Source organism: Mucilaginibacter sp. GW821-FHT07H05 (genome assembly GCF_059418485.1).
The window spans coordinates 346,028-576,713 of the sequence record NZ_JBWKPY010000002.1 but is presented as its reverse complement, the minus strand read 5'-3'; the positions used below and the strand labels follow the sequence as shown (position 1 = coordinate 576,713).

Here is a 230,686-nt window from a genome sequence, read left to right as displayed (position 1 = left end):
TAAGAAATGTGGAAAACAAAGCTTTTGTGTATTTCTTTTTCGGGCAAGTTAATGTTCCCCGTCTCTAATTAACTATCCTTTTAATCAAAGCCTACTTTTTCTTCAAAAATTCGGTGCGCAACACAATGCTCATGCCGTCTATCTTGCAATCAACTTCGTTAGGATCGTCCGTAAGGCGGATCTTTTTTACGGTGGTGCCCTGTTTAATGGTTGTTCCGCCGCCTTTTACCTTCAGGCTTTTGATCACACTTACCGAGTCGCCATCCTTCAGGATATTGCCGTTGCTGTCTTTTACAATGAGTTCGTCCATGTGCCAAAGATAGGGTTTCAGCGCTTATTCTCCCTTATAAATAACTTAGCCACCATTGCTTATGGCTTTGTTTATACTTCATATACCAGCGGCAGGGAAAGTATAAAATGGTTACAACAGCCAGCCATATCAGGTAAACCACGGGCAAACCAAAGCCAAAGCTATTTGGAACGCCCGGCCCGGCCGACTCTAATTGCTTAACAGTTACGCCGCTTGACAGGGCCCACACAATTTGCGACCAATGCACCAAATAAAGATGCAGGATATAATAAAACAAAGGTACCCGGCCAAATACAATAAAAATACGGCTCAGGGCATTATTGGTTTTCTCCAGCAGGGCAAGCGCGGTGATGGAGATGCCTAAGGTGATAAGCAGGTACAGCAGCGATGGCGGGTATTTCTGCACCCGGATAACAGCTAATACATTTTTCCACCAAACGCTTTGGTGCTGCCATGGGAACGGATCGCCGTAGATATTAAAGATGCGCAACACCAGGAACAGCAGTATGGCACCTAAACCTATCTTGATAAACAGCGCCCTGCGCCTGGCCGGCTCCCATTTAAAGAAGGCACCAAAAGCATAGCCCGCAGCCATTACCCCCACCCATGGTACCAGCGGGTATAACACAAAAATAGATTCATGACTGCTGATCTGGTAAAAGTTCTGCTCGTGCAAAAACATCCAGAAGAACTTGTACTGCCCCCACGAATCGGACTTAACATAATCGAACGCGTTATGGCCGAATATTAGCACCAGGCCAAAAATGCCCACATAAACCGGTTTCAGGTAAACCAGTGCCGACAGGATGATCATACTCCAGCCAATGGCCCATATCACCTGGGCCAGTATATTATTAAAAACACCGGTAACCTGCCAGCCAAAGCCAATAATGGTCAGCTCTAAAACAAGCAGCCAGATACCGCGGCTAAGCAGGAATAGCGAAGCCTCTTTTTTTGTTTTCTTTTTAGACAGCGATAAAAAAGCGCTGGTGCCCGACAGGAATATAAAGGTAGGCGCGCAGAAATGCGTGATCCAGCGGGTCATGAAAAACAGGACGGAAGTTTTTGACAGGTCCAGCGGATCGAATGCGGCGTTTGAGTAAAAATCGCGCACATGGTCAAGTGCCATAATAACCATAATAATACCCCTCAGGATATCGATGGAGTGAATGCGCTGGTTTTGAATGGGTAAGGTTGATTCCATAATTAATATTGAAATTAAGTATTACGGTTATTAAAAACAAATAATTGCAAATCAGCGCATTACATAGGTTAAAATAAGCTGGTTTGCCGGCCTTTCCGGGGTATAAAAAGGGTATGGTCCAGCGGTGGCATATACCTGTCCTGCATAAATCGGTTTACAGCCATACGAAACATTTGGTGGATGGATTGGGCCACTTGCCCATCGCCGCTCATACGGCGGCCAAAGTTGCTGTCGTTCAGGCTACCGTCATGGCAGGCGCGGATCATGTTCAATACCTTTTCGGCCCTATCGGGGAATGCCTTGTGGATCCAATCGGTAAATATTTCGGCAATACTGCCGTTTAGCCTTACAATGGTAAAGCCGGCGCCGCGTGCGCCGCGGTCGGCCGCGGCTTTAATAATGGCGGGCACCTCGTTACTGTTTAATCCCGGGATAATAGGCGCGGCCATTACACGTACTGGTATGCCCCGTTCCGATAGTTTTTGGATCACGTTTAAACGGCCGCTGGCGGTAACGGTCCGGGGTTCCAGCTTTTGGCGCAGTTGCTCGTTAAGCGAATTAAGGGAAACGTTTACGCTCACCAAATTCATCAACGCTAATTCGGCCAGCACATCAATATCTCTTAATATCAGGTTGTTTTTGGTAATAATGGCCACCGGGTTGCGGTATTGCAGAAAAAGATCCAGCATACGTTTGGTGATCTCCAATTTACGCTCGATAGGCTGGTAGCAATCGGTATTGCCCGATAGCAGGATGGTAACCGGTTTATAGTTTTTCTTATTAAAATACTCTTCCAGCAATTCGGGGGCGTTACGCTTAACAATGATCTTACGCTCAAAATCAAGCCCGGCGCTAAAGCCATAATACTCGTGAGTGTTACGGGCATAACAGTATATACACCCATGTTCGCAACCCTGATAGGGGTTAATAGAGTGCATATTGCCCAAATCGGGGCTGCTGCTTTCACTTACTATTTTTTTAGGCGTTTCTTCGTAGATCTGGGTGTTGGAGTTTTCCATCAAAGGCTCGTCAATACCCTCTATATGATCGGATACATACTTCCTTTTCAGAAACTTGTTATGGGTATTTACCTGCGCACCCCTCCCCTTAAAAAATTCCGGATTATCCTCATGTGCCATAGCACAAACTTGCTAATTATTTTAGCAAGTTACAAACTAATCAGTTTATTTTTTATCGCGTACAGTACCAGGCCAACGCGGCTTTTAATTTGCAGTTTTTCAAAAAGCTGGTCGCGGTAACCATCAACCGTGCGGGCGCTGATGCACATCGTTTCGGCAATTTCTTTGTACGTAAGTTCGGTAGCGGCCAGTTTTAAAAATTCCAGCTCGCGGCTGTTTAATTTTAATAATTCGGGCTGCTGGTTAAAACTATTGATGATGTGGCGGGTAACAAATTCGGGATAGTAAACTTCATCCTGCGATACCTTTAGCAGGGCCTGCTCAAACTCATCAGGTTCGGCGTCTTTCAGCAGGTAGCCTTTTACACCCATTTTTACCATTTCCAATACCTTTTCGGCATCACCAAACATCGATAAGATAATGATATGGATATCCGGATGATTGCTGCGCAGCCAGCGGGCAGTTTCCACACCATCCATTACCGGCATGTTAATATCCAGCAAAATAATACGGGGTTTTACCTTAGGTGTTAGCTTACGTGTCAGTTCTTCGCCGTCACCGGCTTCAAACAGTACCTGGTAACCTTTAAACTGACCAATAAGCGATGCTATGCCGCTGCGGAAAAGACGGTGATCATCAACCAGGGCTATTTGTATGGGTGCCATCGATGTTTAATTGTTTAAATGGGTTAAGGTTTATTTTAATTACGCAGCCATCGCCCGGTGAGCTTTCCAATGTTGCTTCAGCGCCTATTAAAGCCGCCCTGCTTTCCATGTTTTTTAACCCGGCTCCACTTTTTTTGTCGGCCATTTCGGTTGAAAAACCAATGCCATCATCTGCGATGGTCAAATTAAATAATTCTTCGGCATATATCAAACTAATGCTCAAATTGAGCGCGTGCGAATACTTTAAGGCATTATTAAGCGACTCCTGGAAAATACGGAACAGTACCAGTTCGCGCTGTTCGCCCAGGCTATAGGGTTCGCCGCTTACCTGCATGTTAATTTTTATCAGTCCGCTTTTATTTACCCGGTCAATTTCAAGGTTAATCGATCTGACCAGGCCAAACTGACTGATTTGCTGGAAGCTGAGGGTTTTAGAAAGGTTACGCAGATCGGATATTACCTGGGCCAGCAAATCGCGGCTTTCATCTATCTTACGCTGTTTCTGCTGCTCGGCAAGCGTGCTGGTGGTGCCCAGGTTAAGTTTAATGAACGAGAGTACCTGCCCGATATTATCGTGCAGCTCCTGGCTGATATAGTTTAATGTTTGCTCCTGTACCTCTATCTGGGTGGTTAATATTTCCTGGCTAAAGGCCGATTTCAGATGTTCCTGCTCGGTAATGTGGATGGTTCGTTTCTTTTGATAAAAAAACAAAAAGCTGATGATGAAAATACCCAAAAGCAGCATCATAATAGTGCCAGCAATTATGATGAGGATATAGTCTTGATCGGCCTGAAACATAAGAAAGAAATTATTAGGCAAGAATATAAAATAATGTTGGCTACCCCATTAATTACATGAAATATAGCGATAAAAAATTTGGGCCGGCTATAAGCAAGATTAAAAGAGGCAAAAAACAGAAACTCTGACAGGAAAAAAAACAGCAAGCCTGTATTTACCCAAAAATCGGGCTTACGTAAAAGAGAGGTGTCTTTATCAAATTCCTGCATCAGTATGTAAAAAAATCGGCATACCATTACAATCAGCAAACCATATTGTATGACAATGGCAATAGAACATAGCCGCATAAAGCCCTGTATAAAAAAAATATCAAACAGTGTAAAAACAAACGTAAACAGCGTAATGGCGGTGAAAAGCCTTTTTTCTTTCCTATCGCGATAGGCAGCTATAATAAAGAAACTATAAAACAAGTATTCAAAAGTTATTTCGAAGTTTACCAGCCATAAGTTTGATTTGTGAGTACCAATACCAAACAACTTATTCGCCGCGCCGTATTCGTACAAAATGATGATTACCAGGTAGGGTAAAAAAAGCTTATAGCGCGTAAGGTTAAACTTTTTGTAACAAAAAAGGCAAACCAGCAGGGCGGGCACCTCTAAAAACAAGTTGGTTAATTTATCCATACTGCATATAAATGCCGGTTGCTTATAAAAACAACCGGCGTTTAACAAATAAAAAATATTATTTTAGTCGATAGCACAACCGCAACCGGTATCCGGCGGGCACAATACCCCGTGGTTTACACCCATTCCATCGCCATCAGTGTCTCCGTCGCCTTTGCCATCTGCACCCCGGGTAAGGTGTTCATCATCTTTCAGCAAATCGCGGTCCCTTTGTCCGTTTATGTTTTTTGTCGGTACCAATATGGCGGTTTGCTGGTTATGGTAATTGCCGGGTATTTCATCATGCTCTAATACCCCCCACTCATGTACAGCAAAGTATATTCTTAAACCATACTCGTCATTGTTTTTTTCGGTGCAGCCGTGTGTGGCAAACATTTGGTCGATAACTGACTTGGGGAACCAAACGCTTTGGGCATCTGTTTTGCGGTCAAGGTCAACTACTACGCCATCCTCTCCTACTTTTTTCATTATCCGGTAGTAATTATCAACAAGTTTTTTAAGCTGGGTTTTTTTAACTGTCCCGGCTTTTACAGTTGGCATTTTGTCTGACATGGGGCTTTTAATTAAGGTTAAATTTTGCTAAAAATAGCATAATGTTTCAAATTTAAAGCACCGTTTTTTCACGGTATACATTACCGCTTAAACACCCTCATTTACCGTGATTTAACTACACATCGATTATTTATTTTAACCGACTTTTGGTACTGAAAATATTCCTATAACCCTAAATCACAATTTGACTGATTAACTGTTAATAATAATATGCGAAGCCTGCTACAACGACTATTAAAAAAGCCGATCATCAGGCTAACTGATAAATATTCATCGCGCCCCGACCAGAAAAGAGTGAACAAGGCGCTTACCAGCCTTTACCTGGATATTTTAGTACAAAGCCGCAAACGCGGCTGCATTATTCCATTCGACGCGCAACAGCAAAAATTCATCATCTTTTCCGATCAGCATAAGGGCGCGCGCGATGGCGCCGATGATTTTGCCATGTCCGAAAAAAACTACCTGGCCGCTTTAGATCATTATAACCAGCAGAACTTCCATTACGTTAGCCTTGGCGATAGCGAAGAACTTTGGGAAAACATGTTCATCAGCATCAAAAAACATAATAAAGCCACCTTTGAGCGGGAAAAGCTTTTTTTAAAGCGCAAAGCCTTCACAAAAATATTTGGCAATCACGATCTGTACTGGGACAATGACCCGCTGGCCGCGTTTAGCCTTGCACAGGTATACGGGCAAAAAATAAAGGTGTATGAAGGGGCTATCCTGCAAACTACCGTTAATAATAAACCCCTGGCTATTTATCTTACCCACGGCCACCAGGGCGATATGCAAAGCGATGGCAACTGGCTGAGCAAATGGTTTGTATCTAATATATGGGGGCCGTTGCAGGCTTACCTGCGGATAAACCCCAATACCCCCGCCAATAACGATCTGCTGAAAACCGATCATAACCGGATTATGTATGAGTGGAGCGAAAAGCGCGAAAACCTGCTGCTGATTACCGGGCATACGCATCAGCCGGTGTTTAAATCGTTAACCCACCTGGAAACCCTGTATGCCGCCCTTGATAAGGCCAAGGCCAATAATGATGAACCACTGATACAGAACCTGCAGCGCCAGATTAGCGAGCGCCATTATAAAGGCGACCGGGTAATTGTATTTAAAGACCATAACTATAAGCCCTGCTACTTTAACAGCGGCTGCTGTTGTTTTGATGATGGCGACATTACCGGGATTGAAATTGAAGGCGGCTATATCCGTATGATCAAATGGAAATATACCCTGCATAAAAAATCAGAGCGGATGGTATTGGATGAGTGCCGGTTAGAGGAGCTGGTAGCCGATCCTAAATTGCAAAATAACCCCGCGGGAGCGGTATTTCAGAAACTATAAAACAAAAAAAGGGATGCAGGTATCATGCATCCCTTTTTTAACTATTAACTGATCTTATAAAGAACAAAATACGCTTTGTAAATATAAGACGATAAACTAAGTAAATAGTTACACTAAATTGAAAATAAATTTTAGATCGTTTTTATAACGGTCAGATTCTCCATCGTTGGGTTTACGCTGCCGCCGCGTTTCTCTAAGGTTACCGCAAAGGCCTGCGGTTTATCAACCGGTTTCATCACCTTCATCATCGTAACCGAATCGGGACGGGCATCAAATACGCCCAGGTCTACCGGCTTACCGGCAACAATGGCCCATAATTGGTACTGGTGTTCGGCATCATTTTCGGGCAGGTTTAAAGCGGCCATATTAATAACCACGTTCTTTTTAACAGGGCTCCAGGCCACCATCATCGATGCTTTAGGCGTTTTGCCTGTTCCCGGAAGTTTAAATAACTTGTATTCCCCGCGGAAAATATCCAGCTGTTCGCTTTGCAGGTTAACCGTTTTGGTCATCCGCTGGTTTTGCGTGCTAAGGGCCACTACCTGCCCCTTTGATTCCTGTAAGCTGTTATATACATTAAACAAGGCAACTACGCTTACCAGCAGCAGGGCAAGGCAGGCTGCAAAAGCATATTTGTAAAAATTAATGCTTTTAGTTGGGCGTATCTCCGCAACAGGCGCTTGATGTATATGCGAAACTGATGTTTTTGTAGGGAAGGTATTATCGTCGGCTAGGTTTGTCAGCAGGCTGTTCAGCACCCTGTTGCGCAGCAGGGGCGATGGTTCAATTTCATGTTCTGCTGCAAATAACTCCATAGATCGTTCAACCTCCTCCAACTCGGCCTTAATAGCCGGGTGCTTTAAAGCCATAGCCTCCACCTGCAACTTTTCGTCATGGCTTACCTCGCCAAGAACGTAAAGTTCCAGTATCCCCGATTCGATATATGCCTTAACTTCTTCCAATTTAATTAAAATGTTTTCTTAACTCCTGTATAGCCATCCTTAAACGGGTTTTTACCGTACCCAGGGGTACACCAAGCTCGTCGGCAACCTCTACGTGTGTATAACCTTTAAAATAAACTAAATCAAGGATGGATTTTTGTTCGGGTCTTAACGTTTGCACCAAATCTTTAATTCCCAATAACTCGGGTTTGTAAACCGTATTGTTTTGCTCGTCTATTAAATTTACGGTGTTTTCTAACTCCTGGTTTTTATTTTGGTTCCGAAAATCTTTAGACCGGACCTTATCGATAGATAAATTGCGGGCAATATTAACCATCCAGGTAAACAGGCGGCCCTTCTCAGGGCTATAGCTGCTAAACGATTGCCAGATCTTTACAAATGTTTCCTGTAATATATCCTCGGCAATGGCGGTTTCGTTAACGATGCGAAAAATAACACCGTACAAAGAGGCCGAATAATTATCGTACAGCGCTTCAACGGCAACCTTTTCGCGGTTACGCAGCCCAAGTACCAACTCTTCTTCTGATAGTGATATTTTTCTGCTCTTACTCAACAGGGTTGAAATTAGAAAGAATTTTTAAAACTCAAATAAGTGTTTTTCAGCATGATAGGATGACCGTACCAGCGGCCCGCTTTCCACATATCTGAAACCCATTTCCATCCCTGCTTCTTTGTAAAATTTAAACTGATCGGGGTGTATCCAGTCAATTACCGGATGGTGCGTTTTGGTAGGCTGCAGGTATTGGCCTAAGGTTAAAATATGTACGCCGGCATTCAAAAGGTCCTGCATGGCTTCCAGTACATCTTCTTCTTTCTCGCCCAGGCCAAGCATAATGCCCGATTTGGTGCGCAGGCCCGCGGCCGATATCCGGCTTAATGCCTCTAAGCTCCTGTCGTATTTAGCCTGTATACGCACCTCTTTGGTTAGGCGGCGTACGGTTTCCAGGTTGTGCGATACCACTTCAGGCCTTACGGCTATCACACGGTCAAGGTTTTCCCAAATGCCCCGGAAATCGGGTAGCAGGGTTTCCAGCGTGGTTTGGGGGCTTTCGCGGCGGATGGCGTTAATGGTTTCGGCCCAGATAATAGAACCGCCGTCTTTCAGGTCATCCCGGTCTACCGAGGTAATTACGCAATGTTTTACCTGCATCAGCTTGACCGATTCGGCCACGCGGTTAGGCTCGTCCAGATCAACCGCCAATGGCCGGCCGGTCGCTACCGCGCAAAACGAACACGACCGGGTACAGATATTACCCAATATCATAAAGGTAGCCGTACCGGCTCCCCAGCATTCGCCCATGTTGGGGCAATTACCGCTTTCGCAGATGGTATGCAATTTATGTGTATCCACCAAACTGCGCACATGCGCATATTCCTTCCCGATAGGAAGTTTTACCCGCAGCCAATCGGGCTTGCGTTGGGTTTGGCTTACAGGAATTACCGGCAAATCAATCATGAATACAAATGTAGTTAAAAAGGCGGGAATGATTAAATTAGTTAAAAAGCTTACTTACAACTTACAGATGTGGTTAGCCGGGAGGAAATGTGCAGATGCGGGAATGTGCAAATATGCTGATGCGGCGGATGTGCAGATGCGCAAATATGCAAATGAAATTTCTAATGCCCCATCGGGGCTACCTGTTTTTTCGTCCCCGCAGGGTCTCTCGGAGAGGGCCCTGCGAAAACGCGAATGAATAATATGCAAAGAAATTCATTGCCGTCCCATTTATGGGGCGGATAAACAGGCATTAACTATTGGCTTTAGCCAAACTGAACACCGGGTAAGACTAGGAGTTTGGCTAAAGCCAGGACACATACCACATGGCATCCGTTGGCTGAAGCCAACGGCAATGAATGAGAACAAACATTTGTGTCCCCGCAGGGTCTCTCGGAGACGTCGAAACTCCACACCGGGTAAGAATAGGAGTTTGGCTAAAGCCAGGACACATACCACATGGCATCCGTTGGCTGAAGCCAACGGCAATGAATGAGAACAGGCATTCTCATTCGCACATGTGCATATCCGCACACTTGCATATTATTTCCCCTTTAGGGAGTTAGGGGGTTATTTCCCCACCACCGTTACCGGCTCGCTATGCTCGCTTTCGTTTTTAATCCGGTCGATAGCGGTGACTACATAAATATACTTCCTGCCCTTTTGAGCAGTACGGTCTTCGGCTACCTGATCGGCATTGTAGCGGATGCTCAGGATATTTTCGGGGCGGTTAACATCTACCTTTTCATCACCTTCAAAGCGGTATATCACATAACCGTAAACCGCTTCCTTATCTCTTGCAGGCAGGGGGGCGGTCCATTTTAAGGTTACCTTTCCGGGTAAGGCCGTTGCTAATAATTGCTGCGGCTGGTTAGGCGGGATAGAATCGAGCCAAAGCATTACCGGTGGCAGTGCCGGGTGGTTATAATAAGTTGTCCGCAATGAATCGGCAAAGCCCAGCGGATTATTGATCAGGGATTTTTGGCTGAAATAGATACTGCCCTGTACACGCGGGTTACTGCGCAGGTATTTGATCTGGTCGGGGATTTGCGATGGTAATTTAAATCCCGGCGAACCGGCCTCGTTAATGCGGTAGGCGGCCTGGCCTATATATAGATGGCGACCGTAAGTATTTTCGCTCCACCAATCCAGCAGCGTTTCAAAGGCGGCCAGGCGGTATTTAAAGGTCCAGTACAATTGAGGATTGATATAATCAACCCAGCCTTCTTTTATCCACTTGCGCGAGTCGGCATATAGCTCGTAGAACGAGTCGCCGCCATGGGTGTTCGAGCCTTCGGGATTTTGGCTTTTGTTGGCCCAGATCCCCATGGGGCTGATCCCGAATTTCATATTGGGCTTATGCTTGTGGATGCTATCGTTCAGCGCTTTTATCAGCAGATCTACATTATTGCGGCGCCAATCGTCGATATTGGGGAAATCGGCGCCGTACTTTTTGTAAGCCTCGGCATCGTTTATTTTCTGGCCGGCTATGCGGTAGGGATAAAAATAATCGTCCATGTGTACGCCGTCGATATCATAATTATCAACCACGTTCAGGATCACATCTACGATATAATCGCGCACTTCGGGGATCCCGGGGTTAAACAGCTTTATCCCGCCGTATATAAAAAACCACTCGGGCCTTATCCGGGTAATGTGCTGGGGACTTAAAGCCGCGAAGTTGCCGTCGAGCGTGGCGCGGTAGGGGTTAAACCAGGCGTGCAGTTCGATGCCGCGCTTGTGGGCTTCTATGATGGCAAATTCCAATGGATCATAAACCGGATCGGGCGCCTGGCCTTGCTTGCCGGTCAGCCATTTAGACCATGGTTCGTGGCTTTTAAAATAAAAGGCATCGGCCGCCGGGCGCACCTGAAACATAATGGCATTAATGCCTGTTTGCTGGTCGAAATTTAAGATATCGGTTAGCTCCTTTTTTTGTTGCGGGGCCGATAAGCGCTGGGTGCTTGGCCAATCGATATTAGCTACAGTTGCTACCCAGGCGCCACGAAACTCGCGTTTAGGCGGGCCGGTTTCCGAAGCGGGGGCTATCGGTTGGGCATGCAGCACAAGGCTGGTACAGAAGGTAATAATGAACAAAAAAAAAGATCTGTATGTGGCCATTGGTTACTATTTAAAGGTTGCAAAGATATAAACTGCACCAGTTTAATATGAGTATAACGGGCAATAATTACAAGTATTTTCTGTTTTTAAACTTAATGTGCCTATTTTTAGCGATACGTTATAGCCGAATTATACATCATCCGGGCAAACATATCTGTTAAAAAACACTTTATAAGACTGTGGGTGTTTTAAAAAACATCTGTTTTAAACAGGCATGCGATATGCTATTTTTTTTGAACTTAAATTGATAGAAATGGAAAACCAACCAACACAAGCTCCAAGAAAGAATTCAAATGTTGTTTATTTTTTAATAGTTGTTGTTATCGCTTTATTGGCTACCGATGTTTATCTGTACATGCAAAAAAGCAAATCAGACGTTAGGGTAGCCAGTACATCCGACGAAAAAACACGCTTGCAAACCGAACTGGATAGCCTTGAAGCACAAATAGATCAGGTTAACTCGGGCAAAGCCCGCATGACGGCAGCTATGCAGGCCGCTAACGATTCGCTTAAGGTAAAGATCAGGGTTCTGCGGTCTGAACTGGCCAAGGGTAAGCTAACCGAAGCCGAGTTAAGCAAAGCCCAGGAAGATGTAAAACAGCTGCGCTACTTTGTAACCAAGTACACAGCCGACATTGAAGAGTTGAAAAAACAAAACACTACCTTAGCCTCCGAGAGGGATACCCTAAAAACCAACCTGGCTACTGTTAGCGAAAAAGCCACCACCCTTGAAAAACAAAACGAAGAGCTGAACACAAAAGTTCAGGCTGCTTCGGCGCTTAAACTGGGCGCCGCCTCTGTTACCGCATATAAAGTACGCGGCAGCGGCAAAGAGGTTGACGTAACCAAAGCCGGCAGCGCCAAAAAAATAAAGATCAACTTTACGGTAGCCAGTAACCCGGTAGCGGCAAAGGCATCGCATGATATTTATTTCCGCATACTTGACCCAACTGGCAACCTGATCACCACTAACGAAACCATAACCTTTAGTGCCGACGGACAAGAATTACAAAACACCACAAAAACATCTATTGATTATAAAGATGATGGCGGTACTTTTACAATGGATTGGGTGAGCCCAACTACGCCGCCGTTTCAAAAAGGTGTATATACCGTAATTTTTTATGCTGATGGTTATACCATGGGCAAAGTGAACTTTACGCTGAAATAATCATATTAAGCATACAAAAAAGCCTCCTGATATTATCTATCAGGAGGCTTTTTTGTGTTTGAGCTTATCACTGTTTAGAAAATCTTAAAGCCAACGCTTAGTGCCCACAGGCTTGGCCTTTGGCCGTAATTGTCGTTAATTTTGGTCAGGTTGCCCTCGTAGCGTAAATCAGCGGTAATTGCGCCAATATCAACACCGGCGCCGGCCTGATAGCCCAGGGTGCTTTTCTTGTAATCGCCAAAATCGTTATAAGCGCCGTTAAAGTTATCGGCAAAGCTTTGTTTCTTATCAATATTGTACGAGAAGATTGGCCCGGCCATTACGCGCAGGTTAAGCTTATCGGTACCCAATACCCGGCCACCTAATAACAGGGGAACGTTTAACGTAGTAAACTTTACATCGCCGCTAAAATTGTTGTTTGTGGTTTCAAACTTACCGCCGCGGCTGCCTAAGTAAAGCTCGGGCTGCAGGTATAAGCCACTGCCTAAGCGTGCAAATAAACCAGCCTGGTAGCCAGTGGTGGTCGATTCATTCAGATTATCGGTATTGATCTTAGAGAAATTCACCCCGCCTTTTACACCCAGCGAGAATTGTGCTTTAGCCCCGATGGCTACCGCCATCAGCATTGCTATACTTAATACATACTTTTTCATTGTTTTACAGATGTGGTTAATATTTGGTCTTAAAAACTCTATTTACGACCATTTATTGTATCAGGACAGTTGCAATAGTCTTGCCAAAAGCTGAAAGACAACAAAATTATTTAGATTAACGGGCAGCCGGATGATCTTTTATGCGCTTTGTGGTTAAATAAAATAGCTTATTTTTGCTTCCAAAATAGAATATTATGGCAGAGATCAGCATCAGTAATAAAGACTGGCCGCGCGTTAAAATAAAATTACAGCGTAAATACAACCACCTAACCGACCAGCAGTTGCAATACACCGAAGGCCAGGAAGAAAACCTGATCAGTAACCTGGAAGCCCTGGTAAACCGCAACCGTGCCTACGTGGTGTTCACCCTGAAAAAGGCTTTGGTAAATATTGATAATAACCGCTTGTAGTTACATGCGCATTACGGCCGGGTAAAACTGGTATACTAATTGATCTTCTTCCTCCATGAAAAAATTATCCCTGCTTTTTTGCTGTTGTTTATTATGGGTAACCGGCTTTGGCCAGGCAGATCCCGCGGTTGCCATTATCCCCAAACCGGTAAAGATCATTAAACATACCGGCACCTTTACGCTGCATAAAAATGTAAGTATCGCGGTTACGGGCACAGGCACAAAGCCGGTGACAGATTACCTGGTAGGCCGGTTTAACACCGTAGGGATCTTTGCTATAACCACACAGGCATCGGTAATACCGGCGGCTATTAAACTGGCCATTAATACCAAAGCCGACCCTTTAATAGGCGATGAAGGCTATAACTTAACCGTTACCACAAAGGGTGTCACCATTAAGGCTAACAAACCCGAGGGGTTATTTTATGGTGTGCAAACCATGCTGCAATTGCTGCCTAAACAAATTGAAAGTGTTGATAAGGTTAGTGGTGTAAAATGGACGCTCCCTGCTGTGCAGATCACCGATTATCCCCGCTTTGCCTGGCGCGGGTTAATGTTTGATGTTTCCCGCCACTTTTTTACCAAAGCCGAGGTTAAGCATTTTGTTGATGATATGGTGCGCTATAAATTTAACCTGCTGCACCTGCATTTAACCGACGATGAAGGCTGGCGGATTGAAATTAAAAGCCTGCCCCGCTTAACAGAGGTGGGTGCCTGGAATGTAAAAAAAGTAGGCGACTTTGGTACCTTTATTCCGCCAACACCCGATGAGCCACGCAACTACGGCGGCTTTTTTACCCAGGACGATATTCGTGAGCTGGTGGCTTATGCCAAAGCGCGTTATGTAAATATTATGCCGGAAATTGATGTGCCCGGCCATAGTTTAGCAGCCATCGCATCTTATCCCGAACTATCGGCTACCGCGGGGGCCGATCAGTATCACGTACGCTCGGGCGAGAAAATCATGAACTGGGCCAGCACAGGAAATACTGCCCTGGTAGATAATACCCTGAACCCTGCCAGCGAAAAAACCTATGAATTTTTAGATAAGGTTTTGACAGAGGTGGCGCAGCTTTTCCCCTTCCCTTACATACACATGGGAGGCGATGAATGCGCCAAAAACTTTTGGGCCCAAAGTGCCGAAGTAAAAGCCCTGATGGTACGGGATACCCTGAAAGATTATAAAGAAGTGCAGGCCTATTTTGAAAGACGGGTGGAAAAGATCGTGGAATCGAAAGGCAAAAAGTTTATGGGTTGGGACGAGATTTTGGAAGGCGGCCTGGCACCAAACGCGGCTGTAATGAGCTGGCGCAGCTTAAAAGGCGGTATTGAAGCCGCCAAAATGGGCCACGATGTGGTGATGACCCCAACCGAATGGTGTTACCTGGATTATATGCAAGCGGATAGGATAACCGAGCCGCGGGTATACGCCTCGCTGCGCCTGAACAAATGTTACCAGTTTGAGCCTGTACCCGATGGTGTTGATGCTAAACTGGTAAAAGGCGCGCAAGGTAACCTGTGGACAGAGCAGGTTTACAATTTCCGCCAGGCCGAATACATGGTTTGGCCGCGTGGTATGGCCATTGCCGAATCGGTTTGGAGCGCTAAGGGCACCAAAAACTGGCCTGATTTTTTTGGGAGGGTTGAAAAGCATTTTGCCCGCCTGGATGAGGCCGAGATCAAATATTCGCCCGGCGTTTACGACCCCGCGTTCGCGCCATCCATAGCGCCTAATAACGAGTTGCGTATTGACCTGAGCACCGAAGTGCCCCTGGATATTTACTACAGCTTTGATAACTCACAGCCCGACAGGTTTTATCCTAAATATACCGCCCCGCTGATAGCGCCGAAGGATGCCAAATTGCTAAAGGTAATTACTTATCGCGGTAAGCAACCTATTGGCCGTATGCTTACCATGCCCATAGATGAATTGAACATCCGGATAAAGCGGACACCAACCGCGCTGCCGATAACTGTAACGCCGCCGCCCCAGCCTAACCCGGCGCCCGCAAAACCGGCTACAACAGCCCCGCCAAGAAACTAAGATCTGACAGTGATAAAACAGCCTTACGATGGATAACCGTCGTAAGGCTTACTGCTTCTCCTGACTTCGTATAGCTTAATAATTTTAACACCCTAAATGTTATTAAATTAAGGGAAATCATTGCACCATAGATGCAAAAAGCTTTGTAGAAAAAGCCAATCCCATGGTAGAGTGCCGTAGGTACTCAACAAACAGGGTTCTGCACCTGCGGAGCATAGCGACTCCTTTTATTTGTTTCTGCAAAGCTTTAACCTCTCCGAGGTTCTTTAATACTTAAATTGTTATTTAGCTTTATCATCCTGTAACAACCAGCCTGATTATTCATTCTAAAATATATGAAGCCTTTTTTTGTCGCCTTATCCGTTTGCTTGCTCCCCTTAACTGGGTTTAAGCAGCAGCCAACATTCGATCAGTTTGCCGGTAAATTTGTGAGCGGGTATCAGGAATTACACATCCCCGACCTGGAAATGAGTTATGTGGACGGATTGAAAAACATCAAATCGGCAGCCGACATTGAAAAGCAGGCGCGTTTTTTTGAATCGGTTAAAACCGGGATTAAAGCTTACGATACCACCCGGCTAAACCCGACCCAAAAGCAAGATTACGAACTGATAACCTATGAAACCGGGATGAACCTGGAGCGGCTGGCTTTAGAAAAGCAATGGGCCGCCAGCAAACCGGCAGAGATATCCGCAGCCGGAATTTATACTATCCCGAATGGAAAGGCGTGGTATGCCTACCTGTTAAAAAAATGGTTAAGTGCAGATGTACCCCCGATCAGATCTATCAATTTGGTTTAAGCGAGGTGAAAAGGGTACAACAGCATATAGCGGATATGCGCAATCAAACCGGCTTAAGCGAAGACGCCTTTTACAAACACCTGAACGATCCGGAATTTTTTATTACCGACCCCAAAGCCGTGCAGGATTCATTTGAACAGGTAAGAAGCGTTATTTACAGCAACTTATCCCGTGTATTTAGCAACCATCATATCCCCGCTTTAAAAATTGAAAAAGGTGCAAGGGAAGCCCTTGCGCAAACACCCGGCTATTACGATAGTAATACTTTTTACTATAACCTGTTTGATAAACCTTATAACCGGCGGCAATTTCAATGGTTATTTATTCACGAAGCTGTGCCGGGTCATCATTACCAAAGTTCCATTGACGCCGCGGTGAAAAAATCAGCCGTACAGCGGCTTTTCTTTTACATCGGCTTTGCCGAGGGCTGGGCAGCTTATACCGAAGAACTGGGGCAGTTGCTGGGTGTTTACCAAACCCCTTATGCCGAATTGGGTAAATGGGAGTGGGATCTGGTGCGCTCGGTGCGGGTACCCATGGATATTGGCCTGAACTATAACGGCTGGACCGACGAGCAGGCGCTGGCCTTTTGGAAGAAGAACATCAAAAACCAGGATGATATTGCCCTGCGCGAAATAGCCCGGGTAAAACGCTGGCCGGCACAATGCATCACCTATAAATACGGCGCAGGCCAGATGATGCAATGGCGGGCCGAGTGGAGTAAAAAGCCGGGCCGCAAGTTTGCCCTCCGCGAATTTCACAACCGTATTTTAGATCATGGTTCACTGCCATTGTTTATGGTGAAGGAAAATGTGTTTAGGAATTAGCCCAACATTACAGCGTCTGCAGGATATATTGTAAAAGCCTTTCTGCCGGTGCTTCTGCCGCATTTTACGATATTATATTTTAAACCGATACTTTATCCGCAGCAGCATGGATTTAAAGGCGCCTACCTGTGGTAATGGATAGTTGAGCTGTTTAGCCAGGCGACCAACACTGGCCGCTATTTGCCGCCTCCCGGCCATGCCGATCACTTCCTGCCCGGCGTGTTCATCGGCCTTTAATACCTGTCCGGATGCCGGGTTTTTATTAAATGAACTATTCGCTTTCGCGGATGTGCCGGCAACAGTGGCCCGTTTTAAGATCTCCGAATTTTCAATGCCCAGGAACGCGGCTATTTGCATGGTGATCTTTCCCGGATCAAGGCAAAGCTCCTCGTAACGCACCAGCAAATAGCGGCTATCGTTTAATTTGGCCTGCTGAATGGCGATGTTGTATGACGTTTTCAAATCGCGTAAAGCGCCGGTCAGGCTAATGGTAGGTTCCATGGTTTTACGTGAGGCCATAGTAGCAACCGGTTCGCGTATCACCTGTATCATTTTTGCCTGTGGCATTTCCTGCCATATCCGGGTTAAGAAACGTTCGTTGGTTGGTGTTTTATCTACCCAGTAATTTGCCCCTGGCCCATCCGTACACGATGCGTAAGCGAGCACAATAGCGGTATGCGGCCATTGTGTGCCGGGCGTATGCTTAACCATCTGCCACCAGGCCATTACATAGCGTGCAAAATCAATATAAGGAGAGCCATCCCCGGTACTGCGCCCCAGCAGCCAGTAGGGTGGCTGATTAATAGGATTAGCCAGCCGGCGCAGCCATTCGGTACCCAGGCACAAGGCCCATTCGTTTTCGGGCAGATATTTAAGTTTCGCTTCCTGATTGGTGTAAAAAGTGCCTTCGGATGGTAAAACAGAAAGCTGCGGGTGCCCGTCCAGCAAATCCCTCACCAGTGTAGTGCCGCTGCGATGCACTCCGCAAATAAAAACGGGGCTTTGCGCTAATTGTAATCCGTGGCTTATCTGTTCACTGGTCAATGGCATTGGCCCCATCTGCTCTGCCGCCAACCATACCAACTTTGACCACGCGGATGCCGCCCTTAATATGCTGGCATCCGGACGCTGCTCTAACCTCTTTGCGGGGAGCAGGGCGTCAAGACGCTGTTCGGCTTCAATAATTTGTGGCAACATGCTGGGATCCGTCAGGCAAAAGAAACTTCTTTATTACCTAATACCGCAAAAAATTGACAAGGGTTGTGTGCTGCTTACGATTTTGCCAATTTGCTAAACCGCAAATAGCTGCCCCATATCCCTAAAAGCTTTAAACTCCAGCGCGTTGCCCGATGGGTCTAAAAAGAACATCGTAGCCTGCTCGCCGGGTTTACCTTTAAAACGGATGCCGGGTTCAATCACAAATAGAATGTTCAGCGCTTTTAGCTTGGTTTCCAGCTCGTGCCATAATTCCCAGGTAAGCACCACGCCGTAATGTGGGATAGGCACATCATGCCCGTCAACCGGATTGTGGTGATGCGCGGGGGCATTAGCGGGTCGTGGTTGATAATGCACCACCAACTGGTGTCCGTACAGGTTAAAATCTGTCCAGTGTGTATCGCTCCGGCCTTCGCTGCAGCCCAGTACCTCGCGGTAAAACCGTCGCGATTCTTCCAGATCGTAAACCGGGATAGCAATGTGGAATGGCGTAAGTGGGTTCATGATGTATATGAATTTTACAGATTTTTTAATTGTTTAATAATAGCGATCATATCCTCGTTGCCCAAGCCTGCTGCTTCTGCCTGCTGATAGGTGTTTAGTACAGCCGCGCCGGCGGGTAAGTGCAGGCCCTGCTGTTGTGCCAGGCGCAGGTCTTTAGCCAGATGCTTCAGTGCAAATGCCGCTTTATAATTATCCGCCAAAATAGCTGCCGATTTTAGTTTGGTGATACCGCTGCCCACCGCGCCGTTGTTTACAATATCCAGGAATTGTTCGGTAGCGATACCATTCTGCCTGGCAAATAATATGGCCTCGGTAAAGCCCTGTACGGTGATAGCCAAAAACAGGTTAATAGCCAGCTTAGCATTATTACCCGCGCCGTTATCCCCCAACAGCATTGATGCTTTACCTAAAGCATTGAAAATGGGTTGCGCGCGGTCAAAATCATCCTGCTCGCCACCCGCCATAATAATCAGCTGGGCATCTTCGGCAGGCTTAACACTGCCCGATACCGGTGCATCCAGGTAGCCGATGCCTTTATCTTTACACAACCCTGCCAGTATTTTTGTGGTTTCGGGCGATACGGTGCTCATATCTATCGCCAACAGATCTTTACCCGGATCGGCCGACAGGATCCCATCAGCGCCAGTATAAACTTTGGTTACGGCCGCGTCGTCTGATAGCATGGTAATGATAACGTCTGAACCGGCTACCAATTCTGCCGGGCTATGGGCTATGCTTGTACCTATCTGCTGCTGCAAAGCCTCGGCTTTTGCTATAGTACGATTATAAACCGTAACCGCGAAACCTGCTTTTACCAAATTCTTCACCATCGGTACCCCCATGTTACCTATCCCGATCCATCCTATATTAATGTTATTCATCGTTTAAATTTTATACTTTTAAATTCGTTTATAAACCAGCATCCCGGCAAGGATACCCGTTTCAAAACATAACCAATTATGCGCCTATCAAACTTATTCCATTGCGGCCGTTTATCCAAACACAGTACTGTAACTGTTACAATTAATACCTGCAAAACGCTTTTTGCCGCTGTTGTTTTGGTGCTTGTTTCGGGCATGGCCGAGGCTAAAGCGGTCGCTTTCCCTATTGTTACCCCGCAAACAAAGGTGAGCATAGTTTACGCCTCTGATGATAAAAAACTGGATTCGATAGCTGCCCATTTACTGGCGCAGGATATTAAACGGGTGTCGGGATATTTGCCCGCGGTTTTTTCGGATCTGGCTAAAGCCAGGGGGAATGTCATTATTATCGGCACCATTCAATCTAAATTAATCGCTTCGCTAAATGATAAATACTTTGATCAGCTAAACGGCAAATGGGAATGCTACAGTTTAAAAGTGATAACGCGCCCTTTTAAAAACATCAGCAACGCGCTGATCATTGCCGGCAGCGATGTAAGGGGCGCCGCCTACGGTGTGTTTGATATTTCGGCCCGTATAGGCGTTACGCCCTGGTATTGGTGGGCGGATGCAAATCCCGAATTAAAGAAAACGATCTCATTAAATATTGATACTTATACATCTGAACCGCCATCGGTAAAGTTCCGCGGGATTTTTATTAACGACGAGGATTGGGGCCTGCAACCCTGGGCCGCCAAAACACTGGAACCAGAAACCGGGGATATCGGCCCAAAAACCTACGCCAAAGTATTTGAATTATTGCTGCGCCTGAAAGCCAATTTAATATGGCCGGCCATGCACCCCAGCACCAAAGCTTTTTATCATTACCCCGGCAACATCAAAGTGGCCGAGGATTACCAGATCGTTATCGGCTCATCGCATGCCGAACCTATGCTGCGTAATAATGTGAGCGAGTGGAACGAGAAAACCATGGGCGCATTTAACTATATCACCAACCAGCAAAAGGTGGACGAGTACTGGGAATCGCGCGTGAAAGAGAGCAGTCATATTAACGGACAATATACCATTGGCATGCGCGGTGTGCATGATAGCGGCATTGAAGGTGTAAAAACCATTAAGGAAACCGTGCCACTGGTGGAGCGCATCTTCGGCAATCAGCGCGAGATGCTGAAAAAATATGTAAACCCCGATATTACCAAAGTGCCGCAGGTTTTTACCGCCTATAAAGAAGTTTTGGACGTTTACGATGGCGGGCTAAAATTACCAGATGATGTTACCCTGGTTTGGCCTGATGATAATTACGGCTATATCCAGCGACTGAACGATCAGAAAGAAAGCCTGCGGCCTGGTGGGGCGGGCGTGTATTACCATGCATCGTACTGGGGCCGCCCGCACGATTATATATGGCTGAGCACAACCAGTCCGGGTTTAATGCGCGAGGAAATGACCAAGGCTTATGATATGCAGGCCCGCAATTTATGGGTGCTTAACGTAGGCGACATTAAACCGGCCGAATACAATATCCAACTATTTATGGATATGGCCTATCGTATCCAACCGTTTAATGATAGCAATTACCCTAAGACCCACTTGAAGAACTGGATAGTTGATAATTTGGGCAGCAAAGGCGCCGCCGAAACCGCCGATGTAATATGGAAATACTACCAGCTGGCTTTTGAGCGCAAGCCCGAGTTTATGGGCTGGAGCCAAACCGAACCCACAACGCAGGTAAAATATACCGCTTATAATCATGATAACTATAACGACCAGGCCCAGCAGCGTATTGATGCTTATAACAAGCTGGAGCAATCAGTCAAAGCTTTAAGGTCAACCATTGCTAAGGACAAGCAAGATTGCTTTTATCAATTGGTTTATTACCCGGTAGTGGCTTCGTCGCAGATGAACAAGAAGTTTCTGTATCGCGATAAGGCTTATTTATACGCACAACAAGGCCGCTTAAGTGCGCTTAACTATGCCGGTTTATCCAAAGATGCTTATAACCAAATCGTCAAAGAAACCAGATATTACAATACGGAACTATCATCAGGCAAATGGGCCAATATCATGTCTATGAGCCCCCGTAACCTGCCGGTTTACCAGTTACCTGAGTTAAAATACGAGCCGACTAAGCAGTCGGCAACCTGGCGGGCCTTACCTGAAGGCGCTGAAACCGATGCAAAACCGGCATTACCCGCGTTTAACCAGGCATCAGCACAAAAGCATTTTATCGATGTGTTTTTATCGAAGGATACTACTGTTAATTATACCGTTAAAACATCGGCAGATTGGATCAAAGTTTCGGCAGTAGCAGGCGCGCTTTCGCCGAAAGGAAATAACAGCCAGCACCGTTTATGGGTAGATATGGATTGGGCCAAAACCCCTGCCGGTAATGTATCAGACGGAAGTATTACCATACATAGCGGAAACAAGAGTTTCACTATCGCCGTTAAGGCCAATAAAACGCCGCCCGGATTAAAAGGTTACAATGGCTTTATAGCAAACAACGGCTATATCTCTATTTACGCTAAACACTACCAGGATAATCAAAAGAAAGGCGATAACTATTGGGCAGAAAAAACCGGCTTCGGCACTACTGAACAATCGCTGGAGGCATTGCCTTTAAGCCCGACCTCATCGTATAAAGATAACAGCGATGTGAAGGGCAGGGCATCGGTATCCTATAATTTCTATACCACAAACGCGGCACCTGCCGAAGTTAAAATCTACACTATCCCAACATATCCGCTGAACAAGAACTTTGAAATGCGTTATGCCGTAAGTGTGGATGACGGCCCGGCTACCGTGTTAAACTTTAAAACCGTAGGCCGCAGCGAGGAATGGAAACAAAATGTGCTGAGTAATTCGGCAGTCCGCTCGGTTAAAATCCCATCCTTAAGCGCGGGCAAGCATGTACTGCATATTTATATGATAGACCCGGGCGTGATTTTGGACAGGATATTAATTGACCTTGGCGGATTGAAACCTTTTTATGGGTTGGTGCCGGAAACTAAAACCCCTTAAGCCCCTGAAGGGGGAATAATGTGCAGATGTGCGGATATGCAGATGTGCAAATGCTTTGAATTTGTATATAACTAATGATGAAGATTAATAAATTATTGCTTGCTGCCGGGTTATTCCTGATATCCGGCTTGGCCAATGCGCAGGTAAAAGAAGATGGCTTTAAGCCTATCTTCAACGGTAAAAATCTGGACGGCTGGGAGGGTGATCCCAAATACTGGCATGTGGAAAATGGCGAGATTATTGGCGAGGTTACGCCCGAAACCATCCTGAAAGTAAACACCTTTTTGATATGGAAAGGCGGCCATCCGGCCGATTTTGAACTGAAGGTAAGCTACCGCATCTCGCCTAAAGGAAACAGCGGTGTTAACTACCGCAGCGTTAGAATAGATAGTTTGCCTTATGCCCTTAAAGGTTACCAGGCAGATATTGATGGCAAGGATAAATACAACCTGGGTTATCCACGCTATTCGGGTCAGAATTACGAGGAACGCGGCCGCCAGTTTTTAGCTTTGCGCGGACAGAGATCTGTCATAGAAAACGGCAAGCCTACCGTTATTGATTCAACCGGTACTAAAGAGGAGCTGCTAAAAAGCATCAACTACGATGGCTGGAACGAGCTGCACATTATTGCCAAAGGCAATGTGTTAAAACACTATTTAAACGGCAAACTGATGAGTGAAGTAACCGATAACGATGCTGCCAACCGCAAAATGGATGGCCTGATAGGCGTACAGGTACACGTTGGCCCGCCGATGAAAATTGAATACAAGGATTTTAGGTTAAAAACGCTTTAACAAAAAGGGCGACTTTACTCCGCTGTATATCTATCGCCGTTCGTCAAAATGACATAAGGGTTTTATATCGAACTAACGTTACAAACCCTTCACAAACTCCCCCATCGCCGCACCAGGATTTTCCTGCCGCATAAAATTCTCGCCGATTAAAAAGCCGTTAAAGCCGGCGGTTTTTAAGCGCTTAATGGTTTCCGTATCGCTAATGGCGCTTTCGGATACTTTCATAAATTCGGCGGGGATATGTTGCGCCAGCTGGAACGATGTTTCTACCGATACGGTAAAATCGGCCAGGTTGCGGTTATTTACGCCAATGGCATCTACATTAGGGTTAATACTGCGCTGCAGTTCTTCCAGGTTATGCACTTCTAACAACACATTTAAGCCCAGGCTTTTGGCTAATGCGCCTAAAATTTGGATCTCGGCCGGGTTTAGGATGGCGGCGATCAGCAAAATAATATCCGCGCCCCAGGCTTTGGCTTCCAGCACCTGGTATTCATCTATCATAAAATCCTTGCGCAGCAACGGTACGGTATTTACCCGGCGAGCGGCGATCAGATCAGCCGGCTTGCCCATAAAAAAATCCGTATCCGTCAGCACCGATATGGCGGATGCACCCGCGGCAGCGTAGCCGGTGGTTACATCCTCTACCGTTACTTTATCATTAATGATCCCTTTTGAGGGCGAACGCCTTTTAAACTCAGCAATAATGCCGGTCCGCGCCGGGTCAAGTAAAAACTCTCGGAAGGAATACGGTTGCCTGTTAAAAAATTCGGCGCTTTCCAGTTGGGCAATGCTTACCTGTTGTTTAGCCAGTGCTATTTCTTCTTTTTTACGGAATACTATTTTATCGAGGATATTACCCCCCTGCCCCCTAAAGGGGGTGTTTATTTCGGATTTCGGATTTTCCATTTCGGATTTACTCACTGTATTAATTCATCGCACATCTGCATATACGCACATCTGCACATTAACTCCCCCTTTAGGGGGTCGGGGGGTTCAACCAATTCATCATCATCTCTTTGCCAAACTCGGTCAAAACCGACTCCGGGTGGAACTGCACGCCGCGCACATCGTATTCCTTGTGGCGCAAAGCCATAATGGAATTATCGGCCTCATCAATAGCGGTTACTTCAAGGCTTTCCGGGAAACCATCGCGCGATACTACCCAGCTATGGTAGCGGCCTACTTTAATGGTATCGGGCAAACCGGCAAACAGGCGTTCGCTGCTATCGGTTACCTTAATAGGCGTAGCAATGCCGTGCATGGGGCGACTCAGATTATACAGGTTGCCGCCAAACACTTCGGCAATAGCCTGCTGGCCTAAACACACACCGAAGATGCTTTTAGTCGGCGCGTAGGTTTTGATCACATCCAGCAACAACCCTGCTTCGGATGGGATCCCCGGCCCCGGTGACAGGATGATACGGTCATACGCGTCTACATCCGCAATAGCGAACTGATCGTTACGCCATACCTCGCATTCCAGGCCAATCTCGTTTACCAAATGCACCAGGTTATAGGTGAAAGAATCGTAATTGTCTATGATTAGGATAGTCGAGCCCCCCTGCCCCTTAAAGGGGGAGTTAGAAGAGCCTTTTGTATTTTCTGTTTGTGTCATTTCTTGTTTCAAATATATATTCTGTTCCCCCTTTAGGGGGTTAGGGGGCTTTATAGCTCCGTCGCCATTTCCAGCGCTTTCCTTAACGCCGCTATCTTATTATCCACTTCTTTCAACTCACTTTCCGCTATTGAATCGGCTACTATACCGGCACCTGCCTGGTAGTGCAAAGTATTGTTCTTGCTCAGGAATGATCGGATCATGATGGCGTGGTTAAAATCGCCGTTAAAGCCCAGGTAGCCGATGGCGCCGCTATAAAAGCTGCGTTTAATATTTTCGTTGGCATCAATAATTTCCATAGCGCGGTATTTTGGCGCGCCGCTCAGGGTGCCGGCCGGATAGGTATCCGCCACTACTTTAAACGATGATACGCCGGGGCGCAGCGTGCCGCTTACGTGCGATACCAGGTGGATGAGGTGCGAGTAATACTGTACTTCCTTAAACGCCTTCACTTCTACCTGTGTGCAATGGCGGCTCAGATCATTACGGGCCAGATCGACCAGCATCACGTGTTCGGCCGATTCCTTAGGGTCGGCTTCCAGCTGGCGGGCTATTTCGGCATCCTTTTCATCATCGCCGCTACGCTTAAAGGTACCGGCAATAGGGAAGATACTGGCCACACGGTTTTTCACGGTGATCTGTGCCTCGGGCGATGAGCCGAAGATGCGGAAATCGCCAAAATCAAAATAGAACAAATACGGCGAGGGGTTGATAGACCGCAAAGCCCGGTAAACATTAAACTCATCGCCGCTGAACTGCTGCGAAAACGCCCTCGACGGAACGATCTGGAATACATCGCCACGGTAAATGTGCTGCTTCATCTTCTCCACAATGTCCATAAAGCCCTGGTTGGTGAGGTTGCTTTGCTCGGCGCCGCTGGTTTGAAAATGGTATTCGGGGAAGTTTTTGTTTTTGATGAGATAAGCGATCTTCTCTAAGCCCCCGGTGCCTTGCACATCGCCGGTTTGGTTTTCGAAGATATAAAGCTCGTTTTTAAAGTGATCTATAGCGATGATGTAGCGATAGATATGGTACTGCATCTCGGGGATGCGGCGGGTATCATCGTCGGACTTTTTGAGTTTAATGGTTTCAAAATGCTCCACCGCCTCGTGCGTAAAATAGCCGAACAATCCGTTCGATATGATCTTCAATTTACTATCCGTGGTTTCAAAAGCCGCCAGGAAGGTATCTATCTTATCCAGCAGTTCGAACCCGCCGGGCTTGTGGCTCTCTTTTGTACCATCGGGATATTTGATATCCAATTGCCCGGCCGTCAGACTCAAACCGCCGATGGGGTCGCAGCAAACGTAGCTCATGCTGTTCTCGCGGCTGTGATAGTCCGAGCTTTCCAGCAGCAGCGAGTTGGGGAACACATCGCGCAGGCGCAGGTAAATGCTTACCGGCGTGGTGGTATCGGCTAATAGTTTAGTATGCGTGGTGTTAATTTTTATTTTTTTCATCTGTTATATGTATAGGCCTAAAACGAAAAAACCCGGCGATGGTGCGCCGGGTTCTCAAATAGGTTTATAATCGCTTAGTTATTCAGATCACAAAATTGCCGGCTGCCAAAGTATTTTGGTGCCACCAGCTAAATTTATGGTTGATTTGGATCATTGGGTAGCAAAAATATAAATAAATATTAATCTGCAAACTTTTTCTGAAAAATAATTATCAGTGGGTCATGCCCAATAAACCCCTGTGGCTTTGCAGTATAGCTACCACTATTACCACAACGGCCAGGATATAGAATATGGCAATTGCCTTGTGCTTGGCTTCGGGTGTGGTGGCTTTTTTAGACCGGCTATGGCCGATAGTGATCAGCAATATGGCAACCAGCATCATCACCAGGTGCTCTACTGTCCAGTAACGCAGTTCGGCGTTTTTCATGGTGCTGCCGGCAAACTGCACCAGCGGGCTCAGGAAATACAGTACCAAACCTATCAGCAATTGGGTATGTGCCGATATCAGGGCAAACAGGTTCATTTTGCGGTTGCCGTCAGTGTATGGCTTTTTACCCAGCCAGCCTACTATTGATTGTATAATAGCTATCAGTATCAGCGCCAATACGATGTACCTGAAGCCCGAATGGAAATTTTTGAAGAAACTATACATACCTTGTTTTTTGACCAAATATATTAATAAATGTGATTGGAAACACCCCCTGTTGATCTATTACACATTTAGTCCCACAGCACATGCCAGCAACAACCCTTTGCGGCAGAAGAGCAAGGTGTTATAGCATCTGCAAACAAAATTGGGTTAACATGGGTTAACACAATTCAGGGCATTTTATGACATAAAATGCTGATAATAAACAACTTAAGTTGTTTTGCTCCTCAAAAAGTGTTAACCCTGAAAAATGAGGTCTGCGCACTTTAAGGAGCCTGGTGCGGCAGCCTGTGCGTTGGAAAGGAGGGGTTTGTCATTATTAATTAAAAGCAAGTCATGCCGAACTTGTTTCGGCACCCCATAAGCAGAGGGGTTGTGCTATCATTCAACGGCAGTCTGCTCTTAGCCGCAGGGGCCAAGATACTTTTGGCTTGGGCCCAAAAGTATCCAAAAACCCAAGTCAAAAAAATGCTTCCGCCCGCCCTGCCGTGGCAACTTCTCGCCGGAGGCGGTTGCCACGGGCATTCCCGCCAGCGCGGGCCCGCTTTTTTGACAGGCCGGCCCTCTTTTAGGAGCCTCACCCTACCCTCTCCAGGGGAGAGGGTTCCAAAATGCTGCTGCAACGCCTCACCACCACGTCATTGCGAGGTACGAAGCAATCCTCGGTAAGTAGGGCCAGTTTGTGGGTCGAAGGATAAGTGGCAGGCTATGCAAAGGAACCACAAGAGAGACCCTTGCGGTAGTGGAGAGAATTAGGTATGGTAAATTAATACGACATTAACTTATTTGTCATTTCTTGTCCGTCTTTTGAATTTTAGGTTTATTGGTTATCAGTGCTTTTGGTTTTCTTGCTGTGTCTAAGAGAGATTGACTTTTTGGGGTATTTATTATTTTAATCAATGTGTCTAAATGTTCAATTTTAATAGGCCCATCAACTTTAATGATTGGCATCTTCTGATGATTAAAAAGCAATGATCCACAAAAGATGACAACAAGTATTCCGGTGAACCAATTTGCTATTCGAAAAGTGGTAAAGGCTTGAATTAGATTGCCGGCTTTTATGTCATTTAACTCGGTATTTCTATGAAGTCCAAAAAGCATATCCCTCACTATTTCTGAATAGAATTTTGTCAATGATTTGCCACGGAAAATTTGGACGTTTTTTGCGGCGGGACTACTATATAAATATTTTTTAACGTTATAGTTTTTTAAAGCATTTACGATAGTCAAAAAATAGAATACAAAAGACAATAGTAGAAACGTCATTAATATTATTTTTAGCCAAGTAGGGAGGGCATCCAGTTTGTCAATCAATATAGGTACGAAAAGACTTAGTAAAGAGAAAATCAATCCTGTTTGCCCAATAAACTGCGCGGTTTTGGTTTCTATTAAATTGAGTCTATTATCTTCTTGCTCTAACAGTGATTTAAGATAATTCATATGCGCTTCAACCTTGTTCAAATTGCGATTGTCAAGGTAAGCGGTTACCTCTGCAGGCACTATTGGAGTTTCAAAGTTGCCGTTGGATATCCCCAGGTATTTAAACAATTGCGAAAATTTCATTTGGTCAAAAAATTAACTATCGCATCAGAAATGAGCAAACCGGTTTCATATTCTATCCACGCCCATTGACCGTTGGGATTTATCTCCAAAAAGATATATTCTCCGTTAGGAGTTTTAATCATATCAATGGCGCCAAAAAATAGGCCTAAATCTTTTACCAATTTAACACACATTGCTGCTATTTCGGATGGGATTTCTGCAATCTTAAAAGGGGCGTGCTTTTTTCGCCAATCAATCTGTGTTTCAGGGTTAGATTGTGAATCGACGACGGCTGTAAATACCTGATCGTTTACTACGGTTATACGTAATTCACAGTCTTTTGGGATATTCTCCTGATAAAGGCATGGTGTTAACTCAAATTGATCAAGATTATCTATCAAATCATTTGGCAACTTATTAGTGTAAATAAATTTAACCTGGTCTTCATATAATAATCTTGTTTGACTAAGAGGCTTTATAACAACATTTTGGCGACATTCTTGAAAAAAATTGACAAGCACCTCTTTAGAGTTGGTTATTAGTGTCCTGGGAATTGCAAGCCCTATCTTTTGAGCGGTTTTCAGCTGAAATAATTTATATTCTGCCTTGTAAACTGAGAACGGGTCACTAAGCCATTTGGCATCGAGTATGGCAAATAAACCTTTAATGAATGCATCCGTCTCGCCAATTAAGTATCTTTTTTCATGAGGTGATACATCCGGCAAATCGGGCATTTTAGTACGTCTAAACCATACGGATTTATAGTTGTCTTGACCCAGAAAGTCAAATGACATTTCTTGATGAAAGCTAAATCGATAATTTTGCTCGAAAATATCCTCGCAATTTAATCGCCGGTAAGGAATATTTCTCGCATTCAATTTTTCAATTAAAAAGTCTGCGGTAAAATCATCTTTATGGGTAATGATGAGTATCATCCGTTTACATCACTATCTGATCCTTCAATCATTTGACGAGTATTGGTCATTGTAATTAAATCCGAAATCTCCAAAAGAGGGGGGGCATCGCTATCGCTAATTTCTTGGCGGGTAAAAGTTCGGGTTTCTGTTTCCATAAGTATGTCAAAATCATCCCTATCAGAGTCTGACGGTGCTCCTGGAGCTTTAACAGTCGTATTAGTATAGGTCGCTTTGGTTGATACGGCAGGCTTGCCAGTATCTTTTCTAATATTTAAATTTAATTTATAGTCATATTCTAAATAATTAAAATCCAATTCGTCGGCAGTGCACGTTTCGATAAATTCAAATATTAAGGGCCTCATGTAATAATGCGTTCAATTGCAGTATAAAGATAGGAGTTTGATTACATATTATATGATAGTCCAAAGCCTAAAGATTTATTAAACGTTCCTCCCCACCATAGGTGTGCACGTACCATGTGTGCCTTTTACATAACACCCCTATGCTACGCATGCACCCCTCACTCAATCTACTCCCCAGAAGATTGCTTCGCACCTCGCAACAACGCACTGCCCCCACCCCAAATCCCATAGGCCAGCCTGCCTAAAAAACGCGCTTTTAATATCCGGGTACCCGTTATTGTTGTAACAAATGTATGATATAAAGCCCCCGGGGCTACGGCGAGCGTAAAAAACAATATTTTAGTACAAAAAACCCCAAACAAATGAAGAAACTATTACTTTTTTGTTTTGCCTTATTAATTGTGCATTTATCCAAAGCCCAGCAAACCTACCCGGTAAATGGCGCTTGGGATATCCGTCCGGGGCAATACGCATTCACCAACGCTACTATAGTAGTCAGCGCTGATCAAACCATTACCGGCGGTACCCTGCTGGTAAAAGACCGTGTTATTGAAGCCGTTGGCGCGGGCGTCGCCATCCCGAAAGGCTATGTGGTGGTCGACTTGAAAGGTAAATTTATCTACCCTTCGCTGGTCGACGCGTTTACCACCTACGGTACTCCCGATGCCGCAAGAGCGCAATTTGGCGCTGGCGGTGCAGGTGGCTTCGCTGCCGGCATCCGTACATCGGTAATGGCATCAACCAAACCCGGCGCTTTTGGCTGGAACGAGGCCATTAAACCCGAAATGAATGTAAAAGCCATCTTCCATGCCGATGCTACCAAAGCTGCCGATATGAAAAAGTATGGTTTCGGCGCCGTGCAGGCCATCATCCGCGATGGTATTGCCCGTGGCACCTCATCGGCCGTAACCCTGGGCGATGAGCGCGATAACTTTGTAATGCTGAATGATGTTTCCGCCGCGCATTACTCTTTTAGCAAGGGTACCGCTGCCACTAATTATCCGTCATCGTTAATGGGCAGCGTAGCTTTATTACGCCAAAGCTATTATGATGCCGCCTGGTACAAAAACCAAAAAGAAGAGTACAATATCTCCTTAGATGAGTTTAACAAGACCCAAAGCCTGCCGCAGGTATTTGAAGTTGGCGATGTAGCCAGCGTACTGCGCGCCGCCAAAATTGGCAACGAGTTTGGTAAAAAATACATCTACAAAACCGATGGTAAAGAGTACCAGCGTATAGACGCCATGAAGGCGCTGAACAGCACTTTTATTATCCCGGTAACTTTCCCGGCCCCCTATGATATTGAAGATCCGTTGGATGCCCGCAGCATCAGCTTTGAGCAGCTGAAAGACTGGGAGCTGGCCCCAACCAACCCTGCCGCGCTGGAAAAAGCAGGCATTAAATTCGCCATCACCTCGTTTGGCGTAGCCAGTCCGCGCGATTTTTGGACCAACATCCGCAAAGCGATGGATTATGGTTTAACCGAAAAACAAGCCTTAAACGCTTTAACCACTATCCCGGCCGATATGCTGGGTATTGGCGATAAAGTGGGTACGCTGGCCAAAGGTAAAATGGCCAACTTCCTGATCACATCGGCCGATCTGTTTAAACCGGATGCCGTGATCTACGAAAACTGGGTAGAAGGACGCCAGTTTGTGGTGAGCAAAATGGATGTATCTGATATTAAAGGTAAATTCAGCCTGACCGGCGATGGCTTTGCCAATACTACTTTAACAATAAACGGTACCCCCGGCGCATACACCGCTACTATCGACCGCAGCGGCGCCGACAGCACCCGTGCTACAGGTACCTTTACCCGTGCCGGTGATATTGTAACCCTTTATTTTGATTTGCAAAGCAAGCCAAAAGGCACTATCCGTTTGTCGGGTTATATTACGGCTACCTCGCCTTTAACTTTTAAAGGCGAATCTGTAATGCCTGATGGTACTACCGGCAGGTGGACGGCTACTTATACCGGCCCTGCACCAGCAGGCGGCGGTTTTGGTGGTCGCGGTGGTTTTGCGGGCGGTAACCGTGGCGGCGCTCCGGGCGCGGCACCAGGCGCTCCGGCAGCTGATGCACCTAAACCAAACTTAACCGTTGGCCCGGTAATCTATCCGTTTGTTGCTTACGGCAATGCCGAAGTTCCAAAAGCCGAAACTACCCTGTTTAAAAACGCTACCGTTTGGACCAACGAAAAAGAAGGGATCCTGAAAAATACCGACGTGCTGATTGAGAACGGTAAAATTAAAGCTATCGGTAAAAACCTGACAGCCCCTGCAGGCGCTAAAACGGTTGATGCTACCAACAAGCATATTACAGCAGGTATAGTTGACGAGCACTCGCATATTGCCGCTACCGGTGGCATTAACGAAGGTTCGCAAGCGGTTACTGCCGAGGTAAGGATAGGCGATGTAATTGATCCCGAAGATATCAACATTTACCGCCAGCTGGCCGGTGGGGTTACTACCTCGCACATCCTGCATGGCTCGGCTAACCCAATTGGCGGCCAAACCCAGCTGATGAAACACCGCTGGGGCGTATTGCCCGAGGAACTGAAATTTGAAGGCAGCGATGGCTTTATCAAATTTGCTTTGGGCGAAAACGTGAAAGGCAGTAACAATAACGGCATTAACACCAACCCGCGTTTCCCGCAAACACGTATGGGTGTTGAAGAGGTTTATATAGATGAGTTTACCCGCGCTAAGGAATACCTGGCCGCTAAAGCAGTTAAAGGCGCCAACGTGCGTAAGGATTTGGAACTGGAAGCCATTGGCGAGATCCTGAACAACAAACGTTTCATCACCTGTCACTCTTATGTACAGTCGGAGATTAACATGCTCATCCATGTGTCCGATTCGATGGGCTTCCATATCAACACCTTCACCCACATTTTAGAGGGTTATAAAGTGGCTGATAAAATGAAGGCGCATAACATTGCCGGTTCAACCTTTAGCGATTGGTGGGCTTACAAAAATGAGGTGGCCGAAGCTATCCCATACAATGGTAAGCTGATGCACGAAGTAGGTTTAGTTACCGGCTTTAACTCGGATGATGAGGAAATGGCCCGTCGCTTAAACCAGGAAGCCGGTAAAGCGGTAACCTACGGTAAAATGAGCGAAGAGGACGCCTTGAAGCTGGTTACCCTAAACCCTGCAAAAATGCTGCATGTGGATAACAAAATTGGCAGTATTAAAGTCGGCAAAGATGCCGACGTAGTGGTATGGTCGGCCGATCCGCTTTCGATTTACGCCGTGTGCGAAAAAACTTATGTGGACGGTATCCCTTACTGGGACCTGTCGAAAGATGCCGAAAATCAAAAAGCCATGAAAACCGAAACCGGTCGCATCATTCAAAAAATGATTGAGGCTAAAAGCGGTGGCGCAGCAGTACAAAGAGGTGCCGGTAATGCAGGTCGCCGCCCGCGTTACGAGTGCGAAACTTTGGAAGAAGACAACTTTGTAATAGCTGATGATGCTTATGTGCAGGATGCGAAAGAGCGCGCGGCACAGCATGCAGCACAACGTACCCAAAACAAATAATCCTTAATTGAAGATCAACATGAAAAGAACCATATTAAGTTTAGGAGGATTATTGCTTGGCACAGTCCTCACCTACGCGCAGGCCAACATATCGCCTGCCAAGCCGCAAGGCAAACCTGTTGTTATTACCGGTGCAACTATCCACGTGGGTAACGGGCAGGTGATCAATAACGGTTATATCGCTTTTAATAAAGGTAAAATTACCGCCATTGGCGAAGGCGCGGCCCCGGCCATATCGGGTGCCGATGTGATTGATGCTAAAGGCAAACAAGTATATCCCGGCTTTATTTGCCCGGTTACCACTTTAGGTTTGGTAGAGATTGAAGAAGGCGCCCGCGGCACGGTTGACGAAGCCGAAACAGGCGACCTGAACCCGCACGTACGCTCACTGATCGCTTATAACACCGATTCGAAAGTGATCCCTACCGTGCGTTCAAATGGTATTTTACTGGCCCAGCCAACCCCGCAAAGCGGTTTAATTTCAGGCGAATCATCGGTAGTACAACTGGATGCCTGGAACTGGGAAGACGCGGCCTATAAAAAGGATATCGCTATCCACTTAACCTGGCCAAGCAGCGGCGGTGGTCGCCGTGGTTTTGGTGGGGGCCGCCGTGGTTTGGTTGCAGCGCCGGGCGCCGTACAGGAAACCCCTGCCGAGCGTGCCCAAAAAGCGCTGGATGCCATTACCAACCTGTTTGCCCAGGCTAAAGCTTATTCAGAAATTGCAAAACCCGAAGTAACCAACCTAAGGTTTGGCGCCATGAAAGGCTTATTCGACGGTACCAAGAAACTATTTGTAAACGCCGATGGCGCGAAAGAGATCGTTCAGGCGGTTAATTTTGCCAAATCGTTCGGGATCCAACTGGTTATTGTCGGCGGAAAGCAATCGTACCTGGTTACGGATGTATTAAAGGAAAACAATGTTCCGGTGATCATCCGCGAAACACAAACCGTACCTGAAAGGGACGAGGACGACGTTTACCTGCCCTACAAATTACCGCACCTGCTGCAGGATGCCGGCGTACTGTACGGCTTAACCGGTGTTGCTTTCTGGCGTCAGCGTAACCTGCCTTTCGAGGCTGGTCAGGCGGTTAGCTATGGCTTAAGCAAAGAGCAGGCCTTGTCTATGATCACCATCAACAACGCCAAAATATTAGGTATCGATAAAACTACCGGCACGCTGGAAACCGGAAAGGATGCCAACCTGTTCATCTCCGGCGGCGACGCTTTGGATATGATCACCATTGATGTGCAGAAAGCCTTTATCCAGGGCCGCGATATCAACCTGGATAATTTACACAAGCAGCTTTACCGCAAGTTTGCCGGTAAATACGGTTTCGAGCCGAAGTTATAAGAAACAATAATTGTGATTTTTTTAAAAGCGTCCCGATGGAAATCGGGGCGCTTTTTGCTTTGTACAATCAACGCAATCGCTCGGCTCCAGCCGGGTGATCACTATCAACCGGCCTCTGGCCGTCACCATATAATTATTCTATTTATTAACAGCGGCCGGAGGCCGGGAAATAATCGTCACTCGGCTGGAGCCGAGCGACTGCTTCCGGTTCCCTCCCTTGGGAAGGGTGCGGCTGACTGTGCGGTGGCAGGGAGGGGTTTATTATGCTTGATGAAACCCCTCCCTACACCCTCCCGATGGGAGGGAATCGCACAATCCCACGCTTTTTCTAATCTTCCGAACAGCAATGGGCTGGAGCCGAGCGACTGCAAGGAAGCTTCAGCGCAAATTTCACTCATAAATACCCTACCATTTCAGTCGTATTTAAATAAGCCTTATATTAGCGCCCACACAATTCCCATGGCTAACAACTATCAGCGCATCATTATTAAAATAGGGTCAAACGTGCTTACACAAAGCAATGGTTTGCCCGATGTGGCCCGCATTAGTCATTTGGTAGACCAGGTTGCCGATATTAAAAAACAAGGCAAGGAGGTGATCCTGGTGTCGTCAGGAGCGGTGGCTTCGGGGCGCAGCCTGATCAATATTGATGAGCGGGTGAACAGTGTGGCGGCGCGGCAGCTGCTGGCCTCTATAGGGCAGGTAAAGCTGATCAATACTTATGCGCATTTGTTTGAGGCTTACCAAATGCTTTGCTCGCAGGTGCTGGTCACCAAAGAGGATTTTCGCGACAGGATGCACTATCTCAATATGAAAAACTGCCTGGAGATATTGCTGCAGCATGGCGTGGTACCGGTGGTGAATGAAAACGACGTGGTATCGGTAACCGAACTGATGTTTACCGATAACGACGAACTGGCCGGACTGATCGCCTCGATGCTGAATGCCCAGGCGCTGATCATCCTGAGCAATGTGGACGGCCTGTACAACGGCGACCCGAAAGTAGCAGGTAATAAAGTGATCGAGGAAATTGACGGGTCGGCTACTAACTTTGCATCGTTTGTGAGCTCGTCGCGCTCATCCTTCGGGCGGGGAGGTATGCTCACCAAAAGCAATATGGCGCAAAAGGTAGCCCAGTTAGGGATTGCCGTGCATATTGCCAACGGAACTAAAGACCATATCCTGACCGACGTTTTATCCGAAAAGGTTACCCATACCAAATTCATCCCCAGCAAAAACACTTCGGGTAAAAAGAAATGGATAGCCCATTCGCAAAACTTTGCAAAAGGCGTGGTGGAAGTAAATGAAGGGGCCAAAGCGGTGCTTACATCCAGCAAGGCCACCAGTTTGCTGCCGGTGGGCGTGGTAGCTATTAAAGCCGATTTCCAAAAAGGCGATATTATTAAGCTGGTGGACCATGCCGGCAAACAAATAGGCCTGGGTATAGCCGAATACGGATCGGACAAAGCCCGCGAACGCATCGGGCAAAAGAAGCAGCGCCCGCTGGTGCATTATGATTATCTTTATTTAAACGTGTAATGAGCTATCAATCCTATTTCATACAAGCACAAAAGGCAGGCCGGGATCTATCAGGCCTGGATAAAGGCCTGATCGACCAGGTACTGACCGATCTGGCAGACGCGGCCATTGCCCATACCGATATCCTATTAGCCGAAAACCAAAAGGACCTGGACCGCATGGATCCAACCGATCCTAAATACGACCGCCTGAAATTAAGTCCCCAGCGGATAGCCGATATCGCGGCCGAGATGCGCAACGTAGCCCAATTGGATAACCCAATTGGCGAATTACTCTCCGAAAAAACTATGCCGAATGGCTTGCATATTTCTAAGATCCGTGTCCCGCTGGGCGTGGTGGGTGTAATTTACGAAGCCAGGCCTAATGTTACTTTCGATGTATTTTCGCTTTGCTTTAAAACAGGCAATGTGGCGGTGCTAAAAGGCGGCAGCGATGCGGAGTACTCTAACAAAGCCATTATTGAGGTGATCCATAGCGTGCTGGCCAAACATCATATCAACCCCGATGCCGCTACCCTGCTGCCTGCCGAACGCGAAGCTACCGAAGCCCTGCTTAACGCGATAGGTTATGTTGATGTACTGATTCCCCGCGGCAGCCAGGGGCTGATCAATTTTGTGCGGCAAAACAGCAAGGTACCCGTGATAGAAACCGGCGCCGGTATTGTGCATACTTATGCCGATGAAACAGCCGACATCGAAAAATTGCAAGCCATCGTCTTCAACTCCAAAACCCGCAGGCCAAGTGTTTGCAATACGCTTGATTGTTTAATTGTGCATCAGGCCTTATTAGTGAAGCTACCCCAAATAAGCGCGCCATTGGCAGCTAAGGAGGTAGAAATATTTGCGGATATACCCGCTTATGCCGCGCTGGATGGCCATTATCCTGCTAACTTATTACACCCTGCCCTGCCCGAACATTTCGGTACGGAGTTTTTATCCCTGAAAATGGCTATAAAAACAGTAGATAGTTTAAAGGAGGCGCTTGATCATATTGCGCAATACAGCTCCAGGCATAGCGAGGCCATTGTATCTGAGGATGCGCAAAGCATCGAAATCTTTCTGAACTCCGTTGATGCTGCAGCGGTTTATGCCAACGCGTCAACCGCCTTTACCGATGGCGCCCAGTTTGGCCTCGGCGCCGAAATTGGCATCAGCACCCAAAAACTGCACGCACGCGGCCCAATGGGGCTTGCCGAGCTAACCAGTTATAAGTGGGTGGTACGGGGTAATGGACAAATACGTTCGTAATTTTAACCTGCTTTAGGGTATCGCTATCATAGCATATCAAAACAAAAACCTATAGAAACAGCAAAGCCCCTGATGGGCAGGGGCCTTTACTAACCAATTATAAACCTAAATTATGAGAAGAGCTGTTGGGGAAGGGATCGAACCTTCACAGAGTGGTTAGCCCCAAAGGGTTTTCCATAATCTCCGCCACCGGGACAAGGAGGTGTGTCTGCCAAAAATTTCACCACCCAACAGTATGTTTTGCTTAAAGAACGCGCTCCCTTTTTATCGTTTGCTTGATACAAATTTATAGCACTTCATCATTTCTTGCAAATATTTCAACAAAAATATTTTATTTTTATTCAAATTTTAATTAAACTTGTATTTCAATAGCGATATTCAAATTTATGCCTCACAAAAAACCTCAAAATTTAGAAATTGATAATCTGGATATTCAGATTTTATCAATACTGATGAAAAATGCGACTACTCCTTACACGGAAATCGCTAAGGAGTTGATCGTTTCGGGCGGAACCATACACGTGCGTATGAAAAAGTTGGAGGAGATGGGTGTAATAAAAGGAGCAAGCCTGGAAGTAAATCCACAAAAGCTGGGCTACGATATTACAGCGTTTTTGGGGATATTCCTGGAGAAAGGCTCCCAGTATAACGATGCCGTAAAACAGTTACAAGCTGTGCCTGAGATAGTTGAGTTGCACTATACTACCGGTAGCTACAGCATTTTCGCTAAAATTGTATGCCACGACACTAATCATCTGCGCGAAGTACTAAACGAGCAGATACAAAGCGTAAAAGGCATACAACGTACCGAAACCTTTATCTCGCTGGAAGAAAGCATCCGCAGACAGATCAGTTTAGACTAATCAGTCGTCCCATTTCATAAAAACCATGTTATTGCAAATTTTGCAAAAAATGGGGTAATGCATAGGTAATTCATCTATGATATTGTTGCACCGTTAATTGCAAAAGCAGGCTCCTTTTTTATATATACCGGGTTATTTTGCATCGCTGTAATTTGTATTGTAACAAAAATAAGATACAATTCATATCCGTTCTAAATTAAATATTTAGCTTGCAGGATAGGCGCAACAGCCGTTTCATTACCGACCTTTGCTGGTACTTCAACCTCAAAACTAATAAGTTATGAATGTCGAGATCCTTGCCCGTATCCAGTTCGCGTTTACCATTGCCTTTCATTATATCTACCCGCCGCTTAGTATAGGCCTGGGGTTAATTATGGTTATTATGGAAGGCCTTTACCTAAAAACCGGCCTGAAGATCTATGAACGCATGACCCGCTTTTATGTGCGGATATTTGCTTTGATATTTGGTATTGGCGTGGCTACCGGCATTGTAATGGAGTTTGAGTTTGGCACCAACTGGGCGGTTTACTCCAAATATGTGGGCGATGTTTTTGGCAGCGCGCTGGCGGCCGAGGGCATCTTCGCCTTCGCGCTGGAATCGGGTTTTTTAGGGGTATTGCTTTTTGGCTGGAATAAAGTGAAGCCCTGGGTGCATTTTTTAGCTACGCTAATGGTAACGCTGGGGTCCATGTTCTCGGCCATTTGGATAGTGGTAGCCAACTCCTGGCAGCAAACGCCTGCGGGTTATCATATTGTAGGCACCGGGCTGGATGCCCGCGCCCAGATCACCGATTTTTGGGCCATGGTATTTAATCCCTCATCCATGCAACGGATGACGCATGTTTGGCTGGGGGCTTTCCTGTCCGGCGCGTTTTTGGTATTAAGTGTAAGCGCTTATTACCTGCGCAAAAAAAGGCATATCGAGTTTTCGCGCAAATCATTTAAGATCTCGCTGGTTGTAGCAACCGTATGTGCGCTGTTACAACTGGTGGCCGGGCACGAATCGGCCAATGTGGTGGCCAGGTATCAGCCAGCCAAGCTGGCTGCGTTAGAGGGCCATTATGATGGCAGCAAACCTGCCGATATGTACCTGTTTGGCTACGTCGACCAAAAGAACCAGAAAACCCATGGCCTGGCCATTCCCGGCGGGCTAAGCTTTTTAACTAAAGGAGATTTTAAGCAATCCGTAACCGGGTTGAATAATTTTAAACCCGACGACCGCCCCAAAGCCGTAAACTTTGTTTTCCAAACCTATCACCTGATGGTGGCCATCGGTATGTTTATGATCGCCTTAACGCTGTACAGCTGCTTTTTATGGTGGCGCGGTACGCTGTTCGAGAAGAAGTGGCTGATGGTGATCTTCTCGTTCTCGGTTTTGCTGCCGCAGATAGCTAACCAGGTTGGCTGGTACAGCGCCGAAGTTGGCCGGCAGCCCTGGGTGGTTTATGGTTTGCTGCGCACATCAAATGCATTATCGCAGGCGGTAACCGCGGGGAACATTATTTTTTCGCTAATTTTATTTACCTGGGTTTACCTGGTGCTGTTTGGCCTGTTTATTTACGTGCTGAACAAAAAAATAAAACACGGCCCGTACGATGATGAAAATTTAGATCATAGTCCGCGGCATATTGAAATGGCGGATTCGCTGAGTTAGTGATTAGAGATTAGTTAATTAGAGATTAGGCTCAGCATTTGGGAATATACATAAAAATTTCCCGCTTGCGCTCGTTACAAACGAGCGCAAGTTTCATTAGGGTAGCGGGCTAAATTAAACTCCCCTCTTGAGAGGGGGCGTAGTGGGATAGCGCGATAGCGGGGGTGTGTCATTGCACGCGAAAGGACACACCCCTCCACCCCTCTCAAGAGGGGAATCGCACAATCCCCCTCGCTTTTGCATATATTAAGAAACTAAAAAGGGGGCTATATGGCAACATTATTAGGTATCGATTATCAAACCTGGTGGTTCCTGCTGATAGGGGCGGTGTTTACCGGGTACATTATTTTAGATGGATTTGATTTGGGCGCCGGGGCATTGCACCTGTTTTTTAACAAAGAACAAAGCCGCCGCATTGCCCTTAATGCCATTGGCCCGGTTTGGGATGGTAACGAGGTATGGATAGTTATTGGCGGCGGTTCGCTGTTCGCGGGTTTCCCGCTGGTATACGCCTCGCTGCTGTCGGCCTTTTATGTGCCATTTATCTTGTTTTTATTAGGCATAATTTTCCGGGCGATATCTATCGAGTTCCGCAGCAAGGAGCCCATGTTATGGTGGCGCAGGATGTGGGATATCAGCTATACCTGCAGCAGCTCGCTCATCGCTTTTTTATTGGGGCTGATATTAGGTAACGTGGTGCAGGGCATCAACATAGGCCCCGATCATGTTTTCCGTGGCAGTTTCCTGGAGTTTTTAAACCCTTATGCCATTATGATGGGTATTACCACCCTGGCCCTGCTAATGATGCACGGCGCTATTTACCTGGTGATGAAAACCGAAGACAGGTTGTACGCCAAACTCACTATCATGGTGAAAAACACCACCATCTTCTTCGTCATCATGATCCTGTTGACTTCCTTTTATACCCTGTTGTATTTACCGCATATGGCCGCGGTGATCCGCCGTTTCCCCGAGTTGTTTATCATCCCGGTAATGATGGTACTGGCCATTGCCAATATTACGCGCCAAATTACCAAGCGTAAATATTTGTACGCGTTCATCTCATCGTCGGTAACCATTAGTTTGCTAATGGTGCTGGTAGCGATTGAACTGTACCCCAATATGCTGCTGAGCAAGATCTCGCCGGCCGACCATTTAACGGTTTACAATTCATCTTCATCCGAAAAAACTTTAGGCATTATGCTGCTAATGGCAGGCATTGGTGTACCCATGGTAATTGGCTATACCACCTTTGTTTTTATGACCTTTAAAGGCAAGGTGAAGTTGGATGAGATGAGTTATTGAGAAAAGACCGGAAGTCTGAAAGACGGGAAGACCGGAAGTCCACCACGTCATTGTGAGGTATTAAATTCCGGCGGGACTTTAAAGGTATACATGACGTGGGAAGCGGGGTTTGTGCAATTCCCCTCTTGAGAGGGGTGGAGGGGTGTGTCCTTTCGGTGATATGCAATTCGCTTAGGACACACCCCTGCCACTACACATTCCAACGCGCCCCCTCTCAAGAGGGGAACCAAAAACAAATGCGTCATGGGTAGGCAAGATTTTACTCCTTCATCCGCATCCGTGCAAACAAGGCGCACAACCCCGCCAGTAAAGTAAGCGCCGCTGCGAGCGGAAAGAAATAGATATATTCGGTTACACCCATTGCTAAAAGAACCAGCGTTAAAGGCACCAGCAAACGGGCTGTTAGTTTGTTTGCGGTTTCATTAGAGAGGAGCCACAGCAGCACGGTAATGAACAGGAGTACAAATATCATGGTAATACCGTAGCCATTAAAAAAGGAAGCCAGTGTTACCGACCGCCCCATAAAATCGAAATGATTGCTTTGCATAGCGCTGATCACCTTACCAATGGCCGCGTTAGGCGCTTCCGTCCAGGTGAGTGCGCCCATCGTGTGCCCGATGGTGTGTAATAACATCAATACCGATGCTATGCGTAATAATATCTTAGGTTTCATAGGTTAAATTTATAGGCAATAAATTGTATACGCGCTAATTGAGTGCCGTTTTACAAGATTAAATTTAGGAAAAGAAAACAGGATATAAGTATTTAATTGCCGGAATGAAAAGATAAATCCCGACGATAGCTATTCCCCTTTTATGGGGTCAAACCCCAACACCTCCATCGCGCGTAAAAATTCTTCCTGCAAAGGCGCTTCAATCACCACCAACTCCCCTGTTACCGGGTGCGTGAACGCTTGATAACTGGCATGCAGCAGCATGGTGGTCATTTCCCAGCGCTCTTTCCAAAAACGATTTTGCTTGTTGCAGCCATGGGTGCGGTCGCCTATAATGGGATGAAAAATATGCGCGAAGTGTTTACGCAACTGGTGCATGCGGCCGGTAGTCGGTATCGCTTCTACCAATGAGTAGCGCGAACTGGGATGGTTGCCCAAAGGGATGGGCAGGTCGGCCCGTTGCAGGGTGGTGTAATCGGTATGGGCTTCCTGTAGAACGCCGTTCTCCTTACGCAGGGGATAATCAATGGCTTCGGCATCAATGGTGTGCCCGCGTACAATGGCCAGGTATTTTTTGTTGACCAGCCCTTCCATAAATTGCTTATGCATGGCTACCTCGGTTTCCTTATCCTGGGCAAAAAGTAATACGCCGCCCGTCTTACGGTCGAGCCGGTGCACGGGCGTAACCCATTTGCCAATCTGATCGCGCAGGCGCTGCACGGCAAATTCCTCCACATCCGCCGCAATGGGCGACCGGTGTACCAGCAGTCCGTGCGGTTTGTTAATGGCAATCAGGTATTCGTCGCGAAAAAGGATCTCTAACATGGATGGGGCAAAGGTAATAAAACCCCTTTAGGGGATTAAGTTAAAATGCAGTCGCTCGGCTCCAGCCGAGTGACCATTATCAACCGGCCTCTGGCCGTCGTAGCTTTTATATGGAATCTCATTTCGGCCGGAGGCCGGGAAATAGTCGTCACTCGGCTGGAGCCGAGCGACTGCATCGGACTGCAAGATGCTTCCCCCTTTAGGGGGTTAGGGGGCCAACACGCCCCCAACCAAAAACAAGCAACAGATCACACTGATCATCAGCAACAGCGGCCAGATAAATTTGAGCCAGGTTTTAAAGCTCACGTTTGTCAGCGCCAGCGAGGGCAGGATGAGGCCAGTTGGGGTAATAAAACTCATAATGCCCATACCAAACAGGTAAGCGTTCACAATTTCGCGACCGGGTACACCAACCACCACCGCCAGCGAACCGAAGATAGGCATGGTCAGCACCGCCATCCCCGATGACGAACTGATAAACAGCGTGAACACCATATATAGCAAAAACAATATCACCACAAAAAGCATGGGCGGCATATGGCCCACCAGTCCGGCCGAGTAATACAAAATACTATCGCTGATGCGGCCATCGTTCAATATCAACGCTACGCCGCGGGCTACGCCAACAATAAATGCCACGGATAGCAGGGCCCTTGCGCCATCAATAAACTGCGCGATAAATGCCCCCTCGCCCAGGTGGGTGATCACCGCTACTAAAATGCCCGACACCAGGAACAGGGCCGACATTTCGGGCAGCCACCATGCTTTAAATACCACGCCGTAGATCATCACCAAAAAGGTGACCAGGAACAGGATGAGCAAGCCGCCATTCCTGCGGCTCAACGCTACCGGCTCGCCCGAATGTACATTGGCATAGGGCGATGCCACAGCGCCTTCCAAACGGTAAACCAAAGACGCCGTCGGGTCGCGCTGCACTTTTTGCGCATAGCGGACGATGTACCAAATGTATGCGCTTGTAATAGTGGCAAAAACAGCTATCCGCTCGTACAGGCCATCCGCCCAGTTAATACCCGCCGCGTTCGAGGCGATAATGGTGGCAAAGGGGTTAGAGAAAGATGCGATATTACCCAGCGCAGCGCCGCCGAATATAACGGCCAAAGGCACCAGCAGATCGTACCCGGCAGCTAAAAACAGGGGGACCATTACCGGGTAAAACACCATACATTCTTCGGCCATGCCAAATGACGCCCCCCCGAACGAGAACAGGAAGGTTACAATGATGATCAGCCAGGCCTCGCGGCCCTTCATGCGGTAACTCAGGTTGCGGATACCCTGTTCCATAGCCCCCGTTTGCTGAAATACGTGCATAAAACCGCCAATAAACAGGATGAACAGCACAATATCTATCGTATCATATATCCCCTTAATGGGCGCTTCAATAATATTAACCGCGCCTTGTTTATTGCTGTTTAGCCGGTGATAACTCCCCGGTACAGCTACCGGCTTGCGGATATCGCCGTTCTTGAATTTAGCCAGCGGGATTTTGATGTGCAGGCTATCCAGCGTGTGCTGGGTAAATGGCAGGGTTTTGGCACCGCCGGGGGTACTCATGCTAAAGCCGCCGGCTTCGGTATAACTCAGTTTATTATACTCGCCGGCGGGCAGCAGCCAGGTAGCCGCGGCTGCCATCAGGATAACAATAACCAGGATGGTAATAGGCGAGGGTAGTTTTTTGAGTTTAGCCATGGATAAAAATAGGATTTTTAGTCCGAAAGACCGAAAGTCGGAAAGACCGAAAGTTTGCAAAGCACTTAAACAATATCTTACGGACTTTCGGTCTTGCGGACTTCCCGACTTTCTACTTACATTTGCGCCATGAAACGTGTTGTAATTACAGGCATGGGTGTGATAGCCCCTAACGGAAATAATATCGCTGATTTTTGGGATAATGTAGTTAACGGCCGCAGTGCCGCCCGTGCTATCACCCGCTTTGATGCCGAAAAATTTAAAACGCGTTTCGCTTCGCAGATCTCGGACTATGACCCGACGCTACACCTCGACCGTAATGATATTAAACGCGGCGATCTCTACTCGCAATACGCGCTGATAGCCGCTAAACAGGCTATCGAAGATTCGGGCTTTGATTTAAGCACTATGTCGCCGTTTGATGTGGGGGTGATATTCGGTTCGGCGCAGGGTGGTATGGAAACCTTTGAACATCAACTGGTAGAATACCATGCCAGCGATCATCAGCCGCATTTTAACCCCTTCTTTATCCCCAAAACACTCATCAATATGGCATCGGGACTGATCTCGATAAAATATGGTTTTATGGGCGTTAACTTTACCACCGTAACGGCCTGCGCCAGCTCAAACACGGCCATGATGGAGGCCATGAACTATATCCGCTGGGGCAAAGCTAAGATCATCATTACCGGTGGTTCAGACGCGCCGGTTACCGAGGCGTCTATCGGCGGTTATAACGCGCTGAAGGCGCTCTCTACCCGCAATGATGACCCTACCAAGGCATCGCGCCCTTTTGATGTGGACCGCGACGGTTTTGTAATGGGCGAAGGCGCCGGGGTATTGGTTTTGGAAGAATACGAACATGCCCGTGCCCGCGGCGCGCATATTTACGCCGAGGTTGCAGGCGCCGCCATGACATCCGACGCTTATCATATCACCGCAACCCATCCCGATGGATTGGGTGCCATACAGGCCATGAAATCGGCATTGGACGACGCGGGATTAAATAAAGAAGATATCGGCTTCCTGAACGCGCACGCTACCTCTACCCCGGTGGGCGATCAAAGTGAAGCACGGGGGATCCACGCGGTTTATGGCGACAGCAAAAAGTTGTTTGTAAGCGCCAGTAAATCTATCACGGGGCATTTGTTAGGCGCGGCCGGCGCTATCGAGGCCATTATCGCCGTAAAATCTATCACCGATGGCATTATCCCGCCAACCATCAATACCACTACTGTTGATCCTAACATCCCGGCCGGCCTGCAAATTGTTACCGGCGATGCCATACGGCACGATGTTAAAGCAGCCATGAGCAATACCTTTGGTTTTGGCGGGCATAACGGCGTAGTGGTTATGAAGAAAATATAGGGCTGGCCTTGTTTATTTACCTGTAAATACCCGCTTCGGTATCTTTAGTATTAATAGATCATGCTTTTTGCCGACAATTTATTCCTTTATGATGTTCAGGATAACATCCGGGTAAAATACACTCGTCAGTTCAGTGATCTTGAACAGGAGTTTCGATTGCTTTCTGATAAAATAGACGTTGTTAGCCATAATAAAATAACTTCAATAGCTATAAATAATAATAGTCTTATTTTAATAACAATTGATCAGAGACCACTTGGAAGGGGGCCGAATACCAGTGCCCAGATATATGTAAAAAATAACGAAGATATTATTTTAATAAGCATTTTTAGATACACAGAACCAATAGAGGACTTACGGAAAACCAAGCTTTATAAGCTGGTAGAATATATTGCAAAAAGGATTTGCGATAAATACCACATTAATTGGGAATATAAATTTTCTATCGAAACAGCCGAATCAAGAAGGCGTTTTTCTCAAGGATGGGTAATAATGGTGCTGATCGGGATTTTTCTAATTGCGATGTTCTTACTCGCAAATAAATAGCTTACTTCCCTGTAAATACCGGCTTTCTTTTATTTAAGAAAGCATCCACGCCCTCTTTCATATCGGCGGTGCCAAAGCAATCGCCAAAGGCAGTAATTTCTTTCTCGAATCCATCAGGAAGGCCAGATGCATTGACAGCACTAATAGCGGCCGCTACGGCCAGTGGCGACCGCTGCAGTATTTTACCTAATATTTCTTCGGCTTTGGGCAGTAAGCCCTCCGGTGTGGTTACGTGGTTTACCAAACCATGTTGCAGGGCCTGATCGGCAGTCAGCATGTCCGATGTCAGGATCATTTCCATGGCCTTGCCTTTGCCTACCAGCTGGGGCAGGCGTTGCGTGCCGCCATAGCCGGGGATCAGCCCTAAAGTCAGTTCGGGCAGGCCCATTTTTGCATTATCGGATGCGACGCGGATCTGGCAGGCCATAGCCAGTTCCAGTCCGCCGCCAAGGGCAAAGCCATTTACGGCGGCTATCACAGGTTTAGGGCCATTAGCAATCAGATCAAACACTTTGCTTTGGCCTTCACGGGCCAGTTGCGTACCGCCTTCAGCGTCCAGCGCCGGGAAGCCGGAGATATCCGCACCGGCTACAAAAGCTTTGGTACCGGCGCCTGTAATAATCAAACCGCCTACCTGCGGGTTGGCAAAGGCTTCAGTCAATGCCATATGCAGTTCGTCCAGCGTATCTTTATTCAACGCGTTTAGTTTGCTTTCGCGATTGATGGTGATATATTGGATGCGCTCTTTATTTTCTATCAGGATATTTTGGTAGCTCATGATGTTTAGAAGTTACGGTGCTGGTGCACCCAATCGGTAATATACTTTACAATATCAACAGTGCTTGTCCCCGGGGGGAACAGTTCGCCAACGCCCATCAGTTTGAGTTCGGACATATCTTTGGCGGGGATAATGCCGCCGCCGGTCACCAGCACATCGTCCATTCCTTTTTCTTTGATCAGGCTCAGGATCTTAGGGAAAACTGTCATGTGCGCGCCGGATAGGATAGAGATGCCAATAGCGTCCACATCTTCCTGCAGGGCGGTATTCACCACCATTTCGGGGGTTTGGCGCAGGCCGGTGTAAATTACCTCCATGCCGGCATCGCGCAGTGAGGTGGCTATAATGCGTGCGCCACGGTCGTGCCCGTCGAGCCCTACTTTGGCTACTAATACACGTATGGGTCGGTTAAATGGCGTTTTGGTCATATATTGGGCGGTTGATGTCTTTGGTCAAAACACCAACAAATGTGCTTATTTATTTGTGTGTTGGCAATAGGGACCTTGATTTATAGGATTGTGGGATGATCAGGAAATGGGTATCTGAAATATCAATTCCTATTGAATAATATCATCACAGCTAAAAAGCCTGATATAATAAATATGATGGTATTAACGTGCCAATATTTTTTAAACCATTGCCAGTTGAATATAGTGGTTAATATGCTAAGAGCAAACAGGGTAAAAACGGATATATAAATAGGCACCCATGTGTTTTCCGTAGTCAGTCTTAAACCAAAAATGCCATTTAACAAAATAGCGATTGGCTCTCCAAAATTAATGTAAACGATCGCTATAATTATAAAGCTACCATAAAGAACCGCCGGACCAGTTATTTTATTTTTTATAAGAGGTTGCTTGTGAGGGTTCATATATCAAATATAAAAAAAATATTAAAAATAAACTTTCAATAAATTTTGAAAGTTTAAAAAGATGTTTTACATTTGACCCATGGAATTACCAGAAGCAAAGTTAAAGTTTATTGAAGCCTGGGGCAAGTTAGGCAGCGAGTGGGGCATTAACCGCACCATGGCCCAGGTACATGCTTTGCTGCTGATCAGTCCGGGCGCGCTGACCACCGAGGAGATTATGGAGCAGCTCAGCATATCCCGCGGTAACGCTAACATGACCCTGCGCGATCTGATCAGCTGGGGGCTGATCGAAAAGCAACACCGCGCCGGCGAGCGCAAAGAATACTTTTTTGCCGAGAAAGATACCTGGGCCATTGCCCGCCAGGTAGCGCAGGAGCGTAAAAAACGCGAGCTGGACCCCATCATCAAACTATTGAACGAACTGGAAACGGTAAAAGGCGACGAAAAAGACCCCGGCTATAAAACCTTTAAAACATCGGTTACTGATATTAATAAACTGGCCAAAAACGTGAACCGTACTTTAGAAACTATGCTGAAAGCAGAAGAGAACTGGTTTTGGGGTTCTATCTTCAAAATATTTAAATAAAAAAATTTGCCATAAACTTTCATATTTTACTGAAAATACAATAATAATTAACATTTTACTTAAACACACAACATCATGAACTACTTTATTTTAACCTACGCATTTTACCTGGTGATCAGCATTGCATTAACCGTTTGGGTTGCCAAAGTTTTATTTAAAAACGGCCGAATTTTTTTGGTTGATATTTTTCACGGGAACGCGCCCCTGGCCGACTCTGTGAACAAGCTACTGGTGGTAGGCTTTTACCTCATTAATATAGGCTACATGAGCATGAACCTGCGCGAAGTTGGCATAATTAACGATTTGCAAACCGTAATTGAGGTATTGAGTCGTAAACTGGGCTATATTATTTTAGCATTAGGCGCTATGCACTTTTTAAACCTCACCATCTTTTTTAAACTGCGTAACCGCGCTCAGCAAAACGCCGCCGCCAGCAATGAGTAATCGGATTACAGAGATGAGATAAAAGCATGAACCCATGAAAACCTTAGCAGGATACACCATACTTTACGATGCGGAATGCCCCATGTGCAATTTATACACCCGGGCCTTTGTAGCCACCGGTATGCTGGATAAAGCTGGTCGCACCCCCTACCAGCAAATGCCCGAAGCGGCCTGCCCGCTGGTAGACCGGCAACGCGCCGTAAACGAAATAGCACTGGTGAACACCCAAACCGGCGAGGTGAACTACGGCATCCGCAGTTTGTTTAAAGTGATTGGGAATGCTTTCCCGGTGTTTGGGCCGCTGTTTAACTTCAGCCCGTTTATCTGGCTGATGAGCAAGGTTTATGCTTTTATCTCTTATAATCGCAGGGTAATTATTCCCGCTAAGGCGGATGAAAATGACTTGCAGCCTACCTTTAATTTGTTTTACCGCCTGCTTTATTTGCTGTTCACCAGCCTGAGTGTTGGATTTATCCTGACACATTATGCCGGGCATTTAACCGCTTTTGTACCCATTGGCAGCCCTTATCGCGAGTATATGATCTGCAGCGGGCAGGTACTGTTCCAGGGGATTATCGTTGCGTTGTACCGCCCTGCTAAAAAATGGGATTACCTGGGTAATATGATGACCATCTCTTTTGCCGGGGCGCTGTTGCTATTGCCCATTTTATTGATAGCCAAATTTGTAGCTATACCCGCCATCATTTTTATCCTGTACTTTTTAGGCGTAGCCGGGCTGATGTTTTTAGAGCATATCCGCCGTACTAAATTATTAGCTTTGGGCTGGTTGCTCACCATCACCTGGGCCGCGTACAGGTTAGGCATCTTAATACTCATCTTTTATTTCAATTAACATGAAATACCAAAAAATTGTACTGGCCGGGGGTAATGGCTACCTGGGCACGGTATTGGCCAATTATTATAAAACACGGGCTGCCGAAGTAATTATTTTGAGCCGCAAGCCCGCGCCCGATGAGGGAAATATTAAAACCGTGGTATGGGATGGCAAAACCGAAGGCGAATGGGTGAAGCAATTAACCGGCGCCGATCTGCTCATAAACCTTTGCGGCAAAAATGTGAATTGCCGCTATACCGAAAAAAACAAGCAGGAGATCTTTGATTCACGGTTGATCCCCACAGCGCTGTTAAACAAGGTGGTTGCCGGGATGGAGAACCCGCCGAAGGTTTGGATCAACAGCTCATCTGCCACCATTTACCGCCATGCCGAAGACCGCCCGCAGGATGATGTAACCGGCGAGATTGGCGAGGGCTTTTCTGTTGAAGTTTGCAAAGCCTGGGAGCGAACCTTCTTTGAGACAACAACACCTGCAACCCGCAAAATTGCTTTGCGTATTGGGATCGTATTTGGGAGGGAAAGCGCTGTGTTCCCGCGCTTGCTTAACCTGGCCCGGTTTGGGCTGGGCGGCAAACAAGGGGATGGCAACCAATATGTAAACTGGGTGTACGAGCAGGATGTAGCCCGCATAACCGAATGGCTATTGCAACACCCCGAAGCAAGTGGCGCGATTAACTGCACCGCGCCCAACCCGGTTAAAAATGCATACATGATGCAGGCTATCCGTAAAGCCATAGGCATGCCATTTGGTTTGCCTGCCCCAAAATGGCTGCTGGAAATTGGCGCGGTAGTTATCGGTACCGAAACAGAATTGATACTCAAGAGCCGCTGGGTATTACCCCGCCGCCTGCTGGATCTGGGCTTTAAATTCGGCCATAACCAGATTGAGGAAGCGATAAAGGGTAGTCTTTAATAAGTAGATATCGTGGCATTTATTAAACTCAGCACCAAAATTAAAGCCCCGGCCGAAACCTGTTTTGACCTGGCCCGCAGCATCGATCTGCATACACAATCTATGCAGCACACGAAGGAGCAAGCCGTGGGCGGCACAACCAGCGGACTGATCGGTTTTAACGAAACCGTAACCTGGCGCGCCAAACATTTCGGTATCACTATGGAAATGACCAGCCGCATAACCGAACTAATGTACGCCACATCTTTTACCGATGAACAGGTGAAAGGCCCTTTTAAGAAGCTAAAGCACCAGCATACATTTCAGCAAGTAAGCGGCGGTACACTGATGTGCGATTACTTCGAGTTTGAATCGCCCCTGGGTTTCATCGGCAAACTAACGGATGGCCTGCTCATGCGCGATTATTTGCGGCGCCTTTTAATAGAACGGAATAAGGTGATTAAGCAGGCTGCGGAAAGGCTACAGGAAAGCGGGGAAAGTGCGACTCCCTCCCATAGGGAGGGGTTTCATCAAGCGGAATAAACCCCTCCCTGCCACTACACTATCCACCGCACCCCTCCCAGGGGAGGGAACTAAAAACAAAACGTCATGCTGAAACAAGTTCGGCATGACTTATAATAACCACAACCATGCAACCACTAACCCCAACCCAACTACACAAACGCATCCGGATATGTATCTGGATCATCATCGCCGGCCTGGCGTTGAGCGGCATTACCGCTTTCCCGCTGGAAACGGAGCTTGGTTTGATTAAAGATCATTTAACCTGGCTGCCGGATAGGATGCAGCAATGGATCGGTTCTATTTACAATATCCTGCATATTGTCAATCAGCAATATCCTTATTTAAGTTACGGTACCGATTGGCTGGCCTTCGCGCATTTGGTGCTGGCCTTGCTGTTTTATGGCCCGCTGAAAGACCCGGGTAAAAATATATGGGTGATTGAATTTGGTATGATGGCCTGCGTACTGATCATTCCGCTGGCATTTATCGCGGGCAGTATCAGGCATATTCCGCTGTTTTGGCGGCTGATCGATTGTTCGTTCGGGGTCATCGGGAGTATCCCGCTTATCATCGCTTACCGCTATACCCGCAAATTGGAAAGGTAATAGAAACCTGTGTATCTTTAGCCAAATGAAAAAACTCATCCGCGGCTTTGGCTTCGCTTTTAAGGGGATAGGTTATGCTACAGCTACACAGATCAACTTCAGGATCCATTTGGTAGCATCTTTGACAGCGGCATTGCTGGGTTATGCGTTGAAGGTATCGGCTATTGAGTGGATCTGGATCATCTTTTGCATGGCACTGGTGCTGGCTGCCGAACTGTTTAATACCGCAATAGAGGTGTTGACCGACCTGGTATCGCCCGATTATAACCAAAAAGCCGGGCATGTAAAAGATATTGCCGCCGGGGCGGTTTTAATTACGGCTATCTTTGCATTGATAACCGGCCTCATCATTTTTTTACCTAAAATACTGGCCCTCATCCATGCTGCATAAAACCCGTGGCATTGTTTTTAAAGTAACCGATTACGGCGAAAGCAGCGTAATTGTGCAGGTTTATACCGAAAAATTCGGGCTGCAATCGTACATCGTTAACGGGGCCAGAAAGCCAAAGGCTAAAATTCACCGCAATATGCTGCAACCGCTGCATTTGCTGGATATGGTAGTTTACCACAAAAACAACGGCTCGGTACAGCGCATTGCCGAACTGAAGAACGCGCCGCTGTTGCAAACTATCCCTTACGATGTGATCAAAAGCAGCCTGGTGATGTTCCTGAACGAGGTGCTTTACAAATCTGTTAAACAACAAACCGGCGACGAAAACCTGTTTAACTTTATCTTCCACTCGGTTGAATTGCTGGATCAGCAAACGGCTAACCCGGCTAATTTCCATTTGGTGTTTATGACCCGGTTGAGCCGGTATTTAGGTTTTTATCCCGACAGGAATAAACCCGAAGGGGCCGATTACTTTGATATGAAAGACGGCGTTTTTACCAAATACAAGCCCGAAAGCTGGCAATACCTTTCGCCACCGCATACCGAAAACTTTTACCAGTTGCTGCAATACGGTTTTGAGCAAATGGAAAACATCAGCCTTAAAAATGATGAACGCCGTTACCTGCTGAATAAGCTGCTGGAATACTATGCCCAGCATGTGGAAGGCTTTGGCAATATCCGATCGCACGAGGTTTTAGAGGATGTGCTGGGATAGGTTTTGGTAAACGCGACAAAACGCCCGAACCCTCTCCTCCGCGGGAAATCGATCGAAAGAAGCTAAGGGTATTAAATCCTATCCGAAATATTCCTGCAGAGAAAAGAATGGGGTGATTATCGTCTATACTTCGTGCCCAAGCACTTCTTTCTTAATAAACTCAATGTTCGATTCGGGTAATGAGTTGCCGCCTATCTGGTGTACGGTACCATCCGGTTCAATTTGCAGTTTGGCTGTAAAGTTTTCCATCTGTACATCTAAAATGTCATCGTCTTTATCTACCTGGCAGTCCAATTCCCTTCCCGCATAATTCATGGTAAATTCGTAGTGGCCGTCGCTGCCGTTTACCGGCGCTTTATTTTGAGTAGTTTCCATGATGTTTCCTTGTGTTTTGTTTATATGAGGATAACACCGTAAGCCGCCGGGTTGTTTTGATAATAGTGAAGGTTACCGGTTTGAATCAGTGATGTCTTAGTATACGCAAAAGACAGCAGCTGTCATTTACGTCTTCAGCGTTTTCTGCTTATTCCGTAACATGATCAGCGCCTTATCGGCCCTTACTTTTCGGGTTTCTTCCTGTTTGGCCGATCCTACCCAATCGCAATAGCCTTGTTTGTAGGATTTGGACAGGCTCTCAAAAAACTGGTTTGCTTCCGGTTCCTGGTCTAACAGCACCTGCAATTCTGCCGGTGTGCCATCAATATGTTCTCCTTTTTTCAGCATAGTAAAATAATAGTTATTGCCTGATGTACAATTATACAGCTTTTAACCTGGCAATGGTTACCGGCAATTGCTGCGCCAGTTTACCCGGCAGCACCACCGCCATGCGGTTAGGTAAGGCCAGGTCATCGCCTGCCTTGCCGTGTATGTATGCTCCTATAATACAAGCCTGCTCCGGCGTATAATTTTGTGCCAGTAACGAGGTAAGGATGCCGGTTAGCACATCGCCCATACCGCCGGTGGCCATGGCCGGGTTGCCGGTTGAGTTAAAGTATACCTTACCACCGGGACTAACTATAATGGTATAGTTGTTTTTCAACAGGATGTAAATCTGATGTTCGGCAGCTTTAGTAATGGCGGTTTGGATACGTGCCCACCAGCTGGTATGTTCGCCAAACAGGCGGTCAAATTCCTTCACGTGCGGGGTGAGGATACTTTGAACGGGGACTTTTTTCCAAAGCTTTGGATTGGCTGATAACAGGTTTAATGCATCGGCATCAATTACTACCGGTTTTTTATAGTTTTTAAATAGCGCGGTCAATAGCTCCAGGGCGGCCTTATCCTTTCCTAAACCCGGGCCAATACCTATCGCGCCAAATTTATCCCATAATACATCCGGCTGTTTTTTACCGTTGCGTACTATGGCCATTATTTCGGGCAGATAAGTGTTTAAAGCGCTTAGTCCGCTTTCGGGTACGCAAACCGTGGTTAACCCCGATCCTGCATGGGCGCATCCGGAAGCGCAAAGTAAAGCTGCCCCCATGGTTTCGGCCTGTCCGGCTATAATAAGCGCATGGCCGAACGTACCCTTGTGACTAAAACGCGACCGCGGTTTCAGCATTTGCCGGATATCTTTTTCTTCGATAAACTGATAGGGAGAGTTAAGCGATTGGATAAACCGATCATCCAAACCAATATTTACCGCCTCCCAGCAATTAATATACGGCCCGGATTCGGGCAGCAGGAAGTTGAGCTTCGGTTGCTGAAAAGTGATCACCAGATTGGCTTTTAGCACCGGGGCGCCATGGGGTATTTCACCTTCGGTAAACAAACCGGTCGGCACGTCAACAGCTACTGTGGTTTTAGCCGATTGGTTTAAATGTTTAACCAGTTTGGCATAATCCCCGGCAAGGGGCTTATTTAAGCCGGTACCCAGCAGGGCATCAATGATGATTGGGTCGCCGGCAGCAGGCAAATCACCACCGGGTAATATTTCGGTCGGCTTAATGCCTGCCGCGGTCAGCCGCTCCAAATTTATATCAAAATCAGCCGATGATTTTTTGCTGAACCGGGCAATCACAACCTTTATTTTTTGATACTTGTGCTGATCCAGCATACGGGCAATAGCCAGGCCATCGCCGCCATTGTTACCTGTGCCGCAGTAAACGGTAATGCCCTGTTTTTTATCGGGAAAGTGATTAATGAACCAGCCCACAAAAGCTTTGCCCGCCCGCTCCATTAAATTAATGGAGGAGATAGGTTCGTGCTTAATGGTATAAGCATCGGCCTTACGGATATCTTCGGCGGTAAGTAGTGGCAGCATACAGCATAAAGTTAGCATTTATGCTTTTTGTTTGACAGGTTTAATTTACAAGCGCCAAATAGCGTTTACTGTTTTTCAAAAAACCAAAAGACAGCTCATTACGCATCTGCGTTTTATTACTGAAACCATGTTTAACGGCTTGCTCCAGGTAGTAAATAGCATTATCCTCGTCTTTTGTACCCGCGGCCAGTAAAGCGTGGTGGTAAAATACAACAGGGTTATCCGGCTCAAAAACTTCGGAGATGGTGAGTAATCCGGCAGCGGTATCATATCTTTTGGCGCCGTAATAGTTGCCAAAACCTTCGGACGCATTGGCGTTGATAAAAGCCTTTTGCCGGGCCACATAATCAGAGTCGGCCGCAAGGCGGGTAAGCAGCATTTTGTTTAGTGCTGATAACTCGCCCCTCCACCAGCTTTTTGATTTGATATGGGGACTATCCATCATGATCAGTTGAAACGTTTCGGCTATTTTTTGCTGGTAAGCCAATTCCTTTGCAATGGCATCAGCCGGTACTTTTACCTGATATGGTGCCGATGATGCCTTTAGTTCTTTTTGCACCGCAGTGTTATCCGTCCCCGGCTTTTGATGTTGTAAGTACGACCATAATAACGCGTTCATAAAAACCTGCGCCGGTGACCAGGCATGAGGGCCTTTAAATATCAGCAAATTGGTTAATGTACCGGCGGACTGTAAAGCCGGTACCACTTGCTGCAATTCCGCATAATTAAAATCGCGCGTGCCGGCAATACCGGCAAATGTCCAGTCTAATTTAGTTTTGGGTATCGGTTCGGCAAAACCCGCGCTACAGGCAATAACCCCGGCTATGCCGCTTGTTTGTAATGCAATAGTAGTAGCTATCCGCGCCCCGCCAGAAAAGCCGCCGAGATAAACCTGCCCCTCATCAATGCTGTACTTTTTAAAAGCATCGGCAAACAGGGCGTTAGCCGCGTTCAGCGATACGCTCATCGGGCCATTGCGGCTGTTGTTGGAGGCGATGAGGATAAAGCCATATTCGGAAGCGGCTTTTTGGTACAACGTCGCGGCCATCTTTCCCCGCGCGGCAGGATCAAATAAGAATATTACCGGGTACTTTTGTGTTTTGTTATAATTTGGCGGCAGGCAAATACTGTAGGATTGGGTGCTGTCGGCATCGCATTTAATGGTAAGGACGGCATCTGACTGGGCAGACGCTTGTAATGCGAATAACAGGAATAGCACAACGAAAAACCTCATCAGATAATAGCTAATGAGGTTAAGATAACCGTTTCCGGGAATTAATAATAGGCGGGAATCAACTTAATTAACCAATCACCGTTTCAGGTAATGCAGCGCCACACAGCCCGACTGGATGATCTTTGTATCTACCAGTTCCATTTTAATATTTTCATTAAGGCTGATATCATCAAATAACCTGGGGCCCGAACACACAATAGCCGGGTGGATCACCACATGTAACTCATCTATTAAACCGAGTGCCATTAATTGCGAGCGTACGCTCATGCCGCCGATAGAGATCTTTTTGCCGGGTATTTCCTTCAGTTTGCGTATCTCCTCCTCCAGGTTGCCGCGAATAATGCGCGGACCGCCTTCCACCTGTTCCATTGTGCGGGAAATAACAATGCTGGGGATGTCGGTAATTCGTCGGGCAAATTCATTCGCGGCGGGTGTGCCGGATTGCGTATGGATAACCTCTTTCCAATAAGGGTTCATGATCTCGTACATTTTACGCCCGGTGACACCCTGATCTACATCACGCATCAGGGTGGTAAAATATTCCAGTATTTCTTCACCGCCGCTTAGTTTGGTGTGGTCGTAGCAGCCATCTATGCTGATATTAAAGGCGCAAATAACATTTCTCATATTTGACAGGCTTTTAGTTTGATGATATAGTTCAAAAATAAAGTCTTGTAATTAAATATGATGAGGGTAATTGCGACAAAGAGGGGGTGTTTAAGACAAACGTGCTATGAAGCAATTTCTTTAGCTTGTTCTATTAATTTTTTCACCTTGTTTCTAACGCTTGTTGAAGGGTGATCATAAAAATTCAGGAGCATCATTTCATAGATTGCAAAATAATCGCTTTTATTTACCGGCTCGGTTGTGCCTGTAAAACTGATAAAGATATTTCTGTTTAAAGCTTCTCCGATGAATGATTTATACTGGGCATCTGTTACTTGGTAAGCTTCTAATGCGCTTTCATAAGAAAAGTCATTGTCTTTTACGCTCTGCTGTACAGCCATGCAACGTTGCTCCAATTCATGCGCAGCATCTCCAATCAGTTCTTCACCAATGTAACCCGATTCTGAATATTTATTTCTGTCCAGTAACATAATTAGTAAATTTAGTTAAAAGTTCTTCATCATTCAAGTCAATTTCGCCATACCAGTCGCTTTTTCTTAAAATCTCCACCATCTCCGGCATATTACTCCATTTGTTTATGGGGAAGGCCCTTCCATCTGGATGTGCGGTATAATAATTATCGTACACCTCCCGTACCTTTTTAAATTCGTTTGGCTTTAGATTTAGTTTTGCCGAAACCAAAATTAAACTTACCTCTCTTTTATTTACAGCAACAAAATGCGCCTTTGCCCAAACAAACCCTCCATCGGCAAGTGAAGCATGCACTTTTATAACATCAACGCCGATGTTTAAATATTGTTGTAACCCGTACTTCAACATGGATTTGCCGTGACCAAGCCCCCTAAAACTCTCCGGTATCCTAAAAAAATCATGCACTACTATTTTAGCACTTGCGTCTTTGATTAGTGTTCTGGATAATGCAAGGCCATAAGTATCGTCGTCGTGATCTTCAGAGTAGTATTGAATTTGCAATTTAAAAGGTTCATTCTCATTATAACTGATGACTTTTATTAAGCGTTTTCCTGACATGGGTTTTAGCAATTCGTCTATTTCTGTAACAAAACGCAACAATTGCAAGCCTGCAAAATTGTTCCTTAGAAAATCGATCAGCGATGTTTTTACGGCAGGGGCATAAATTACAAAACCCAAACCCTCACAGGAGCTTATTTCTGCATCGGTGACTATATGCTTTATTGCTGGTAAAGATTTCGGCATAACTTAAACGCAATTCCTTATAACCCCATTTCTTTCTTCAAAAATATCCCCGTGAAACTTTCCTTCACCTTACATAACCCTTCAGGCGTTCCTGAAAATAAGATCTTACCACCCCCAGATCCACCTTCGGGGCCAAGATCAATCACGTGGTCAACTACTTTGATCACGTCCAGGTTATGCTCTATAACCAGCACGGTATTGCCTTTATCAACCAATTGGTGCAGTACACCTAACAGCACATTGATATCTTCAAAATGCAAACCGGTAGTCGGTTCGTCAAGGATATAGAAAGTATTACCGGTATCTTTTTTAGACAGTTCGGTAGATAGTTTTACACGCTGCGCTTCGCCACCCGATAGCGTAGTTGATGCCTGGCCTAAACGGATATAACCCAAACCAACATCCAGCAGGGTTTTTACCTTGCGGTAGATGGATGGGATATGCTCAAAAAAGGCTGTAGCGTCCTCAATGCTCAAGTCCAGCACATCGCTGATGGATTTACCGCGGTAACGTACTTCCAGCGTTTCGCGGTTGTAGCGCCGGCCTCCGCATTCTTCGCAGGGTACCTGTACATCGGGCAAAAAGTTCATCTCTATCACCTTCATGCCGGCGCCCTGGCAGGTTTCGCAACGACCGCCTTTTACGTTAAAGCTAAAGCGACCAGGTTTATATCCGCGAATCTTCGACTCGGGCAGGGCCACAAACAGGTTACGGATATCCGAGAACACCCCGGTATAAGTAGCCGGGTTCGATCGTGGTGTGCGGCCTATGGGTGTTTGATCTATTTCAATTACCTTATCAACGTTTTCCAGACCTTCCACTTTCTCATAAGGCAGCGGCGTTTTTTTGGCGCGGAAAAAGTGGTGGTTCAGTATCGGGTATAAAGTTTCGGTGATCAGGCTGGATTTACCGCTGCCCGATACGCCGGTAACGCCGATCAGTTTCCCCAGGGGGAAATCGACACTAACTTTCTTCAGATTATGTCCGGTAGCTTTTTTAAGCGATAATGTTTTACCATTACCCTCCCGGCGTTGTTTCGGGATAGCAATTTCGCGCTCGCCATTCAGGTAACTGGTAGTGAGCGTATGTTTCAGCATCAGTTCGGCAGGGGTGCCTTGTGCAACTATCTCGCCGCCGTGTACCCCGGCCGCCGGGCCCATATCTATTACATGGTCGGCTTCCAGTATCATGTCCTTATCGTGCTCAACCACCAAAACGGTGTTGCCCAGGTCGCGCAGATTTTTCAGGGCTTTGATCAGGCGGTCGTTATCGCGTTGGTGCAGGCCAATGCTGGGCTCATCCAAAATGTACATGACATTCATTAACTGCGAACCTATCTGCGTAGCCAAACGGATGCGCTGCGCTTCGCCACCTGATAGGGTACGCGTGGTACGGTCTAAGGTTAAATAGCTTAAGCCCACATCTAACAAAAAGACGATACGTGCACGGATCTCTTTTAAGATTTCGCGGGCAATGGTGTTCTGGCGCTCACTCAACCTGCTTTCCAGATCGGTGAACCATTCCTGCAGGTCATTAATATCCATACAAGCCAGCTCGAAAATGTTTTTATTATCGATCTTGAAATTCAGTGATTCCTTTTTCAGTCTCGCGCCTTCGCAGGTAGGGCATGTTTTCAGCACACGGTAGTTTTCCATGTCGTCCATACCTTCTTCGCCGCGGCGTTCCTGCTGCTCTTCCAGCATACGGATAATGCCGTCGAAGGTGATCTGGTAATTCTGCACATTCCACTTATTGTACTCTACAGCTACGGTGATCATCTCGTGACTACCGTTCAGGATAATCTCCAGTGTTTCCTTAGGCAGTTTTTCTATAGGAGTGCTCAACGCGAACTCGTACTTTTTGCCCAGCGCCTTCAATACCTGGAAGATCCAGGTTTCGCGGTACTCACCAATGGGGGCCAGGCCGCCGTTCATAATGCTCAGCTTAGGGTTCGGGATCACCGAATCCTGGTCAACCTCAAAAATATAACCCAGCCCGTCGCACTTTTCGCAGGCGCCATAAGGCGAGTTGAACGAGAAGGTATTAGGCTGCGGCTCATCGTACGAGATCCCCGAAACCGGGTCCATCAAATATTTGCTGTAGTAGGATACGTTATTGTCCTTATCGGCAATGCGAATAATGCCTTTGGCAATTTTAAGGGCGGCTTGTACCGATGTGTACAGGCGTTTGGTATCATCCGCGCTTACCACCAGCCGATCTACCACAATATCAATATCATGGATCTTGTACCTATCCACCTGCATTTTGGGGGCAATATCCTCAATAGCGCCATCCAGCCAAACCTTCAGGTAACCCTGCTTACGGATCTGCTCAAACAACTCGCGGTAATGCCCTTTACGGCCTTTCACCACCGGGGCCAGTATGTTTACCGGCTGGCCTTCAAACTTCTCCAGCAGGGCGCGCATGATCTGGTCCTCGCTCATGCGTTCCATCTTTTCTCCGGTCACATAGCTGTAGGCATCACCCGCGCGGGCAAAAAGCAAACGCATAAAATCATAGATCTCGGTAATGGTACCTACGGTCGACCGTGGGTTTTTGCTGGTGGTTTTCTGCTCAATGGCAATCACCGGGCTCAGGCCCGATACCTTGTCCACATCAGGCCGCTCCATACCGCCCATAAACTGGCGCGAGTAGGCCGAAAACGTTTCCATATAGCGGCGCTGCCCCTCGGCGTAAATGGTATCAAACGCCAGCGATGATTTCCCGCTCCCGCTTAACCCGGTAATGACCACCAGCTTATTGCGCGGAAAGGAAACATCGATATTTTTTAAATTATGTACCCGTGCGCCGAAAACTTCAACTTCGCTTTGCTCGCCAAGGTCAATGGGTTGTGTACTCATTCTTTAGTTTTTGTTAAAGGTGTCAGGGTTGTTAAAAAGAAGGAAATCACCTTAATACGCCTTTTTAACCGTCCTGACTTTATTTAACCAATCAATTAGCTAAATGCTTTAGCAAAGGTACATAAAAAACCAGTAAAATTGTTGTAAGCGTGTCAGGGTAAGGTTAATTTGGTGGTCAATTTTTAATTGATATAGCCATCTCCTTAACCAAATTAGTTCATCTGATCATACAACATGCCTCAATAGCATCCGCAAGCTATTCCGTTATTTATAAATTACGGATTAAGCAGTTATTTGACTGCCTTCAGCTAATATAGCAGCGGTCAACTATTCCAGTTCATAAGTAATACCCTGCCACTGGTGATCATCGGCTTCATACCGAACCCGGTTTTCCTTCGCGATCCTGCGGAATAGTTGTAATGCAGTCCTGTCATCCATGCCTGAAGTATCCAGACCAAGGTGTTCCAGGAACAAGCCCGAACGAAAAGACCTAACGGTAGCCGGATCGTAGAAGGCAGCATTCAGTTCACTGTTCCCGAATAGCGAGAAATGATGTAAATTACAGGAACCGGCCGTACCCCATTCATCGTCGATCAGCATTACCTTGGCGTGCACATGGACCGGCTGGCGCCTGCCGCCGGCTGACAGACCGGCGATGCCGGCTAACATAAAGTTGCCGAATTTACGCAGCGGCCTGAGGGCATGGTGGGCTGCGGCAGGCATCAGTAGCACGATGGTGACACCACGCTGAAGCGCGCGATGCAGGCTATCGATAATCTCCGGCACGTCCACATGCTGGTTTTCCATATACACCGTTCTGCCCGCTGCATTGATCGCTGTCACGTACTGTTCAAAATTAGCGCGCTCGCCGCCCGGCATTGTTCGTTGCAGTTGTATGGTCACCGGCCCGCATGCTCCCGGAACGCGATCAGGGAAGCTAAGGTCGGTTTCACTTCCCTTTCCCCAGCAGCCGTCTTGTTCCAGGCGTTCACTCGCTTCATTCCAGCGTTGTACAAAATTGTGCTGAACATCGATCACCGCCGGGCCCTGAATTTCAACGTAAACATCATGATTTTGCCCTGCGCCCAAATGGCCGGGCATCACCACAGAATGGGGGTTAAGATTGATCCCGCCGACAAAAGCGGTCTCATTATCCCTGCCCGCATCCACAAGCCAGCTTTTCTGGTGCTGGCAAAAACCGGGCTGCGCACGGTCCCAGCGGATCTTAACACCGGATAACCGTCTGTTCAACAACTCAAAATGTTCCGCTGCTCCCCAAAATGCGTTATCCCGTAGCCAGGACGTCTCGTCATCCGGCCGCCAACAAATGAGCCGCACATCAACACCGCGGATAGCTGCCTGGTCTAAAACGTCAAAGACACTGCCGCGCCCATCCGGCATTTCAAAGCTGGCCCATAGAAAAGTGATCGTAACCCAGACACTGTTTTCGGCCGCTTCGATAGCTTCACAGATCCGGCGGAATGCCGGTTCGCCGTCGATTAGTGGCAACAACCGGTTGCCTTCACGAACAGGATAGGTGCTATTAGCGACAAAAGGAATGGAAGGGCTTTTCATAATCTAATGACAAGACCGTGCAAAATAATAAACGCGTGATCAATAAGAAACAAAGGTGCATAACCATGGGTAAACAGTTATAAAAGGTTAAAAAGAGGTGGTTAAAGGTAGAAAATACCCACCAATATTAAACGTTTCTTCTGTTTGTAGCCGGTTTTACAAAATAATAATGAATGGAAATTAAGACCGTGTTTCTATTCATCGACGATCAGCATCTGGAATAGGAAGAGTTATTATTCAAAATCCCACCAGACTAATTTCTTAAGCGGATCACCCAAAGTATAAGGCTCGCCGATACGCGGAACATTTACCTGGAGCCCCAGCTTTTTAGCAGCGGGCAGGAGGCTTTCTATGGGTTCGTTCCAGGGATGATCGGCTTCCTCAAACTTAGCCCAGTGGATAGGCTGTAGCAAACGAGCCTGCAGGTCAACAGCAGCCTGGGCGGCTTGCCCAAGCCACAAATGTGTCCATGGCCAATTGGGGCTGTACTGCCCGCATTCCAGCAGCGCCATGTCAAATGGGCCATATTGCTGGCCTATCTGTTTAAAGTGTGGCCCATAACCACTATCGCCACTGTAAAACAACCGGTAATGATCGGCTTGTATCACATATGATGCCCAAAGTGTTTTATTTTCTTTTGTATACGTACGGTTGCTGCGGTGTTGCGCCGGCGTAGCGGTGATACGGAGGCCACCAGGCAGCGTAACCGATTGATTCCAATTCAGTTCGATGATCTTTTTAGGATCAAACCCCCAGTACACCAGATCCGAACCTACACCCATTGGCACTACCGCCATTTTGATCTGATTTTTTAATTTTTTCAGGGTGCGATAATCCAGGTGATCATAGTGATCGTGCGAAATGATGAGCACATCGATCGGCGGCATATCCTTCGCGTGATAATGCTTAGTGCCGGGAAATGCTGTAACCAATCCCGGTACCGGCCCCGCATGGTTGCTAAAAACAGGATCGATGAGTACATTACCCTGCCCGGTTTTAATCAGCAAAGACGAATGCCCGAACCAAACTAAAGTGGGTGCAGGAGATGCCAGTGTTTTCAGATCGGTTTTAACCCATGGCAGCGGGGACGAAGGTTTGATGGTTTCTGGGCGGCTGTGTAACATATTAAGGAACCGGTTGCGCTTGATTGTCGAGTCCGCACGTTCAGCCAAATTTTCGAAAGCGCCATTTTTGTAATTAGGTAAAGAATCTAACCGCGCAAGTTCTTTACCCTGCGGATTTTTACCCAGTGACGTTACCATACCACAACCAGCAATCGCCATCAGCAACAGCGAAGCCATCCCAATCCCCACAAATCTGTATGTCATACCCTGCAAATAACGCTTAAGCTCACTAATTATTTCATTGACGACAAAAATTAGGTACCGCTATGGCATCAGCACCTTGTTCTTGTTTTGGATAACAGAGGCTATCCTTGCATTCAAGACGTGAAAACAAAAAAGGCACCATTACACTATCCCCTTGTATTTAACTCCGTATTTCGCGGCGCATAAAAAGATAATAAGCCAACGCAAAACATCCTATGGTTGATGCCATCAGGCCGCTTACCTGTGGCCATACAACCATTACACTTTCTTTAAAAGGTAACGGAGCAGGTATAGCCCCCGCCATTTGTTCCATTGTGATAGGGCCAAGGCTACGTACGGAAGGCATCAGTAAGGTGGTGACGGCATCGCTGTAAAGCTGGTTTGGCGCTACGCGTAATACGGTTAAAATAATTTCATTGTAATTTGCAACCTGATCCTGCGTGAGAAGAGCGGGATCGGGCAAAAAGGACTTTATAGCGAGATTAACTACAATCTGGTAAAATATTGTAAAGAATAACCAAATACCTATTGCTGTAAGCGCGGAAGTTGCCGCTTGTTTAAATAGAATGGATAACATGATAGATAAGCTTAGCCAAAAAGCTACATAGGCAATAGTTATGATGATGAACCCCAATATCCGGAGTAACTCTTGCGGTTCCATGCGTATCCCTGTTAATACCAATCCCCCGCCTATCATCAGTAAAGCCAATGCTAAAAACAAGCTGCTCACCATCACCAGGGCGCTTACAAATTTAGCCAGCAACAAACTATCCCTGTAAATGGGTTGCGCCATTAACCGGGTTAATGTACCACTATTTTGCTCCGAATTGATGGCGTCAAACCCTAAGCTGATACCCAGTAAAGGTGCCAGAAAACTTAGAAATACATGGAATGGCGGAATAGAATTGTCGGTTGTTGTTAATAGCTTAAGATATAAAAAAACATGATCGGGGTCTTTTGTATTGCCTATAGCCGACTTGATGTTGGTAAGCGAAACATACATGGCGGCAATAAAAGTAAGAACGATCAGCGCAATAAGTATAGTAAAGCGCCAACTACGTATATGATCCGCTATTTCCTTGTGAACCATGACGCTAAAAGGCCCCGTTTCAACAGATTTACTTTTCATAGATTGTATTTTCAGTGCTGTTGGATTCAAAATATTTTTGATAGATATCATCCAGTCCGTAATTTTTTTGATGTACGCCGATCACGTCATGGCCTTTTTCAACAAAAAACCGAACCAGTAAGGCAGTAATATCACGGCTGCAGGTAAACTCCAGTTCATTTTTATTGATGGTGATCTGGTTGATGGCTTCCCACTCTTTTAGTTCCGGCTCAAGCGCCCAGGGCTGCGGAACGGCCTGTGCTACCGTTATGGCTGTAATATGGCTGTTGATGCCGAATAATTGAGCCGACAGCGCCCCGATACCCCCTTGTGCCAGTAATTTGCCATTTACGAAGACTCCTACCCTGTCGCATACTTGCTGCACATGATGTAAATGATGCGAAGAAAGCAAAACGGTAAGCCCGTGTTGTTTGCTTAACCGCTTGATCAGTGCCAGAAAATCTCTTACTCCGGTAGGATCAATACCGAGTGTCGGCTCATCGAGGATGATGACATCTGGATTTTTGATCAGTACATCGGCCAGCCCCAGCCGCTGTTTCATACCGCGGGAAAAAACAGCCGTTTTTTTGTCTTTATCTGCGGCAAGCCCTACTGTTTCCAGCACTTCGGCCGAGCGTATTTTAAGTTCATTTTCGGGGAGCCCGTTCAACCTGCCGATATAGACCAGGTTTTCCAACGCGGTCATGTTGTCATAAAAACCCACGCTGTCGGGCATATAGCCCACTTTTTTCTTCACCTTTATCGGGCTGCTGGTTGCGTTATACCCGCACACAAAGGCGGTACCGCTGGTTGGGTCGGTAAGCCCCAGCATCATTAATATGGTGGTGGTTTTACCCGCTCCGTTAGGCCCCAGCAGCCCGAAGATCTCGCCCTTATAAACATCAAGGTTCAGATCATCGACTGCTTTAACAGAACCATAATGTTTGGTTAACCCTGTTAGTTGTATGATAGGATCTTTCATTTGTAAAAACCGGAATGGATATTTTATCTTCTGCCATATTTACGAATGAGGTAGTAGACGATGCCAATAGCCAGCAAAATGACTAAAATGCCGATCCAGCCTGAAAGCAAGGACGTTTTTACCACCAGCCTGAAAGCGATCTGCGAGTTGGTATTGCTGTTTGTTGCCGTAAAATTAGCGGCATAATCACCGGCGATGGTCTTGTCAGGTACCTTTATAGTGGCTTTGACATCGATGGTTTTCCCGGCTTCCAGTTGCTTGATACTGGCAGGCTCAAAAGAAGATTCCCAGCCGGAGGGTAGTTGAGCGGTGACCTGCAGATCATTCAATGGCAGGGTACCGGTGTTTTTTATGACCAACTGCAGCTCCTGATGACTGCCAGAGGTTACTTCGTCGCTTAATCTTCCTGTAGGCGTAGTTAGCGTTATACTATATGATCCCTTGACCACAGCCTCCAGATTCAGCGATAAGGTATCCGAATTTGATATCGCCTTTATAGGGATGGTGTATTTTTTCGGAGCGGCGGTAGCCGTGGCATTAATTTCGATGGCAATATCCTGCGTTTTGCCCGCGTCCATGTTGATTGAAGTGACCTGGCTGCCGTCCACTTTGTAGGCAATCATCCAGCCAACCGGCAAATCGGCTTTCAATTCGTATATACGTGCACTGCCTGCGCCATTATGCAGCGTTGTATTATAACGAAATGTTTCATTGCTGGCGGCCTCAATGTTCATCAGCTTGGCGGTAAAACCCGATTTGCCGGCTGGCCAGGTAACCGGCTGTTGCGCCTGTAATGCGAAGCCTGATAAAAAAAACGATAAAAAGAGCAATGCAAATTGGCGCGATGCGCTAAAAAGGGGAATTGAGAATTTAGGTAACATGATCTAACAACTAAAATTTATGAATAATAGCTTTCAAAAAATGCCTTTATGATATTTGGTTATATGTTTAAAAAAATGACGGTTCAAATAAAAAAAGCAAAATAAAATTTTCAAATACTTTTAACATTTTTTAACAATTGGACCGAGGAATAAGCGATGCTGCTGAAGATTTGTAGTTTGTTAGTGTTTTTGTGCAGTTTTAAGTAGTCCGTAGGCGACTACACCTCATCGGTGATAAACAAATGGGCTTCCATTTACCGCCGTAGAAAAGTTCAACTGTAATTTCCGCATGGTAATAAATATCAGCCAATAGTAAGTAAATGTAAAATTAGTGTCCGATATTTATCCGATAAACCCCGGGCATACATTAGCAAAAAAGCCACAGCCCGGCATGATTAAACCTGAAGGTGTTTTTATTTTAGCCAAAACCTACTGTATTTACTTATGACAATTTTACGCGATGTTTTCAGTGACATGGAACCTATTCGTTTCGCGAGCCTTATTGCTCCCCTAACTGTTGAAGATTTCTTTGTAAACTACTGGGAGAAGCAGTATGTACATAACCGCCACAACGATCCCGGTTATTTCAACAATGTATTGTCTATTGCCGATATTGATGCCTTCCTGAGCCAGCAAAACCTGATGCCGGAAGGACTGAGACTGTTGAAGAACGGGAAGGATGTAGACCGTGATAAATGGACCAAAACCGAAACGATGATGCATGGGGCCATCAAAACAATGGCGCGCCCCGACGACCTGTTCAAGTGGTTTCATGACGGCGCCACCATCATCATCAACTCGGCTGAAAAAGGTATCCCCGGCCTGGCAGCCGCCTGCAGGACTTTTGAGCAGGAAATGAAGATAGTAGTGCAGGCCAATATCTACATCACACCACCACACTCGCAGGGTTTTCACATCCACTATGATCCGCATGATATTTTTCTCATGCAGATTAAAGGGCCCAAAACCTGGCATATTTATGATACGGGTGAAGAACTGCCGACTACCCATCAGCCCTTCCATAAAAAACCGGTGCTGGTGGAAAAGTTCGATATTAACTCCGGCGACTTCCTTTACATGCCGCGCGGCACCGCTCATCAAGCCACTACTTCGGAGCAGTCCACCATCCATGTCAATTTTTCACTAAAGCCCAGATATGGCTTTCACCTGATCGAAGACATGGTAAAAATGGCGGAGGATGAAGATGTGTTTTTTCGCCGTACCATACCCAATGGGTTAGCTGATGAAGAAGCAAAAAAACAATATACAGCCACTTTTAAGCAAAAGCTGCACGAACTGCTGGACAAAATATCGCCCGAAAAATTGCTGAACAAGCAAGACGAACACTTTGTTGCCAGGCAAACGCTTGATTTCGGCGGGTTGCTGACAACGGGCTTACAACTGGAGTTACTGAATGAAGATTCTGTTGTTTGCAAAAAGAAAGGCTTTGACTGTATTATAAAAACCATAGGCAAAGAAACCGGGATTTATTTCGGTGATAGGCAGCTTACTATACCGGCCTTTGTTGATAAAGCGATCTTCTTACAGGATCTACCTTTTAAAGTAAAGGAGGTAAAGGGGTTACTGACCGCAGAAGGTAAGCTGGCGATCGTAAAGCAATTGGTAGAGGGGGGATTCCTGGAGATCAGGGGGATCTAAGAAGAAACCATAACGGATATAATGCTTCCTGTATAAACGTTTCATTCGGGTTGACTTGGAGTCGCCAAATTTTACCTGTCGCGCGACCCAGAGCTCAAAAAACGCCGATTTCTTGTATGAATTTGACGCTTACCGTAGCCGACAATGATTTATCATTCCAAACCTAAGGCGTATGGTTGCGCATAGTTGTCATCTTGTATGAGAGTTAGCGCGACTTTATAAGCTGTTTTTTTCTCCCAGCGTGCTATCAGCCATGCCATAAAGCTCAATGTGAAGATGTCGTTATTTTCTGCCTTGCTTGCAAGGTTTAAAACCGCTTTTCTATACGCCGTTTCAAAAGCTACATCGGGTTTTAACAGGTATTTTTCAACCAGCCTCAGAAACAATAGCACGCGTTCTTCCGAAGTTTTCAGCAGATACTTCTTATATCGACGCCGGAAGCTGTTTAGCCGGGACATGGCAAGCTCGATGTTAGAGAATTGTGAGTGGACTAAAATTTCCATCAGATTTTTTCTAATGGTCCATAACATGCCCATTTTTTTTTCGTACCAGGCATCAGTGCGGGTAAGTAAAGTTAGCTGTTTCAAACTTCCCCGGTCATTGCACAGGGCCAAAAACATGGTCAGGCATATTCGTAAATCCTCGATATCTTCCGGTTTAGACCTATGCTTTTTATTGGAGACCGACTCCTGCAATAACGAGATCGCATCGTTAGCAAAGCCTGTAAAGAACAGGTTGAGTGCAGAGAGTAATTGATAGCGTAAATAAAACAGCGTATAATAACGGGTATCCGTCACCATTAGCTCCATCATTTCCTTAAGGTATGACGCACTCCTTAAAAAATCCTTTTGCCTAAGGTGAAAGTTTGCCAGAAAATACAGGATGGATATATGGTAAAAAAGGTAGGACGTTTTTTTATTTGCCTGGTTTATAAATTGATTTGTTCGGTTTATATAACGCTCTATCAATCCATAATTCTGCTGTATCGCCGCGTATTCATTTGCGATGAAAAGAATTTGGTAAATGGACTTATAGGACATCAGATCTTCTTCGGAAATTTTGTATTTCCGGATCGTCGTTATCATCAAAGCCGTCAAATTAACAACCTTCCCTTTCAGGTGTATTTCCTGTAGCTCCCTCCTCAAAAAGGCATAGGCCATATTGAGCTTAGCCTCTTGCTGCATATTGGACTGGTTGCGAAGGAAACGAACAGTCAAAGCTTCGAGATCTTCAGTCCCCGGCAGATGGGCATACTGTAGCTTTAGCAGCAAAAGTTCATTTAACAAATTAAACTGTTCCAAATGTTCAGCCAGGCGTTCAGCCTTATCCAGGCATTTGAACGCTATCTTGATCACATCATTTTCTAACAAAAAACGCCCCACCACAAGCAGGCGCAACGCGTCATAAGTGTCGGAATGATTGCTCTCAAACGTTTTCTGCGATAAAAACAGCAGCAAATTATCCTGCAGTCTTTTACGGAGCGCATGATATGCATCATTATTTTTCCCCGGATCATAGAGCTTGTTTAAGCTATCTATATCGTCAGTTTCAATCAAATCAAGTAAAGCTAAATTTTTCACATCAGCTCTTTTGTTTTTTTGCTGTAAAAACTGCCTGAAAAGCTTTTTATCGGTATTATTGAGCAGATTGATTAACTCCTGAATTGAGTCCATTTGGATATGTTATTGTACATAAAGGTACAATAATTGTAAAACTATATCATCAGTAATTTTCATACTCTGACTTTTTCGGGTCGGCTTTACATCAGACATTTGCTTCCATATTAATTACTAAAACAAAATAAACATGGAACCGCTACAAAACAGAACAGAAGAAAATTTACCCATAGTAAAATATGGCGAAAAAGTTAGAAGTCCGTTTAAACCGACTGCCGCATTTATTGGCGCATCCTGGTTTGCCTTATTAACAGGGGCGACAGGATATTGCATTGGCTTATGGAATGCAAGCATGACGCTTAACGAAAAAGGTTATTATTTTACCATTTTATTATTTGGCTTATTTGCAGTAATCTCGGTACAAAAAAGTGTAAGAGACAGGGCAGAAGGGCTGGCAGTTACCGATCTTTATTACGGCCTGAGTTGGTTTGCCACTATTGCAGCAATGATTTTATTAACTATTGGCCTGTGGAATGCAGATCTTGCCCGAAGTGAGAAAGGCTTTTACGCCATGGCATTCTGCCTAAGCATGTTTTCGGCAATTGCCGTACAAAAAAACACCCGCGACGCAAAGATGTTCGAGGATAAAGAGCTGTAACGTAGCGGTTGCTACCCCGCAGCGCCTTGCCTGGCAAGCCTGCGGGGTTATTTACATACCTTACTATTTTCATAACCCTCCATACCAATCGGTTAAGGTAAGCCACAAATGAAGTGTCTCTTCAGTTGCCCGAAGTTTGTAACCTCGGATAGCTATTGCCCGAGGTCTGCAGCTGTGCTTAAAATGAAAAAGCCGCTCTACGAAAGTAGAGCGGCTTTGTAGCCCGTAGGGGAATCGAACCCCTGTTGCCAGAATGAAAATCTGATGTCCTAACCCCTAGACGAACGGGCCAAAGTTTCGAGGCATAACCTCTTGTTTTGGGATTGCAAAGATAACGCTTAAACGGAATTATTAAAATAAAATTTAAAAAAATTATCGGCAGGCATTATTTAGCCGGATAAACTGACAAATCAAAAACAAAAAGGCCGTCCTATTTCTTTAAAATCCTTTTAACTTTAACATATCAAATTGCATCGATACCATGAAAACCATTGGTTATAACCAGGTAATTGCCAACTGTGATCATCCACTGTTGAAGAACGGAATCATTTTTGGGGTATCAGGTGTAAGGATAACGTAACTAAACCGACTAATATCCCATACTACCTGCCTTGTGAAAGGATGTACAAACAACATATAGCCTATGAAACAATATGATGCGATTATTATCGGCGCCGGGCAGGCGGGTGTACCTTTAGCCAAAAAGCTGGCCGCCGCAGGCAAAAAAACGGCAATAATCGAGAAACGCTACATTGGCGGTACCTGCGTAAATGATGGATGTACGCCAACCAAAACCATGGTGGCTTCGGCTAAAATGGCTTATATGGCAGCTAACAGCTCGCCGCTTGGCGTAAAGATCAAAAAATTTTCGGTAGATATGCCTGCGATAAAAAAGCGCAAGGATGTGGTGGTGCACCAGTTTAGGGAAGGCGGACAAAAAGGTTTGGAGGCCGCTAAAAACCTTGATATCCTATTTGGCGAAGCTACCTTTACAGGTGTTAAAACTATTTCGGTAAAACTGAATGAGGGCGGTAAAAAGGATCTGAAAGCCGATCTGATCTTCATTAACACAGGCGCCCAAACCTTTATCCCGGATATAGCAGGTTTAGCTGATATCGACTATCTGACATCAACGTCTATTCTTGAATTAGATCATATCCCCCAACATTTAATGGTGATCGGCGGCAATTACATCGGGTTGGAGTTTGGGCAGATGTTTCGCCGCTTTGGGAGCAAGGTTACCATAGTAGAACGGTCGGACAGGATCGTTTCGCGCGAGGATGAGGATGTTTCTGCCGAGGTGACAAAACTGCTGGAGGAAGAGAAGATCAGGATCTTAACCAATACGGTAACCACAAGTTTCCGGAAAAAGAAAGATGGTAAAATTGTGGCCACTTTAACTGCCAATGGCCAGGAGCAACAGATTAAATGCTCGCATGTATTAATTGCCGTTGGGCGCAGCCCGCAAACCGAAACCTTAAAGCTGATGAACACCGGTGTTAAAACCGATGAGCGGGGCACTATACTGGTAAACGATCAACTGGAAACCAACGTGCCCGGCATTTATGCTTTGGGCGACGTAAAGGGCGGCCCGGCTTTTACCCACATTTCCTATAACGATTATACCATTGTTTACCGCAACTTAATAGAAGGTACTAATTATACCATCCGGGACCGGCCCATACCTTACTGCATGTTTACCGACCCGCAACTGGGGCGCGTTGGGTTAGATGAAACCGAAGCAAAAAAGCAAAAACTGGAAGTAATTGTAGCCAAACTGCCCATGACGCGTGTGGCCCGCGCCATTGAAACCGGTGATACCCGTGGTTTTATGAAGGCCGTTGTTGACCCTAAAACCAAAAAGATATTGGGTGCTACCGTATTGGGCGAACAGGGCGGCGAGATTATGACCATACTGCAAATGGCAATGGAGGGCGGCATTACATACGATAGGATCCGTTATTGTGTATTTGCCCATCCGTTATATGCCGAATCGTTAAATAATCTGTTTATGACCATTGCCGATTAATTATTTATGATCAGGGTAAAGCAGCTCAGCAAACATTTCGGGAAGGTTAAAGCGGTTGACGCGATTGATTTTGAGGTAGCCGAAGGCGAAAACCTGGTACTGCTTGGCACCAGCGGCTGCGGTAAAACCACCACCCTAAAAATGCTGAACCGGCTGATAGAGCCTACATCGGGCGAGGTTTGGATAGGCGACAAAAACATCCTTCAACAGCAGCCCGAACAACTGCGCCGCGGCATGGGCTATGTATTGCAAAACAATGGCCTTTTCCCCCATTATACCATTTTTGAAAATATTGCTGTAGTGCCAAGGTTATTAGCCTGGGATGATGCCAAAATAAAAAGCCGGGTTAACGAGTTGATGGATAAGCTGCATTTGGATGCGGGTGTACTGCAATCGTATCCCGGTCAGCTAAGCGGCGGGCAGCAGCAGCGGGTGGGTTTGGCGAGGGCTTTGGTAGCTGATCCGCCGGTATTGCTGATGGACGAACCCTTTGGCGCGCTGGATAACGTGACCCGCACCAAAATACAGGCTGAGTTTAAACAACTGGACGAACTGACCCGCAAAACCATCATTATGGTTACGCACGATGTGCAGGAAGCATTTGAATTAGGCAACCGCATTTGCCTGATGGATAAAGGTAAAATCATGCAGATCGGCACCCCGTCGCAATTGCTGTTTAAGCCCGCTAATGATTTTGTGAGCGATTTTTTGCAAGGTCAGCGCTTGCAATTGGAGTTTAAAGCTATTACCCTGAACGATATCTGGGACCAGCTACCGGATGCCATTACTGAACCTGCGGAACTATCGCCCATTGGCTCGACTGTTTGGTCGGTCATGGAAAAACTGCAGGTTAGTGGCGCGGTCATGCATATTCAGCAACCCGATAGCCATGCCATAAAGTCTGTGAGTTTTGAACAGTTGATGAAGGCTTTTAACCAATACCAAAACCGTAAAAGCGCATGAATAACCAGCAGCAAAGTTTATGGGCGTTTATGGTGCAGCAGTCGGATAAACTGGCGGCGCAAACCCTGCAGCATATCGGCTTAACTTTTATCTCGCTCCTTATTGCCGTAGTGATCGGCCTGCCGCTGGGGATCTTCATCGCACGGAAAAAGCCATTTGCAGGCACCGTATTGGGGATTGCCGGCGTATTGCAAACCATCCCCAGTATCGCCCTGTTGGGCTTTATGATCCCGCTTTTAGGCATCGGCGCCAAGCCGGCTATTGTAGCCTTGTTTATTTACGCGCTGCTGCCCATTATCCGCAATACCTATACCGGCATTTTAGGGGTTGATGGCTATGTTACCGAAGCGGCCACCGCTATGGGCATGAGCAGGCGGCAAATACTCTTTAAAGTTGAGCTACCCCTGGCCATGCCGGTAATACTGGCCGGTATCCGCACCGCTACGGTCATCAATGTCGGCGTGGCAACACTGGCGTCGTACATAGCCGCGGGTGGCTTAGGCGAGTTTATTTTCGGCGGCATCTCGCTCAACAATACCAATATGATATTAGCCGGGGCCATCCCCGCCGCGCTGCTGGCTATTTTGTTTGATTTCCTGCTATCGCGATTGCAAAACATCAAACTCAAAAAGCTAAAGCCTGCTACTGCAACTATCCCAGTGCTACTGCTACTCCTCGCCTCCTTATACTTTATCCCATCGGCCTATGGCGGCAAGCTAACCGCCGGCTTCACCCCCGAGTTTATGGGCCGTCAGGATGGCGATCTGGGTCTGCGCCAAAAGTACGGGCTGAAGATCCACACCATCGTCATCAGCGACGCGGTGATGTATAAGGCCGCGTTTGAGAAAGAGCTGGACGTGATCAGCGGCTACTCAACTGATGGCCGCCTCAAGGCTTTTAACCTGATGGTATTGAAGGATGATAAAGGCATTTTCCCGCCATATTATGCCGCGCCGATTGTTCGGGACGAGTCGCTGAAAAAGTTTCCTGATCTGGAAAAAACATTGAATTTACTATCCGGCCATATAAATGATGCTGTCATGACCGAATTAAATTACCGGACTGATTACCTTCACCAAAGCCCGGAAAAAGTGGCTAAGGATTTTTTGGTGGAGCAGCGCCTGTACAAGCCATCGCGCAACGGAACAAACGGAATGGTGCGTATCGGATCAAAAATATTTGGTGAGCAATACATCCTGGCCCAAATGTATACCATGCTGATTAAAGGCTATACCGATTATGATGTGGCTACCAAAACCGGCCTGGGCGGCACTAAAATTTGCTTTGACGCGCTGACCAATGATCAGATTGATTTTTACCCGGAATACACAGGTACAGGCTTGCTGGTATTATTGCAGCCCGGCGAAAAATTGGTTGAAAGCTTAACACACAGTAAAGACAAAACATATAATTATGTAAAGCAGCAATTTAAAAAGCAGTATCAAATTACCTGGCTACAACCTATAGGTTTTAATAATTCGTACGCTTTAATGATGCGGCAAAAACAGTCGGATGAGTTAGGTGTTAAATCTATATCCGATCTGAAACTTTATCTCGATAAAAAATAAATATGGGCTTGGAATCCAATATCATTGCCCCGTCCTTTAGGGCGGGGGTAAATACAGAAGAGAGAACTGGCTTTAGCCAAACCCGTTTTGTTTGGCTAAAGCCACCGCTATTTAACGATACTATCCCCGGGCTAAAGCCCAGGGCAATGAAAGCAGACTGATACCTTATCCCGACAAAAATAAAATGGACTTAAAAGATCAATACTATAAAATACGCCAGCATACCGAAGCTATTTGCAGCCCCCTGCAAACCGAAGACTATGTGGTGCAGCCTGTGGTAGATGTTAGTCCGCCCAAATGGCACCTGGGGCACACCACCTGGTTTTTCGAGACCTTTATCCTGAAGCCGTATTTTATGGGTTACCAGGAGTTTGACCCCGATTATAATTACGTTTTTAACAGCTATTACGAAACCGTTGGCGCAAGGGTGATCCGTACTGACAGGGGTAATTTAAGCCGGCCATCGGTAAGCGATATTTACACATACCGGGCCTATGTAGATAAGGCCATGGGCGATTTCCTTTGCGCCGAACCACCGGCCGATGTGCGGGAATTGCTGATTTTAGGCTTTAACCACGAGCAGCAGCACCAGGAATTACTGTATTACGATATCAAATATATTTTAGGCAACAATCCGCTGATGCCGGTTTATTCAAAGGATTACGTATCGCCCAAAGTATTGCATGCGGATACGCCATGGATCAGCATCCCCGAAGGTATTTATGAGGTTGGCTTTACGGGCGGGGGCTTTTGTTTTGATAATGAACTGAACCGCCATAAGGTGTATTTAAACGCTTTTGAGATCAGCCCTAACCAGGTAACCAATGCCGAATATCTGGAGTTTATCGAAGCCAATGGCTATCACGATTTTCGCCACTGGCATGCCGAGGGATGGGACTGGGTGAACACCAATAAGATAGAATGCCCCATGTACTGGCACCAAATTGATGGCGAATGGTATAACTACACTTTCCATGGCTTGCAGAAATTGAACCCGCACGATCCGGTTACGCATATCAGTTATTTCGAGGCCTATGCCTATGCATCGTGCCGGGGCATGCGCCTGCCTACCGAGTTTGAGTGGGAGGTGGCCGCGCCGCAGTTTAAATGGGGCAAAAGCTGGGAGTGGACCGAAAGCGCCTACCTGCCTTACCCCGGTTTCAGTAAGGCGCCCGGTGCCATTGGCGAATACAACGGCAAATTTATGGTGAACCAAAAGGTGCTGCGCGGCGCGTCCGAAGCTACGCCACAGGGGCATGAGCGGATCACTTACCGCAATTTTTTTCCAACTAATTTACGCTGGCTTTTCAACGGCATCCGTTTAGCCAAATAATATATATCTGCTATGAGAAATATGATGGAAGCACTAATGAAGATGAAACCCGCCCCATCGGCTGATTTTAAGCATCGCTTTTATGATGATGTGGTTAACGGACTGCAACAAACCCCCAAACGGCTCGATTCGAAATACTTTTACGATGCCGAGGGCGACAAGCTTTTTCAGCAGATCATGAACTGCGATGAATACTATCTCACCAATTGCGAGATGGAGATCTTCACCCAGCAAACTGCGCAAATTGCCGAAGTGATGATGCAGGGCGGGCAACCATTCGACCTGATTGAGCTGGGCGCGGGCGATGCCACCAAATCCATCCATCTGTTGAAAAACCTGCGGCAGCAAAAAGCCGATTTTACTTACCTCCCTATTGATATATCCGGGCATGTGATTGCCATGCTGAACGCCACGTTGCCGCTATCCTTACCCGGGCTAAAAATAAAAGGCCTGCAGGGCGAGTATTTCGAGATGCTGCAAAAGGCGGCATCTATATCCAATAACCGCAAGGTGGTGCTGTTTATGGGATCGAACATCGGCAATATGCCGGTGGCTGATGCCGAAGCGTTCTGCGCCGAACTACGCAGCAACCTGAACCCCGGCGATATGGTGATCATCGGGTTCGACCTGAAGAAGAATCCCGAAACTATTCTGGCTGCATACAACGACAGCCAGGGCATCACCCGCCGATTTAATCTGAACCTGCTTACCCGCATTAACCGCGAGTTGGGTGCCGATTTTGATGTGGACCAGTTTCATCACTATGCCATGTACGACCCCGAAACAGGATCGTGTAAAAGCTACCTGGTAAGTTTAAAAGAGCAACAAGTGCACCTGCCCGATACCGAGTTGATCCATTTTGAAAGGGACGAATACATTTGGATGGAGATCTCCCAAAAATACACCCTTAACCAAACCGAGCAATTTGCTATCAAGTCGGGCTTTAAGCCGGTAACCAGCTTTTTTGATAGTAAGGAATGGTTTGTAGATGCGGTTTGGGTGGCGGAGTAGTTGCTACGCCGTCATTTGCTGCGCGTCATTGGGTCATTACGCTGCGCTGTCATTGTCTATCGGCTGCAAGATCTTCTGCTCGCGCAAGTTTAAGGGCGGGTATTGTGTGCTGGCTTAGCTTGTGCCCTGGATGAAGCTCATCTCAACTTAATTTATATAAAGTCTATAGGTTTTGTAGATTTTTCTTGGAATTAATAAAACAATGCTTTACGTTTGTAGCATCATGTTAATTCAGGCTATCAAATATACGTTTTTAATGCGAATGCCTCTTGCTCAAGAGGTCATGTGTTGCTGTTGTTAATTCCGCTATCCGGCGGGCACTACCGGCAAATCATCACATCCATTAAATTTTTATTTGATTATCATCCATGTCTGCATTCCTTAAAATACCTGTATCCCGTATAAATTATGTCGCCCTGTTTTTTGCAGGGGTATCCGTATTGGTACTAAGCTCGTGGGGCAAAGCGCCGCATAATACGCCACTGCGCGATCTTGCCGGCCATGCGGCATTTAATAAAACCGTATCGCTCCATCAATTGCGGTTAAACGGCCGGGTGCTGCCTTATCATGCCACCGTGGGTTATGTATCTGTTAGCGATAGTGATCATCATTCGGCACAGCTGTTTTATTCGGCCTATACTGCCGGGCAAAGCAACAGGCCGGTAACCTTTGTTTTTAATGGTGGTCCGGGTTCATCGTCCATATGGTTGCACATGGGCTCATTCGGTCCCGTACGGGCTGTGCCTGGTAAAGCGGGCTATAGTGATAACCCCGATACCTGGCTGGGTTTTACCGACCTGGTATTTATCGATCCGGCGGGGACAGGCTACAGTCGCCCCGAAGACGGCACCAATGCCCGCAGGTTTTATGGCTATCATGAAGACATCAGGGCAATAGGCCGGTTTATTAACCAATACCTGGCCGAAAATAACAGGCAGCATAGTCCGCTGTTTTTAGCAGGCGAAAGCTATGGCGCAGCCAGGGCGGTGGGACTGGCAAGCTACCTGCAGGATACACTTCACATCGGGTTGGCCGGCCTCACGCTGATCTCGCCCGCGCTGGATTACCGGCTGATCACTTTTGGTAAAGGCAATGATGCGCCTTATCCTTATTACCTGCCCGCTTACGCTGCCGCCGCGCAATATCATCATCGCCTTGCACCGCAATTGCAGGCCTTAAGCCCGGCGCAATTGAATGCAAAGGTGAGCAGTTTTGCCTTTGGCGCTTACAGCCATTTTTTAAAGAATGGTGAAAAGGCCGTGGATGTAATAGATACGCTTCATTATTATACCGGTATTGATAAAGCAATCTTACGTGGTCTAAATGGCCGTTTGTCCGACAGTCGTTTCGCGCATTTACTGTTGCAGGTAACTGGGAAGCAAACGGGCACCTATGATAGCCGGGCAACCGGCAAACTTTCCGCTGCCGACCCAAGCGAAACGCCGCTGCGCAAAGTATTTCCGCAGGCCTTTCAGCGATACAGGGAGCAAGTTTTACAATATAATAATCAGTTACCCTACCTGGCCACCATTGCAACGCCCGATTGGAACTATGGCCCGAAAACAAAGCCCGGTTATTTTAACGTGGTGCCCTTATTGAAAGATGTGCTGAGCAGACATAAAGACTTAAAGGTGCACATGGTAAGCGGCGATTATGACCTGGCTACCCCGCCGGCCACTGTTGACCAGGCCATTGCCGGATTAAGCGCGTATGAAAATTTGAGCGATCAAGTACGCGTGCACCACTACCGGGCCGGGCACATGCTTTATACCGATGATAAGGCCAACAAGCAATGGCGCAGGGACAGTGAGGCATTTTATCAAAATACCTTAGTTGCCACTATTTGAAACATTAAAATTAATATCCATAAAAAAGGCGGAGTGGCCGAGTGGTGAGGCGAGCGTCTGCAAAACGCTTTACAACGGTTCGATCCCGTTCTCACGCCTCTGATTATTTTGTTCTCTCTCTCTCATAATTAGGTTTATAATTGGTTCGTAAATGCCCCTGCCCATCAGGGGCTTTACGTTTTTTAAACAGATTACATTATTTAAATTAAACAATTGCTGGCGCAAGTTTAAGGGTTGGCAAGCGCGATGGGTTAACTTGTGCCTGGGATGCCTGAAGTTTCAAACTTCAGGTAATGGTTTACCACAGGTTACGCTACGCTAAACCTGCGGGAGCGAAGATTAATTTCTTACATTTACTTATTAACGCTTAATCGCATGAGTTTCGACCTGTATCTTTATAAAAAAGCCGAAAATCCTTTAACGGAAGAAGCGGTTGCTGCCTATCTAAACGAAAATTTGCCTTATAACAATAGTGAATCAACACGGCAATGGAATTACGAAAACCCAGACACCGGCGTATATTTCATGATAAATTGGAATGATAAAACGACACCTGAATACTTGGAGTTAGATATAGAGGAAGAAGGGTTTGAGGGATATATTGACCTGAATTTTGATATCAGCATTAATTTTATCCGACCACGCTATTTTGCTTACGAGGTCTTTCCTGTCATCGAAAAAATTGCCACCGATCTGGACCTGTTTATTTTTGACCCACAAGACAGACGAGATTTAGACATCCCTCTTTCTTTTGATAAAACATATTTGCAGAATGAATGGATAACACATAATGACGAATTCTGCATTTCAATGTATGAAGAGCATAACCTTTTATATATGCCGCCTGAAAAAGCAGATTACCTTTGGAAGTTTCAATTTTCCCGCAAATCGATCGATGAGGGCTTGATTAACGAAGATGTTTATATTGCTAATCCGATGGTGCTGACAGGTAATAACGATAGCTGTTTATATACTATTGCTACCTGGCCACAGCATATCCCCATTGTTTTGCCCAAAGTGGATTTTGTGATCATTAAGAAAAAGCACAAAAGATTTTTTAGGTGGGTGGAAGAATCTGGCGCAGTTTCTTACCAGCAGATCATGTCTAAATTAGGGCATGCGTTTGAAACTTTTGAACATGAGATACCGGAGTTAAAAATATTAAGACAGGTTGAGGCAGACAAAATCGAAAAGCAATTCAATGATCTAAAGATCGAATATAGTCTGGCTGAATTGGGCACAAGGATTGGACTTGACCGTTTTGTAACAGCGCGTCCGTGATTTTACTGTATCTCCACCGTCCCCGCCACTTCTTGCAGTAAGGATACCGCGTCGGTAATGCTATGCACATTTTCGATGCTTAAACGCAGGCTGTTTTTTATTTCTTTCAAATTGGCGCGGCGGTGATTGAATTGCAGGTAAGTAAGCACATTGTTAAAGGCCGCCGTTTCAAAATATGGCGATTGCTGATTAGAGATAAAATATCCCCGCAGCACATTCTTTTTCAACGAGATCTTTTCAAAACCGATGATCTTACCCAGCCATTGCAGGCGCATGGTGTTCAGCAGGTCGTTCACCTGTGCGGGGATAGGCCCAAAGCGGTCGTGTAGTTGTTGCTGAAAGGCGCGCAGCTCAGCCTCATTTTCCAGTTTGGATAGTTCGGTATACAGGTTATAGCGTTCGCCAATATTGGTCACGTATTCATCGGGGATCAGGATCTCCAGATCGGTATCTATCTGCGTAAAGCTGACAAACGGCCGTGGCTTATCATCCGGGAACACATCCTTAAACTCATCATCCTTCAGTTCCTGTATGGCTTCGTCCAGGATCTTGTGATACATCTCAAAGCCTATTTCAGCAATAAAGCCGCTTTGCTCGGCACCCAAAAGGTTACCGCTGCCGCGGATGTCCAGGTCGCGCATGGCTACGTTAAAGCCGCTGCCCAAATCGCTGAACTCTTCAATGGCGCTCAGGCGCTTCCGGGCCTCGCTGGTGAGGGTTGATAACGGCGGACTCAGCAAATAGCAGAACGCCTTTTTATTGCTCCGGCCTACACGGCCGCGCATCTGGTGCAGGTCGCTCAGGCCAAACATGTGTGCGTAGTTAATGATGATGGTATTGGCATTAGGGATATCCAAACCGGCCTCGATAATGGTAGTGGCCACCAGTACATCATACTCGTGACTTACAAATTTCAGCATTACGTCTTCCAGCGCGTCGCCTTCTAACTGTCCGTGTGCTATCCCAATGCGGGCTTTGGGCACCAGTTTATGGATCATCCCGCCCAGCTGCGGCAAATCGGCCACGCGGTTATGGATAAAGAACACCTGGCCCTGGCGGTCCAGCTCAAATTCGATGGATTCTTTGATCAGCTTATCGTTAAACACGTGCAGCTCCGTCACCACCGGCTGGCGGTTAGGCGGCGGGGTTGATATGATAGATAGATCCCTCGCGCCCATCAGCGAGAAGTGCAGGGTGCGGGGTATCGGCGTGGCGGTCAGTGTCAACGTATCCACATTGGCACGCATTTGCTTCAGCTTTTCCTTAGTGCTTACGCCAAACTTCTGCTCTTCATCAATGATCATCAAGCCCAGGTCCTTAAACTTCACATCCTTGCTCACCAAACGATGCGTACCGATGATGATATCTACCTTACCCTCTTTTAGTTTCTCCAGCGTTTCCTTAATCTGCTTGCTGCTTTTAAAGCGGTTCACGTAATCAATAGTGCAGGGGAAATCCTTCAGCCGGTCGGTAAAAGTTTTATGGTGTTGGGCAGCTAAAATGGTGGTGGGCACCAGTACGGCCACCTGCTTACTATCGGCCACAGCCTTAAAAGCGGCACGGATGGCCACTTCGGTCTTGCCAAAACCCACGTCGCCGCATATCAGGCGGTCCATCGGGTGCGGCGATTCCATATCTTTTTTGAAATCAGCCGTGGCCTTTTCCTGATCGGGGGTATCCTCGTAAATAAACGATGCCTCCAGCTCGGTCTGCAAATAACTATCGGGCGAGAAAGCATTGCCGCTTTGGGCCTTACGCAGGGCGTACAGCTTAATCAGGTCGCGGGCAATGTCTTTAACTTTTTTTTTTGTAGTTTTTTTTAGTCGCTCCCAGGTGTCGGTACCCAGTTTATTCATTTTGGGTACGGTACCTTCCTTGCCGCTGTATTTGCTGATGCGGTTCAGCGAGTTGATGTTGACGTACAGCAAATCGTTATCGGCATATACCAAACGGATCATCTCCTGCATTTTACCGCTTACCTCCACTTTTTCCAGACCGGCATATTTGCCTATACCATGGTCGATATGGGTAACGTAATCGCCGGGCTTCAGGTCGCGCAATTCTTTCAGGGTGATAGCTTGGCTGCGCTGGTAACCTTTTTTGAGCTTGTATTTATAGTAGCGGTCGAAGATCTGGTGATCGGTATAGGCGGCTATTTTCTGCTCGCGGTCAACAAAACCCTCGCGGATGGAAATGCTGAGCGGGGTAAACTTAACCGACTTATCCAGATCGTCCAGTATGGCGTAAAGCCGTTCTACCTGCCGGGCCGAATCGGTGAGGATATAGTTGGTGATGCCTTCTGCTTCGTTATTCTTAAAGTTATGGATCAGCAGCGTAAAATCCTTATTGAAGGATGGCTGCGGGCGGATATCAAAGCTCAGCGCTTTATTGGCGGTGTAGAAGAATTGCTTGCCGAATTCAACAATGCCAAAATCATGCAATTGATCGGCAATCAGTTTTTCATCGGTAAAGTTAAACTTGGGGTCAATCCATTCCGGGTTCTGATTTTTCTCATCAGCCGATAAGGCCTTCCAAAGATTGGTGGCTTTTTTATGCCCGTCCTGTATAATATCAAAGGTGAACTGCACGTCCTTGATCCAGATATTGGTTGCCGGGTCAATAAATTCCAGCAGGGAAATATTACTTTCCGTCAGGAATTTGGATTGTACATTGGGTACGATAGTAATGGTTTTCACCTGCTCAACTGATAGCTGGCTCTCAATCTCGAATGTGCGGATAGATTCGATCAGGTCGCCGAAAAATTCTACCCGGTAAGGCAAGTCGTGCGAGAAAGAGAAGATATCTACAATACCACCGCGGACCGAGAACTGCCCCGGCTCGTACACAAAATCAACACGATCGAAATCATACTCTACCAAAAATTCGTTGATAAAATCGATGCTGAGCTTGTTGTTAAGGGCAATCTCCAGCGTGTTCTTTTGCAGCGATGCACGGTCAATCACCTTTTCGGCCAAAGCCTCGGGGTAGGTGACGATCAGCTGGCCGAAATCGGAGGTATGGCTCAACTCGTTCAGTACTTCGGCGCGGGCCAAAACGTTGCTGCTATCGGGCTGGGTAAATTCAAAAGGCTTGCGGTACGATGAGGGGAAAAGCAGGATCTCTTTGCCCGTCAGATTTTCCAGATCGGCCTGGAAAAAGCCGGCTTCCTCGCGGTCGGGCAGAATGAACAGCATGGGCTTGTGCTGCAAAAAATACAATGCTACCGCCATGGTCGCATCGCTTGATCCAACTAAACCACGTAAAGCTATCCTGGGATTTTTACCGGCATTTAGCGCTGTGGCTAATTCCTTCACCCGTTCGTCGGCCTTGTACTGCTCTAAAATATCACGGATATTCAAATCGCTGCAAATATAGGAAATTGACCGCTGATTTGAATGATTTCATTAATGCGCACCGACCCGTCCTGTAAATGATGTGCATTTAGTATATAACTTATAATTGATAAAGTTATTTGTGTTGTATTGACCCAATACTTAAGCTATTTAATAATTGAAAATAAGTTTTATATTAGATTGTCCATCTTCAAATCTTATCATCGGTCAACATGAAAAAAGTAAGCTTTGTTTTTAGTTTGGTTTTATTAGCCTTTACCTTCAGCGTTAATGCGCAGGAATTACCCAAAACACAGAAGGCAAGTCTGCGTGCACCAGGTAATATTAAGATTGATGGCAAGTCAGCCGAATGGAAAGGTTTCCAGGCCTTTAACGGCACAACCCGGTTGTATTATAGTATGGCTAATGATGCTGATAACCTTTATTTAGTAGTGGTGGTTAGCGATCTGCTAACTATCCGCAAAATTATCGCGGGTGGTATTACGCTCACAGTTAATTCGGGTAACCCAACAGCACAGAGCCAGCACATAGCGATAACTTACCCCTTGTTTAGTAAAAACAACTGGCCGGTAATTAATTTACGGGGTTTGCAGACGGCCACCAGAGATTCGGTAATGACCTACAAACTGCTCGATTCGTCTATTCGGACGGCCAATCAGCAATTGGCTTTACGGTCGAAGGAGATAAAAATATTGGGAACAAAGGCTGTGGAAGATACCTTAGTATCAGTTTATAACCAGGATGGCATTAAGGCGGTATCGCGGTTTGGCACCAAAATGATTTATACTTATGAATTGGCCATTCCGCTTAAAACGCTGGGCTTATCCTATAAAGATCAGCAACAATTTAAGTATAACATCAAACTAAACGGATCGAACTTTGCCGAGGGGAATGTGATTGAAGATATTGAGGGCGGTATCCGTGTCAGGTCTGAAAGCGGCAAACTGATCCCCATGGCCGATATGCAGTTTATTAGTTACCCTACCGATTTTTCCGGAGTTTATACGCTCATAAAAAAATAATAAAGGTTAAAATAAGGGCATTGCGTTGTGTTTAAACAACCCTGAGCTAAAAAACACGGTATATAAAAACAAAGGAAGCCCAATTATACTTATTACAATACAAGCCATTGGTTTGTACCTAAAGAGAATTTAACCAAACATTATAACGATGAAAAATGCATTAATTTACGGCCTGGTGATAGGCATACTGAGTGGCCTGTGGCTATTTGTAATGCACTGGATGGGTTACAATACCAACGGTGCGCACCAAATATCTCCTTACGAATATTTTTCGGTACTGATACCTTTTGTGGGCATGTACTTTGGCGTTCGCAGCTATAAGTATAACGAAATGGGCGGCGTTATCAGTTTTTTAGAAGGCCTGGTACAATGTTTTAAAACCCTGATAGTGGGCGGTGTGGTAGCTATTTTTGCGGCCATTGTTTATATTAATTATGTATCGGGCGGGGTTAACTTTGTCGATTTTTCGGGCCGTATGTTCGGTGCGCTGCTGGTGGGGATATTAGAAGCCCTGGCCGTTGCGCTGATCCTGATGAATAAATCGAAAGCTATTTAAACGGCATGAGTTAAATGATATCATTTGAAAAAGCGACGGGCTAAACCCGTCGCTTTTTTTGTTTCATTAAAACCTACCTTTGTTAGGCGTGAAATTTATACGGAACAATTTCGAACTAATATTTTGGATTGCCGCGCTGGCTGCACTTGGCTTTAGCGACCCGGCCCAAACACATTACGTACTATGCCCGCTACGGCTGATGGGCTTTACCTGGTGCCCAGGCTGCGGTATCGGCCATGCTATTGCTTATTTGTTCCATGGGGATCTACGTGCCTCGTTCCATGCGCATTGGCTGGGGATACCGGCTTTAGGGATTTTGCTTTACAGGATCTGTACACTTGTGGTCATGCGCGTTAAAAACCCCCTTATTGACCGTTAAAAAGAGTATGTTCGCCGACTTGTTGCCGCCCTCTGCCAGTATTGTGTTGGTGAAATTTTATTGTTAACTTAGTTTTACATCACAATTCAATCAAACAATCAAATAAAATGAACAATCAATCAAATGCCTACATGATGCTTCCGGGCATTTCACCCGAAGAAATAGGCTTTTTACAACAAGCAACCGCTAAGCTTGACGAAAACCAACAGCGCGGTTTTTATAACGTTTATGCCGGTAAACGTAAAAGCCCGCAGGATATCTTATTGTTTACCCTGCTTGGCTTTATCATTGTAGCCGGTGTACAGCGTTTTGTGGTAGGGCAAATTGGAATGGGTATATTATACTTATTTACAGGCGGCTTTTGCCTGATAGGTACTATAGTTGACCTGATCAACCATAAAACGCTTGCTTTAGAATACAACAAAAAAATGGCCTACGAAAGCTTCCAGATTGTTACCATGGGCAACGGAAACTTTACATTTTAAAAAATACAACACGTAGCTCTTCATTTCGGCCAGTGCGATATGGCTGTGTAAATATCTGCCGGGGTTTTCCCTGCCCCGCGCAAATAATGCACCGATGTTGCACCGGCCGATTTGGAGAGTTTTTCGTTACCGGACGCCATCAGCAGCGGGTGGTGATGAAAGGCCATATCGCGAAAAGCACCTGCCCCTATATAGGGTGCCAGGTAATGCTGCGCCAGGGTTGATGCCCAAAGATCCTCGCCCCGCACAATCAGATCGATACCATAATAAACATCATCTAAAACCGATGTCAGCTGATAGGCGGGATAACCGTCTTTCTTTCGTACTACAAAATCCTGCATCGTAACAGGCAGGGTGGTTTGCAGGATTTCGCCTGAAAGGGTTTTAATATGCAATAATTCGGCAGCGTCGGTTTTTAACCGCCAGCTTACATTTTCCGCATCCAGCGGGATGTTTTTGTGGCGGCAGGTACCCGGATAGGCATCATCGGCATTAACACCCCTGATCTGCGCCCGCGAACAGGTACAGGCAAATACCGCGCCGCTGTCTTTTAATCGTTGCAGGGCGCCACGGTACATAGCCATACGGTGTATCTGCGACCATTCCTTTTCATACGCTTCCATATTGCGCGGGCCTTCATGGTAGGGGATCTCCAAAAAATTCAGCGTGTCGAAGATATCCTGCACATATAGCGGGTTCACCCGGTCGCGGTCAAGGTCATCTATCCGCAGCAAAATTTTGGCATTGGTTTGCCGGGCCAACTGGGCAGTTAAGGCAAAAGATAGTACATTACCCAAATGCAGGTAGCCGCTGGGTGTAGGGGCAATACGGGTTTTATGGTAAACAGGTGCCGGCTTATCCAATGGAGTACAAAATATGTGTTACAATGTCGCCAATTTAGGCTTACAGATATAATTTTTGCCAATTTAATAGTAATTTCCCCCTGTTTAACCCATTTGGTGTATCATGAAAAAACTTTTCCTAACCGGGGCTGCCCTGTTCTTTGCAGCCGCAACTTTTGCACAAAGCGATATTTATTATTCCCTTAGCTTTGCTAATGCCGCCCATCACGAGGCCGAGATCAGCATGCGGATAGGGCAATTGCCTTCGGGCCCGCTAAGGGTACGCATGAGCCGTTCATCGGCCGGGCGCTATGCCACACACGAGTTTGGCAAGAATGTTTATAACGTAAAAGCGTTTGATAATACCGGAAAAGAACTTGCCGTTAAACAAATAGAAGGCGATGTTTGGGAAATACCTAACCATGGCGAAGGCATAAAGGTTAGCTATACCCTGTTTGCCAACTGGACAGATGGCACCTATGCCAGCATTGACCCCAGCCACGCCCATCTGAACATGCCGGCCGCTATGATGTGGGCGATTGGGATGGATAACCGCCCCATACACTTCCAGTTTAAGGATTACGAAAAGTATGGCTGGCGCTTTGCTACCCAGCTAAAACCCGAAGGCCCGGCAGGTGCCTACTTTGCGCCTAACTTTCAGTATATGATGGATAGCCCAACCGAGCTGTCTAACTTTAAAGAAAGCGCCTGGAAGGTTAAAAACCCGGATGGCAAAGAACAGAGCATCCGCCTGTCGATACACTCGGATGATAGCCAGGCAGTGATAGATAATTTTGCCGGCATGATTAAAAAGGTGGTATTGGAAGAGCAGGCTATTTTTGGTGAATTGCCCGCTTACGATTATGGCGATTATATCTTTTTAGATGATGTTTACCCAACCAATTCGGGCGATGGGATGGAGCACCGTAATTCTACCTGCATTGTTCACCCGGCAGATAAGGTGGAAGGCAACGAAGGGCGCCTATTAGGTACTTACGCGCACGAATATTTCCACGCCTGGAATGTGAAACGCATCAGGCCAAAATCGTTGGAGCCGTTTAATTTTGAACATGCCGATATGAGCAGCGAACTTTGGTTTGCCGAAGGCTTTACCCAATATTATGGTGTGTTAACGTTAGTGCGCGCCGGTTTTAGCACCCCCGAAGATTATACCCGTACCGCCGCGGGACTGATCAATACCGTGTTAACATCGCCTGCCGCGCTGAAATACTCGCCCGCGCAAATGAGCCGTTATTCGGTTTTTGCCGATGCCGGTGTTTCTATCGACCCTAACAATAATACCAACGTGTTCACCAGCTATTATACCTATGGTGGTGCTACCGCTTTAGCTTTGGACTTGCGCCTGCGCAGCGAATTTAACCTAACGCTGGATGATTATATGAAAGCTGTTTGGCTAACCCTGGGTAAGGTGATGAAACCGTATACCATCCCCGATCTGCAAGCTGTATTGGCCAAGGTAACCAACCCTAAATTTGCCGCCGACTTTTTTGGTAAATACATTAACGGTATCGAAAAAAATGATTACGCCCCATTGCTGGCCAAAGCCGGGATGGTATTGCGCAAAGCACAACCCGGGATAGGCTGGGCGGGCTCTTTAGGGGGCTTTCAGCAACGCGGCCGCTCGGGTACAGCACGTACTGCAACAACAGCGGCGGGTGTTCCTGTTATAAACGGTACAGCGCAAAACACGCCGCTTTATAAAGCAGGTATTGATGCCGGCGATATTATCCTGAAAGCGGATGGTAAAGACCTGGCCGATGCCGCAGCCCTGCAGGAGATGATTGCCGCCAAAAAACCGGGTGACAAAATAGCGCTGGTTTACAAAAACCGCGCAGGCGAACATCAAACCACCCTTACCTTAGAAGAAAACCCCGCTTATGAAGTAGTAACCAATGAGAAAGCTGGAAAAGAATTAACCAAAGAACAGGCGGCCTTCCGTAGCGCCTGGTTATCAACCAAAGTAAAATAAACCCGATTATGATGAAGAAATATATTTTAGCAGGCGCATTTTTAGCCACCACTTTAGGGGCCTTTGCGCAGGATGTAAACAAGCTGATAGACCAAAAGGATGTGGAGCGCATTATCAAAACCCTGGCAGCTGATGATATGGAAGGCCGTGCAACCTTTTCGCGCGGGATAGATAAAGCCGCCACCTTTATTGAAGGCGAGTTTAAAAAAGCCGGACTTCAACCGCTGACAGGCGAAACCGGTTTCAGGCAAAATATCCCGCCAATGGTAAAAACTACGGTTTTGAGCGCTAAACTAACTATTAACGGGGTTGAAGTACCTGCCGATAAATTTGTGGCAGCGTCGGGTGCGTCATTTACCTGGAGCGATATGACAGGCGTGGATATTGTTAAGCAAGCTGCCGGCGGTCGTGGCCCGGGTGGTGGCGGAGCCGGTAACGGCACTACAAGCACCGGGGTAAGAAAAAGATTGGTGCTGCTGGATACATCGGCAGCAAGCATGTTTACCCGGATGCGCAACCGCGCGGCCAGCGGCAGCGTTGCTGCCAAAGCCAGTCCCGATCAAACGATTACGCTGCTTGGTAATTTTGGCGATATTAAAACCATTACCGCCAGTGTGGAGGTAAAAACCGAAGCTGCTCCTTTGTTTAACGTAGTAGGTATGATCCCGGGTAAAAGTAAGCCAGATGAGTTTGTGGTATTCTCGGGCCATTATGACCACCTGGGGATTGCCAAAGGACAAGCCGACAGTATCTTTAACGGTGCCGACGATGATGCTTCGGGCACAACAGCAATGATCAGCCTGGCTAAATATTATAAGAAAATAAACAGCAACGAGCGTACCCTGATATTTGTAGCCTTTTGCGCCGAGGAAATTGGCGGCTTCGGTGCGCGCCATTTCACAACTACGGTTAATGCTGATAAAGTAGTGGCCATGTTCAATATCGAAATGATCGGTAAGGATTCAAAGTTCGGCCCTAATTCGGCTTTTATTACCGGTTATGAACGGTCGGATTTTGGGCAGATCCTGCAAAAGAACCTGGAAGGCACCGCCTTTAAATTTTACCCGGATCCGTATCCAACACAAAACCTGTTCTACCGTAGTGATAACGCCACATTGGCCCGTTTAGGCGTACCGGCGCACACCATATCAACAGACATGATAGATGTCGACCCGCATTACCATAAAGTAACCGACGAGTTTAAAACGCTTGATGTAAACAATATTGTGGCTACTATCCGTGCCATCGCGCTAAGCTCACGCACCATTGTTTCCGGCAAGGATACGCCTACAAGGGTAGCTAAGTTGGAGCGGTAGGGTTTAAGTCTTTAGTCCAAAGTCGTAAGTTTAAAGTATTATCTTTAGGCTTACGACTTTTTTTATGTATACATGCTTTAACCAGTTTGTCATTGCTTCGTACCTCGCAATGACAAACTGGTTGGAAACAGGGTGCACAGTCCCCTACAACTTCTTAAAATCATAAGCCGTCATCTCAATAAAATCGGCCACCTTAACCCTTACACTGCTTATTTTACCATTGGCAAAGGTGAAGGGGAAAACTGCCTTACCCAGTTCCGGATCCGAAAATACCACGTAAAAGCGGTTGCCGCCTAAAGGCTGCGCGGTAGCAAACATTTTGGGGTGATGTTCAAAACGGAGTTGCAGTTGGTCTAATTCGCCGCCTATGCTGATGGTCATGTTGCCATACAGATCGTTAAAGTACTTGCCGGTGTAGGCCGTCAGGGGCATGGCTGTTGGCCGTTTCATGGCTACGGTATCGCGTAGTTTTTTATCGGCTAACTGGTCGTTATTTTGGTTGGTTTTATAAAAACTAAGATAAGCTTCGCTGTAATTACGGTAAGGCTGTTTAAAATAGGCATCCATAATTTCCCAGCGCAGGGCTTCGTATAAACTGTTTTGATCAGTATTGGTGAGGATGATGATACCCAAACGATCTTGCGGTACCAGCGTTACCGATGATACATAGCCGTTCACCCCGCCATCGTGCATCACAATGCGGTGCCCTGAGTAATCCTGCAAAAACCAACCCAATCCGTAAAGCTGGTAATTCGTTTCGCCGTTTAAATGGCGTACGCTGCTTACCACATCCTGCGGTTCGCGGGTGGCAGCTATGGCTGCCTGGGGAATCACCTGACGGCTGCCGACTTTGCCATTATCCAATAAGGCCATCACCCATTTGCTCATATCGCTGATAGACGAGCTGATAGCGCCTGCGGGGGCAAGCCCGTCTATCTGGCAATAGGGAATGGCTACCAGGCGGCCATCAACCAAGGTATGCGCCGCGGTGCGGTTTAACGATTTGGGCATATCGGTCGTAAGGGCAATGGTATTGGTCATGCCCAATGGGGCAAAAATGTTTTCCTTTAGATAGGCTTCCCATGGTTTGCCGGTAACTTTGGGGATAATCTCGCCGGCGGTTAAAAATGCCGAGTTGGTATAGCCCCATTTAGTACGGAAGGGATAGGTAGCTTTTACATGCCCCATCTTTTCGATGATCTCCCTGCGGGATAAACTGGTGTTGTAAAAAGTAAAATCGCCCTGGAAGGTTTGGAAACCCAGGCGGTGGCACAGCAAATCGCGCACGGTAGCCATTTCGCCGGCCGGTTTGTTATCCAGCTTAAACTCGGGGATATATTTGGTTACCTTATCATCCAGCGATAGCAGTTTTTTATCCTGCAACATGGTCAGGGCCGTTGCGGTAAAGGCTTTGGTATTGCTGCCTATCATAAACAGGGTGTTCTCATCAATCTTGGCGGGCAGGCCTAATTCCTTAACGCCGTAGGTTTTCATCACCACTACTTTCCCATCCTTCACCACGCAAACGGCCACGCCGGGAATGCGCCAATTGGTAAGGGCCCGGTTCATATAAATATCCAGGCTGTCGCGGATGAAGTTGCCCCTGTCGGCCACCTGGGCCCGGGCTACGCCAATAAACGCGATACAAGCTATACAAAAGCTGCTTATTTTTTTCATGACAGGCCTATATAAATTATGGTGGGGAAAGTATTAATTTAACGCCAAATTTAATAACATATAACACTGTTAAAGTTTTTAAACATTAAAAATATATGAAGATGAAATTTCGCTATCAGGGCCTGCGCTTATTAACCGTATGCCTGGTGTTTGTTTGCCAATTGGCCAGCGCCCAGCGCGGTGGCCTGCAATGGGCAAAAGATGGCTATCACTACTATCGCCTGCAAGGGGGTAATATAGTGGAACTGGATATCCGCGACGCCTCGAAAACCAATACACTGGTAACCGCTGCTATGCTTACCCCTGCCGGGCAGCCGGCTTTATCTCCAAGACGCTTCGCTTTCTCGGACGACGGTCAGAAAGTTTTGTTAAACACCAACACCAAACGTGTTTGGCGCTATGATACCCGCGGCGATTACTGGGTGTATGATCTGCAAACCAAGGCGCTGAAAAAGCTGGGTAAAGGCAAGCCCGATGCATCGCTGATGTTTGCCAAGTTTGCACCCGATGGCAGTAAGGTAGCTTATGTAAGCGAACACAATATTTATGTGGAGGACATGACCAGTGGCGCTATTAAACCGCTGACCACCGATGGCACCAAAAAGTTGATCAACGGTACTTTCGATTGGGCGTACGAAGAGGAATTTGATTGCCGCGATGGGTTCCGCTGGTCGCCGGACGGCCGGAATATTGCCTACTGGCAGATAGATGCCAGCAAGATCAAAAACTATTTGATGCTGAATACGACGGATTCGACCTACTCGTTTGTAGTGCCGGTTGAGTACCCTGTAGCAGGCGAAGACCCAAGCTCGTGCAAGGTGGGTGTGGTTGATGTAGCCACCGCACAAACCCGCTGGATGAATGTGCCCGGCGACCCGATACAGCATTATATCCCCCGTATGGAATGGGCCAATAACGCTAACGAAATTATGCTGCTGCAATTAAACCGCCCGCAAAACGAGAGCAAGATCTTTATAGGCAATATATCAAACGGAACAACCCACATCCTGCACCAGGAAACCGATAAAGCCTGGGTTGATGTACGCGATGCTGAGGGCTGGAAATGGATAGACCATAACAAGAAATTCATCTGGCTGAGCGAAAAGGACGGCTGGAATCATATTTACACCATCGACAGGGATGGTAAGGAGCAACTGATCACCAAAGGTGATTATGATGTGATTAACATTGATTTGGTTGATGAAGCCGGTGGTGTGATCTATTTCACGGCATCGCCCGAGAACGCTACGCAGAAATACCTGTACAGCGTAAAACTGAACGGCAGTGGTAAGGCGGTACGGATCAGTCCGGCCGACCAGCCCGGTACACATAGCTATGCCATATCGCCTAACGGTAAAATAGCGCAGCATACTTTCAGCAACAGCTATACGCCGTATGCATCGGAACTGATCAGTCTGCCCGATCATAAACACATTAGCGGTGCCGAGATCAAAGTGGATTTGGCCAACAAAGCTAAGGGGCCCGAGTTTTTTAAAGTAAAAACAGTTGATGGTATTGAGATGGACGGCTGGATGGTGAAGCCAACCAATTTCGACCCGAACAAAAAATACCCGGTTGTATTTATGGTTTATGGCGAGCCTGCATCGGCAACCGCGCCCGATAGCTACGGCGTTGGCCGCAATGGCGAGTACGTAGGCAATATGGCTAACGATGGCTACATCTATATGTCGCTGGATAACCGGGGGGCACCTGTGCCTAAAGGCCGCGAGTGGCGTAAATCCATCTACAAAAACATCGGTATCATTAATGTCCGCGATCAGGCTATGGCTGCTAAGGAGATCATTAAATGGCCTTTTGTAGATTCATCGCGCGTGGCGGTTTGGGGCTGGAGCGGCGGTGGCTCATCAACCCTTAACCTGATGTTCCAATATCCTGAAATTTATAAAACAGGCATTGCTGTAGCCGCCGTGGGCTGGCAGTTATCGTACGATAATATTTACCAGGAGCGTTATATGGGCGTGCCAACCGATGCAGCCGGTCGCGAGCCATTCATCAAAGGTTCGCCCGTTACTTACGCTAAAAACCTGCGCGGTAACCTGCTATATGTGCATGGTACAGGTGACGATAATGTGCATTATCAAAATGCCGAACTGCTGATTAACGAACTAATTAAATACAACAAGCAATTCCAGGTGATGCCATATCCCAACCGTACACACGGCATATCAGAAGGTGCGGGGACATCGCTGCATTTGCGTACGTTGTATACTAAATATTTAAAAGAGCATTGCCCGCCGGGCGGGAGATAGGCGAGCCTCACCCAAGCCCTCTCCAAAGGAGAGGGCTTATGAATTAACCTTTCCTCGAACCCTCTCCTTTGGAGAGGGCAGGGTGAGGCTGCTGACCACCCGGTGCATCCGTGCCGGGTGGTTTGTTTTAAACTGTAGCGTAACGCTGTATTCATCCGTAATTAATAAAAAACCACGGATATGAAAACAATTAAACTTTATTATTTATTAGCAGCAGTATTGTTAATGGGGATGTCCTCCTGTAAGAAGGACAAAAAGGATAGCGGTATTATGGGCGTATGGGTAAGCGAATATGTATATAACGAGAGTGTAACAGTTCGCCAAACCTACCAGTTTAATGATGACAGTACCGTGTTGTTTACCCGCAGCTTTGTAAAAACAAACACCAAAGCAATATTAGGTTACGATTATAAAAGTACCGCCAATTTTAGTTTTGATGGTACTACGCTTAAAGAGACCGGTATTAGTGTATTGGGGTTAGATCAGTCTAAAGCAAAGCCCGGCGAACCTTATACTGATCTGAAAGACCTGATACCTTATTTAACTATTTCGTCAGTATCATCACAGCAGGTTGCGTTTAATACCGATAAAACAACATTTAACTTTGTGTATCCTTGCCCGTTAAATGCCAACTGCGCCCTGTTTATATACACCAAACAATAAAGCACAAAAAAGCCGTCCGGTAATCCCGGACGGCTTCAATGGTTAGTAAAAGGCCTGTTTTCTTTTAAAAAGGCAGGTCGTCATCGGCAGCGGCACCAAAGTCGGTTACCGATCCGTCAGATTTTACGGTTATGCGTTGGTTATCGTCAAAGTCGCTTTTTCTTCCCAGCATGGTAAAGTTTTCGGCAACAATTTCGGTCGTGTATTTTTTAATGCCCTCCCTGTCTTCAAACGACCGGGTGCGTATTTTACCTTCTATATAAACCAGTTTTCCTTTTTGCAAAAACTTGGCCGCCACATCGGCCAGTCCCCGCCACATCACAATGTTATGCCATTCGGTTTGTTCTACCTTTCGGCCGTCTTTATTAAATGTTTCAGATGTTGCCAGCGGAAAACTTGCAACGGCTACCCCACCTTCTAAGTGACGAATTTCAGGATCTTTACCCAGGTGCCCCACAAGGATAACTTTATTAATTCCAGACATAGTTTAAATAGGAAATTAGTTTTTAATTTAAAAAATTAGTTAAAAATATAAAAATGATTTGAGGCAGCACTAAATTTTTTAATTTTTTTTCGTCAACGAAAAAATAATCTCCTTCTAACTCATTTTTAAAACCAGCTATTTCTATAAACCTTACATATAAATGCTGGTGGGTAAGCACATGTTTGCGGATGGGGTGTACCAATTCTATTTTAGCATTTTCGGCTATAAAACGCGCGGCTTGTGGTAAATTCAGCACCTCGCCCGGCTCCATTAATTCATCCGTTTCTATCAAAGGGAACTCATATAAATTTGCCCATATATCGCCGGTACCGCGCTTGTGTATTAAAACCTGACCGGCATCTTTTATTAATAAATAGTTAAAATATCTATTGCGGATTTTTAGTTTATTTAGTTTTACCGGCAATCCCGTAGTGGCATTGTGCTTAAAAGCATAACAGCCTAAACGCACCGGGCAAATACCGCAGGCCGGGTTTTTTGGCTTGCAAAGCATAGCGCCAAATTCCATCATGGCCTGGTTATGCAGGGCCGGCTCATCGCGGTTAAGCACCTCATCGGCCAATTGCTGAAATGTTTTTTTGCCCTGTGTGCCGTTAACCGGTTCGGTGATGCCATAGTAGCGGGCCAATACACGATATACGTTGCCATCAACCACGGCCCGGGCCTCGTTAGCGGCAAACGATGCAATGGCAGCGGCAGTATAAGCCCCAATTCCTTTCAGCTTAATCAGCCGGTCCCAGGCCGAGGGGAATTTCCCGCCGTAATTTTCCTGCACTAACCGGGCGGTTACTAACATATTGCGTCCGCGCGAATAATAGCCCAGTCCCTGCCATAAATGCAGTACCTCATCTTCATCGGCCGCGGCAAAGTGGCTTACGGTGGGGTATTTTTCCAAAAAACGGTTAAAGTACGGAAGGCCCTGTTCTACACGGGTTTGCTGCAATATAATTTCAGATAGCCAGATCACATAGGGGTCTGTAGTATGCCGCCAGGGAAGGTCGCGTTTGTTTTGCTGATACCAGTTAATAAGCTCGTTTGATAGGGACATAAGGGCAAAAATACGCATTCAAAGTAGCCCATTTGTAACGTTTTTCGGGGCATGTTGAAAAAAATCATCTTTTATTTCAATCTTTCCGAATAAAGCAATACTTTTGCAACCCCAAATCAGTTAAGTATTTACATATAAATAAAAAGAAAATCAGATATGACTAAGGCAGAAATTATAGCTGAGATCTCATCGAAGACAGGTATTGAGAAAGTAGACGTTCAGGAAACTGTTGAGGCGTTCTTCAAGGTGGTTAAAACATCTATGGTAGGCGGCGAAAACGTATACGTGAGAGGTTTCGGTAGTTTTGTAGTGAAAAAAAGGGCAAAAAAGACCGCCCGTAATATTTCAAAAAATACTGCCATTATTATCCCCGAGCACTTTGTGCCAAGTTTTAAACCTGCAAAAACTTTTGTTGAGAAAGTAAGAACAGGTAACAAAACCAAAACAGCCAAATAATTTAAGGGAACATGAAAGGGAAACAAATAGCCGTTATTGCAGCAGTTGCTGTTGTTATAGGCTATTTGTATCTGCAACCGGTTAAGGGTTTGGTAAAACCCAAGGAAAGCAAAGCCAATAACGGTATGGTTGCCGGCTCAAAGCCCGTGGTTACCGTTAGCGCCGACATGGTTTCGGCTACAGCAAAAACAGCTATTGGCGCTAACCTTTCGGCAAAGATAACCGACCTGGAAGAGCAACTGAAAAATGCTTCGGGCGATCAGCAAAAGGAAGCGTTACAAAGGCAACTGGCCAAACAATGGGACGATGTAAATCAACCCGCGCCAGCCGCCTTTTACTACTTGGAACTGGCCCGCAAGCAAAATGATTTTGCAGACTGGCTTAATGCAGGCAACCGTTTTAACGATGCCTTTAAGTTTAGCCAGGACTCGACGATCCAATCGGCATTGGTGCTGAACGCGGTAGAGGCTTTTGAGCATGCTACCAAAATGAAGCCCGATAACCTGGATGCGAAAACAGGCTTAGGCATAGCCGATGTGAACGGTGGTGCGCCATCGCCCATGACAGGCATAGGCCTACTGCTTGAAGTAGTGGCTAAAGACCCGAACAACCGGAACGCGAACTATAATTTAGGTTTGTTTGCCATAAAATCGGGCCAGTATGATAAGGCGGTAGTACGTTTTAAAACCATTTTAGCACAGAAGCCGGAAGTAGAAGCCTACTTTTACTTGGCCGAAAGCTATAAGCAAATGGGCCAGAAACAAGAAGCTATTATAGCTTACCAAAAATGTAAAGAACTAATGCAGGACCCGGTTGCCGGCAAGCGCATTGATGATTTTATAAAAGAATTAAAAAATTAATTACACACTAAAAAATTAGCATTATGCCAAGCGGTAAAAAACGTAAAAGACATAAAATGGCCACCCACAAACGTAAAAAACGTTTGAGAAAAAACAGGCATAAGAAAAAATAAGCTATTGATTAATAGCTTATTTTACCTGCTTTTAACGGGTTTGTTATTTTATTGTTTACCTTTCATCTATACCGGGCGCTTTGCCGGGTTTAAGAAATGGAGTAGCAGTTGATAAAAGAATTAATTATCGATTCGACCCCCAACGGGGCTACTATTGCCTTATTACAGGATAAACAACTTGTAGAACTACATAAAGAGCATGTCAGCAACAATTATACTGTTGGTGACATATACCTTGGCCGTATCAAAAAGATTATGCCGGGGCTAAACGCTGCTTTTGTTGATGTTGGCTACGAGAAGGATGCCTTTTTGCATTATCTTGACCTTGGGCCGCAAGTACAAAGTTTGCTTAAATTAACCAAAATGGTTAAAAGCGGCGGGTACACGGCTAAGCTGCTGGATAATTTTAAACCGGAACTGGACATTAATAAATCAGGTAAAATATCTGATGTATTAACTAAGGGCCAATTAATCCCGGTGCAAATTGCAAAAGAGCCTATCAGTACTAAGGGCCCACGCTTAAGTTCGGATATATCCATAGCCGGGCGTTATGTAGTGCTTTGCCCTTTTTCCGAAGCGATATCGATATCCAAAAAGATAAAGAGCAATACCGAGCGTAACCGCCTGCGTAAAATTATCGAGAGCATAAAGCCTAAAAATTTCGGCGTTATTATCCGTACTGTATCCGAGGGAAAGGGCGTGGCCGAAATGCAAAAGGACTTGCTTGACCTGGTAACCAAATGGGAAACCTTTATTACACGCTTGCCGGCTACAGAACCTGCCAAAAAAGTTTTAGGCGAAATTGACCGTACCAGCACCCTCCTGCGCGATCTGTTAAATAAGGATTTTCAGCACATTTATGTGAATGATAATACGATTTATGAAGAGATTCGCTCGTATGTGCATGATATATCGCCCGAGATGGAGAACATTGTACGCTTGCATAAGCACAAAGACCCCATTTTTGAGCATTACGGTATCGAGAAGCAAATTAAGGGTGCCTTTGGTAAAACCGTGAACCTGGCCGGCGGCGCTTACCTGGTTATAGAGCATACCGAAGCCCTGCACGTTATTGACGTAAACAGCGGTAACCGTACAGCTAATAAAGAGAACCAGGAAGAGAACGCTTTTTTGGTTAACAAGGAAGCTGCTAAGGAAATTGTGCGCCAGTTGCGTTTGCGCGATATGGGGGGCATTGTGGTGATCGATTTTATAGACATGCACAAGCCAAACAATCGCAAGGACCTGTTTGATTACCTGCGCACCGAAATGTCGCACGATAGGGCTAAACACACCATCCTGCCGCCAAGTAAATTTGGCCTGGTACAAATTACCCGCCAGCGTGTACGCCCTGAAATGAATATTGTTACCAGCGAAGTTTGCCCTACCTGTAACGGTACCGGCACCATCCGCCCGACGATATTATTGCTGGACGACATTGAGAACAACTTTAACTTTATACTGGTTGAACAGAACGAGAAGAGCATTACCCTTACCGTTCACCCATATATTGAGGCCTACATTAAACAAGGCCTGGTTAGCCGCCAAATGAAATGGTACTTTAAGTACAAGCAATGGATCAAGGTAAAATCAAACCCTAACTACCAAATCACCGAGTTCCATTTCTTCTCATCGAAGGATGAAGAGATTAAATTGTAGTTAGTCCGGAAGTCGGAAAGTCCGAAAGATATTGAAAAGAGCCCCGATTTGTCGAGGCTCTTTTTTTGTGACCTTACCTGGTATTTCTGATATCGAAAGTTTAATTTGGAGGATGTTTTTCAAAAAAAGTGCTATTTACCAAAAAAATTGCCGAGCAGATAAACAAAGCAATGGAGTTGGGCTTGCCTGAAAAAGATATTAATATTGCTAAGGAGTATTTGGATTACAATGAATACGAAGTAAGTTTCAATCATATCGTTACACAACTTTATGAATATGCTATTTTAATTGATCAGCCATTTTACGATTTGACTTTGGAGATTGCAGACTTGATGAAAATCCCAGAAAATGAGTATGGCTTTTTGAAAGAGCTTATTCCCGGGACTTAAATCCTAATATTATTAGCAATTTATAAAATAAATTAGCATTTTTGAATCATCTGCACATTTGCATATAAGCACATCTGCACATTCAAAACAAATGGCCAAAACAAAAGTCTCCTATTTCTGTCAAAGCTGCGGCTTCGAAGCACCTAAGTGGTTGGGCAAATGCCCTTCATGCAGTCAGTGGAATACCTTCGTAGAGGAAATAGTAGAAAAGAACAACCCGTCGGTACCCGACTGGAAACCGCAATCCAGTTCCCTGCAACGCTCTAACAAAGCGGTACCGATAGATAAGATAGAGTTTGACGAAGAGCATCGCACTTTAACCCCTGATAAGGAGTTTAACCGGGTATTGGGCGGCGGCATCGTGGCCGGGTCGCTGGTGCTGATAGGGGGCGAACCTGGCATCGGTAAATCAACCCTGATGCTGCAACTGGCGCTGAATATGCCGGGCTTGCGCGTGCTATATGTATCGGGCGAGGAAAGCGACCGGCAGATAAAAATGCGGGCCGAGCGCTTAACTAACCCCCAACCCCCTGAAGGGGGCCAGGGACAAATCACTCCCCCTTCAGGGGGCGGGGGGGGCTCCGACTGCTATATCCTGACCGAAACATCAACTCAAAACATATTTAAACAGATAGAACATATCCAGCCCGAAATGGTAGTGATCGACTCTATCCAAACGCTGCACTCGGCACATATCGAATCTACGCCGGGTAGTGTATCGCAGGTGCGGGAGTGTACGGCCGAACTGCTGCGTTTTGCCAAAGAGAGCGGTACGCCGGTATTCCTGATTGGCCATATCACCAAAGATGGCATGATAGCCGGTCCGAAGATATTAGAGCACATGGTTGATACAGTACTGCAATTTGAAGGCGACCGCCACCATGTATACCGCATATTACGGGCGGTGAAGAACCGTTTCGGCTCGGCATCCGAACTGGGGATCTATGAAATGCTGGGGGCTGGTCTGCGTGAAGTATCCAACCCATCCGAGATCTTATTATCGCAACGCGATGAACCCTTAAGCGGTATCACCATATCGGCCACGCTGGAGGGTATGCGGCCCATGATGATCGAGACGCAGGCGCTGGTTAGTACATCGGCATATGGCACGCCTCAGCGCTCGGCTACGGGCTTTGATACCCGCCGCATGAATATGTTATTGGCCGTACTGGAAAAGCGCTGTGGCTTTAAATTAGGCGCCAAAGATGTATTCCTGAATATTACCGGTGGTATCCGTGTAGAAGACCCGGCTATTGACCTGGGCCTGGCCGCGGCCATCATCTCATCGCACGAGGATATTCCCATCCCTTTTAAAACCTGCTTCGCGGGCGAGATCGGCTTATCGGGCGAGATCCGCGCCGTTAACCGGGTAGAGCAACGCATAGCCGAAGCGCAAAAACTGGGCTTCGAGCAGATCTTTATCTCCAAGTACAACCTCCCCACTGGTGGCGAAGACAAAAAGCGGATAGACCTGACCCGTTATGAAATAGCCGTAAAACCTGTGGGTAGTATCGAGGAGGTGTTTTCGTTATTGTTTGGGTAGATAATAAATGGGTGTCATGCTGAGCCTGTCGAAGCATGGTGGGCAGGCCCTCTGCACGCAGTCTCGATAGGCTCAGACTGACATCCACAAAAAAACGGCGTAACCAATAAAGCTACGCCGTTAAAATATCTTGAAATGCAATCCTTACGGTACTGTGGTTATTACCACCTTGCGTATCACATTGTTGTTGTAATCAGCCACATAAATGTTGCCGGCCGCGTCGGTAGTTAAACCTTGCGGGTTGCTGAATTTAGCAGCCGCACCAACACCTTCGGTATAACCTGATGTATTGATACTGCCTGCAATGGTGTAAAGTACTTTAGTAGTTGCGGAGACCTCCATGATACGGCCTGATTCGTCCGAGATAAACATATTGCCGTTTTTGTCGGTGGTGATGGCTACAGGCAGGTTAATTACCTGGGGTTGTGTTTTTGGATCGCCGACAACGGTGGTTACCGTTCCGTCGGTAGCAATTTGCCTGATCGCGTTATTAGACAGATCGGCCACATAAAGCACACCTGCCGCGTCAATAGTAATGCCCGATGGGTTATTAAAGCGTGCGGCGGTGGTTAATCCATCGGCATAACCGGCTGCATTAGTACCAGCAACGGTGGTAACTACACCTGCCGGTGTAATTTTACGGATAGCGCTATTACCCCTGTCGGCAACATAAATATTGCCCGATGCATCAGCCACCAAACCTGCCGGACTGGTAAATTTAGCCGAAGCACCTGTAGCATCAGCATAGCCATAGCCATTGCCGCCTGCCAGTGTGGTAACTACACCGGTTTGTGTTATTTTACGGATAGCGTTATTGCCAACATCAGATACATACAAATTGCCCGATGCGTCGATAGCAATGCTTTGCGGACTGTAAAAGCTGGCCGCCGATCCGGTGCCATTAGCGTAACCGGCTGTAGCATTTCCGGCAAGCGTAGTCACCGTACCCGTTGCCGATACTTTACGGATAACGTTGTTAAAAGAATCGGCTATGTACAAGTTGCCTGCCGCATCGGCCACAACACCCCGCGGACTGTTAAAGGCCGCAGTTTTTAGTGGACCTTCTGTATAAGCGGCGGCACCGCTGCCTGCATAGGTGCTTACTGTGCCGGAGATAGAAAATGTAGTGGTTGGTGTAGTAAACTGTATTACATTGCCATAAGTGGTAACACCGTTAGTGCTGGTTGCATAGGCCCTTACATAGTAAAGTGTTTTAGCACTTAAGCCTGTAATAGCAGCCGAAAAATGGAGAACATTGGCTGTTGTAAGCGGTGTTTTTGAATCGGTTATAACCGGGGTTTTGTTGGTTGAGCTCCAGCAAACACCATATTCTGTTATGCTGTTGGTTATAAAATTGCTAACATAACCCCCACTTTGTGCCGAGGTAGTAGTTAAATCGGTTATAACACCGTTGGTTGTTACAACGGGCACAAACTCGGTTGTATCATCTGATGATTTATTACAGCCGCTAAACACAATAACAGCGGGCATCAGCAATACTAAAAATATACTTATGTTTCGTAGCGATAACTTCATTTTTGTTGATAAAGATAAAACGTTAAAATAACAGCTTTATCCGCAAAGATATTAACCTGCAGCGATATTTTAACACTATTTAACAATAAGGCATAAACCGCCCGAAACCTTTACGCCCGTAATTTGTAATAAAACAAATATCCCGTTAAAAATGAAGCTGCTTTCACTCATCTGTATGTTGTTAATAGCCGTAAGCCCGGCGCAACAACCCATACCGCACGGAACGGTATATGGCCGCAAGCCCAGCCGCACCGGATTAATATTGGCTACCAGCCTTGAAAAATATATGGGCAAGCGCACCCGCATCAGCGTTTCGGTATCGGGGCGGGTAACATTGGTTACCAAAAGCAAAGGTGGCTGGTTTGATGTGGATGCCGGGAACGGGCGTATTATTACCGCGCACTTTAAAAATTTTGGTGTAACTATTCCCGCAAGCCTTAAAAACCGTTACATTATTATGGAGGGTGTGGCGCAAAAACAAATTATAGCCGATGACCGCCAGCACTATGCCGGTGGAAACGGCAGCAGGCAGCATACCGTGAAAGCCAATCCCAGGCAGCTATTAATGTTTGAGGTAAAGGGGTTGATGGTGACGAAGTAGTGGCGTTACTTTTTTTAGTTCCCTCCCAGAACTACCGTGTACCCACATCTTTTTACGATTAATAGAAGTTTTATGCCCCGGAGGGGCTACCTGTTTGTAGCAAACAAAAAAAAGCAAAAATGCCTCGGAGAGGCTACCCCATATCGAAATCTATGATTCGATTTGCAACTGAGGGCAGCACCTACGGAGCTGTGACGTTTTCTGGGATCAAATACCTACAAACAGGTAGCCCCTCCGGGGCATGAAAAAAGGTAGCCCGGGAGGGAACTTGAAGATAACAAAAAAGGCGCCCCGATCAAATCGGGACGCCTTTTACTTTAAGCTTTAACCTTACTTAGACAAGTACATCGATTTCTCTTTATACAAATGCCTGAAGTATGGGTCCTGCAAGTCGGGGATGAAGCGGATGGCTTCGCCGGTCGATTTCATTTCAGGGCCTAATTCTTTATTAACTTCCGGGAATTTATCGAAAGAGAATACCGGCTCTTTAATAGCATATCCCTTCAGTTTACGCTCTATTTTGAAGTCTTTTAATTTATGGGTACCCAGCATTACTTTGGCAGCGATGTTGATATAAGGCACATCATAAGCTTTCGCGATAAATGGCACCGTACGTGACGCACGCGGGTTAGCCTCTATTACATAAACCTTATCGTTCTTTATCGCAAACTGGATATTCAGCAAGCCGCGTACATTTAGGGCGTGGGCTATTTTAATGGTATGGTCTTCCATTTGTTTAATCACCGATTCCGACAGATCGAACGGCGGCAATACCGCGTACGAATCGCCTGAATGAATGCCGGCCGGCTCAATGTGTTCCATCAGGCCGATGATATGTACGTCTTCACCATCATTGATGGAGTCCGACTCAGCCTCGGCAGCACGGTCAAGAAAGTGGTCTATCAGCACACGGTTGCCGGGCAGGTTTTTCAGCAGGTTTACTACCGCTTTTTCCAGGTCTTCATCGTTAATCACAATGCTCATGCCCTGTCCGCCTAATACGTAGCTTGGGCGCACCAATACGGGGTAACCAACTTCGTGGGCTACAACCAGCGCTTCTTCGGCACTTTCGGCAACACCGTATTTAGGGTATGGGATATCCAGGTCTTTCAACAGATCGCTGAAACGGCCGCGGTCTTCGGCAATATCCATGTTATCGTACGATGTACCGATGATTTTGATGCCATGCTCGTGCAGTTTCTCCGCCATTTTCAAAGCCGTTTGGCCACCAAGCTGAACAATCACACCTTCGGGTTTTTCCAGTTCGATGATCTCGCGTACGTGCTCCCAAAATACCGGCTCAAAGTACAGCTTATCAGCCATGTTAAAATCGGTAGATACCGTTTCGGGGTTACAGTTGATCATGATGGCTTCAAAACCGGTTTCCTTAGCGGCTAACAGTCCGTGTACACAACTGTAATCAAACTCAATACCCTGGCCAATACGGTTAGGGCCCGATCCTAATACGATGATTTTCTTTTTATCAGATACGATGCTTTCATTCTCGCCCTCATAAGTCGAGTAAAAATATGGCGTTTTAGCCTGGAACTCGGCAGCGCAGGTATCTACCATTTTATAAACCCGGTGCATACCTAAGGCTTTGCGGCGCTGGTAAACATCCTCTTCGGTTACGTTGCCTAATATGAAAGCGATCTGCGCGTCCGAGAAACCTTTTTGTTTCAGGGTAAATAAAAATTCGCGCGGGATATTATTCAGCGAGTAGCGGCGCAGTTCGGTTTCCAGGCCAACCAGTTCAAAGATCTGGTTCAGGAACCAGCGGTCAATCTTGGTTACTTTACGGATAGACTCGATAGGTACGCCCAGGCTCATGGCATCGTAGATGTGGAACAGCCTGTCCCAGCTTGGGTGTTCAAGGCTATGCATAATCTCGTCCAGGTTGCGGCTTTGGCGGCCATCGGCACCTAAACCGGCGCGACCGATCTCCAAACTCTGACAAGCTTTTTGCAGCGCCTCTATAAAGCTGCGGCCAATGCCCATTACCTCGCCTACCGATTTCATGGTTAAGCCCAGTTCGCGGTTAGCGCCTTTAAATTTATCGAAGTTCCAGCGGGGGATCTTCACAATCACGTAATCCAGCGTAGGTTCAAAATAAGCCGAAGTGGTTTTGGTGATCTGATTTTCTATTTCATCCAGGTTATAACCAATGGCCAGTTTAGCCGCTATTTTAGCGATAGGGTAACCGGTAGCTTTTGATGCAAGGGCAGATGAACGCGATACACGCGGGTTGATCTCGATAGCGATAATGCTTTCGTCGGCCGGGTTAACCGAGAACTGTACGTTACAGCCACCCGCGAAATTGCCAATGGCACGCATCATTTTTATGGCCTGGTTGCGCATCTCCTGGTAGCAGCGGTCGCTCAGCGTCATGGCCGGGGCCACGGTGATCGAGTCGCCGGTGTGGATGCCCATCGGGTCGAAGTTTTCGATAGAGCAAATGATAATTACGTTATCGTTATTATCACGTAACAACTCTAACTCGTATTCCTTCCAGCCTAAAACAGCCTGCTCTACCAAAACCTCGTGAGTGGGCGATGCCTGCAGGCCGCGGCTCAGGGCCTGGTCAAAATCTTCTTTTTTATGTACAAAGCCGGCACCTTTACCACCTAAGGTATAGCTTGGGCGTATCACCAGCGGGAACCCAATTTCCTGCGCGGCTTCTTTACCTTCCAAAAATGAGTTAGCAATTTTTGAGGTTGCAACCCCCACGCCGATATCCACCATTAACTGGCGGAAAGCCTCGCGGTTTTCGGTTTTCTCAATAGCGGCAATATCAACGCCTACTATGCTTACACCATATTTTTTCCAGATTCCGCGTTCATCAGCCTCAATACAAAGGTTAAGCGCGGTTTGGCCGCCCATGGTAGGCAGTACGGCGTCAATTTGTTGTTCCTGCAGTATTTGCTCAATGCTGGCGCAGGTAAGCGGCAACAGGTAAACGTGATCGGCAATAACCTTATCGGTCATGATAGTGGCCGGGTTACTGTTAATGATGGATACGGTGATCCCCTCGTCCTTTAAGGATAGCGCGGCTTGCGAACCGGCATAATCAAACTCACAAGCCTGGCCTATAATAATAGGGCCTGAACCGATGATCAATACTGACTTGATGGAATTATTTTTGGGCATAGTCTTTATAAGTCTTAAGTCTTAAGTCCTGAGTCTTAAGTCTGTCCAAATTTTATAACTTTTGGACTTTGAACTACCGACTTTGGACTTTGAATACTATGCGCTGGGAGCGAAAAAACCCGACCTCAGCGTCGGGGTGCAAAGATAGGGTTTATGTGCGATTATGTGATGTTTTTTTTAAAATCGCACAAATGTGACATGGGGCTGTATTTTGCCGACTCAGTTTTGTAAGTGAAAGGCTATCGGTACCACCAGAAAATAATCAATCGGCCGCCCGTACGCTATAGCTGTTTCCCAAAAACCGGCTGAAAGTTTAAGTACCCGCACGGCTTCCGCATTTATGGCAACACTTACGGGTTTAAGGATTTTGATATCTGCCAGTTCGCCATATTTAGTGATGGTAAATTTAATTTGTACCGTACCCTGGATATAGTTTTCCCTATCAACGGCCGGATACCTGATTGTTTGTGACAAAAAGTTAGAAAATCCGTTAAGGCCGCCTTCATAGCTGGGTAATTTAAACCGGGTTTTATAATTGACAGGAATGCCCTCTGCATTTGTAGCCGTGCCGGATACAAATTGCCCCACAGTATAACTTTCGGTAAAGCTTACTTTATAGCGGTCATCATAACCCTTCCAGGCGCCATCGCGTTTGCCATTTTTAATGTTGCCTTCTTCATAAACGCGGCTAAAGGCGTCATTGTAGGCTATATAATATCCATTGCCGTCTGCAGCCAAAATCTTTCCGGTCGAGTCGTTACAAGCTGTAAGCAATTCGGTTTGCGGTACCGGCTTGTTATCTGCGTTAAGGCTGTCAGGATTGCTGTAATGCCTGCTGATATTGAGCATACCATTGGGATAGTATATCGATTCGTCGCCGGTTATTTTGTTGTTTTTGTATTCAGCTATTCTTTTTCGTTTTCCGTTGATGTAAAAGCTTATGGCAGTTCCTTCAAGTGTAACCGGCGCGATGGTTTTTGATGTGGCTTCCATTTTTTCCTGCCCTTTAGGATAAAAATCAAATACGCGATACAGCTTTTCGCCCGGATTTGGTTCTTTAACAATCCTGATAAAGTCGGCGCTGTCTAATTTAGAGACATACTCGCCTGTATTTTTAAGGAAAAAAGTATTTTTATTTTGGGCCAGGACTTTAAAAGAGGCCATGGCAAAACAGATCAGTAAGATTTTTCGGCTGGCTAACATTGGTAATGCTAATATTAGGGGTAATTATTAATGTGAGTTGAAAATAACATTATTGTTTACAGGTACCGTAAACGTCATTTTACTTAGCGCATAGGGTATGATGAGGCGTGCTGCCGGGTAATGATATTTTACCTGCACCCCTCTTAAAACTGCCGGGTTAGCTTTTATAACAACGGGCTTCAAGTCCAGCAAAACAGGTGAAAGATCGGTTGCATTGTACCCGTAAATATCCTCCAAAACACCTTTGTTATTTACGGTATAACTTAAGCGCAAAACATGTAATGCATTTGATTTAAGCCGGGCGGTATCTCCCTGATTTTTAAGGGTGGCTTTTATACGTTTTTCCACCTCGCCGAATTCGCCATTATAAGTTGCGTTTTCAAACATACTGGTATAGTGATGTTTTTTTCCATCGGCACCTATGCTTTTTCCTGATATTAGCATGCCGCGTTCATAAAGCTCTTCAAAGGTAATACCGTACTCGTCGCTTCCTTTCCATAAGCCATCGCGGGCGCCATTTTTGTAAGCACCCTGCCATTCATACTTTTCGCTAAATTCGCCATTTTTAAAAACAGCCTTTTCTTTACGGATACCGTTGCCATTTAAAATATTAACGTTCCCGGCCGAATCGGCCTCATATATCATCCGCATATAGGGCATTCCGGGCTCGCTTTTATATATAATGGTTTGTACCAACGTACCGTTTGGGTGATAGCGCAGCGTTTTGGTGGGGCTGCCATTGGTGTATTGGTGCATCTCGCAAGGCTTGCCATTTTTATAATACAGGTTTACATAGCTATTGTATCGTGGGTTATCAACAAATCCCCTGGCCGATGCTTCTACCCGGGTGCCGTCTTTGCGATATTCGGTAAAGGTAAAATCCAGGCCATTGCTGCTATACTTTGCCACCCGGTAAAACTCGGCGCTATCTTTATTGCCTATCAACTTGCCATCCTTATTAAAATAATAGGTAGAATCCTTCTGTGCAAAGCTTGCAACAGGCATAAGGGCAATGCAAATAATAAATATGTTTAGGCGGGCTATCATTGGTAACACTAAGTTATCAAATTATCACCAAAAAAGCTTTTTCCCTATCAGATTTTATGTGCCTCCTTAAATTTAAGCATATCAGCCAGGCGTAATCCCTTTTTTATATCAAATGCCAATCAAACATCTGCAAAAAACAACTGTTGAATATCAGAAGAAATCAGATTAACTGATTGCATCGTTAATTGAAAATTTGATTAACTTGCCGTAGCACCGAACTATTTATAAGCCTATTATGAAAATTCTGTACCTGTTGCTGGTTAGCCTGGCGCTAACCGCTTGTGGAACAATGCAATCTATCGTTAAATCAACCTTCCCGTATACTACTACGCTGGTAATCCCCCGCACATCCGAAGCAGGTAAGGAATACTCATCTGTCAGTACGGCTACCAGTTTCGATCAAAATTTTGTGAAGGGCGGTAACGATGCTAATAATATAAACGCAGTGCGTATTATATCGGCCAAGGTGCAGGCTACCGATCCGTCTGATTTTAATATCGGGCAATTGGCTTATGTACAGATCTATGTTTCAAAAACCGACGGCAAGGGTGAAGAGATGGTAGCATCCCGCAAGGATATTAACCCCACCGTGGGCAACAGCCTGGTGCTGGATATTGATAACAGCCATTTTTTAGATGAGTTGATACGCCAGCCCAGCCTTAGGGTACGCATGGCTTATAAACTGCGCAACAAAAACACAAAGGATGTTAGCCTGCATGTGGTGCTAAGCATTGCGGCTTACCCTAATCAACAGTAAGTGTTTTAAGGATTACTTCAGCAGCTTATTATCGTTATCCGGGAATATCAATATAGGCTGGTAAGCACGGGCCTCGTCCATTTCCATGTACGCGTACGACATGATGATAATGATATCGCCAACCTGGGCCAGCCGGGCGGTAGCGCCGTTAAGGCATACGGTACCGCTGCCGCGTTCGCCTTTTATTACATAGGTTTCAAAGCGGGCACCGTTATTATTATTAACAATCTGCACCTTCTCGTTAGGGATAATATTGGCGGCTTCTATCAATTCTTCGTCAATAGTTATGCTACCCACGTAGTTTAATTCGGCCTGCGTTACCCTAACCCGGTGAAGCTTGGATTTTAACACCTCAATAATCATAGCGCAAAGGTAATAATTAATGGTTCATACTTCATGGTTCTTAATTCTTAGCTTATCGTAATATTGCAAACAGATGAAATTCAATACCTTATGTTGAATAAAAAAGGAGATGGCCCTAAAACCATCTCCTTTATATTTCTTAAGACTAATGACTTTCGGCTTAAGACTTAGTACCTGTAATAATCCGCCTTAAACGGACCGTCAACAGTTACGCCAATGTAATCGGCCTGGTCCTGGTCAAGCACTTCCAGCTCAACGCCAATTTTGGCTAAGTGCAGGCGGGCAACTTTTTCGTCCAGGTGCTTAGGTAATACATATACTTTATTTTCGTACTGGTCGGTGTTCATCCAAAGCTCTAACTGGGCTAAAGTTTGGTTAGTGAACGAGTTACTCATTACAAAGCTTGGGTGGCCCGTAGCGCAACCTAAGTTTACCAAACGGCCTTCGGCTAAAACAATTACGTCTTTACCGTCGATGGTATATTTATCAACCTGTGGTTTAATTTCAATTTTGGTATTGCCATAAGCGCCGTTTAACCAGGCCATGTCAATTTCGTTATCAAAGTGGCCGATGTTACAAACAATGGCTTTATCCTTCAACGCGCGGAAATGCTGCTCGCGAACGATGTTCATGTTGCCTGTAGCGGTAACCACAATATCAGCTTCGGTAATGGCGGTCGAAAGTTTTTTCACTTCAAAGCCTTCCATAGCCGCTTGCAGGGCGCAGATGGGGTCAATTTCGGTAACGATAACACGTACACCGGCGTTACGTAAAGAATCGGCCGAACCTTTACCTACGTCGCCATAACCGCAAACAACACCAACTTTACCAGCCATCATTACGTCGGTAGCACGACGGATCGCGTCAACTAACGATTCGCGGCAACCGTATTTATTATCAAATTTTGATTTGGTAACCGAATCGTTAATGTTAATAGCAGGGATTGGCAAAGTGCCATTCTTCATGCGTTCGTATAAACGGTGTACACCGGTAGTGGTTTCTTCTGATAAACCTTTAATACCGGCAACCAGCTCAGGATAGCGGTCAAATACCATATTGGTCAGGTCACCACCATCGTCCAGGATCATGTTCAACGGCTTGCGGTCTTCACCAAAGAATAGGGTTTGTTCGATACACCAGTCAAATTCCTGCTCGTTTAATCCTTTCCAGGCATAAACAGATACACCAGCGGCAGCAATAGCAGCAGCGGCATGATCCTGGGTTGAAAAGATATTGCATGACGACCAGGTAACCTCGGCACCCAGGGCAACCAGTGTTTCAATTAACACGGCGGTTTGGATGGTCATGTGTAAACAGCCCGCAATACGCGCGCCTTTAAGCGGTTGCGATGGGCCGTATTCGGCACGCAGGGCCATTAAGCCCGGCATTTCTGCTTCGGCCAATTCAATCTCCTTGCGGCCCCATTCGGCCAGCGAAAAGTCTTTTACTTTATATTTAACGAAAGCGGTTTCTACTGATGATGACATAGTATTCAATAATTTAAGAATGCAAAATTAACTAATAGTCCGGAGAAAACCTAAATGTGGCTTTTAAGAGTCCCATAAGATAAAGTATCCCATTAATATAGCAAAGGAATGGCTAATGATGAAAGCAAGGCGGTATTTGCAATTTTGGGCATAAAAAAAGCCCGGCGATGTGCCGGGCGTAACCAAACTACTTAGTTCGGGCTTTTTTGAAGATGCTGATAAATGCTTCAATCATTTTTAATACCAGCACAGAAATTTGGCAGGCATACAGTAACAATTCTTGTTTTGCCATAAGCATTACATTTTAAGTAAAACATTTGCCTTGGATTACTAAGAATTTCTACATTTGTGTTGTGAAGTCAAATGATAGTTAATTCTGTCGTAACTTACTAATTAGCCACTTGCTCTAACAAGTGGCTTTTTTAGTGGCGTTAATTATATATAATGCAAAATTATCGTAAAAACAAGGCAAAAAAAGTGTTAATTTTTTGCGTTTTCCACACACGTAAATCATTGATTATCAATAAATTTTAAGACAAATGTCAATAATTGTGGTTTTTTTTCACGCGATTTTTTTGCGTCAATTCTGCGCGGCTTAAAAATAAACTACTTGGAGTAGATTTTTTATAACAGATAATTAAGCCATGCTTAAATTACCATTATAAACGGCGCCGGCTTCAACTTGTATGGTGCCGGTTTTTATATCGCCGTTAATTTTGCCTGTACTGCGTATTTCCAGCATTTCAACACTGATATTGCCTTCAACATAACCGTAAACTACCATTTGTTTGGTGTTGATGTTGCCTTTGATGTGGCCTTTCTCGCCCAATATCAGGCCCTGCTCAATAGTTACATCGCCAATTACCTGGCCATCAATACGTGCAAAAGCGGGCGCTTTAAAACTACCTTCAATCACACATCCCTCGCTAATAATGCTCGAAATAGTTTGCTGATCAATCTCCATCTTAGCCGATTTTTTAAACATGCCCTTAAATTTTATATCGGATAAATATTAGTTGTTGATGCTCAAAAACTTTACCGGGTTAACCGGACGGCCGTTTTTACGTACCTCGTAATGTAAGTGTGTGCCGGTTGAGTGCCCGGTTGATCCAACCTCGCCAACGATATCGCCGGCGCTTACTTTTTGGCCCACCTTTACATCAATGTGCGAGAGGTGCCCGTACAGTGTTTCCAGGCTGTTGATATGCTGTATGCGTACGCAGTTGCCATAGCCGCCAAACCAGCCTGCAAAAACAATAGTGCCGTTGGCGGTGCATTTTACAGCATCGCCTTTGCTGCCTTTAAAATCTATCCCGGGATGAAATTCGGCGTTGGCTGTGTTAAAAGGATCGCTGCGGTAGCCGAAAAATGAGCTGAACGAACTGATGCGGGGGTAACCCATTGGGGTATTGGATACCGTGTGGGCCAGGCGCGCCAGGTAATCATCGTATAACGAGTATTTTTCTTTGTCGCTTAGGTTGGCTGCTTCGGCTTTGGTATTGCCGCCTACGTTTTTTGTTGAAAAGCCCGGTATGCCCCGTTTACGTAAATAGCTGTTTATTTTTTGCAGCTTGTTTTCAATTGCCTGTATGTAGGATTGCGCGCTGGTCTTTTCGCTTTGATCGGCAACGGTAGGGAGGCTGCCTTTTAATTTAGTGATTTGGGCCAGCAGCTGCTGTTTCTCCTGCTCCTGCTTTTTGTTCTGATTGCTTAAATAAGCAATAGTTGCCGATAAACAACCAATAACACTTAATACGCCTAAAATATAATATTTAAAACGGCTGATATGCTTGGTTTTAATTTGTAGTGTTTTAGTACCCTGCTGGTTTTTATTTAAAATTATTACCGTACTAACATCAGCCAGTTTTCTCATTTTTAAATTGGGATAGTTTAGAACCTGCAATATAATCAATTGCCCTAAAAAACCATATTAAATTTAAGTAATGGTTTGATTAAGTGAGCAGTTGATTAAGTTTAAGTTGTAACTACTCACTAAATCTCAATTCAAACTCAGGTACTCTTTAGGGTTAACAGCCCGGCCATTGCGGCGTATTTCATAATGCAGGTGCGGGCCGGTTGACCGTCCTGTTGAACCTACCTTGCCTATTACATCGCCTACGTTCACTTTTTGCCCCTCGCGCACATTAATGCGCGATAAATGCCCATAAACGGTTTCGATATTGTTAATGTGCTTAATGCGTACGCAATTGCCATAACCACCGGCCCGTCCGGTAAATTCAACTGTGCCGTTAGCCGTGCACTTTACCGGGTCGCCGGTTTTGCCGCGGAAATCAATGCCGGGGTGAAACTCACTGTTCCCAAAATCAAAGGGGTTGCCGCGATAACCAAAAAACGAGGTGAACGAACTGATACGCGGGTAGCCCATAGGCATATAACCCACGTTGCTGACCAGGCGGCTCAGGTAATTGTCGTAGCTTGAATAAATAGCATCGCTTGATGCCTGGCTTTTTTTTGATGCCGGCGCAATATGTTTAAAGCTAAACCCATTCAGGCCGCGCTTACTTAAATAGTTGTTAATTTTTGTCAGCTTTTGTTCAATGCTGCCAATATAACTCATCGCTTTTTCATCGCGGGTTTGCTGTTGGTTACTAACCGAATCAAGCGCCTGGCTTTCCTCGCCCAGTTGCTTGTGCAGGGAGTTGATCTGCGCTAACAGTTTCAGTTTCTCGTTAGCCTGCTCCTCGGTTTTGCGGGTTAGGTTCACCACTATGGTAAACAAGGCAATGGCACCTAACAGGGCAACGCTGGTTAATATTTTTAACCGCGTTAAGTTTTTGGTCTTAATGTGTATGGTTTCAGCCAGGGGCTGCTGCGACGATTTTTTTGTAAAAAAATTTCTACTCAAATACCTTTGTTTTAAGTTCATCAATAGTTACTAAAATTAGGTAAAACTTTTTGCCGGCTTATTTGTATTAACCGGTTAGTGTAAAGTTAAACGAAAGTCAGTACAATGTTATTATTTGGCGCGAAAAAAAAATTATCCTAATGTTTTGATATTTTTGTACCTGCAAAACACAGAATTAAAAAAGATACAAAATGATGTACCCTGAATATTTAGTTGCCCCCATGCGCGAGGAACTAACCAAAGTAGGTTTTACCGAGCTAAAAGATGCCGAAGCGGTAACCGAGGCTATTGAAAGCGAAGGAACCGTTTTTGTAATGGTTAATTCGGTTTGCGGCTGTGCCGCGGCTAACGCCCGCCCGGCTGCCCGTATGGCTGCAGGCAGTGCAAAACACCCTGATAAACTGGTAACCGTTTTTGCCGGCATGGAAAAAGAAGCGGTTGATAAAGCACGCGCTTATATGCTGCCTTACCCTCCGTCGTCACCATCGATGGCTTTATTTAAAGATGGTAAACTGGTACATATTATAGAGCGTCACCAGATTGAAGGCCGCCCCGCACAAATGATTGCCGACAACCTGATTGGCGCGTTTGAGCAGTATTGTTAGTTAGTGATTAGAGGTTAGTTAATTAGAGATTAGGCTCTGAATGATATTTAAAGGCCCGGTGCGAAACGCACCGGGCCTTTTTTTACGCATTGTCATTTCGAACGAACAAGGGAGGCCTGTGAAATGGCGTGAGGAGAAATCTTATACGAGGCAACAGTCATCCCGTAGAAGATTTCTCCTTGTACCTCGTTCGAAATGACAACGGGGGTAAAAATCCCTGTGCCCTTTGTGTTCCTCCCTTTGTAAATCTTTGTGGTTAAATCACCATCACACGCACAAATTAATATTCATGCATAGTAATTTTAGGCTTTCAGGCAAAAAACATAAATTAGCATTTTATTATAGCTACAGCACACAAACAAACTAATGATAAAAGTAAAATCAATTTCAACATTTTTCATTGCGGGCGCCTGCGCAACCGCCATGAGCACCCTGGCTTTTGCGCAAGCACCCCCGGCACCTATCGGTACCAGCACTGTTTACCGCGAAACCGCGCCTAAAATAAACGACCTGGTAAACACCAAACTGGATGTGCGTTTTGATTATAAGAAACGTTACATGTACGCCAAAGCGTGGGTTACCTTAAAGCCTCATTTTTATTCTACCGATTCGCTGCGTTTAGATGCCAAGGGTATGGATATCAAAAGTGTTTCGGTAGTAAAGGCCGGCAAAAACATCCCTTTGAAATACAAGTATGAGGATAGCCTTCAGCTGAATATCCGCCTGGATAAAACCTATTCCAGGAACGAGAATTACATTGTTTATATAGATTACACGGCCAAACCTAACGAGTTAAAGGTAAAAGGCAGCGCGGCTATTAACGATGCCAAAGGCCTGTACTTTATTAATCCCGATGGTGCCGAAAAAAACAAACCTATCCAGATCTGGACACAGGGCGAAACTGAAAGTTCATCGTGCTGGTTCCCTACAATTGATAAGCCCAACCAAAAAACTACCGAAGAGATTAGCATGACGGTGTTATCTAAATACGTTACGCTATCAAACGGTAAACTGGTATCGCAAAAAGCAAATGCCGATGGTACCCGTACCGATACCTGGAAAATGGATGTGCCGCACTCGCCTTACCTGTTTATGATGGCTGTTGGCGATTTTAAAATCTATCACGATAAGTGGAAAAACACCCCGGTAGATTATTACCTGGAAGCTAAATACGCTCCATACGCTAAAGATATTTTTGGTGATACGCCCGAGATGATCGATTTCTATTCAAAAACTTTAGGTGTTGATTACCCATGGAACAAATACGCGCAGATTGTAGTGCGCGATTATGTGAGCGGCGCTATGGAAAACACCACCGCTACCCTGCATGGCGAATACGTACAGGCCACCAAACGCGAGTTGCTGGATGCTTACTACACCCAGGGACAAAGCACCATTGCGCACGAGCTGTTTCACCAATGGTTTGGCGATTATGTAACCGCCGAAAGCTGGAGTAACCTGACTGTTAACGAGTCTTTCGCCGATTTTAGCGAAACCCTTTGGGCTGAACACAAATATGGCCAGGATGCCGGCGATGCGCATTCGTACATCGACGCGCAAAACTACATGCGCCAGCCGGGTAACGATAAAAAGAACCTGGTACGCTTTAATTATGATGATAAAGAGGATGTATTTGATGCCGTAACTTATCAAAAAGGCGGTACCATATTAAATATGCTGCGTACTTATTTAGGTCGCGATGCTTTTTATAAAGGCTTACAGTTATACTTAAAAACCAATGCTTATAAAAACGGCGAGGCTCACCAGTTACGCCTGGCTATGGAAGAAGTGAGCGGTAAAGACCTGAACTGGTTTTTTAACCAATGGTATTTTGGCGCCGGCCACCCGGTAATCAACATCAGCTACAAATGGGATGCCGCCACTAAAACCGAAACGGTTTACCTGAAGCAAAACCAAACCGGCCAAACCTTTATTTTGCCAATGGCAATAGATGTTTACCAGGGCGGCAAAAAAGTACGCCACAGTTACTGGATGCGTAGCGCGGTTGATTCGGTAAGCTATCAGTTGGATGGCAAACCCGATTTGGTGAATGTAGACGGTGATAAGAAAACCCTTTGGGCAAAAACCGATACCAAAACGTTAGACGAATTGGTATTTCAATACTTTAACGCCCCGTTATACCTCGACCGTAACGAAGCCGTAACCGCTTCCCTTGCCAAGCAAACCGATAAAGGCGCGCAAAAAGTACTGATAGCGGCACTGAAGGATAAGTATTTTGGTATCCAGATAAAGACGATCAACGGGTTAAATATGACTAATGACGATATCCGCAATGCGGCCCAGCCCATACTGGCATCGTTAGCTCAAACAGATCCCAACAATTTAGTGCGCGCTGCGGCCATTACCGCACTGGGCAAGTTAAAGGCATCGGGCAATATGAATTTGTTTAAAACCGCGTTGGCCAATCCGTCATACGCAATTGAGGCGGCGGCATTTAACGCTATCTCATTGCTTGACCCTGCCCAGGCTACTCAATTAGCTAAAAACCTGGAGAATGATGCCGAAGGCGCCTTAGCCACTACTATTATGAGCGTTTACCTGGATAACGGTACATCAGCCCAATGGCCGTATATTAAAAAGAAGATTGACGCTAATCCGGCGGTTGCGGTGTCCGTATTCCGTAAAATGCCGGCTTATTTGGGCCGTATTGATAACCCAACTTATGTACAGGAAGGGATAACCATTCTTAAAAACATAGGTTTGCAATATAAAGCGCAAGGCGCCGGTCCGGTTTTAATAAATGCTATAAACGAAGTTAAAGCCGCCCGTGCAAAATTGAACGATACCGCATCTGTAGCTGCTGCCGATGCCGCTGTTAAAGAGATAGGGAGTTAATATTTGACTCGATTTTTGCCGGGGCCTACCATTTGTGGCGCTCGCCCGGCATTAGCTTAAATGGCTGAATGATTTATTTGCAAAGCAAATGGTTATTCAGCCATTTGCTTTATGCTTTAATATTTATACCTGTTACCCCATAGTTTTTTCAGTTTCTCCCTGGTTTCATTCTCCTTGGGGTTATTCCCCGGCTGGTAGATCTGTGTGCCTTTTATAGCATCGGGCAAAAAATCAAGATCGGTAAAGTTGCCTTCAAAGTTATGGGCGTATTTGTAATCCTTACCGTAACCAATATTCTTCATCAATTTAGTAGGCGCATTGCGCAGGTGCAGGGGTACAGGCAGGTCGCCGGTTTGTTTAACCAGGGAAATAGCCGCGCCAATGGCCGTGGTCGCCGCATTGCTTTTGGGTGACGTAGCCAGATAAATAGCCGTTTGCGACATGATCAGCTGCGACTCGGGCATGCCGATCACCTGCACGGCGTTAAAGCAGCTTTGCGCCAGTAGTAAGGCATTAGGGTTAGCATTGCCAATATCCTCGGCCGCTAAAATCAGCATACGGCGGGAAATAAACAGCGGGTCTTCGCCACCCACTATCATCCGCGCCAGCCAATAAACGGCACCGTTAGGGTCGCTGCCCCGCATAGATTTAATAAAGGCCGAGATGATATCATAATGCTGTTCGCCCGTTTTATCGTACAGCGCCATGTTTTGCTGCACATGGTCTAATACCATTTGGTTGGTAATGGTGATAGTTTTACTATCGAAAGCGTTTACAATCAACTCAAAAATATTCAGCAGCTTGCGGGCATCGCCGCCCGACAGACGCAATAAAGCTTCATGTTCCTTAATACTGATCTTTTTTCGCTTCAGCACCTCGTCCTCTTTCATGGCCTTATCCAGCAGGTTCAGCAGGTCGTCTTCCTCCAACGATTGCAAAATGTATACCTGGCAACGCGACAGCAAAGCAGAGATGACCTCGAACGACGGGTTTTCGGTGGTAGCGCCAATCAGCGTAACAATGCCGCGTTCTACAGCACCCAGCAGGGAATCCTGCTGCGATTTGGAAAAGCGGTGGATCTCATCTATAAACAATATCGGCAATATCTTGCCCTGTTCTTTTAGCTGGGATGCTTTTTCTATCACCTCGCGCACATCCTTTACCCCGGAGTTAATGGCGCTGAGCGAAAAAAATGGGCGGTAGAGCGATTGCGATATAATATAAGCCAGGGTAGTTTTCCCCACCCCCGGCGGCCCCCAAAATATCATGGATGGCAGCGCGCCCGATTCAATTGCTTTACGCAAAACCGCGCCCGGGCCAACCAGGTGTTTTTGGCCAACATAATCGTCCAGCGTTGCAGGCCGCATGCGTTCGGCTAAAGGGGGCAGGTTATTCATAAAAGTAAAATTGAAAAAAGAAAACGCTAATTCCTAAAAAAGTTAGTATTTTACTTTGATTTAGAACTAACAGCCTGGCCTAATCTATTGTTTTGGGCTATATACTACCTAAAAATCATATTTTATTCTTTTTAGGATTTTGCCTGTTATCAATAAAGGCGATTAGTACAATAACATCACTTTTGGGCTTTATTCTGTAAACTAATGAAACTTGCTTAATGATTACGCCAACATGTGTATGTTTTAAACGGGTGGACTTGCGAAACATTAATGGATGAGTTTCCAATAATTTCAGATATTCATTTACCCGGGTTGTAAAGTTAAATATCTCTTTGTCAGTCCAGTGCTCTTCTAAATATGCTATCCTATAACCAAATGTTTCAACAGCTTTTTTAGTCCAGACTATTTTAGCCCCCATTTTTCAAATAGTTTTACAGCTTCGCTATGGGGTATCGTTTCACTGCGGTCGGCCTGGGCTAAACCTTCCATTACATCTCTTTGCTGCTCATCGCTTAATTCATCAAACCAGTCGGATTTTCTGTTAAACAAAATGGCTTTTACATCCATAATCAATCCCTCATCATTGGTATTAATGATGGTCTGCAAAAGGTTCAATTTTTCTGCCTGAATATCCATGCTGTTGATTTTTATGCTAAAATAATTATTTATTTTGTGAAATAGTTAATAATCATGTTCAACCAGTTCAACACATCTAATTTCCATCCCATTTGCGATGAACTGGCCATCCGGGATACCCACCTCAGCCAAATCATCCAAACTTATGGCTATCCGCCCATGTGGAGCAGGCCTAATAGTTTCGAATCGCTGGTACACATCATTTTGGAGCAGCAGGTATCGCTGGCTTCGGCTTTATCAGCGCTGAATAAACTAAAGGGGCACGTACAGGAAATTACCCCGGCACGGGTACTATTGCTAACCGACGAGGAACTAAAGGCCTGCTATTTTAGTCGCCAAAAAACGGCTTATGTACGATACCTGGCCGAAGCCTTATTAAGCGGACAAATTAACCTGCAAGCTTTTGAGCAAATGCCCGATGATGAGATACGCGCCCAATTGGTGGCCCTGAAAGGCATTGGCAACTGGACGGTAGATGTTTACCTGATGTTTGTTTTGCAGCATGCCGATATATTCCCCGTTGGCGACCTTGCCGCGGTGAATGCCTTTAAACGCGTAAAAGCTTTAGAACCCAAAACCACGCGCGAACAATTGGTGGAAATGGCCACTGAATGGCAACCCTACCGCACCATAGCTACCATGCTGCTGTGGCATTACTATTTATCGGTGCCGCGTAAGTAACAATTTACCGTAAGATGTTGTAATTCACACCTGTTTCGCTTTATCTTTGTGCCCGGTTTAATTTGCTTAAATTTAAGGAGCATAAAAAAGCATGAGGATAATCTTACTCTTTTTATTTTGCAGCATCAGCTTATCGGCATCGGCACAATGGTGGCGGCTTAAAAAACAGCCTGAACGCCCGCCTATGCTGGAGGGTGCAATATCGCAGATGCCCAAAAACTATATGGGTACTGTAATTACTCAGCATCCGCGTATAACTGCAATTACTTTATCCCGCAGTAATTTTAGCCTGGAAGCGGCGGCCGAATCGGTCATGAAAACGGCCCAGCATAATATGCGTTTTAGGATATATGATGTGGCCAGCCACAACTTTAGCGAACTGGCCCAACTGTATGCGCAGCAAAACCGGTTCTCGGAAGCCAAATGGTATTTTTTACAAAGCACTTTTTTATCGCGCCAGCAAAATAACAATAAGCTTACTATAGCTAACTTATGTAAACTGGCCATGGTAAAATCAGAGATAGGTGGTTTTTTACTGGCACAGCAAGATTTAAGAGAAGCCCGTGACATTGCTGCCTCCCATGGCTGGCTAACCGAACTGATGGACATAGAGAAGCAGCTCAGCTATATTCAGCATAACCGTTTTGCATCCCTGCGCAGCGATTTGCGTTATGCCGAAGTGGCTGTGGTTGATTGAGGCTTAACATTAGGCGGCATTCTGATTAAATCTTCCCAGTGTAAAATACTTGGGGCATTTTGTAAATAATAAAACATATTTTGTAATATTGTTATTCAATGAAGAGACGGCGGTAATGTGCTGTCTCTTTTTATTTACATTAGCGCAAACAATAAAGGCACAACTATTGATGTTTAATATTAACCCCGATTTAAAGACTACAAAAGATATGTTTAAGAAATTATATATAGTACTCATTCTCGGTTCGGCTTTAGCTTGTAAAGCTGCACCATCAAAGCCAGTAAGAGTTGGCCCCAACGATATCCAGCCTGATGAGCAGCAAAGTGTTGTTTGCAAAACCGTTACCGCGCTGATATCAGGTTATAATTACAAAAAGGTGCCCATTAACGATTCGATATCCGCACTGATCTTTAATAAGTACATTAAGCGTTTAGACGAGAACCATAACTACCTGCTGGCAGCAGATATTAAGGATTTTGAAAAATATAAAACCGTATTGGATGACGATTTGAAGGACGGCAACCTGAACGATGCTTTTTATATTTTTAACGTTTACCAAAAACGGTATAATGAGCGTGTAAAATATTCGCTGGCACAGATAGATAAAAATTACGATTTCAGTAAGAACGAAACCTTCACCTACGATCGGGAAGATATGCCCTGGGCTGCATCGCCTGCCGAGATAGATGAGGTATGGAGCAAACGTGTGAAGTACGATCTGCTTAACCTTAAACTGGCCAGTCCTGATATGGCTGCCAATAAAATAAAGCTGAAAAAACGCTACGAAGACTTATTGACGAACTCTAATAAGCTCAACAACCAGGATGTGTTCCAGATTTTTATGGACGCGTTTACCGAGGTGATAGACCCGCATACCAATTATTTTAACCCGTCTAATGCGGCTAATTTCAATATTGATATGTCGCGTTCGCTGGAAGGCATTGGCGCTACATTGGGTGTCGAGAATGAATATGTGACCATTAAAACCATCGTTCCCGGCGGCCCGGCTGATAAAAGCAAACAGCTTGAAGTAAACGATCGCATTGTAGCTGTGGCACAAGGTAAGGATGGTGAGTTTTCGGATGTGATTGGCTGGCGTATTGAAAATGCTATCGCGTTGATACGCGGCAGTAAAGGCACTATTGTGCGTTTAAAAATACTGCCTAAAGGCAAAGCCGCCGGCGATAAACCTAAGGTATTGGAGCTGGTGCGCGAAAAGATCATCCTGAAAGACCAATCGGCCCAAAAGGAGATTCGTACGTATAACAATAATGGTAAAATTGTAAAAATAGGCATCATATCGGTACCGGCATTTTATATCGATTTTAACGAATATAAAGCGGGCAACCCTAATTATAAAAGTACCACCCGCGATGTAAAGCTGATACTGGATACCCTTAAAAAGGCCGGTGTTGATGGTGTAGTGATGGACCTGCGCCAAAACGGCGGCGGATCTTTAATGGAAGCTATTGAGCTAACCGGCTTATTTATTAAATCGGGCCCGGTTGTGCAGGTACGTGATGCCCGCGATAAAATTGACGTGAACGAAGATGAGGATACCACCATATCATGGAGTGGCCCGATGGGCGTATTGGTCGATCGTTTCAGCGCTTCGGCATCCGAGATCTTTGCCGGCGCTATACAGGATTACGGCCGCGGCCTGATCCTGGGTTCGCAAACTTATGGCAAAGGTACCGTGCAAAACGCTATCGATCTGGATAAGGTGATTAACCCGTCCATAAAAAACATGCTGGCCGGATTGGTTAAAAAAGGCACAACGGTAAAAGGTACCGGCAGCCAAAGCACTTTTGGACAGCTGAACTTAACCGTAGCCAAATTTTATCGCATTAGCGGTAGTTCTACCCAGCATAAAGGTGTAACCCCCGATATTAAATTCCCTTCGGTTATCCCGATGGATAAATATGGTGAAGATACCGAACCATCGGCCCTGCCTTTTGATATGATCAACAAAAGTGAATATACCAAAGCGGGCGATTTTGCAACCATACTGCCACAGTTAACCAAACTGCATGATCAGCGCGCGGCTGCAAACCCTAACTACAAATACTTGCAGGAAGATCTCGACGAGTATAAAAAACGCGATGCCGAAAAAAGCACCACGCTTAACGAGGCTGCCTTAAAACAACAGCGTGAAGCCGACGATCAAAAAACTTTTGAGCGTAATAACTTAAAACGTTTAGCCGCAGGTTTGCCTGCCTTAAAGAAAGGCGAAACTGCAAAGGCTGCTGATAGAGCCATGCCAAGCGCTAAAAACAAAACCGACCTTGATTTTATGAAAGTAGAAGCCGGCCAGATCTTAACTGACTATATCACTTTCGAGAATAAGTATACCGGTGTGGTACGCCCATAATCAGGCCACAAAATATATAAGGAAGAAGGGGCTGTTTCACATAGGAACAGCCCCTTCTTTTTGTTTAGTTACCACGTGGCGCAAGCGCATTCCTGCAGATAAAAATGTAGTTCTTACAGTTTTTGCGCATAATCTAAATTTAAATTACAAACGCACAAAAAAAGCCTGTTGCCGGTCAATCCCTTTTCATGCCATTCTTATAAAATCTTGCTGCAAACCATTCTATATTGTTACAATTATTAACCCTGTATTTTCAAAACCATAATAATACTAATACGTTTTTGTTTTAGTATTCTTTGCTTAAATTGAGCCAATAAAACCTGTTAATGAAAATTTATCACCTTGCTGCCGAGTGCTACCCGATTGCTAAAATTGGGGGACTGGCAGATGTTGTTGGCGCGCTGCCCAAATACCAGGTAAAAGCTGGTTTGGATGCTGCTGTGGCCCTGCCTTTTTATAACCGTAAGTTTGTGCACGAGAACAAGTTCGACGTGATTTTTCGTGCGTCTACCCTGTTTGCAGGCGAGCGAATGGAATTTGAAATATGGAAAGAAACAACCAACAAGCTGGGTTTTGAACTGTACCTGATCCGTATCCCCGGCTTATTGGACCGCGAGAACATTTACAGCTATCCCGACGAGAACGAGCAGTTTATAGCCTATCAGCTGGCTTTTTTAGATTGGATCAACTGGTCGCAGCAATCACCTGATATCATCCACTGTCATGATCATCATTCGGGCCTGGTGCCGTTTTTGCTGCAGCATTCGGCCATATACAGTCGCCTGGCTAATACGCCAACGGTATTTACCATCCACAATGGCCAATATCACGGCGCCTTTAGCTGGACCAAAATAAAATATCTGCCCGAGGTGGATATGACCTATGCGGGCCTGTTGGATTGGGGCGGGGGCATCAATCCACTAGCCTCGGCCGTGCGGTGCTGCTCGGCCTACACCACCGTATCGCCCAGCTATATGGACGAATTGAGCTGGCAATCTAACGGATTAGAACATTTGTTTCAGGCTGAGCGCCATCGCGGTGTAGGTATTGTGAACGGGATCGATTCGCAGGTTTGGGATCCGGCTACCGATACGATGATCGCGGCTAATTACTCGGCCAAGGCCTTTAAAAAGGGAAAGAACGAAAATAAAAAGGCACTGTGCAAGCGCTTTAATCTGGATGCAAACCTGCCGCTCATCTCTTTCATCGGCCGTTTGGTGGATGATAAAGGCGCCGACCTGCTGGCCATGGCCATAGATCGTGCGATTAACGAACATCCGGGGCTGGTTAACTTCCTGGTGCTGGGCACGGGCGACCCGGATACCGAACAATCCTTAATAGAGCTGGAACCGCAACAGCCTAACCATTACCGTACTTATATTGGCTATGACGAGGAACTGTCGCACCTCATTTATGCCGGGTCCGACTTTTTGCTGATGCCATCGCGGGTTGAGCCCTGTGGACTGAACCAATTATATGCCCTGCGCTACGGCACCGTGCCTATGGTGCACCGCACCGGCGGCCTGCGCGATACGGTAATTGATTTTGGCGATGAAGGCGGCTACGGCATTTGCTTTGAACAAACTAATGTGGATGATATTTGTCATTCGGTTAGCCGCGCCATTGTGCTTTATCAGGATAAAGGCCACCTCGACCTGCTGCGTACCCGGATGATGGGCCTCGATTTCTCGTGGGACCGCTCGGCCAAACAATACATTGAACTATACGAACGCTTAATAAACACCATATGACATCTAAAGTAATCAGCATTGTACTTGGCGGCGGCCAGGGATCGCGCTTGTCGCCTTTAACGGCAACACGTTCAAAACCCGCTGTTCCTATTGCCGGTAAATACCGGCTGGTTGATATTCCCATATCCAATTGCCTGCACTCGGGCATATCGCGGATATTTGTATTAACGCAGTTCAATTCGGCATCGCTTAATAAGCACATTAAAAACACCTATCACTTTAGCAGTTTCAGCACCGCTTTTGTGGATATACTGGCGGCCGAGCAAACCCCTACCAGCGGCGGCTGGTTCCAGGGCACGGCCGATGCGGTGAGGCAAAGCCTGCACCATCTTTCGGTACATGAATTTGATTATGTTTTGATCCTATCCGGCGACCAGCTTTACCAGATGGATTTTGATGAGATGATCAAAGCCCACGTTGCCGCCAAGGCTGATATCTCTATTGCCAGTATCCCTGTGCATGTGAATGATGTGCCGGGCTTTGGCATCTTAAAAACTGATGCTGATGGTACTATTACCGAGTTTATTGAAAAGCCAAAAAGCGGTTTCGAAAACTGGGTATCGGAAGTAAGTGACGAAATGAAAGCCGAGGGCCGCATTTACCTGGCATCAATGGGTATCTATATTTTTAACCGTAAAACGCTTTACGATTTGCTGCAGGGTAACGACCGTACCGATTTTGGTAAGGAGATTATCCCGCAATCTATCAAAACCCACAAGGTGATCAGTTACCAGTATGAGGGGTACTGGACTGATATTGGTACTATCCCATCGTTTTTTGATGCCAACCTTGGCTTAACTGATGAGATACCTGCCTTTAACCTGTTTGGTAACCGGCCTATTTATACCCGTGCGCGGATGTTGCCGCCATCAAAGGTATCAGGTACGCATTTAGAGCGGGCTATTATATCCGAAGGTTGTATCATTAATGCCAGCCATATTATCCACTCGCTGGTGGGTATCCGTACCCGTATTGGTTTTGATACCACGATAGATAGCTGCTATATTATGGGCAGCGATAATTATCAAACGCTGGAGCAAATAGCCGAAGCGCGTGCTAACGGCACCCCATTAATGGGTATTGGCGACCGCTGCAAAATAAAGAACGCCATTATTGATAAAAACTGCTACGTAGGTAATGATGTAATTATTAACTGCGGGGAAAAGCTTCCGGATGGGGATTACCCAACGCATGCCGTGCAGGATGGGATAGTAGTGCTTAAAAAACGCGCTGTAATACCTGACGGGACAGTGATATAATTGACAATTATTTGGTTTTACATTACAACCGGAATAATTGCTAAACAGGAAAGCCACGCTATAACGTGGCTTTCCTGTTTAAATAAGTATTGTCATTGCGAGCGATAGCGTGGCAATCCCAGAGGACATATAATGAGGACAGGCAAAAAAGACCTGCCTATGGGATTGCCACGTCGCTACGCTCCTCGCAATGACAAGTTAGTATTCGGTTACAATTCCAAACTCTCGCCAATAGCAGGTAATTTCAAATTTATCCCCGCGCTAATAAATTTACTCATGGCCTCTTCTTTATCAATTTTTATAACCGGGAAGGTATCGTAATGTACACCGATCACATTTTTGCACTCAAAAAAACCGGTTGATTTAATCGCGTCATCAATACCCATGGTATAGTTATCGCCGATAGGCAGAATAGCCCAGTCCAGCTTTTCATCAGCCAGTAGCTTCATATCATAAGTTAGGGCGGTATCCCCGGCAAAATAGACCTTTTTACCTTCGGCATAAATTACAAAGCCAGCCGGGTTGCCACCAGCCGCGCCATCAGGCATGGTGCTGGAGTGTATGGCGTTCACCATTTTCACCCGCCCGAAATCAAAGTTAAAGCCGCCGCCGATATTCATACCGTGCGCCTCGATATCTTGCTTACCCAGCCAGTTGGCTATCTCGGCAATGCAGATCACTTTGGCACCGCTTTGCTTTTGTATCGGTATCAGATCAGCCACATGATCGCCATGCCCGTGCGATAGCAGGATGTAATGGGGCATAAGGGTAGTGATATCTATATCCTTAGCTAAAGAGTTATAACTGATAAATGGATCGAACAGCAATTTTTTGCCACCGGTTTCAATTTCAAAACAAGATTGGCCGTAATAGGTGAATTTCATGGTGTGATGTATTTAATATTATTTGTCATTGCGAGCGATAGCGCGGCAATCCCAGAGGACAAGCAACGTGGATCTGCCTATGGGATTGCCACGTCGCTACGCTCCTCGCAATGACAACTATGTATTTATTACTGCCCAAACAAGCCGCCCATGCCGCCAAACATATCTTTGGTCATAGCAGCCATTTCGCTTTGGCTTACATTGTCGGCTTGCTCCATGGCTTTGTTAATGGCCACAACCAGCAACTCTTCAATTTCTTCCTTGTCGGCTTCCTTGTAAAACTCCCCGTCAATAGTTACCGATTGTACCGCCTTGTTGGCGTTAGCCGTTACGGTGATCTTACCACCCTCGGCTGTGCCGGTTACCGTTATCGCATCCAGCCTTTTCTTTACTTCGCCAGCCTTTTGCTGGGCCTCAAATAGTTTGTCGAACATAGTAATTTCTCGTTTATTTAAACAGAACAGTTTTAATGGGATCAGTGTTTACGGCCTTTTTTTGTTTTAGCTGTACTTTTCTTTACCGCTGTTTGTTTCTTTACCACTTTTTTCTTTTTTGCTTCTTTCACCGGTGCTTTTTTCTTTTCAATAGTCGTCGGGGCGGATGCTTGTTCGTCCTCTTCCTCGCCGCCACGGCCATAAGCGCCCAAGCGCACTACGGGCATACCGGTCATTTTATAAAGTTCATCCAGGTGCAGCAGGCTGCCGTTTGTCATGTTGTCCAGCAGTACAATCACGATATCTCTTTTCATATCGCGCAGAAAGTTATGGCGAAAGCCGTGCCACCAGCCGGTGTGGTAAACCACCTGCTCGCCGGGGGCTTCAAATAAATGCCAGCCATAGCCATAGCCAAAATGCCCGTTCTTTAACGGAACCCGGTTTTTATAAGCCGAATCCTGGGTCGCCTGTTTAATCAATAACCCGGCGCGCAGTGCGCGGTCAAATATAAAAAGGTCGCCTACGGTGCTGTAAATGCCTTTGTCACCAACAGGACCATCCAAATAGTTTTGGGCTACAGAATACTTCCAGCTATTGCGGTCGTGCCCCAGCACTTTGGTGGGTATTTTGTCATAAGTAGCCTTTGAGTATACGTTGGTATGGTGCATCCCAGCCGGCTTAAATATGTTTTGCGTCATGTACTGGGCATAAGGCATATTGGTCACCTTTTCTATAATAGAGCCCAGCACCATAAAATTGGAATTGTTGTAGCGATAGCTTTTATCCGGTACATTGTAACGTGCCGGCTTGTACTGCTCCAGCAGGGCCATCATTTGTTGGTTTGTAACGCCTTTTTTCTGATCGCGGTGTTCCTTGCGGAAAACATCATCGATAGCATATACATAATTGGGCAGGCCCGATCGGTGGGTTAGCAGCATCCGGATGGTAACCCCATGGTAAGGAAAGTTAGGGTAAAAGCGCTGCACCGAGTCGTCAAGTTTCAGCTTGCCGCGTTCTACCAGTTGCAGCGTAGCGGTGGCCGTCATGGTTTTGCTGATGGATGCCAGCTCAAACTGCGAATCGAGTGTCAGGCTATCCTGGTGTGGGTAATTAGCCCAGCCAAAAGCGTTTTGGTAAATGATCTTCCCTTTTTTTGCTACCAGCACATTGCCGTTAAAGTTGGCCACCTTATGCAGGTGCTGCATAAATTCATCTATCTTTTTATCACCGGTCTTAGGGTCGTACTTTAAAAATTCGGCTGTGTTAAAAGGTTTAGTGTTAACGGTTTCGCCCGTGGTTTTATCTGAAGGCCCCGAAGAGCAGGAAGACATTAAGAAAATAGAACAAAGAACAGACAGGGCATTTTTATACACTAAACTCATAGAGAAATTTTGCTCGGTAAACGAAGGGTGAAAATTAAAAATTAACGCCCGTAATACGACAATGTTTTAAATAAATTTTTCTTTTAGTTAATGCTATTTAATTAGCTTTAGCTGTATGAAAACCTTATACAAATTATTTGCAGTCAGTCTGATTTCTTTTGTGCTGACTAACAGCGCCTTTGCCCAAACCCCATCTCAATTACTGGTTAGGGAAGGGATCCAACTACACGATAAGGGCAAATATGCCGAAGCAATTGACAAATACCAGCAAGCCGTTAAGGCCGACCCAGCCAATATGCAGGCCGAGTTTGAAATGGCATATTCGCTGTTTTCATCGGGCAAAGGCGCGGATGCTATACACCACCTGGAAAAAGTATTGAAAAGCAGCGACCAGGCGCTATCTGCCGGCGCGTACGATTTGCTGGGAAGTATTTATGATGATAGCAAACAGCCCGAAAAAGCCATAGACCTATACAAACAAGGCATAAAAGCCAACCCTAAATACCAGCGCCTGTATTACAACCTGGGCTTGGCCCTGCTGCGCCAGCAAAAATATGCAGAGGCAGAAGCCTATGCCGTTGACGCGCTAAAGCTTGATCCCCGGCACGGCAGCAGCCACCGCCTGTATGCGGTTGCCTGTATGGGGCAAAACAAAGGCGTTTGCGCTATAATGGCCTATTGCAACTTTTTGATGGTGGAGCCGCAAACCCAGCGATCGATAGAAGCTTACCAGCAAATACAGCAGATCATCCAATCGAAAGTGAAGGTTACCGATAGCAAAAACATTAACCTGTTTGTGCAGGATCAAAAAGGTGGCGACCCGGATATGGGCGCGGCAGAAATGGGTTTATCTTTAGCGGCGGCATCGGCAACTTTAGAGAAAAACAAGGGCAAAACCCTGCCGGCTATATTTGAAGATCAGATTAAAACCATTTTTGGCATCACCGGCGAGCTTTCGGCTAAAAGGAAAGATAAGGGCTTCTTTTGGAAATTTTATGCCGATTACTTTTATAAGCTGTCGCAATCAACCAATATGCCGGTATTTGCGCGCCTGGTAAGCCTGACCGGCAACCAGCAGGAAAATATGCAATGGCTTAAAGACCATCCCGATGAGCTGAAAGCGCTGGATACCTGGGTAAAATCAACCGAAAGAAGTTTTTAATCGCGCTGATATTTTTAACCACAGAGCGCACGGAGGTTTTGCACAGAGGACACAGAGCCTTTATAGATATAACTATCTTTGATAAAAACAGCTCTGTGTACTCTGTGTTTCTTTCTTTGTGCCCTCTGTGGTTAAATTAAACTATTATCCCCAATGAGACTATTTACACTATTATTCATTTTAATTATATTCACTCATTACTCCTTCGCCCAAACCGGCGATGTTAAAACACTGGTACGCGAAGGTATCGAACTGAACAATCAAAAAAACTACGCTGCCGCGATAGAGAAATACAAGACCGCCCTGGCTATCGATCCGGATTATGCGCCGGGCAATTACCAGATGGCTTTTGCCCTTACATCAATGGGCAAAGGCCTGGAGGGTATCCCTTATTTACAGAAAGTATTTAAATCGGCTACCGCATCAGCAAACCTGATAGGTGGTGCGTATGATCTGGCAGGAAGCATTTACGACCAGGCCCGCCAGCCACTGAAGGCGATAGCTAATTACCAGGAAGGCATTAAGGCCAATCCGACGTATCAGCCGCTGAAATATAATTTAGGCTTGGCTTACTTCCGCAACAAGCAATATGCCGATGCGGAAAGTGCCGCGGAAGACGCTATCAAAGCCGACCCCAAACATGCCGGCAGTATGCGTTTATACGCGCTGGTTACCTTCCATCAAAATAAAAGGACAGCCGCATTGTTGGGCTTTTGCAGCTTTTTAATACTGGAACCCAACACGGCCCGCAGCGCCGAGGCTTTTGGCAACATCCAGCATATACTGCAAGGCGGTGTGCTTAAGCCCGAGCCGGGTCAAAAAACAACACCGCAATTGATAGCGTTGGCTAATGCCCAAAACAAGATCATAACTAAAGCCATTGCACCATTCGCCACCAGGCGGTACGCCTCTGCAGGCGATTTATTGAGCGCGCAGTTAGGCGCCATCTTTACAGCCTTAGCCGGTACACCGCATGATAAAGATTACTTTTGGTATGATCTGGCCGATTACTTCGGCAAACTGGCGCAATCGCCCAACATGCCGGCCTTCGCCCGGATGATCAGCAGCAGTAAACCCGAAAGCGCTAAATGGACAAAGGATAATGCACAGGCTATGGCGGATTTGGATGTTTGGTTGAAGGGTAATACTATTACGTTTCAATAATAGCCAACTATTATAACCTTTTTGTCATTGCGAGGAGCAGCCAGGGATGTGCGTGGGGGCGACGTGGCAATCTCGTAGCTAAGCAATCGTAAACATACTACGAGATTGCCGCGCTACGCTCGTAATGACAAATTCTATTTAGACAGGAAAAATTCGCGGCCAACGCAAAAAAGCCACTCTCTTTACAAAGAAAGTGGCTTTCAATATTTATACTGCCCCTGAAACGGAGCGGATAATTAAACCCTTTTTGATTTGATACGGGCTGCTTTGCCTGTTAAAGCACGCAGGTAGTACAGTTTAGAACGGCGTACTTTACCAACGCTGTTTACATCAATTTTATCAATGTTTGGAGAGTTGATAGGGAAAATACGCTCAACACCAATACCGTTTGATACTTTACGCACGGTAAAAGTTTCGTTATTACCGGTACTGTTACGTTGGATAACCACACCCTGGTAAACCTGGATACGTTCCTTGTTACCTTCCCTGATTTTGTAGTGTACACTAATGGTATCACCAGCTTTAAACGCAGGAACTTTATTATTTACTACTGATTGTTCTTCAACAAATTTTACTAAATCCATGATTTTTAGCTCTTAAAGCGATTTTTATCCCGTAAAAATCGGACTGCAATATTAGCAATATTATTTTAAAATAAAAAGTGGATTTTAAAAATTTCCACAAAACGTTGTTTTGGGTGATTTCACAGATTTTTGAACGATGATTTCACGGATTTTTTATTGGAATGTAAATCGGTGAAATCATATCATCAAATCGGTGGAATCCCTTAATGGCCTTTTTTCGGTAAAATAAGCGACGATTGTATATACCAGCCCGATAATGAGCAGGTTGAAAACAAAGTTAATAAGCGTATCACTCACCGAATGCGAACGGCTGTCGATATCAATAAATGTATATACCGCATAAGCTACAGCTAATAATAGTATTAACCAGCCGGCAATTGCCGCGGGGAAATAGAATATCCCTTTGCGTGTAAACCAGTTTAATTTCATGTTGTTGTTGATTTTAATTTAGATAATAAACAGGATTAGTAATGTGGTACTGATCAGGATCAACAGGACGTTCCAAAACTTTAGCTTAATGGTTATGCTAAATTCTTTATACTTACGCTGTGTTGGGCTGATATGCACCACCCGTACATGTACTATGGCCAGCAGGTTAATAATAATGCAAACTATCGGCAGCCCGAAGAACAGGATGTCAAGTAAGATCGCGGTGCCTTTATTAAATCCGCTGAAAATCATCCCGAACAGCCAGCTGTCAATCGCCTTATTATGAAAAAACGCGGACATCAGCGCGCAGATTAAAAAGTAAGCGGGCAATACAATCAGCCACACACCCAGGGCTGCCGAACGCTCGGCGTTCATAATGGTCATCTTTACCTTTTGCTGGTGCAGCGAAGGATCTACATCGGGAATACTCAAGTTTTCCATTTGTTTTAAAAAATCTTGTTCGTTCTTCATGTTAATTACTTCTATAATGCGCTAATCAAAAACGGTTGCAGTTTTACATTAAGTTTCTCAGTTTCTCTAACCCGCGCGAAAGCAGCGACTTTATCGTGCCTTCATTTTTATCCAGTATCTCGGCAATCTCGGGGTTGGTTTTTTGTTCAAAATAGCGCAGGGCAATTACCTCCTGGTATTTGGTATCCAGTTTTAGCAGGTTTTGGCGGATGTTATCATAATCCTTGTGCGCTTTCAATTCCCGCTCCATCATTTCGCGCTCGTTATCGGCATCGCCATGCAGTAGTTTTTCCATCTGCGGGTTTTCCAGCAATTGCTGCAGCGATTGCGGCTTGTATTTGCTGCTGCGGTAGTATTGGTTCAGCTCGTTCCCGGCAATGCGGTACAGCCAGGCCGATACGCTGATACCCCGCCACTGAAAACTGCCGATCTTTAAAAATGCCTTCAGGAAAGTTTCGGCGGCCATATCTTTAGCCAGGTCGTAATCGCCGGTGCGGCGCAGCAGGTAACCAAACACGGCCTTATAATAGCGGTCAAATATCAACCCAAAAGCATTTGGGTCGGTTCGGCATTGCTCAATAAGCCGGGCTTCGTTATAGGGTTCCATCGGTTGCAACATACCTGTAATGCAGGCTGTGTGGTTTGGTTGCAATCTAATTTAAGAAATTTTTAATTAGTTCATAGTTGATAGATCATGGTTCATAGCAGAAAAGACTTACGAAGTTTTTAAAACTTCGTAAGTCTGGAATCAATATTAAATATTCCATTGCTGCCGCAGGTTTAGCGCAGCGTAACCTGTGGTAGGCCATGTCGGAAGTTTAAAACTTCCAACATTTTAGGCACAAGTTAAGCCAATGCCCAATCCCACCCTTAAACTTGCGCCAGCATAATGATTTACTATAAGTTTCTTTTCTTTACTTCCTGGTCAATGAATTTCGGTAGATAATTAGGGGTGCAATTTTTTGCCACAACTTCATCTTTATACAGGCCAAGTTTTTCCCCAATTTTTATGCATCGGCTTCGATTATGTGAATCAAATATTCCAATCCATGCAGTAGTAAAATTCATTGCCCATTGAACTTCCGGTTCTTCGTTTAACATCTTGCCTTCAACAATCGAAAGCAATTCTTCTGAATTGCCTGGTGGAGTTTGCCCCATCCATCTGAGTCGTCCCTGATAATACCAGAATATACGTCTGTGAATAGATGAAGGATTATTCTGCCAGGATTGGATAAGGGCAATTAGCTTTTTGTCTTTGGTTAGCTGATTCGCCATCAACCAATCAGCGAGTTGAAGACGCTCGTCAGTTTGATGATTTTTAAAATCCTGTATTAAATTGTCGACGAAATCAGCGTCGAGCTTTTTTACATCCATAATTAAAATTGCCAGAAGCCTTGCGAAGAAGGTTCCTGTACTCCAAAGCTCCTTCGCCAGGTCATGATCTTTTTTTAGCTCTTTTGCGATTACCCGTAAATCGCCAAGCTTAGTCCCTGCTTTATTAAGCTCTAAGTAAATTTGTTGGGCCCTACTCGCGGGGTTCATCAATTCTCCTTTTGAGGTTTATCATTACTTCTCCAGATAAGCCGCTAATTGCGTAATATACTTAGCCACAATCCCAATCTGCTGCTGTGCTTCTGCCCAGTTGCGCTGCTCAATAGCCTCGCGTACGCCGGGGATGGTTTTTACGCCGTAGCCGGTATAAAAACCGGGGGCGTATATGGTATGCTTGTACCAATCGCGGCGGGGCAGGCCCTCGGGCGATAGCAGTTGCTGCTCGGCCTGGTAAAGCAATTTATTCAACTTATCGTGGTCGGCATCGGTTTGGGTGGCGGTTGCCCAGGTTGCGGCCAGTTTGTCGGTACTGGCCTTAAGCGTTTCCAGGGCATCGGTTAATGGCTTAAAATCAAGCGCGGGTACTTCGGGTTTGGTAAGGGGCAAGGCCATTTTTTTAGTTGGGTCGGCGGCTAAAGCGTAGCTGTTGTTTTTGATCAGCAGGTTATCGGTGGCGGTATTTTCGCGCATCTGATTAGCCAGATCGCTCACTTCGGTGGCATATTTGCTAATGGTGCTGTACAAGCTGCGGAAATCAAACGGTAAAACATCGGCATTGGCCATACGCAGGGTAGCCCTGCCGGTCACCGATGCCAGTGCGGCGCCATATACAAAACCGGCATCTTTAAAACGCGTATAATCATCATAACTATCATAAATGGAGTGGTAATCGCCGCCGCCATCTTCGCCGCCAAACCCAAGGTTAAGGGAAGGGATGCCCAGATGCTGAAAGAACGGCGAATAATCCGAACCCGAACCGAGTGCGCCAATGTGGGCGCTTTTACGTTCCAATGCCTCTTTTTTCGCTTTCGCGGATGCGGCACCCACCGCATCGCGGCCTTTATTACGGTCAAACAGGCTTACTTTGGTTTCGGGGTCAATCACATCATGGGTAATCTCGTCTATATAAGTTTCCAGCGCATGCGATCCACTGGCGCCCAAAAAACCGCGACCGGTATCATCCGTATTGATATAGATCACCGCTTTTTGCTGCAACTCTTTGGCATGGTCTTCCACGTATTCGGTACTGCCCATCAGGCCGGGCTCTTCACCATCCCACGAGCAAAAAACGATACTGCGCTTTGGCTTCCAGCCGGTCTTAAGCAATTCGCCCAGCACACGCGCCTCATCCAGCATAATTGATTGCCCGCTGATCGGGTCGCTCGCGCCATTTACCCAGGCATCATGGTGGTTACCGCGCATTACCCACTCGTCAGGGTACTGGCTTCCCTTTATCATGGCTATCACGTCATAAGCCGGCACCTGTTTCCAGTCGAACGCCAGTTTTAAATGCACCTTAGCTTTCCCCGGGCCCACATGGTAGGTAATGGGCAGGCCGCCGGCCCAATCAGCCGGGGCAACCGGGCCATCAAGGGCAGCCAGCAGGGGCTTTGCATCGTGATAACTGATCGGCAGCACAGGGATCTTTAATATGGTGGTGGCATCTTTACGGTCTAACCGTTTGGCATTTTTGGTAGAGCCCACACCCGGGGTAAGCGGATCGCCGGGATAGATCACCATATCCATTACCGAACCACGCTGAACACCGTACTCGCTCTTATAAGCGCCTTTGGGGTAAACATCGCCCGCTACGTAACCGTCATCCTTCGGGTCGCTGTAAATGATACAGCCAATGGCGCCGTGCTCATAGGCCACCTTGGGTTTAATCCCGCGCCACGACCGGCCATACTTGGCTATCACAATTTTGCCTTTTACATTAATGCCCATTTTCTCCAGGCGTTCGTAATCATCGGGCAAACCGTAATTCACGAACACTAAAGATCCGGTTACGTCGCCATCGGCGCTCCATGCATTATAGGTAGGTAACTGACCTGCCTGGCCCGATGTGGCATCTTCCTTTAAGGCAGGTTCTTTTAATATAGCGGTATATTTTGTGGGCGAAGTTAATTCCAGCACCCTTGTTTTTGGGGTGGGGAATAATACGGTATATGTTTCGATATGCGCATCCAACCCGTAGCTTTTGTATTTGGCTAAAATAGCATCGGCCACAGCCTTACCTCCAGGCGAACTGATATGGTGCGGATAGGCCGAAAGCTGTTTCATGTTTTCGCCAATGCGCTTTGCGCTGACGGCCTTGTCAAAGGCCTGTTCCAGGGCTATCTCTTTTTCGGCGGCGGCAGGACTGAAGCCGGAAATGGTTTTTTGCTGGGCGTACGCTGTTGCCGAAAAAGCAAACAGCACAAGGGTAAGGGTTTTCTTCATAGCGATCAGTTGATGCGTGAAAATATGGAAAATTTGCGGTTTTATAAAGAAGAGCAAGCGATTTGCATGGTACGATATCGGTTAAACCGGGCAAATGGTTACGCGGTGGGCTGTCCTGTTTTGGTTTAATCTTCCATCAATTTTTCAAAAAGCAAATAATATTCGGCAACATGGCGCTATCATAGAACAATGATGAATTTGAAGCCCTGTTTAACCCCTCGAAAAAAATTAAATTATTTTTCTCTTGATAATTCAATTTAAATCTACTTAATTTGTCGTCATTACGAACATGATAGTTAACAACACCATTACAACAATTATTATTACCACCGGGATAAACCTTGGAGGAAGATAATCGTTTGGTGTAACAGATAGAAAAACCACAAAACGCCTTCCTCCGAAAAGAGGAGGGCGTTTTTGTTTAAATCACAATTGAATAACGCTAATAATGAAAGTTTTAAAATTCGGGGGCACATCGGTAGGCAGTAAGGAAAGCATCAGTACGGTAATTGAGATACTGAAACGGGAAGACCTAAGCAACGGCGCCCCTGTAGTAGTATTATCTGCCATGAGCGGGGTAACCAATCTGCTGGCAGCAATGGCCGCCAACGCCGCCAACGGGCAGGATTTTACCGCCCACCTGGCCGAACTGGAAGGTCGCCATTTTAATATTGTAAAAGACTTGTTGGATGTGCAGCAGCAAAACCCGGTATTCACCCGGTTAAAGCTATACTTTAACCAACTGGAAGACTTGCTGCAGGGCGTATTAACCCTGCGCGAACTTACTCCAAAAGCCCGCGACCTGATATTAAGCTATGGCGAGCGCTGCTCGGCACTAATGATCAGCCGTATTGGTTTGCAATATTTCCCCGGCTGTATGTTTGTGGATGCTACCGAGGTTATTAAAACCGACAGCGCTTACGGGCAGGCCAAGGTAAACATGGAGTTAACCGGTATGCTTATCCGTGATTTGTATAGTGCTAATGCCGGTAAGATATTATTTGTTACCGGTTTTATTTCCAGCAACGATGCCGGCCATGTAACCACCCTTGGCCGTGGCGGCAGCGATTATACCGCGGCTATCTTTGGTTCGGTGTTAAATGCCGGATCTATTGAAATATGGACCGATGTAAACGGCATGATGACCGCCGACCCGCGCATAGTGAAGAAAGCCTTTTCGCTGCCCGAACTCAGCTATACCGAGGCCATGGAACTATCCTACTTCGGCGCTAAGGTGATCTACCCCCCTACCATGATCCCGGCATTTTTGAAAAAGATCCCTATCGTGATCAAAAACACTTTCGATACCGGATTTGAGGGCACGGTGATCCGTCATGATTGTAAGGCATCAAACCTGGCTATCAAAGGCATCTCATCGGTAAATAAGATCAGTATCATTAACCTGGAAGGCAGCGGCATGGTAGGCAAGGCCGGTTTTAGCGGCAGGCTGTTCTCGCTGCTGGCCCGCGAGCAGATCAACGTGATCCTGATCACCCAGTCATCATCCGAACACAGCATCACTTTTGCTGTACAGCCTGACGATGCCGAAAAAGCCAAGCTGCTGATAGAACAGGAATTTGAATTGGAACTGCTGGCAAAAAAACTGGAATACCCGGTAATTGAGGGTGAGTTATCTGTTTTAGCCATTGTGGGCGAGAATATGAAACAAACCCCGGGCATGTCGGGCAAGTTGTTCCACGCGCTGGGCCGTAATGGCGTTAACGTGCGGGCTATTGCGCAGGGATCATCAGAGTATAATATCTCGGTGATCATCTCTGGTCACGATCTGGCGAAGGCTTTGAACGCGGTGCATGACGCATTTTTCAGTCAGCTGAATAAAACACTGCATGCGTTTTGTTTGGGTACCGGCAATATCGGTAAAACGCTGTTCCGCCAGTTAAATGAGCATAAGGGCTTTTTGGAAGAGAATAACGGTATCCAGGTAAAAATAGCCGGCATTAGCAATACCCGCCAAATGGCTTTTAATACAGATGGGTTTGATTTAGATACCTGGCAGGATACATTGCAAAGTACAGGTGAGCAGGCCGACCTGGCCGGGTTTGTGGAAAAAATGAAAAGCATGAACCTGCCCAACTGCGTGTTTATTGATAATACCGCCAGCCCCAAACCAATTGAGTTTTACGAAGGCATTTTTAAATCGAACATTTCGGTAGTTACCTGTAATAAGATTGGCAACTCGGGTAAATACAGTCAGTACAAGGCATTCCACGATGCGGCACGGGCGCATGGGGTTGATTTCTTTTATGAAACTAATGTAGGCGCGGGCCTGCCGATTATCCGCACCCTGAAGGATCTGATGGGCAGCGGCGACAGGCTGCAAAAGATAGAAGCCATCCTGTCGGGCACCATATCTTTTATCTTTAATAACTTTAAGGGCGACGCCAATTTCCATGATGTTGTAAAGCTGGCGCAGGAAAAAGGCTATACCGAACCCGATCCGCGGGATGATTTGCGGGGCACCGATTTTATGCGCAAAATGCTGATCCTTGCCCGCGATGCCGGTTACCAAATGGAAGCTGATGATGTGCAGATAGACAACATATTACCGCAGGCCAGTTTGGATGCAGCAACGGTGGAAGATTTTTACGCGACCCTGAAAAGTGAGAACGCCTTTTTTGATAACCTGAAAAATGAAGCCGAAAACGGTAACAAGGTATTACGTTATATTGGTAAACTCGAAAACGGAAAGGCCAGCATCAGCCTGCAAATGGTAGATGCCGAACACCCGTTTTATACCATGAGCGGCAGTGATAATATCATCGCCTTTAATACCGATCGCTATAAAGAACGCCCCATGGTGGTAAAAGGCCCCGGCGCAGGCGCCGAAGTAACCGCCGCCGGTGTATTTGCCGATTTGATAAATGTTGGGGCGAATTAGTAGAATGTGCAAATGTGCGTATATGCAGATGTGCAAATGAGAAATTAAACAAAATATGTCATTGCGAGGAGCGGAGGGCGGCCTGAGGCGATGGGGCGACGCGGCAACCGCGAACTATGCAGATTTGGCTCTGCCGCTTCGCGATTGCTTCGTACCTCACAATGACAAAGACGATATATATTATGGATACTCAAATACAAGAATTAACCATGCCCGATAATGCTAAAGCAGGGACCTCTGTCCAGGTCTTCGCACCGGCCACCGTTGCTAACGTAGTTTGCGGCTTTGATGTGCTGGGCTTTGCCGTTAACGCCCCGGGCGATGAGGTGGTGATGCGTGTAACCGATAAGCCGGGCATCACCATCAGCAAAATTACCGGCGATAATGGCCGCCTGCCGATGGATCCGGCTAAAAATACGGTAAGTGTAAGCGTACGCCACTATTTGGAAAGCATTGGTCGCACCGATTTGGGCCTGGATATCGAACTGCATAAAAAAATGCCGATAGGCAGCGGCCTGGGCAGTAGCTCGGCCAGTACGGTAGCGGGGTTATTTGCTGCAAAAACCCTGTTGGGCGATGAACGTGATGTAGCGCAACTATTGCCCTTTGCCATGAAAGGCGAGGAAATGGCTTGCGGACACGGACACGCCGATAACGTTGCCCCCGCATTGATGGGCGGCTTTGTGCTCATCCGCAGTTATGAGCCGCTTGATGTGGTGCGCCTGCCGCATCCTAAAGACCTGTGGTGCGCTATTGTGTTCCCTGATGTGGATGTGCCCACCCGCGAGGCCAGGCAGATCATCCGCAATAAAATTAATATGAAGGATGCCGTTACCCAATGGGGCAATGTAGCCGGCCTGGTAAGCGGTTTGTTTATGAACGATATCGACCTGATCGGTCGCAGTATGAAGGATGTATTGGTAGAGCCGGTACGCAGTATGCTGATCCCCGGTTTTTACCAGATGCGTGAAATGGCCATGGAATTGGGCGCGGTAAGCTTCGGCATCTCCGGCTCGGGCCCATCGGTATTTGCGTTTACCCGCGATGAGCAAACGGCCCACAACATCACCCAAAAACTGCAATCGTTTTTAACGGGAATGAAGATCAATTCCAACAGCTATGTATCAACGATAAATGATAAGGGGCCGAGGGTTTTATAATGTGCAGATGTGAGGATATGCAGATGTGCAAATGAAAAAATAGTTTGTCATTCTGAGCGATAGCGAAGAATCTACCGGCGGACATTAGAGGAGGATTTGCAAACGAGAGATGCTTCATACCTCAGCATGACAAGTAGTTTAAAAATCGGTGAAATCAAAAAACCATCGGTGAAATCAAAAGAATAATAATGAAACTATACAGTACCAATAACACCGCCCTGAATGTATCCTTTAAGGATGCCGTTTTTAATAGCATGCCGCAGGATAAGGGGCTTTATATGCCGGTAAATATCCCGGCTTTGCCGCAGGCGTTTATAGATAACCTGGATCAGTATACCCTGCCCGAAATTGCTTTCACCGTTGCCAAAAACATGCTGGCCGGGGCTATCCCGGATAGCGATTTAAAAACGCTGATTGATGACGCCATCAATTTTGAGGCCCCGGTAGTTGAACTGGAAGAAGACGTTTACGTGCTGGAGCTTTTCCACGGCCCATCGCTGGCTTTTAAAGATTTTGGCGCACGGTTTATGAGCCGGGTGATGGCTTACTTTTTAGAGGATGGCGAAAAGCAACTGGATGTTTTGGTGGCTACATCGGGCGATACCGGGGGTGCGGTGGCTTTAGGCTTTTTAGGCGTGCCCAATACGCGTGTTACCATCTTATACCCTAAAGGCAAGGTAAGCGACATCCAGGAGTTGCAGTTAACTACCAACGGACAAAATATCCGCGCACTGGAAGTTGACGGTACTTTTGACGATTGCCAGGCCCTGGTTAAACAAGCCTTTACCGATGCAGAACTGAACACGAAATTCAGGCTGACATCGGCTAACTCTATCAACATTGCCCGGTTAATCCCCCAAACGTTTTATTATTTTAACGCTTACGCTCAGCTATTAAAACAGGGCAAAAGCAAAGTGGTGTTCGCGGTACCAAGCGGTAACTTCGGTAATATAGGCGCGGGTTTATTAGCCTGGAAAATGGGCTTACCGGTACAGCAGTTTATAGCCGCCACCAACGTTAACGATACCGTTCCCGAGTTTTTAAAAACGGGTGTTTATCAGCCAAAGCCAACGGTGGCCACTTTATCAAACGCCATGGATGTAAGCAGCCCCAGCAATTGGGTGCGTATTGCCGATCTGTTTAAAAACGATACTGCCGAACTGAAAAAACTCATTACCGGGTATAGTTTCGATGATGAGGATACCGTAAAGGCCATTGTAAAGATATTCGGCGCGTATAAGTATGTGGCTTGTCCGCATACGGCTATTGCCTGGCTGGCGCTGACCAATTGGATGGATAAACAGGAAGACGATGATATCACCGGCGTGTTCCTGTCTACCGCGCACCCTTGCAAATTCCCGGATGTGTTCCCCGAACAAATTGCCAGGTCTGTTGAGATTCCAGAACAGGTAAAAACCCTGCAGGAAAAAGCAAGGCAAGCCACCGCCCTGAAAGCCGATTTTAACGAGTTTAAAAACTACCTGTTAAATAATTAACCACGCATTTTAAACCGATCCATAAACCGTAAGCCGCCCTGTTAATCCGGGGCGGTTTTATTGTTTAATATAATACTGTAGTAGCAATACCACTACCTGGTAATGACACCATTTGATTGGTTTTTTGCCTAATTTAGGGCCTCATGGAAACCAGGCCCGATACCACGTACCGCAAGATCATCCATATTGATATGGATGCCTTTTACGCGTCGGTAGAGCAGCGCGACAACCCCGAATACCGGGGTAAGCCGATAGTTGTAGGCGGACTGCCCGAAGGGCGGGGCGGCGTGGTGGCTACCGCCAGTTACGAGGCGCGTAAGTTTGGGATCCGGTCGGCTATGCCGTCTAAACGGGCCTTGCAACTTTGTCCACATGCTATATTTATCCGTCCAAGGTTTGAGGCCTACAAGGAAGTATCGCGGCAGATCCGGGAGATCTTTCACCGTTATACCGATCTCATCGAACCCTTATCGCTGGATGAAGCTTATCTGGATGTAACGATAGATAAACCGGGCATCGGTTCGGCTATTGATATTGCCATGCAAATTAAACAGGCTATTAAAGATGAGTTAAACCTCACCGCATCGGCCGGGGTATCTATCAATAAATTTGTAGCCAAAATAGCATCCGATATCAATAAACCCGACGGCCTGAAATTCATCGGCCCATCCGCAATCGAAAGCTTTATGGAGGCGCTGCCCGTAGAGAAATTTTACGGCGTAGGTAAAGTGACGGCCGAAAAGATGAAAAAAATGGGCCTGCATTTTGGCGCCGACCTGAAGAAACTGAGCGAAGATGAAATGTCGCGCCATTTTGGGAAGACGGGCCGGTTTTATTACCAGATAGTTAGGGGGATAGACGACCGGCCGGTGCAGCCGCATCGCGAAACCAAATCATTAGGCGCCGAAGACACTTTTGCGTACGACCTGACCGAGGTGGAGGAAATGAACACCGAACTGGATAAAATTGCGATCACGGTGGAAAGGCGCCTGAAACGTTATGAACTGCAGGGGCGCACCATAACACTGAAGGTAAAATATAGCGATTTCAGGCAGATCACCCGCAACCAATCATTCGCAAAACCGGTGGATGACCTGGAAACTATTGCAGCCACGGCAAAGAGTTTATTGCTGGCCAGCGGTACCGAAGAGGTGAAGATCCGCCTGCTGGGGATCTCGCTTTCCAATTTTGGCGAGCTGCAAAAGCCGCCTGTTAAAGATGCCGAAACCAATCAGCTTAAACTGTTCTGATCATTTCTTTACTTCAAAAGAAAAATACTGCCTGCCCGCCTGCCCGTTAGCTGCCATGCCTTGTACTACGCCAATATATTTACCGGGTTTATCTGATGTATAAAAAGTTGCCCGCGCTTTGCCATCGGTACCGGTGTTGAGGTTGGGGGACCAGTACAATAAATTCCTGAAATCAGGAATACGGCTTTTTAGCTGATCTTCGGTATCGTAAACCGGCGAATAAAATTCGCGTTGTAATTGCATCCCCTCGTAATCAAGCACTATGGCGCGTGGATCAAGCTCAAAGCCGCCAAAATCCGTTTTATAACTGGTAAACGACAGTATTCCATCGCTAACAATTGGGCCCCAAAAATATCTTTGGTTCACTACGTCCAACCGTTTCATTTTTAACGGATCGATTGTAAACGCTTTGTCGGTGTTAAAAACAGGTATACCATCCAGTAAAATCAGCGGGTCGTTATCACCCGAAAGATATCCCTCGGCATTGATAAACTTTAAATGGAAATGCCCGTTTTGCTTAGCAACATTAACGTTGGTAACATATTCGCGTAAAACCTCTTCGGTGGTTGTAAAGCGGGTAAAATTATCCAGCGCAAAAGATTTGTATTGTTTATCATAAAAAGCCAAACTGTCTATCCCGCTGGTATTAAATTGTCTTAAACGTTCGGGGCGATACAGGTTTTGTACCTGCATGGCCAGGCTATTACTTTCTATTTGAGGGCTAATGGTTTTATTAAAGTACAGGGGCTGAAGCTTTGTAGTAGCGTACTGTTCTGAAAAAGGGTTGTTTAAGGTTATTTGATAAGTTGTGCTATCCATTGCCGTGTTGGTTTGCAACACAATTTCGTTAGCGCCGTATAGGTCGCGGGTATTAAATATCAATTGTCCGCTTGTACCCGAATGGGCGCCATATAGCTGTACTTTTTTGCTGATCACCCCCAGGTAAACTATGGCATTATTAACTTTTGCACCCGAGCGGTCGGTAATCTGTCCGGTTATCAGGTGCCCATTATATTCGGGAAGGAAGCGAAATGCCGGCTGTTTGCCATTTAATATATCGTTCCATTTAAAACGGCTCCAGCCCTGGGTGAGTAATAAATTATCCAGTTCTTCATCTGTATCGGCGTTTACGTTGTTGAAATAATAGCCGGGCATTTCAATATTGCCCTTTAACTCAGATGATAGCCACAAGTAGCTCACCAAATCATCTGCCCGGTTACCGTTTAGCGAATCTGTACGATAAACCGATAGCGACAAGTTGGTTTTTTGCGGTTTCCCGTCGCTGCCGCTTGATGCCACGTCAACAGCTACTTTTTTCCGCAGGCCAAACTGTTGCGCTATGCTGGCCTGTAAATTTAAAACCGCGGGGCGTATAAAAACCAGACGCTCGGCCAGGGGCTGGCGGTTAGCGTTAAAAATGGTTAAATGGTTTATACCATCCCCCAGTTTAGTTTTATCTATTAGCAGGGTTGCGCTGTTACCGGCACCGCGGTTTACCTGTTGCGCTAAATTAATATGAGGGCCACTGTGTGCCAGCAGATAAAGATCTTCGGGCTGGCTGCCGGTAATTTTTACCTGTATTTGCTTGCCGCCATCATCAGTTACATGCATTACAAAACCTTGTGCTACGGCAGCCGGTAATTGTTTGATCAGCGCGTTACCCGGACCGGCACGCATTACAACTTTATAAACCTGGTTGGCTACCGGCGTAAAGGTGAAACGCCCGATGCCAAATTTTGAAGTTTGGAAACGCGCCACCGTATCGCTGCGCTGATTAATGATCACGCCATCAACATCAATGCCTTTTCCATCCTCGCCGGTAGCTTTAAAACCCACAGTACTGGTAATGCCGTTAACTAAGTTTCCGCCCTCAGGGAAAAACTGGATATCATAATCAACCTTTGATCTTTTTAGCGGGGCATCAGGGGTAACCAGGGGATTAACAATGGTTAAGGTTTTTTCAAAATACAGGTCGGCGCTGAAATTTTTCATCCAGTTGGTATAGGCCCTTAGTTGGTAATTACCATTGGCCAGCGTTACCGGGATATATAGAGAGCCGCTGCCCGTGCCGTTTTGCAGGGCAATTTTAGCTTGCAGTACCGAATTATTGGCGATATCCAAAACATCAACATAGGCTACTTTACTGATGTTAACAGGGGTATTTAAACCGGCATCTACTGTATACAATTTAAACCATAGTATTTCGCCCGTCAGGTAAAACGCGCGGTCGGTATGCACATATATTTTTTCCTGCAGTACATTATGCGAATAATTTTCAAAGCCGGTATTGATACTTACCGGCGCCTGGCCGCGGGCGGCGATAAATAGCATAACCATGCAGGCAGTACCCAGCAATATTTTTTTTATGTTATTGTTCATTTTATCCATAATTATTTCCAAAAAGATGGCTTTTTTAATACTCCTCTTGTTGTGCAATCCGCACAAGGTGTGGATGTTTGTGTAATACCAATAATATCGCTTCCTGAATACACAAGGTCAACAATAAACTTATTAGCTTCGGGGTAGCATGCTTTTGAATTGGTAAAAATTATCGTTTGCAGGCCGCATAGGTTTTGGGGTTGTGTGATGAAACCACGCACGTCGGTTTTATCAACAAATATCCTTTTGCGTTGTATAGTGCCAACACTAATATATCCAATAACCGGTTGCGCTGCATCACTTACACAATGTATATTGCTTGCCGGGGCCGATGGTTGCGCGTCGAAAATACTGCCCAGATTTTCGGTGTTTTTTTTAACATTACTCCAAAATTCGTAAGCCGGTTTACTAAGCGCATATTGCTTAACCAGTATACTATACCTAATACTTATTTTTTCGGACGAAGCGGGGATAGTTGCAATATGCGCCTGGTACAATACATCCTGGGTCAGTTTAGCTGTCGATCCTAAAACAATAGATTTTGATGCATCATTGGTAAAACATGTATATAAGGACTGGGTCCTTGATTCAGGTGGCCCATAAGGTGGCCCGTCGTCACAGATTCTTAAATATTTAGAGTCGTACGCTACCTGGAACATCCAGGCTTCTTCATATTCCCAACGGTAATAACGGGTATTGTTAGTTGCATCATGTGTATTTGCGTAAATAATCAGCCCGGTAGGGTCGATTTTAAAGCCCACACTATCAATAGGCGGCGATACCTTCACCGGTTCATAATCTGATAGGTAAACCAAGCCGTCTTCAGTTTTAATGCGCAGGCGATAGTTGTGGCCGGTATTCAGGTTTAGTGCGGCAGCTACATAATTACCATTAGTGGTTTCTTTTAATGGATATGGTGCATTTTGGTCATCTTCAACTGTTACAATAGCTTTGGCTTCGGGGTTTGCGGTAGCATTATTTGCATTTTGAATATAAATCTTCGTAGTACGGCTTAGCCTGATGATGGTTGAATCGGCACCGCTGTTAATCAGGCCTTCAACAACCAGGTAACGGCCTGCCGCGTCAATCACTTTAGGGCTATAAGGCTTTTTGCACATGGTTATCGCAACCATTACTATAATGCCTGATATGTAAAATGCTTTTTTCATGCCTTATTTCCAAAAATATGGTTGGGCAGTTGTGCCTCTTAAGGTGCAATCCACACAGTATTTACCTGCCGATGTATAGCCCCTTATAGGGTTAGTTCCAATTGCATCAATCGGTTGGTTAAGGCTACCCCTGGGGATCAGCAATTGTGACACCAGGTCGCCTCCAAGAGCTGTCGGATCCACGTAAAAATAGCTTTGAATTGCACAGTCATATGGGCTAAAATATGTCCAGCCCTGGGGTAGTTGGGGCCTATCAATAAATATCCGCTTAGTTTGGACAGTCCCTACACTTATATAGCCCACAACGGGCAAATCAGTATTGGTTATACAGTGGATATTACCCGTGGGGGCCGAGGGCTGCTGGTCGAATATACTGCCAAGTTTTTCGGTAGTACGCTGCATGTTTTCCCAAAACTCGTAAGCTTTTTGGGTTAAAGCATATTGTTTAACCAGTACACTATATCGGATAGCGAGTTTTTCTGATCCCGAAGGAACATCGGTAAGATGTTGTTGTGGGATAATATCCTGACTTAGTTTGGCTGTTGATGCCAGCATAATGCTGCTCGATACGTTATTTCCAAAGCAATCATACACCATCTTAGTACGTGGGATTATTTTAGTGCCATTGGAAACATAATAAGAGCGGTATTCAGCGTGGAAGCGCCAGGTTTCTTCATATTGCCAACGATAATATTGTGTGCTATTACTCGGGTCGTGTGTGCTGGTATAAAACGACAGGCCGGCATCTGTAATCTGGTAGTTAAGGCTATCTATAGGCGGTGCGTTTTTTACCGCTTCATAATCAGACAGGTAAACCAGGCCATCAGTGGTTTTAATACGCAGGTGATACCGGCGGTCTTTATTAAGATTAAGCGGACCGGCGCCATAAGCCCCTTTAGCCAGCTCTTTTAGCGGGTAGACGGTGTTACCATCATCCTCTATTGTTAAAACGGCTTTTAACTCGGGCCTGCTGCTCACGGTGTCGGTTAATTTAACACTACGCGACAATTTAATAATGGTTGAATCGGCTCCATTATTAATTTCACCCTCAACCACCAAAATGCCCGGAGTGGCTTCAATAACCGCCGGATTAAACGGCTTTTTGCACATAGCCATTAAAACAGCTGTTGAAATACCCACGATATATAATATCTTTTTCATTTTTTTAAAATCGGACATTATAGTTAATAAATGGTATAGCAGTGGCAAAGATGGATAACTTATAGCCGTTAATCATTCCGCTTTGTTGTGTAAAATAAGTTGAATAGGCATTTTGCCTGCCCGATAGGTTATAAACCCCAAACGTCCATGAGTTATGAAAACGTTGGTTTAGTTTATGGTTACCATCAATAATCACCGAAAAATCGGTACGGAAATAATCGGGGATGCGGTTTGCATTGCGGGCGGCATAGTAAACCCTTTCTGACCCGGCGTAATAGTATTTTGCAATAGGCAGTGTTATTGGCCGCCCGGTACTATATACCATATTTAACGATACGCTGTAGCGATGGCTGATATGATAACTGCCCGTGAAGTTAAAATCGTGGGGTTTATCATAATTGGCCGGATAATAATTGCCGTTATTTACAGGCGAAGCCACCGTTGGGTCGTCCTGTTTAAGAAATACCCGCGAATAGGTGTAGCTCATTAAACCGGTAAGTGTCCCCGCGGTTTTCCTCACCAAAAACTCAATGCCGTATGCTTTACCACGAGTACTGATCACGTCTGTTTCAACATGGTGGTTCAGCAGCAAAGTGGCCCCATCCCTATAATCTAAATAGTCTCTTAAGCGTTTATAATAAACCTCAACAGATGTTTCTACCGTGTTTGATTTGAGGTTTCGATAAAAACCGAGCGAGATCTGATCGCCGTTTTGTGGTTTGATATTAGGGTCGCTTAGCTGGTAAATATCTATAGGTGATATGGCCGTAGTGTTTGATAGCAGGTGGATATACTGGCGTAAGGTATTGTATCCGGCTTTTACAGAAAAATTATCGCTGATGCTATACCGCGCCGATAAACGGATCTCGGGGCCGCCATAAGTTTTTATATTCTGCCCGCTTTTATACTGTGTGCTGTCTAAAAAAGTATCGCCTGTTTTGGGTAAGCCCGGTGCATAGTTATTTACCGTATGCGGGCCTAAAAAGTTGTATAAAGAATAACGTACGCCTGCGCTAACAGATAGCTTGCTGCTGATATCAAATTTATCGCCTAAGTATAAAGCGCTTTCCAAAGCCTGTTGTTTGGGTACTATGTTTGTTATGATAAGCGACGACGGATCGTTTGGCGCCTGGCTGCCTGGCTGCAATTGGTATAATATGGAGTTAAGACCAAAAGTAACCGTATGCCGGGTATTGACATAATAGTTAAAATCGGTTTTAAAGTTAGTTTGGTTAATATCAAACTTTAGCTTGTAGGCATTTATCGGATTAGCGCTGCTGGCAATCCCATAATCATAATGGTCAACGCCGCCTGATATTACACTATACAGCTTATTGCTGAAATTATGCTTCCATTTAATATTCAGGTTTTTATTGTTGTAGGCATAGCTGGTATCGCTGTTTAATTTAAAGGCATCTTTGCTGATATAGCCATATACATAAATATCATTCTTATCGTTAAAACGATGGCTGATGTCGAGGTTAAAATCGTAAAAAGACGCATTACTGTGCTTATAGGCATCGGGCAGCAGCTTTAACAGCCAATCGGAGTAAGTGACGCGCCCGCCGAATATAAACGAGGTTTTTTCGTTATTACCCAGCGGCCCTTCTACACTCAGCCTGCTGGTTAGCAACCCGATACCGGCCGATCCGGTGAACTTCTTTTTATTGCCCTCCCTGTCTGCCACATCCAATACAGAGGCCAGCCTGCCGCCGAATTTTTCGGGGATAGTGCTTTTGTATAATTCTACATCTTTAACCACATCGGGGTTAAATGCCGAAAAAAAGCCGAAAAAGTGGGCCGGGTTATAGATGGTTGAACCGTTAAGCAAAATCAAATTCTGATCGGCAGAGCCGCCGCGTACGTTAAAGCCGGTTGTAGCCTCGCCAACACTTTGCACACCGGGCAGCATTAAAATTGCGCGTAATACATCGGTTTCGCCAAAAACTGCAGGTATGTCCTTTAAGCTTTTTATATTAAGTTTTACCGCACCCAACTGTGTACTTTGTACATTGGCCATTTTATCTGCCGATATTTTTACTTCCCTAAGCGTTTGTATTTGTTCCTGCAGTTCAATATTCAGCTTGCCATCGCTATATAAAATAATTTGCCGGCGGGTATCGCGGCTGCCAATTGATTTGATATTAATGGTATGCGGCCCTTTAGGCAATGTTAACGAGAAGAAACCAAATGCATCAGTTGCCGTTCCGGATTTGGTATCGGTTACGTACATACTGGCCCCAATAATGGGTTCGCCTGTTTTAATGTTTTTAACATAGCCGGCTAAGGTAGCATTACCTGTTTGGCTGTTGCGGACACCTATTTGGTAGATCTTGTTCTCGGTAGTGGCTTCAGGCGTTTTTTTACTGCGGTCATCCTGCGAAAATATTGGCGCCGCCGCTACCGGGGCTTGCCCCGGTGTAACGGGCTGAAAAAAACCTGCCGCCAGTGTGGGCTGCAAAACGCGGGTCTTTGTTAAAAACACATCTGTTTGGTTAGCTATGGCATATTGGAAACCGGCGTTTTTAAATATCATATCCAACACGGCATTAAACGGTTGGCGTGTAGCCTGTACGGTAACCTTTAAACTATCAAAAACAGCTTTATCGTAATAAAAATGATAACTGGTTTTACTTTCCAGGTCGGTTACAATGGTTTCAATGCCGGCCAGCTGATAGTTAACACTAACAAGTGTATTATTTACCTGGCCAAAACTTAGTTTGCCTGTTAACAAACAGCATAAAAAGAGTAAGTAGCGTATCTTCATATTAGTTTGTTAATTGATCATAATAGGTTGCCAGCATTACCATAAAGCTTTCAGGGTCGTTTCTATACTTAATCTTGTTACTTTTAATATAATCCTTCAGCTCTTTTTTCCGGTCCTGTAAAACATCAAGCATATCGCCTTCGCCCGAAATAGTAAAATAGCGGCCGTTCTTTTTTAGATAATAGTAAACTTTAGGGTCAAAATAATCGTCGGTACTGAGCAGGGTACCTGCTATATGTATAATTTTTTGCCTTTTGGCCAGTACTTGTAGTTTATGGGTATACAGGTTGTCATAAAAACCGGCCTTTACAATTTTCTGGGCCGTACTGTCGGGATTAAGCCTTATAAAATGGTGTTTAAGCAGGGTAAATTCACTAACCCTGTCGCTGGTAAAGCTGTATAACGATGTGCCGTCAACCCATACCGAAACCAGCAGGTCGCGGTTAATATCATATAGCAGGGGGATATTTGGATAGGTTTCGCCGTAGTAAACAACCGAACCGTTAGCAGTACCCACGGTATCCATAAAATTAGGATTACCTTTCATTTTACGGATCAGGCTATAGCCAGTACCGTTATAAACCAGCGATTGCTGACCAATAGCCGCGTTGTAGTTGTTTATAGTAGTGCTAAGTACAGGGCGATTTTGAAGGTTATCAGCGTTTGGCTGGCCATGGCAAATACCAAAACACAAAAGCGCACAAAACGATATAACAGTTTTGATAAGGTAGTTCTTCATTCAGCTAATAATAGACCTAAATTTACAGTTATATAATCTATAAAACAAATAGCCGGTATTTTAAATAGAAACAGGCATTTATAATAGAAACAGGCAGGATATTTTTCTAAAAAATATGCGCACTTTTGCTTTATGGCATTGTTTACATCGCGCAAGCAAAAAAAAGATATCAAATTATCCTTTCAGGATGATATGCTTTTTGTTGAACTGGCCGATGGCAGGCAACAGGCTATTCCGCTTACCTGGATGCCGCAACTAAAAAATGCCAGTCCCGAAGACCAGGCCGACTGGCACTTAACCGATAAAGGCATCCGCTGGGATAAACTGGATGTAGATATAAATTTATCATGACCTGTATATGATGACGTTTGAAGAGTTTTTTAAAAAGAAGAAGATAGACCTGCCGCTGTTGCAAAACGGAGAACCGGCATTGTTTGCTGAATTTAAGAAACACTACGAACAAATGGGCGAAAAGAGTTTTGACCATACCAAAAAATATTGGTTCAACCAACTGCGCCGCAGGTTCCCGGCACCGCCAGAGGTAAAAGTTGAGAAAGTACATATAGAAAACCAGTTAGCCGAACAAACCATTGCCGATACCTTAACCGAGCCGGCAACGCCCAGCGTAGGGTTTAAACCGCGTTTTAAAGCGGGTATGGCCAGCAAACCGGCGGAAGGAAAGCCTGAAGACAACCCCGCGATTGTAGACGATAAACCTGTTGAAGGCGCGACATCATCGCCATCGGTAGGTTTTAAGCCGAGGTTTAAGGCATCGATGGTATCAAAACCAACTGAAGAGCATGTTGAGCCAACTGAAGAGAATATTGAACCAACTGAACCAGAGGCACCCAGGCCACCAATAGGTTTTAAGCCCAAATTTAAGGCTGCCGCACCGCCGCCTGTTACCAATGAACCAGTAAAGCCAGATGAACCGACAGAACAAAAGCCGGAAGATACCGCCCAGGAACCACCTGTTGAACCAGCCTCTAAACCTGCGGGCTTTAAGCCCAGGTTTAATATGAATAAGATGAAACCGAAGGAATAACCTTCCTGTCAGTTTCCCGATTTTTCCTCGTACCGGTTTTTTACGGTTGTGCTGATAAACGTACTTAACCCCAGGCCATTTTTAGCCAGTTTTTTCATTTGCTCGATATTGCGTTTACCGGCACTGGCATACGTGTAAACATAAACCTTGCCATCTGTAAACTGCACTGCAATGCTATCGGGCTTAATTGCATAAGCAATTACGCCAGAATTACCCGCTATATTTCTATAAGGCACCATACCTTATAAACAAAAAAACAGCGATGGGTTTTAGCCGCCGCTGTTTTTGTATCCTTATTATGGGCATTACTGTTTAGCTGCCCAGGTATCAATTTTATTTTCCAGCACACTAAGCGGCATAGCGCCGTCTTTCAGCACCTGATCGTGAAAGCTGGCCAGGTTAAATTTCGCACCCATTTTTTGCTCGGCGCGCGTACGTAGCTCCCTTATTTTTAAAGCGCCCATTTTGTAACCCAAAGCCTGCCCGGGGATAGCCATATAACGTTCAATTTCGGCAGTTGCACCTTCCTGGCTAATCGCTTCGTTATCGGTCATGTATTTAATGGCCTCTTCGCGCGTCATATTCTTGGTGTGGATGGCCACATCAACAACCAGGCGGATGGCGCGGTGCATTTCATCGCCCAGGGCGCCCATGTGCTGGTATGGGTCGGCAAATAAGCCCAGTTCTTTCCCTAACGATTCGCAATAGAGCGCCCAGCCTTCTACATAGGCATTTTCGCCCATATCAAAACGGCGGAATTTGGGCAGCGAGGTGTTTTCCTGCGTAAGCGAGATCTGGTAATGATGGCCCGGGATAGCCTCGTGCAAAAACAGCGATTCCATACCCGATGTAATATTGTATTTGGTGGCATCCAGTATCGGTATATAAAATATACCCGGCCTTGTACCATCGGCGCTGCCCTGGTTATACTCCGCACTGGCCGATGCTGCCCTGAAGGCTTCGGTCTGCCTGATCTGGAAAGGGGTTTTAGGTACATGGTTAAACATCGTTTTCAAATGCGGTTCCATCCGTTGATGGATGTTTTCAAAAGCATCCAGTATTTCTTTCGGCTGCTTGTAGGGCATAAAGGCTTTGTTATTGTTCATGTAGGTAAAAAACGCCTTCATATCGCCTTTAAACTTCACCAGCGTTTTAATACTATCCATTTTGGTATGGATGCGAGCCACTTCTTTCAGGCCCAACTGATAAATTTCTTCAGGAGTTTTATCGGTAGTGGTTTGCTGCTTTACCAGGTAAGTATAAATAGCTTTCCCGTTTGGTAAAGCCCCATATCCCGATGTGCTTCGGGCATGTGCATAGTACTCGTTTTTAATGTAATCATCCAACCGTTTATAGGTAGGGACAACCACTGTCATAATCGCTTTTTTGTACGCTTCGGTCAGGCGGGTTTTATCGGCTTCGGTAAAGGTTTTAGGCAGATTGGTAATGGGGCCATAAAACAAGCTTTTTTCTGGCGATGTCACAATCATGGCATCCATCTGGGGGATCATTTTTACCACCAGCGACTGTGGTAATACCATGCCGGTTTTTACACCCTTACCAAAATTTACAACAGCGGTATCGGCCCAAACGGAAAATGCATCCAGGCGTTTCAGCCAGTTATCGTAATCCTTAACCGTTTTAAATGGCTGCGCGCCCGCGCCAGATCCCAGCTGGCCAATGGTTAGCGGTAAAGCATAAAACTGGTTAAAAGGCATATATTCTAAATGGTATTGAAACCCGTCCAGCGCCAGCTGCGCCTCATAAGTAAAAATATCGTACGATAGCTGGTCTTGCTCGTCCAGATCATTGCGTTTAAAGTTTTTTACCTTATCAAGGTAAGCGGCATAAAAATCATGCGCCTGTTTCAAAAACGCTTCCGAACCATCGTTAGGCAGCTGGTCGTTATAGGTAGTATCCCCCGCGTAGGTCGATTCCAGGGGGAAAAGCTTCATGCGGTCGTTATAATAATCATCAAGCACTTTAGCCAGATCTTTATTGGGTGTTTTGGTGCCGGGTTGTTGTTTGCAGGCAGTTAAAGCGCCGGCGATACAGCATAACAACAGGAGTTTTTTCATGAGACGATATGGGTTTGAAATAATTGCTACAGTTGGATATATGTGGATTGAAACAATGTAGTAAATCTCAACATTTATACAAAATCAATTCGGATATTAGCTAAACAAATTTATTGCTATGTGGTGGATATACGCTTTATTTTCGGCTTTTTTTGCAGCCCTGACAGCCATTTTTGCTAAAGTGGGTATTAAAGGGGTTGATACCAACCTAGCCACCGCCATCCGTACGGTGGTGATACTGATGCTGGCCTGGGCCATTGTGCTGGTTAAAGGTAATTATAACATGAGTGGCCTTACCAAAACCAACTGGATCTTCCTGGTACTGTCCGGAGTGGCAACCGGCCTGTCGTGGATCTTCTATTTTAAAGCGTTGCAATTAGGCAAAGTGGAGCAGGTTGCGCCGCTGGATAAGCTGAGCGTACCGCTGGCTATTATACTGGCCGTCGTGTTTTTAGGCGAAAAACTAACGCTTAAAGATTCTGTTGGTGCATTTCTCATCATATCGGGTACATTTGTACTGATCTTAAAATTTTAAATGAGTACCGAATTTCAAAAGACAACGCTACGCAAGCTTTACAATAAAGTATGGCTGTTCCTGATACCTTACCTGTTTATACTGACCGGCTGCCTGATCATTAAAAGCCTGTACACCCGCGAGCAGATCTACTTTTTTATTAACAAGTTGCATACCAGTTGGGGCGATGTGGTGTTCCCCTTTTTCACCATGCTGGGCGATGGCTTATCGCTGATCATCCTGGCGTTGATCATCGGCTTGTTTAGTTATCGCCGTAGTTTTCTGTTACTAACAGGGTATGGTTTTACGGCTTTGGTTGCGCAAGCTTTAAAATTTACGTTTGATATGCCTCGGCCTTATTTATATTTTGAAGGCCAGCACAGCAAAATGTATTTTGTTAAGGGCATTGATATGCTGAGTTATCATAGTTTCCCATCGGGGCATACGGTTACGGCATTTTCGGCCTGCATTACGTTGGCTTATCTGTTCAGGAACAAGTATCTCGATCTGCTGATGCTGGCGCTGGCCTGTTGTATTGGTTACTCGCGCATGTATTTAAGTCAGCATTTTTTTGAGGATGTAACCGCGGGCTCGGCAGTTGGGGTATTTGTCACTTTGTTTTGGTTGTACTGGCTGGATAATAAACATCTTTTCCATACCGATAAATGGCGGGGCGGATTGTTAAGAAAGGTGTAATGGGTATAAAAGAGTTTGATGAGATAGCTAATCCCCCATCAAGCTATAAACCTCCAGCATATAAAGCGCTTCGTCTATTGCCGCTTTAAAGTTTTCCCATTCGGGATAGGTAAACGTGAAGTTAATATCGCTATGCGGGGTACGCAATACCGCGCGGTCTTCGCCATCGGGGAAAGGCAGCAAACGCTCCTCAAAATCCATGTCGTTGGCAAAGTTTTTAAAATCGTTGAACTGGCTTTCCGTAAAATTTAGTATCAGGTTTTGATGCCAGATATAAATGGCCCGGCAATCGGTACACTGGCTAATGTGTGTAGCCCCTTGATTACTTAATACCCTTGTTTCGCACATGCTTTTAAAGATTAGAGATTTTTAATTAGTGATCAGTTAATCAGAGGTTAGAGATTAGTTGATACCGGGTTATGAGTGTTTTACCTAATCTCTAATCAACCAATCACTAATCTTTACATCACGCCAAAGCAGGCTGACGGTGCCTCAGCTTTGGACTTTTCTTTTTATTGCGTTTACCCCACCAAACCATAAAACCGGTTACGGGCAAACTGGCGCAGATCAGGCTGGCAAAAAAGGCAATGATCTTGCCGGGCAAGCCCAGTATTTGCCCCACGTGGATATCGTAATTGGCATCATTCATTTTACGGCCCGGGCTTTTAGTTTGGTGCAACTGTGTTGTTAATATTTTGCCGCTGTACTGATCAAACGCATAGCTATCGCTGCGGTAATAATGCATAGGGGTATAATAAGCCGTTACCGATGTGGTATTCCCGCCTTTCCCATCACCATCTATCACAAAGAGCATCTGCGCACTGGGCGACTTTGTTTTAGCGTAAATAAAGGCCCTATCGCCAACAGGCACCGTATTTACCAAACGCTTTTGCAATGAATCTGACTGCGCCTCCCTTTTTTCGGATGGATAGTTTTTACCCAGGTTAGATGCCGTATAGATCCCCTCGCGCATCCAGTCGAACGCGATAGAGAGCCCTGATAGCGCCAGAATCAGCGCAATGCTGAACGCGTAAAAGCCCAGCACGTTATGCAAATCGTAATTTACCCGGCGCCAGCGGCCGTTCCATTTAATTTTGAAACTGCGCTTGCGGTCGCTTTTGCGTTTGGGCCACCACAGCACCATCCCGGTTATGAGTAAAATCACAAATATAATTACCGAGATCCCCACCACTAACTGGCCAATGTTTGCGGGAAGCAACAGGTACAGATGGATATATTCTACGATAATGAAAAAGTTTTTGGCTATATCCTCATCATGCAAAAATGTGCCGGTGTAGGGGTTCATGTAAATATAGTGGGTGCCAAGTTTAGGGTCGTTTACCATCACCACAGCCGGCCGGTCATTGCCATAGTAAGCGGTAATATTGGCTGCTCCTTTAGGATAGTGCTTTAAAGCCCTCGATTTTAATTGCGATGGCGGCAAATAGGGTTTGCTTTGTACCTCCACCCTGCGGTAGCTGTACAACGCGTCCTGTATCTCATCCTGAAAAACAAACAGGCAGCCGGTAATACTTACAATTAACACCACCAGCCCGGAGATGAACCCGAGCCAGCGATGTATAAATAGTATGGTTTTTTTAAACCTCGTCATGCTTAAAATTTGTAGGCAATGCTTAAGCGATAGTTGCGCGGCGCTTCCGCCTGCCAGTAGTAAGCGTTCAGGGATGAGTAGTACGAACCCGAATACAGGTATTTATCCAGGATGTTGAACACGTTGCCGGTAAGCTTTAACTGTTTGCCCTCCCAAAATAAACCGCCATCCATTTTAAAGTAGGCAGGCAGGCGCTGTAGTCCTACGCTCCAGGTATCGGTTTCGCGCCCGCCCAGGTAAGTAGCCCCGGCAGATATACCCGTGCCTTTTAACGCGCCATTCTGCAATTTGTAACCTAACCAGGCATTGGCCGTGTGTTTAGCATAACCCGGTACCACATCGCCTACCTTAACAATAGAGGCAGCATGTTCCCCCACCTTGCTCACCTTGGAATCGGTGAGCGCGTAGTTAGCGGTCAGGTTTAGGCCCGGCAACAGTTCGCCGCGTAAATCAAACTCAATACCTTTAGCTGTTTTTTGACCAAGTAAAAACGATACCGGGTTTTGCGGCGTGCTGCTTGGATCGGCCTGGGCCTCGTTATTTTTCAGGATGCGGTAAACCGATAAACTGGTGTTCCATTTACCTCCGGCCCAGTCTTTTTTGATACCAAACTCCAGGTTATTACCGGTTAGGGGTTTAACGGCGCCACCCTCAACCAGGCGGCCTGCCGATTGCGGGGTAAAAGCCTGATCGTACAAACCATATAGCGCGGTTTGCTCATCAACCGACACGCTTAAGCCCACGCGCGGGGTAAAGTGCTTTCCGGTTACATCGGTACCAAAGGCCGATTGTTTTACATAAGTATAGCGGCCGGCCAAAGTTAACCGTACTTTGTTATCAACAAAGCCCAGTACATCCTGTACATAAAGGCTGCTATAGGTTTGGTTAATAATACCGAAACCACCGGCAGCGCGCGCTTCCAGGTTAAGGCTGCGATCGAACATCGGGTAACCGTTAACTGGCACACCCAGGTTAGGGTTACCCGGATCGAACATGCTGGCTTTGGTATCTAAGGGGTGCGATTGGGCGTAATCGGCAAAATAATCTTTAGTGCCCATATCAATGCCTGCCAGTATGTTATGCTGTATACCGCCGGTAACGGCTTTACCATTTAAAAATGCCTGCGCCAGGGTCATCCCGCTTTTAGCTTCCCAAAGGCCAATGCTGCGGATATACTTGCCATCGCTGCCAACAGTATCCGCCCACATCGATGAGCCCAGCATGTTATATTTGTAGTAAGCGGCCTGGGCGGTCAGTTTCCAGTCGTTATTTAATTGGTGCTGCAGGTTAAGGGTAAAACTATGATCGCCAATATTGGTAGCGGGCAATCCAGCCGGTAAGGCGGTAAAATCGCGTGGCAGGGCAGCATAGCCTTTAGGACTGAATACATAAAATGAACCCACATCCGACATGTTAGCATGCTGATATACATATTCGGCCGTGATTTTGGTGGCGCTGTCTATCTGGTATGATAGTACCGGCGCAATGCTGTAACGGTTGTTAAACTCGTTAGCGCGGAAAGATCCTTTTTGCTGGCCGGCAACATTTAAGCGGTACAGCAGTTTGCCATCCTTACTTAATTTACCATCCAGGTCAAGGGTTGAACGGTACAGGCCAAAGCTGCCGGTGGTCAGGCTAAACTCGCCTTTGGTTTGCCCCGTAGGCTTTTTGGTAACTACATTGTATAAACCGCTTGGGTCGCCGTTGCCCAGCATAAACCCAGCCGGCCCTTTCACAAATTCGATATGATCAACAAAGCTCATGTCTTCGGTGAGCGGGCCCCAGTACGAGTTAACCACGTTAAAGCCGTTGCGGAAAGCCTGGATCTGCGAGCCGCGCATGGTAATGTTGGTGTACATATCGCCCCAATGCTCTAATCGTACGGCACCGCTTACATTGCGGATCAAGCCATCGCTCATGCTGATCACCTGCTGATCGGCCAGCGCCTGGGCGGTAACCACTTGTATGTTTTGCGGGATCTGCAGCAAGGGTTCGCTTAAGCGCAGACTTGGCGAAGGCTGGTCGACCTTGTATTTCTGTTTCCTACCGGATATGGCCACTTCGTTTAACTGGCTGGCATTTTGTTTCAGCACAAAATCAAGCACGGTAGTGGTACCGGCGGTTATGGTTACCTGTTTTTCTTCGGGGATCAACCCAATTGCAGATACTTTGATGGTATAGGTGCCGGGCCTGATTTTATTAAGCTGGTAATAGCCGGCGGCATTGGTAATGGTACCTAAACTGGTGGACTTGATGCCCACGCTCACCGCTTCGGCCGGTTGATTATCAGCGCTTTTGACAGTTCCCTTTAGGGTAGCGTAGCGCTGCGCGACAGCATTGGTGATGCTGAACAGGGTAATAGATAAGTAAAGTAAGGCTTTGATTTTCATAGTTGTTATTTAGACTAATTGTAAACAACGGCAAAAGTAAAGCTAAAATTGATTTACACAAACTTTATTTATAATTAGTCTAAATAATATGATGTGAATTATGGGATAAGCCAATAGCAGTTATTTAACAGGCCACTCCACTGGAGTTCCTTTTTTTAGCCTGATCCGCTACCAACAGGGTATCCTGCAGGCAATATTATTATTTAAGGAACCCCAGCGGGGTTTAAGCTTTGTAGAAAAGGAATGTGTGTGTTCTTCAGCGCCGTCAGGTGCTGCACTCAGGTTGTGTACCTGACGGCACACGATTGTTGTTTCTGTATTTGCTACAAAGCTTTTGCTCCTAATGGAGCAAGGACTTCTTAAATAATGACATTGCCCTGCGGGATTGTAATTAGATCATAGCTCCATAGGAGCGGCATGTTGGTAGCAAAATGCACAAGACACAGCGTTGAGCCCCGTCGGGGCGACCTGTAAGTTAGCCAAATATTCCGAAATACTGTCTTTTTTCCGGTGCTGAAAGTTTAATCACCGCTCTAAAAAACCGCATTTGCATGACAGAAAAGGCATTTATTTACAATATGCTGACTTTAATACCAAATCGGTCAAAAATTATCTTTCTGTTAATCAATTGATTAAATACTCCTGACATTTGGATGAAAAAACGTAAGGAACTTATGCATTTACTTTGCCTTGTCTTTTAAAAACAAAGACATTAATCTAATACATAATATCATGAAAAGTTTAAAAATTACAGCCTTAGCATTCGCGCTTGCCGCAATCACCTTTGGCGCAAACGCACAAACAAAATCAACAACTACCCCAACTGGTCCACGTTTAAGTATTGGTGCTGATGCTGGCATCCCAACCGGAAGCCTGAGCGATGGCTACAACTGGAACCTTGGTGGTTCGGCACAGTTAGAATTGCCTGTTGCCAAGCAATTATTTGTTACGGTAAATGCCGGTTACAACAACATCTTCGGTAAAAAGGATGTAACCATTGGCACCATTGGCGGCACTGCTGTTAAAGGCGATGTGCAAAACATTCAGTTATTGCCGGTAAAAGCAGGTTTAAAGTATTTTGTAGCCAACAATATCTACGTACAGGGTGAAGCCGGTGCCGGATTTTTGCTGAACAAAAAAGATTTAGGTTACACTAAATCAACCGCATTTATCTATGCGCCGCAGGTAGGTATACTGTTGCCGCTTACCGCCAGCAGCAACCTTGATCTGGGTGTACGTTACGAAGGTTCAACCAAATACACAGCTTACGATGGATCAACCATTAACTTTGTAGGCCTGCGTGTTGCTTATTCCTTCAACTTATAATCAAATTTACCAACCTTTGAAAAACAGGAAGGCGGCCCCGGTGGGCCGTCTTTTTTTGTTACAGGTCTTTCCGGTTTTTACACTCCTTCATCTTCCTTATCTTTGCCTTCAATCATGACGATGACAACCGGCGGGATGGAAATAGAATTACTCAACCAGCACCTTTTACTACTGCCTCAAAAGGCTATTTACTGGAAAGAAGAAAAGGCCCTGATTGCCGCCGATGTGCATTTAGGCAAAGTTGGGCATTTCCGTAAAGCGGGAATAGCCGTACCGCGCGATATGGAGCAGGATGACCTGGCCGTATTATCTGACCTGATCCATGAGCACCGCCCCGAAAAGATCCTGTTTTTAGGCGACCTGTTCCATAGCGATATGAATAACGATTGGGATTGGTTTGCCTTATGGCGAAAGCACTTCCCAAAAATACAGATCGTCCTGATCAAGGGCAACCACGATATCATCCACGACGGGCATTACCTGGACCTGAATGTGGAACTGCATCAGAGTTTATTAATAGGTCCCTTCCTGATGCTGCACCACCCGCAAAGCCAAACCGCACTGGAACAAGCCGCAGGTTATGTGTTTTGCGGCCACATCCATCCGGGTGTGAGTTTAAGCGGGCGGGCGCGGCAAAGTATTACCCTGCCCTGCTTTGCTTTTGGCGGTAAACAGGTGATATTGCCATCGTTCGGGAAGTTTACGGGCAAGGTAGCCATGCAACACAGCCGGCATGATCGGATTTTTGGCGTGCTAAAAGATAAAGTGATCGCTATTTAAGCCGGAAAAACGCGATTATTTATGATTAAAAATATATTTATTGGCAAATTCGCCCAAAAAATGGCTTAAATAACCATATTTATTTTAGAATGTTTCTAAATAGACAATAATCTGACAATAGGTGCAAACCGTTTCTATCTTTCGGCTTATTATAAATAATTTTGCGCCAATAAAACTGACTATTCATGAGTGAATTTAAAGAAACCTTTAACTCATCGCTGGGCAAAAAGCTAATAATGTCTTTAACAGGCTTGTTTTTGTGTACATTTTTAATTGTGCATCTGGGCGGTAACCTGCAGCTTTTCCAAAACGATGAGGGATACGCGTTTAATGTGTATGCCAATTTCCTTACGCATTTCCCGCCAATTGAGGTGGTAGCTTACATTTTGTACGCCTGCATTATTGTACATGCTGTTTACGCGTTAGTCCTTACCCTTAAAAACCGTAAGGCCCGCCCGGTAAAATATGCATCGGTAAACAAATCACCAGCATCATGGTCATCTAAAAACATGGGGCTGCTGGGATCAATCCTGTTCCTGTTTATTGTGATCCACATGGGCGATTTTTGGCGTAAGTACAAATACACCGATACCGTAGGTTTTAAGGAGTACCGCACCAACGTACTAACCAACGAGCGTACCGTGACTGATTTTGTGCCAACATCGAAAGACTTTGAGCATTCGTTCACCACCGAGAATGATACCGAGATAGTACGTGTAAAAGATCTGCACACAACTGTAGCTATCAGCTTTAGCTGCTGGTGGTATGTAGTATTGTATGTTGTGGCTATGGGGGCCTTGTCGTTCCACTTGCTGCACGGTTTCCAAAGCGCGTTCCGCAGCTTAGGCTGGACGCACCGCAAGTATACCCCGATAGTGGAGTTTATTGGTACCTGGTTCTTCGCGGTGATTGTTCCATTAGGATTTGCCGCCATGCCGGTTGTTTATTTTTTCATGAATAAGTAAGCTTTTAGCTTATCTACATAAAATAGAAAAGAAATGAGTTTAGATGGTAAAGTGCCCGAAGGCCCATTAGCCGAAAAATGGAGCAAGCATAAGTTTAACCTTAAACTGGTTAACCCTGCCAATAAGCGTAAATACGATGTTATTGTAGTAGGTACCGGTTTAGCAGGTGCATCAGCAGCGGCATCACTGGCCGAGCTGGGTTATAATGTTAAGGCTTTCTGTTTCCAGGATAGCCCGCGCCGCGCGCACTCTATTGCCGCGCAGGGTGGTATTAACGCCGCTAAAAACTATCAGAATGATGGCGATAGCGTGTTCCGCTTATTTTATGATACGATTAAAGGTGGTGACTACCGTGCCCGCGAGGGTAACGTTTACCGCCTGGCCGAAGTTTCGGTAAATATTATTGATCAGTGCGTAGCCCAGGGTGTTCCCTTTGCGCGCGAATACGGCGGCTTGCTGGATAACCGCTCGTTCGGTGGTTCGCAAGTATCGCGTACGTTTTACGCACGCGGCCAAACCGGGCAGCAATTATTATTAGGCGCTTACTCGGCTTTAAACCGCCAGATCCACGCCGGCAAGGTAAAAATGTATACCCGGCATGAAATGCTGGATGTGGTTGTGGTTGATGGCCAGGCCAAAGGTATTGTTACCCGCAACATGATCACCGGCGCTATTGATACCCATGCAGGCCATGCGGTATTATTATGTACAGGCGGTTACGGTAACGTGTTCTATTTGTCTACAAATGCCATCGGCTCAAACGTAACGGCAGCATGGCGCGCGCATAAACGCGGTGCTTACTTTGCCAACCCTTGCTATACGCAAATTCACCCAACCTGTATCCCGGTAACGGGCGATCATCAATCAAAGCTTACGCTGATGTCGGAATCGCTGCGTAACGATGGCAGGGTTTGGGCGCCGAAATCGGTAGAGATAGCACAGAAACTACAAAAAAAGGAAATGACGGCCGACCAGGTAAAAGAGGAAGACCGCGATTACTTCCTTGAACGTAAATACCCGGCCTTTGGTAACCTTGTTCCGCGCGACGTGGCCTCACGTAACGCAAAGGAAATGGCCGATGAAGGTAAAGGCGTTGGCGCATCGGGTTTAGCCGTATACCTCGACTTTGCCGACGCGATAAAACGTTTAGGTGAAGACACCGTAAAGGCCAAATACGGTAACCTGTTTGATATGTACATCCAGATCACCGACGAAAACCCGTACAAACAACCCATGCGCATTTACCCGGCGGTACATTATACCATGGGCGGCCTTTGGGTTGATTATAACCTGAGTACATCTATCCCCGGCTTATACGCTTTGGGCGAATGTAATTTCAGCGATCACGGCGCTAACCGCTTAGGCGCTTCGGCGTTGATGCAGGGTTTATCTGATGGTTACTTTGTGATCCCTTATACCCTTGGCGATTACCTGGCTAAAATTGGTCCGGCTAAAGTTGATACCAGCCACCCCGCGTTTGCAAAAACCAAGCAGGATGTGGTTGACCATGTAAACAAGCTGATATCGTTAAAAGGCACTAAAACCACCAACGAGTATCACCGCGACCTGGGCCACATCATGTGGGAATATTGCGGCATGGCCCGTACAGAGGAAGGCCTGAAAAAAGCGAAGGCCCTGATACAGGAATTAAAAGCCGACTTCTGGAAAAACGCCATTATTGTTGGCAAAAACGAAGAAGTTAACGCATCGTTAGAGCGTGGCGGCCGCGTAGCCGACTTTATTGAACTGGGCGAACTGATGGTAGACGACGCGCTGATGCGCCGCGAATCATGCGGTGGCCACTTCAGGTTGGAATCGCAAACACCGGACGGCGAGGCATTGCGCGATGACGAAAACTTCGCCTTTGTTGCAGCCTGGGAGTTTATGGGCGAAAATCAACCTGAAAAGCTGAATAAAGAAGAACTGAAATTTGAAGCTGTGCATTTGTCGCAGCGTAATTACGCTTAATTAGATGTGAGATATTAGATGTGAGATTTGAGACAGCTTCGTCCTATTTCTCAAATCTCAAATCTCACGTCTCAATATTAAAGAGATGCATAATTTAAAGGAATTAAAGATTTGGAACAAGGCTATTGATTTAGCAGTTGATGTTTATAAAGCAACTTCAACATTCCCTGCTGATGAACGATTTGGCTTAATAAGTCAATCTCGCCGTTCGGCTGTGTCAATCCCTTCAAATATTGCAGAGGGCGCTGGTAGAAATTCTAATAAAGAGTTTACACATTTTTTAGGCATAGCTAACGGCTCATCCTATGAATTACAAACCCAGTTAGTGATATCTAATAAATTAGCTTTATTGGATAATAGCTTGATGGATGATTTATTAAAACAAATTGATGAATTGCAAAAAATGAATTATGCATTTCAGCAAAGGTTAAAAAGTTAGATATTAAATAGGATGCGATATTTAGGTACGACACAGAGGAAACAGCAAGTCTTCTGTCTCACATCTCAAATCTCACGTCTCAAATCTCAAAAACAATGAGTGGAAATATGAACCTGACGCTTAAAGTATGGCGTCAAAAAGATGCGAACAGCGAAGGCAAAATGGTAACCTATCCGGCTAAGGATATCTCGCCTGACATGTCGTTCCTGGAAATGCTTGATGTGGTTAACGAAGGCCTGATCCATCAGGGTACCGAGCCGATCCATTTCGACCATGATTGCCGCGAAGGTATTTGCGGGATGTGCTCGCTGTATATCAACGGCCGTCCGCACGGGCCAAAAAGGGCTATCACCACCTGCCAGCTGCACATGCGCAGCTTTAAGGATGGCGAAACCATTACCATTGAACCATGGCGCGCGGCTGCCTTCCCGGTTATTAAGGATCTGGCGGTAGACCGTTCGGCGTTCGACCGTATCCAGCAGGCGGGCGGCTATATCTCCGTTAATACCGGCGGTGTGCCCGATGCTAATGATACCCTGATCCCTAAAGTTATTGCCGACGAGGCCTTTAACTCAGCCACCTGCATTGGTTGCGGCGCTTGCGTGGCAGCCTGTAAAAATGCATCGGCCATGCTGTTTGTATCAGCTAAGATCACCCAGTTAGGCTTATTACCGCAAGGCCAGCCCGAGCGTTACCGCCGTGCCCAAAGCATGGTAGCCCAAATGGACGAAGAAGGCTTTGGCAACTGTACCAATACCGGCGCCTGCGAAGCAGAATGCCCTAAAGAGATCAGTCTGACCAATATCTCCCGCATGAATAATGATTTCCTAAGCGCCAAATTGTTCAGGGAAGAGGAAGTTCATCATAGCGGTGGTAATTGATCTGTATAGATAATTGAGCAACAGGAAAGGCTGAGCGTTATGCTTGGCCTTTTTGTTTGTATGCGCTATCCGGGAGCGGCAATTTTGGATAATAATCCTTAATATTGGTTATCAATCATATTCCTCACATAAAAATACCACAATCGCCTGATGAACAATACTACCAATGCCGTAAACCCTGTAAGGCGGATACTTGCAGCCAGCCTGATCGGTACTACTATTGAGTTTTTCGACTTTTATATTTATGCCACGGCGGCGGTACTCGTATTTCCACGATTGTTCTTCCCCGCCGGCGATCCGGCTTCGGCTACGCTGCAATCATTGGCTACATTTGCCCTTGCCTTTTTTGCCCGCCCCCTTGGCGCGGCGCTGTTTGGCCACTTCGGCGATAGGAAGGGCCGCAAGGCCACGCTGGTGGCCGCGCTGATGACCATGGGGCCATCAACCGTAGCTATTGGTTTGTTGCCCGGCTACCAGTCTATCGGGATAGCCGCGCCCATTCTTTTAGCTATTTTTCGTTTCGGGCAGGGCCTTGGTCTTGGCGGCGAGTGGGGCGGCGCTGTGCTGCTGGCTACCGAGAACGCGCCTCCGGGTAAAAAAGCCTGGTATGGCATGTTCCCACAATTGGGCGCGCCTATCGGGTTTTTAGCATCGAGCGCTATATTTTTTATATTAAGCAAAACACTGACGGATGCACAGTTCATTAGCTTTGGCTGGCGCATCCCCTTTATTGCCAGCGCGTTGTTAGTTTGGGTAGGCTTGTACGTTCGGTTAAAAATTACCGAGACGCCCGATTTTGTTAAGATAGTAGAGAATAACACCCGTGTAAAACTGCCGGTTATTGATGTATTTGTTAAACATACCAAAGCTATTGTATTAGGTACGGTGGCCACCATTACAACCTTCCTGCTGTTTTATTTAATGACGGTGTTTACCTTAAGCTGGGGTACAACGGCCCTGCATTATTCGCGCACCAGTTTTTTGGTAGCACAAATGATCTCGGTACTGTTTTTTGGCCTGGGCATCCCTATATCAGCTGTTTTGGCAGATAAATATGGTCGCTCAAAAATGTTGCTATCGGCTACGGCAGGGATTTTTATATTCGGCTTGTTCTTTTCGCCTTTCTTCAGTACAGGTAGCTGGGCCATTACCGCTATATTCCTGCTAACGGGTATGTTTTTAATGGGGCTTACGTATGGGCCCATCGGTACAGCGCTTGCGGGTATTTTTCCTGCTGCTGTAAGATACACTGGCGCATCACTGGCATTCACCCTTGCGGGGATATTGGGCGCATCCTTAACCCCGGCGCTGGCCACCAAACTGGCCACAAATTATGGACTGGCTTATGTGGGTTATTACCTTTCGTTTGCGGCGGCTATTACTTTTTTGGCGCTGTGGGCGGCAAGGGGATCCATGCGGGAGGATACGTCCAAATAATTTAGTTTCTCTGTGCCGGCACACATGATTGTACAGGATAGTTATTGCTGCGATACTTTCTAACTTCAATCTTACTAACCAGTAAAAACATGATGAAGAAAGCAGCCTGTATCCTGATGCTGCTGAGCGCTGTTTCCGTATTAACGGCAGTGGCCCAGCAACGCGGCACACCTAAAAAAAAGTACAATGTACTGTTCCTGATCTCGGACGATCTTCGCCCTGAAATTGGCTGTTATACCGCCGACGGCATTAAAACCCCTAATATTGATAAAATAGCTGCCCGGGCTTTACGCTTTGATAATGCCTATGCCCAATATCCGGTGTGTAATTGTTCACGCGCTTCGCTACTAACCGGGCGTTATCCTACACAAACCGGGGTAATGGATAACAATACTTATTTCCGCAGGATCCACCCCGATTGGGTTACGCTGCCGCAATATTTTATGAATAACGGTTACGTGACACTACGCAGCGGCAAAATATTTCATGGCGGTATTGATGATATGGTATCGTGGACGGAAGGCGGCGAACCTACCAACCCAGCTATAACCGAACGCGGGAACCGGCCGGCAAATGGCACGGCAGCAAGGCCAAGGCCGGTTGAAGTGGAGGGCAACGGCTCGGCATCGGCTAATTCCTCTTCCGACCGTATTATTACCCTGGATGGCGATGGCGAAACGCATGGCGATTACCATACCGCAACCCGCGCTATAGCCATGATGGAAAAATATAAGGATAAGCCGTTTTTCCTGGCGGTTGGTTTTGTAAAACCCCATAGCCCGCCAACGGCACCCAAAAAGTTCTTCGACTTGTACGATATTACCAAAATACCGCTGCCGGTTGATTACGGCCCGGTGCCTAAAGCGCCCGAAGGCTTCCCGCCGATCTCTATCGCCCCAACAAACAGCGACTTATTTATTGGCCGTCCGTCTACCCCCGAAACCGCCCGTGAAATGAAACGCGCGTACTGGGCATCTACCAGTTTTATGGACGAACAGTTGGGCCGCGTGATGGACGCGCTAAAGAAAAACCACCTGGAAGATAATACCATTGTGGTTTTCTTCGGAGATCACGGCTACCATCTGGGCGAAAAAGGAAAATGGAGCAAAGGCTATTCGCTGTACGAGATCGGCTTGCGTGTACCCTTGCTGATAGCCGTTCCTAATGCAAAAGCGCAGCATACAACGCAAATAGTACAATTGCTGGATCTTTACCCCACCCTGGCCGAATTATGCGGCTTGCCCAAACCTCCCGACCAGGAAGGGCATACGCTGGTACCTATACTGAAGAAACCAACCACCAACCGCAATCTGCCATCGTACGCGGTGGTGGATTACAGGGGCAAGACCGGTAAATCCGTCCGTACCAAACGCTGGCATTATGTAGAATGGGAAGAGGGGCAGGATGGCGCGATGCTTTTTGAACACCCCAAAGATTCACTTGAACTGAAAAACCTGGCCAATGACCCGGCATATGCCAGCCAGGTGCAGGATATGAAAGCCTTGCTTAAACTGATGCCGGATACAAGGATCAGGAAATAAAGCAATGGTTTTGCAATAAGCAGGCTATTTTAGTTATTTGACTAAAATAGTCTGCTATACTAATCAATTAAGCTATTTAATTGCCCCGCAATTAAATTCCTCAACCTGCAATATCTAATTATAGCTACCGGTTAATTAACAGGGTATAAGGTACAATAGGCTTATTGCAGGCAACCGCCCTGTATTATAGGCTTAAATTCAACACTTTCCTTAAAAACGTTAAACGGGCTTTTAAGATGGGGCACTTGTTTTGCGTATGTAGGTTATAATGGTAATACGTATAAAAAACATGGTTTGCCTGCGCTGCCAAATGGTGGTTAAGGCCGAACTGGAAAAATTGGGCTTGTTTTGTACATCGGTAGAGGTTGGCCGGGTGGAAACCTTAGGCCTTGTTTCGGTTGACCAAATGCAGCATTTAAAAATAGCCCTGTATAATGCCGGGTTAGAATTAATGGATGGCAAGAAGAATATTTTGGTTGAAAAGATCAAAACTGTTATTCATGATATGGTCAATTATTCCGATCATCCTTTAAAAACCAATTTCTCGGTCTATTTAAGCTCAATGCTGAAACTGGATTACACCTACCTGGCTAACATTTTTTCGGAAGTACAGGGTATTACGATAGAGCATTTTATTATTATGAATAAAATACGCCGGGTAAAAGAGTTGCTCTGCTGCGACGATCTTACGCTGACCGAAATTTCCTGGAAAATGCACTATAGCAGCGTGGCACATTTATCAACTCAATTTAAAAAGGTCACCGGCATTACCCCCACCCACTTTAAACACATGGATTGCAATCGCTCTGCTGCCTAAAATGTGTGAATTATAGAACTTATTTAAATAATAGTGTAACGCCCAGCCCAGGTATGTAGGGTAGGTTTGTAACATTCCTGAATTCCGACCCAATACGAACCAGGATGTTAATTCACTAATATTTAAATAACTATCTATGTTAAAAAAATCTACCCAGACACTGAATGGTACCCAGGTGCGTAAAAGCAGGGGCTATTCTAAAATATTCAATGCCACGTGGTCAATGGTATTAATCCTGATGGCATTAGCTATAGGATGTAAAAAAGACACTTTTATTGCTGTACAGGGCGTTTGCCCTTTAGTTGCTACCGACCCGATGGATAAAGCGGTTGATGTGGTATTACCTAAAGTAATTACCGCTACGTTTAATACCCCAATGGATGCGGCAACCATTACCAAAACAACATTTACAGTTAGCCAAAACGGCACGCTTATTTCGGGAACGGTAGCCCCTACGGCTAACGAAGCAGTATATACTTTCACACCCGATGTTCCCCTTTCTCCTTTTGTGGTTTATACAGGCACCGTTACCACCGGCGCTGCTGATAAATTCCATACCGCTTTAGTAAGCAATTACAGCTGGACATTTACTTCCATTCCGCAAGTAACACTTACATCAGCGCCGGCAGCAGGCGGTACCACTACAGGTACCGGTACATTTGCGCAAGGCTCGGTAGCATCCATAACGGCCACGCCAAATACTGGTTTTGTATTTACCAATTGGACAGAGAATACTACCGTAGTTTCAACCAGTTCAAGTTATCAGTTCACCGTTGCAGGCAACCGTACATTGGTGGCCAACTTTACGGCGGTGGTAACTGGCAATTTCGCAGTTGTATTGTCAGCGGCCCCGGTTGCCGGCGGCACAACAAGCGGCGGCGGCTCGTTCAGCTCTGGGTCAATCGTTACTACAACGGCCACCCCGGCTACAGGCTACACCTTTGTTAACTGGACGGATAACGGCACAGCTGTTTCAACCAGTTCAAGCTATCAGTTCACTTTAACAGGTAACCGTGCATTGGTGGCTAACTTTAAGGTAATACCGGCATCTCAGGTGGCTTTGGTATTATCATCAAACCCGGCAGCAGGTGGTTCAACAATCGGCTCGGGTTCGTTTACAGTCGGTACGTCGGTAACTGCAACCGCAACGCCAAATACCGGTTATACCTTTACCAGTTGGACCGAAAACGGTACTGTTGTATCTAACAGCGCGGCTTATGTTTTCACATTAAACGCTAACCGTACATTAGTAGCCAACTTTACAGCTATAACATTCACATTAACTGTAACTGCCGTAAATGGCACAGTTGTTAAAAACCCTAATCAGGCTACCTATAACAGCGGCAGCACGGTACAGCTTACTGCTACACCAAATCCGGGTTATACTTTCGCATCATGGAGTGTTGATGCCATCGGCTCAACCAATCCGCTAACGGTTACCATGAATGCCAATAAAAATATTACGGCAAACTTTACCCTTAACCCGGCTATTGGCCCGGGTGTGGTAAACCTTGGTTTGGCTGGTAACTATAATATGCTGACTAAAACAGGCATATCTACCACTGGCGTAACATCCATACAAGGCGATTTGGGTGTTAGTCCGGCTGCAGCAACCGCTATAACAGGTTTCGGCCTGATCATGGATGCATCGGGCCAGTTCTCGCGCACACCAATAGTAACCGGCAAAGTTTACGCGGCTGATTATGCAGCACCAACTCCAAACAACCTGACAGTTGCTGTAAACAATATGGAAACCGCTTACACTACAGCAAACGGATTGGTAACCCCGGCCCCAATTGTTGACGTATTTGCCGGCAATATCAGCGGCAGGATATTGGCACCGGGCCTTTACAAATGGAGCACGGGCGTGTTAATATCTAACGCAGGTGTTACCCTTACGGGCGGGCCAAATGATACCTGGGTATTCCAGATAGCGCAGGACCTGACAGTTAACAACGCAGCCAATATTACCTTACTGGGCGGCGCGCAAGCTAAAAACATTGTTTGGGTAGTAGCCGGGCAAGCCACGCTTGGGTCGAATGTTGATTTCAGCGGGATTATCCTGAGTAAAACACTCATCTCGGTAAATACCAACAGCAAGGTTACCGGCAGGTTATTAGCGCAAACAGCAGTTACGCTAAACGCCGATACCATTGTATTGCCATAATCGGCAACAATAACCTATAAAAACCTGGTCCCCAAAAAGGGGATCAGGTTTATCCAAACAACAGTTTCAATTTAAAAGACATCAATATGTTACATACTTATAAAACAATACAAAGGCTTATCATTTGTTCGGTGATATTAGTCCTGATCAACACCACACTTCAAGCTCAAAACACGCCGCCCACCTGGTGGTTCGGTGTATCGGGCGCAGCCAATTTCAATTTTTACGATGGTACAACCCAGCGGTTAAATAATTCGCTGATCGTCCCTACTGCTTTCCACAAGGGCCGCGGTGTGCGCCCTTACGGATCTGTCCTGGTAGAATACCGCCCAGCCGGCATATTAGGCGGCATGTTAAATGTAGGCTACAATGGCAGCGGCGCAAAGTTTAACGATGAGATGGCACCCTGCAATTGCCCGGCATTGCTGAGCACCAATACCAGCTATATTTCGGTAGAGCCGGCGTTACGCTTAGGCGTACCAAAATCGGGCCTGTTCTTTTTTGCCGGGCCGAGCATTGATTTTAACCTGACCCGCGGTTTTAAATATCAGCAGTTAAAACAACCCGATACCCAGGCTGAACTAAGCGAGATGCGTAACGTACTGGTATCGGGCCAGGTTGGCGCCGGTTATGATATTAATATCTCATCGCCAAAAAGCACAACGCAGGTTAACCTGTCGCCTTTTGTTTCTTTTCATCCATACTTTGGCCGTTCGCCACGTAATATCGAAAGCTGGTCTATTACCACCGTTAGGGCCGGTATAGCGCTTAAATTTGGTAAAGCCCATAAAGCCGCTGTTGCACCTGTAGCTGCCGCCCCGGTTGTTGCACTTGCCGATCGTGAGGTAATGTTCTCGGTTCGCGGGCCTAAAACGGTGCCGGTAAAACGCCAGGTAAGCGAAACTTTACCTTTGCTTAATTCGGTATTTTTTGATGAAGGATCGGTAAATATCCCTAACCGCTACGTTTTATTAAACAGCGGCCAGGCTGCTGCCTTTACGGAAACAGAGCTGCAAAAAGAATCGAATCAAAACATGCCGGGCCGCTCAGCCCGTCAGCTTAATGTGTACCATAACATCCTGAATGTATTAGGAGATCGTTTGCGGGCTAACCCGTCATCGACTATCACCTTAACCGGTTCATCATCTACAGGCAATGCCGATGGTAAGGCTTATGCCGAATCGGTAAAAAATTACCTGGTAAGCGTGTTTGGCATTAACGCTGCCCGTATTAACACCAGCGCCCGTACCAAGCCATTACATCCGTCAGAGCAACCCGGCGGTAATAAAGAGCTGGTTTTATTACGTACCGAAGATACCCGTGTTGATATCAGCAGCACATCTGCCGAATTATTGGCCGAAGTTGGCGGCGGTATGATGAAGCCGGTAAAAATTATGGCTACACAAATTAATCCTTTAGATAGCCATGTGATATTTAATGTTGATGGCGCTAAAGATCTGCTGCAAAGCTGGTCTATCAATATTACCGACAGCCGGGGTATGGTACAGCATTACGGCCCTTATACCAGCGATATGGAAAGCGTACCGGGTGCAGCTATATTAGGTAACAGCCCAACCGGCGATTACAAGGTAACCTTATTGGAAACCACTAAAAAAGGCGCATTAATTCAAAAAGAGAGCACTATCCATTTGGTAAAACAGGATAACAATATTCCGCAGGGTTTACGCTATAGCATTGTGTTTGATTTTGATAAAGCGCAAACTATCGAATCGTATAACCAATTCCTGGCTAATGTGGTGGCACCACAAATTGCCGATGGTTCAACAGTGATCATCCACGGCCATACTGATGTGATCGGTACCGAAGATTACAACCAAAAACTATCTGACAGCAGGGCTAAACAAACCCAGGCAGTTATTGAACGGGCATTAAAAGCATCGGGCAAAAACAATGTGAGGTTTGAAACATTGGGCTTTGGCGAAGAAGACAGCCACTCGCCTTTTGAAAATGGCCTGCCTGAAGAGCGTTTTTACAACAGGACGGTTATTATTGATATGATACCCATGAGTAAATAACGGGTATCCCGTACAATTAACTTTAAAGCCCTCAATCGAAAGATTGGGGGCTTTTTTATGGAGAATGCTTTATACTGCTTCAGCATTGTTACACTGAACCATAGCCATATCAGGAAAGACCAGTAAGGTTGTTTTAAAAGAAATATAGTATGTTAGCCCTTACAATTATTGACCTGTTAAAACATCTTACATGAAAAATAAATTATCGATAGCCATGCTGTTGTTTTCGCCGTTGCTGGTAACGCCCCAGTTTGCCGGTGCTATGAAAAAAATGCGTGCGCCGTCTGCTGTTAATGCTGCCGAAAAACGATACAATATTGCCGAGAACGGTGCTGTTGGCGATGGTAAAACACTCAACACCACGGCCATACAGGCCATTATTGATAAGGCTGCACAAAAAGGCGGGACTGTGGTAATACCGAAGGGTGTGTTTGTATCAGGATCGCTTTTTATTAAACCGAAAGTTAATATTGAGTTTCTGGAAGGTTCGGTACTGAAGGGCTCGACCAATATTGAGGACTATCCTAAAATGATGACCCGCATAGAGGGCCACTTTGAGCCATGGCGCGCGGCCTTGCTGAATGCCGATAAAGTAGACCACCTGCGCATTACAGGCAAAGGCACCCTTGATGGCAGCGGAAAGCCGTTTTGGTTAGAGTTCTACAGTCGCCGTACGGCCAATCCTAAAACCACTAACCTAAATGTAGAGCGTCCGCGCTTAACTTTCATCCAAAACTGTAAGGATGTGAAGATAGACGGCATTGCCTACACCAATTCGGGCTTTTGGAACCTGCATATTTACCGCTGCCAAAAGGTGTTGGTAAATAACTGCCGCTTTGTAGCCCCGGATGGCCGTGTACCTGATGATCATGCCCCAAGTTCGGACGGGATTGATGTGGATAGCTCGCAGGATCTGGAGATCAGCAATTGTTTTTTTTCGGTAGGGGATGATGATATCGCGCTGAAGGGATCGAAAGGCCCCTTTGCCAGGGATGATAAAGACAGCCCGCCGGTAGAGCGCATCTATATTCACGATTGTATATTTGAAGCCGGAGGTGGTATTATGACCTGCGGCAGTGAGGCAACCATTGTACGTGATGTACGCATTGAGCGCTGTATTACCCGTAAACCCACGGTGATCCAGTTAAAACTACGCCCGGACACCCCGCAACAATACGAGAACATCAGCATCAGCGATATCACCATGGAGAATGGCGGCGCCATATTTAAGATAGCCCCGTGGAGCCAGTATTTTGATTTGAAAGGCCAGGAGCCGCCAAAATCGTTGGTTCGTAATATTAAGATCTCGAACGTTAAAGGCACCGGCGGATCGATCGGCAGGATTGCCGGCAACCCCTTAACCACCTTTGGCGATATCACCTTAAAGGATGTTAACCTGACCTTAAAAAGCAAAGAGTTTGACAGGGGTAGTCTGGAAGGCCTAAAATTTGAAAACGTAGTGGTAAATGGAGAGCTGGTGGTATTGCCGCCGGCAACACCTGCGCCCGTGAAGCAATAACAGCCCTATTTTCAGGGTTAACACTCTTTGGCCCCTGGATATAGGTAATGCATTGATAATGAATTATTTAGATCAATAATTCATTCGAATTATGTTAAGTTATGTTAACCCAATTTAATGATGATTTTAAAGCCTTCGGTTAAAACCGGGGGCTTTTATATTTCAATCCGTTATGATCAAACTTCAAGCGTCTGCGTTTTCTCTGTAACCTTCTTCCATATGGTAAAGGCGCCGTAGATAAACATCAGGCCAATAAATATATAAACCCAAACAGAGATATTACGGCCGGCTATTACCAGGTAAAGATAGGGGATGCTAAAACTCATGCAGGCAAACAGCAGAGGCACAAGGAATGGCTTTTTTGCCCGTATGTTTTTAAGTACCCAACCAAGGAATGTAAAAAAGCACAGCTTGCTAACTAAATACAGGCTGCCAAGCAGCAAAGGGTCAACCTCGTGCTTTTCGCCCAAGCCAATAATCCAGTCTTTTAGTATGGTTAAATAGTCTGCCATTATTGCAAGGTATGCATATTATTTCCCGTTTTGCTGAACTGATCTTTTTATCCTGTACAATATTTCGCTCAGCCCATTGGTTTTGATCTCGAAAACGGTGGACAGCATCATGCCCAGCTTATCTTTGGTAAAACCCTTTCCGGCCATCCACTCCAGGTAGCTGACAGGGATATCGGCTATTATTGTGCCCTTATATTTGCCATAAGGCATCCGTGTTTGCACACTATCTATTAAAACTTTAGGATCGGGCTGTAAGTTTTCCACGGGGCAATTTAGTAATTAAAGTGCGGTATATCGCCGGTTTAACTACCTGGGGATGGCACCATATGTAAGAAAATTCGGAATACCCTGTCGCACTTTTAATATCAGCTGCGTATAGCTATTTAAACCACTATCTTATGAAATACCTATCCATCCTTTTACTCGTTTTAGTAACCTTTTCGGCTTGCCAAAAGCAGCAAGTAGACCCGGACATTATTATCGAACCCCCTTATGAGAAGCTCATTTCGCGCGATACGCTGAAAACCGGGCAGTTATGGGGCATCACCATTGGCCAGTCGAGCGCCGATATTTATGCAAAGATCAAGGAAATACAAGCCGACAAGCATATCGATTATTTGGGCGTAGTAAGCAATGTATTTACCAGCCTGGAAAGTATTAACGGCAAAATACCATTATACCAATCAGTTTTTTTAGATGAGAGCCGGGGCACAAGCACGGGTATCCAAATTTCCTTTGCAGAGGATAAAGTGAAAGCGATATTTATAAACGATGGGACTTCATTAGGCAAGTGGCCGTTAAACGCAGCAGCCAATGCCACCATCGCTATTAACGATCCGGTAGCGGATGTTTACCAAAAGCTGGTTAATATTAAAAATATCAGCGCGTATGCAAATAAGTTTGAGCGCATTTCCATCTTTTCAAAGTATGTTAGTAAGGCATACGACCCTGGCATGAGCGCTTCGCCGCAATGGTATTTCAGCACATCTATAAGTGATAAAAGACACATAAATGTCGATCTTAACTTCAGCAATGGCAAACTGGTTTCTATTTACTCCAGTGTATTTGAAACCCTGTAGTCAGATGTAGGCCATACTAAATACTTCCGCAACGGGCCGTTTAATCGTGACCATTGCGGAAGTTGTGTTGACTGACAATGCTGTTACGCGCTTAAGTAATCGTCCAAATTATCCAGTCCGGCGGTGAAGCCTTCCTTAAAGCCCATTTGCAAAATGGTATCCATATCGGCTTCCTTATCAAAAGTGATTTCGATGTTTACGGTACTTTCACCATTGTTTTCGCTAAACTCCTTTTTCCAGTGCATTATCGGGAAATCCCGGTTTTGATGGGCCTGCTCATCACAAAATGCAACGCTGTTAGTAATACGCTTAAGCAGTTCAATGGTCTCATAATTTTCAATACACCAGGAACCATCGCCTGCAGGGCCCATCATAAAGTATTGCCAGAAGCCACCTTCCCTAAAATCCATTGTTTTGGTTACGGCCTTGTAGGGTTTTGGCGCCCACCATTGGTCAAGGATCTCGCTTTCGGTCCAGGCCTTCCACACACGGTCTAACGCCGCATCGAAAGTTCTTACTACACTCAGTTTTTTGTTTGCGGTGTCTTTAGTAAAGACGGTTTCTCTTTTACTCATGATTATTTATCTTTTTGGTTTTTCAACAGATCGTCCAGTTGGCTAAAACGTGTTTCCCATAGGGCGCGGAATTGCTCCATCCATATATCTACTTCTTTCATTTTTTGAGGATTAAAATGGTAATGTAACTCGCGGCCGCTTTGTTTGGGCTGTACCAACTGGCACTCGTTCAATATCTGGATGTGTTTAGATATGGCCTGCCTGCTGCTATCAAAGTGCTCGGCAATGGCATTTGGCGTCATGGCCTGCAGTGCAAGCAAACTTAATATCGCCCTGCGGGTGGGGTCGGCAATGGCCTGGAATACGTCTCGTCTCATATATTTGCAACCGTTTGATTGCAAATATAAACGCAACCGTTCAATTGCGCAAATTTATTTTCAAATATTTCATACAACCGCAGGCTACCCAATGTTAACGTACCTGAATACGTTTTTTAATGGCAGCAGATCTCGATAGGTTTGAGGTATCAATTCAAACTATCATGCAAAAAATTAAACTACTTCTTGCTGCTTTACTTGTCTTAACAAGCATCTGCGCTATGGCGCAAATTAGTCCGTTTACATTGCCGCCGGACAGTATCCATATTAGCGGAAAAGTCATTGGCTTTAAAGCCGCTGAGGGCGATAATTTTGTGAAAATTACAATCAATAACCTAACCGGCGAAACCAAACGCGTGGCCTTCCAGGTAAAAGCCGATGGAACCTACGATGCAACTATCTACCAGGCCTTTGCCGGTGATATCGGGTTTAACTATAGCGATGCCTATCTTAGTATTTATGCAGAACCCGGAAAGCATTTAGTGCTTAATATTATCCATGATAAATTGGGGCGCAGCACCGGTTATAAAGATGCTTTTGTGGCCGAAGGTGATTTAGCCGCGATCAATAGCATCATGCTCAGTTTTCAAGCCGCATTTGATCTGCATAACTTTCAACACAAAGCGGATATTGGCGACAAGAACCAGGCAGATACACTTTTTGCCGCGCGCAGAAAAGCACAGCTAAATGAGGAACTGGATTTTCTAAATGGTTTTATCAAACAATCAGGTATACGGAACAAGGTATTTGAAAACTGGCAGCGCAACCAGTTCATCTATGCCGCCGCGCATGAAATGCTATTCTTCCCCTTTTTCGGGAAGCTGAATAAAACCATTAATCACAATCAACTACTAACCCTGATCAGGCAAATACCTATCAATAATATCGCGGCTACGGCTAATTCAGCCTGGTATCAGTTTCTCCGTTCATTATCTTCGGGAATCGAGATCATTGTCAATATTAACCCGGCTTATGATAGTCTGCGTAAGCAAAATGGTTATAATCCGGTCCCTTTATATTTAGATAAAATAGACCAGGTAGCAAACGGCCTGTCTAAGCAAATACTTTACTATAACATTTACCGCCCGCAGTATCATCCCGACGATATAACCCGGCTTGCCGGGCGATACAACACGGTGATAAAGGATGAGTATCTTAAAACACTATTTGATAAAAAGACAATAGCTGCTACTGCCGGCTTTGCGGCTTACAGTATTGCAGAGAAGCTTAAATCATCAAAAGTAAGTCCGGAATTAAAAGCCCGCCTGATTGCTTTGTTTGAAAAAGAGAAGGGCAACAATTTATACCTCGATTTTTGGGGCGACTGGTGCGGCCCCTGTATGATGGAAATGCCCAACTACCCTAAGCTAATAGCAGCCTTGGATGGCAAGCCTCTTAAGTTTATATTTATGACCACGTATACCACTACCCAAAGCATGCTGGCCATAAAAAACAAGTATGATATTAAGGCCGAATTTATTAACCTTAACAAAGATGAAGTGGCTATTATGAATAACGTGCTCAGTTTCCATAGTTACCCATCGCACTTTATGGTGAATAAGCAAGGCATGGTGGTGAGTAATGCCATGGGCAGCATCAGCAACCAGGCCGGGCTGGGAGCGGTAACCGATAAATTAAACCATTTATTGCAAGTAAAATGAGCCTGGTCAATCAACCCATCAAAAAACAGATCAGGATATTGACTATCCTGGCCTGCTTAGCCATTGCCGGCATTTTAACCCTGCAAGGCTTGTGGCTTTTTAACAGCTACAAAATTAGCAAACAGCAAACCGAAGCGGATATACAAAAAGCATTTGAGGAAGGTATACTGGAATACAAAGCCCTAAAGGCGGATACAGTACGTGCTCTCTTAAAAAAGGTGCTCCGTTGGGATAAGGACTATCATTACACCATTTTCGACTATTCCCTGGGCCTGCAGGTTGGTTTCCGCGACCGTAACCATGCTTATATTGATTATCCCATCAGTGCTGCAGATACCGCCGCTCTTGCTAAAGACCCATTTGCTGTTGTGCTGGCCAAAATCAATTCACTCTCGCTTGATGAGTTACATCCGCTATATGGAAGCCTTGTTGGAGGTAGGGACTATCCGCCAAAGTCAATACAAGATAGTTTGCAAAATCAATTAATGCTGCAATATGAAAATCTGTATAAAGATACCGCCGTTGTAAAGCGCGTACTTAAAAATACTTTTATGCGTCACAGGATGCGCTTTGAAGGTAATGTACGCTATTATCCCAATGTAAATTATATCTATCAACCGGCTAAGTCCAAAACTAAACCACCGGCAGCGACAGGCACCTTCAGGGTTGTAGAAGAACGAATTGTATCGGTTACACCCAACGAAAAATCGCTGCCTGCAAAGTTGCAGGAACTAAGTGATCATGTTAAAAAACTAAACGACTCAAAGGATAGTTCGTATGTTGCCCGGCTGCTGTTTTATAATATGAACGATATTTTTATGGGTAAAACACCGGTGCTGTTGCTTTCGCTAAAAGCTCCCGGCGCCTATATCCTTAAAAGGATGCTGATTAGCATTGTTGGTTCGTTATTACTCATGCTGTTCCTGGGATTTTGCATCATCTATATGCTTAGGCTTATCCTGCGTCAAAAAAAAGTGTCAGATATTAAGAATGATTTTATCAGCAATATCTCGCACGAGTTAAAAACCCCTATTGCTACCGCGCTGGCGGCCGTGCAGGGCATGCGCTATTTCGATATTCAAAAAGATCCCGCTAAAGCCGGGCAATATTTAGATACCGCCACTGCCGAATTACAGCGCCTATCGTTAATGGCCGGCAAAATACTCAATAGTTCTGTTTTTGAAAGCAGCGCGTTTACGGTTAATCCCGCGCAGTTTAATTTAAAGGAAATGATAGAACAGATCATCGCGGGCCAGCAACTAACACAACCCGAAAACACTATTTTTACATTAGCCTACACCGCTAAAGAACTGGCAAGTGCCGATAAAACTTATTTGTACCAGGCCATCAATAATTTGGTTGATAACGCCGTAAAATATGCCGGCAACGCGCCAAACATCCGTGTAGATTGTGTTGATGTATCGGGTGGGGTCCAAATCAGCATTGCAGATAATGGCCCCGGCATTGCAAAAGAACATCAGAAGCATATTTTCGATAAGTTTTTCAGGGCACCGCAGGCCGATGGGCACCGGGTTAAGGGGCATGGTTTGGGTTTAAATTATGTAAAAGCGATTATAGAGAAGCATAATGGTACGGTTACTTTAACTAAATCGGATAACAACGGCAGCACTTTCACTATCTTTTTACCGCAATGAGTAAGGCACGCAAAATACTACTGGTAGAAGATGAAACCGCTCTTGGATTGATCATTAAAGATGTGCTGGAAAGTCAAGGCTTCGGCGTGCATTATGTGAGCGATGGTGATGCGGCCTACGCGGCCTATCTTGCCGAAAAGCCCAACCTTTTAATATTAGATGTAATGCTGCCCGGCGAAAGCGGCCTGGCTATAGCACAGCGAATACGGGTGGAGGATAAACAGACGCCTATTATATTCCTGACCGCTCGATCTATGCCGCAGGATGTATTGGATGGTTTTGAATCGGGCGGGAACGATTATTTAAAGAAGCCCTTTGATATGGACGAACTGGTGGTGAGGGTAAAGGTGCTGCTTAATCAAAACCGCTTGCTCGAACATACACCAACAGGTTTAGCAGGTACAGTAGAAATAGGCGAATACCAGTATGACGTGATGCGATTGATCCTAACGCACCAGGGCATCAGCAGGCAATTAACAGCCCGCGAAGGGGAAGCACTGAAAGTTTTATATCAATATAGGAACAAGTTGTTAACCCGTAAGGACTTTTTAATGCAGGTTTGGGGCGACGATGATTTTTTCAGCTCGCGCAGTTTGGATGTTTATATCTCACGCCTGCGCAAATATTTCAGGAGCGACCCAATGGTACAGATCATTAACCACCGGGGCTTCGGCTACAAGCTGATCTGTTAAGATTGCCTGGTTAAAACGCCTCGTTCAGGCCCAGGAAGAAACCTTTCGATCCATATTTACCCCAGGCATAATCCAGGCATAAGTTGGTGCGGGTGGCTTTATTAAACAGCACCCGTAAGCCGCCCCCACCGCCGGGCTGCCATTTTTCAAACAGGTTTGTTCCCTGTTCGTCATTGGCGGTTTGCATGCTGAAGAAGGTAACACCGCTGATAAACTTACTATTCAATATCGGGAAACGGTATTCCACCTCCGAATAATCGAATTTGGTTCCTTTAAAATAGCCGGTGGTATAACCCCGCCCGCTACGGAAGCCTGCATCTTTAGCCGTGCCGGGGAGTTCCAAATAAGGCAGGTTGCCGCTGATGAGATACGAACCCCAATTCCAAAAGGCGATCACGTGCTCGGGGTGGCTGCTGGACAGGCTAAAATACTTCCTGAAATCGGTGGTAAACTGCACGGCATTTTTTGTACTGCCCATCCATGTTTGATTAATGCGGAAGCCGGCATCAACATAAATCCCCTTATAAGGGCGGTTAATATTATCGCGGGTGGTGTATTGCAGGTTAAACAGTAAGCCATTAGCTGTATACTTATCCTGATCGAAGCCATGTCTGTCGTTATAAATGCTGTAAGGCGTTGGTCCGGTCGATTTAGTATCTTCGATATCGCGCCTGAGATCGAATGATGCCCCCGCGCCTACAAAAAGCCCCTTCTCAATTTCCTTGTATACCTTTTCCCTGAAGTTAAAATAGATGGAATGCAGGGCACGGCCCTTACGCGCGGCATTGGCCAGCACCTGGTCGTCAGTACTTCCCGACGATGGTTGGCCAATGCCTAAGCCAAAATCGGGCGTCACAGTTTTAGCCACAACCAGGTTACCCTGAAAATTCCATTTATTACCCGGCGTATACACATTATGGTTGATGTAAAAATAAATAATGCCCTTAGTGGTAATAGATGCCGAGGTGGCGGCGACTGACATCAGCGTGTTGGGGTCGGTACCCAGCTTACGCCCAGCAACGGCCTTAATGCCTATCTGCGCGCCAATGCTGGGGTTGGCGGCAATATTGGGTATAATAGTAATGCCCGATCTTTTACGCAGCGAATCAGGCTTTTTATGGGGCTGAAAAATAGCATCGAACAAATCGCCTACATCATATTGGCCTGCCAGGTTTTCGGTTCGGCTGATGGTATTTTTATGCAGAGAATCTACCTTCAGCGTATCAACAGCTGTGGCAACCTGGCCATAGGTAATACTATAAATGCCCATCAATAAGGGCAGCAATAATAGCTTTGGTAAAAAAGAAAAATTACCGCGGGCCTTGCTTTGCTGAAATGAATATTTAAAACTCAATCTGTTTTATTTTTTAGCAGTGAAACAGATTTTGAAACGGCAGGATAATTAAATTGTTTGATATGTCATCTACTTATTACATCTGCATGATAGCTGCATAGCTGATAGAAAGTTCCAAATCTAAAGAAGAGGGGATAGTGGACGGGTTTTTGCACACTCATAGTTATGAAACCGTATGTTGTTGCTTTTCTGTCAATTATAGTTCTTTTCGCCTGTAAAAGAGCCGAAAACCCACCTGCTGATATAGCGGTTACAGAAAATGCTGCGCCAATTAGTACAATTGAAACTAAAACCACTACACCGGCCCAATTAATCAGCTTCGCGCAATCGCTTACGGGGATCCCATATAAATATGCTTCGGTTGATCCTAAAGAAGGGTTTGATTGCTCGGGGTTTGTTACTTATGTGTTTAACCATTTTAATATTGCAGTACCCCGGCAATCGGTAGGTTTCACAAACATTCTACAGCCCGTTGATATTAAAGAAGCCAAACCCGGAGACCTGATCCTGTTTACCGGAACCGACAGTACTATCAGGGTTGTGGGGCACATGGGCATCATCACTGAGGTTGCCGAAAATAACGTGGTATTTATACACTCCACATCGGGCAAGGCACGTGGTGTTACAGAAACATCGCTGAAGCCTTATTATCAATCGCGGTATATGAAAACCATCCGGATCTTCCCGCAAAACAATGCCGGGCATTAAGCGCGGGCTTTCATCATAATATAAAAATACATCTCGCGCCGGGTTACAAAGCCCATATCCTGGTAAACCTTAATAGCCCGTTCGTTATCATTACGTACATGCAAATAGGGTATACCTTTTGCATCCTTAATGCGGTTGGCCTGGTGAAGTAACAGCTGCCGCGCATAACCGCGGCCTAAATAATCGGGGTGGGTGCATACCGCGCTGATCTCGGCGTAATTAAAAGCGTGCAGGCGCTGCCCGGCCATAGCTACTAATTTATCGCCATCAAAAATGCCTGTGTAATGGCCAAATTCAATAGTCCGTTCGGCAAAAGGGCCGGGGGCGGTTAATTTGGTCAGGGCCAGCATCTGGGGGATGTGTTGGGAGTTTAATGTAACTAACTCTGCTTGTTCTCCCGCTTGCGCTGATGCATCTTCATGAATCATTTGCAGGCAGGGTATGGTTTGCAGGATCTTCCAGCTACCCGGGATTTCCATTGGTACCGGGTTAATAAAACCAAGCGGCCCGCTATGCGGAACAGTATTATATAACAGCTGCAGGTTTTCGGCAGTGTTTTCCATTAATCCTACAAAAGGCGAAACTTCTTTATCAAAATATTTCACCTGCTGGCTGCCATTAGCCAAATGCTTGTTGCCGGATATCAAGGCGTTCCAGGCGGGGTTATCTAATACATGGTCCATACATAGACAAACGTATTAAAAAGGCTTAAATATGATGTTGATTTTGCGTCATATCGTTCAAATACCAAACAACCAATTTGCCTATTGTACTATTGCGCCTTCATCAGCGCCATCTGGCGAACCGCCCCATCTGTATTTGGTGAAGAGTATCTACCATATAGCGCGGCACGCCAGTAGTAATCCCGTGCTTTTTCTTTATCGCCCTGCTTCATATAATATTTGCCCAGCATATTACAGGAGTTACGTACGGGGCGCTGCTCGGCATATTTACTGTCGGCCAGCAAGTGATAATACTGCATGGCCGCCGGCTGATTCCCGGTACGATCGTACCAACTGGCTATTTCCCAATGGATATCCGGGTGGAACCAGCCGCTGGCAACATATGCTTTTATAGCATTTTCCATCTGTGCCTTCAATTCAGGATCGCTCAGTTTGGCCAGCAGGTAAATTAGGGTAGTGTCTGTTCGGTTAAAACGTGAGGGGTCATTTTGGGCCAGGTAGCGCATTAATGTCGCGGCTTCGCCTTTGTGCTCATTATATTGTTGTTCGGTATAGTAGCGCGCCAGCGCCTGGCTGAAAACTTCATCATAAAATACGGCGTCTTTGGTAGCACCCGGTTTTACGGTCGATCCATCATATAAAAACTGTCCGCTGCGCCGGAAAACAATATGTTTGAAAAATGCCTGACCAAAAACCGAGTGTAACACATTGCCCCCCGAACCCAGGTAAAATGCCGCTGAGGCAGGCACCGCATCACTAAGCAGTATAAAAGTTAATTTTTCCTGCGGGATGCGCACAAGCAATGCCGCGTACGAATCGCCGTAGCCATAGCCCCAATGTACATCGCGGCCATCAATTTGCTGTGTAGCCCAGCCCAAACCATAAGGATTGGCATGCCCGTTTGTGGTGATAAAGGGCGATGTCATCTTTTTATAGCTTTCGGCGGTCAGCAGTGTGTTTTGGTCGAGGGCGGTGCTATAGGCGGCCAAATCATCTATAGTAGTCAGCAACCCGGTCGAAGGATACAGTGTAGTTTGACCCTGCAAATTTTTATCTGGTTTAAGCTGCTGATCTTTTTTGTCCCAGTTATACGTGGTCACTATCCGGGGTATGGCCGGGTGGTTTTTATCGGCAGGATAGCCTGCAAGGGTATCCTTTAGGTTCAACGGCTTGATGATTCTTTTAGTCAATTCGTCGCTTGCGGCCTCAAAATGTTTGGTATTACCGCTCATGTTTTCAAAAGCCCCGTAAATCATATTGTACCGGGCGCCATTATAAATGTAGTTGGCTCCGGGGTCACCTTCAGACGTATGGCTTAGCACATGTTTAATTTTCACGTTGGGGTTCTGCACCTGCTCCGGGAAATAACCTATAGCCAGGTATGGATAATCCAGCACATAATCGTCCATGTTCATCTTGCCTTCCTGCTCGCATTGCATCAGGGTTACCGCCGAAAATGTTTTGGTGATGGATGCCACCGGAAAAATATGGTCGCGCCGCATCGGTGTTTTTTTCTCAAGATCGGCAAAACCCTCGGTTTGCAAAAAGGTGACTTTGCCATTTTCAACCACGGCGGCTACCAGCCCGGGGATTTTCATGAAGTTGGCATGAGCAGCAATTGCCTCGCGTAAGCCTTGAAATCGTTTGTCTTCAATACCTGCAAAAGCGTTTAATGATAGCCGTGGTGCCATTAACCCGGCAGCAGCCAGGCCGGCCTGTTTCATGAATTTTCTGCGAGAGGTCATGTATTTTGGTTTTAGGTATAAGACACCTTATATTTCAAAGGGTTGCCTAAAAATACCATAAATTGAATTAATCCTGCAAAACATCATCGGTTGGTGGCTGAAGCTGGTAAAGCCAAATGCCGGCTATTATTGTGGATGCATATAAAGCGATCACATAACCGACGCCAGTGTCTAAACTTAAGTCGCCGGTAATAAAAAAAAATGGGAGTGCTGTTAACAATACCCCGCTAAAGGTCAACACAGTTTTTTGAGCCTGGCAATTGAGGGTGGTTTTTGACAACAAATAAACTGTTAACCATAGTAAAAGTGCGCTGGGCATAGAGCTTATGCCACCAATAACTATTTCAAATATGGCAAGGGCGGGTGCATCACCAATATTACCATGACTATTTATAACTCCATACAGAAGAATGATGAGTGGCAATATAAATACCGATGTCAACCACACCTTGAGGGTATATTTAAGATGGTTCATATATGCTGTATTAAAAATAAACTATGTCATTCCGAACGAACGGTAGAGGCTGTGAAGTAGGGTGAGGAGGAATCTTCTACGATATGCTATACCGACTGAATTGTGTAGAAGATTTCTCCTCACTCCGTTGCTCAACCCAATGCCGTTCGTCGAAATGACATGAAGGGTTTCACAATATTAATGCTGCGCCCAGTTGATCTTGCGCGAGAAATACATCAGCGCGGCAACTACCACAAACAGGGCTATACTACCTACCAATAAGGATAGTTCTTCCAGTTGGATGAGGACAAAAATGAACCCGTAAAATACGGTCAGTATCCCGGCGAACATGCCCGCGGCGGCCCCGTTTTTTAGCAGCGATGCTGTAAACCACGATATCAGGGCTATGGTAGCTACCGATGATACCAGGTAAGCCAGGTTATAACCAATCTGTTCGGAAAAAGAGAGCAGCAGGGTATAGTAAACAATCATCGCCGCTCCTATCAGCGTATAGTTAAACAGGTGGACGCGCTGCTTCCTGATCAGTTCGGTCAGGAACAGGGAAACAAAGGTGAGCAGGATTATCAGGGTTGAATATTTGGTAGTCCGCATCACCTTGCGGTATTGATCGATAGGCACATGCAGCTTAACGCCAACAACAGCATCGGCTTTAACTTTATCATTGGTCAGTACCGAATCGTCATTAGCCCATTGCTGCGGGAACGGCCTTTTATAATAGATCATGTGCCATTTGGCGTTAAAGCCTTTTGCGTCTATCGTACGGCTATCGGGCAGGTGCGCCCCATTAAACCCGGGATGCGTCCAGTCGCTGCTTATTTCCACGTCGGTAGTTTTACCCAGGTGTAAAAAGTCCAGCTCATTACTGCCTTTCAGGTCAAGTTGATAGGTAAAGGTAAATCCCTGATCTTTTAGCAGTGCAAAATGTACCTGCAGCCCTTTTTCAAATGGGATATTGCCACCGGTAACCGGTTCGGGGGTATAATCCTGAGCGCCTATTTTAACTACGGGGTTGTTTTGCAAACCATTCATATCCGAAAGACTAAACACCAGCCGGGCCTTATCATACATAATCGTTTCGGGATCTATCCCCAGCCCGGTCAGGTCGGGTTTGTTAAAGCTGCCTTGCAGGTCAATTTTGGAGTTATAAACCGTAGCATCGTAAACGCCCCGTTCAAACTTGTCGGTCTTTACATTGGCTTTAATTTTAAGTTCTTGAGGTAATACATACAGGGTATAAACCTGTTCGCGGGTGCTTTTTTTGTTATCAGCCCCGGTTATGGTAATTTGGTGCTTGTAAGGCAATGCCAGCACCGGCCCCTGCACCAATTGGGCACCCGCCCAGGTTTCGGATACATTTTTTACCATAGATTGCTGGTAGCCTTCGCGTTCCTTAACCATATCCTGGATCCAGGACGATGGGATCAGCAGGGCTAAAATAATCACGGCAATAATGCCCAGTTTAATTAATATGGCCGATCCATCGTACCATTTAGCAACTCTTTCTTCTTGTTCGATCATTGTTTTTGTGATTTAAAAGTACTTTGTATTTCAAAGTAACTGGGTAAAAAAATTTAGTTTGATTTTTGATGTTTAATTAATTGTTCCAGGGCATCCAAATGCGCTTTAAATGCCTGCTTGCCTTTAGCGGTTGCTTCATAATTGGTATTAGGTTTACGTCCTAAAAACGATTTGTTGACCAAAATATACTCCTCCTTCTCCAGCCCCTTCAGGTGCGATGCCAGGTTGCCGTCGGTAACGCCCAGTAAATCTTTAAGCGAGTTAAAGTCGTACCGGTCGTTCACTACCAATATGCTCATGATCTGTAACCTTACCCGGTTCTCAAAAGCCTTATCTAATTTATCAAAAGCGATGCTCACTTGTCGTATTTGAAATACATTACGCTACCATAAATAATATGCAGTACACCAAAGCCAATGGCCCATAACAGCAGGCCATAACCGGGGAATAAAGCAGCAGCCAAACCTAATATAATTTCGTTTATCCCGAGGTATTGTACGCCCTTAAAAGTGAAATTTCCGGCGCCAATTAAAGCCAGGCCGTAAAATATTAAGGCTGCAGGGGCCACAATGCCAAAGTAACCACGGTCTACAAATATTAAAATTAACAAGCCGCCGGTAAGCAAGGGCACTACCATGTTAAATACTAATGCCTTACTGCTGGCACCCCAAAATTTTTGACCGGTGCGCCGGGCTTTACGCAAACTTAAAAGAAAACCAGTTAGCAGCGAAGCCCCTAAAACAATGATGGCAATTACTAATAGCTGGAAAATCAGGTTTGGATCCCTGACAGAGCTGTGTGTCCCCACATATCCTCCATCGTTATTATACCATCCGGCTTCCCGACGCATTAAAGGATTATCATAAATTAAATGATAAGCCAATGCTGCCCCAATTAGCGCGTAAATACCGGCCAGTACGCCAGACAGGCCGCTGAGGGATAAAAACTTTGAGGAGCGCTCCATTAAATTGCGGATGGAGGCCAGGTCTTGATGTACTTGATTTTCTTCCACTGTAAAAGTACTTTGTTGCACAAAGCAACTGATTTGAGATTAGATTTGCAAATAATATTTTTATAATTTTATCAGGAGGGCGTAGCAGAGTTTATGAAGATAACCTATCTTTCGCCGATTGCGGCTATAGAACACCAGCCGGAAAGCATAAATAAAAAGGAATAATTAAAATGAAAACAGAAGAAGAGATTAAAATAGAACTGGCCATACTTAAAAGCATGCTTATCAATGATAAAAGGGCTAAGCTTGATGTTACCGAATATCAGCATAAAATAACCGCTTTAAAGTGGGTGTTAGGGCAGGTGGAAGATATTTTTAACGATTAAGGGGGGAGCATTTAACCACAAAGTTCACAAAGGATCTGCAATATGGCTAACACAAAGGGCGCAAAGATTTATTATGTTCAATCTTTGTGGTTAATAACTTTGCTGTTTATTTGCGCCCTTTGTGGTTAACCTACTCCACTCACTATATATTCGCCTTAATCAAAGCCTCCAATTTCTCATGGTCAAAACCTCCGGCGTAAATCACCTTGCCGGTTTTGTCTAATAATATCACGGTGGGGTAGCCGCCAATGCCCAGCGTTTTGGCCATGGCCGCGCCGGTGTACAGCATTTTATAAACGGGTTTTTCGCGCTTGTAAAAGAAGGCGATGTCTTCTTTTTTATCGTAAGCGTTAATGGCCAGCAGCTGGAATTTATCGGGGCCATATGTTTTTTGCAGCTGCTGCAGATAAGGGAATGATTCCATACATGGGCCGCAGTTTTTTATCCAGAAATCCATCAGCACCAGCTTACCTTTTACATCAGCACCCTGCACAGGTTTGCCGGTGCTAAACTCGGGCAGCGACCAATCCAGCAACATTGATCCGGCGGCTATCAGCGGCTGCACCTTTTCCTTTTTGGCGGGCTGATACTCGTTTTGATAAGTGGTGTAATACCAGGAGTAGGCATCGGGTTCTTTCGGGTTGATATTAATATCTGTAAATACCGTTTTGGTGTTATAACCTTCTTTGTCAACACTGTTGCTCTCCAGTATTTGATAGGGTAACCAGGTGGCCGGATCGATTACTATGCGATAGTAAACAGTTACATCTTTGGTAAAACGCATGGTACTGCCCAGGTATTGAAGCGAACTGCGATGCAGATTAACCTGTACCAGCTTGTACGTTTTATTTTGAATTGTAGTATCCCGCTGATGCTTCGGGATGCTGTCGTTTTCGGCTATCTGCTGTGTCACACTGCGCAGCGTTTGCAGGGAATTAAAGAAAAAAGATTGGCTCCCGAACGATCGCGGGTTAGGCTGTTCGGTTAAACGGTAGGTTTTGGTGGCTTTATCCAGCAGGAAAGATTCGGTACCGTTATAGATCGACGTGTAATCGTCGGCCTCCATCTGGAACCTGGTTACACTCCGCTTATCCGATTGATCAAAATCGATATAACAATTGCCATCCAGCTTGCTGTAATTATTGTTTGCAATGTTGTTTATTTCGCGGTGATAGTGATAGCTAACCGACTTTAACGCGGTTAGCTTTTTAGCCATGGCAAGTAAAGCCGGAGGTGGCGGGTTCTGTTGTGCATTGGCCTGGCTTAGGCCAATAACAGCGACCAATGCGATGAAAGTAAAAAGGTGATTTCTCATGTTAATTTTATTGATGAAATAATAATTTATTATATCCATAAGGCACACAAAGAAACCTGCTTGTGACATACAGATACTGATATTTAGACCAGGTGTATTAATAATTAGACCAATGCCAATAAAACCGCCTTTGTCGAAAAAACAGGGCAATTAGTCGAAAACGCCAGGCTTGGCTATTAATGATTGATAGAATATGCCTTAACTTGCACTATGCATAATTGGCGCACGGATAGGCAATGGAAATATCTCTGGATCGAGATCTTGTTCTTTGTCATCTTTTATTACCTGTTCCCCATACTTACCGATGTAGAGTACAGCTATAACGAGATGCACAATGCGGCGCTATTTAGCAGAAACATAGATTTCGACCTGATTTTCGGCACTACCAATCTACTTTCGGGCCTGGTGTTTTATGCTATCGTCCGCAAATCGCTCATCAATAAAAAGCCGGTACAGTTTATTGTATATACCATACTGTTCCTTATCGGGATGCATTATTATATGCAAGGTGTTTATATGGTAGTAGGGCACATGGATTGGGTACCCGAAAAAATACGGCACGATGCCCTGCGCTGGTCGAAAGCCAAAGTGATCCATTTTAGCGTGGTTTATATGTTCCGCGAGTTTTTGTGCATAGCTGCATTGGCTTATTTTATCCGCTCGGCCAAACAGGAGACGCAAATGCGGGAACTGAAAGAGCAACAATTATTAACCGAACTGAATTACCTGAAAGCGCAGCTGCACCCGCATTTCTTTTTCAACACCATGAATAATATATACTCGCTGGCGCTGAAACGATCGGAAGCAACCGCCCCGCTGGTAGCTAAACTGGCCGATATGATGCGGTATATTTTATATGAGGCCGATCGTAAAAAAGTGCCGCTAAGCCGGGAAGTGCAATTTTTAACCGATTATATCGACGCCGAAAAAATAAGGCACCACAGCAGCAACCAAATTAATTTTGATGTGCAGGGCATTACTGCTGATGCTACTATAGAACCGCTGCTTTTGCTGCCCTTTATAGAGAATGCCTTTAAACATGGCCTGCACGAGGAAACCGGTAACGGTTTTGTAAATATTGTACTTTGCATGTCTGATGCCGAACTGATACTACAGGTTACCAACAGCAAGCCGGCCGCAAACAGCGCCGGGTTAAAAGGCATTGGTTTACAGAACGCGGTTAAACGCCTTAACCTGTTATATCCCGGTAAATATGTGCTGGATATTAAAGAAGATGAGCACCAGTATAGTTTAAACCTGAGCCTGCAAAACAGATGATAAAATGTATGATTGTAGATGACGAGCCCCTTGCGCTGGATGTGCTGGAAAGCCATATCAGCCGCTGCCCGCAGCTGCAACTGGCGCGCCGTTGCCGCAATGCGCTGGAGGCCTTTGATGTTTTACATAACGAGCAAATAGACCTGCTTTTCCTGGATATTAAAATGCCATCCATCAGCGGGATAGATTTTATCCGCTCGCTTAAACAACCGCCTGCCGTTATATTTACTACCGCCTATGCCGAATATGCTGTAACCGGTTTTGAACTCGACGCCATTGATTACCTGCTGAAACCTATAACCTTTGAGCGTTTCCAAAAAAGTATTGATAGACTGTTAAAGATAAGCCAGCCTAAGCTGCCAGCAACAAAAAGCTATACTTATTTTAAAGTGGCCGGCAACCTCGTCAAAATACAACATGATGATCTGCTGATGGCGCAATCGGTAAAGGATTATATCCACCTGAAAACCAAACAGGGCAACTATCTTACCCATATGACCATGAAGTACCTGGAAGAATTGCTGCCTGCCGGTACCTTTATCCGCGTACACCGCTCTTACCTGGTCAACAGATCGGCAATTACCCTGCTTGGCCGTCAGCAGCTGGAAATTGGCGGCGAGAAGGTGCCAGTTGGAGAGAACTATCGGCAGAATTTAGACGGGATGAGTTAGGCAAGGGATGCAAGAAATGGCCTTATCCATCCAGTAAAAACACAAACAATTCTTTAGGCCCGTGAGCGCCCAATACCAGTGTTTTTTCAATATCAGCTGTACGGCTTGGCCCGGTGATGGTACTGATCATGCTGGGGATATTTGCGCCATACTTTTCTTTAAGCATCTTAAAGCCGTCCTTCAGGTCGGGTACCAGTTGCGAGGTATAGGCAATCACCAAATGCACGGGCGGGTATATACTTAGCCTGCGCCCGGCGGCGCCTGCATTACTGATCATTACACTGCCGTTACGGGCTATCAGCGCTTCGCAAAGTGTAATACCGGCATCAGCTTGTTCAAAATCTTTATCCGTTTCAAAAAAGGGAAATTCGTAAGTGTTTAGCAGTTGCTGAAGTGCGGGCTCCCAGCAGTATATTTTGCGCCAGCTGCGCTCTTCGGCAATGGTAAGCAGCTGTTCTATCAGGTGTATCTCATCCTCGCAAAAAACAAACTGCCCGGCTACTGCCATCAGTTGTTCGGCAAATATTACTTCCAGCAGCTCTTCTTCGTGCGCGGCATATAAAGGCAGGTTTTCCAGGTTAGGGTATGGGTTATCCCTTTTCTCTAACAAGGCGCTGCGTACCTTTTTAAGTAGTTTTTCTTTTGCTGTAGTAATGTCTTTCATTTTAGAATTGACCTGTATAGTGATGATTTAACCACAAAGGGCGCTAAGATTTTTCACAAAGAACACAAAGTTATATGTGAAAAATAAGTATCTCCATTCTTTGTAGGATATTCATCAATGCTTTGTGACCTTTGTGCATTCTCTCCTTTGTGTACTTTGTGGTTAAATAAACACCAAGCACAAACAAAAAAGCCACCATGTGCAAACATAGTGGCTTTCAGTTTAAAATCTAAAAATATTATTCTTTAGTCGCAACGTCTTCTTTTATTTCAGGGTTGGTGATCACACCTGAATTATCGGCGATCTCTTCGGTAAAAGGTGGAATAACCACTCCTTCGGGGCCGTTCACAAACTTATCATAAGCGGTACGGTGTTCAAAAGGGCGCTTGCCTAAAATCTCTTCCAGATCCGATTGAAACAATACTTCTTTCTCTAACAACTTCAGGGCCACATTTTCAAGGCCTTCGCGATGCTCATTTATTAAGGCTGTAGCTCTTTTGTAAACCATATCAACCAGGTTACGTACCTCGGCGTCAATTAACTCGGCTGTGGTATCAGAGTATGGTTTGCTAAACTGGTTTTCGCCCTGCGGGTCATAGAACGACAGGTTACCCACTTTATCATTCATACCATAAATTTTTACCATGCCGTAAGCCAGGCGGGTAATCCGCTCTAAGTCGCTCAAAGCGCCGGTGGTGATCTTACCAAACACAATATCCTCGGCAACACGGCCACCCATAGACAGGGTCATATCGTCAATTAATTCTTCTTTGGCAACCAGGAAACGCTCGTTAGGCAAATACTGGGCATAACCTAAAGCGGCAACACCACGCGGAACGATAGATACCTTCACCAGCGGATCGGTATGCTCTAAGAACCAGCCTGCAATAGCATGACCAGCTTCGTGATAAGCTACTACACGTTTTTCTTCCGGGGTTATCAGGGTGTTCTTTTTCTCTAAACCACCAATCACACGGTCAATCGCGTCCTGGAAATCCTTCATATCCACCGCCTCTTTATTTTGGCGGGCAGCAATCAGGGCTGCTTCGTTACAAACGTTGGCAATTTCGGCACCTGCAAAACCCGGTGTTTGTGCCGAAAGTTTTTTAGGGTCCACACCGTCTGCCAGTTTAATAGGCTTTAAGTGTACCTTAAAGATCTGCTCGCGGCCAATCAAATCCGGTTTATCGATAGATACCTGCCTGTCAAAACGTCCGGGACGTAATAAAGCCGAGTCTAATACATCCGGACGGTTAGTAGCAGCCAGGATGATAATACCCGAATCGGTACCGAAACCATCCATTTCAACCAGTAACTGGTTCAGCGTGTTTTCGCGTTCGTCGTTACCGCCAACAATATTGTTTTTACCACGGGCACGGCCAATAGCGTCAATCTCATCAATAAAGATGATACAAGGGGCCTTATCCTTAGCCTGACGGAACAGATCGCGCACACGTGACGCACCCACACCCACAAACATCTCCACAAAGTCGGATCCCGACAGCGAGAAGAACGGTACGTGCGCTTCGCCTGCAACGGCTTTGGCCAATAAGGTTTTACCGGTACCCGGCGATCCGATCAATAACGCTCCCTTAGGGATCTTACCGCCCAGGTTGGTGTATTTTTTAGGATTTTTCAGGAAATCCACAATTTCCATTACCTCTTGCTTGGCTTCTTCCAGTCCGGCTACATCATTAAAAGTAACGGTAACCTGTGCTTCCTTATCAAACAGGGTAGCTTTTGATTTGCCGATGTTAAAGATCTGTCCGCCCGGGCCGCCGCCTGTGCCACCGCTCATGCGGCGCATAATAAACAGCCATACCGCTGCAAACAGGATCACCATAATTATCCCCTGGAAAAGCCAGTTAGAAAATATGTTGTCGTGCACGATAAAGTTAAGCGGCGTTTTTTGATTATCGGGGAAATCCTTTTCAGCTTCCTGGATAGATTTTTTAAGGCTATCGTACGATGCATCTGTAAAAGTATACTGCGGGCCGTTGGTGTTCATACCCAGGTTACGCTGGTCACGCACGGCTGCATATTGCTGCTTTTTAAGCGCGTCCTTTTTAATATAAACTTCTACTACTACCAGGTCGCCGTTTTTATAGGCTACCAGTTTTTCCACGTCATGCTGTTTAAGCATGTTGGTTTCAAAATCCTGGTAATTAATTTCCTTAGTGGTGCTAATGCTGAAAATATTAGCTGCTAAAAATATGCCCAGTATAATAACGGCATAAACCCACATAAAATTAAACTTAGGAGGTTTAGGTGCGATTTTTTTACTGGGTATTTTACGTATGGGTTTTGGTTTTTCCAATTGATTATCTTTCATTTCTTTTTGTTAGGCTTAAACGCTCAATATCTGTTCAAATTATCTTAAGGGATACAAAATTCGAGAGCTGGTTTAAGCGCTTTTGTAATTTTTAATTTCGGCATCCCCCCACAAATCTTCCATCCCATAAAACTCGCGTTTGTCGGTTCTGAAAATGTGTATCACTACATCTACATAATCCAGCAGTATCCATTCGGCGAATTCAAGGCCTTCTTTACGCCATGGTTCCTGTTGGGTTGCTTTATAAATTTCTTCTTCAACACTGTTGGCAATTGCCTTTACCTGCGTGCCCGAATCGGCATGGCATATCACAAAATAATCTGATACGGAACTGTAAATTTCCCGGAGGTCTAATCTTACTATATCATTCCCCTTCTTTTCCTGGATACCATGGATGGCTAATTCAGAAAGATAAGCCGATTGTTTTAATGCTTTATTTTTTGCCATTAAAAAGGTTTAAATTTGAACCGATTTGATAATTGCTAATATACATTGCAAAATAACATAATTTCAGGATTATTTGTTGGACAAAATTTAGTTACCCTAAAAGAAGTAGCTTCAACCAATAATTTCCTTAAAGACTTACTCTCAAATTCCAAGCCAGTTGCCGAAGGAACGGTCATTATGGCAGAAAGCCAGTATGCCGGCCGCGGGCAGCAGACAAACCGCTGGCATAGCGAGGCGGGCAAAAACCTGACATTCAGCCTGCTGCTTAAACCTGCCTTTTTACCCCTGCAGCAACAATTTGACCTTACGCGGACAATCAGCCTTGGCGTAGTGACAGCCCTGCAAAGTGCCACGGGCCTGCCCATACAGGTAAAATGGCCTAATGATATTTATTACGGCGATAAAAAATTAGGCGGCATATTGGTAGAGAACCTGGTGCAGGGTAGCGTTATTAAGAACTCGGTAATTGGCATCGGCTTAAATATTAACCAGGAAAGTTTCCCGCCCGAAGTGCCCAACCCGGTATCTGTAAAACAGATATTACAAAAGGATTATGATTTGCACGTTTTATTATCACAAATTTGTAATGGTATAGAAGCCTGGTATTTAAAACTGAAAGCTAATAAGCTGGATGAGATAAGGGCGCAATACCTGGCCAATTTATATTGGTTAAACCAGGAGCGGGATTTTGTGTCGGACAATGTAGGGTTTAAAGGGACCATTACCGGTGTAAGGGATAACGGTTTTTTAGTACTAAATACCAAAAACGCCGAAAAAGAGTTTACTTTGAAACAAATTGAGTTTTTAAACAAATAATAAGTTATTACTATAAATGAAAAAGTTACTGTTAGTATTAGTTGTGATGTTTGCCGGCCGCGGCGCTTTTGCCCAAATTGAAGGGCACGTTACCTGGGCTTATGCCGCTAAAAAAGTAAGCGCTACCGAAGCGGTTGTGATGTTAAAAGCATCTATTGATGATGGCTGGCACATCTACTCGCTTAATGTTAAAGATGGCGGGCCGATAAAAACATCATTTAAGTTTACCAAATCGGCCGAGTTTACCCCGGTTGGCAAAACCACCGAACCAGCGCCTATTGTGAAATACGACAAAAACTTTGGCATGAACCTTACCTATTTTGAAAACTCGGTAGTGTTTCAGCAAAAAGTAAAGCTGAAAGGTAAAAAAGCCACCGTTAAAGGCAGCCTGGAATTTATGACCTGTAACGATCAAAAATGCCTTCCGCCCGAAACTGTTGAATTTGCCGTTAACGTAGCTTTATAATAATTTCCTGTTGATGAAGAAACTGCTGTTGGTATTGGTTATCCTGTTTGCAGGCCGTGCCGCCTTCGCGCAAATTGAGGGGCATGTTACCTGGGCCTACGCTGCCAAAAAGGTAAGTGCAACCGAAGCGGTAGTGATGCTGAAAGCCAGTATTGATGATAAATGGCATATCTATTCGGCCAACTATAAATCAACAGCAGGGTCAGTAAAAACAACGTTTAAGTTTGTTCCGTCTAAGGATTATGCGATGGTAGGCGCCGTAACCGAACCAACCCCGCTAAGCAAATACGATAAGAATATTAAAACCGACCTGAAGTACTTTGAAAACTCGGTGCTGTTTAAGCAAAAGGTAAAGCTAACCGGCAAAAAAGCTATGATAAAAGGCAGCCTGGAGTTTACCGCCTGCGACGACCATAAATGCCTGCCACCCGAAACTGTTGAATTTGCTGTACAAGTAGCTATATAATCCCTTAATGAAATACCTGATCATCCGCGGTTTAAAACCGCTTGTTATGTTAGTAGTGTTACTGGCCCTTACCGCCAGCGGTGTGGCATTTGCACAAAAAGCCGATACCACATCAACCGATGATGTACAATTTACCAGCATCCCCACTAAGGCCGATAGTATAAAGGCTTTTAAAAAGAAACAGGATAGCATCGCCAAAGCCGATGCTGCAAAAGCAAAGGTTAGCGCAACCAAGCCCGCTGAAAAACCTAAAAGCCTTTGGCAAATATTTATAGCCGGTTTTATAGGCGGCTTCGCGGCATTTTTAATGCCTTGCGTTTATCCTATGCTGCCTTTAACCGTGAGTTTTTTCACTAAAAAAGGAGGGAGCCGGGGCAAGGCTATCGGTCAATCGGCGCTTTATGGTTTATCTATCATTATCATTTATGTAGCCTTAGGTTTTATTATTACGTTGTTATTTGGTCCATCGGCACTCAACGCGCTGGCCACTAACGGCATATTTAACTTCTGCTTTTTTGTACTGTTGGTGATATTCGGCATCTCGTTTTTGGGGGCGTTTGAAATTACCCTGCCCAGTTCTTTAGCCAATAAAATGGACGAAAACTCGGATAAGGGCGGCTTGATCGGCATTTTCTTTATGGCAGCTACACTGGTGGTTGTTTCTTTCTCGTGTACCGGCCCTATTATTGGTTCGGTACTGGTAGAGGCAGCTACCAAGGGCGAGCGTTTAGCCCCAGCCGTGGTGATGCTGGGCTTTTCGTTGGCGTTAGCGCTGCCATTTACCATATTTGCCATGTTCCCTTCCGCGCTGAAAAGCATGCCAAAATCGGGGGGCTGGCTCAACAGCGTTAAGGTGATATTGGGCTTTATCGAGATCGCTTTTGCGCTGAAATTTTTGTCAAACGTAGATTTGGCTTACCACTGGAACTGGTTCGACCGCGAGGTATTCCTGTCACTTTGGATAGCTATTGGGATACTAATGGGCTTGTACTTGATTGGTAAAATCAAATTCTCGCACGATAGTGATGTGACTCACCTTTCGGTACCGCGCACGTTTTTCGCTATGATTGTTTTTGCATTTGTGGCTTACATGATCCCGGGCTTGTGGGGTGCGCCGCTGAAATCCATCAGCGCGTTCTTACCACCGCTAAGTACCCAGGATTTTGATATTTCATCAGGGGGAGGCGTTGCCGCACCAGCCTCGGCCAGTGCAAGCACCATCAAAACCAAAAAATACGAAGAGATATTTAAACGGATGCCTAAAGTAAAAGGCATTGATGATTGGTATGATTACGACCAGGCCATAGCCGTTTCAAAAGAACTGCACAAACCCATCCTGATTGATTTTACAGGATGGAACTGCGTAAACTGCCGCAAAATGGAGGCCGATGTATTGCCGTCGCCCGAGGTATTGAAACGCCTGGTGAACGATTTTGTAGTGGTACAACTGGTAATTGATGATAAAACAGAACTGATCCCGTCCGAGCAATTTACATCGGCTTTAACCGGCAAAAAAGTAACTACGCTGGGCGCTAAATGGCTGGATCTGGAGATATCTAAATACAATTCAAACGCGCAGCCTTATTATGTGATCATTAACGAAAAGGGCGAAACCCTGGTGCCGCCACAAGGGGCAAACTTTAATGTGGACGAGTATGTTAAGTATTTAGACAGCGGTATTGCAGCGTATAAAAAAAGTAATTAAACGGGCGTTATTCCGTTGTAAAGGCGATGCTATTAAAGTATCGCCTTTTTTGTTTGATGTATAACCAATTGTACACCAGCTTAAAATTTATCGCCTGCGACTAAAAAATTAGTGTAAATTCGCAAGCGTAATATTTACACTAAGTATACTCGAAACTATTGTGAACAGCGGCATGTCCGCTTTTTTGGAAAATAATGGCTCAGATAAAAAAAATAGGCGTTTTTACATCCGGCGGCGATGCCCCGGGCATGAATGCCGCCATCAGGGCGGTAGTGCGCAGCGCCTTATATTATGATTTGCAGGTTGCCGGTATCCGCCGTGGATACGAAGGAATGATTAGCGGGGATATCTTTAATATGGACCGCAAATCGGTTGCCAACATCATTCAGCGTGGGGGTACTATCCTAAAAACGGCCCGCAGCGATCAGTTCCGTACACCCGAAGGCCGCAAAAAAGCTTACGAACAATTAAAGGCCAACGACATTGATGCCCTGGTTGCCATAGGCGGCGATGGTACCTTTACCGGTGCCCGCATTTTTGGTCAGGAACATGATATGCCCATGATGGGCCTTCCTGGTACGATTGATAATGACCTGAACGGTACTGATTTTACCATTGGTTACGATACTGCTATTAATACCGTGGTGGATGCCGTTGACAAGATCAGGGATACGGCCGAATCGCACGACCGGTTGTTTATTGTAGAGGTAATGGGCCGCGATTGCGGACTGATTGCCCTGCGTACCGGCATAGCCGCCGGCGCCGAAGCTATACTGATCCCTGAAACAAAAACCGACCTGAACGCCCTTTACGAGCGTTTGGAAAAAGGCCGTAAGGATAAATCATCCAAAATTGTAATGGTAGCCGAAAGTGGCGAAGCCGGCGACGCTTTTGAAATAGGCCGGCAAATAAAAGAGCGATACCCGCAGTATGATACGCGGATCTCTATTTTAGGCCATATCCAGCGCGGGGGCCGCCCAAGTTGCATGGACCGGGTACTGGCCAGCCGTATAGGCGTTGCCGCCGTTGAGGCGCTTATTGCAGGCCGTAAAAACGAAATGGTGGGTATCGTACATAACGAGATTGCCTATACCCCTTTTGAAAATGCCATTAAGCATCACGTAGATATCAACGCCAACTTTTTGAAGATCATGGAGATACTTTCGTTGTAAGTCTAAAGCCGGAAGTTATTAGTCGAAAGTCTTTTTAACTTCCGGCTTTAGACCTCAGACTAACAACTTAGCAGCCACCTCATCCCAGGTATTCACCCGCTCGTACCCGGTAATATGGATATTATGCGGCGAGGTAAAGAGTAGCTTACGCCCTTCAAAACCAATAAAATTACGGATCCGGTCGTCAATCATGATATCGGTATTTACAATTTTGTAACCGCAGAAGATGATATTGGTCCAGGAGATAAATGGGAAATGATCGGCCAGCCAGTGAAATTTATCTTCCAGCGAGTTAGGGAATTCGGTAGCCGCCGATACGATGAAAACATCATATTTTTCCTGCAATGCTTTTAAAACTTGCTGGCTGCCGGGTATTAGTTCCAAATCGCGGAAGAAACCCTTGCGGTTGATGTATTCGCGCAGGGTATGGCTTAGTTCTTCGGGCAGCAGGTCCCGAAACTCTTTGCCCTTCATTTGCTCAAGGGTATAAGTATAACCATGCTCGCGCTGGTAAATATCTATAAATTTGGCTATGGGATCGGCAATCACCTCATCCATATCAATAGCTATACGTAGTTTATTCATTTAGCGCAAAGGTGGGCAAAAATTACGCCGGAAACTACGCTACAGTCCCTCTAACGGATATTTTCCTGGTAAATTTCCTCAAAAGGTTTGCTCCGCTGTTTTTGGAATAAACCAGAAAAGCGCCGGTCTATCGGGCTCAGTAGCTGGATGCACAGGCGCTTGTCTTCATCGCTCAGGTCATTCACCATCATGTGGGCTACCTTTAGTACCAGATTTTTCGCATTCAGCAGCGTTTCCTCGCCTTTGGCTGTCAGTTTTAACCGTTTCACCCGTTTATCCTGCCCGTCCGCATATTCGCTTACCAGGCCGCGTTTTTTCAAACGGATAAGCATATTGGTCCCGCTGGATAGTTCCATAATGTTATTATATATCGCTTCCGATTTAATGGGGTTCTTTTGATTATAGATAGTTACCAGGATGCCAAATTCTTCCATCTGGTCAAGCCCGGTTCCTTCCAGCGCCTTGTTAGAATAGGCGATATGGAACTTCCCGATGCGGCGCAACAGGATCACCAGTTGCCCGTTCAGGTCTGGCCGTAACTCACCCTTTGGTGTGGCATAGTTTTCCTGCCCGGCCCCTTGCGTCAGTTGGTGCCGGCAAAAGTCCTCAATACTCGCGCCTGGATATTGCGCTTCGTAAGCGCCCCAGCGCTTTACTAACTCTACTGTTTGATTTACTACCATCTGGTAGCAAAATTATAAAAAAATGACAAATCTTTTTTGCTATATACTACCAAATGGTATAATATTGTCTATTATTTACTTCCAAAAGGTTTAATATCATGACAATCCCTTATCTCTTTCCCACTTTCCTGATGCTGCATTTAACAGCATTGGTGCTCATGGCCGGCACAACACTGGTTGATTATCTGGCTTATTCGTCGCTTTGGAAATCCCTGAGCCAGGGCGAACAACCGGAAGCTTTATTAAATATGATGGCTAAGCTGCCACGGGTAATAGGTATTGGTGCAGCCATACTGATCCTGAGCGGTATCGGCATGATGGCGCTTACACATGGCGTTTTTGGTGAGCAGCTCTGGTTCAGGATCAAATTCGGGCTGGTGATCCTAATTATCCTAAACGGCCTGCTTGTCGGGCGGCGGCAGGGAAGCAAGCTATACAGGATACTGGCAATTAGCGGACCCATCTTTACCGTTGAAGTTAACCGGATTAAAAGTAACCTGGGCCGTTTTCACCTGGTACAAATGCTGCTGTTTTTGCTTGTTATTTTTTTGAGCGTATTTAAATTCAATTGATATGTTGATGAATGTTTTTATTGCAGGCGCCAACGGCGGCATTGGCCGGAAAGCCGTCGAGCAGGCATTACATGCGGGTTACCAGGTAACCGCGCTGGTGCGCGACCCGGCAAAATTGCCAACAGTACACCCCAATCTAAGGGTTGTTAAAGGCGATATTATGCAGCCGGAAACTTTCGCGCATCATATAAAAGGCCAGCAGGTAGTCATCTCGGCATTGGGGGTTAGCGGCGGCAACTTGTTCAGCGATAAGCCCACCACATTATATTCTGATGGTAATACCAATTTATTGAAGGCGATGGAGCAGTATGGTGTTAAACGCATCTTTTGTATCTCCGCTTCAGCTCTTGATATTAGTCCGGTGATTCCCTGGTATGTCCGTTTGGCTGCCAAATACATCGTTCAAAAACTGCTCAAACACATGTATGCCGACCTTCGGCGGATGGAGGCTATCCTGAAAAAGAGCGGTACTGACTGGACGATCGTCCGCCCTCCGCAGTTAACGGATGGCCCTTTAACCGGAATTTATCGTAAGGCTATTAACCAGTTTTTAAAGGATTGCCTCAAAATATCACGCGCGGATGTTGCCCATTTCATCATAACCCATCTTACTAACAGTGAAACCTACCGGGCTACGGTTGAAATCGCTTACTGAATATGAAGACGCGGGTTGAAATATTTAAAACCGATATCCGGCAGGTAAACGAAGCGGCTGAAGTGGTCGAACTGTTATCGCAAGAGCTGCCGCATTGCCGGATCAATTTTGACCTGGAAGACTGTGACCGGATCCTGCGGATCGAATCGGGGGGCTGGCCTATCAATATCCAGCAAATTATACAATTAATAATGGGGCAGGGTTATGCCTGTACACATTTAACTTAATTAGAGAAACAATGGAGCAAGTATTTATCGATCGTTTTATTATGCCGAAAGAGGCAAAAACGGAATTTATGGAACGGATGCAAATCAATCGCAATTTGATTAGTAAGCTGCCTGGTTTTATTGGCGATGAAGCCTACATCCGCATAGACGAAAAAGGCTACTTCCGCTGTACTACTATGGCTTTTTGGGCCAGCGAAGATGCGCTGAAAAATGCCAAAGCTTTGGTACAGGCCCAATACCAGCAACAAGGATTTGATATGCCGGCTATGCTGGCGCGCCTCGGCATACGGATGGAGCGGGAACAGTACCAAAGGCTAAAGGGCGTGGAATAACAGTCCGCTTTTTAAGCGGTAAAAGGGATAGGTTTACCCGTGTATCGTTTCGCTTTTGCCGTAATTTTGAATCACTTCGGCTTCGTATGCTAAAAACTCCTTCCAGCGCTTGTCTACATCAATGGCAAGGGCATATTTTTTAGCCAGGCGGATAAACATAGCGTAATGGGTAGCCTCGCTGATCATTAACTCGTGGTAAAATGCGGATAACTGCGGGTCGTTTATGTTTTCGGACAGTACTTTAAAGCGCTCACAACTGCGTGCTTCTATCATAGCCGAAAACAACAGGCGATCGATCAGTTGCGCTTCGCGGCCGCCACCGATGATGATGAATTTGCGGAGTTCGTTCACATAATTATCCTTACGCTCTTTGCCTAATAAAAAGCCCCGCTCTACAATAATATCGTGTACCCGTTTAAAATGGTCCATCTCTTCCTGTACCAGCAGGGCCATTTCCTGCACCAGGTCGGATAAGTTTGGGTTTTGAACAATTAGCGTAATCGCATTACTGGCCGCCTTCTGCTCGCAAAAGGCATGGTCGGTCAGCAGCTCTTCAATATTACTTTCCACTACGTTCTTCACCCATAGCGGATCGGTAGGTAATTGCAGTTTCAGGATGGTTTTCTCGTTCACGGAACAAATGTAGGAAATGGCGGTGATTTAATCACAGGGTAACAAAGGAGCAGTCAGGGGTCAATCTTCGTTGCCAAATGCAGGATTTTTAGCTAAGGAACGGGAGTGGTGGTGAACAGTCAGTATTTCAATATAGTTTTCAGTCTTAAATCTATAAATGATCAGATAGTTTTTAAATATCAATTGCCTTGCAGGTATGTTTTTATAGATAAATGATATGCCTAATTCAGGAAACGTAAAAAGTCTTTCGATAGCACCTATTATTAATCTCTTTTCAATGCGTGAATATTTAACAGATCCTTGTGCTATAAAATCTACAATCTCTTGTAAATCAGTTTGAGCGGTTGGTAAAATTTCAATCTTTACTGATCTGCTTTTAGCCATTCTTGTTTAAATTCATTCCAATCTTTTCCCAAACCTTTTTCCGATTCTTCTACCGCCTGTTCAATTTTGGCAATGAGCATGATTCGATCGAATACATCTTCAACATCGATCTTATCGGGCATGCCATTTATCACATGCAGCAATTCATCTTTTGTAATCACCATAACGCTATTCTCCTTTTTATAAAGTTAGCAGAAAATCAGTGCTTATACAAACTCTTGCTTTCTATAAATGCTAAAACGGGATCAGGTACAAAATATTGGATGTTTTTGCCTTCGGATAAGGACTTGCGGATAAAGGTGGCCGAAAGCTCCATCAGCGGGGTCATGGTAATGGTTACCGACGGATGCGATGCCAGTTCGGCGTTTTCATAACCGGGGCGCGGGTATACATATATGCGGTAATCGCGCAGGATGAGCTTATAATTTTTCCATTTATGCAGGCTGGCCAAATTGTCGGATCCCATAATAATGGCAAACTCATGTTCGGGGTATTTTTCTTTCAGATGGGTAAGGGTATCAATGGTGTAGGATGGCTGCGGTAACTTTAGCTCCACATCGCTCACGGTAATATTGGTTGAATTATCGGTAGCCAGTTTGGCCATCTCCAGGCGATCGTACGTGTTTACCAGGTCGCCATATTTTTTTAGCGGATTTTGTGGTGATACCACCAGCCACACCTTATCAAGCGTGGTATGGTTGGCCATATAATTAGCAATAATTAAATGGCCGATGTGGATAGGATTAAATGAACCGAAAAATAATCCAATTTTCATTCGCTAAGTTAGTTTCCCCTTTTAAAGGGTTAGGCGTTCAAAAAGTTTTTCACTAAATCCTCCGCTTCGTTGCAAGCTGTTTGAAGATCGTGATTTTTAAGGATAATATCAAATTGCGGGGCATAATTCAATTCCTTTTCGGCTTTGTCAAAACGCTCCTTTAGTTTAGCATCACTATCTGTACCACGTGCCGACAGGCGCTGCTTCAATACTTCCAGTGATGGTGGCTGTACAAATATAGCCAGGGCCTGCCCGTCGTACTTGCGCTTCAAGTGCATGCCGCCTTCCACATCAATATCAAATATCACGGTTTTGCCGGTTGCCCAAATGCGCTCAATCTCTACACGCAACGTACCATAAAAAGTACCTGAATACACTTCTTCAAACTCAACAAACTGCTTTTTAGCAATGCGGTGCAGAAACTCTTCCTTGCTGATAAAGTAGTAATCCTTTTTATCAACCTCATCGCCGCGGGGCTCGCGGGTGGTGGCCGAGATGGAAAACTCCAGTTCGGGGATTTTTTTAAGCAGGTGATGCACTATGGTAGTTTTGCCCGCCCCCGATGGCGCCGAAAATATGATGAGTTTACCCTCTTTAATCATTTGGTCATTAAGTCATTGGGTCATTGAGTCATTGATGCATCAGTGCCTAAAGAATGACCTAATGACTCAATGACTTAATGACTTATAATACATTAAGGAGTTGTTCCTTTATTTTTTCAAGTTCTTCTTTCATGCCTACTACCAGCTTTTGTATGCCGGCATCGTTAGCTTTAGAGCCGATGGTATTGATCTCGCGGCCAATTTCCTGCGATATAAAGCCCAGTTTTTTACCGTTGGCATCGGCACTTTGCAGTGTTTCTAAAAAGTAGTTACAATGCGTGGTCAACCTTGTTTTTTCTTCGGTGATATCCAGTTTATCAATATAATAGATCAGCTCCTGCTCCAGGCGGTTCTGGTCTACATTTTCGCGGCCGACGGCATCAGCTAAAAAGGTGTTGAGGCGTTCGCGGATAACAGGTACACGTTTGGGTTCTTCAACCGCTATCGCGGCCAGGTTATTCATAATCAGGCCGATGCGGTATTTAGCATCCTGCTCCAGTACGTTACCTTCATCAGCACGGAATTGCTGAAAATTCTTTAATGCCTGCTGAAAGGTTTTCTCTACAATCTTCCATTCCTCTTCCGATACGCTGTCTTCATCAAACCGCACTACATCGGGCAAACCAAGGGCCAATTGTAATAAATTGCCTGTCGGCTCGTTTAAATCAATACTAACGGCCTTCAGCTGATCAAAATACTGTTTAAGCAATTGGGTGTTAATACCGGCCGCTTTTACAGTGGCATCGGTTTTTTCAACATTGATCGAAAGATTTACCTTGCCGCGTTCTATTTGCTTATTACATTCGGTACGCAGCTGGAATTCCTTATCCGAAAAGTTTTTGGGAATGCGGAGCGATAGTTCAAGAAATTTGCTGTTCAGGGATTTGATTTCAACAGTATATTTTGTTGTGCCCGAGTCAAAACTGGCCGTTCCATACCCTGTCATGGATTTTATCATGTGCAAAGATAGGAAATAAATTTATCATGACGTTTAACGCAGAAAATGTAAGACGCAATACTTTAACATTTTTTAGCATTTAAACTGTTACACAATCACTAAATTTACAACGGGAATAACACGATGCTTTTAACATATAAAAAAATGCTGCTGCTGATAAGCGGTTGCTGCATGGCTTTTGCCTTGCAGGCGCAAACACGCACAGAGCATAATATTGCCGGCTTTGTTTGTACCAAGGGAACTTCGGTACGTGTGGCAAAGGTGCTGGTTACCAATATAAAAACAAACACGGTGGTTTTAACCGATGATTTGGGGACCTTTACTATTAAAGCCGCCGTTGGCGATACCCTTGAATTTGCAAAACAGGAGTACACTACCATACAATTGCCAGTAACCGGTTTGGCGGATATGGTTATATTTTTGCAAAAGGTTATCAACCTTTCCGAAGTTACTATTGTGGGCCAAACCAAGCAGCAGGAGGTAAACAGCGCGATGACCGATTACCGCAAAAAAGGCGTTTATTATGGTGGCAAACCGTCGGCTATATCGGCAATCACATCACCGTTAAATGGTTTGTACTCGCTGTTTGGTAAAGAACCTAAAAATGCACGGCACTTTGCAGCCATATCTCAAAAAGACCTGGAAGCGGCGCAGGACAGCAAAAAATACAACAAAAGCATTGTTAAAAAAATAACCAACCTGCCCGATGAAGAGCTGCAGAAATTTATGGATGCGTATACCCCATCGCACGAAGATTTGTTGAAATGGAATGATTATGAAGTGATCGACTATATCAAGAAATCGTTAGCGGATTACAAAAAGCATGGGGCTATTCCTATGCAGAAATTGTATTAGTCTTTATAACCTCAACAAAGGCGATCCGGGAGGCCTGAACGCTTTTTTTTATTAATTTTCCAGATAAAGCCATCCAGCACATAATGGGTAGACTGCGGCAAGGCCAATAGCGGCACCAAAAGCGATAGCACTTGCTGGTCGCTTATTTTAGGCAACCGGGAGAAAATGCCGAAAATATTGCTGTGCTCTTTCCATATCATACCATCCCACAACCCCTCTTCCAGGTAAGCTAAAAAAACCAGTAGCACAAGAAAAAATAACACGCCGCCGTATTTATTAAAAGTGTATTTTGAAATAACACTTCCTTTATAGCCGTTGGTTTGGTGCCGCCTTTTCTCAAAGATCCATATCAGGGCCATATAGGGTATGCCATGCGAGATTACATTAAGCGTGGTAAATGCAAGGTCGCCATTAAAATAAACGATGCCGAAATACCATGAAAGAAAGGTGCCGCCGATTAGCAGGTTGCGTGGCCAGTTAATTTCTTTGGTATTTATGATATAAACGCACTCTTTAATTACATAAAGTGCAATTATCGCAAGGTAAACTATCAACCCTAAAGCCAACAGTACAGGCCAGCGGTAGGAGAGAATATCGTTTTCAACAAACCAGCTGAAATTTCTTTTCCCTTCAAAATGCCAGTAAAACAGCGGATAAATAGTTGCGGCATAAATGGCCATTTTATCTATCAGCCTAAACCAATAGCCCTTACCCTCCTGCCTGGAATATAATCGCATAAAACCATACTGCTGCCTGATAAAATGAAAAACAGCGAGGTAGGCCAGGGCGCGCCAAAAAAGCATACCATCATAATTATGCAGTAAAACCCCTGCAACGTAACATACGACAGGTACTATCATTAAAAAAGTATTTTTTTTAAAGGCCCCGCTGTTAAAATAAGTGCGATAAAGCGTGCTGTAAACATGTGCCACATCGATAAAAACCACCAGGAAAAGCCAATAATAAACCGGGATTGCGGTTGAAGTTTGGAAAGTTGCCGGGAAGCAAACAACCAGCAGCAAGGCAATAAACGGCGGCGACAGGATAAATACCCCATCAATAACCGGCGAATGCAGCCAGGGTTGCTTATGGGTTGGCTTGCTTTCCATAAATGGCTAAAACCTGGTTGGCGGCACGAATACCCTGATGAAATGCCTCTTCAAAAATAGACACGCCGCTTAAATCAGTATGGGCAAAAAACAAGTTATTGTTTACCGGTTGCTGTGCTGCCTTCCTGTTCGGCCCCCAAATATAGTTAACGGCGGGGTATATCATGCCGTGCCCCCATATCCAACATTCCACATTTTCGATGGCATCGGTGATGCCGGGGTGCATAAACTCCAGTTCCGGCATCATCATGTCCATCCATTGCTCATAAGTACGGGTATAGGCCGCAAGGCGCGCCACCCGTGGCTCATGATCGCATAAAGGAAGATACCAGGTTAAAACCCTTTTTTCGTTAACCAGATTAACGGTTTGCTGCCCGGCGTTAACATAGCCTACCGAAGGGGTATCATAAGCCACGTTATCCCAACATAAGCCCACGCCTTTTGCCTGCGGTAAATAATTAACCGTAATATTGGCAATAAACCACGGCGAGTAATTCAGGCTGGCATAATCCATTTTACGGCTTACCGTTTCCTTCAGCAGCCTTTGGTTGATAAACTGTGGTACTGCCATAATCACATGATCTGCAATCAGGTTGCTGGTTGTGCCTTTAACCGTATCATAAATACCAGCCACAACCTTACCTTGCTGGTTATGGGTAATGCTATAACACATCTTATTCTTCAGCACATGTTCGCTCACTTCGGCGGATAGTTTTTTTGTTAGCCATCCATTACCTTCCGGCCAGGTTAAAACCGCATTTGTTTCGGCGTTGGCCGCTTTGCCCCTGCGCGATGCAAAATAATGCAAGCCCGCCCATGCCGATACCTTGTCTATCTTTTGGCCGTAATCATCCTTACAGCAATAATTTAAATACCATAACAGGTAAACCGAAGTTAACTGTTGTTGCTGCAAGTAGGTTTTAAAACTAATCTTATCCAATGCCCGGTAGCGGTCATCGGCCGAACTATTATCTATCGGGATATCAAATGCATATTTACCATCGCTGCCTTTTGCTTTTTTTAAACCCTCTATTAGTGCGAAAAACTTTTTCACCTGAACTTTATCGGTTTCATGCAGGCCAAAGTCGGGAACTATGCCCTCCTGCCATTGACCGTTAATGAGCAAACGTTCTTCGGGATCAAAACACAAATAGTATTCATTATAAACAGGCAGATTGTTTTCAAAACCGGTAATTACGCCGCAATCCTTTAAAAAGTCCATGAGCAACGTATCTTCGTTATTGGCAATAGTAATATAGTGCGCCCCGAGCGGATAGGCTGATACCTCATTTTTGCCCGAATGGGCATTTCCCCCTACATGGTCTTCCAGTTCCAGCAATTCAAAATCATGATAGCCCTGTTTTTTTAAATAACGCGCTGCCGAGAGGCCGGAAATACCGCTACCAATAATCAAGGTTTTAACCTGGCGTGCGGCGGTTGGTGCGGGTAAGGGTAGTTTATCGCGCAGGAGATGTCCGGCTTTGGCATTTGGGCCTTTTATACTGCCCTTAATATTTTTATAGGCCGCGTTGGGTTTCATCCTTCGCAAGCAGCCGCTTAGTAAGATACCTGTTGTAACGATGCCCGCTTTAAGCAAGAATGAACGACGATTTAAACCATCGGTTAAACCGCTGCCTTTATAAAACGGACGACCACTCATCTTCAAAGTATTTTACCAGCACCTGATTGTTTAACTTGTTAACCTCTGTTTTTACTTTGGCCATATCCTTAGGGAAATAAAACATCAGGTCGAGGCTCTCTTTCGTTATAAAACGCATCCCCGGTAAAAAGGCAGTTGGTTTTTTGTATACCGGGTTTTCGGTAGCCATAATATAACCCCACTCGCCAAACGACGGCACATTATTATGATAGGGGATGGTATGCAAGCCAACCGAACGTAGCGTGGTATCAACCGTCCAAAACGATTTTGGCGCCACATATGGCGATGTGGCCTGTATAACCATCATGCCACCCGGCGCAAGGGCTGTTTTAGCCAGTTTGTAAAACGAGTTGGTGTATAGTTTCCCAACCGAATAGTTTGAGGGATCCGGGAAATCTATCACCATAAAATCGAACTTCTTTTTATCCTGCCGCAGCCAGGTGAACGCGTCGGCGTTTATTACTTTCACCTTGGGCGATAACAGCGCGTTTTTATTTAAATTCATCAGCATCCGGTTTGATTTAAACAGCCCGGTCATCCCCTTATCCAAATCAACAAGTGTTATGCTCTGTATATTGGGGTATTTCAGGATCTCGCGCACTGCCAGGCCGTCGCCACCGCCCATTACCAGTACATTGCGCGCGTTGGGCAATGCCTGCAAACCGGGGTGCACCAGGGCTTCGTGGTAACGGTACTCATCATCCGAACTAAACTGCAGGTTGCCATTTAAAAACAGGCGTAGTACCTTGCCTTTTTTTGTGAGGATGATACGTTGGTAAGGTGTGCTTTTTGAATAAATGATGGTATCGGCATAAGTGAGGCTTTCCGAAAAATTAGTAATAACGCCGGCATAAACAAAGCCAACCAACAGCGCCAGGATACTAATAATGGCACTTGTTTGTAAATATGCGGCAGCTTTTATTTCCTTTTTAAAACTTACACAAACAATTAGGGCCACGCTTACATTAAGGACACCCACCATGTACGATGTTTTAACCAATCCCAGGTAGGGTATTAATAGTAGTGGAAAAACGATTGAGGCCAGTAATGCGCCTATATAATCGAAGGTAAATATTTTTGACACCAGGTCTTTAAATTCATACCGGTCTTTCAATATCCGCATCAGCAGCGGGATTTCCAGGCCCACCAGGATCCCTGTTATGCCAACCAGGCTGTAAAGTATAATACGGAATGAAGCAACGTTTTCGAATACTAAAAACAAGATGGTAGAACTGGTGCCACCAACCAGGCCAACCAATATCTCTAACTGGATAAACCACGAAATGATATTTTTTTCGAAGTATTTAGATACCCACGAACCTATCCCCATAGAGAACAGGTAAACACCGATGATGGTAGAAAACTGCGTGACCGAATCGCCTAAGAGGTAGCTGGCCAGTGTACCGGCTATCAGCTCATAGATCAGTCCGCACGTTGCTACTACAAAAACCGATATCAGCAGCAGGGCATGCAGTTTTTTGTTCATATCACTACCCGTGTATGGCCGAACTCACAATCATGGCCACGGCTATCATAAACGAAGCGCAAACGATGGCTAAAGCGATGTTATTATTATGCACAATCTCCTTCCACAAATTTTCGGGGGTGATTTTTTCAATTATCCAATACGATATCAGCAGGATAGCTATCCCAATTACCGAATACAATACGGATGCTACAATGTACTTGTAGTTAATTAATTCATGTAAACTCATAATGCTATTGGTTTTATTTGTGATAAAATACGTGAACGCCCCTTACGTGGCTATTGTTGTTATACCCGGTATTGCGGGTTATGCTGCTGCTTTCCCAAAAGGCTACCCCAAACAATGCGCTATAGGTATAATATCCTATAATAAGGATTGCAAAAACAAGATAAACAGGTACGGTTTTAATAGTTTTCATTCTTCATCAGTTTCGTAAGGTGAAAAATCACTGTTCATCCATCGCTTTTTCTCGTACATACGCATCCTGAACCAGGTATATAGCGGATAAAGGCAAAGGAGTAGCAGGGTAACCCATACATTTCGCCAGATGACAGGGTTAGCGGTTATACCAATACGCACACTTTTAAGGGCTGTATCGCCCGCTGCGGGATAGATATTTAAATGGTATTTGCCCGCCGGTATAGACGATAGCAGTACTTCAGCCTCGCGCGATCCTTCCGTCCAGCTTTCGCCGTCTTCGTAGCCGTGGTAGTATTCAATGCTTTTGGTCACTTCCCAGCTTTGGTTATCTTTTTCGTTAACCAGTACAATGGTTGTTTCCATCCAATTATTGTCAACATCCGATGTTACCGAAAACTCCAACGATGAAGACACATTCTTTAACTCGAACGACGGGGTGATGAATGGTTTAAACTCATTTACTTTAGTCGAGTCGCTTACAATTTGGTAAGCATTATCCATCACCTGGTAAGCCGGGTTGGTAAACGATGCGATAAACCCTATTAAAGCCGTTATAATGATTAATATAGGGGTCACTTTAGCAACCGCGAACCATCTTTGGGCATGTACTGATGGTTCGTTGGCGCCTATTCCCTCTTTAACGGGGAACAGTTCAATGTCTGTTTTAAAAGCATCGGCAATTTCGGCAGGCTGAGCGTATTGACCCAGATAAAAATCAGCCGCGGAGCTGCCTTTCTTATCCTGCTCCTTGTAAATTATATTGGGTGCCGCTACAAACTCCGAAGTTTTGGCCGTTTCCTGCAAAATATCCCAGTCAAACTCGCCTATTAAGGCGGTGGTTATAGCTGTGTATTTGTTAAAAACCTTGTATTCGTTCTCTTCATATTCCAAAAAATCCCAGTTATGGTCGCCGATTTTTTCAAGTTCAGGATAAAACTCTTTGCCGGTAACAAATGTCCAGTGTCCATCGTACTCTGCAAAATTGGCATAGCCTTTTTCATAATTGTAAAGGATGTATTCGCGCCAGGCGTAAGCGGTACCTTTCTCTTTCTTTTCGATATAGCCAATCACTTTAAAAGTATGGCCACGAAATATGCCAACGCTGCCCAATTTTAATACCGGTTCCTGTTGTATGGGGGGCGCCTGTTTTTGAATAACAGGTGTATCATTTGCTATAAACCTAATAAAGGAGTGGCAGGAATCACACACGCAGTATTCACTTCCTTCGGGGTCGTACAAGGTAATCTGATGCTTGCATTTGGGGCAGGCTACATCCTCTTGATAAGGGAACGATTTGAGATTTATTGTTGCCATTTACCTTACCAGTTCTGTTTTTTTTATTTCGGTGGCTTCAAAAAAAGCTAACACCTGACTGTAAATAGCCCTTACCTTTTCAGAATTATCTTTTTGGTAGTTTGAAAGGAAAATATCAAACGTGGCCAGGTTAAATTCCGGCCAGGTATGAATAGATAGATGAGACTCGGTTAAGCAAACCACCGCAGTAAAACCGGCTCCCTCAAAATCATGATATACTTCGCCAACTTTTTCAAGCGAATGCCCCGAAATCAGGCGGTCGAAAAACAATTTACAGGGTGCTGATGCTGACAGGCTTAAAACATTAGATACAGAAAACTCTGCTAAAATATGTAGACCGGGTTGATAAGGCATTCTTCTGTTTCTTGTCTAACCAAAAATATAAATTTATTGGATAATTAATGCCGGTAAAGATATTATCGTTTACGGCAACTGTTGGTCTTGCCCCAAATGAATACAGCAGCAGGCAAAACCACTCTTTTTTGCCTCAGGATAGTGCTGCTAAATATGGTAGTGATGCTCTCTGTAAATTTTTTGCGCGAACGGGAATAGGCCCAAATGCTTTAACGATAAGGGAGCAATAGGCATAGAATAGCCGGCCCGTACGGCCCAAAGTATTTTTGTTTACCCAATGGATGTTGGTAACTAATCTTTGGCAGTTTGTCATTTAATCCCAAATTCCGTTGGCTTCAGTCAGGATAATTGGCAAGCCATCTGTTACAACAATGGTATGCTCGTGTTGCACCGAAAACCCACCTTTGTCGCCCACAAGCGTAAATCCGTCACTTAATTCTACAGCCCAGGTTGAGGCTGTGCTGATGAATGTTTCAATTGCCACAACACTGTTTTTTCTGAACCGTCTTTCATCAAGCCTGTCTTTGCAATTCAAAATGCAATCCGGTTGTTCATGAAGGCTCCTTCCGATGCCATGGCCGCCTAAGTTTTTTATCACTTTGTAGCCAATATTCCTGGCTTCTTTTTCAATCAGCCCGCCAATTTCATTGATTTTTACACCGCCCTTAATATTATTGATTGCCTTTTTAAGGATATCGCGCGAAGTATCTACCAGGTGCTTTTTTTCATGGCGGTCCTGCCCAGCAATAAAAGAACCGCCGTTATCTGACCAATAACCGTTCAATTCGGCAGAAACATCAATGTTTATAACATCGCCATCCTGTATAATCCGGTCATTTGAAGGTATCCCGTGACATACCTCATTATTTAAGCTAATGCAGGTAAATCCCGGAAAATTGTACGTAAGATGCGGCGCAGACCGCGCACCGAAAGTGCTCAATACCTGGCCTCCATAATTATCTAATTGTTTTGTACTCATTCCTGGCCGGGTATATGTCCGCATTTCCTTTAAGGTCATAGCCACTGCTTCGCTAACGGCCTGCATTGCCTGAAGTTCTTTTTCGTTATTTATCGTCATGCCTGTTTTGCTTCAAAAATATCACCTTTGCGCTATCCCTGACAGTATAAATTAGACATCTGTTCGCTAATCAGCAAATTGGTATATTCGCATAATGCCTATCAATTTTTTCAGACATATCAACACGCCCAATGATGCGCTTATTACCAGGATAAGTCCGCCGGAAAGCTTAAGAGATTTTGTTGAAGGGTTTTATTTATATAAAACCCAGGGTTTGCATGGAAGACAACTCTTTTTCAATGACGGTTATCCCGTAATTACCCTGATGCAACACCCTGCGGGTAAGATGCTGATTAACATAAACGGCGATATTATCAACATTGGCAATGCATGGGTTTGCGGTGGCATGCTAAAAAACATCTATTGCGAATCTTCCATCAGTACTGAGGAGTTTTTTGTTATCCGCTTTAACCCCATTACTTTTTTTAAGCTGTTCAATATTCGTGAAAATGTTTTTAAGCATAAGCCGGTTTTTGATCTCGTGGAAATTGTCGCTGACGATTTTAGCGCGTTCAATAATCACTTTTACAGCAATGCCGCTATTGAGCATAAAGTTGAAGTAGTTACTAACTTTTTATCCCAAAGGATCTGCGCAATTGCATTTCCAAATCTGTTAGGAGACCTGATTCATCATATTGAACAGGGGCGGAGCCTCAGTGTCAGGGAGCTTACAAAAAAATGTGGTGTACGTATAAACTACAAGTGGTTGGAAAGAAACTTCAAAAAGCACATCGGTGTATCACCGAAAGACTATTTATTGCGTAGACGCTTTTTGAATACTTATCGTAGTTTGGATTCATTATCTTCCAACGCGCTGTTGCAAATAGCTTTGGAACATGGCTATTATGATGATAACCACCTGATCAAAGACTTCCGCAGCTTTTCAGGCCAGCCTCCCAAAGCTTTCTTTCAAAATAGCAATCGTACCTGATATATTGTTAGAATGTATTTGGGTGTAATTTTATGTGTTCAAACGTTAGGCTTCCGCAACAAAATCAGCAGCATAATGAGAAACCGCCATCGCTGTTGCCTGGCAGTTCGTCCGGATATTTGTAGGGAATATGCTGGTGTCGGCCACATACAGGTTCTCATAACCATGAACCTTAAAATCACAGCCTACCACGCCATTCTTCTTATCTTCGTTCATGACATTGCCGCCCTGGGGATGCGCCGTGCCTAAATTAAGGTCGTTGTTATTTATTACCTCTTTGTCCAGTATTTTCAGGTCTGCTTCATTCGAAAATTCGACGATCTTAAAAGTAGAAGGAAGCACTTTCACCGCGCCGCCATTAAAATAGATCATGGAGAGTTTCTTGATCCCTTCCTTCAGGTATTCCAGTTCCTGCGGGCTGAAGGTGATATCGATAATCGGATTCTTCTTTTTATCTAATGAAATTTGACCTCTTGGTTCCGTGCCAACCATTACTCCCGCATCGGCAAAATGCGTGTAATTCAGCATGCGGTTATAATGACTTAAAAAGAAGCCGCCGGTACTGATGGAAAAGACCAGGGGTGGTGCAAAATAGCTTTCAATTACGTAATTACTGCTGGCTTTGGCCACGCAGGTAAGCCCTATGCCGTCAAACCCATTGACGATCTCCTCGGTTTGGGCCGTAACAAACGCGCCGCCCAAAACATGAAACTTCTGCCCCACTAAACCGTCAAGAAATATCCCGCTTTGCAGCAGTAAGGCGCTGGAACCGATGGCGCCGGCCGAAACGACTACTTTGTCCGCCGTCAGGTGCACTTCATGGTTGTTCCTGGAGAATTTTACGCCCGTAGCCCGATTGCCTTTCAACGTGATTTTTGCATCAAGACACTGATCAAATACAACGGTCCCCTTGGCCTCGGCCCAGGGGATATAAGTAACCAGCATAGAAGTTTTCCGGTTGTAACGGCAGCCATAATTACACCAGCCGCAACCGAGGCACTCTTTGCGGTTGTTATTAAGGTAGGAGGCCTCAATGCCCATCGCCTGGCAACCCTTCATAAATACATTGGAACCTTTATTAGCGAGCAACGGCGTTATCGGTGAAACATGTAAGGCCCCCTCCAGTTCTGTATAATTTTTCAGGAGCTTTTCTTTATCCAAAAAGGCGTTTTTTCCTGCCCACTCCGGTAAGATCCTGTCCAGATCGGCCCGTAGCCAAATAGCATTATTGATCACGGTCGAGCCACCTACGACCGAACCCTGGGCAATGGTTAGGGAATGGTCTTTTGTAGTTTGCAGCCCCCCGTTTTTATAAACCCTGGAGAACATGTTAGCCTCGTTATGTTCAAAAGTTTGGGGGTCCTCCCGTCTGCCTTTTTCAACAATAGCTACCCTGATCCCTCTTCTGGCCAGTTGATAAGACATCACGCTGCCTGCAGCGCCTGAACCGATTACGATCACGTCAAATTTTGTGTTCATGGTGTTGTAAATTAAAAAGGGTCTGGATAAAAAAACGGGGCCTGGTCTTGATGTGCCCTTTCTCTTTCTTCAAAAGGGATAAAACCGGTTTGCAGCATGCCTTTATCATCGCCGTAATACCCGATGCAAAAAAGTACTTTCATCGCTTTGGCCACATTACGAAAGATGCCCTTACTGCCGATCACTTTTTCTATAAGCCGCCGCCGTTCCTCCGACCCCAGACTGCTAAAGGGAAAGGGCCGCATTTGCAGTATGGGCAAAACCCATTCTACCAGTATAATAACCGTCCTCATTTCGCGGGTAGCTGCAGGTGAAGATACATTACTGAGCATATGATCTACATTGACCGTAATTTCAATAGCGCTTAGTGCAGCCCCGCCATCCGTGTCCAGCATCGCGTCCGCTATCTGTATCATCGTTTCAAACTGCCTTTGGGAAAAAAAACGTGGTTTAAACCTGTGTTTAACCGCCAGGTTGTTTAACCCCATGATCAATATAACTAACAGCACGCCTAAAATACCCCCGGATAGCAAATAGCCTGATGCATAAAGGGTACCGTATACCAGGCTAAATAATCCGGTCAAGAGTAAAAAAACAGTAGCGGGTTCTAATAACGCCCTGTTTTGCCTTGTCCCGGCACCTGCAATACCGGTTAGCATTGCACTGAAAAACAGGCCGCCCAGCAAAATGATGCCAGGTGAAGGATGAGCCGGGAATAGATATTTAAAGAAACAGCAGCCAAGGATAAAGGATATAAAATTGACTACCGAGGCCAGGTTAAGCGTGAATGAAAGAAAGTTTTCATAAATGTTACGGCCGTATTTTCTCATTGGATATTCCATACTATAGTTGCTTAGTGAGTATTGGAGTGGACTTGATTAATTTTGAAATAAAGTGATGGAGGGCAGGCATTACTTCTAACACGCCCCAAAGGCCGACCGTCAGGGAACGGATATTTTGCCAATCCTCCCAGGGCGTCATATTGCCTTTCCTGGTGATTTGAACGGTTCCCCAGCGCAACAGCGCTTCCTGTAAAAGAAAGTTCAATGCCGGGTTTAGGCCCATTTTCTCGCCTTGCACCCAATCCAACGCCAGGATATTGGGCGAAGCAAGCACCGCGTTGGTAGTATTGACTTTAGGCTTCCTGATACTGCTACTGAAACCGCAGCCACTGTCCCAGGCATCCAAAAAGCCGAAGTGTACCGGGAAATGCGTTGCCACCAGTACGCAGGCTTCATAAAACCTTATATTTTTTGTTTCATAATAGCTAATCCGGTTAAACCGGGGCAGGCAGCCATAAATGTTTTTTAAGCAGCCCGTATAAAAGCACTGGCAGTCGGTCTTGTTCTTGCCGAAGGATATCCGGTAGTCGGCCGTTAACCAGGCACGGGCGATGGTATGCATGCCCAGTACACTTCCATAATCGTAGGCAACCTGGTCGTCAGCCAGGTCAATCAGGTTATAATTTGTTGCCTGGTAACCAATAGAGCCGGCAACGTTGTGAACGGTCCTGTTTGGGTACCAGCAGTTAAGTAAGTTTTCTGAATCGGCGACCGCAATATTTGAATACCCATGGCTCCGGATTACCCCTGCCAGATGCTCAACGAGTTCCGGATCTGTAAAGGCCGCGGCATCGGTCTTAGATGGCGCCTCCATGATGTTGGCCTTAATAACGACCAGAAAATCCTCTTCCTTTTTCCCGGAAAGCAGGAATTGTTTTTCCAGGCGGGGAATGAAACCGGAAGCCGCGATCGCGTCATCAAGCACGGCTATTTTCTCTGTCCCGGTCTTCACATAGACCGTTGAGTTTTCCTGGTATGGTAAAGGTAATTGAGGGTTCATAAAGGCTATTTAAAATTGCACCTGTCTGTAAACGTATTATTGAATATGCCGGTCTTATTCATTTCGCGGAAGACGACCAGCCACTTGGCAAGGCAGGGGTAAAGGTCCGTGATCGTATCGTTCCCTAAATTGTGGTATTGCCCCCAATGCGGCCTGATCTTCCCGAGTTTTAAAAGTTCATGTTCTATCTTATCAAGTATCTGAAACCTTCCTTTGGTGCCTACCAGCAACGGAACCTCGATCAGGCATTTATCCTCGCCATTCATCATGGATAAGTGCGCGTTGCAACTTTTAACAAAACGCATCGATACCGGCGCGGTATGGTACAGTTCTCCTATATGCATGTTCTTTTTTGCCAGTTCAAGGATCTTATCTATCGCCTGGATATAAAGGTCGTTCGCCAGGGATACCGCATACTCCCCGGAGTATCCTTTGACGTAGTTGGCATTCCCTAAATTCATAACTTCATAGCTTTTATCTATGTAGCCATCATAATCCAGCACACCGTGCATGCTGGCCGAAATCAGCTGGGGGCTTTTACTGTAAAACAATTTAAAGATCAGCGCCGGCAGCTTCCTGAACCTCAAAACAACATGTTCTATGAACCATCGGCGGGACCTGCTTCCCTTGGGAAGACGGGCGACATTACCGTCGTAAATATTTCGTTTGGTGACGAGACAGCTATGCTTTCCATCAATTTCGTAGGGGTTTACCCAGATCTCCAGGTGCCTGTTAGCCTTCAGCAGACTGGCGATCTTGCCCGGGACTTTCAAGTCTTCCCAAAAGGTTTCGCCCTTGTTACCGAACCTTTCCTCTTTTAAAAAATAGCTGTCCACAACTTTTAGTATCAAAGAGTAGATAATACCCATACATCCCATACTGACCAATACAGCATTAAAATACTCATCATCCTGGATAAGCTTGTTTTCGGGATAGGACGCTTTATATTTCCCGGGGTCGGTGATGCCTGCCGAAGGTTCTATCCGATAGACCATACCCGTTTCGCCAACGATAACTATGGCGGCAACGCTGTCGGGCAGCGGGCCTAAGCTAACGCCGGTGCCGTGTGTGGAGGTAGATATGACGCCGGCTATCGTTTGCCCATCATAGGCCCCCATATTTGCGAGGGCAAGCTTATTTTCGTCAAGATAGGTATTCAGGTCCCTGATCTTTATGCCATTCTCCACATGTACTAAATGGCGGGATGCATAGCCCCTGGTTATCAGGACGCTTTCGTCATATAGCAAATCCTTATCCAGGGGTATCACCTTATTCATGCCGTGGCAATTGATCAAAAAATCGGAGGTCTGCACGATATCAGAAAAAGAATGCCCGGAGCCCACCGCCTTTACTTTGCAATGATTAAGCTGGGCCCTTTGAATGATATCGATAACATCATCCAGTGTTTGTGGTTTTTCATATAAAAGAGGCTCAATGATCTGGTTGCAAACGCAATTTTGCCATTTATCCCTTTTGCCTCCGGTTGTTCTTTCGGAAGCCGATCTAAGCGGAACTGACTCTTTTTTCATTTTTGTGCTTGTTGTTAATACTTATTCAATAGGTTTCCAGGATCCGGTGGTCAATAGTTCATTAGTGCTTAATACACTCCGCAAGGCCGGTTCTACGCCTGCGGTCACTGCACTTTGCTTGATACGCGCGGTAAGCAGGTCATAGACGTGCTGGTCCGGTATGGCATTGACGTGTGAAGCCAGTAACGCCGTAAGCTTAAGGTATTTTTGACGGTTACGCCACACCAGGGTGATAATCACCGCTGCCACAGCAGCCAGGCCGACCAAAAACCAGGTGGCATATTTCTGAATGACCGAAAGATTGGTATCAATACCTTTCTTTAAGTCGTTATTAAGAAAGCGCGAAAGTTTATTCAGGGTAGAGTCGGTGATGCCTGACTGGAACCGGGTGGTTAGATGTTGCATGGCGGTATCTACGATATTGCCAATTTGTTGTTTGGTTCCGTCACCAAGCAACTTGTTTTTTAAGTTAACCAGCTTGCCGCTGTTCTCGTCATTTAAAACAGCCTGTATCAAGGCCTGCAAATCTGCCTTGGTCTTTGCGCCGACGGCGGCTTCCCTTAAATTATCAATGTTTTGCCGGGTCTGCTTTCCTGTAGCATTTTCTACCAATTGCTGTACAAATGTCAATAACCTCCGTGATAGCAAGGAATCTAATACGATCTTCAGGTTTTTATTGGCGCTACTCCCTGCTATTGTGATAGCCGAATCAATTGTCTTGTACAACTCTGCCCGTAGCGCGGATTCTGCCAATCCTTCATCTAATCCCGCAACCAGGTTTTTCCCTATGGGTTTTACCTTGCTGTTTAACCCCTCTCCAAGGTCGCTCCCTATCTTTTTAAAGGCATTGCAATTACATAGTAACAGGATACAGAATCCCGCTAAGTACCATATTTTCTTTATCATGATCGGTCATTGTCAACGAGTGGTAAAGTATCTGTTCGCAGGGCATCGTCGTTCCAGCGTTGTAAAGGATAGATGATCAATTCCCCGGCAGGAGCGTGCTCAACCTGTAAAAAGGTGTAGGTTTTGTCAATTCGTATATCGGCCGAGGATGCCTCGAAGACAGGCATCCAGGTGCCTGTATTAAAATACCATCGTCCCTGTAGGTTCTTCTGTTCAGGATTATGCGTGTGTCCGAATGTTACGATTTGGAGCGATGGGTTTTTATGTAAGATAGCTTCGGCGAACGAGACAAAGCTGGAGGGGCCGCTTAGTTTGACCAGGGTCATGAGGCGGCCAAACAAATACGATAGTAAAAGAAACCCCAGGTTTTTACCGGTGTTTAGTATTTGCTGTAAAAGCCAGGAAGTGTCGCTGGGGTGCTGGTCGCGCGGCAGGCTTTTGTAAATGGCAAACCCCGTAATGGCCAGCGGTAAAATAATGATGAGCAAAAAGGTAATGGCATATTTAAATATCTCCCACCACATTTTTTTGGGAACAAGCAAAACGGTAAAAGGCACATAATAAAAAACCATTTTCAGGGCGAGCGGGAAACGCTCCCGGAACAGCACAAGCAAAATGTTTTGGCGCGGCCTTACATTATCTATGAAGGGGTAAAGCAGCTCTATTTTGTTAATAAGGTACCGGTTAAAAAACGAGCCGAACGGGAGGTTCAGTTCTTGCTTGTTGGCACTCAGTATATTGCCTTGTACTGCGGTCGTCCTTTCATAGCAATGTCCGTGTTCAATGTAGATCTTTTTATCGATGATCATAGCATGATCGGCAAAGATGGTAAGGTCATTAACCAAAGGCAGCACATCGTCTACAGGTAAATGCTGCGTTTGCGACAGCCGCCTGGCCAGGGCATACCGCAGGTAATTTTGAACCGGCTTCCAATACCATTCCAGGTCGTGGTTGCCCTTGGTAATTATTAACCGATGCCCATGATATACCCATAAAGCCAGCCGCTCGAACAATGCCTGGTGGCCCGAAATACACACATGCAACTTCCATACAGACTTGTAGTCATTGGTTCGCAGCCCGAATGTCTTTTCCTTTTTAATAATCGACCCGCGAAGTTCCTTCTGCTTTTTTGGTATCCCGACAATGCTGAGCATTTCTTCCCAGTCAGCAAAATCATTGTCAGTTGTGGGATAGTCACATATTCTTAAGAAATCTATAAAATCGCCGTTGATGACCAGCAATGCTTTGGGAGCCGTTGCTTTTTCTTCCAGGTGGTCGATGAACCGGACGAACGACTGATCGGCAAAGAAATTCTCGGTCCCTTCATAATTGTTATTTGAATTAATGCCCGCCGCCAGGTGCAGGTCACTGATCACAAAGATACCCCTGCCGTCCGAATCGATCTCGATCAACGGCTTTTCGTAAGCTTCCTCTGGAAATACGAGTTTACGGACAACGGGTTCCTGCATAATGGGTTGTGAATTGAAGGTTTAGCGTTACTCTTTCCTATCGATATTAAATAAATAGGAATATCATTACCGATAGCTTGGTTAGCTATTGGTAATCAGCAAGATAAAATATTATTTTTATATTTACAATAGTTTAAAATATATTTTTTATAGCATCCCGGAGATTGAAGTATTAGCAGAGCGGGTTTGTGAATAGTAATATAGCCACTACATTAATAGCAGCAGTCAACATTACGGTTTCGGTATGGCGCTTGGACAATACTTTGGCAGTTACTTTTACAGTCTCGATAAACAGGAATACAATAAGTAAAGTTGAATACAGCGATTCGCAGCAGCTGAAAATTAAATAGGCCCTCATGTATCTTTCTACAAAAGTGCACCCGTCCAGGCTGGTACCACACTTACTTTCGCACAGTTATTCCATGTGTTCAATGTCTTCGGGTGGTTCCAGCTTTTTGAATAATGAAATTACCAGGAACAAATGGGTCTGGATCGCCATTTTGATCTGCAGCGGCCTTATCCTGATGGTTTTTGCCGTACCCGGATTGCGTTTAGTTTTAGGGCTAACGGTACTTTCCATTAAATTGTGGGCAGCGGCCATAACCATCAGCCTGCTGCCACTGGCTATTTTTCAGCTTGATAAAAGCATCCGAAAAAAACAACCCACTAAAGTATTAAACCTTGATCTGGCTTTTTTACAGGCCGCTCATCGCCCAGCAGTACACCCCATTGCTTATAGTTTTCGGTACGGTCAAATACGATCTTTAAAATGGACAGCACCGGCATCGCCAGGAACATGCCCGATAAACCCGCCATGACGCCGCCGACTATAATGCCAACAATGGAAACCAGCGGGTTGATCTTAACCTGCGAACCCACAATACGCGGCATGAGGATATTATTATCCAGAAATTGCACTGCAGTGATCGCGCCTAATACGATCAGCACATCGGCCAGGCTTTCTGATGAGGCCAGGGTAAGCAATACGCCCAAAATATTACCAACTAATGCCCCCAGGTAAGGGATCAGGTTCAGAAAAGCAAAAATGATCCCAATCAATAACGCATTCTGGATGCCGAAAAGCCACAATGCCCCGCCTAAAAGGATAATGATGTAGGTGATCTGTATCAGCAGCCCGACAAGGTAGTTTTTAACCATTTTTTCGGTCTGCCGAACAATGTCCTCCACGTTCTGGTACTCGTCTTTTTTAAACCACATCAGCAGGAACTTTAAAAAAAGGTTCCGGTACAAGATGATCAGGTAGATATAGATCGGTAATAAACCGATAAAGATGACTATGCCCGACAAAGAACCCGCAGCACCGCTCAAAACACCGCCCAGGGAGCTGAATAATTTTTTGCTCTGCACATTAATGAATTTCAACTGCTCTGCCGGGGAGTATCCGAATGACTGGCTGATCCAAATACTCAGATTATCCAAATGTTTGGTTACTGTGCGTTGGATCTGCGGAAAATCATCCAGCAAGGCACCCATCTGGCTGGAGAACAGCCAAATGATCAGCGCTACAACAATAGTTAATAATAATATAGGTAGGAAAACAGCAATAGATTCAGGCACTTTTAGTTTTTTAAAAAAACGAAATACCGGTAAAAGCACCAGGCTGAAGAAAAATGCCATTAATAAGGGCATAATGATCGAATGTCCGGCCACCACTATAGCTCCTAAAACAAACAGGCCAATGAGCTCTATGGCCCGTTTTACGGTCAGCGGCATTTCTTTTATCATGGAGTTATTTTTTTACAGCGCGCGCTCTTTATTAACCAATATAAGCGTTTTTACATCAAATCCTATCGGGGATAATAAGGACTGGGGAGCGGTCGCCTCTAACAAGTCTGTGATAAAAAGGCCTTATCATCCAAGCGTTAAAATATATCCGCATATTCTTTAATGATATCAAAAATAGCCAATTAATAATACTAATTTAAGTAAGTGCTATCAGGCGCATTAATGATCCCCGTCATTTATTCCCCGATGATAAATGGCCAGATTTATAATCTAAAAAATCGGACATGAAGCTTACTGCTGTTTCAGAAAACACGAAACACTCCGCTGAAACTGCCGCTAAAGCTGATTCATCCGAAATGAAATTATTACCCAGGACCTGTAAAGGCTGCACCCATATTAATAGATAATAATAAATGGCAGTAAATAGTTTTGACATACGGGGATTAAGCAGCGATGAAGTAATTGCGGCCAGATCAAAACATGGAGCAAACAGCCTGTCGTTCAACAGAGAAAACGGCTTTGTTGATGCCCTGAAAGGATTGGCAAAAGAGCCAATGGTGATTTTACTGTTGGTTACCTCGTGTATCTACTTTATCAGCGGTAAGCCCGGTGATGGTATTTTTCTGGCCTCCGCCATTGTGCTGGTAGCAGGCATATCTTTATATCAGGACTCCCGAAGCCGGAACGCGCTCGAAAAACTCAAAGATTTTTCGCAACCCAAATGCAAGGTGATCAGGAACGGCGGGGTTTTGGAAATAAAAAGTAACGAGCTTGTAGTTGGCGACAGCCTGATGGTAGAGGAAGGGACTTCTATAACAGCTGACGGTATGATTGTACATTCCAACGATTTTTCGGTCAATGAAAGCATCCTCACCGGCGAATCCTTAGCCGTTTATAAGGACCCTACTTCAGCCGACAATTTAATTTTTCATGGAACCACCGTAGCCAGCGGCCTGGCCATAGCCACCATAATCGCCATAGGGAACCAAACCCGTTTGGGTAAGATAGGCAAAAGCCTGGAGGCAATTGACGAAGAAAAAACACCACTGGAATTACAGATCAATAATTTTGTAAAAAAAATGGTAATTGCCGGGCTGATTGTGTTTGTGGGCGTGTGGGGCATTAACTATTTCCGGTCGGCCGATGTTTTGGATAGCCTCATCAAAGCGCTGACACTGGCCATGAGTATCCTGCCCGAAGAGATCCCGGTTGCATTCACCACTTTCATGGCCCTGGGGGCCTGGCGGATGATGAAAATGGGTATCGTTGTTAAACAAATGAAAACGGTGGAAACCCTGGGCAGCGCTTCAGTAATATGTACCGATAAGACCGGTACCCTGACGGAGAATAAGATGAGCCTGGCGAAAGTGTATACCCTGCAGGAGAATCGAATTGCAGATGTTACTGAAAAAACTTCAAACAGGCCCGGACAGGAACTGGTAAGACTGGCTATGTGGGCCAGCGAACCGATACCCTTCGACCCCATGGAGATTGCCCTGCATGATGCCTATGCAAAAGCAGGACTTCCTGATGAACGCCCCGATTACAAAATGATCCATGAATATCCCCTGAACGGAAAACCGCCCATGATGACCCATCTGTTTGAAAATTCAAGCGGGCAACGCATCATCGCGGCTAAAGGGGCACCGGAAGCCCTGATCCGTATCAGTAATTTAACCGAGCTGGAAAAAAGGCAGGTAGCATCGGCAATTGAAGTAATGGCTGCTGAGGGATACCGGGTATTGGCTGTAGGGGAAGCAAATTTTACAGGGAACGATTTCCCCGCAACACAGCAGGAATTCCAGTTGGTATTTAAAGGGCTGATTGCCTTTTATGACCCGCCTAAGAAAAACATTAACGCCGTGCTGCAGGGCTTTTACAAGGCTGGTATTAAGGTTAAAATCATTACGGGCGATAACGCGGAAACCACCGGCGCTATTGCCCGGCAAATTGATTTTAATGGGTTTGACAAATGTATAAGCGGCGATGCGCTAATGCAGTTATCCGATACCGAACTCCGGGCCAAGGTAGCAACTGTAAACATTTTTACCCGAATGTTCCCGGATGCCAAATTAAAAATCATTAATGCGCTAAAGGCAAACCGTGAGATAGTAGCGATGACCGGTGATGGGGTAAACGACGGGCCTGCTTTAAAAGCCGCACACATTGGCATAGCCATGGGTAAAAAGGGAACCGAAATTGCTAAGCAGGCTGCATCACTGATATTGCTGGAGGATGATCTTTCTAAAATGGTGGAGGCCGTAGCGATGGGCAGACGTATCTATACCAACTTAAAAAAAGCCATCCAATACATTATTTCCATCCATATCCCTATTATATTAACTGTGTTTACCCCGCTGGCCTTAGGCTGGGCCTACCCTAATATTTTTTCACCGGTACATATTATTTTCCTGGAACTGATCATGGGGCCAACCTGCTCCATCATTTACGAGAACGAGCCCATAGAAAAGAACACGATGCTACAAAAACCACGGCCGTTCAGCACAACTTTCTTTAACTGGAAAGAGCTAACAACAAGTATCATCCAGGGGCTGGCAATCACCGCGGGTACGTTGGCTACTTACCGGTATGCCCTAAGTAAAGGAGCTGACGAACCGCTTACCCGTACCATGGTGTTCACCTGCCTTATCGCAGCCAATGTTTTGCTCACCCTGGTTAACCGTTCGTTTTACTATTCGCTGTTAACCACCATCAGGTATAAAAACAACCTGGTATTGCTCATCATCGGTATCACCCTGCTCATTTCAGCTGCACTGATCTATCTTAGGCCCTTAGCCAACTTCTTTGGTTTTGCGCCATTAAGTGCCTTTGAACTGGCGGTGAGTACGGCCATTGGCTCGGCCTCGGTGATCTGGTTTGAGCTGCTGAAATGGCGGAAGCGTAAGAGGGCTGGTATTCCTTAAATCATGCCACTCCGCTGAATATCATTATTCCGCTCCATAGAAACAGGTTATAATCGCCTGTTTGTGGCGCTTTTATCGCAGGTGTAGAATTATAATAACCTTTTGAATTTAAGCAAGCACTTCTCTGGTCAAAATCTGCGCCCGAGGATTATTTTGACAATAACTTTGTCTGTACTGTTGGTAAACCCGTAACCCACGCCGGCGTTAAACTCCCAGTTG

217 protein-coding genes, 2 tRNA genes and 1 pseudogene (1 of these 220 only partly in view) are annotated in these 230,686 nt (G+C 45.6%); 101 read left to right on the top strand and 119 right to left on the bottom strand.

Translation table 11 applies throughout. From position 1 onward, the window contains the following. Nucleotides 1–91 precede the first annotated feature (91 nt). From AC07M6_RS06625 to AC07M6_RS06595, 7 genes are all read right to left on the bottom strand, one after another. Nucleotides 92–310 carry a zinc ribbon domain-containing protein YjdM gene (locus tag AC07M6_RS06625; protein ID WP_494888191.1) on the bottom strand — a complete coding sequence of 73 codons (219 nt, stop codon included), beginning with the start codon at nucleotides 308–310 and terminating at the stop codon, nucleotides 92–94. Nucleotides 311–344: 34 nt separating this feature from the next. Continuing rightward, entirely contained in the window at nucleotides 345–1,514 is a 1,170-nt protein-coding gene (locus AC07M6_RS06620) for an acetyltransferase domain-containing protein (protein ID WP_494888189.1), read from the bottom strand. 68 nt (nucleotides 1,515–1,582) lie between these two features. After that, on the bottom strand, nucleotides 1,583–2,653 hold the full coding sequence (locus AC07M6_RS06615) for a PA0069 family radical SAM protein (RefSeq protein WP_494888188.1): 1,071 nt from the start codon (nucleotides 2,651–2,653) through the stop codon (nucleotides 1,583–1,585). A gap of 29 nt (nucleotides 2,654–2,682) precedes the next feature. Continuing rightward, nucleotides 2,683–3,318 (bottom strand): response regulator transcription factor, encoded by a 636-nt coding sequence (locus tag AC07M6_RS06610; RefSeq protein WP_494888187.1) that lies wholly within the window; start codon nucleotides 3,316–3,318, stop codon nucleotides 2,683–2,685. Next, the gene (locus tag AC07M6_RS06605; RefSeq protein ID WP_494888186.1) at nucleotides 3,290–4,117 is read right to left on the bottom strand and encodes a sensor histidine kinase; all 828 of its coding nucleotides are present in this window, start codon (nucleotides 4,115–4,117) and stop codon (nucleotides 3,290–3,292) included. The genes AC07M6_RS06610 and AC07M6_RS06605 overlap by 29 nt, the downstream gene beginning before the upstream one ends. Then, complete coding sequence (locus AC07M6_RS06600; protein WP_494888184.1) at nucleotides 4,081–4,740, bottom strand: hypothetical protein; 660 nt, start codon at nucleotides 4,738–4,740, stop codon at nucleotides 4,081–4,083. The genes AC07M6_RS06605 and AC07M6_RS06600 overlap by 37 nt, the downstream gene beginning before the upstream one ends. 63 nt (nucleotides 4,741–4,803) lie before the next feature. Continuing rightward, nucleotides 4,804–5,292: a hypothetical protein gene (locus AC07M6_RS06595; protein ID WP_494888182.1), complete on the bottom strand. Its 489-nt coding sequence runs from the start codon at nucleotides 5,290–5,292 to the stop codon at nucleotides 4,804–4,806. A gap of 210 nt (nucleotides 5,293–5,502) precedes the next feature. Here AC07M6_RS06595 and AC07M6_RS06590 point away from each other — a divergent pair, with 210 nt between their 5' ends. Continuing rightward, nucleotides 5,503–6,645: a metallophosphoesterase gene (locus AC07M6_RS06590; protein ID WP_494888181.1), complete on the top strand. Its 1,143-nt coding sequence runs from the start codon at nucleotides 5,503–5,505 to the stop codon at nucleotides 6,643–6,645. Between the two features lie 131 nt (nucleotides 6,646–6,776). Here AC07M6_RS06590 and AC07M6_RS06585 read toward each other — a convergent pair whose 3' ends face one another. Genes AC07M6_RS06585 through lipA form a run of 3 tightly spaced genes read right to left on the bottom strand, consistent with a single transcriptional unit; the run spans nucleotide 6,777 to nucleotide 9,063 of the window. Continuing rightward, entirely contained in the window at nucleotides 6,777–7,607 is an 831-nt protein-coding gene (locus AC07M6_RS06585; RefSeq protein ID WP_494888180.1) for an anti-sigma factor, read from the bottom strand. Nucleotide 7,608: 1 nt separating this feature from the next. Then, complete coding sequence (locus AC07M6_RS06580) at nucleotides 7,609–8,160, bottom strand: RNA polymerase sigma factor (protein WP_494888179.1); 552 nt, start codon at nucleotides 8,158–8,160, stop codon at nucleotides 7,609–7,611. A 24-nt stretch (nucleotides 8,161–8,184) separates the two neighbouring features. Then, nucleotides 8,185–9,063, bottom strand: coding sequence for a lipoyl synthase (lipA, locus tag AC07M6_RS06575; protein ID WP_494888177.1), 879 nt, complete (start codon nucleotides 9,061–9,063; stop codon nucleotides 8,185–8,187). Here lipA and AC07M6_RS06570 point away from each other — a divergent pair. Then, nucleotides 9,062–9,301 (top strand): hypothetical protein, encoded by a 240-nt coding sequence (locus tag AC07M6_RS06570; protein WP_494888176.1) that lies wholly within the window; start codon nucleotides 9,062–9,064, stop codon nucleotides 9,299–9,301. The two genes, lipA and AC07M6_RS06570, sit on opposite strands and share 2 nt — an antisense overlap. A gap of 371 nt (nucleotides 9,302–9,672) precedes the next feature. Here AC07M6_RS06570 and AC07M6_RS06565 read toward each other — a convergent pair whose 3' ends face one another. Further along, a complete protein-coding gene (locus AC07M6_RS06565) occupies nucleotides 9,673–11,223 on the bottom strand; it encodes a glycoside hydrolase family 10-like protein (RefSeq protein ID WP_494888175.1) in 1,551 nt (516 codons plus the stop codon). A 253-nt stretch (nucleotides 11,224–11,476) separates the two neighbouring features. On the opposite strand from AC07M6_RS06565, the gene AC07M6_RS06560 reads away from it, so the two are divergent. Further along, nucleotides 11,477–12,394 (top strand): DUF8428 domain-containing protein, encoded by a 918-nt coding sequence (locus tag AC07M6_RS06560; protein WP_494888173.1) that lies wholly within the window; start codon nucleotides 11,477–11,479, stop codon nucleotides 12,392–12,394. Between the two features lie 74 nt (nucleotides 12,395–12,468). Here AC07M6_RS06560 and AC07M6_RS06555 read toward each other — a convergent pair whose 3' ends face one another. Further along, entirely contained in the window at nucleotides 12,469–13,047 is a 579-nt protein-coding gene (locus AC07M6_RS06555) for a porin family protein (protein ID WP_494888172.1), read from the bottom strand. 194 nt (nucleotides 13,048–13,241) lie between these two features. On the opposite strand from AC07M6_RS06555, the gene AC07M6_RS06550 reads away from it, so the two are divergent. The 4 genes from AC07M6_RS06550 (at nucleotide 13,242) to AC07M6_RS06535 (ending at nucleotide 17,128) form a co-directional block, all read left to right on the top strand. Continuing rightward, on the top strand, nucleotides 13,242–13,457 hold the full coding sequence (locus tag AC07M6_RS06550) for a hypothetical protein (protein WP_494888171.1): 216 nt from the start codon (nucleotides 13,242–13,244) through the stop codon (nucleotides 13,455–13,457). A gap of 55 nt (nucleotides 13,458–13,512) precedes the next feature. After that, entirely contained in the window at nucleotides 13,513–15,501 is a 1,989-nt protein-coding gene (locus AC07M6_RS06545) for a beta-N-acetylhexosaminidase (RefSeq protein WP_494888169.1), read from the top strand. A 335-nt stretch (nucleotides 15,502–15,836) separates the two neighbouring features. Continuing rightward, a complete protein-coding gene (locus AC07M6_RS06540) occupies nucleotides 15,837–16,301 on the top strand; it encodes a hypothetical protein (protein WP_494888167.1) in 465 nt (154 codons plus the stop codon). Beyond that, the gene (locus AC07M6_RS06535) at nucleotides 16,253–17,128 is read left to right on the top strand and encodes a DUF885 domain-containing protein (RefSeq protein ID WP_494888165.1); all 876 of its coding nucleotides are present in this window, start codon (nucleotides 16,253–16,255) and stop codon (nucleotides 17,126–17,128) included. The genes AC07M6_RS06540 and AC07M6_RS06535 overlap by 49 nt, the downstream gene beginning before the upstream one ends. A gap of 72 nt (nucleotides 17,129–17,200) precedes the next feature. Here AC07M6_RS06535 and AC07M6_RS06530 read toward each other — a convergent pair whose 3' ends face one another. The 3 genes from AC07M6_RS06530 to AC07M6_RS06520 form a co-directional block, all read right to left on the bottom strand. Beyond that, nucleotides 17,201–18,325 carry a sulfotransferase family protein gene (locus tag AC07M6_RS06530; RefSeq protein ID WP_494888164.1) on the bottom strand — a complete coding sequence of 375 codons (1,125 nt, stop codon included), beginning with the start codon at nucleotides 18,323–18,325 and terminating at the stop codon, nucleotides 17,201–17,203. A 93-nt stretch (nucleotides 18,326–18,418) separates the two neighbouring features. After that, entirely contained in the window at nucleotides 18,419–18,847 is a 429-nt protein-coding gene (locus AC07M6_RS06525; RefSeq protein ID WP_494888163.1) for a VOC family protein, read from the bottom strand. 14 nt (nucleotides 18,848–18,861) lie between these two features. Then, on the bottom strand, nucleotides 18,862–19,728 hold the full coding sequence (locus AC07M6_RS06520) for an NAD(P)-dependent oxidoreductase (RefSeq protein WP_494888162.1): 867 nt from the start codon (nucleotides 19,726–19,728) through the stop codon (nucleotides 18,862–18,864). A gap of 78 nt (nucleotides 19,729–19,806) precedes the next feature. On the opposite strand from AC07M6_RS06520, the gene AC07M6_RS06515 reads away from it, so the two are divergent. Together AC07M6_RS06515 and AC07M6_RS06510 are read left to right on the top strand one after the other, a co-directional pair. Then, nucleotides 19,807–22,749: a glycosyl hydrolase 115 family protein gene (locus tag AC07M6_RS06515; RefSeq protein ID WP_494888161.1), complete on the top strand. Its 2,943-nt coding sequence runs from the start codon at nucleotides 19,807–19,809 to the stop codon at nucleotides 22,747–22,749. A 74-nt stretch (nucleotides 22,750–22,823) separates the two neighbouring features. Further along, entirely contained in the window at nucleotides 22,824–23,543 is a 720-nt protein-coding gene (locus AC07M6_RS06510) for a 3-keto-disaccharide hydrolase (protein WP_494888159.1), read from the top strand. Nucleotides 23,544–23,621: 78 nt separating this feature from the next. On the opposite strand, the gene trpC is transcribed toward AC07M6_RS06510, so the two are convergent. From trpC to AC07M6_RS06475, 7 genes are all read right to left on the bottom strand, one after another. Beyond that, complete coding sequence (gene trpC, locus AC07M6_RS06505; protein WP_494888158.1) at nucleotides 23,622–24,452, bottom strand: indole-3-glycerol phosphate synthase TrpC; 831 nt, start codon at nucleotides 24,450–24,452, stop codon at nucleotides 23,622–23,624. 70 nt (nucleotides 24,453–24,522) lie between these two features. Then, nucleotides 24,523–25,161, bottom strand: coding sequence for an anthranilate synthase component II (locus AC07M6_RS06500; protein ID WP_494888157.1), 639 nt, complete (start codon nucleotides 25,159–25,161; stop codon nucleotides 24,523–24,525). Nucleotides 25,162–25,211: 50 nt separating this feature from the next. After that, nucleotides 25,212–26,621, bottom strand: coding sequence for an anthranilate synthase component I family protein (locus tag AC07M6_RS06495; RefSeq protein WP_494888155.1), 1,410 nt, complete (start codon nucleotides 26,619–26,621; stop codon nucleotides 25,212–25,214). Nucleotides 26,622–26,832: 211 nt separating this feature from the next. After that, nucleotides 26,833–27,273, bottom strand: a complete 441-nt coding sequence (locus AC07M6_RS06490) for a cytochrome B (RefSeq protein ID WP_494888153.1) — start codon at nucleotides 27,271–27,273, stop codon at nucleotides 26,833–26,835. Nucleotides 27,274–28,059: 786 nt separating this feature from the next. Beyond that, the gene (locus tag AC07M6_RS06485; protein ID WP_494888152.1) at nucleotides 28,060–28,833 is read right to left on the bottom strand and encodes a hypothetical protein; all 774 of its coding nucleotides are present in this window, start codon (nucleotides 28,831–28,833) and stop codon (nucleotides 28,060–28,062) included. Then, nucleotides 28,830–29,747 carry an ATP-grasp domain-containing protein gene (locus AC07M6_RS06480; protein ID WP_494888151.1) on the bottom strand — a complete coding sequence of 306 codons (918 nt, stop codon included), beginning with the start codon at nucleotides 29,745–29,747 and terminating at the stop codon, nucleotides 28,830–28,832. Before AC07M6_RS06480 ends, AC07M6_RS06485 begins: the two co-directional genes overlap by 4 nt. Continuing rightward, complete coding sequence (locus tag AC07M6_RS06475) at nucleotides 29,744–30,091, bottom strand: hypothetical protein (protein WP_494888150.1); 348 nt, start codon at nucleotides 30,089–30,091, stop codon at nucleotides 29,744–29,746. The genes AC07M6_RS06480 and AC07M6_RS06475 overlap by 4 nt, the downstream gene beginning before the upstream one ends. A 362-nt stretch (nucleotides 30,092–30,453) precedes the next feature. On the opposite strand from AC07M6_RS06475, the gene AC07M6_RS06470 reads away from it, so the two are divergent. From AC07M6_RS06470 to cydB, 7 genes are all read left to right on the top strand, one after another. Continuing rightward, nucleotides 30,454–33,633, top strand: coding sequence for an amidohydrolase family protein (locus AC07M6_RS06470; protein WP_494888148.1), 3,180 nt, complete (start codon nucleotides 30,454–30,456; stop codon nucleotides 33,631–33,633). 19 nt (nucleotides 33,634–33,652) lie between these two features. After that, nucleotides 33,653–34,987, top strand: a complete 1,335-nt coding sequence (locus AC07M6_RS06465) for an amidohydrolase family protein (protein ID WP_494888147.1) — start codon at nucleotides 33,653–33,655, stop codon at nucleotides 34,985–34,987. Nucleotides 34,988–35,446: 459 nt separating this feature from the next. Next, on the top strand, nucleotides 35,447–36,526 hold the full coding sequence (gene proB, locus AC07M6_RS06460) for a glutamate 5-kinase (RefSeq protein WP_494888146.1): 1,080 nt from the start codon (nucleotides 35,447–35,449) through the stop codon (nucleotides 36,524–36,526). Continuing rightward, nucleotides 36,526–37,773, top strand: coding sequence for a glutamate-5-semialdehyde dehydrogenase (locus tag AC07M6_RS06455; protein WP_494888145.1), 1,248 nt, complete (start codon nucleotides 36,526–36,528; stop codon nucleotides 37,771–37,773). The genes proB and AC07M6_RS06455 overlap by 1 nt, the downstream gene beginning before the upstream one ends. Before the next feature lie 386 nt (nucleotides 37,774–38,159). After that, nucleotides 38,160–38,636, top strand: coding sequence for an Lrp/AsnC ligand binding domain-containing protein (locus tag AC07M6_RS06450; RefSeq protein WP_194107759.1), 477 nt, complete (start codon nucleotides 38,160–38,162; stop codon nucleotides 38,634–38,636). Nucleotides 38,637–38,916: 280 nt separating this feature from the next. Further along, a complete protein-coding gene (locus AC07M6_RS06445) occupies nucleotides 38,917–40,290 on the top strand; it encodes a cytochrome ubiquinol oxidase subunit I (RefSeq protein WP_494888144.1) in 1,374 nt (457 codons plus the stop codon). A gap of 270 nt (nucleotides 40,291–40,560) precedes the next feature. Continuing rightward, nucleotides 40,561–41,595 carry a cytochrome d ubiquinol oxidase subunit II gene (gene cydB, locus AC07M6_RS06440; protein ID WP_494888143.1) on the top strand — a complete coding sequence of 345 codons (1,035 nt, stop codon included), beginning with the start codon at nucleotides 40,561–40,563 and terminating at the stop codon, nucleotides 41,593–41,595. Between the two features lie 259 nt (nucleotides 41,596–41,854). Here cydB and AC07M6_RS06435 read toward each other — a convergent pair whose 3' ends face one another. The 3 genes from AC07M6_RS06435 to AC07M6_RS06425 form a co-directional block, all read right to left on the bottom strand. Further along, entirely contained in the window at nucleotides 41,855–42,268 is a 414-nt protein-coding gene (locus tag AC07M6_RS06435) for an LIC_13387 family protein (RefSeq protein ID WP_494888142.1), read from the bottom strand. Nucleotides 42,269–42,397: 129 nt separating this feature from the next. Further along, nucleotides 42,398–43,093: a pseudouridine synthase gene (locus AC07M6_RS06430; RefSeq protein ID WP_494888140.1), complete on the bottom strand. Its 696-nt coding sequence runs from the start codon at nucleotides 43,091–43,093 to the stop codon at nucleotides 42,398–42,400. Nucleotides 43,094–43,300: 207 nt separating this feature from the next. Continuing rightward, nucleotides 43,301–44,800, bottom strand: coding sequence for a YfcC family protein (locus tag AC07M6_RS06425; RefSeq protein ID WP_494888139.1), 1,500 nt, complete (start codon nucleotides 44,798–44,800; stop codon nucleotides 43,301–43,303). Nucleotides 44,801–44,929: 129 nt separating this feature from the next. On the opposite strand from AC07M6_RS06425, the gene fabF reads away from it, so the two are divergent. Together fabF and AC07M6_RS06415 are read left to right on the top strand one after the other, a co-directional pair. After that, nucleotides 44,930–46,168 (top strand): beta-ketoacyl-ACP synthase II, encoded by a 1,239-nt coding sequence (gene fabF / locus AC07M6_RS06420; RefSeq protein WP_494888137.1) that lies wholly within the window; start codon nucleotides 44,930–44,932, stop codon nucleotides 46,166–46,168. A gap of 60 nt (nucleotides 46,169–46,228) precedes the next feature. After that, nucleotides 46,229–46,714 carry a hypothetical protein gene (locus AC07M6_RS06415; RefSeq protein ID WP_494888136.1) on the top strand — a complete coding sequence of 162 codons (486 nt, stop codon included), beginning with the start codon at nucleotides 46,229–46,231 and terminating at the stop codon, nucleotides 46,712–46,714. A gap of 1 nt (nucleotide 46,715) precedes the next feature. On the opposite strand, the gene AC07M6_RS06410 is transcribed toward AC07M6_RS06415, so the two are convergent. The 3 genes from AC07M6_RS06410 to AC07M6_RS06400 form a co-directional block, all read right to left on the bottom strand. Further along, the gene (locus tag AC07M6_RS06410; protein ID WP_494888135.1) at nucleotides 46,716–47,492 is read right to left on the bottom strand and encodes an enoyl-CoA hydratase/isomerase family protein; all 777 of its coding nucleotides are present in this window, start codon (nucleotides 47,490–47,492) and stop codon (nucleotides 46,716–46,718) included. A 5-nt stretch (nucleotides 47,493–47,497) separates the two neighbouring features. Then, complete coding sequence (locus AC07M6_RS06405) at nucleotides 47,498–47,920, bottom strand: cobalamin B12-binding domain-containing protein (protein ID WP_494888134.1); 423 nt, start codon at nucleotides 47,918–47,920, stop codon at nucleotides 47,498–47,500. Nucleotides 47,921–48,042: 122 nt separating this feature from the next. Next, the gene (locus tag AC07M6_RS06400; RefSeq protein ID WP_494888133.1) at nucleotides 48,043–48,363 is read right to left on the bottom strand and encodes a hypothetical protein; all 321 of its coding nucleotides are present in this window, start codon (nucleotides 48,361–48,363) and stop codon (nucleotides 48,043–48,045) included. A 79-nt stretch (nucleotides 48,364–48,442) separates the two neighbouring features. Between AC07M6_RS06400 and AC07M6_RS06395 the strand changes: the two genes are divergently transcribed. The 8 genes from AC07M6_RS06395 to recO all read left to right on the top strand — a co-directional run bounded on the left by AC07M6_RS06395 (nucleotide 48,443) and on the right by recO (nucleotide 53,377). Then, a complete protein-coding gene (locus tag AC07M6_RS06395; RefSeq protein WP_494888132.1) occupies nucleotides 48,443–48,949 on the top strand; it encodes a GbsR/MarR family transcriptional regulator in 507 nt (168 codons plus the stop codon). A 75-nt stretch (nucleotides 48,950–49,024) separates the two neighbouring features. Then, nucleotides 49,025–49,393, top strand: coding sequence for a hypothetical protein (locus tag AC07M6_RS06390; RefSeq protein ID WP_494888131.1), 369 nt, complete (start codon nucleotides 49,025–49,027; stop codon nucleotides 49,391–49,393). 34 nt (nucleotides 49,394–49,427) lie between these two features. Beyond that, entirely contained in the window at nucleotides 49,428–50,246 is an 819-nt protein-coding gene (locus AC07M6_RS06385) for a thiol-disulfide oxidoreductase DCC family protein (protein ID WP_494888130.1), read from the top strand. Between the two features lies 1 nt (nucleotide 50,247). Further along, the gene (locus tag AC07M6_RS06380) at nucleotides 50,248–51,162 is read left to right on the top strand and encodes a TIGR01777 family oxidoreductase (protein ID WP_494888129.1); all 915 of its coding nucleotides are present in this window, start codon (nucleotides 50,248–50,250) and stop codon (nucleotides 51,160–51,162) included. A 12-nt stretch (nucleotides 51,163–51,174) separates the two neighbouring features. Next, a complete protein-coding gene (locus AC07M6_RS06375; protein ID WP_494888128.1) occupies nucleotides 51,175–51,684 on the top strand; it encodes an SRPBCC family protein in 510 nt (169 codons plus the stop codon). Nucleotides 51,685–51,791: 107 nt separating this feature from the next. After that, nucleotides 51,792–52,271, top strand: coding sequence for a hypothetical protein (locus AC07M6_RS06370; RefSeq protein ID WP_494888126.1), 480 nt, complete (start codon nucleotides 51,792–51,794; stop codon nucleotides 52,269–52,271). 25 nt (nucleotides 52,272–52,296) lie between these two features. Beyond that, nucleotides 52,297–52,662: a diacylglycerol kinase family protein gene (locus AC07M6_RS06365; RefSeq protein ID WP_494888124.1), complete on the top strand. Its 366-nt coding sequence runs from the start codon at nucleotides 52,297–52,299 to the stop codon at nucleotides 52,660–52,662. Next, nucleotides 52,652–53,377, top strand: a complete 726-nt coding sequence (recO, locus tag AC07M6_RS06360) for a DNA repair protein RecO (protein ID WP_494888123.1) — start codon at nucleotides 52,652–52,654, stop codon at nucleotides 53,375–53,377. The genes AC07M6_RS06365 and recO overlap by 11 nt, the downstream gene beginning before the upstream one ends. A 123-nt stretch (nucleotides 53,378–53,500) precedes the next feature. Here the strand turns inward: recO and AC07M6_RS06355 are convergent, their stop codons facing one another. The 13 genes from AC07M6_RS06355 to AC07M6_RS06295 all read right to left on the bottom strand — a co-directional run bounded on the left by AC07M6_RS06355 (nucleotide 53,501) and on the right by AC07M6_RS06295 (nucleotide 67,451). Further along, nucleotides 53,501–53,752, bottom strand: a complete 252-nt coding sequence (locus tag AC07M6_RS06355) for a hypothetical protein (RefSeq protein ID WP_494888122.1) — start codon at nucleotides 53,750–53,752, stop codon at nucleotides 53,501–53,503. Between the two features lie 126 nt (nucleotides 53,753–53,878). Then, entirely contained in the window at nucleotides 53,879–54,100 is a 222-nt protein-coding gene (locus AC07M6_RS06350) for a YdeI/OmpD-associated family protein (RefSeq protein WP_494888121.1), read from the bottom strand. A gap of 31 nt (nucleotides 54,101–54,131) precedes the next feature. Further along, a complete protein-coding gene (locus AC07M6_RS06345) occupies nucleotides 54,132–55,640 on the bottom strand; it encodes an NAD(P)H-hydrate dehydratase (protein WP_494888120.1) in 1,509 nt (502 codons plus the stop codon). A 40-nt stretch (nucleotides 55,641–55,680) separates the two neighbouring features. Further along, complete coding sequence (locus AC07M6_RS06340) at nucleotides 55,681–56,874, bottom strand: hypothetical protein (RefSeq protein ID WP_494888118.1); 1,194 nt, start codon at nucleotides 56,872–56,874, stop codon at nucleotides 55,681–55,683. A gap of 75 nt (nucleotides 56,875–56,949) precedes the next feature. After that, the gene (locus tag AC07M6_RS06335) at nucleotides 56,950–57,501 is read right to left on the bottom strand and encodes a dihydrofolate reductase family protein (RefSeq protein WP_494888117.1); all 552 of its coding nucleotides are present in this window, start codon (nucleotides 57,499–57,501) and stop codon (nucleotides 56,950–56,952) included. Nucleotides 57,502–57,605: 104 nt separating this feature from the next. Continuing rightward, nucleotides 57,606–57,971 carry a hypothetical protein gene (locus AC07M6_RS06330; protein WP_494888116.1) on the bottom strand — a complete coding sequence of 122 codons (366 nt, stop codon included), beginning with the start codon at nucleotides 57,969–57,971 and terminating at the stop codon, nucleotides 57,606–57,608. Continuing rightward, a complete protein-coding gene (locus tag AC07M6_RS06325) occupies nucleotides 57,952–58,716 on the bottom strand; it encodes a hypothetical protein (RefSeq protein ID WP_494888115.1) in 765 nt (254 codons plus the stop codon). Before AC07M6_RS06325 ends, AC07M6_RS06330 begins: the two co-directional genes overlap by 20 nt. Nucleotides 58,717–58,733: 17 nt before the next feature. Next, a complete protein-coding gene (gene uvrA, locus AC07M6_RS06320; RefSeq protein ID WP_494888114.1) occupies nucleotides 58,734–61,577 on the bottom strand; it encodes an excinuclease ABC subunit UvrA in 2,844 nt (947 codons plus the stop codon). Nucleotides 61,578–61,904: 327 nt separating this feature from the next. Beyond that, nucleotides 61,905–63,152, bottom strand: a complete 1,248-nt coding sequence (locus tag AC07M6_RS06315) for a phospholipase D-like domain-containing protein (RefSeq protein ID WP_494888113.1) — start codon at nucleotides 63,150–63,152, stop codon at nucleotides 61,905–61,907. A 233-nt stretch (nucleotides 63,153–63,385) separates the two neighbouring features. Beyond that, on the bottom strand, nucleotides 63,386–64,480 hold the full coding sequence (locus AC07M6_RS06310; RefSeq protein ID WP_494888111.1) for an MBL fold metallo-hydrolase: 1,095 nt from the start codon (nucleotides 64,478–64,480) through the stop codon (nucleotides 63,386–63,388). A gap of 160 nt (nucleotides 64,481–64,640) precedes the next feature. After that, the gene (locus AC07M6_RS06305) at nucleotides 64,641–65,609 is read right to left on the bottom strand and encodes an ABC transporter permease (protein WP_494888110.1); all 969 of its coding nucleotides are present in this window, start codon (nucleotides 65,607–65,609) and stop codon (nucleotides 64,641–64,643) included. After that, a complete protein-coding gene (locus tag AC07M6_RS06300) occupies nucleotides 65,599–66,570 on the bottom strand; it encodes an ABC transporter ATP-binding protein (RefSeq protein ID WP_494888109.1) in 972 nt (323 codons plus the stop codon). The genes AC07M6_RS06305 and AC07M6_RS06300 overlap by 11 nt, the downstream gene beginning before the upstream one ends. Nucleotides 66,571–66,593: 23 nt before the next feature. Further along, nucleotides 66,594–67,451: a COG1470 family protein gene (locus AC07M6_RS06295; protein WP_494888108.1), complete on the bottom strand. Its 858-nt coding sequence runs from the start codon at nucleotides 67,449–67,451 to the stop codon at nucleotides 66,594–66,596. 444 nt (nucleotides 67,452–67,895) lie between these two features. On the opposite strand from AC07M6_RS06295, the gene AC07M6_RS06290 reads away from it, so the two are divergent. Beyond that, on the top strand, nucleotides 67,896–69,110 hold the full coding sequence (locus tag AC07M6_RS06290) for a cupin domain-containing protein (RefSeq protein ID WP_494888107.1): 1,215 nt from the start codon (nucleotides 67,896–67,898) through the stop codon (nucleotides 69,108–69,110). A 152-nt stretch (nucleotides 69,111–69,262) separates the two neighbouring features. Here AC07M6_RS06290 and AC07M6_RS06285 read toward each other — a convergent pair whose 3' ends face one another. Further along, entirely contained in the window at nucleotides 69,263–70,783 is a 1,521-nt protein-coding gene (locus AC07M6_RS06285) for a hypothetical protein (protein ID WP_494888106.1), read from the bottom strand. 133 nt (nucleotides 70,784–70,916) lie between these two features. Here AC07M6_RS06285 and yiaA point away from each other — a divergent pair, with 133 nt between their 5' ends. After that, on the top strand, nucleotides 70,917–71,384 hold the full coding sequence (gene yiaA, locus AC07M6_RS06280) for an inner membrane protein YiaA (protein WP_494888105.1): 468 nt from the start codon (nucleotides 70,917–70,919) through the stop codon (nucleotides 71,382–71,384). A gap of 219 nt (nucleotides 71,385–71,603) precedes the next feature. On the opposite strand, the gene AC07M6_RS06275 is transcribed toward yiaA, so the two are convergent. Continuing rightward, nucleotides 71,604–71,675: transfer RNA gene (locus AC07M6_RS06275), tRNA-Glu, on the bottom strand. A 352-nt stretch (nucleotides 71,676–72,027) separates the two neighbouring features. On the opposite strand from AC07M6_RS06275, the gene AC07M6_RS06270 reads away from it, so the two are divergent. The 8 genes from AC07M6_RS06270 to AC07M6_RS06235 all read left to right on the top strand — a co-directional run bounded on the left by AC07M6_RS06270 (nucleotide 72,028) and on the right by AC07M6_RS06235 (nucleotide 81,416). Continuing rightward, entirely contained in the window at nucleotides 72,028–73,413 is a 1,386-nt protein-coding gene (locus tag AC07M6_RS06270) for a mercuric reductase (protein ID WP_494888103.1), read from the top strand. A 6-nt stretch (nucleotides 73,414–73,419) separates the two neighbouring features. Further along, nucleotides 73,420–74,376 (top strand): ABC transporter ATP-binding protein, encoded by a 957-nt coding sequence (locus AC07M6_RS06265; protein ID WP_494888102.1) that lies wholly within the window; start codon nucleotides 73,420–73,422, stop codon nucleotides 74,374–74,376. Next, entirely contained in the window at nucleotides 74,373–75,944 is a 1,572-nt protein-coding gene (locus AC07M6_RS06260) for an ABC transporter permease/substrate-binding protein (RefSeq protein WP_494888100.1), read from the top strand. Before AC07M6_RS06265 ends, AC07M6_RS06260 begins: the two co-directional genes overlap by 4 nt. Before the next feature lie 184 nt (nucleotides 75,945–76,128). Then, nucleotides 76,129–77,277 carry an ergothioneine biosynthesis protein EgtB gene (egtB, locus tag AC07M6_RS06255; protein ID WP_494888099.1) on the top strand — a complete coding sequence of 383 codons (1,149 nt, stop codon included), beginning with the start codon at nucleotides 76,129–76,131 and terminating at the stop codon, nucleotides 77,275–77,277. Nucleotides 77,278–77,289: 12 nt separating this feature from the next. Beyond that, nucleotides 77,290–78,288 (top strand): L-histidine N(alpha)-methyltransferase, encoded by a 999-nt coding sequence (gene egtD / locus AC07M6_RS06250; RefSeq protein WP_494888098.1) that lies wholly within the window; start codon nucleotides 77,290–77,292, stop codon nucleotides 78,286–78,288. A gap of 368 nt (nucleotides 78,289–78,656) precedes the next feature. Continuing rightward, nucleotides 78,657–80,135, top strand: a complete 1,479-nt coding sequence (locus AC07M6_RS06245; RefSeq protein WP_494888097.1) for a S10 family serine carboxypeptidase-like protein — start codon at nucleotides 78,657–78,659, stop codon at nucleotides 80,133–80,135. A gap of 27 nt (nucleotides 80,136–80,162) precedes the next feature. Next, nucleotides 80,163–80,234 (top strand) — tRNA-Cys (locus tag AC07M6_RS06240). A 276-nt stretch (nucleotides 80,235–80,510) separates the two neighbouring features. Further along, complete coding sequence (locus AC07M6_RS06235; RefSeq protein ID WP_494888095.1) at nucleotides 80,511–81,416, top strand: hypothetical protein; 906 nt, start codon at nucleotides 80,511–80,513, stop codon at nucleotides 81,414–81,416. Between the two features lie 2 nt (nucleotides 81,417–81,418). Here AC07M6_RS06235 and mfd read toward each other — a convergent pair whose 3' ends face one another. Then, on the bottom strand, nucleotides 81,419–84,775 hold the full coding sequence (mfd, locus tag AC07M6_RS06230) for a transcription-repair coupling factor (RefSeq protein WP_494888093.1): 3,357 nt from the start codon (nucleotides 84,773–84,775) through the stop codon (nucleotides 81,419–81,421). 206 nt (nucleotides 84,776–84,981) lie between these two features. On the opposite strand from mfd, the gene AC07M6_RS06225 reads away from it, so the two are divergent. The 4 genes from AC07M6_RS06225 (at nucleotide 84,982) to AC07M6_RS06210 (ending at nucleotide 87,211) form a co-directional block, all read left to right on the top strand. Next, the gene (locus AC07M6_RS06225; protein WP_494888091.1) at nucleotides 84,982–85,791 is read left to right on the top strand and encodes a hypothetical protein; all 810 of its coding nucleotides are present in this window, start codon (nucleotides 84,982–84,984) and stop codon (nucleotides 85,789–85,791) included. 148 nt (nucleotides 85,792–85,939) lie between these two features. Continuing rightward, the gene (locus AC07M6_RS06220; RefSeq protein ID WP_494888090.1) at nucleotides 85,940–86,347 is read left to right on the top strand and encodes a DUF4199 domain-containing protein; all 408 of its coding nucleotides are present in this window, start codon (nucleotides 85,940–85,942) and stop codon (nucleotides 86,345–86,347) included. Nucleotides 86,348–86,435: 88 nt separating this feature from the next. Next, on the top strand, nucleotides 86,436–86,726 hold the full coding sequence (locus AC07M6_RS06215; protein WP_494888088.1) for a DUF2752 domain-containing protein: 291 nt from the start codon (nucleotides 86,436–86,438) through the stop codon (nucleotides 86,724–86,726). A gap of 107 nt (nucleotides 86,727–86,833) precedes the next feature. Then, nucleotides 86,834–87,211, top strand: a complete 378-nt coding sequence (locus AC07M6_RS06210) for a TM2 domain-containing protein (protein ID WP_494888087.1) — start codon at nucleotides 86,834–86,836, stop codon at nucleotides 87,209–87,211. Between the two features lie 20 nt (nucleotides 87,212–87,231). Here the strand turns inward: AC07M6_RS06210 and AC07M6_RS06205 are convergent, their stop codons facing one another. After that, complete coding sequence (locus tag AC07M6_RS06205; RefSeq protein ID WP_494888085.1) at nucleotides 87,232–88,074, bottom strand: glutamate--tRNA ligase family protein; 843 nt, start codon at nucleotides 88,072–88,074, stop codon at nucleotides 87,232–87,234. A 103-nt stretch (nucleotides 88,075–88,177) separates the two neighbouring features. Here AC07M6_RS06205 and AC07M6_RS06200 point away from each other — a divergent pair, with 103 nt between their 5' ends. Together AC07M6_RS06200 and AC07M6_RS06195 are read left to right on the top strand one after the other, a co-directional pair. Then, nucleotides 88,178–90,043, top strand: a complete 1,866-nt coding sequence (locus AC07M6_RS06200; RefSeq protein ID WP_494888084.1) for a M61 family metallopeptidase — start codon at nucleotides 88,178–88,180, stop codon at nucleotides 90,041–90,043. Between the two features lie 8 nt (nucleotides 90,044–90,051). Then, on the top strand, nucleotides 90,052–91,359 hold the full coding sequence (locus tag AC07M6_RS06195) for a M20/M25/M40 family metallo-hydrolase (protein ID WP_494888083.1): 1,308 nt from the start codon (nucleotides 90,052–90,054) through the stop codon (nucleotides 91,357–91,359). A 144-nt stretch (nucleotides 91,360–91,503) separates the two neighbouring features. Here AC07M6_RS06195 and AC07M6_RS06190 read toward each other — a convergent pair whose 3' ends face one another. Further along, on the bottom strand, nucleotides 91,504–93,036 hold the full coding sequence (locus AC07M6_RS06190; protein ID WP_494888081.1) for a serine hydrolase: 1,533 nt from the start codon (nucleotides 93,034–93,036) through the stop codon (nucleotides 91,504–91,506). Between the two features lie 101 nt (nucleotides 93,037–93,137). Here AC07M6_RS06190 and AC07M6_RS06185 point away from each other — a divergent pair, with 101 nt between their 5' ends. Then, on the top strand, nucleotides 93,138–95,306 hold the full coding sequence (locus AC07M6_RS06185) for a S9 family peptidase (protein WP_494888452.1): 2,169 nt from the start codon (nucleotides 93,138–93,140) through the stop codon (nucleotides 95,304–95,306). Between the two features lie 180 nt (nucleotides 95,307–95,486). Beyond that, entirely contained in the window at nucleotides 95,487–95,969 is a 483-nt protein-coding gene (locus AC07M6_RS06180; protein ID WP_494888080.1) for a hypothetical protein, read from the top strand. Between the two features lie 64 nt (nucleotides 95,970–96,033). Here the strand turns inward: AC07M6_RS06180 and AC07M6_RS06175 are convergent, their stop codons facing one another. After that, nucleotides 96,034–96,453: a single-stranded DNA-binding protein gene (locus AC07M6_RS06175; RefSeq protein ID WP_494888079.1), complete on the bottom strand. Its 420-nt coding sequence runs from the start codon at nucleotides 96,451–96,453 to the stop codon at nucleotides 96,034–96,036. A gap of 22 nt (nucleotides 96,454–96,475) precedes the next feature. Further along, nucleotides 96,476–97,519 (bottom strand): A/G-specific adenine glycosylase, encoded by a 1,044-nt coding sequence (gene mutY / locus AC07M6_RS06170; protein ID WP_494888078.1) that lies wholly within the window; start codon nucleotides 97,517–97,519, stop codon nucleotides 96,476–96,478. A gap of 156 nt (nucleotides 97,520–97,675) precedes the next feature. Between mutY and AC07M6_RS06165 the strand changes: the two genes are divergently transcribed. The 5 genes from AC07M6_RS06165 (at nucleotide 97,676) to radA (ending at nucleotide 102,539) form a co-directional block, all read left to right on the top strand. Beyond that, complete coding sequence (locus tag AC07M6_RS06165; RefSeq protein WP_494888077.1) at nucleotides 97,676–97,975, top strand: HU family DNA-binding protein; 300 nt, start codon at nucleotides 97,676–97,678, stop codon at nucleotides 97,973–97,975. 11 nt (nucleotides 97,976–97,986) lie between these two features. After that, nucleotides 97,987–98,835 (top strand): tetratricopeptide repeat protein, encoded by an 849-nt coding sequence (locus tag AC07M6_RS06160; protein ID WP_494888076.1) that lies wholly within the window; start codon nucleotides 97,987–97,989, stop codon nucleotides 98,833–98,835. A 221-nt stretch (nucleotides 98,836–99,056) separates the two neighbouring features. Beyond that, on the top strand, nucleotides 99,057–100,607 hold the full coding sequence (locus tag AC07M6_RS06155) for an Rne/Rng family ribonuclease (RefSeq protein ID WP_494888075.1): 1,551 nt from the start codon (nucleotides 99,057–99,059) through the stop codon (nucleotides 100,605–100,607). 128 nt (nucleotides 100,608–100,735) lie between these two features. Then, nucleotides 100,736–100,996 (top strand): MafI family immunity protein, encoded by a 261-nt coding sequence (locus AC07M6_RS06150; protein WP_494888074.1) that lies wholly within the window; start codon nucleotides 100,736–100,738, stop codon nucleotides 100,994–100,996. A 91-nt stretch (nucleotides 100,997–101,087) separates the two neighbouring features. After that, nucleotides 101,088–102,539 (top strand): DNA repair protein RadA, encoded by a 1,452-nt coding sequence (gene radA, locus AC07M6_RS06145; protein WP_494888072.1) that lies wholly within the window; start codon nucleotides 101,088–101,090, stop codon nucleotides 102,537–102,539. Nucleotides 102,540–102,683: 144 nt separating this feature from the next. On the opposite strand, the gene AC07M6_RS06140 is transcribed toward radA, so the two are convergent. Beyond that, nucleotides 102,684–104,075: an NHL repeat-containing protein gene (locus AC07M6_RS06140; RefSeq protein WP_494888071.1), complete on the bottom strand. Its 1,392-nt coding sequence runs from the start codon at nucleotides 104,073–104,075 to the stop codon at nucleotides 102,684–102,686. A 151-nt stretch (nucleotides 104,076–104,226) separates the two neighbouring features. On the opposite strand from AC07M6_RS06140, the gene AC07M6_RS06135 reads away from it, so the two are divergent. Beyond that, nucleotides 104,227–104,676 (top strand): DUF4920 domain-containing protein, encoded by a 450-nt coding sequence (locus AC07M6_RS06135; protein ID WP_494888070.1) that lies wholly within the window; start codon nucleotides 104,227–104,229, stop codon nucleotides 104,674–104,676. Between the two features lie 330 nt (nucleotides 104,677–105,006). On the opposite strand, the gene carB is transcribed toward AC07M6_RS06135, so the two are convergent. From carB to AC07M6_RS06120, 3 genes are all read right to left on the bottom strand, one after another. Continuing rightward, nucleotides 105,007–107,823 carry a carbamoyl-phosphate synthase large subunit gene (gene carB / locus AC07M6_RS06130; protein WP_494888068.1) on the bottom strand — a complete coding sequence of 939 codons (2,817 nt, stop codon included), beginning with the start codon at nucleotides 107,821–107,823 and terminating at the stop codon, nucleotides 105,007–105,009. 219 nt (nucleotides 107,824–108,042) lie between these two features. Then, the gene (locus tag AC07M6_RS06125; RefSeq protein WP_494888067.1) at nucleotides 108,043–108,987 is read right to left on the bottom strand and encodes an energy transducer TonB; all 945 of its coding nucleotides are present in this window, start codon (nucleotides 108,985–108,987) and stop codon (nucleotides 108,043–108,045) included. 66 nt (nucleotides 108,988–109,053) lie between these two features. Beyond that, nucleotides 109,054–110,031 (bottom strand): toxin-antitoxin system YwqK family antitoxin, encoded by a 978-nt coding sequence (locus AC07M6_RS06120; protein ID WP_494888066.1) that lies wholly within the window; start codon nucleotides 110,029–110,031, stop codon nucleotides 109,054–109,056. A 277-nt stretch (nucleotides 110,032–110,308) separates the two neighbouring features. On the opposite strand from AC07M6_RS06120, the gene AC07M6_RS06115 reads away from it, so the two are divergent. After that, the gene (locus tag AC07M6_RS06115; RefSeq protein ID WP_494888065.1) at nucleotides 110,309–110,830 is read left to right on the top strand and encodes a hypothetical protein; all 522 of its coding nucleotides are present in this window, start codon (nucleotides 110,309–110,311) and stop codon (nucleotides 110,828–110,830) included. Between the two features lie 12 nt (nucleotides 110,831–110,842). Here the strand turns inward: AC07M6_RS06115 and panD are convergent, their stop codons facing one another. The 5 genes from panD to AC07M6_RS06090 form a co-directional block, all read right to left on the bottom strand. Then, nucleotides 110,843–111,193 carry an aspartate 1-decarboxylase gene (gene panD, locus AC07M6_RS06110; RefSeq protein WP_494888064.1) on the bottom strand — a complete coding sequence of 117 codons (351 nt, stop codon included), beginning with the start codon at nucleotides 111,191–111,193 and terminating at the stop codon, nucleotides 110,843–110,845. Between the two features lie 167 nt (nucleotides 111,194–111,360). Further along, nucleotides 111,361–112,680 carry an adenosylhomocysteinase gene (gene ahcY / locus AC07M6_RS06105; RefSeq protein ID WP_494888063.1) on the bottom strand — a complete coding sequence of 440 codons (1,320 nt, stop codon included), beginning with the start codon at nucleotides 112,678–112,680 and terminating at the stop codon, nucleotides 111,361–111,363. Between the two features lie 637 nt (nucleotides 112,681–113,317). Further along, complete coding sequence (locus AC07M6_RS06100) at nucleotides 113,318–113,665, bottom strand: bactofilin family protein (RefSeq protein ID WP_494888061.1); 348 nt, start codon at nucleotides 113,663–113,665, stop codon at nucleotides 113,318–113,320. A gap of 27 nt (nucleotides 113,666–113,692) precedes the next feature. Continuing rightward, nucleotides 113,693–114,553: a peptidoglycan DD-metalloendopeptidase family protein gene (locus AC07M6_RS06095; protein WP_494888059.1), complete on the bottom strand. Its 861-nt coding sequence runs from the start codon at nucleotides 114,551–114,553 to the stop codon at nucleotides 113,693–113,695. A gap of 126 nt (nucleotides 114,554–114,679) precedes the next feature. Continuing rightward, nucleotides 114,680–115,546, bottom strand: a complete 867-nt coding sequence (locus AC07M6_RS06090) for a M23 family metallopeptidase (RefSeq protein ID WP_494888057.1) — start codon at nucleotides 115,544–115,546, stop codon at nucleotides 114,680–114,682. Nucleotides 115,547–115,740: 194 nt separating this feature from the next. On the opposite strand from AC07M6_RS06090, the gene AC07M6_RS06085 reads away from it, so the two are divergent. Both AC07M6_RS06085 and AC07M6_RS06080 read left to right on the top strand, forming a co-directional pair. Further along, on the top strand, nucleotides 115,741–116,151 hold the full coding sequence (locus AC07M6_RS06085; RefSeq protein WP_494888451.1) for a BrxA/BrxB family bacilliredoxin: 411 nt from the start codon (nucleotides 115,741–115,743) through the stop codon (nucleotides 116,149–116,151). A gap of 366 nt (nucleotides 116,152–116,517) precedes the next feature. Beyond that, complete coding sequence (locus AC07M6_RS06080) at nucleotides 116,518–119,007, top strand: M1 family aminopeptidase (protein WP_494888056.1); 2,490 nt, start codon at nucleotides 116,518–116,520, stop codon at nucleotides 119,005–119,007. Nucleotides 119,008–119,123: 116 nt separating this feature from the next. Here AC07M6_RS06080 and AC07M6_RS06075 read toward each other — a convergent pair whose 3' ends face one another. The 3 genes from AC07M6_RS06075 to AC07M6_RS06065 all read right to left on the bottom strand — a co-directional run bounded on the left by AC07M6_RS06075 (nucleotide 119,124) and on the right by AC07M6_RS06065 (nucleotide 121,040). Beyond that, complete coding sequence (locus tag AC07M6_RS06075) at nucleotides 119,124–120,404, bottom strand: replication-associated recombination protein A (RefSeq protein ID WP_494888054.1); 1,281 nt, start codon at nucleotides 120,402–120,404, stop codon at nucleotides 119,124–119,126. Between the two features lie 115 nt (nucleotides 120,405–120,519). Further along, the gene (locus AC07M6_RS06070; RefSeq protein WP_494888052.1) at nucleotides 120,520–120,822 is read right to left on the bottom strand and encodes a type II toxin-antitoxin system RelE/ParE family toxin; all 303 of its coding nucleotides are present in this window, start codon (nucleotides 120,820–120,822) and stop codon (nucleotides 120,520–120,522) included. Beyond that, nucleotides 120,807–121,040, bottom strand: coding sequence for a hypothetical protein (locus AC07M6_RS06065; RefSeq protein WP_494888051.1), 234 nt, complete (start codon nucleotides 121,038–121,040; stop codon nucleotides 120,807–120,809). Before AC07M6_RS06065 ends, AC07M6_RS06070 begins: the two co-directional genes overlap by 16 nt. Nucleotides 121,041–121,094: 54 nt before the next feature. Here AC07M6_RS06065 and AC07M6_RS06060 point away from each other — a divergent pair, with 54 nt between their 5' ends. From AC07M6_RS06060 to AC07M6_RS06040, 5 genes are all read left to right on the top strand, one after another. Then, nucleotides 121,095–121,721 (top strand): DNA-3-methyladenine glycosylase family protein, encoded by a 627-nt coding sequence (locus tag AC07M6_RS06060; protein WP_494888050.1) that lies wholly within the window; start codon nucleotides 121,095–121,097, stop codon nucleotides 121,719–121,721. Nucleotides 121,722–121,812: 91 nt separating this feature from the next. Continuing rightward, nucleotides 121,813–122,418, top strand: coding sequence for a hypothetical protein (locus tag AC07M6_RS06055; protein ID WP_494888049.1), 606 nt, complete (start codon nucleotides 121,813–121,815; stop codon nucleotides 122,416–122,418). A 208-nt stretch (nucleotides 122,419–122,626) separates the two neighbouring features. Beyond that, the gene (locus AC07M6_RS06050) at nucleotides 122,627–124,789 is read left to right on the top strand and encodes a carboxy terminal-processing peptidase (protein ID WP_494888048.1); all 2,163 of its coding nucleotides are present in this window, start codon (nucleotides 122,627–122,629) and stop codon (nucleotides 124,787–124,789) included. Between the two features lie 326 nt (nucleotides 124,790–125,115). Continuing rightward, nucleotides 125,116–126,540, top strand: coding sequence for a glycogen synthase (locus AC07M6_RS06045; protein WP_494888046.1), 1,425 nt, complete (start codon nucleotides 125,116–125,118; stop codon nucleotides 126,538–126,540). Next, nucleotides 126,537–127,799, top strand: a complete 1,263-nt coding sequence (locus tag AC07M6_RS06040) for a glucose-1-phosphate adenylyltransferase (protein WP_494888044.1) — start codon at nucleotides 126,537–126,539, stop codon at nucleotides 127,797–127,799. Before AC07M6_RS06045 ends, AC07M6_RS06040 begins: the two co-directional genes overlap by 4 nt. Before the next feature lie 209 nt (nucleotides 127,800–128,008). On the opposite strand, the gene AC07M6_RS06035 is transcribed toward AC07M6_RS06040, so the two are convergent. From AC07M6_RS06035 to AC07M6_RS06025, 3 genes are all read right to left on the bottom strand, one after another. Then, nucleotides 128,009–128,683, bottom strand: a complete 675-nt coding sequence (locus AC07M6_RS06035; protein WP_494888042.1) for a metal-dependent hydrolase — start codon at nucleotides 128,681–128,683, stop codon at nucleotides 128,009–128,011. Nucleotides 128,684–128,811: 128 nt separating this feature from the next. Then, entirely contained in the window at nucleotides 128,812–129,117 is a 306-nt protein-coding gene (locus tag AC07M6_RS06030) for a YbaB/EbfC family nucleoid-associated protein (protein ID WP_494888041.1), read from the bottom strand. Between the two features lie 41 nt (nucleotides 129,118–129,158). Next, on the bottom strand, nucleotides 129,159–130,499 hold the full coding sequence (locus AC07M6_RS06025; protein WP_494888040.1) for a serine hydrolase domain-containing protein: 1,341 nt from the start codon (nucleotides 130,497–130,499) through the stop codon (nucleotides 129,159–129,161). 115 nt (nucleotides 130,500–130,614) lie between these two features. Here AC07M6_RS06025 and AC07M6_RS06020 point away from each other — a divergent pair, with 115 nt between their 5' ends. Both AC07M6_RS06020 and AC07M6_RS06015 read left to right on the top strand, forming a co-directional pair. Beyond that, entirely contained in the window at nucleotides 130,615–131,661 is a 1,047-nt protein-coding gene (locus AC07M6_RS06020; protein WP_494888039.1) for a tetratricopeptide repeat protein, read from the top strand. A gap of 153 nt (nucleotides 131,662–131,814) precedes the next feature. Further along, nucleotides 131,815–132,825 (top strand): tetratricopeptide repeat protein, encoded by a 1,011-nt coding sequence (locus tag AC07M6_RS06015; protein ID WP_494888037.1) that lies wholly within the window; start codon nucleotides 131,815–131,817, stop codon nucleotides 132,823–132,825. Between the two features lie 236 nt (nucleotides 132,826–133,061). Here AC07M6_RS06015 and rplS read toward each other — a convergent pair whose 3' ends face one another. The 6 genes from rplS to AC07M6_RS05985 form a co-directional block, all read right to left on the bottom strand. Further along, nucleotides 133,062–133,409, bottom strand: a complete 348-nt coding sequence (gene rplS, locus AC07M6_RS06010) for a 50S ribosomal protein L19 (protein WP_494888036.1) — start codon at nucleotides 133,407–133,409, stop codon at nucleotides 133,062–133,064. A 177-nt stretch (nucleotides 133,410–133,586) separates the two neighbouring features. Next, a complete protein-coding gene (locus AC07M6_RS06005; RefSeq protein ID WP_494888035.1) occupies nucleotides 133,587–133,838 on the bottom strand; it encodes a hypothetical protein in 252 nt (83 codons plus the stop codon). An 18-nt stretch (nucleotides 133,839–133,856) separates the two neighbouring features. After that, on the bottom strand, nucleotides 133,857–134,309 hold the full coding sequence (locus tag AC07M6_RS06000) for a hypothetical protein (protein WP_494888034.1): 453 nt from the start codon (nucleotides 134,307–134,309) through the stop codon (nucleotides 133,857–133,859). Between the two features lie 43 nt (nucleotides 134,310–134,352). Further along, nucleotides 134,353–134,928, bottom strand: a complete 576-nt coding sequence (locus AC07M6_RS05995; protein ID WP_494888033.1) for an RNA polymerase sigma factor — start codon at nucleotides 134,926–134,928, stop codon at nucleotides 134,353–134,355. 278 nt (nucleotides 134,929–135,206) lie between these two features. After that, nucleotides 135,207–135,851: a DNA alkylation repair protein gene (locus AC07M6_RS05990; protein ID WP_494888032.1), complete on the bottom strand. Its 645-nt coding sequence runs from the start codon at nucleotides 135,849–135,851 to the stop codon at nucleotides 135,207–135,209. A 24-nt stretch (nucleotides 135,852–135,875) separates the two neighbouring features. After that, nucleotides 135,876–138,083 (bottom strand): transferrin receptor-like dimerization domain-containing protein, encoded by a 2,208-nt coding sequence (locus AC07M6_RS05985; protein ID WP_494888031.1) that lies wholly within the window; start codon nucleotides 138,081–138,083, stop codon nucleotides 135,876–135,878. A 448-nt stretch (nucleotides 138,084–138,531) separates the two neighbouring features. Here AC07M6_RS05985 and thrA point away from each other — a divergent pair, with 448 nt between their 5' ends. The 4 genes from thrA to dinB all read left to right on the top strand — a co-directional run bounded on the left by thrA (nucleotide 138,532) and on the right by dinB (nucleotide 144,888). Next, nucleotides 138,532–140,982 carry a bifunctional aspartate kinase/homoserine dehydrogenase I gene (gene thrA, locus AC07M6_RS05980; RefSeq protein WP_494888030.1) on the top strand — a complete coding sequence of 817 codons (2,451 nt, stop codon included), beginning with the start codon at nucleotides 138,532–138,534 and terminating at the stop codon, nucleotides 140,980–140,982. A 182-nt stretch (nucleotides 140,983–141,164) separates the two neighbouring features. Beyond that, the gene (locus tag AC07M6_RS05975; RefSeq protein ID WP_494888029.1) at nucleotides 141,165–142,142 is read left to right on the top strand and encodes a homoserine kinase; all 978 of its coding nucleotides are present in this window, start codon (nucleotides 141,165–141,167) and stop codon (nucleotides 142,140–142,142) included. Between the two features lie 188 nt (nucleotides 142,143–142,330). Continuing rightward, the gene (gene thrC, locus AC07M6_RS05970) at nucleotides 142,331–143,638 is read left to right on the top strand and encodes a threonine synthase (protein WP_494888028.1); all 1,308 of its coding nucleotides are present in this window, start codon (nucleotides 142,331–142,333) and stop codon (nucleotides 143,636–143,638) included. A 143-nt stretch (nucleotides 143,639–143,781) separates the two neighbouring features. Then, nucleotides 143,782–144,888 carry a DNA polymerase IV gene (dinB, locus tag AC07M6_RS05965; RefSeq protein WP_494888027.1) on the top strand — a complete coding sequence of 369 codons (1,107 nt, stop codon included), beginning with the start codon at nucleotides 143,782–143,784 and terminating at the stop codon, nucleotides 144,886–144,888. Here dinB and AC07M6_RS05960 read toward each other — a convergent pair whose 3' ends face one another. From AC07M6_RS05960 to AC07M6_RS05940, 5 genes are read right to left on the bottom strand one after another with little or no spacing between them, the layout of a single operon-like run. Beyond that, a complete protein-coding gene (locus tag AC07M6_RS05960) occupies nucleotides 144,889–147,267 on the bottom strand; it encodes a hypothetical protein (protein WP_494888026.1) in 2,379 nt (792 codons plus the stop codon). Between the two features lie 11 nt (nucleotides 147,268–147,278). Beyond that, nucleotides 147,279–148,436 carry a DUF4249 domain-containing protein gene (locus AC07M6_RS05955; protein ID WP_494888024.1) on the bottom strand — a complete coding sequence of 386 codons (1,158 nt, stop codon included), beginning with the start codon at nucleotides 148,434–148,436 and terminating at the stop codon, nucleotides 147,279–147,281. 3 nt (nucleotides 148,437–148,439) lie between these two features. Next, nucleotides 148,440–149,597, bottom strand: a complete 1,158-nt coding sequence (locus AC07M6_RS05950) for a DUF4249 domain-containing protein (RefSeq protein WP_494888023.1) — start codon at nucleotides 149,595–149,597, stop codon at nucleotides 148,440–148,442. 4 nt (nucleotides 149,598–149,601) lie between these two features. Next, a complete protein-coding gene (locus AC07M6_RS05945) occupies nucleotides 149,602–152,364 on the bottom strand; it encodes a TonB-dependent receptor (RefSeq protein ID WP_494888022.1) in 2,763 nt (920 codons plus the stop codon). A gap of 1 nt (nucleotide 152,365) precedes the next feature. Continuing rightward, entirely contained in the window at nucleotides 152,366–153,103 is a 738-nt protein-coding gene (locus tag AC07M6_RS05940) for a hypothetical protein (protein ID WP_494888021.1), read from the bottom strand. A gap of 132 nt (nucleotides 153,104–153,235) precedes the next feature. Between AC07M6_RS05940 and AC07M6_RS05935 the strand changes: the two genes are divergently transcribed. Together AC07M6_RS05935 and AC07M6_RS05930 are read left to right on the top strand one after the other, a co-directional pair. Further along, a complete protein-coding gene (locus AC07M6_RS05935; protein ID WP_494888020.1) occupies nucleotides 153,236–153,454 on the top strand; it encodes a DUF2442 domain-containing protein in 219 nt (72 codons plus the stop codon). 7 nt (nucleotides 153,455–153,461) lie between these two features. Then, nucleotides 153,462–154,148 (top strand): hypothetical protein, encoded by a 687-nt coding sequence (locus AC07M6_RS05930; protein WP_494888019.1) that lies wholly within the window; start codon nucleotides 153,462–153,464, stop codon nucleotides 154,146–154,148. Nucleotides 154,149–154,156: 8 nt separating this feature from the next. On the opposite strand, the gene AC07M6_RS05925 is transcribed toward AC07M6_RS05930, so the two are convergent. Then, the gene (locus AC07M6_RS05925; protein WP_494888017.1) at nucleotides 154,157–154,387 is read right to left on the bottom strand and encodes a hypothetical protein; all 231 of its coding nucleotides are present in this window, start codon (nucleotides 154,385–154,387) and stop codon (nucleotides 154,157–154,159) included. A 66-nt stretch (nucleotides 154,388–154,453) separates the two neighbouring features. Next, nucleotides 154,454–156,226, bottom strand: coding sequence for a DUF885 domain-containing protein (locus AC07M6_RS05920; RefSeq protein WP_494888016.1), 1,773 nt, complete (start codon nucleotides 156,224–156,226; stop codon nucleotides 154,454–154,456). Between the two features lie 118 nt (nucleotides 156,227–156,344). Here AC07M6_RS05920 and AC07M6_RS05915 point away from each other — a divergent pair, with 118 nt between their 5' ends. Continuing rightward, nucleotides 156,345–156,761: an EamA family transporter gene (locus tag AC07M6_RS05915; protein WP_494888015.1), complete on the top strand. Its 417-nt coding sequence runs from the start codon at nucleotides 156,345–156,347 to the stop codon at nucleotides 156,759–156,761. Beyond that, the gene (locus AC07M6_RS05910) at nucleotides 156,762–157,436 is read left to right on the top strand and encodes a phosphatase PAP2 family protein (RefSeq protein WP_494888014.1); all 675 of its coding nucleotides are present in this window, start codon (nucleotides 156,762–156,764) and stop codon (nucleotides 157,434–157,436) included. A gap of 27 nt (nucleotides 157,437–157,463) precedes the next feature. On the opposite strand, the gene AC07M6_RS05905 is transcribed toward AC07M6_RS05910, so the two are convergent. From AC07M6_RS05905 to AC07M6_RS05895, 3 genes are all read right to left on the bottom strand, one after another. Next, entirely contained in the window at nucleotides 157,464–157,784 is a 321-nt protein-coding gene (locus AC07M6_RS05905; RefSeq protein WP_494888013.1) for a DUF6686 family protein, read from the bottom strand. 118 nt (nucleotides 157,785–157,902) lie between these two features. After that, on the bottom strand, nucleotides 157,903–159,048 hold the full coding sequence (locus AC07M6_RS05900; protein WP_494888012.1) for a PepSY-associated TM helix domain-containing protein: 1,146 nt from the start codon (nucleotides 159,046–159,048) through the stop codon (nucleotides 157,903–157,905). Between the two features lie 2 nt (nucleotides 159,049–159,050). Then, the gene (locus AC07M6_RS05895) at nucleotides 159,051–161,438 is read right to left on the bottom strand and encodes a TonB-dependent siderophore receptor (protein WP_494888011.1); all 2,388 of its coding nucleotides are present in this window, start codon (nucleotides 161,436–161,438) and stop codon (nucleotides 159,051–159,053) included. Nucleotides 161,439–162,170: 732 nt separating this feature from the next. Here AC07M6_RS05895 and AC07M6_RS05890 point away from each other — a divergent pair. The 12 genes from AC07M6_RS05890 (at nucleotide 162,171) to AC07M6_RS05835 (ending at nucleotide 177,314) form a co-directional block, all read left to right on the top strand. After that, nucleotides 162,171–162,764 (top strand): outer membrane beta-barrel protein, encoded by a 594-nt coding sequence (locus AC07M6_RS05890; RefSeq protein ID WP_494888010.1) that lies wholly within the window; start codon nucleotides 162,171–162,173, stop codon nucleotides 162,762–162,764. Nucleotides 162,765–162,878: 114 nt separating this feature from the next. Next, a complete protein-coding gene (gene pdeM, locus AC07M6_RS05885) occupies nucleotides 162,879–163,544 on the top strand; it encodes a ligase-associated DNA damage response endonuclease PdeM (RefSeq protein ID WP_494888009.1) in 666 nt (221 codons plus the stop codon). A gap of 185 nt (nucleotides 163,545–163,729) precedes the next feature. Further along, on the top strand, nucleotides 163,730–164,509 hold the full coding sequence (locus AC07M6_RS05880; protein WP_494888007.1) for a succinate dehydrogenase cytochrome b subunit: 780 nt from the start codon (nucleotides 163,730–163,732) through the stop codon (nucleotides 164,507–164,509). A gap of 33 nt (nucleotides 164,510–164,542) precedes the next feature. Beyond that, entirely contained in the window at nucleotides 164,543–166,477 is a 1,935-nt protein-coding gene (locus AC07M6_RS05875; RefSeq protein WP_494888005.1) for a fumarate reductase/succinate dehydrogenase flavoprotein subunit, read from the top strand. A gap of 85 nt (nucleotides 166,478–166,562) precedes the next feature. Next, nucleotides 166,563–166,916 (top strand): four helix bundle protein, encoded by a 354-nt coding sequence (locus AC07M6_RS05870; protein ID WP_494888004.1) that lies wholly within the window; start codon nucleotides 166,563–166,565, stop codon nucleotides 166,914–166,916. A gap of 95 nt (nucleotides 166,917–167,011) precedes the next feature. Continuing rightward, nucleotides 167,012–167,797, top strand: a complete 786-nt coding sequence (locus tag AC07M6_RS05865) for a succinate dehydrogenase/fumarate reductase iron-sulfur subunit (RefSeq protein WP_494888003.1) — start codon at nucleotides 167,012–167,014, stop codon at nucleotides 167,795–167,797. A gap of 150 nt (nucleotides 167,798–167,947) precedes the next feature. Beyond that, a complete protein-coding gene (locus AC07M6_RS05860) occupies nucleotides 167,948–169,234 on the top strand; it encodes an MFS transporter (RefSeq protein WP_494888002.1) in 1,287 nt (428 codons plus the stop codon). 89 nt (nucleotides 169,235–169,323) lie between these two features. Next, the gene (locus AC07M6_RS05855) at nucleotides 169,324–170,775 is read left to right on the top strand and encodes a sulfatase (RefSeq protein WP_494888001.1); all 1,452 of its coding nucleotides are present in this window, start codon (nucleotides 169,324–169,326) and stop codon (nucleotides 170,773–170,775) included. 268 nt (nucleotides 170,776–171,043) lie between these two features. Then, nucleotides 171,044–171,592, top strand: coding sequence for a helix-turn-helix domain-containing protein (locus tag AC07M6_RS05850; RefSeq protein ID WP_494887999.1), 549 nt, complete (start codon nucleotides 171,044–171,046; stop codon nucleotides 171,590–171,592). A gap of 136 nt (nucleotides 171,593–171,728) precedes the next feature. Beyond that, the gene (locus AC07M6_RS05845; RefSeq protein ID WP_494887998.1) at nucleotides 171,729–173,759 is read left to right on the top strand and encodes an ice-binding family protein; all 2,031 of its coding nucleotides are present in this window, start codon (nucleotides 171,729–171,731) and stop codon (nucleotides 173,757–173,759) included. Nucleotides 173,760–173,845: 86 nt separating this feature from the next. Beyond that, entirely contained in the window at nucleotides 173,846–175,795 is a 1,950-nt protein-coding gene (locus AC07M6_RS05840; RefSeq protein ID WP_494887997.1) for an OmpA family protein, read from the top strand. A 190-nt stretch (nucleotides 175,796–175,985) separates the two neighbouring features. Continuing rightward, nucleotides 175,986–177,314 (top strand): glycoside hydrolase family 28 protein, encoded by a 1,329-nt coding sequence (locus tag AC07M6_RS05835; RefSeq protein WP_494887995.1) that lies wholly within the window; start codon nucleotides 175,986–175,988, stop codon nucleotides 177,312–177,314. Between the two features lie 176 nt (nucleotides 177,315–177,490). On the opposite strand, the gene AC07M6_RS05830 is transcribed toward AC07M6_RS05835, so the two are convergent. Both AC07M6_RS05830 and AC07M6_RS05825 read right to left on the bottom strand, forming a co-directional pair. Beyond that, nucleotides 177,491–177,826, bottom strand: a complete 336-nt coding sequence (locus AC07M6_RS05830) for a hypothetical protein (protein ID WP_494887994.1) — start codon at nucleotides 177,824–177,826, stop codon at nucleotides 177,491–177,493. A gap of 18 nt (nucleotides 177,827–177,844) precedes the next feature. Beyond that, nucleotides 177,845–178,090, bottom strand: a complete 246-nt coding sequence (locus AC07M6_RS05825; RefSeq protein WP_494887993.1) for a DUF3820 family protein — start codon at nucleotides 178,088–178,090, stop codon at nucleotides 177,845–177,847. A 134-nt stretch (nucleotides 178,091–178,224) separates the two neighbouring features. Between AC07M6_RS05825 and AC07M6_RS05820 the strand changes: the two genes are divergently transcribed. Further along, complete coding sequence (locus tag AC07M6_RS05820; protein ID WP_494887992.1) at nucleotides 178,225–178,905, top strand: hypothetical protein; 681 nt, start codon at nucleotides 178,225–178,227, stop codon at nucleotides 178,903–178,905. 83 nt (nucleotides 178,906–178,988) lie between these two features. Here the strand turns inward: AC07M6_RS05820 and AC07M6_RS05815 are convergent, their stop codons facing one another. Then, on the bottom strand, nucleotides 178,989–179,480 hold the full coding sequence (locus tag AC07M6_RS05815) for an SRPBCC family protein (protein ID WP_494887991.1): 492 nt from the start codon (nucleotides 179,478–179,480) through the stop codon (nucleotides 178,989–178,991). 2 nt (nucleotides 179,481–179,482) lie between these two features. After that, entirely contained in the window at nucleotides 179,483–179,797 is a 315-nt protein-coding gene (locus AC07M6_RS05810) for an ArsR/SmtB family transcription factor (RefSeq protein WP_494887990.1), read from the bottom strand. A gap of 119 nt (nucleotides 179,798–179,916) precedes the next feature. Between AC07M6_RS05810 and AC07M6_RS05805 the strand changes: the two genes are divergently transcribed. Genes AC07M6_RS05805 through AC07M6_RS05795 form a run of 3 tightly spaced genes read left to right on the top strand, consistent with a single transcriptional unit; the run spans nucleotide 179,917 to nucleotide 183,805 of the window. Next, nucleotides 179,917–181,458 (top strand): TlpA family protein disulfide reductase, encoded by a 1,542-nt coding sequence (locus AC07M6_RS05805; protein ID WP_494887989.1) that lies wholly within the window; start codon nucleotides 179,917–179,919, stop codon nucleotides 181,456–181,458. Continuing rightward, entirely contained in the window at nucleotides 181,455–183,113 is a 1,659-nt protein-coding gene (locus tag AC07M6_RS05800) for a sensor histidine kinase (RefSeq protein WP_494887988.1), read from the top strand. The genes AC07M6_RS05805 and AC07M6_RS05800 overlap by 4 nt, the downstream gene beginning before the upstream one ends. Continuing rightward, nucleotides 183,110–183,805 carry a response regulator transcription factor gene (locus tag AC07M6_RS05795; RefSeq protein WP_494887987.1) on the top strand — a complete coding sequence of 232 codons (696 nt, stop codon included), beginning with the start codon at nucleotides 183,110–183,112 and terminating at the stop codon, nucleotides 183,803–183,805. The genes AC07M6_RS05800 and AC07M6_RS05795 overlap by 4 nt, the downstream gene beginning before the upstream one ends. 10 nt (nucleotides 183,806–183,815) lie before the next feature. Here AC07M6_RS05795 and AC07M6_RS05790 read toward each other — a convergent pair whose 3' ends face one another. Then, nucleotides 183,816–185,159 carry a BamA/TamA family outer membrane protein gene (locus AC07M6_RS05790; protein ID WP_494887986.1) on the bottom strand — a complete coding sequence of 448 codons (1,344 nt, stop codon included), beginning with the start codon at nucleotides 185,157–185,159 and terminating at the stop codon, nucleotides 183,816–183,818. 165 nt (nucleotides 185,160–185,324) lie between these two features. Here AC07M6_RS05790 and AC07M6_RS05785 point away from each other — a divergent pair, with 165 nt between their 5' ends. Further along, a complete protein-coding gene (locus tag AC07M6_RS05785) occupies nucleotides 185,325–185,867 on the top strand; it encodes a C40 family peptidase (protein ID WP_494887985.1) in 543 nt (180 codons plus the stop codon). Here AC07M6_RS05785 and AC07M6_RS05780 read toward each other — a convergent pair. The 6 genes from AC07M6_RS05780 to AC07M6_RS05755 form a co-directional block, all read right to left on the bottom strand. Continuing rightward, entirely contained in the window at nucleotides 185,864–186,550 is a 687-nt protein-coding gene (locus AC07M6_RS05780) for a GNAT family N-acetyltransferase (protein WP_494887984.1), read from the bottom strand. The genes AC07M6_RS05785 and AC07M6_RS05780 overlap by 4 nt on opposite strands. An 89-nt stretch (nucleotides 186,551–186,639) precedes the next feature. After that, complete coding sequence (locus AC07M6_RS05775) at nucleotides 186,640–188,295, bottom strand: serine hydrolase (RefSeq protein WP_494887983.1); 1,656 nt, start codon at nucleotides 188,293–188,295, stop codon at nucleotides 186,640–186,642. 67 nt (nucleotides 188,296–188,362) lie between these two features. Further along, the gene (locus AC07M6_RS05770) at nucleotides 188,363–188,770 is read right to left on the bottom strand and encodes a hypothetical protein (RefSeq protein WP_494887982.1); all 408 of its coding nucleotides are present in this window, start codon (nucleotides 188,768–188,770) and stop codon (nucleotides 188,363–188,365) included. A 177-nt stretch (nucleotides 188,771–188,947) separates the two neighbouring features. Continuing rightward, complete coding sequence (gene creD, locus AC07M6_RS05765; RefSeq protein WP_494887980.1) at nucleotides 188,948–190,288, bottom strand: cell envelope integrity protein CreD; 1,341 nt, start codon at nucleotides 190,286–190,288, stop codon at nucleotides 188,948–188,950. Nucleotides 190,289–190,341: 53 nt separating this feature from the next. Next, nucleotides 190,342–190,647, bottom strand: coding sequence for a winged helix-turn-helix domain-containing protein (locus AC07M6_RS05760; RefSeq protein WP_494887979.1), 306 nt, complete (start codon nucleotides 190,645–190,647; stop codon nucleotides 190,342–190,344). Continuing rightward, a complete protein-coding gene (locus AC07M6_RS05755; protein ID WP_494887977.1) occupies nucleotides 190,644–191,300 on the bottom strand; it encodes a hypothetical protein in 657 nt (218 codons plus the stop codon). The genes AC07M6_RS05760 and AC07M6_RS05755 overlap by 4 nt, the downstream gene beginning before the upstream one ends. Before the next feature lie 170 nt (nucleotides 191,301–191,470). On the opposite strand from AC07M6_RS05755, the gene AC07M6_RS05750 reads away from it, so the two are divergent. Beyond that, the gene (locus AC07M6_RS05750) at nucleotides 191,471–191,626 is read left to right on the top strand and encodes a hypothetical protein (RefSeq protein WP_494887976.1); all 156 of its coding nucleotides are present in this window, start codon (nucleotides 191,471–191,473) and stop codon (nucleotides 191,624–191,626) included. A 142-nt stretch (nucleotides 191,627–191,768) separates the two neighbouring features. On the opposite strand, the gene AC07M6_RS05745 is transcribed toward AC07M6_RS05750, so the two are convergent. Further along, on the bottom strand, nucleotides 191,769–192,941 hold the full coding sequence (locus AC07M6_RS05745; protein WP_494887975.1) for a TlpA family protein disulfide reductase: 1,173 nt from the start codon (nucleotides 192,939–192,941) through the stop codon (nucleotides 191,769–191,771). A 210-nt stretch (nucleotides 192,942–193,151) separates the two neighbouring features. Between AC07M6_RS05745 and AC07M6_RS05740 the strand changes: the two genes are divergently transcribed. Further along, nucleotides 193,152–194,219: a sensor histidine kinase gene (locus tag AC07M6_RS05740; RefSeq protein ID WP_494887974.1), complete on the top strand. Its 1,068-nt coding sequence runs from the start codon at nucleotides 193,152–193,154 to the stop codon at nucleotides 194,217–194,219. Then, nucleotides 194,216–194,890 carry a LytR/AlgR family response regulator transcription factor gene (locus AC07M6_RS05735; protein ID WP_494887973.1) on the top strand — a complete coding sequence of 225 codons (675 nt, stop codon included), beginning with the start codon at nucleotides 194,216–194,218 and terminating at the stop codon, nucleotides 194,888–194,890. The genes AC07M6_RS05740 and AC07M6_RS05735 overlap by 4 nt, the downstream gene beginning before the upstream one ends. A 22-nt stretch (nucleotides 194,891–194,912) precedes the next feature. Here the strand turns inward: AC07M6_RS05735 and AC07M6_RS05730 are convergent, their stop codons facing one another. The 3 genes from AC07M6_RS05730 to rsfS form a co-directional block, all read right to left on the bottom strand. Beyond that, entirely contained in the window at nucleotides 194,913–195,554 is a 642-nt protein-coding gene (locus AC07M6_RS05730; protein WP_494887971.1) for a LutC/YkgG family protein, read from the bottom strand. A 238-nt stretch (nucleotides 195,555–195,792) separates the two neighbouring features. Continuing rightward, entirely contained in the window at nucleotides 195,793–197,886 is a 2,094-nt protein-coding gene (gene ftsH / locus AC07M6_RS05725; RefSeq protein WP_494887970.1) for an ATP-dependent zinc metalloprotease FtsH, read from the bottom strand. A gap of 72 nt (nucleotides 197,887–197,958) precedes the next feature. Then, nucleotides 197,959–198,333, bottom strand: a complete 375-nt coding sequence (gene rsfS, locus AC07M6_RS05720; RefSeq protein WP_494887968.1) for a ribosome silencing factor — start codon at nucleotides 198,331–198,333, stop codon at nucleotides 197,959–197,961. A gap of 45 nt (nucleotides 198,334–198,378) precedes the next feature. Here rsfS and AC07M6_RS05715 point away from each other — a divergent pair, with 45 nt between their 5' ends. The 5 genes from AC07M6_RS05715 to pfkA all read left to right on the top strand — a co-directional run bounded on the left by AC07M6_RS05715 (nucleotide 198,379) and on the right by pfkA (nucleotide 202,958). Then, nucleotides 198,379–199,149, top strand: a complete 771-nt coding sequence (locus AC07M6_RS05715; RefSeq protein ID WP_494887966.1) for a biotin--[acetyl-CoA-carboxylase] ligase — start codon at nucleotides 198,379–198,381, stop codon at nucleotides 199,147–199,149. 16 nt (nucleotides 199,150–199,165) lie between these two features. Beyond that, entirely contained in the window at nucleotides 199,166–199,615 is a 450-nt protein-coding gene (locus tag AC07M6_RS05710) for a protein-disulfide reductase DsbD N-terminal domain-containing protein (protein ID WP_494887965.1), read from the top strand. 13 nt (nucleotides 199,616–199,628) lie between these two features. Beyond that, nucleotides 199,629–200,081: a protein-disulfide reductase DsbD domain-containing protein gene (locus AC07M6_RS05705; RefSeq protein WP_494887964.1), complete on the top strand. Its 453-nt coding sequence runs from the start codon at nucleotides 199,629–199,631 to the stop codon at nucleotides 200,079–200,081. Nucleotides 200,082–200,088: 7 nt separating this feature from the next. After that, entirely contained in the window at nucleotides 200,089–201,786 is a 1,698-nt protein-coding gene (locus AC07M6_RS05700) for a protein-disulfide reductase DsbD family protein (RefSeq protein WP_494887963.1), read from the top strand. A 194-nt stretch (nucleotides 201,787–201,980) separates the two neighbouring features. Further along, entirely contained in the window at nucleotides 201,981–202,958 is a 978-nt protein-coding gene (gene pfkA / locus AC07M6_RS05695) for a 6-phosphofructokinase (RefSeq protein ID WP_494887962.1), read from the top strand. Nucleotides 202,959–203,012: 54 nt separating this feature from the next. Here the strand turns inward: pfkA and AC07M6_RS05690 are convergent, their stop codons facing one another. Both AC07M6_RS05690 and AC07M6_RS05685 read right to left on the bottom strand, forming a co-directional pair. Beyond that, nucleotides 203,013–203,543 (bottom strand): 5' nucleotidase, NT5C type, encoded by a 531-nt coding sequence (locus AC07M6_RS05690; RefSeq protein ID WP_494887960.1) that lies wholly within the window; start codon nucleotides 203,541–203,543, stop codon nucleotides 203,013–203,015. Nucleotides 203,544–203,593: 50 nt separating this feature from the next. Further along, nucleotides 203,594–204,226 carry a MarR family winged helix-turn-helix transcriptional regulator gene (locus tag AC07M6_RS05685; protein WP_494887958.1) on the bottom strand — a complete coding sequence of 211 codons (633 nt, stop codon included), beginning with the start codon at nucleotides 204,224–204,226 and terminating at the stop codon, nucleotides 203,594–203,596. A 98-nt stretch (nucleotides 204,227–204,324) separates the two neighbouring features. Here AC07M6_RS05685 and AC07M6_RS05680 point away from each other — a divergent pair, with 98 nt between their 5' ends. The 4 genes from AC07M6_RS05680 to AC07M6_RS05665 are packed head-to-tail and all read left to right on the top strand — an operon-like array spanning nucleotide 204,325 to nucleotide 206,012. Then, complete coding sequence (locus AC07M6_RS05680; RefSeq protein WP_494887957.1) at nucleotides 204,325–204,798, top strand: hypothetical protein; 474 nt, start codon at nucleotides 204,325–204,327, stop codon at nucleotides 204,796–204,798. Nucleotide 204,799: 1 nt separating this feature from the next. Continuing rightward, nucleotides 204,800–205,453, top strand: a complete 654-nt coding sequence (locus AC07M6_RS05675; protein WP_494887956.1) for an NAD(P)-dependent oxidoreductase — start codon at nucleotides 204,800–204,802, stop codon at nucleotides 205,451–205,453. A 2-nt stretch (nucleotides 205,454–205,455) separates the two neighbouring features. Continuing rightward, complete coding sequence (locus AC07M6_RS05670; protein WP_494887955.1) at nucleotides 205,456–205,680, top strand: methyltransferase type 11; 225 nt, start codon at nucleotides 205,456–205,458, stop codon at nucleotides 205,678–205,680. A gap of 11 nt (nucleotides 205,681–205,691) precedes the next feature. Further along, a complete protein-coding gene (locus AC07M6_RS05665) occupies nucleotides 205,692–206,012 on the top strand; it encodes an antibiotic biosynthesis monooxygenase family protein (protein ID WP_494887954.1) in 321 nt (106 codons plus the stop codon). A gap of 33 nt (nucleotides 206,013–206,045) precedes the next feature. On the opposite strand, the gene AC07M6_RS05660 is transcribed toward AC07M6_RS05665, so the two are convergent. From AC07M6_RS05660 to AC07M6_RS05635, 6 genes are all read right to left on the bottom strand, one after another. Continuing rightward, nucleotides 206,046–206,645: a MiaE family protein gene (locus tag AC07M6_RS05660; protein WP_494887953.1), complete on the bottom strand. Its 600-nt coding sequence runs from the start codon at nucleotides 206,643–206,645 to the stop codon at nucleotides 206,046–206,048. A 60-nt stretch (nucleotides 206,646–206,705) separates the two neighbouring features. Beyond that, entirely contained in the window at nucleotides 206,706–207,029 is a 324-nt protein-coding gene (locus tag AC07M6_RS05655; protein ID WP_494887952.1) for a type II toxin-antitoxin system RelE/ParE family toxin, read from the bottom strand. Beyond that, nucleotides 207,008–207,193, bottom strand: a complete 186-nt coding sequence (locus AC07M6_RS05650) for a hypothetical protein (RefSeq protein WP_494887950.1) — start codon at nucleotides 207,191–207,193, stop codon at nucleotides 207,008–207,010. The genes AC07M6_RS05655 and AC07M6_RS05650 overlap by 22 nt, the downstream gene beginning before the upstream one ends. Nucleotides 207,194–207,228: 35 nt before the next feature. Further along, a complete protein-coding gene (gene nadD / locus AC07M6_RS05645) occupies nucleotides 207,229–207,804 on the bottom strand; it encodes a nicotinate (nicotinamide) nucleotide adenylyltransferase (protein WP_494887949.1) in 576 nt (191 codons plus the stop codon). Nucleotides 207,805–207,833: 29 nt separating this feature from the next. After that, complete coding sequence (gene gmk / locus AC07M6_RS05640) at nucleotides 207,834–208,403, bottom strand: guanylate kinase (protein ID WP_494888450.1); 570 nt, start codon at nucleotides 208,401–208,403, stop codon at nucleotides 207,834–207,836. 85 nt (nucleotides 208,404–208,488) lie between these two features. Continuing rightward, nucleotides 208,489–209,364 (bottom strand): YicC/YloC family endoribonuclease, encoded by an 876-nt coding sequence (locus tag AC07M6_RS05635; RefSeq protein ID WP_494887948.1) that lies wholly within the window; start codon nucleotides 209,362–209,364, stop codon nucleotides 208,489–208,491. Between the two features lie 123 nt (nucleotides 209,365–209,487). Here AC07M6_RS05635 and AC07M6_RS05630 point away from each other — a divergent pair, with 123 nt between their 5' ends. Beyond that, nucleotides 209,488–210,219, top strand: coding sequence for a hypothetical protein (locus tag AC07M6_RS05630; protein WP_494887946.1), 732 nt, complete (start codon nucleotides 209,488–209,490; stop codon nucleotides 210,217–210,219). Nucleotides 210,220–210,230: 11 nt separating this feature from the next. Here the strand turns inward: AC07M6_RS05630 and AC07M6_RS05625 are convergent, their stop codons facing one another. The 8 genes from AC07M6_RS05625 to map form a co-directional block, all read right to left on the bottom strand. Continuing rightward, entirely contained in the window at nucleotides 210,231–211,328 is a 1,098-nt protein-coding gene (locus AC07M6_RS05625) for a hypothetical protein (protein WP_494887945.1), read from the bottom strand. Further along, on the bottom strand, nucleotides 211,306–212,988 hold the full coding sequence (locus AC07M6_RS05620) for an FAD-dependent oxidoreductase (protein WP_494887944.1): 1,683 nt from the start codon (nucleotides 212,986–212,988) through the stop codon (nucleotides 211,306–211,308). The genes AC07M6_RS05625 and AC07M6_RS05620 overlap by 23 nt, the downstream gene beginning before the upstream one ends. Further along, nucleotides 212,966–214,474, bottom strand: a complete 1,509-nt coding sequence (locus AC07M6_RS05615) for a polyamine aminopropyltransferase (RefSeq protein WP_494887942.1) — start codon at nucleotides 214,472–214,474, stop codon at nucleotides 212,966–212,968. Before AC07M6_RS05615 ends, AC07M6_RS05620 begins: the two co-directional genes overlap by 23 nt. Nucleotides 214,475–214,478: 4 nt before the next feature. Further along, nucleotides 214,479–214,703: a DUF350 domain-containing protein gene (locus AC07M6_RS05610; RefSeq protein WP_494887941.1), complete on the bottom strand. Its 225-nt coding sequence runs from the start codon at nucleotides 214,701–214,703 to the stop codon at nucleotides 214,479–214,481. Nucleotides 214,704–214,716: 13 nt separating this feature from the next. Further along, on the bottom strand, nucleotides 214,717–214,893 hold the full coding sequence (locus AC07M6_RS05605) for a hypothetical protein (RefSeq protein ID WP_494887940.1): 177 nt from the start codon (nucleotides 214,891–214,893) through the stop codon (nucleotides 214,717–214,719). Then, a complete protein-coding gene (locus tag AC07M6_RS05600; RefSeq protein WP_494887939.1) occupies nucleotides 214,890–216,209 on the bottom strand; it encodes a DUF4178 domain-containing protein in 1,320 nt (439 codons plus the stop codon). Before AC07M6_RS05600 ends, AC07M6_RS05605 begins: the two co-directional genes overlap by 4 nt. Next, complete coding sequence (locus tag AC07M6_RS05595; RefSeq protein ID WP_494887938.1) at nucleotides 216,210–216,563, bottom strand: S-adenosylmethionine decarboxylase family protein; 354 nt, start codon at nucleotides 216,561–216,563, stop codon at nucleotides 216,210–216,212. A gap of 313 nt (nucleotides 216,564–216,876) precedes the next feature. Next, nucleotides 216,877–217,641 (bottom strand): type I methionyl aminopeptidase, encoded by a 765-nt coding sequence (gene map / locus AC07M6_RS05590; protein ID WP_494887937.1) that lies wholly within the window; start codon nucleotides 217,639–217,641, stop codon nucleotides 216,877–216,879. Nucleotides 217,642–217,735: 94 nt separating this feature from the next. Between map and AC07M6_RS05585 the strand changes: the two genes are divergently transcribed. Continuing rightward, nucleotides 217,736–218,572 carry an AraC family transcriptional regulator gene (locus tag AC07M6_RS05585; protein WP_494887936.1) on the top strand — a complete coding sequence of 279 codons (837 nt, stop codon included), beginning with the start codon at nucleotides 217,736–217,738 and terminating at the stop codon, nucleotides 218,570–218,572. Nucleotides 218,573–218,617: 45 nt separating this feature from the next. On the opposite strand, the gene AC07M6_RS05580 is transcribed toward AC07M6_RS05585, so the two are convergent. The 7 genes from AC07M6_RS05580 to AC07M6_RS05550 form a co-directional block, all read right to left on the bottom strand. Further along, nucleotides 218,618–220,051, bottom strand: a complete 1,434-nt coding sequence (locus tag AC07M6_RS05580; RefSeq protein ID WP_494887935.1) for a GMC family oxidoreductase N-terminal domain-containing protein — start codon at nucleotides 220,049–220,051, stop codon at nucleotides 218,618–218,620. Nucleotides 220,052–220,062: 11 nt separating this feature from the next. Then, a complete protein-coding gene (locus AC07M6_RS05575; protein ID WP_494887934.1) occupies nucleotides 220,063–220,881 on the bottom strand; it encodes a hypothetical protein in 819 nt (272 codons plus the stop codon). A 13-nt stretch (nucleotides 220,882–220,894) separates the two neighbouring features. After that, entirely contained in the window at nucleotides 220,895–221,893 is a 999-nt protein-coding gene (locus AC07M6_RS05570; protein ID WP_494887933.1) for a DUF362 domain-containing protein, read from the bottom strand. 5 nt (nucleotides 221,894–221,898) lie between these two features. Then, nucleotides 221,899–223,422, bottom strand: coding sequence for an FAD-binding protein (locus tag AC07M6_RS05565; RefSeq protein WP_494887932.1), 1,524 nt, complete (start codon nucleotides 223,420–223,422; stop codon nucleotides 221,899–221,901). Nucleotides 223,423–223,443: 21 nt separating this feature from the next. Further along, nucleotides 223,444–224,328, bottom strand: a complete 885-nt coding sequence (locus AC07M6_RS05560; RefSeq protein ID WP_494887931.1) for a hypothetical protein — start codon at nucleotides 224,326–224,328, stop codon at nucleotides 223,444–223,446. Beyond that, nucleotides 224,325–225,797 (bottom strand): metallophosphoesterase family protein, encoded by a 1,473-nt coding sequence (locus AC07M6_RS05555; RefSeq protein ID WP_494887930.1) that lies wholly within the window; start codon nucleotides 225,795–225,797, stop codon nucleotides 224,325–224,327. Before AC07M6_RS05555 ends, AC07M6_RS05560 begins: the two co-directional genes overlap by 4 nt. A gap of 172 nt (nucleotides 225,798–225,969) precedes the next feature. Beyond that, nucleotides 225,970–226,155 (bottom strand): hypothetical protein, encoded by a 186-nt coding sequence (locus tag AC07M6_RS05550; RefSeq protein WP_494887929.1) that lies wholly within the window; start codon nucleotides 226,153–226,155, stop codon nucleotides 225,970–225,972. Here AC07M6_RS05550 and AC07M6_RS05545 point away from each other — a divergent pair. Next, nucleotides 226,154–226,384: pseudogene (locus AC07M6_RS05545) on the top strand (cation transporting ATPase C-terminal domain-containing protein); the annotation flags it as partial. The gene AC07M6_RS05550 and the pseudogene AC07M6_RS05545 overlap by 2 nt on opposite strands. Before the next feature lie 79 nt (nucleotides 226,385–226,463). Here the strand turns inward: AC07M6_RS05545 and AC07M6_RS05540 are convergent. Then, nucleotides 226,464–227,543, bottom strand: a complete 1,080-nt coding sequence (locus AC07M6_RS05540; protein ID WP_494887928.1) for an AI-2E family transporter — start codon at nucleotides 227,541–227,543, stop codon at nucleotides 226,464–226,466. 413 nt (nucleotides 227,544–227,956) lie between these two features. On the opposite strand from AC07M6_RS05540, the gene AC07M6_RS05535 reads away from it, so the two are divergent. Further along, nucleotides 227,957–230,467, top strand: coding sequence for a cation-translocating P-type ATPase (locus tag AC07M6_RS05535; RefSeq protein WP_494887927.1), 2,511 nt, complete (start codon nucleotides 227,957–227,959; stop codon nucleotides 230,465–230,467). A 128-nt stretch (nucleotides 230,468–230,595) separates the two neighbouring features. On the opposite strand, the gene AC07M6_RS05530 is transcribed toward AC07M6_RS05535, so the two are convergent. Then, nucleotides 230,596–230,686 carry the final stretch of a hypothetical protein gene (locus AC07M6_RS05530; protein WP_494887926.1) on the bottom strand. 674 nt of this gene lie beyond the right edge of the window, so only the last 91 of its 765 coding nucleotides appear in the window; its start codon lies beyond the right edge, outside the window — the gene reads right to left on this strand; its stop codon occupies nucleotides 230,596–230,598.

What these genes read in the sequence shown, in the direction of transcription:
- AC07M6_RS06625 (WP_494888191.1), bottom strand. Translation starts at nt 310, where the DNA reads ATGGACGAACTCATTGTAAAAGACAGCAACGGCAATATCCTGAAGGAT.
- AC07M6_RS06620 (WP_494888189.1), bottom strand. Translation starts at nt 1,514, where the DNA reads ATGGAATCAACCTTACCCATTCAAAACCAGCGCATTCACTCCATCGAT.
- AC07M6_RS06615 (WP_494888188.1), bottom strand. Translation starts at nt 2,653, where the DNA reads ATGGCACATGAGGATAATCCGGAATTTTTTAAGGGGAGGGGTGCGCAG.
- AC07M6_RS06610 (WP_494888187.1), bottom strand. Translation starts at nt 3,318, where the DNA reads ATGGCACCCATACAAATAGCCCTGGTTGATGATCACCGTCTTTTCCGC.
- AC07M6_RS06605 (WP_494888186.1), bottom strand. Translation starts at nt 4,117, where the DNA reads ATGTTTCAGGCCGATCAAGACTATATCCTCATCATAATTGCTGGCACT.
- AC07M6_RS06600 (WP_494888184.1), bottom strand. Translation starts at nt 4,740, where the DNA reads ATGGATAAATTAACCAACTTGTTTTTAGAGGTGCCCGCCCTGCTGGTT.
- AC07M6_RS06595 (WP_494888182.1), bottom strand. Translation starts at nt 5,292, where the DNA reads ATGTCAGACAAAATGCCAACTGTAAAAGCCGGGACAGTTAAAAAAACC.
- AC07M6_RS06590 (WP_494888181.1), top strand. Translation starts at nt 5,503, where the DNA reads ATGCGAAGCCTGCTACAACGACTATTAAAAAAGCCGATCATCAGGCTA.
- AC07M6_RS06570 (WP_494888176.1), top strand. Translation starts at nt 9,062, where the DNA reads ATGAATACAAATGTAGTTAAAAAGGCGGGAATGATTAAATTAGTTAAA.
- lipA (WP_494888177.1), bottom strand. Translation starts at nt 9,063, where the DNA reads ATGATTGATTTGCCGGTAATTCCTGTAAGCCAAACCCAACGCAAGCCC.
- AC07M6_RS06565 (WP_494888175.1), bottom strand. Translation starts at nt 11,223, where the DNA reads ATGGCCACATACAGATCTTTTTTTTTGTTCATTATTACCTTCTGTACC.
- AC07M6_RS06560 (WP_494888173.1), top strand. Translation starts at nt 11,477, where the DNA reads ATGGAAAACCAACCAACACAAGCTCCAAGAAAGAATTCAAATGTTGTT.
- AC07M6_RS06555 (WP_494888172.1), bottom strand. Translation starts at nt 13,047, where the DNA reads ATGAAAAAGTATGTATTAAGTATAGCAATGCTGATGGCGGTAGCCATC.
- AC07M6_RS06550 (WP_494888171.1), top strand. Translation starts at nt 13,242, where the DNA reads ATGGCAGAGATCAGCATCAGTAATAAAGACTGGCCGCGCGTTAAAATA.
- AC07M6_RS06545 (WP_494888169.1), top strand. Translation starts at nt 13,513, where the DNA reads ATGAAAAAATTATCCCTGCTTTTTTGCTGTTGTTTATTATGGGTAACC.
- AC07M6_RS06540 (WP_494888167.1), top strand. Translation starts at nt 15,837, where the DNA reads ATGAAGCCTTTTTTTGTCGCCTTATCCGTTTGCTTGCTCCCCTTAACT.
- AC07M6_RS06535 (WP_494888165.1), top strand. Translation starts at nt 16,253, where the DNA reads ATGGTTAAGTGCAGATGTACCCCCGATCAGATCTATCAATTTGGTTTA.
- AC07M6_RS06530 (WP_494888164.1), bottom strand. Translation starts at nt 18,325, where the DNA reads ATGTTGCCACAAATTATTGAAGCCGAACAGCGTCTTGACGCCCTGCTC.
- AC07M6_RS06525 (WP_494888163.1), bottom strand. Translation starts at nt 18,847, where the DNA reads ATGAACCCACTTACGCCATTCCACATTGCTATCCCGGTTTACGATCTG.
- AC07M6_RS06520 (WP_494888162.1), bottom strand. Translation starts at nt 19,728, where the DNA reads ATGAATAACATTAATATAGGATGGATCGGGATAGGTAACATGGGGGTA.
- AC07M6_RS06515 (WP_494888161.1), top strand. Translation starts at nt 19,807, where the DNA reads ATGCGCCTATCAAACTTATTCCATTGCGGCCGTTTATCCAAACACAGT.
- AC07M6_RS06510 (WP_494888159.1), top strand. Translation starts at nt 22,824, where the DNA reads ATGATGAAGATTAATAAATTATTGCTTGCTGCCGGGTTATTCCTGATA.
- trpC (WP_494888158.1), bottom strand. Translation starts at nt 24,452, where the DNA reads ATGGAAAATCCGAAATCCGAAATAAACACCCCCTTTAGGGGGCAGGGG.
- AC07M6_RS06500 (WP_494888157.1), bottom strand. Translation starts at nt 25,161, where the DNA reads ATGACACAAACAGAAAATACAAAAGGCTCTTCTAACTCCCCCTTTAAG.
- AC07M6_RS06495 (WP_494888155.1), bottom strand. Translation starts at nt 26,621, where the DNA reads ATGAAAAAAATAAAAATTAACACCACGCATACTAAACTATTAGCCGAT.
- AC07M6_RS06490 (WP_494888153.1), bottom strand. Translation starts at nt 27,273, where the DNA reads ATGTATAGTTTCTTCAAAAATTTCCATTCGGGCTTCAGGTACATCGTA.
- AC07M6_RS06485 (WP_494888152.1), bottom strand. Translation starts at nt 28,833, where the DNA reads ATGAAATTTTCGCAATTGTTTAAATACCTGGGGATATCCAACGGCAAC.
- AC07M6_RS06480 (WP_494888151.1), bottom strand. Translation starts at nt 29,747, where the DNA reads ATGATACTCATCATTACCCATAAAGATGATTTTACCGCAGACTTTTTA.
- AC07M6_RS06475 (WP_494888150.1), bottom strand. Translation starts at nt 30,091, where the DNA reads ATGAGGCCCTTAATATTTGAATTTATCGAAACGTGCACTGCCGACGAA.
- AC07M6_RS06470 (WP_494888148.1), top strand. Translation starts at nt 30,454, where the DNA reads ATGAAGAAACTATTACTTTTTTGTTTTGCCTTATTAATTGTGCATTTA.
- AC07M6_RS06465 (WP_494888147.1), top strand. Translation starts at nt 33,653, where the DNA reads ATGAAAAGAACCATATTAAGTTTAGGAGGATTATTGCTTGGCACAGTC.
- proB (WP_494888146.1), top strand. Translation starts at nt 35,447, where the DNA reads ATGGCTAACAACTATCAGCGCATCATTATTAAAATAGGGTCAAACGTG.
- AC07M6_RS06455 (WP_494888145.1), top strand. Translation starts at nt 36,526, where the DNA reads ATGAGCTATCAATCCTATTTCATACAAGCACAAAAGGCAGGCCGGGAT.
- AC07M6_RS06450 (WP_194107759.1), top strand. Translation starts at nt 38,160, where the DNA reads ATGCCTCACAAAAAACCTCAAAATTTAGAAATTGATAATCTGGATATT.
- AC07M6_RS06445 (WP_494888144.1), top strand. Translation starts at nt 38,917, where the DNA reads ATGAATGTCGAGATCCTTGCCCGTATCCAGTTCGCGTTTACCATTGCC.
- cydB (WP_494888143.1), top strand. Translation starts at nt 40,561, where the DNA reads ATGGCAACATTATTAGGTATCGATTATCAAACCTGGTGGTTCCTGCTG.
- AC07M6_RS06435 (WP_494888142.1), bottom strand. Translation starts at nt 42,268, where the DNA reads ATGAAACCTAAGATATTATTACGCATAGCATCGGTATTGATGTTATTA.
- AC07M6_RS06430 (WP_494888140.1), bottom strand. Translation starts at nt 43,093, where the DNA reads ATGTTAGAGATCCTTTTTCGCGACGAATACCTGATTGCCATTAACAAA.
- AC07M6_RS06425 (WP_494888139.1), bottom strand. Translation starts at nt 44,800, where the DNA reads ATGGCTAAACTCAAAAAACTACCCTCGCCTATTACCATCCTGGTTATT.
- fabF (WP_494888137.1), top strand. Translation starts at nt 44,930, where the DNA reads ATGAAACGTGTTGTAATTACAGGCATGGGTGTGATAGCCCCTAACGGA.
- AC07M6_RS06415 (WP_494888136.1), top strand. Translation starts at nt 46,229, where the DNA reads ATGCTTTTTGCCGACAATTTATTCCTTTATGATGTTCAGGATAACATC.
- AC07M6_RS06410 (WP_494888135.1), bottom strand. Translation starts at nt 47,492, where the DNA reads ATGAGCTACCAAAATATCCTGATAGAAAATAAAGAGCGCATCCAATAT.
- AC07M6_RS06405 (WP_494888134.1), bottom strand. Translation starts at nt 47,920, where the DNA reads ATGACCAAAACGCCATTTAACCGACCCATACGTGTATTAGTAGCCAAA.
- AC07M6_RS06400 (WP_494888133.1), bottom strand. Translation starts at nt 48,363, where the DNA reads ATGAACCCTCACAAGCAACCTCTTATAAAAAATAAAATAACTGGTCCG.
- AC07M6_RS06395 (WP_494888132.1), top strand. Translation starts at nt 48,443, where the DNA reads ATGGAATTACCAGAAGCAAAGTTAAAGTTTATTGAAGCCTGGGGCAAG.
- AC07M6_RS06390 (WP_494888131.1), top strand. Translation starts at nt 49,025, where the DNA reads ATGAACTACTTTATTTTAACCTACGCATTTTACCTGGTGATCAGCATT.
- AC07M6_RS06385 (WP_494888130.1), top strand. Translation starts at nt 49,428, where the DNA reads ATGAAAACCTTAGCAGGATACACCATACTTTACGATGCGGAATGCCCC.
- AC07M6_RS06380 (WP_494888129.1), top strand. Translation starts at nt 50,248, where the DNA reads ATGAAATACCAAAAAATTGTACTGGCCGGGGGTAATGGCTACCTGGGC.
- AC07M6_RS06370 (WP_494888126.1), top strand. Translation starts at nt 51,792, where the DNA reads ATGCAACCACTAACCCCAACCCAACTACACAAACGCATCCGGATATGT.
- AC07M6_RS06365 (WP_494888124.1), top strand. Translation starts at nt 52,297, where the DNA reads ATGAAAAAACTCATCCGCGGCTTTGGCTTCGCTTTTAAGGGGATAGGT.
- recO (WP_494888123.1), top strand. Translation starts at nt 52,652, where the DNA reads ATGCTGCATAAAACCCGTGGCATTGTTTTTAAAGTAACCGATTACGGC.
- AC07M6_RS06355 (WP_494888122.1), bottom strand. Translation starts at nt 53,752, where the DNA reads ATGGAAACTACTCAAAATAAAGCGCCGGTAAACGGCAGCGACGGCCAC.
- AC07M6_RS06350 (WP_494888121.1), bottom strand. Translation starts at nt 54,100, where the DNA reads ATGCTGAAAAAAGGAGAACATATTGATGGCACACCGGCAGAATTGCAG.
- AC07M6_RS06345 (WP_494888120.1), bottom strand. Translation starts at nt 55,640, where the DNA reads ATGCTGCCACTACTTACCGCCGAAGATATCCGTAAGGCCGATGCTTAT.
- AC07M6_RS06340 (WP_494888118.1), bottom strand. Translation starts at nt 56,874, where the DNA reads ATGAGGTTTTTCGTTGTGCTATTCCTGTTATTCGCATTACAAGCGTCT.
- AC07M6_RS06335 (WP_494888117.1), bottom strand. Translation starts at nt 57,501, where the DNA reads ATGAGAAATGTTATTTGCGCCTTTAATATCAGCATAGATGGCTGCTAC.
- AC07M6_RS06330 (WP_494888116.1), bottom strand. Translation starts at nt 57,971, where the DNA reads ATGTTACTGGACAGAAATAAATATTCAGAATCGGGTTACATTGGTGAA.
- AC07M6_RS06325 (WP_494888115.1), bottom strand. Translation starts at nt 58,716, where the DNA reads ATGCCGAAATCTTTACCAGCAATAAAGCATATAGTCACCGATGCAGAA.
- uvrA (WP_494888114.1), bottom strand. Translation starts at nt 61,577, where the DNA reads ATGAGTACACAACCCATTGACCTTGGCGAGCAAAGCGAAGTTGAAGTT.
- AC07M6_RS06315 (WP_494888113.1), bottom strand. Translation starts at nt 63,152, where the DNA reads ATGAAAAGCCCTTCCATTCCTTTTGTCGCTAATAGCACCTATCCTGTT.
- AC07M6_RS06310 (WP_494888111.1), bottom strand. Translation starts at nt 64,480, where the DNA reads ATGACATACAGATTTGTGGGGATTGGGATGGCTTCGCTGTTGCTGATG.
- AC07M6_RS06305 (WP_494888110.1), bottom strand. Translation starts at nt 65,609, where the DNA reads ATGAAAAGTAAATCTGTTGAAACGGGGCCTTTTAGCGTCATGGTTCAC.
- AC07M6_RS06300 (WP_494888109.1), bottom strand. Translation starts at nt 66,570, where the DNA reads ATGAAAGATCCTATCATACAACTAACAGGGTTAACCAAACATTATGGT.
- AC07M6_RS06295 (WP_494888108.1), bottom strand. Translation starts at nt 67,451, where the DNA reads ATGTTACCTAAATTCTCAATTCCCCTTTTTAGCGCATCGCGCCAATTT.
- AC07M6_RS06290 (WP_494888107.1), top strand. Translation starts at nt 67,896, where the DNA reads ATGACAATTTTACGCGATGTTTTCAGTGACATGGAACCTATTCGTTTC.
- AC07M6_RS06285 (WP_494888106.1), bottom strand. Translation starts at nt 70,783, where the DNA reads ATGGACTCAATTCAGGAGTTAATCAATCTGCTCAATAATACCGATAAA.
- yiaA (WP_494888105.1), top strand. Translation starts at nt 70,917, where the DNA reads ATGGAACCGCTACAAAACAGAACAGAAGAAAATTTACCCATAGTAAAA.
- AC07M6_RS06270 (WP_494888103.1), top strand. Translation starts at nt 72,028, where the DNA reads ATGAAACAATATGATGCGATTATTATCGGCGCCGGGCAGGCGGGTGTA.
- AC07M6_RS06265 (WP_494888102.1), top strand. Translation starts at nt 73,420, where the DNA reads ATGATCAGGGTAAAGCAGCTCAGCAAACATTTCGGGAAGGTTAAAGCG.
- AC07M6_RS06260 (WP_494888100.1), top strand. Translation starts at nt 74,373, where the DNA reads ATGAATAACCAGCAGCAAAGTTTATGGGCGTTTATGGTGCAGCAGTCG.
- egtB (WP_494888099.1), top strand. Translation starts at nt 76,129, where the DNA reads ATGGACTTAAAAGATCAATACTATAAAATACGCCAGCATACCGAAGCT.
- egtD (WP_494888098.1), top strand. Translation starts at nt 77,290, where the DNA reads ATGAGAAATATGATGGAAGCACTAATGAAGATGAAACCCGCCCCATCG.
- AC07M6_RS06245 (WP_494888097.1), top strand. Translation starts at nt 78,657, where the DNA reads ATGTCTGCATTCCTTAAAATACCTGTATCCCGTATAAATTATGTCGCC.
- AC07M6_RS06235 (WP_494888095.1), top strand. Translation starts at nt 80,511, where the DNA reads ATGAGTTTCGACCTGTATCTTTATAAAAAAGCCGAAAATCCTTTAACG.
- AC07M6_RS06225 (WP_494888091.1), top strand. Translation starts at nt 84,982, where the DNA reads ATGAAAAAAGTAAGCTTTGTTTTTAGTTTGGTTTTATTAGCCTTTACC.
- AC07M6_RS06220 (WP_494888090.1), top strand. Translation starts at nt 85,940, where the DNA reads ATGAAAAATGCATTAATTTACGGCCTGGTGATAGGCATACTGAGTGGC.
- AC07M6_RS06210 (WP_494888087.1), top strand. Translation starts at nt 86,834, where the DNA reads ATGAACAATCAATCAAATGCCTACATGATGCTTCCGGGCATTTCACCC.
- AC07M6_RS06200 (WP_494888084.1), top strand. Translation starts at nt 88,178, where the DNA reads ATGAAAAAACTTTTCCTAACCGGGGCTGCCCTGTTCTTTGCAGCCGCA.
- AC07M6_RS06195 (WP_494888083.1), top strand. Translation starts at nt 90,052, where the DNA reads ATGATGAAGAAATATATTTTAGCAGGCGCATTTTTAGCCACCACTTTA.
- AC07M6_RS06190 (WP_494888081.1), bottom strand. Translation starts at nt 93,036, where the DNA reads ATGAAAAAAATAAGCAGCTTTTGTATAGCTTGTATCGCGTTTATTGGC.
- AC07M6_RS06185 (WP_494888452.1), top strand. Translation starts at nt 93,138, where the DNA reads ATGAAATTTCGCTATCAGGGCCTGCGCTTATTAACCGTATGCCTGGTG.
- AC07M6_RS06180 (WP_494888080.1), top strand. Translation starts at nt 95,487, where the DNA reads ATGAAAACAATTAAACTTTATTATTTATTAGCAGCAGTATTGTTAATG.
- AC07M6_RS06175 (WP_494888079.1), bottom strand. Translation starts at nt 96,453, where the DNA reads ATGTCTGGAATTAATAAAGTTATCCTTGTGGGGCACCTGGGTAAAGAT.
- mutY (WP_494888078.1), bottom strand. Translation starts at nt 97,519, where the DNA reads ATGTCCCTATCAAACGAGCTTATTAACTGGTATCAGCAAAACAAACGC.
- AC07M6_RS06165 (WP_494888077.1), top strand. Translation starts at nt 97,676, where the DNA reads ATGACTAAGGCAGAAATTATAGCTGAGATCTCATCGAAGACAGGTATT.
- AC07M6_RS06160 (WP_494888076.1), top strand. Translation starts at nt 97,987, where the DNA reads ATGAAAGGGAAACAAATAGCCGTTATTGCAGCAGTTGCTGTTGTTATA.
- radA (WP_494888072.1), top strand. Translation starts at nt 101,088, where the DNA reads ATGGCCAAAACAAAAGTCTCCTATTTCTGTCAAAGCTGCGGCTTCGAA.
- AC07M6_RS06140 (WP_494888071.1), bottom strand. Translation starts at nt 104,075, where the DNA reads ATGAAGTTATCGCTACGAAACATAAGTATATTTTTAGTATTGCTGATG.
- AC07M6_RS06135 (WP_494888070.1), top strand. Translation starts at nt 104,227, where the DNA reads ATGAAGCTGCTTTCACTCATCTGTATGTTGTTAATAGCCGTAAGCCCG.
- carB (WP_494888068.1), bottom strand. Translation starts at nt 107,823, where the DNA reads ATGCCCAAAAATAATTCCATCAAGTCAGTATTGATCATCGGTTCAGGC.
- AC07M6_RS06125 (WP_494888067.1), bottom strand. Translation starts at nt 108,987, where the DNA reads ATGGCCTCTTTTAAAGTCCTGGCCCAAAATAAAAATACTTTTTTCCTT.
- AC07M6_RS06120 (WP_494888066.1), bottom strand. Translation starts at nt 110,031, where the DNA reads ATGCCTGTTGCAAGCTTTGCACAGAAGGATTCTACCTATTATTTTAAT.
- AC07M6_RS06115 (WP_494888065.1), top strand. Translation starts at nt 110,309, where the DNA reads ATGAAAATTCTGTACCTGTTGCTGGTTAGCCTGGCGCTAACCGCTTGT.
- panD (WP_494888064.1), bottom strand. Translation starts at nt 111,193, where the DNA reads ATGATTATTGAGGTGTTAAAATCCAAGCTTCACCGGGTTAGGGTAACG.
- ahcY (WP_494888063.1), bottom strand. Translation starts at nt 112,680, where the DNA reads ATGTCATCATCAGTAGAAACCGCTTTCGTTAAATATAAAGTAAAAGAC.
- AC07M6_RS06100 (WP_494888061.1), bottom strand. Translation starts at nt 113,665, where the DNA reads ATGTTTAAAAAATCGGCTAAGATGGAGATTGATCAGCAAACTATTTCG.
- AC07M6_RS06095 (WP_494888059.1), bottom strand. Translation starts at nt 114,553, where the DNA reads ATGAGAAAACTGGCTGATGTTAGTACGGTAATAATTTTAAATAAAAAC.
- AC07M6_RS06085 (WP_494888451.1), top strand. Translation starts at nt 115,741, where the DNA reads ATGTACCCTGAATATTTAGTTGCCCCCATGCGCGAGGAACTAACCAAA.
- AC07M6_RS06080 (WP_494888056.1), top strand. Translation starts at nt 116,518, where the DNA reads ATGATAAAAGTAAAATCAATTTCAACATTTTTCATTGCGGGCGCCTGC.
- AC07M6_RS06075 (WP_494888054.1), bottom strand. Translation starts at nt 120,404, where the DNA reads ATGAATAACCTGCCCCCTTTAGCCGAACGCATGCGGCCTGCAACGCTG.
- AC07M6_RS06070 (WP_494888052.1), bottom strand. Translation starts at nt 120,822, where the DNA reads ATGGGGGCTAAAATAGTCTGGACTAAAAAAGCTGTTGAAACATTTGGT.
- AC07M6_RS06065 (WP_494888051.1), bottom strand. Translation starts at nt 121,040, where the DNA reads ATGGATATTCAGGCAGAAAAATTGAACCTTTTGCAGACCATCATTAAT.
- AC07M6_RS06060 (WP_494888050.1), top strand. Translation starts at nt 121,095, where the DNA reads ATGTTCAACCAGTTCAACACATCTAATTTCCATCCCATTTGCGATGAA.
- AC07M6_RS06055 (WP_494888049.1), top strand. Translation starts at nt 121,813, where the DNA reads ATGAGGATAATCTTACTCTTTTTATTTTGCAGCATCAGCTTATCGGCA.
- AC07M6_RS06050 (WP_494888048.1), top strand. Translation starts at nt 122,627, where the DNA reads ATGTTTAAGAAATTATATATAGTACTCATTCTCGGTTCGGCTTTAGCT.
- AC07M6_RS06045 (WP_494888046.1), top strand. Translation starts at nt 125,116, where the DNA reads ATGAAAATTTATCACCTTGCTGCCGAGTGCTACCCGATTGCTAAAATT.
- AC07M6_RS06040 (WP_494888044.1), top strand. Translation starts at nt 126,537, where the DNA reads ATGACATCTAAAGTAATCAGCATTGTACTTGGCGGCGGCCAGGGATCG.
- AC07M6_RS06035 (WP_494888042.1), bottom strand. Translation starts at nt 128,683, where the DNA reads ATGAAATTCACCTATTACGGCCAATCTTGTTTTGAAATTGAAACCGGT.
- AC07M6_RS06030 (WP_494888041.1), bottom strand. Translation starts at nt 129,117, where the DNA reads ATGTTCGACAAACTATTTGAGGCCCAGCAAAAGGCTGGCGAAGTAAAG.
- AC07M6_RS06025 (WP_494888040.1), bottom strand. Translation starts at nt 130,499, where the DNA reads ATGAGTTTAGTGTATAAAAATGCCCTGTCTGTTCTTTGTTCTATTTTC.
- AC07M6_RS06020 (WP_494888039.1), top strand. Translation starts at nt 130,615, where the DNA reads ATGAAAACCTTATACAAATTATTTGCAGTCAGTCTGATTTCTTTTGTG.
- AC07M6_RS06015 (WP_494888037.1), top strand. Translation starts at nt 131,815, where the DNA reads ATGAGACTATTTACACTATTATTCATTTTAATTATATTCACTCATTAC.
- rplS (WP_494888036.1), bottom strand. Translation starts at nt 133,409, where the DNA reads ATGGATTTAGTAAAATTTGTTGAAGAACAATCAGTAGTAAATAATAAA.
- AC07M6_RS06005 (WP_494888035.1), bottom strand. Translation starts at nt 133,838, where the DNA reads ATGAAATTAAACTGGTTTACACGCAAAGGGATATTCTATTTCCCCGCG.
- AC07M6_RS06000 (WP_494888034.1), bottom strand. Translation starts at nt 134,309, where the DNA reads ATGAAGAACGAACAAGATTTTTTAAAACAAATGGAAAACTTGAGTATT.
- AC07M6_RS05995 (WP_494888033.1), bottom strand. Translation starts at nt 134,928, where the DNA reads ATGTTGCAACCGATGGAACCCTATAACGAAGCCCGGCTTATTGAGCAA.
- AC07M6_RS05990 (WP_494888032.1), bottom strand. Translation starts at nt 135,851, where the DNA reads ATGAACCCCGCGAGTAGGGCCCAACAAATTTACTTAGAGCTTAATAAA.
- AC07M6_RS05985 (WP_494888031.1), bottom strand. Translation starts at nt 138,083, where the DNA reads ATGAAGAAAACCCTTACCCTTGTGCTGTTTGCTTTTTCGGCAACAGCG.
- thrA (WP_494888030.1), top strand. Translation starts at nt 138,532, where the DNA reads ATGAAAGTTTTAAAATTCGGGGGCACATCGGTAGGCAGTAAGGAAAGC.
- AC07M6_RS05975 (WP_494888029.1), top strand. Translation starts at nt 141,165, where the DNA reads ATGGATACTCAAATACAAGAATTAACCATGCCCGATAATGCTAAAGCA.
- thrC (WP_494888028.1), top strand. Translation starts at nt 142,331, where the DNA reads ATGAAACTATACAGTACCAATAACACCGCCCTGAATGTATCCTTTAAG.
- dinB (WP_494888027.1), top strand. Translation starts at nt 143,782, where the DNA reads ATGGAAACCAGGCCCGATACCACGTACCGCAAGATCATCCATATTGAT.
- AC07M6_RS05960 (WP_494888026.1), bottom strand. Translation starts at nt 147,267, where the DNA reads ATGAACAATAACATAAAAAAAATATTGCTGGGTACTGCCTGCATGGTT.
- AC07M6_RS05955 (WP_494888024.1), bottom strand. Translation starts at nt 148,436, where the DNA reads ATGAAAAAAGCATTTTACATATCAGGCATTATAGTAATGGTTGCGATA.
- AC07M6_RS05950 (WP_494888023.1), bottom strand. Translation starts at nt 149,597, where the DNA reads ATGAAAAAGATATTATATATCGTGGGTATTTCAACAGCTGTTTTAATG.
- AC07M6_RS05945 (WP_494888022.1), bottom strand. Translation starts at nt 152,364, where the DNA reads ATGAAGATACGCTACTTACTCTTTTTATGCTGTTTGTTAACAGGCAAA.
- AC07M6_RS05940 (WP_494888021.1), bottom strand. Translation starts at nt 153,103, where the DNA reads ATGAAGAACTACCTTATCAAAACTGTTATATCGTTTTGTGCGCTTTTG.
- AC07M6_RS05935 (WP_494888020.1), top strand. Translation starts at nt 153,236, where the DNA reads ATGGCATTGTTTACATCGCGCAAGCAAAAAAAAGATATCAAATTATCC.
- AC07M6_RS05930 (WP_494888019.1), top strand. Translation starts at nt 153,462, where the DNA reads ATGATGACGTTTGAAGAGTTTTTTAAAAAGAAGAAGATAGACCTGCCG.
- AC07M6_RS05925 (WP_494888017.1), bottom strand. Translation starts at nt 154,387, where the DNA reads ATGGTGCCTTATAGAAATATAGCGGGTAATTCTGGCGTAATTGCTTAT.
- AC07M6_RS05920 (WP_494888016.1), bottom strand. Translation starts at nt 156,226, where the DNA reads ATGAAAAAACTCCTGTTGTTATGCTGTATCGCCGGCGCTTTAACTGCC.
- AC07M6_RS05915 (WP_494888015.1), top strand. Translation starts at nt 156,345, where the DNA reads ATGTGGTGGATATACGCTTTATTTTCGGCTTTTTTTGCAGCCCTGACA.
- AC07M6_RS05910 (WP_494888014.1), top strand. Translation starts at nt 156,762, where the DNA reads ATGAGTACCGAATTTCAAAAGACAACGCTACGCAAGCTTTACAATAAA.
- AC07M6_RS05905 (WP_494888013.1), bottom strand. Translation starts at nt 157,784, where the DNA reads ATGTGCGAAACAAGGGTATTAAGTAATCAAGGGGCTACACACATTAGC.
- AC07M6_RS05900 (WP_494888012.1), bottom strand. Translation starts at nt 159,048, where the DNA reads ATGACGAGGTTTAAAAAAACCATACTATTTATACATCGCTGGCTCGGG.
- AC07M6_RS05895 (WP_494888011.1), bottom strand. Translation starts at nt 161,438, where the DNA reads ATGAAAATCAAAGCCTTACTTTACTTATCTATTACCCTGTTCAGCATC.
- AC07M6_RS05890 (WP_494888010.1), top strand. Translation starts at nt 162,171, where the DNA reads ATGAAAAGTTTAAAAATTACAGCCTTAGCATTCGCGCTTGCCGCAATC.
- pdeM (WP_494888009.1), top strand. Translation starts at nt 162,879, where the DNA reads ATGACGATGACAACCGGCGGGATGGAAATAGAATTACTCAACCAGCAC.
- AC07M6_RS05880 (WP_494888007.1), top strand. Translation starts at nt 163,730, where the DNA reads ATGAGTGAATTTAAAGAAACCTTTAACTCATCGCTGGGCAAAAAGCTA.
- AC07M6_RS05875 (WP_494888005.1), top strand. Translation starts at nt 164,543, where the DNA reads ATGAGTTTAGATGGTAAAGTGCCCGAAGGCCCATTAGCCGAAAAATGG.
- AC07M6_RS05870 (WP_494888004.1), top strand. Translation starts at nt 166,563, where the DNA reads ATGCATAATTTAAAGGAATTAAAGATTTGGAACAAGGCTATTGATTTA.
- AC07M6_RS05865 (WP_494888003.1), top strand. Translation starts at nt 167,012, where the DNA reads ATGAGTGGAAATATGAACCTGACGCTTAAAGTATGGCGTCAAAAAGAT.
- AC07M6_RS05860 (WP_494888002.1), top strand. Translation starts at nt 167,948, where the DNA reads ATGAACAATACTACCAATGCCGTAAACCCTGTAAGGCGGATACTTGCA.
- AC07M6_RS05855 (WP_494888001.1), top strand. Translation starts at nt 169,324, where the DNA reads ATGATGAAGAAAGCAGCCTGTATCCTGATGCTGCTGAGCGCTGTTTCC.
- AC07M6_RS05850 (WP_494887999.1), top strand. Translation starts at nt 171,044, where the DNA reads ATGGTAATACGTATAAAAAACATGGTTTGCCTGCGCTGCCAAATGGTG.
- AC07M6_RS05845 (WP_494887998.1), top strand. Translation starts at nt 171,729, where the DNA reads ATGTTAAAAAAATCTACCCAGACACTGAATGGTACCCAGGTGCGTAAA.
- AC07M6_RS05840 (WP_494887997.1), top strand. Translation starts at nt 173,846, where the DNA reads ATGTTACATACTTATAAAACAATACAAAGGCTTATCATTTGTTCGGTG.
- AC07M6_RS05835 (WP_494887995.1), top strand. Translation starts at nt 175,986, where the DNA reads ATGAAAAATAAATTATCGATAGCCATGCTGTTGTTTTCGCCGTTGCTG.
- AC07M6_RS05830 (WP_494887994.1), bottom strand. Translation starts at nt 177,826, where the DNA reads ATGGCAGACTATTTAACCATACTAAAAGACTGGATTATTGGCTTGGGC.
- AC07M6_RS05820 (WP_494887992.1), top strand. Translation starts at nt 178,225, where the DNA reads ATGAAATACCTATCCATCCTTTTACTCGTTTTAGTAACCTTTTCGGCT.
- AC07M6_RS05815 (WP_494887991.1), bottom strand. Translation starts at nt 179,480, where the DNA reads ATGAGTAAAAGAGAAACCGTCTTTACTAAAGACACCGCAAACAAAAAA.
- AC07M6_RS05810 (WP_494887990.1), bottom strand. Translation starts at nt 179,797, where the DNA reads ATGAGACGAGACGTATTCCAGGCCATTGCCGACCCCACCCGCAGGGCG.
- AC07M6_RS05805 (WP_494887989.1), top strand. Translation starts at nt 179,917, where the DNA reads ATGGCAGCAGATCTCGATAGGTTTGAGGTATCAATTCAAACTATCATG.
- AC07M6_RS05800 (WP_494887988.1), top strand. Translation starts at nt 181,455, where the DNA reads ATGAGCCTGGTCAATCAACCCATCAAAAAACAGATCAGGATATTGACT.
- AC07M6_RS05795 (WP_494887987.1), top strand. Translation starts at nt 183,110, where the DNA reads ATGAGTAAGGCACGCAAAATACTACTGGTAGAAGATGAAACCGCTCTT.
- AC07M6_RS05785 (WP_494887985.1), top strand. Translation starts at nt 185,325, where the DNA reads ATGAAACCGTATGTTGTTGCTTTTCTGTCAATTATAGTTCTTTTCGCC.
- AC07M6_RS05780 (WP_494887984.1), bottom strand. Translation starts at nt 186,550, where the DNA reads ATGGACCATGTATTAGATAACCCCGCCTGGAACGCCTTGATATCCGGC.
- AC07M6_RS05775 (WP_494887983.1), bottom strand. Translation starts at nt 188,295, where the DNA reads ATGACCTCTCGCAGAAAATTCATGAAACAGGCCGGCCTGGCTGCTGCC.
- AC07M6_RS05770 (WP_494887982.1), bottom strand. Translation starts at nt 188,770, where the DNA reads ATGAACCATCTTAAATATACCCTCAAGGTGTGGTTGACATCGGTATTT.
- creD (WP_494887980.1), bottom strand. Translation starts at nt 190,288, where the DNA reads ATGATCGAACAAGAAGAAAGAGTTGCTAAATGGTACGATGGATCGGCC.
- AC07M6_RS05750 (WP_494887976.1), top strand. Translation starts at nt 191,471, where the DNA reads ATGAAAACAGAAGAAGAGATTAAAATAGAACTGGCCATACTTAAAAGC.
- AC07M6_RS05745 (WP_494887975.1), bottom strand. Translation starts at nt 192,941, where the DNA reads ATGAGAAATCACCTTTTTACTTTCATCGCATTGGTCGCTGTTATTGGC.
- AC07M6_RS05740 (WP_494887974.1), top strand. Translation starts at nt 193,152, where the DNA reads ATGCATAATTGGCGCACGGATAGGCAATGGAAATATCTCTGGATCGAG.
- AC07M6_RS05735 (WP_494887973.1), top strand. Translation starts at nt 194,216, where the DNA reads ATGATAAAATGTATGATTGTAGATGACGAGCCCCTTGCGCTGGATGTG.
- AC07M6_RS05730 (WP_494887971.1), bottom strand. Translation starts at nt 195,554, where the DNA reads ATGAAAGACATTACTACAGCAAAAGAAAAACTACTTAAAAAGGTACGC.
- ftsH (WP_494887970.1), bottom strand. Translation starts at nt 197,886, where the DNA reads ATGAAAGATAATCAATTGGAAAAACCAAAACCCATACGTAAAATACCC.
- rsfS (WP_494887968.1), bottom strand. Translation starts at nt 198,333, where the DNA reads ATGGCAAAAAATAAAGCATTAAAACAATCGGCTTATCTTTCTGAATTA.
- AC07M6_RS05710 (WP_494887965.1), top strand. Translation starts at nt 199,166, where the DNA reads ATGAAAAAGTTACTGTTAGTATTAGTTGTGATGTTTGCCGGCCGCGGC.
- AC07M6_RS05705 (WP_494887964.1), top strand. Translation starts at nt 199,629, where the DNA reads ATGAAGAAACTGCTGTTGGTATTGGTTATCCTGTTTGCAGGCCGTGCC.
- AC07M6_RS05700 (WP_494887963.1), top strand. Translation starts at nt 200,089, where the DNA reads ATGAAATACCTGATCATCCGCGGTTTAAAACCGCTTGTTATGTTAGTA.
- pfkA (WP_494887962.1), top strand. Translation starts at nt 201,981, where the DNA reads ATGGCTCAGATAAAAAAAATAGGCGTTTTTACATCCGGCGGCGATGCC.
- AC07M6_RS05690 (WP_494887960.1), bottom strand. Translation starts at nt 203,543, where the DNA reads ATGAATAAACTACGTATAGCTATTGATATGGATGAGGTGATTGCCGAT.
- AC07M6_RS05685 (WP_494887958.1), bottom strand. Translation starts at nt 204,226, where the DNA reads ATGGTAGTAAATCAAACAGTAGAGTTAGTAAAGCGCTGGGGCGCTTAC.
- AC07M6_RS05680 (WP_494887957.1), top strand. Translation starts at nt 204,325, where the DNA reads ATGACAATCCCTTATCTCTTTCCCACTTTCCTGATGCTGCATTTAACA.
- AC07M6_RS05675 (WP_494887956.1), top strand. Translation starts at nt 204,800, where the DNA reads ATGTTGATGAATGTTTTTATTGCAGGCGCCAACGGCGGCATTGGCCGG.
- AC07M6_RS05670 (WP_494887955.1), top strand. Translation starts at nt 205,456, where the DNA reads ATGAAGACGCGGGTTGAAATATTTAAAACCGATATCCGGCAGGTAAAC.
- AC07M6_RS05665 (WP_494887954.1), top strand. Translation starts at nt 205,692, where the DNA reads ATGGAGCAAGTATTTATCGATCGTTTTATTATGCCGAAAGAGGCAAAA.
- AC07M6_RS05655 (WP_494887952.1), bottom strand. Translation starts at nt 207,029, where the DNA reads ATGGCTAAAAGCAGATCAGTAAAGATTGAAATTTTACCAACCGCTCAA.
- AC07M6_RS05650 (WP_494887950.1), bottom strand. Translation starts at nt 207,193, where the DNA reads ATGGTGATTACAAAAGATGAATTGCTGCATGTGATAAATGGCATGCCC.
- nadD (WP_494887949.1), bottom strand. Translation starts at nt 207,804, where the DNA reads ATGAAAATTGGATTATTTTTCGGTTCATTTAATCCTATCCACATCGGC.
- AC07M6_RS05635 (WP_494887948.1), bottom strand. Translation starts at nt 209,364, where the DNA reads ATGATAAAATCCATGACAGGGTATGGAACGGCCAGTTTTGACTCGGGC.
- AC07M6_RS05630 (WP_494887946.1), top strand. Translation starts at nt 209,488, where the DNA reads ATGCTTTTAACATATAAAAAAATGCTGCTGCTGATAAGCGGTTGCTGC.
- AC07M6_RS05625 (WP_494887945.1), bottom strand. Translation starts at nt 211,328, where the DNA reads ATGGAAAGCAAGCCAACCCATAAGCAACCCTGGCTGCATTCGCCGGTT.
- AC07M6_RS05620 (WP_494887944.1), bottom strand. Translation starts at nt 212,988, where the DNA reads ATGAGTGGTCGTCCGTTTTATAAAGGCAGCGGTTTAACCGATGGTTTA.
- AC07M6_RS05615 (WP_494887942.1), bottom strand. Translation starts at nt 214,474, where the DNA reads ATGAACAAAAAACTGCATGCCCTGCTGCTGATATCGGTTTTTGTAGTA.
- AC07M6_RS05610 (WP_494887941.1), bottom strand. Translation starts at nt 214,703, where the DNA reads ATGAGTTTACATGAATTAATTAACTACAAGTACATTGTAGCATCCGTA.
- AC07M6_RS05605 (WP_494887940.1), bottom strand. Translation starts at nt 214,893, where the DNA reads ATGAAAACTATTAAAACCGTACCTGTTTATCTTGTTTTTGCAATCCTT.
- AC07M6_RS05600 (WP_494887939.1), bottom strand. Translation starts at nt 216,209, where the DNA reads ATGGCAACAATAAATCTCAAATCGTTCCCTTATCAAGAGGATGTAGCC.
- AC07M6_RS05595 (WP_494887938.1), bottom strand. Translation starts at nt 216,563, where the DNA reads ATGCCTTATCAACCCGGTCTACATATTTTAGCAGAGTTTTCTGTATCT.
- map (WP_494887937.1), bottom strand. Translation starts at nt 217,641, where the DNA reads ATGACGATAAATAACGAAAAAGAACTTCAGGCAATGCAGGCCGTTAGC.
- AC07M6_RS05585 (WP_494887936.1), top strand. Translation starts at nt 217,736, where the DNA reads ATGCCTATCAATTTTTTCAGACATATCAACACGCCCAATGATGCGCTT.
- AC07M6_RS05580 (WP_494887935.1), bottom strand. Translation starts at nt 220,051, where the DNA reads ATGAACACAAAATTTGACGTGATCGTAATCGGTTCAGGCGCTGCAGGC.
- AC07M6_RS05575 (WP_494887934.1), bottom strand. Translation starts at nt 220,881, where the DNA reads ATGAGAAAATACGGCCGTAACATTTATGAAAACTTTCTTTCATTCACG.
- AC07M6_RS05570 (WP_494887933.1), bottom strand. Translation starts at nt 221,893, where the DNA reads ATGAACCCTCAATTACCTTTACCATACCAGGAAAACTCAACGGTCTAT.
- AC07M6_RS05565 (WP_494887932.1), bottom strand. Translation starts at nt 223,422, where the DNA reads ATGAAAAAAGAGTCAGTTCCGCTTAGATCGGCTTCCGAAAGAACAACC.
- AC07M6_RS05560 (WP_494887931.1), bottom strand. Translation starts at nt 224,328, where the DNA reads ATGATAAAGAAAATATGGTACTTAGCGGGATTCTGTATCCTGTTACTA.
- AC07M6_RS05555 (WP_494887930.1), bottom strand. Translation starts at nt 225,797, where the DNA reads ATGCAGGAACCCGTTGTCCGTAAACTCGTATTTCCAGAGGAAGCTTAC.
- AC07M6_RS05550 (WP_494887929.1), bottom strand. Translation starts at nt 226,155, where the DNA reads ATGAGGGCCTATTTAATTTTCAGCTGCTGCGAATCGCTGTATTCAACT.
- AC07M6_RS05540 (WP_494887928.1), bottom strand. Translation starts at nt 227,543, where the DNA reads ATGATAAAAGAAATGCCGCTGACCGTAAAACGGGCCATAGAGCTCATT.
- AC07M6_RS05535 (WP_494887927.1), top strand. Translation starts at nt 227,957, where the DNA reads ATGGCAGTAAATAGTTTTGACATACGGGGATTAAGCAGCGATGAAGTA.